The organism is Prolixibacteraceae bacterium (genome assembly GCA_019856515.1).
Lineage (GTDB): Bacteria > Bacteroidota > Bacteroidia > Bacteroidales > Prolixibacteraceae > Halosquirtibacter > Halosquirtibacter xylanolyticus.
The window spans coordinates 4,786,727-5,017,412 of the sequence record CP082230.1 but is presented as its reverse complement, the minus strand read 5'-3'; the positions used below and the strand labels follow the sequence as shown (position 1 = coordinate 5,017,412).

General features: G+C 36.6%; 175 protein-coding genes, 9 tRNA genes and 1 pseudogene (2 of these 185 cut by a window edge). 73 read left to right on the top strand and 112 right to left on the bottom strand.

Features of this window, described 5'->3' with window-relative positions; translation table 11 throughout:
- From K5X82_18450 to K5X82_18385, 14 genes are all read left to right on the top strand, one after another.
- Positions 1 to 283, top strand: partial view of an AAA family ATPase gene (locus tag K5X82_18450; GenBank protein ID QZT37182.1) — the end only. Its footprint begins 1,568 nt before the window's first position; 283 of the gene's 1,851 nt are visible here — the last part of the coding sequence; its start codon lies beyond the left edge, outside the window; it ends in the stop codon at positions 281 to 283.
- Positions 284 to 433: 150 nt separating this feature from the next.
- On the top strand, positions 434 to 784 hold the full coding sequence (gene bamE / locus K5X82_18445; protein QZT37181.1) for an outer membrane protein assembly factor BamE: 351 nt from the start codon (positions 434 to 436) through the stop codon (positions 782 to 784).
- A 646-nt stretch (positions 785 to 1,430) separates the two neighbouring features.
- Positions 1,431 to 2,804, top strand: a complete 1,374-nt coding sequence (locus tag K5X82_18440; GenBank protein ID QZT37180.1) for a DUF1800 domain-containing protein — start codon at positions 1,431 to 1,433, stop codon at positions 2,802 to 2,804.
- 2 nt (positions 2,805 to 2,806) lie between these two features.
- Complete coding sequence (locus tag K5X82_18435; protein ID QZT37179.1) at positions 2,807 to 3,976, top strand: DUF1501 domain-containing protein; 1,170 nt, start codon at positions 2,807 to 2,809, stop codon at positions 3,974 to 3,976.
- Between the two features lie 1,065 nt (positions 3,977 to 5,041).
- Positions 5,042 to 6,781 (top strand): hypothetical protein, encoded by a 1,740-nt coding sequence (locus K5X82_18430; protein ID QZT37178.1) that lies wholly within the window; start codon positions 5,042 to 5,044, stop codon positions 6,779 to 6,781.
- Positions 6,774 to 7,718, top strand: a complete 945-nt coding sequence (locus K5X82_18425; protein QZT37177.1) for a hypothetical protein — start codon at positions 6,774 to 6,776, stop codon at positions 7,716 to 7,718. Before K5X82_18430 ends, K5X82_18425 begins: the two co-directional genes overlap by 8 nt.
- A gap of 61 nt (positions 7,719 to 7,779) precedes the next feature.
- Positions 7,780 to 9,969 (top strand): hypothetical protein, encoded by a 2,190-nt coding sequence (locus K5X82_18420; GenBank protein ID QZT37176.1) that lies wholly within the window; start codon positions 7,780 to 7,782, stop codon positions 9,967 to 9,969.
- A gap of 3 nt (positions 9,970 to 9,972) precedes the next feature.
- Entirely contained in the window at positions 9,973 to 11,763 is a 1,791-nt protein-coding gene (locus K5X82_18415) for a hypothetical protein (protein ID QZT37175.1), read from the top strand.
- A 12-nt stretch (positions 11,764 to 11,775) separates the two neighbouring features.
- Positions 11,776 to 13,827: a hypothetical protein gene (locus tag K5X82_18410; GenBank protein ID QZT37174.1), complete on the top strand. Its 2,052-nt coding sequence runs from the start codon at positions 11,776 to 11,778 to the stop codon at positions 13,825 to 13,827.
- 1 nt (position 13,828) lies between these two features.
- Positions 13,829 to 14,827, top strand: a complete 999-nt coding sequence (locus K5X82_18405; GenBank protein QZT37173.1) for a hypothetical protein — start codon at positions 13,829 to 13,831, stop codon at positions 14,825 to 14,827.
- A gap of 14 nt (positions 14,828 to 14,841) precedes the next feature.
- Entirely contained in the window at positions 14,842 to 16,524 is a 1,683-nt protein-coding gene (locus tag K5X82_18400) for a hypothetical protein (protein QZT37172.1), read from the top strand.
- 17 nt (positions 16,525 to 16,541) lie between these two features.
- Entirely contained in the window at positions 16,542 to 16,877 is a 336-nt protein-coding gene (locus K5X82_18395) for a hypothetical protein (GenBank protein ID QZT37171.1), read from the top strand.
- A 10-nt stretch (positions 16,878 to 16,887) separates the two neighbouring features.
- Positions 16,888 to 17,304 carry a hypothetical protein gene (locus K5X82_18390; protein ID QZT37170.1) on the top strand — a complete coding sequence of 139 codons (417 nt, stop codon included), beginning with the start codon at positions 16,888 to 16,890 and terminating at the stop codon, positions 17,302 to 17,304.
- A gap of 134 nt (positions 17,305 to 17,438) precedes the next feature.
- Complete coding sequence (locus K5X82_18385) at positions 17,439 to 17,726, top strand: hypothetical protein (GenBank protein QZT37169.1); 288 nt, start codon at positions 17,439 to 17,441, stop codon at positions 17,724 to 17,726.
- Positions 17,727 to 18,786: 1,060 nt separating this feature from the next.
- Here K5X82_18385 and K5X82_18380 read toward each other — a convergent pair.
- From K5X82_18380 to K5X82_18345, 8 genes are all read right to left on the bottom strand, one after another.
- Positions 18,787 to 18,874, bottom strand: a tRNA-Ser gene (locus tag K5X82_18380).
- Between the two features lie 28 nt (positions 18,875 to 18,902).
- Positions 18,903 to 18,977 (bottom strand) — tRNA-Pro (locus K5X82_18375).
- Between the two features lie 70 nt (positions 18,978 to 19,047).
- A tRNA-Pro gene (locus tag K5X82_18370) sits at positions 19,048 to 19,122 on the bottom strand.
- A 71-nt stretch (positions 19,123 to 19,193) separates the two neighbouring features.
- Positions 19,194 to 19,268: transfer RNA gene (locus K5X82_18365), tRNA-Pro, on the bottom strand.
- A 70-nt stretch (positions 19,269 to 19,338) separates the two neighbouring features.
- Positions 19,339 to 19,411: transfer RNA gene (locus tag K5X82_18360), tRNA-Pro, on the bottom strand.
- Positions 19,412 to 19,547: 136 nt separating this feature from the next.
- Positions 19,548 to 19,622, bottom strand: a tRNA-Pro gene (locus tag K5X82_18355).
- Positions 19,623 to 19,931: 309 nt separating this feature from the next.
- Positions 19,932 to 20,006: transfer RNA gene (locus K5X82_18350), tRNA-Pro, on the bottom strand.
- Positions 20,007 to 20,053: 47 nt separating this feature from the next.
- Positions 20,054 to 20,141: transfer RNA gene (locus K5X82_18345), tRNA-Ser, on the bottom strand.
- Between the two features lie 1,110 nt (positions 20,142 to 21,251).
- On the opposite strand from K5X82_18345, the gene K5X82_18340 reads away from it, so the two are divergent.
- From K5X82_18340 to K5X82_18330, 3 genes are read left to right on the top strand one after another with little or no spacing between them, the layout of a single operon-like run.
- Complete coding sequence (locus K5X82_18340) at positions 21,252 to 22,196, top strand: SDR family oxidoreductase (protein ID QZT37168.1); 945 nt, start codon at positions 21,252 to 21,254, stop codon at positions 22,194 to 22,196.
- Positions 22,196 to 23,083 (top strand): dTDP-4-dehydrorhamnose reductase, encoded by an 888-nt coding sequence (rfbD, locus tag K5X82_18335; GenBank protein ID QZT37167.1) that lies wholly within the window; start codon positions 22,196 to 22,198, stop codon positions 23,081 to 23,083. The genes K5X82_18340 and rfbD overlap by 1 nt, the downstream gene beginning before the upstream one ends.
- A 7-nt stretch (positions 23,084 to 23,090) precedes the next feature.
- Positions 23,091 to 24,836, top strand: a complete 1,746-nt coding sequence (locus K5X82_18330; GenBank protein QZT37166.1) for a phospho-sugar mutase — start codon at positions 23,091 to 23,093, stop codon at positions 24,834 to 24,836.
- 362 nt (positions 24,837 to 25,198) lie between these two features.
- On the opposite strand, the gene K5X82_18325 is transcribed toward K5X82_18330, so the two are convergent.
- The 3 genes from K5X82_18325 to K5X82_18315 form a co-directional block, all read right to left on the bottom strand.
- Positions 25,199 to 26,122, bottom strand: a complete 924-nt coding sequence (locus tag K5X82_18325) for an aldo/keto reductase (protein ID QZT37165.1) — start codon at positions 26,120 to 26,122, stop codon at positions 25,199 to 25,201.
- A gap of 30 nt (positions 26,123 to 26,152) precedes the next feature.
- Positions 26,153 to 27,364 carry a multidrug effflux MFS transporter gene (locus tag K5X82_18320; protein QZT37164.1) on the bottom strand — a complete coding sequence of 404 codons (1,212 nt, stop codon included), beginning with the start codon at positions 27,362 to 27,364 and terminating at the stop codon, positions 26,153 to 26,155.
- Positions 27,365 to 27,484: 120 nt separating this feature from the next.
- Positions 27,485 to 28,408 (bottom strand): SDR family NAD(P)-dependent oxidoreductase, encoded by a 924-nt coding sequence (locus K5X82_18315; GenBank protein QZT37163.1) that lies wholly within the window; start codon positions 28,406 to 28,408, stop codon positions 27,485 to 27,487.
- A 1,218-nt stretch (positions 28,409 to 29,626) separates the two neighbouring features.
- On the opposite strand from K5X82_18315, the gene K5X82_18310 reads away from it, so the two are divergent.
- Positions 29,627 to 33,106, top strand: coding sequence for a SusC/RagA family TonB-linked outer membrane protein (locus tag K5X82_18310; protein QZT37162.1), 3,480 nt, complete (start codon positions 29,627 to 29,629; stop codon positions 33,104 to 33,106).
- 24 nt (positions 33,107 to 33,130) lie between these two features.
- The gene (locus tag K5X82_18305) at positions 33,131 to 35,047 is read left to right on the top strand and encodes a SusD/RagB family nutrient-binding outer membrane lipoprotein (GenBank protein ID QZT37161.1); all 1,917 of its coding nucleotides are present in this window, start codon (positions 33,131 to 33,133) and stop codon (positions 35,045 to 35,047) included.
- An 87-nt stretch (positions 35,048 to 35,134) separates the two neighbouring features.
- Here the strand turns inward: K5X82_18305 and K5X82_18300 are convergent, their stop codons facing one another.
- The 7 genes from K5X82_18300 to rfbC all read right to left on the bottom strand — a co-directional run bounded on the left by K5X82_18300 (position 35,135) and on the right by rfbC (position 45,349).
- On the bottom strand, positions 35,135 to 36,205 hold the full coding sequence (locus K5X82_18300) for an alanine racemase (GenBank protein ID QZT37160.1): 1,071 nt from the start codon (positions 36,203 to 36,205) through the stop codon (positions 35,135 to 35,137).
- A 98-nt stretch (positions 36,206 to 36,303) separates the two neighbouring features.
- Positions 36,304 to 36,684 carry a GNAT family N-acetyltransferase gene (locus tag K5X82_18295; GenBank protein ID QZT39158.1) on the bottom strand — a complete coding sequence of 127 codons (381 nt, stop codon included), beginning with the start codon at positions 36,682 to 36,684 and terminating at the stop codon, positions 36,304 to 36,306.
- Positions 36,685 to 37,081: 397 nt separating this feature from the next.
- A complete protein-coding gene (locus K5X82_18290; GenBank protein ID QZT37159.1) occupies positions 37,082 to 40,270 on the bottom strand; it encodes an efflux RND transporter permease subunit in 3,189 nt (1,062 codons plus the stop codon).
- An 11-nt stretch (positions 40,271 to 40,281) separates the two neighbouring features.
- Positions 40,282 to 41,355, bottom strand: coding sequence for an efflux RND transporter periplasmic adaptor subunit (locus K5X82_18285; GenBank protein QZT37158.1), 1,074 nt, complete (start codon positions 41,353 to 41,355; stop codon positions 40,282 to 40,284).
- A gap of 3 nt (positions 41,356 to 41,358) precedes the next feature.
- Positions 41,359 to 42,678 carry a TolC family protein gene (locus tag K5X82_18280; protein QZT37157.1) on the bottom strand — a complete coding sequence of 440 codons (1,320 nt, stop codon included), beginning with the start codon at positions 42,676 to 42,678 and terminating at the stop codon, positions 41,359 to 41,361.
- A gap of 350 nt (positions 42,679 to 43,028) precedes the next feature.
- Positions 43,029 to 44,504 (bottom strand): hypothetical protein, encoded by a 1,476-nt coding sequence (locus K5X82_18275; protein QZT37156.1) that lies wholly within the window; start codon positions 44,502 to 44,504, stop codon positions 43,029 to 43,031.
- 293 nt (positions 44,505 to 44,797) lie between these two features.
- Entirely contained in the window at positions 44,798 to 45,349 is a 552-nt protein-coding gene (gene rfbC, locus K5X82_18270) for a dTDP-4-dehydrorhamnose 3,5-epimerase (GenBank protein ID QZT37155.1), read from the bottom strand.
- Between the two features lie 452 nt (positions 45,350 to 45,801).
- Between rfbC and K5X82_18265 the strand changes: the two genes are divergently transcribed.
- The 5 genes from K5X82_18265 to K5X82_18245 all read left to right on the top strand — a co-directional run bounded on the left by K5X82_18265 (position 45,802) and on the right by K5X82_18245 (position 54,655).
- Positions 45,802 to 46,152 carry a hypothetical protein gene (locus K5X82_18265; GenBank protein ID QZT37154.1) on the top strand — a complete coding sequence of 117 codons (351 nt, stop codon included), beginning with the start codon at positions 45,802 to 45,804 and terminating at the stop codon, positions 46,150 to 46,152.
- An 824-nt stretch (positions 46,153 to 46,976) separates the two neighbouring features.
- On the top strand, positions 46,977 to 47,582 hold the full coding sequence (locus tag K5X82_18260) for a DNA-3-methyladenine glycosylase I (protein QZT39157.1): 606 nt from the start codon (positions 46,977 to 46,979) through the stop codon (positions 47,580 to 47,582).
- Positions 47,583 to 47,898: 316 nt separating this feature from the next.
- Positions 47,899 to 49,194, top strand: coding sequence for a 30S ribosomal protein S12 methylthiotransferase RimO (rimO, locus tag K5X82_18255; protein ID QZT37153.1), 1,296 nt, complete (start codon positions 47,899 to 47,901; stop codon positions 49,192 to 49,194).
- Between the two features lie 265 nt (positions 49,195 to 49,459).
- Complete coding sequence (locus K5X82_18250) at positions 49,460 to 53,383, top strand: response regulator (GenBank protein ID QZT37152.1); 3,924 nt, start codon at positions 49,460 to 49,462, stop codon at positions 53,381 to 53,383.
- A gap of 189 nt (positions 53,384 to 53,572) precedes the next feature.
- Positions 53,573 to 54,655, top strand: coding sequence for an N-acetylmuramoyl-L-alanine amidase (locus K5X82_18245; protein ID QZT37151.1), 1,083 nt, complete (start codon positions 53,573 to 53,575; stop codon positions 54,653 to 54,655).
- Between the two features lie 187 nt (positions 54,656 to 54,842).
- On the opposite strand, the gene K5X82_18240 is transcribed toward K5X82_18245, so the two are convergent.
- Positions 54,843 to 56,141 carry a voltage-gated chloride channel family protein gene (locus tag K5X82_18240; protein ID QZT37150.1) on the bottom strand — a complete coding sequence of 433 codons (1,299 nt, stop codon included), beginning with the start codon at positions 56,139 to 56,141 and terminating at the stop codon, positions 54,843 to 54,845.
- A gap of 259 nt (positions 56,142 to 56,400) precedes the next feature.
- On the opposite strand from K5X82_18240, the gene K5X82_18235 reads away from it, so the two are divergent.
- Together K5X82_18235 and K5X82_18230 are read left to right on the top strand one after the other, a co-directional pair.
- The gene (locus K5X82_18235; GenBank protein QZT37149.1) at positions 56,401 to 57,186 is read left to right on the top strand and encodes a sulfite exporter TauE/SafE family protein; all 786 of its coding nucleotides are present in this window, start codon (positions 56,401 to 56,403) and stop codon (positions 57,184 to 57,186) included.
- 89 nt (positions 57,187 to 57,275) lie between these two features.
- Positions 57,276 to 57,959, top strand: a complete 684-nt coding sequence (locus tag K5X82_18230; protein QZT37148.1) for a hypothetical protein — start codon at positions 57,276 to 57,278, stop codon at positions 57,957 to 57,959.
- 897 nt (positions 57,960 to 58,856) lie between these two features.
- Here K5X82_18230 and K5X82_18225 read toward each other — a convergent pair.
- Positions 58,857 to 61,298: an AAA family ATPase gene (locus tag K5X82_18225; GenBank protein QZT37147.1), complete on the bottom strand. Its 2,442-nt coding sequence runs from the start codon at positions 61,296 to 61,298 to the stop codon at positions 58,857 to 58,859.
- 324 nt (positions 61,299 to 61,622) lie between these two features.
- On the opposite strand from K5X82_18225, the gene K5X82_18220 reads away from it, so the two are divergent.
- Positions 61,623 to 62,873, top strand: coding sequence for a hypothetical protein (locus tag K5X82_18220; GenBank protein QZT37146.1), 1,251 nt, complete (start codon positions 61,623 to 61,625; stop codon positions 62,871 to 62,873).
- 82 nt (positions 62,874 to 62,955) lie between these two features.
- Complete coding sequence (locus K5X82_18215) at positions 62,956 to 63,303, top strand: BlaI/MecI/CopY family transcriptional regulator (GenBank protein QZT37145.1); 348 nt, start codon at positions 62,956 to 62,958, stop codon at positions 63,301 to 63,303.
- A 4-nt stretch (positions 63,304 to 63,307) separates the two neighbouring features.
- Here the strand turns inward: K5X82_18215 and K5X82_18210 are convergent, their stop codons facing one another.
- Entirely contained in the window at positions 63,308 to 65,491 is a 2,184-nt protein-coding gene (locus K5X82_18210; GenBank protein ID QZT37144.1) for an AAA family ATPase, read from the bottom strand.
- A gap of 30 nt (positions 65,492 to 65,521) precedes the next feature.
- Entirely contained in the window at positions 65,522 to 68,326 is a 2,805-nt protein-coding gene (gene uvrA / locus K5X82_18205; GenBank protein ID QZT37143.1) for an excinuclease ABC subunit UvrA, read from the bottom strand.
- A gap of 386 nt (positions 68,327 to 68,712) precedes the next feature.
- Here uvrA and K5X82_18200 point away from each other — a divergent pair, with 386 nt between their 5' ends.
- Positions 68,713 to 69,363, top strand: coding sequence for a hypothetical protein (locus tag K5X82_18200; GenBank protein QZT37142.1), 651 nt, complete (start codon positions 68,713 to 68,715; stop codon positions 69,361 to 69,363).
- Between the two features lie 65 nt (positions 69,364 to 69,428).
- Here the strand turns inward: K5X82_18200 and K5X82_18195 are convergent, their stop codons facing one another.
- The 8 genes from K5X82_18195 to K5X82_18160 form a co-directional block, all read right to left on the bottom strand.
- Positions 69,429 to 70,628 carry a multidrug effflux MFS transporter gene (locus tag K5X82_18195; GenBank protein QZT37141.1) on the bottom strand — a complete coding sequence of 400 codons (1,200 nt, stop codon included), beginning with the start codon at positions 70,626 to 70,628 and terminating at the stop codon, positions 69,429 to 69,431.
- A 599-nt stretch (positions 70,629 to 71,227) separates the two neighbouring features.
- Complete coding sequence (locus K5X82_18190) at positions 71,228 to 71,713, bottom strand: DUF4252 domain-containing protein (protein QZT37140.1); 486 nt, start codon at positions 71,711 to 71,713, stop codon at positions 71,228 to 71,230.
- Positions 71,714 to 71,720: 7 nt separating this feature from the next.
- Positions 71,721 to 72,203 carry a DUF4252 domain-containing protein gene (locus K5X82_18185; GenBank protein ID QZT37139.1) on the bottom strand — a complete coding sequence of 161 codons (483 nt, stop codon included), beginning with the start codon at positions 72,201 to 72,203 and terminating at the stop codon, positions 71,721 to 71,723.
- The gene (locus tag K5X82_18180) at positions 72,200 to 72,682 is read right to left on the bottom strand and encodes a hypothetical protein (protein QZT37138.1); all 483 of its coding nucleotides are present in this window, start codon (positions 72,680 to 72,682) and stop codon (positions 72,200 to 72,202) included. Before K5X82_18180 ends, K5X82_18185 begins: the two co-directional genes overlap by 4 nt.
- On the bottom strand, positions 72,669 to 73,172 hold the full coding sequence (locus K5X82_18175; protein QZT37137.1) for a sigma-70 family RNA polymerase sigma factor: 504 nt from the start codon (positions 73,170 to 73,172) through the stop codon (positions 72,669 to 72,671). The genes K5X82_18180 and K5X82_18175 overlap by 14 nt, the downstream gene beginning before the upstream one ends.
- A 270-nt stretch (positions 73,173 to 73,442) precedes the next feature.
- Entirely contained in the window at positions 73,443 to 75,071 is a 1,629-nt protein-coding gene (locus K5X82_18170; protein QZT37136.1) for a RagB/SusD family nutrient uptake outer membrane protein, read from the bottom strand.
- Between the two features lie 34 nt (positions 75,072 to 75,105).
- The gene (locus tag K5X82_18165; protein QZT37135.1) at positions 75,106 to 78,258 is read right to left on the bottom strand and encodes a TonB-dependent receptor; all 3,153 of its coding nucleotides are present in this window, start codon (positions 78,256 to 78,258) and stop codon (positions 75,106 to 75,108) included.
- Between the two features lie 100 nt (positions 78,259 to 78,358).
- A complete protein-coding gene (locus K5X82_18160; protein QZT37134.1) occupies positions 78,359 to 80,572 on the bottom strand; it encodes a DUF4958 family protein in 2,214 nt (737 codons plus the stop codon).
- Between the two features lie 365 nt (positions 80,573 to 80,937).
- Here K5X82_18160 and K5X82_18155 point away from each other — a divergent pair, with 365 nt between their 5' ends.
- Together K5X82_18155 and rocD are read left to right on the top strand one after the other, a co-directional pair.
- Positions 80,938 to 84,204 carry a helix-turn-helix domain-containing protein gene (locus K5X82_18155; protein QZT37133.1) on the top strand — a complete coding sequence of 1,089 codons (3,267 nt, stop codon included), beginning with the start codon at positions 80,938 to 80,940 and terminating at the stop codon, positions 84,202 to 84,204.
- 273 nt (positions 84,205 to 84,477) lie between these two features.
- Positions 84,478 to 85,692 (top strand): ornithine--oxo-acid transaminase, encoded by a 1,215-nt coding sequence (gene rocD, locus K5X82_18150; GenBank protein QZT37132.1) that lies wholly within the window; start codon positions 84,478 to 84,480, stop codon positions 85,690 to 85,692.
- Between the two features lie 58 nt (positions 85,693 to 85,750).
- Here the strand turns inward: rocD and ychF are convergent, their stop codons facing one another.
- The 4 genes from ychF to K5X82_18130 all read right to left on the bottom strand — a co-directional run bounded on the left by ychF (position 85,751) and on the right by K5X82_18130 (position 90,262).
- A complete protein-coding gene (gene ychF / locus K5X82_18145; protein ID QZT37131.1) occupies positions 85,751 to 86,851 on the bottom strand; it encodes a redox-regulated ATPase YchF in 1,101 nt (366 codons plus the stop codon).
- Positions 86,852 to 87,132: 281 nt separating this feature from the next.
- A complete protein-coding gene (locus K5X82_18140) occupies positions 87,133 to 88,332 on the bottom strand; it encodes an anaerobic sulfatase maturase (GenBank protein ID QZT37130.1) in 1,200 nt (399 codons plus the stop codon).
- Between the two features lie 526 nt (positions 88,333 to 88,858).
- Complete coding sequence (locus K5X82_18135) at positions 88,859 to 89,575, bottom strand: tRNA threonylcarbamoyladenosine dehydratase (protein QZT37129.1); 717 nt, start codon at positions 89,573 to 89,575, stop codon at positions 88,859 to 88,861.
- 21 nt (positions 89,576 to 89,596) lie between these two features.
- Entirely contained in the window at positions 89,597 to 90,262 is a 666-nt protein-coding gene (locus K5X82_18130; protein ID QZT37128.1) for a TatD family hydrolase, read from the bottom strand.
- Between the two features lie 201 nt (positions 90,263 to 90,463).
- On the opposite strand from K5X82_18130, the gene K5X82_18125 reads away from it, so the two are divergent.
- From K5X82_18125 to K5X82_18115, 3 genes are all read left to right on the top strand, one after another.
- Positions 90,464 to 91,024, top strand: a complete 561-nt coding sequence (locus K5X82_18125) for a 1-acyl-sn-glycerol-3-phosphate acyltransferase (GenBank protein QZT37127.1) — start codon at positions 90,464 to 90,466, stop codon at positions 91,022 to 91,024.
- A gap of 52 nt (positions 91,025 to 91,076) precedes the next feature.
- On the top strand, positions 91,077 to 92,768 hold the full coding sequence (locus tag K5X82_18120) for a tetratricopeptide repeat protein (protein QZT37126.1): 1,692 nt from the start codon (positions 91,077 to 91,079) through the stop codon (positions 92,766 to 92,768).
- Positions 92,769 to 93,229: 461 nt separating this feature from the next.
- Positions 93,230 to 95,521: a family 20 glycosylhydrolase gene (locus K5X82_18115; GenBank protein QZT37125.1), complete on the top strand. Its 2,292-nt coding sequence runs from the start codon at positions 93,230 to 93,232 to the stop codon at positions 95,519 to 95,521.
- Positions 95,522 to 95,822: 301 nt separating this feature from the next.
- Here the strand turns inward: K5X82_18115 and K5X82_18110 are convergent, their stop codons facing one another.
- From K5X82_18110 to K5X82_18080, 7 genes are all read right to left on the bottom strand, one after another.
- Positions 95,823 to 96,287, bottom strand: coding sequence for a MaoC family dehydratase (locus K5X82_18110; GenBank protein QZT37124.1), 465 nt, complete (start codon positions 96,285 to 96,287; stop codon positions 95,823 to 95,825).
- 333 nt (positions 96,288 to 96,620) lie between these two features.
- Positions 96,621 to 96,794: a (2Fe-2S)-binding protein gene (locus K5X82_18105; GenBank protein QZT37123.1), complete on the bottom strand. Its 174-nt coding sequence runs from the start codon at positions 96,792 to 96,794 to the stop codon at positions 96,621 to 96,623.
- A 299-nt stretch (positions 96,795 to 97,093) separates the two neighbouring features.
- On the bottom strand, positions 97,094 to 98,215 hold the full coding sequence (locus K5X82_18100; protein ID QZT37122.1) for an AhpC/TSA family protein: 1,122 nt from the start codon (positions 98,213 to 98,215) through the stop codon (positions 97,094 to 97,096).
- Between the two features lie 98 nt (positions 98,216 to 98,313).
- Positions 98,314 to 99,480, bottom strand: a complete 1,167-nt coding sequence (locus tag K5X82_18095; GenBank protein QZT37121.1) for an endonuclease/exonuclease/phosphatase family protein — start codon at positions 99,478 to 99,480, stop codon at positions 98,314 to 98,316.
- Between the two features lie 42 nt (positions 99,481 to 99,522).
- Positions 99,523 to 100,233 carry a 16S rRNA (uracil(1498)-N(3))-methyltransferase gene (locus K5X82_18090; GenBank protein ID QZT37120.1) on the bottom strand — a complete coding sequence of 237 codons (711 nt, stop codon included), beginning with the start codon at positions 100,231 to 100,233 and terminating at the stop codon, positions 99,523 to 99,525.
- Between the two features lie 51 nt (positions 100,234 to 100,284).
- Positions 100,285 to 100,794, bottom strand: a complete 510-nt coding sequence (locus K5X82_18085) for a histidine phosphatase family protein (protein ID QZT37119.1) — start codon at positions 100,792 to 100,794, stop codon at positions 100,285 to 100,287.
- Between the two features lie 296 nt (positions 100,795 to 101,090).
- Positions 101,091 to 101,852: a cyclase family protein gene (locus K5X82_18080; protein ID QZT37118.1), complete on the bottom strand. Its 762-nt coding sequence runs from the start codon at positions 101,850 to 101,852 to the stop codon at positions 101,091 to 101,093.
- Between the two features lie 681 nt (positions 101,853 to 102,533).
- Between K5X82_18080 and K5X82_18075 the strand changes: the two genes are divergently transcribed.
- The gene (locus tag K5X82_18075; protein QZT39156.1) at positions 102,534 to 102,815 is read left to right on the top strand and encodes an alkylphosphonate utilization protein; all 282 of its coding nucleotides are present in this window, start codon (positions 102,534 to 102,536) and stop codon (positions 102,813 to 102,815) included.
- Between the two features lie 107 nt (positions 102,816 to 102,922).
- Here K5X82_18075 and K5X82_18070 read toward each other — a convergent pair whose 3' ends face one another.
- From K5X82_18070 to rpmB, 6 genes are all read right to left on the bottom strand, one after another.
- Entirely contained in the window at positions 102,923 to 103,411 is a 489-nt protein-coding gene (locus K5X82_18070) for a DUF4268 domain-containing protein (GenBank protein QZT37117.1), read from the bottom strand.
- A 3-nt stretch (positions 103,412 to 103,414) separates the two neighbouring features.
- Positions 103,415 to 103,954, bottom strand: coding sequence for a HEAT repeat domain-containing protein (locus K5X82_18065; GenBank protein QZT37116.1), 540 nt, complete (start codon positions 103,952 to 103,954; stop codon positions 103,415 to 103,417).
- Positions 103,955 to 104,237: 283 nt separating this feature from the next.
- Positions 104,238 to 105,191, bottom strand: coding sequence for a signal recognition particle-docking protein FtsY (gene ftsY, locus K5X82_18060; protein ID QZT37115.1), 954 nt, complete (start codon positions 105,189 to 105,191; stop codon positions 104,238 to 104,240).
- Between the two features lie 121 nt (positions 105,192 to 105,312).
- Complete coding sequence (locus K5X82_18055) at positions 105,313 to 105,465, bottom strand: DUF4295 domain-containing protein (GenBank protein QZT37114.1); 153 nt, start codon at positions 105,463 to 105,465, stop codon at positions 105,313 to 105,315.
- A gap of 8 nt (positions 105,466 to 105,473) precedes the next feature.
- A complete protein-coding gene (gene rpmG / locus K5X82_18050) occupies positions 105,474 to 105,656 on the bottom strand; it encodes a 50S ribosomal protein L33 (protein ID QZT37113.1) in 183 nt (60 codons plus the stop codon).
- A gap of 14 nt (positions 105,657 to 105,670) precedes the next feature.
- The gene (gene rpmB, locus K5X82_18045; protein ID QZT37112.1) at positions 105,671 to 105,913 is read right to left on the bottom strand and encodes a 50S ribosomal protein L28; all 243 of its coding nucleotides are present in this window, start codon (positions 105,911 to 105,913) and stop codon (positions 105,671 to 105,673) included.
- 660 nt (positions 105,914 to 106,573) lie between these two features.
- Here rpmB and K5X82_18040 point away from each other — a divergent pair.
- The gene (locus K5X82_18040) at positions 106,574 to 106,750 is read left to right on the top strand and encodes a hypothetical protein (GenBank protein QZT37111.1); all 177 of its coding nucleotides are present in this window, start codon (positions 106,574 to 106,576) and stop codon (positions 106,748 to 106,750) included.
- A 37-nt stretch (positions 106,751 to 106,787) separates the two neighbouring features.
- A complete protein-coding gene (locus K5X82_18035; protein QZT39155.1) occupies positions 106,788 to 107,696 on the top strand; it encodes an IS3 family transposase in 909 nt (302 codons plus the stop codon).
- A 313-nt stretch (positions 107,697 to 108,009) separates the two neighbouring features.
- Here K5X82_18035 and K5X82_18030 read toward each other — a convergent pair whose 3' ends face one another.
- The 3 genes from K5X82_18030 to K5X82_18020 all read right to left on the bottom strand — a co-directional run bounded on the left by K5X82_18030 (position 108,010) and on the right by K5X82_18020 (position 109,957).
- Positions 108,010 to 108,693 (bottom strand): hypothetical protein, encoded by a 684-nt coding sequence (locus tag K5X82_18030; protein QZT37110.1) that lies wholly within the window; start codon positions 108,691 to 108,693, stop codon positions 108,010 to 108,012.
- A complete protein-coding gene (locus tag K5X82_18025) occupies positions 108,683 to 109,648 on the bottom strand; it encodes a hypothetical protein (GenBank protein ID QZT37109.1) in 966 nt (321 codons plus the stop codon). Before K5X82_18025 ends, K5X82_18030 begins: the two co-directional genes overlap by 11 nt.
- A gap of 69 nt (positions 109,649 to 109,717) precedes the next feature.
- Positions 109,718 to 109,957 (bottom strand): hypothetical protein, encoded by a 240-nt coding sequence (locus tag K5X82_18020; protein QZT37108.1) that lies wholly within the window; start codon positions 109,955 to 109,957, stop codon positions 109,718 to 109,720.
- A 590-nt stretch (positions 109,958 to 110,547) separates the two neighbouring features.
- Here K5X82_18020 and K5X82_18015 point away from each other — a divergent pair.
- Both K5X82_18015 and K5X82_18010 read left to right on the top strand, forming a co-directional pair.
- Positions 110,548 to 110,721 (top strand): hypothetical protein, encoded by a 174-nt coding sequence (locus tag K5X82_18015; protein QZT37107.1) that lies wholly within the window; start codon positions 110,548 to 110,550, stop codon positions 110,719 to 110,721.
- A gap of 87 nt (positions 110,722 to 110,808) precedes the next feature.
- Entirely contained in the window at positions 110,809 to 110,994 is a 186-nt protein-coding gene (locus K5X82_18010) for a hypothetical protein (protein ID QZT37106.1), read from the top strand.
- A gap of 714 nt (positions 110,995 to 111,708) precedes the next feature.
- Here the strand turns inward: K5X82_18010 and K5X82_18005 are convergent.
- The gene (locus tag K5X82_18005) at positions 111,709 to 112,365 is read right to left on the bottom strand and encodes a DUF6266 family protein (GenBank protein QZT37105.1); all 657 of its coding nucleotides are present in this window, start codon (positions 112,363 to 112,365) and stop codon (positions 111,709 to 111,711) included.
- Between the two features lie 1,163 nt (positions 112,366 to 113,528).
- Between K5X82_18005 and K5X82_18000 the strand changes: the two genes are divergently transcribed.
- The 3 genes from K5X82_18000 to K5X82_17990 all read left to right on the top strand — a co-directional run bounded on the left by K5X82_18000 (position 113,529) and on the right by K5X82_17990 (position 117,953).
- Positions 113,529 to 114,374: a CPBP family intramembrane metalloprotease gene (locus K5X82_18000; GenBank protein QZT37104.1), complete on the top strand. Its 846-nt coding sequence runs from the start codon at positions 113,529 to 113,531 to the stop codon at positions 114,372 to 114,374.
- On the top strand, positions 114,367 to 115,962 hold the full coding sequence (locus K5X82_17995; protein QZT37103.1) for a TIGR00366 family protein: 1,596 nt from the start codon (positions 114,367 to 114,369) through the stop codon (positions 115,960 to 115,962). Before K5X82_18000 ends, K5X82_17995 begins: the two co-directional genes overlap by 8 nt.
- Positions 115,963 to 116,288: 326 nt before the next feature.
- Positions 116,289 to 117,953 carry a hypothetical protein gene (locus tag K5X82_17990; GenBank protein ID QZT37102.1) on the top strand — a complete coding sequence of 555 codons (1,665 nt, stop codon included), beginning with the start codon at positions 116,289 to 116,291 and terminating at the stop codon, positions 117,951 to 117,953.
- 129 nt (positions 117,954 to 118,082) lie between these two features.
- On the opposite strand, the gene speA is transcribed toward K5X82_17990, so the two are convergent.
- Positions 118,083 to 119,981 (bottom strand): biosynthetic arginine decarboxylase, encoded by a 1,899-nt coding sequence (gene speA / locus K5X82_17985; GenBank protein QZT37101.1) that lies wholly within the window; start codon positions 119,979 to 119,981, stop codon positions 118,083 to 118,085.
- A 364-nt stretch (positions 119,982 to 120,345) separates the two neighbouring features.
- On the opposite strand from speA, the gene K5X82_17980 reads away from it, so the two are divergent.
- Positions 120,346 to 120,948, top strand: coding sequence for a hypothetical protein (locus tag K5X82_17980; GenBank protein QZT37100.1), 603 nt, complete (start codon positions 120,346 to 120,348; stop codon positions 120,946 to 120,948).
- A gap of 26 nt (positions 120,949 to 120,974) precedes the next feature.
- Positions 120,975 to 121,637 carry a uracil-DNA glycosylase gene (ung, locus tag K5X82_17975; GenBank protein QZT37099.1) on the top strand — a complete coding sequence of 221 codons (663 nt, stop codon included), beginning with the start codon at positions 120,975 to 120,977 and terminating at the stop codon, positions 121,635 to 121,637.
- 126 nt (positions 121,638 to 121,763) lie between these two features.
- Here ung and K5X82_17970 read toward each other — a convergent pair whose 3' ends face one another.
- Both K5X82_17970 and K5X82_17965 read right to left on the bottom strand, forming a co-directional pair.
- The gene (locus K5X82_17970; protein QZT37098.1) at positions 121,764 to 123,971 is read right to left on the bottom strand and encodes a family 20 glycosylhydrolase; all 2,208 of its coding nucleotides are present in this window, start codon (positions 123,969 to 123,971) and stop codon (positions 121,764 to 121,766) included.
- Between the two features lie 477 nt (positions 123,972 to 124,448).
- Complete coding sequence (locus K5X82_17965; protein ID QZT37097.1) at positions 124,449 to 126,356, bottom strand: DEAD/DEAH box helicase; 1,908 nt, start codon at positions 126,354 to 126,356, stop codon at positions 124,449 to 124,451.
- A gap of 346 nt (positions 126,357 to 126,702) precedes the next feature.
- Here K5X82_17965 and K5X82_17960 point away from each other — a divergent pair, with 346 nt between their 5' ends.
- Positions 126,703 to 127,173 carry a CYTH domain-containing protein gene (locus K5X82_17960; protein ID QZT37096.1) on the top strand — a complete coding sequence of 157 codons (471 nt, stop codon included), beginning with the start codon at positions 126,703 to 126,705 and terminating at the stop codon, positions 127,171 to 127,173.
- 39 nt (positions 127,174 to 127,212) lie between these two features.
- The gene (locus tag K5X82_17955; protein QZT37095.1) at positions 127,213 to 128,835 is read left to right on the top strand and encodes an alkaline phosphatase family protein; all 1,623 of its coding nucleotides are present in this window, start codon (positions 127,213 to 127,215) and stop codon (positions 128,833 to 128,835) included.
- Positions 128,836 to 128,925: 90 nt separating this feature from the next.
- Here K5X82_17955 and elbB read toward each other — a convergent pair whose 3' ends face one another.
- The 5 genes from elbB to K5X82_17930 all read right to left on the bottom strand — a co-directional run bounded on the left by elbB (position 128,926) and on the right by K5X82_17930 (position 133,706).
- Positions 128,926 to 129,627, bottom strand: a complete 702-nt coding sequence (gene elbB / locus K5X82_17950) for an isoprenoid biosynthesis glyoxalase ElbB (protein ID QZT37094.1) — start codon at positions 129,625 to 129,627, stop codon at positions 128,926 to 128,928.
- A gap of 26 nt (positions 129,628 to 129,653) precedes the next feature.
- Entirely contained in the window at positions 129,654 to 129,944 is a 291-nt protein-coding gene (locus K5X82_17945; GenBank protein QZT37093.1) for a hypothetical protein, read from the bottom strand.
- A gap of 11 nt (positions 129,945 to 129,955) precedes the next feature.
- Positions 129,956 to 131,407, bottom strand: a complete 1,452-nt coding sequence (gnd, locus tag K5X82_17940; protein QZT37092.1) for a decarboxylating NADP(+)-dependent phosphogluconate dehydrogenase — start codon at positions 131,405 to 131,407, stop codon at positions 129,956 to 129,958.
- Positions 131,408 to 131,575: 168 nt separating this feature from the next.
- Positions 131,576 to 132,694 (bottom strand): 4-phosphoerythronate dehydrogenase, encoded by a 1,119-nt coding sequence (locus K5X82_17935; GenBank protein ID QZT37091.1) that lies wholly within the window; start codon positions 132,692 to 132,694, stop codon positions 131,576 to 131,578.
- Between the two features lie 4 nt (positions 132,695 to 132,698).
- Positions 132,699 to 133,706 carry a Gfo/Idh/MocA family oxidoreductase gene (locus K5X82_17930; protein QZT37090.1) on the bottom strand — a complete coding sequence of 336 codons (1,008 nt, stop codon included), beginning with the start codon at positions 133,704 to 133,706 and terminating at the stop codon, positions 132,699 to 132,701.
- A gap of 613 nt (positions 133,707 to 134,319) precedes the next feature.
- On the opposite strand from K5X82_17930, the gene K5X82_17925 reads away from it, so the two are divergent.
- The 6 genes from K5X82_17925 (at position 134,320) to K5X82_17900 (ending at position 140,597) form a co-directional block, all read left to right on the top strand.
- Positions 134,320 to 135,348, top strand: a complete 1,029-nt coding sequence (locus K5X82_17925) for a leucine-rich repeat protein (protein QZT37089.1) — start codon at positions 134,320 to 134,322, stop codon at positions 135,346 to 135,348.
- 934 nt (positions 135,349 to 136,282) lie between these two features.
- Positions 136,283 to 136,600 (top strand): transposase, encoded by a 318-nt coding sequence (locus K5X82_17920; protein QZT37088.1) that lies wholly within the window; start codon positions 136,283 to 136,285, stop codon positions 136,598 to 136,600.
- Complete coding sequence (locus K5X82_17915) at positions 136,543 to 137,064, top strand: IS3 family transposase (GenBank protein ID QZT39154.1); 522 nt, start codon at positions 136,543 to 136,545, stop codon at positions 137,062 to 137,064. The genes K5X82_17920 and K5X82_17915 overlap by 58 nt, the downstream gene beginning before the upstream one ends.
- 51 nt (positions 137,065 to 137,115) lie before the next feature.
- Entirely contained in the window at positions 137,116 to 137,457 is a 342-nt protein-coding gene (locus tag K5X82_17910; protein QZT37087.1) for an integrase core domain-containing protein, read from the top strand.
- Between the two features lie 215 nt (positions 137,458 to 137,672).
- A complete protein-coding gene (locus K5X82_17905; protein QZT37086.1) occupies positions 137,673 to 138,386 on the top strand; it encodes a transposase in 714 nt (237 codons plus the stop codon).
- A 327-nt stretch (positions 138,387 to 138,713) separates the two neighbouring features.
- Positions 138,714 to 140,597 carry a hypothetical protein gene (locus K5X82_17900; protein QZT37085.1) on the top strand — a complete coding sequence of 628 codons (1,884 nt, stop codon included), beginning with the start codon at positions 138,714 to 138,716 and terminating at the stop codon, positions 140,595 to 140,597.
- Between the two features lie 223 nt (positions 140,598 to 140,820).
- Here the strand turns inward: K5X82_17900 and K5X82_17895 are convergent, their stop codons facing one another.
- Positions 140,821 to 142,269, bottom strand: coding sequence for a transposase (locus tag K5X82_17895; protein QZT37084.1), 1,449 nt, complete (start codon positions 142,267 to 142,269; stop codon positions 140,821 to 140,823).
- Between the two features lie 855 nt (positions 142,270 to 143,124).
- Between K5X82_17895 and K5X82_17890 the strand changes: the two genes are divergently transcribed.
- From K5X82_17890 to floA, 3 genes are all read left to right on the top strand, one after another.
- Positions 143,125 to 145,035, top strand: a complete 1,911-nt coding sequence (locus tag K5X82_17890; GenBank protein QZT37083.1) for a hypothetical protein — start codon at positions 143,125 to 143,127, stop codon at positions 145,033 to 145,035.
- A gap of 61 nt (positions 145,036 to 145,096) precedes the next feature.
- Complete coding sequence (locus K5X82_17885) at positions 145,097 to 145,582, top strand: hypothetical protein (protein QZT37082.1); 486 nt, start codon at positions 145,097 to 145,099, stop codon at positions 145,580 to 145,582.
- A 13-nt stretch (positions 145,583 to 145,595) separates the two neighbouring features.
- A complete protein-coding gene (gene floA, locus K5X82_17880) occupies positions 145,596 to 146,588 on the top strand; it encodes a flotillin-like protein FloA (GenBank protein QZT37081.1) in 993 nt (330 codons plus the stop codon).
- A gap of 57 nt (positions 146,589 to 146,645) precedes the next feature.
- Here the strand turns inward: floA and K5X82_17875 are convergent, their stop codons facing one another.
- The 6 genes from K5X82_17875 to pheT form a co-directional block, all read right to left on the bottom strand.
- Positions 146,646 to 148,025: an alkyl/aryl-sulfatase gene (locus K5X82_17875; protein ID QZT37080.1), complete on the bottom strand. Its 1,380-nt coding sequence runs from the start codon at positions 148,023 to 148,025 to the stop codon at positions 146,646 to 146,648.
- A 38-nt stretch (positions 148,026 to 148,063) separates the two neighbouring features.
- Positions 148,064 to 148,372: a 4Fe-4S binding protein gene (locus tag K5X82_17870; protein QZT37079.1), complete on the bottom strand. Its 309-nt coding sequence runs from the start codon at positions 148,370 to 148,372 to the stop codon at positions 148,064 to 148,066.
- Positions 148,373 to 148,515: 143 nt separating this feature from the next.
- Complete coding sequence (locus K5X82_17865) at positions 148,516 to 149,364, bottom strand: helix-turn-helix domain-containing protein (protein ID QZT37078.1); 849 nt, start codon at positions 149,362 to 149,364, stop codon at positions 148,516 to 148,518.
- A 102-nt stretch (positions 149,365 to 149,466) separates the two neighbouring features.
- Positions 149,467 to 150,159, bottom strand: coding sequence for a helix-turn-helix domain-containing protein (locus K5X82_17860; protein QZT37077.1), 693 nt, complete (start codon positions 150,157 to 150,159; stop codon positions 149,467 to 149,469).
- Positions 150,160 to 150,171: 12 nt separating this feature from the next.
- Positions 150,172 to 151,071 carry a DMT family transporter gene (locus tag K5X82_17855; protein QZT37076.1) on the bottom strand — a complete coding sequence of 300 codons (900 nt, stop codon included), beginning with the start codon at positions 151,069 to 151,071 and terminating at the stop codon, positions 150,172 to 150,174.
- Between the two features lie 260 nt (positions 151,072 to 151,331).
- Positions 151,332 to 153,791: a phenylalanine--tRNA ligase subunit beta gene (gene pheT, locus K5X82_17850; protein QZT37075.1), complete on the bottom strand. Its 2,460-nt coding sequence runs from the start codon at positions 153,789 to 153,791 to the stop codon at positions 151,332 to 151,334.
- Between the two features lie 429 nt (positions 153,792 to 154,220).
- Between pheT and K5X82_17845 the strand changes: the two genes are divergently transcribed.
- Both K5X82_17845 and K5X82_17840 read left to right on the top strand, forming a co-directional pair.
- Positions 154,221 to 154,700, top strand: coding sequence for a glutathione peroxidase (locus tag K5X82_17845; GenBank protein ID QZT37074.1), 480 nt, complete (start codon positions 154,221 to 154,223; stop codon positions 154,698 to 154,700).
- Between the two features lie 10 nt (positions 154,701 to 154,710).
- Positions 154,711 to 155,151, top strand: a complete 441-nt coding sequence (locus K5X82_17840; GenBank protein ID QZT37073.1) for a MarR family transcriptional regulator — start codon at positions 154,711 to 154,713, stop codon at positions 155,149 to 155,151.
- A 93-nt stretch (positions 155,152 to 155,244) separates the two neighbouring features.
- Here K5X82_17840 and miaA read toward each other — a convergent pair whose 3' ends face one another.
- The 9 genes from miaA to K5X82_17795 all read right to left on the bottom strand — a co-directional run bounded on the left by miaA (position 155,245) and on the right by K5X82_17795 (position 170,344).
- Complete coding sequence (gene miaA, locus K5X82_17835) at positions 155,245 to 156,141, bottom strand: tRNA (adenosine(37)-N6)-dimethylallyltransferase MiaA (GenBank protein ID QZT37072.1); 897 nt, start codon at positions 156,139 to 156,141, stop codon at positions 155,245 to 155,247.
- Between the two features lie 20 nt (positions 156,142 to 156,161).
- Positions 156,162 to 156,683 carry a plasmid pRiA4b ORF-3 family protein gene (locus tag K5X82_17830; GenBank protein QZT37071.1) on the bottom strand — a complete coding sequence of 174 codons (522 nt, stop codon included), beginning with the start codon at positions 156,681 to 156,683 and terminating at the stop codon, positions 156,162 to 156,164.
- Between the two features lie 110 nt (positions 156,684 to 156,793).
- Positions 156,794 to 159,691 carry a LuxR C-terminal-related transcriptional regulator gene (locus K5X82_17825; protein ID QZT37070.1) on the bottom strand — a complete coding sequence of 966 codons (2,898 nt, stop codon included), beginning with the start codon at positions 159,689 to 159,691 and terminating at the stop codon, positions 156,794 to 156,796.
- A gap of 219 nt (positions 159,692 to 159,910) precedes the next feature.
- A complete protein-coding gene (locus K5X82_17820) occupies positions 159,911 to 162,172 on the bottom strand; it encodes an aconitate hydratase (protein ID QZT37069.1) in 2,262 nt (753 codons plus the stop codon).
- 255 nt (positions 162,173 to 162,427) lie between these two features.
- Positions 162,428 to 162,814: a hypothetical protein gene (locus tag K5X82_17815; protein QZT37068.1), complete on the bottom strand. Its 387-nt coding sequence runs from the start codon at positions 162,812 to 162,814 to the stop codon at positions 162,428 to 162,430.
- A 1,126-nt stretch (positions 162,815 to 163,940) separates the two neighbouring features.
- Positions 163,941 to 164,657, bottom strand: a complete 717-nt coding sequence (locus K5X82_17810; GenBank protein ID QZT37067.1) for a M48 family metallopeptidase — start codon at positions 164,655 to 164,657, stop codon at positions 163,941 to 163,943.
- Positions 164,658 to 167,921 (bottom strand): HsdR family type I site-specific deoxyribonuclease, encoded by a 3,264-nt coding sequence (locus K5X82_17805; protein ID QZT37066.1) that lies wholly within the window; start codon positions 167,919 to 167,921, stop codon positions 164,658 to 164,660.
- 29 nt (positions 167,922 to 167,950) lie between these two features.
- Positions 167,951 to 168,715, bottom strand: a complete 765-nt coding sequence (locus K5X82_17800) for a toll/interleukin-1 receptor domain-containing protein (protein ID QZT37065.1) — start codon at positions 168,713 to 168,715, stop codon at positions 167,951 to 167,953.
- Positions 168,716 to 168,850: 135 nt separating this feature from the next.
- Positions 168,851 to 170,344 carry a hypothetical protein gene (locus K5X82_17795; protein ID QZT37064.1) on the bottom strand — a complete coding sequence of 498 codons (1,494 nt, stop codon included), beginning with the start codon at positions 170,342 to 170,344 and terminating at the stop codon, positions 168,851 to 168,853.
- Between the two features lie 641 nt (positions 170,345 to 170,985).
- Here K5X82_17795 and K5X82_17790 point away from each other — a divergent pair.
- Positions 170,986 to 171,183 (top strand): bacteriophage abortive infection AbiH family protein, encoded by a 198-nt coding sequence (locus K5X82_17790; protein QZT37063.1) that lies wholly within the window; start codon positions 170,986 to 170,988, stop codon positions 171,181 to 171,183.
- A 55-nt stretch (positions 171,184 to 171,238) separates the two neighbouring features.
- Here the strand turns inward: K5X82_17790 and K5X82_17785 are convergent, their stop codons facing one another.
- The gene (locus tag K5X82_17785; GenBank protein ID QZT37062.1) at positions 171,239 to 172,666 is read right to left on the bottom strand and encodes an IS66 family transposase; all 1,428 of its coding nucleotides are present in this window, start codon (positions 172,664 to 172,666) and stop codon (positions 171,239 to 171,241) included.
- A 157-nt stretch (positions 172,667 to 172,823) separates the two neighbouring features.
- Between K5X82_17785 and K5X82_17780 the strand changes: the two are divergent.
- Positions 172,824 to 173,639, top strand: a pseudogene (locus K5X82_17780) (bacteriophage abortive infection AbiH family protein).
- A 1,013-nt stretch (positions 173,640 to 174,652) separates the two neighbouring features.
- Here the strand turns inward: K5X82_17780 and K5X82_17775 are convergent.
- Positions 174,653 to 174,991, bottom strand: coding sequence for a hypothetical protein (locus K5X82_17775; protein ID QZT37061.1), 339 nt, complete (start codon positions 174,989 to 174,991; stop codon positions 174,653 to 174,655).
- 1,410 nt (positions 174,992 to 176,401) lie between these two features.
- Here K5X82_17775 and K5X82_17770 point away from each other — a divergent pair.
- Positions 176,402 to 176,971 (top strand): RNA polymerase sigma factor, encoded by a 570-nt coding sequence (locus tag K5X82_17770; GenBank protein ID QZT37060.1) that lies wholly within the window; start codon positions 176,402 to 176,404, stop codon positions 176,969 to 176,971.
- Positions 176,968 to 177,336, top strand: a complete 369-nt coding sequence (locus K5X82_17765; protein ID QZT37059.1) for a hypothetical protein — start codon at positions 176,968 to 176,970, stop codon at positions 177,334 to 177,336. The genes K5X82_17770 and K5X82_17765 overlap by 4 nt, the downstream gene beginning before the upstream one ends.
- Before the next feature lie 60 nt (positions 177,337 to 177,396).
- On the opposite strand, the gene feoB is transcribed toward K5X82_17765, so the two are convergent.
- The gene (gene feoB / locus K5X82_17760; protein QZT37058.1) at positions 177,397 to 179,766 is read right to left on the bottom strand and encodes a ferrous iron transport protein B; all 2,370 of its coding nucleotides are present in this window, start codon (positions 179,764 to 179,766) and stop codon (positions 177,397 to 177,399) included.
- 159 nt (positions 179,767 to 179,925) lie between these two features.
- Here feoB and K5X82_17755 point away from each other — a divergent pair, with 159 nt between their 5' ends.
- On the top strand, positions 179,926 to 180,075 hold the full coding sequence (locus K5X82_17755; protein ID QZT37057.1) for a hypothetical protein: 150 nt from the start codon (positions 179,926 to 179,928) through the stop codon (positions 180,073 to 180,075).
- A gap of 69 nt (positions 180,076 to 180,144) precedes the next feature.
- Here the strand turns inward: K5X82_17755 and K5X82_17750 are convergent, their stop codons facing one another.
- From K5X82_17750 to gap, 3 genes are all read right to left on the bottom strand, one after another.
- Positions 180,145 to 181,659, bottom strand: coding sequence for an alpha-L-fucosidase (locus tag K5X82_17750; protein QZT37056.1), 1,515 nt, complete (start codon positions 181,657 to 181,659; stop codon positions 180,145 to 180,147).
- Positions 181,660 to 182,237: 578 nt separating this feature from the next.
- Positions 182,238 to 183,443, bottom strand: coding sequence for a tryptophan synthase subunit beta (gene trpB / locus K5X82_17745; GenBank protein ID QZT37055.1), 1,206 nt, complete (start codon positions 183,441 to 183,443; stop codon positions 182,238 to 182,240).
- 408 nt (positions 183,444 to 183,851) lie between these two features.
- On the bottom strand, positions 183,852 to 184,865 hold the full coding sequence (gap, locus tag K5X82_17740) for a type I glyceraldehyde-3-phosphate dehydrogenase (GenBank protein QZT37054.1): 1,014 nt from the start codon (positions 184,863 to 184,865) through the stop codon (positions 183,852 to 183,854).
- Positions 184,866 to 185,212: 347 nt separating this feature from the next.
- On the opposite strand from gap, the gene K5X82_17735 reads away from it, so the two are divergent.
- A complete protein-coding gene (locus K5X82_17735; protein QZT37053.1) occupies positions 185,213 to 185,956 on the top strand; it encodes a nitroreductase family protein in 744 nt (247 codons plus the stop codon).
- Between the two features lie 56 nt (positions 185,957 to 186,012).
- A complete protein-coding gene (locus tag K5X82_17730; protein QZT37052.1) occupies positions 186,013 to 186,789 on the top strand; it encodes a lipopolysaccharide kinase InaA family protein in 777 nt (258 codons plus the stop codon).
- 133 nt (positions 186,790 to 186,922) lie between these two features.
- Here K5X82_17730 and K5X82_17725 read toward each other — a convergent pair whose 3' ends face one another.
- The 3 genes from K5X82_17725 to K5X82_17715 form a co-directional block, all read right to left on the bottom strand.
- Positions 186,923 to 187,969 carry a glycosyltransferase family 9 protein gene (locus tag K5X82_17725; GenBank protein QZT37051.1) on the bottom strand — a complete coding sequence of 349 codons (1,047 nt, stop codon included), beginning with the start codon at positions 187,967 to 187,969 and terminating at the stop codon, positions 186,923 to 186,925.
- A gap of 119 nt (positions 187,970 to 188,088) precedes the next feature.
- Positions 188,089 to 188,463: a DUF6165 family protein gene (locus tag K5X82_17720; protein QZT37050.1), complete on the bottom strand. Its 375-nt coding sequence runs from the start codon at positions 188,461 to 188,463 to the stop codon at positions 188,089 to 188,091.
- Positions 188,464 to 188,563: 100 nt separating this feature from the next.
- Positions 188,564 to 189,277: a glycosyltransferase family 2 protein gene (locus tag K5X82_17715; protein ID QZT37049.1), complete on the bottom strand. Its 714-nt coding sequence runs from the start codon at positions 189,275 to 189,277 to the stop codon at positions 188,564 to 188,566.
- A 597-nt stretch (positions 189,278 to 189,874) separates the two neighbouring features.
- Here K5X82_17715 and K5X82_17710 point away from each other — a divergent pair.
- Both K5X82_17710 and K5X82_17705 read left to right on the top strand, forming a co-directional pair.
- Complete coding sequence (locus K5X82_17710; protein ID QZT37048.1) at positions 189,875 to 190,912, top strand: sugar kinase; 1,038 nt, start codon at positions 189,875 to 189,877, stop codon at positions 190,910 to 190,912.
- A gap of 80 nt (positions 190,913 to 190,992) precedes the next feature.
- Entirely contained in the window at positions 190,993 to 191,664 is a 672-nt protein-coding gene (locus K5X82_17705; protein QZT37047.1) for a bifunctional 4-hydroxy-2-oxoglutarate aldolase/2-dehydro-3-deoxy-phosphogluconate aldolase, read from the top strand.
- Positions 191,665 to 191,755: 91 nt separating this feature from the next.
- Here K5X82_17705 and K5X82_17700 read toward each other — a convergent pair whose 3' ends face one another.
- Entirely contained in the window at positions 191,756 to 192,193 is a 438-nt protein-coding gene (locus K5X82_17700) for a hypothetical protein (GenBank protein ID QZT37046.1), read from the bottom strand.
- Positions 192,194 to 192,505: 312 nt separating this feature from the next.
- Between K5X82_17700 and K5X82_17695 the strand changes: the two genes are divergently transcribed.
- The 3 genes from K5X82_17695 (at position 192,506) to cysK (ending at position 195,868) form a co-directional block, all read left to right on the top strand.
- Positions 192,506 to 193,420: an ATP-binding cassette domain-containing protein gene (locus tag K5X82_17695; protein QZT37045.1), complete on the top strand. Its 915-nt coding sequence runs from the start codon at positions 192,506 to 192,508 to the stop codon at positions 193,418 to 193,420.
- A 10-nt stretch (positions 193,421 to 193,430) separates the two neighbouring features.
- A complete protein-coding gene (locus K5X82_17690; GenBank protein QZT37044.1) occupies positions 193,431 to 194,711 on the top strand; it encodes an ABC transporter permease in 1,281 nt (426 codons plus the stop codon).
- Between the two features lie 242 nt (positions 194,712 to 194,953).
- Positions 194,954 to 195,868 carry a cysteine synthase A gene (cysK, locus tag K5X82_17685; GenBank protein ID QZT37043.1) on the top strand — a complete coding sequence of 305 codons (915 nt, stop codon included), beginning with the start codon at positions 194,954 to 194,956 and terminating at the stop codon, positions 195,866 to 195,868.
- A gap of 58 nt (positions 195,869 to 195,926) precedes the next feature.
- On the opposite strand, the gene K5X82_17680 is transcribed toward cysK, so the two are convergent.
- Together K5X82_17680 and K5X82_17675 are read right to left on the bottom strand one after the other, a co-directional pair.
- The gene (locus K5X82_17680; GenBank protein QZT37042.1) at positions 195,927 to 196,562 is read right to left on the bottom strand and encodes a flavodoxin family protein; all 636 of its coding nucleotides are present in this window, start codon (positions 196,560 to 196,562) and stop codon (positions 195,927 to 195,929) included.
- Between the two features lie 106 nt (positions 196,563 to 196,668).
- The gene (locus K5X82_17675; GenBank protein ID QZT37041.1) at positions 196,669 to 198,336 is read right to left on the bottom strand and encodes a formate--tetrahydrofolate ligase; all 1,668 of its coding nucleotides are present in this window, start codon (positions 198,334 to 198,336) and stop codon (positions 196,669 to 196,671) included.
- Between the two features lie 337 nt (positions 198,337 to 198,673).
- Between K5X82_17675 and trxA the strand changes: the two genes are divergently transcribed.
- Complete coding sequence (gene trxA / locus K5X82_17670; protein ID QZT37040.1) at positions 198,674 to 199,066, top strand: thioredoxin; 393 nt, start codon at positions 198,674 to 198,676, stop codon at positions 199,064 to 199,066.
- A 74-nt stretch (positions 199,067 to 199,140) separates the two neighbouring features.
- Here trxA and K5X82_17665 read toward each other — a convergent pair whose 3' ends face one another.
- From K5X82_17665 to K5X82_17550, 24 genes are all read right to left on the bottom strand, one after another.
- Positions 199,141 to 199,458 carry a DUF3467 domain-containing protein gene (locus K5X82_17665; protein QZT37039.1) on the bottom strand — a complete coding sequence of 106 codons (318 nt, stop codon included), beginning with the start codon at positions 199,456 to 199,458 and terminating at the stop codon, positions 199,141 to 199,143.
- 12 nt (positions 199,459 to 199,470) lie between these two features.
- Positions 199,471 to 203,727 carry a DNA-directed RNA polymerase subunit beta' gene (gene rpoC / locus K5X82_17660; GenBank protein QZT37038.1) on the bottom strand — a complete coding sequence of 1,419 codons (4,257 nt, stop codon included), beginning with the start codon at positions 203,725 to 203,727 and terminating at the stop codon, positions 199,471 to 199,473.
- A 76-nt stretch (positions 203,728 to 203,803) separates the two neighbouring features.
- Entirely contained in the window at positions 203,804 to 207,616 is a 3,813-nt protein-coding gene (gene rpoB, locus K5X82_17655; GenBank protein QZT37037.1) for a DNA-directed RNA polymerase subunit beta, read from the bottom strand.
- 101 nt (positions 207,617 to 207,717) lie between these two features.
- Entirely contained in the window at positions 207,718 to 208,092 is a 375-nt protein-coding gene (gene rplL / locus K5X82_17650) for a 50S ribosomal protein L7/L12 (GenBank protein ID QZT37036.1), read from the bottom strand.
- 45 nt (positions 208,093 to 208,137) lie between these two features.
- The gene (gene rplJ, locus K5X82_17645) at positions 208,138 to 208,659 is read right to left on the bottom strand and encodes a 50S ribosomal protein L10 (GenBank protein ID QZT37035.1); all 522 of its coding nucleotides are present in this window, start codon (positions 208,657 to 208,659) and stop codon (positions 208,138 to 208,140) included.
- Positions 208,660 to 208,673: 14 nt separating this feature from the next.
- The gene (rplA, locus tag K5X82_17640; protein QZT37034.1) at positions 208,674 to 209,366 is read right to left on the bottom strand and encodes a 50S ribosomal protein L1; all 693 of its coding nucleotides are present in this window, start codon (positions 209,364 to 209,366) and stop codon (positions 208,674 to 208,676) included.
- Positions 209,367 to 209,388: 22 nt separating this feature from the next.
- Positions 209,389 to 209,826: a 50S ribosomal protein L11 gene (rplK, locus tag K5X82_17635; GenBank protein ID QZT37033.1), complete on the bottom strand. Its 438-nt coding sequence runs from the start codon at positions 209,824 to 209,826 to the stop codon at positions 209,389 to 209,391.
- A gap of 27 nt (positions 209,827 to 209,853) precedes the next feature.
- On the bottom strand, positions 209,854 to 210,402 hold the full coding sequence (gene nusG / locus K5X82_17630; protein QZT37032.1) for a transcription termination/antitermination protein NusG: 549 nt from the start codon (positions 210,400 to 210,402) through the stop codon (positions 209,854 to 209,856).
- Positions 210,403 to 210,420: 18 nt separating this feature from the next.
- Positions 210,421 to 210,612: a preprotein translocase subunit SecE gene (gene secE / locus K5X82_17625; GenBank protein QZT37031.1), complete on the bottom strand. Its 192-nt coding sequence runs from the start codon at positions 210,610 to 210,612 to the stop codon at positions 210,421 to 210,423.
- Positions 210,613 to 210,762: 150 nt separating this feature from the next.
- Positions 210,763 to 211,944: an elongation factor Tu gene (tuf, locus tag K5X82_17620; GenBank protein ID QZT37030.1), complete on the bottom strand. Its 1,182-nt coding sequence runs from the start codon at positions 211,942 to 211,944 to the stop codon at positions 210,763 to 210,765.
- 78 nt (positions 211,945 to 212,022) lie between these two features.
- Positions 212,023 to 212,105, bottom strand: a tRNA-Tyr gene (locus tag K5X82_17615).
- A 101-nt stretch (positions 212,106 to 212,206) separates the two neighbouring features.
- Positions 212,207 to 212,509 (bottom strand): ribosome-associated translation inhibitor RaiA, encoded by a 303-nt coding sequence (gene raiA / locus K5X82_17610; GenBank protein ID QZT37029.1) that lies wholly within the window; start codon positions 212,507 to 212,509, stop codon positions 212,207 to 212,209.
- Positions 212,510 to 212,527: 18 nt separating this feature from the next.
- Complete coding sequence (locus K5X82_17605; GenBank protein ID QZT37028.1) at positions 212,528 to 213,409, bottom strand: tyrosine-type recombinase/integrase; 882 nt, start codon at positions 213,407 to 213,409, stop codon at positions 212,528 to 212,530.
- Between the two features lie 109 nt (positions 213,410 to 213,518).
- On the bottom strand, positions 213,519 to 213,710 hold the full coding sequence (gene rpsU / locus K5X82_17600; protein QZT37027.1) for a 30S ribosomal protein S21: 192 nt from the start codon (positions 213,708 to 213,710) through the stop codon (positions 213,519 to 213,521).
- Between the two features lie 906 nt (positions 213,711 to 214,616).
- The gene (locus tag K5X82_17595) at positions 214,617 to 215,000 is read right to left on the bottom strand and encodes a DsrE family protein (protein QZT39153.1); all 384 of its coding nucleotides are present in this window, start codon (positions 214,998 to 215,000) and stop codon (positions 214,617 to 214,619) included.
- 56 nt (positions 215,001 to 215,056) lie between these two features.
- Positions 215,057 to 215,644 carry an AhpC/TSA family protein gene (locus K5X82_17590; protein ID QZT37026.1) on the bottom strand — a complete coding sequence of 196 codons (588 nt, stop codon included), beginning with the start codon at positions 215,642 to 215,644 and terminating at the stop codon, positions 215,057 to 215,059.
- Between the two features lie 341 nt (positions 215,645 to 215,985).
- The gene (locus K5X82_17585; GenBank protein QZT37025.1) at positions 215,986 to 216,882 is read right to left on the bottom strand and encodes an anti-sigma factor; all 897 of its coding nucleotides are present in this window, start codon (positions 216,880 to 216,882) and stop codon (positions 215,986 to 215,988) included.
- Between the two features lie 40 nt (positions 216,883 to 216,922).
- Positions 216,923 to 217,459, bottom strand: a complete 537-nt coding sequence (locus tag K5X82_17580) for a carboxymuconolactone decarboxylase family protein (protein ID QZT37024.1) — start codon at positions 217,457 to 217,459, stop codon at positions 216,923 to 216,925.
- Between the two features lie 120 nt (positions 217,460 to 217,579).
- Positions 217,580 to 218,416, bottom strand: coding sequence for a helix-turn-helix domain-containing protein (locus K5X82_17575; GenBank protein QZT37023.1), 837 nt, complete (start codon positions 218,414 to 218,416; stop codon positions 217,580 to 217,582).
- Positions 218,417 to 218,478: 62 nt separating this feature from the next.
- Positions 218,479 to 219,252, bottom strand: coding sequence for a helix-hairpin-helix domain-containing protein (locus K5X82_17570; GenBank protein ID QZT37022.1), 774 nt, complete (start codon positions 219,250 to 219,252; stop codon positions 218,479 to 218,481).
- A 184-nt stretch (positions 219,253 to 219,436) separates the two neighbouring features.
- The gene (locus K5X82_17565) at positions 219,437 to 220,792 is read right to left on the bottom strand and encodes a sodium-dependent transporter (GenBank protein QZT37021.1); all 1,356 of its coding nucleotides are present in this window, start codon (positions 220,790 to 220,792) and stop codon (positions 219,437 to 219,439) included.
- A gap of 244 nt (positions 220,793 to 221,036) precedes the next feature.
- The gene (locus tag K5X82_17560; GenBank protein ID QZT37020.1) at positions 221,037 to 222,389 is read right to left on the bottom strand and encodes a sodium-dependent transporter; all 1,353 of its coding nucleotides are present in this window, start codon (positions 222,387 to 222,389) and stop codon (positions 221,037 to 221,039) included.
- 383 nt (positions 222,390 to 222,772) lie between these two features.
- A complete protein-coding gene (fbaA, locus tag K5X82_17555) occupies positions 222,773 to 223,852 on the bottom strand; it encodes a class II fructose-bisphosphate aldolase (GenBank protein QZT37019.1) in 1,080 nt (359 codons plus the stop codon).
- Positions 223,853 to 224,013: 161 nt separating this feature from the next.
- Complete coding sequence (locus tag K5X82_17550; GenBank protein ID QZT37018.1) at positions 224,014 to 226,326, bottom strand: BamA/TamA family outer membrane protein; 2,313 nt, start codon at positions 226,324 to 226,326, stop codon at positions 224,014 to 224,016.
- A 190-nt stretch (positions 226,327 to 226,516) separates the two neighbouring features.
- Here K5X82_17550 and K5X82_17545 point away from each other — a divergent pair, with 190 nt between their 5' ends.
- Positions 226,517 to 227,284, top strand: a complete 768-nt coding sequence (locus K5X82_17545) for an RNA methyltransferase (GenBank protein QZT37017.1) — start codon at positions 226,517 to 226,519, stop codon at positions 227,282 to 227,284.
- A gap of 66 nt (positions 227,285 to 227,350) precedes the next feature.
- Here K5X82_17545 and K5X82_17540 read toward each other — a convergent pair whose 3' ends face one another.
- A complete protein-coding gene (locus K5X82_17540; GenBank protein QZT37016.1) occupies positions 227,351 to 228,481 on the bottom strand; it encodes an outer membrane protein assembly factor in 1,131 nt (376 codons plus the stop codon).
- A 71-nt stretch (positions 228,482 to 228,552) separates the two neighbouring features.
- On the opposite strand from K5X82_17540, the gene K5X82_17535 reads away from it, so the two are divergent.
- Positions 228,553 to 230,226 (top strand): hypothetical protein, encoded by a 1,674-nt coding sequence (locus K5X82_17535; protein ID QZT37015.1) that lies wholly within the window; start codon positions 228,553 to 228,555, stop codon positions 230,224 to 230,226.
- Between the two features lie 19 nt (positions 230,227 to 230,245).
- Positions 230,246 to 230,686, top strand: partial view of a DUF5723 family protein gene (locus K5X82_17530; protein QZT37014.1) — the 5' end (the start) only. The gene runs 942 nt beyond the window's last position; only the first 441 of its 1,383 coding nucleotides appear in the window; its start codon is at positions 230,246 to 230,248; its stop codon lies beyond the right edge, outside the window.

Genomic DNA, 230,686 nt, shown 5'->3' with positions numbered 1-230,686 from the left:
TGAAAGAGTAATGGTTATTCTTGATGATGAAGAAGCTGGTGGTTTTCTTTTTAGTTATGAGAAATTACTCGGAGCAAAAGCACTTACCGATAGAGATATTAAAAATGCAGAAGACGGGAAAGATACTAGCTTAGATAGAACACGAAGACTTTTTTATGTAACATGTAGCAGAGCTGAAAAAAGTTTAGCAATAGTTGCCTATACAAAGAATCCAGATAAAGTAGTAAAATATGCTATCTCTCAAAATTGGTTTGTTGAAGATGAAATTATTAGCATGAATTAAATTGTTTATTATTAATATCAATACTTCGTTAAATATTTAAGCAGCAATAGTGCCATAATACAAGAGTTCCCTCGAAAAAAATGATTGGAATATCGAAAAGAGAGTTATATTTTTAAATAGCTAAATAATAACACAATTCTTACTTAAATTATGAAAATAATAAAATGGTTAATTTTAATTATGTTGGCATCCTATTTCGGATATTACATATATCAGAATAGAGATATCGAGTACAATAAAAAACTGTGGATAAGTGGTGGACTTGAGATTCGGGAAAGAATGATTGATGATATCATAGAACACAAATTAAAGAAAGGGATGACTTCTAGAGAAGTCATGGAACTACTAGGTGAAGGGCACTCTTCGAAGTTAGAAATATGGTATTACATAATGGAAGATTTTGGTTGGGATATTGATCCTGTCGAAACTAAAATCTTATCCATAAGCTTCTCTCCAGACTCGGTTGTCACCAGCTATCAGATCAATCATTGGAAAAAATAAAGGAATTTTTCCGATACTCTGTGGGCAAATAAATAGTCATATTAGCATAAAACCTTTATGACAAAAAGGTTTTATGATTTTTCCTGTTTTTAGCGATTTAGAATAGTAGATATACACTTATTCGGGATAATAAAGAGCATCAAATAGGTCATGTTATAGAAGATAAAAGAGCACTATAAGCTTGTTGATTTTAGAGTAATAGAGAAAATATAAACTATCTTATAATGAGGTAGCATTAGTATGTTTATGCAAATATTAACATGTTAAATTTGGTGTTTACGTGAGTATGTCTTTACCAAATATGGGTCTTCAAAATAAAAAAATCCGTGGTAATCCGTGGCTAAATTTTTCTTCGTGTCTTTGAGCCTTCGCGGTTCACTTTCCTTGTCCTCCAATCAGATCGGGGGAAATACGTCTATCCATTAAATCCGTGGCTATATTATTTTGTAGACGCAAGCATCCCGCATCCACATGCGCTTCGTAGTTGCCTAGTTACTAGTTAAGTTTTACAGCAAACAAAGTAACGTAAGTGTTGTTCTATAAATTGGAATAGATCTTAGATGCCTCCATAAATTTGTTTTAATTGGTATTACTACTATTAAACCTTAGTGGGTAAAATGAGTCTAACCAATGTAAACTATCAACTATGGATGCAAACAACTTATGGTCACTTCGTTTGGGATTTTCTACAGCTGAAGCCGATAAGATCTCAGATTTAGGCTTCTCAAAATACTTAAAGAGATCTCTAAGAGATCATCGAGAGGTACGAGAACCGAAGTTTATAACGCGAAGCCCTAAAACACGCTCTGAACTTAAAATATACAGAAAAAGTAAGACAAAGAATGAATTGAATAAGGAGTTAACAAACATCGGGATGCAGTGGCGTTCGTGGCTTGTGCAGCAGTGTTACGAAAGCAAGAATCCCTTTCAGGAAAAGCTAAATCTATTTTGGCAAAACCATTTTGTTGTTACTTCTCAAAAGGTCAAAATGCCTTATTGGATCTATCAACACTACCAAACCATTAATGATTATTCCTTGGGCAACTACAAAGACCTTGTGACACAAGTGGTGCGTACCAATGCGATGATTAAATACCTCGATAACAACAAGAATGTACGAGGTAAGTTGAATGAGAATCTAGCGCGTGAACTACTTGAGTTATTCACTTTGGGCGAGGGACATTACACCGAGGAGGACATCAAGAATACAGCCAAAGCATTAGCAGGCCTGAATCATGCTAACGGTAGGGCGCAATACAGAAAACGTCAAGAAGACAACTCCCCTAAAACGATCTTTGGAGCCACAGGAAACTTCAAGTTAGATGAGGTCATTGATTTGATCTTTAAACAACCCAATACCCCCTATTTTATCACAGAGAAGATCTTAAAGTGGTTTATTTACGATACACCACCCAAAGAATTGGTTCAAGAATATGGGGATATACTCAAACAAAACAACTTTGAATTACAACCTTTTTTTGAAACCCTATTTACCAAAGAGTATACCAAGCAAACGGCCGGATCGCAGATAAAAAACCCACTGACTTTTACTATTCAACTACTAAAAGACGTGGAGATAAATAAACCCAATTACACTTTTATCGCTTTGTTCTTAAGTACACAAAGTATGGATCTCTATAACCAACTCAATGTTAAAGGATGGGGAGGTGGTAAAGATTGGCTTACATCACAGATATTTTTAAACCGACAACAATTTGTAGATTTTGTTCTGTATGGAAACAAGTCACCATTGGCAAAAAGGCTTGTAAATAGAGTCCAAAAATTAGAAGGAACACGCGTTGTATTTCACCCTCAGTTGGAGTTTAAAAAGTATGCGAAGGCCCAGTCCATTATAGCCGATGTGACCAACAAGATGGTGTTCGAAGTGGATGAAAATATGCAATTAGAGTTAAACAATATTCTACTGTATGACTTCGATGCCCAAGCAAGCAATGCCAACCAGAGCGTTTTGAATGTATATCGATATTTAGCCCGTAGTGCAGAATTTCAAATTATTTAATCATGGATAGAAGATTATTTTTACGACTCTTTGCCTCAGCCACCAGTGGTGCGATGGTAATACCAAATGCGCTTTCCGCATCTACTACCCGTAATAAAGACAGTTTTCATCATGAAAACAAAGTCATCTTCATTCAACTAAATGGAGGAAATGATGGCTTGAACACCTTTATTCCATATGAAGATCCACTATACTACGAGCTACGAAAGACGATTGCTATTCCCAAAGAGAAACTTATCAATCGGAGCAATGGAATCGCATTTCATCCAGCACTCAAAGAGCTGGCAAACATATCGCAAAATGGGGACCTATCCCTAATCCAAAATGTGGGCTACCCTAATCCTAATCGTTCTCATTTTAGAAGTAGAGAGATATGGCAAACGGCATCCGACTCTAACGAATATATCACAGACGGTTGGCTGGGAAGATATTTAGATCACCAATATGGTGACCACAGTTTATCTGGTATCAATATCGATAAAACCGAAAACTTAGCGCTTAAATCAGAGCAGATCAATAACATTACTATTAAAGATCTAACGCGTCTTCATAAGAGCATCCAAGGGACATCTAAACTTGTTTTATCCAACAATCCCCAATTAGATTTTGTGCGTAAGATCTCTTATGCATCCGCTGAGGGGAGTAAGGAGATAAGCCAGGCACTAAAAAAGAGTCAATACTCCACAGGCAGCTACCCTAACTCCGCGTTAGGTAATAACCTAAAATGGATCTCAAAGCTGGTCAAATCCACCTTAAGTACTGACGTATTCTACACCTCTATTGGAGGGTTTGACACCCATCGAAATCAGCTTTTTATGCACCAAAGGAAACTAAAAGAGGTCAATGATGCCGTATATGCTTTGTATGAAGATCTAAAGAGAGATGGTTTTATCGAAAATACCACCATTGTACTGTTCTCTGAATTTGGAAGAAGAGTCAAAGAGAATGGCTCAGGAACCGACCATGGAACCGCAGGACCTATGGTCATTATTGGAGGAAATAACAAAGGACAGATCATTGGAGGCAACCCAAACTTAAGAGACCTAGATCATGGGGATCTGAAATATCAGATCGACTTCCGTTCTGTTTACGCCTCGCTACTTAAAGATAAACTCAATTTCAACCCCACACTCCTAGACATCCAACAAAACCCCTTAAAAGGGCTGTTTTGAGCCTTAAACAACGATTTAAATCCAGCATCAAATAAATGCTCACGCTATCTTTCGATACTGTACTGAAATCGTTGTTTAAATTAGAATTTAAGAGTTTCTTTCATGGCAAAATCACTTAATGAATGAAATAACGTTAAATATCTGAAGTACTATGTTCATTCATTGAGTAATCGCAAATACAAAATGAATCGATCTCAGTTCATCAACATGAAACGACCCTTATTAGAGGTGACCTAAGTAATTCAACACTTCAGATACACCTTATATAATTGCTAAACTATCTAGCCCACAGCGCGAAGCGCTGGGTATAGATAAAAAACAGAGAAGTGCTGTAAGTCCAATATCTAGAAAAAGGAACTACGTAGAGTTGCAAATAAAATTGATCAGTGGTAATCCGTTGAATCCGTGGCTATGAATTTTCTTCGTGCCTTTGCGTCTTGGCGGTTCATTCACCATAGGCTGCAACTAGATTCATAACTAAAGAACATCTTCATTTTCAAATCAATATTGAATTTACAAGGTATACTTAGCAATCGTTTATGACCTTAAACATGTCATAAAGCTTGCAGATTATTATCCGATATACAATTACCCAACAGTCTATAAATAAAGATTATTGTAAAACCGTTAGTAAGAGAGGCTCTTGGTAAAGACGTTTTCTTGTGTCTAATTAAAACCAATCTGTATCTTATGCATTTTAAGAGACTTTCTCAAAGAACAGATACATTTAGTTTTCACAGTAAAAGATAGGGGCTTTAATCATTTTTTTTCATTAAAACTGGATCTTTCCGAAACTTAATGGATAAATAAATTGTTGTCTTAGTATAAAACCTTAATAACATGAAAGTTTTATTTACAAATATACTTAGTTACTGGCAAATTCGATTTTATAACGGTGAATAAACATTACTCAATATGATTATTCACCAAATCACGGAAAGAGCCATGAAACTTAACGAGTATGTCAAAGTAAAAAGAGTTTATGGAAGCTATCCAGACTATACAGCTAAAGAATATGTCTATAGAGATATGTGGCGAAATAAATCTTAAGAAGGTATACAAACAATGAATAGTTCAACATATAATGATCAAGTTTTTAGAGGAATCCCTGATTGGCAAGGAGTCTTTAGTGAGGATGTTTATCAAGTTCTTCCAGCTTGGGAGGATAATAATTTATTCTTTGCTTTACCAAATCAGATGAAGCTAGCCGAATTAGCAAATAATCAACCCGATTTCTTTCTATCTTTTGTTTCTGATCATAACGATCCATCAATCGATAACGCATTATACTCAAACTTAACAATTGGGCTTGTATCTAATTTACAGCTAGATACTGCACGAGAAAATTTACGCAAACAAAATGAAAATTCAATTCTAGTTCCAAATGCATTTTCTTCTGAAGTATATTGGCATTTTGAATGTGATGATCAGCATGAAACATATCCATTTGCTTGGGAGAGTGCAGGAAGTACTCGAATAGTTTCTAGACTTAGTGCAAAAACTGGTAATTTAATATATGCAGCTTTAGTCAATAATTCTGTTTCTATATGCAGAATTGCTATCGAGTGTGGTGTAGTAGCAATGTTACCTAGGGTGAATGAAAAGGTAACACTTGAATCCGCTTCTATAATTACAGAGTTAAAAAAACTGAATACTAAAGGAACTGATGAAATCCCATTTCAAGAGGTGATTAGGTATTTTCAACAGAAAGGAAAAAGCAAAGAGGAGAGCTTTGCATTGGCAGGTAGAATAAATCATTTTTTTGGAAAGCCAGCCCCATGTCTTGATATTACAGGTGGTCCATTTATAACATTAGCAAATGTACCTGACACAGTTACTTGGGATTTGAATGAGTTATTGATTACTTCTACACCAAAATTGCTAAATTTTGATCCGTTTACACCTATTATTGAAAAAGGACAACGTAATGAGGTAGTCGTATTTTCGAAAATCCCAGCTTTACCTTTGGATCTATTAAGTGAAAAAGTTCTAGTGGCAACAGTTTTACCCACCAATATTCAACAATGCATTGAAATTGATGTAAATCTTCGGGTAAGAGCAGAGTTCTCTCAAACAAAACAAGCAGAATTAACAACAATACCTATTTATTCTCCTGACGCTCCTTACCAAGAATCAGAACATATACTAAAATTTTCAAAAGCAACACCACACCCATATGAAGTGAAAGTTACAGCAGTGTATTATGGTAATGTACAGGAGACCAAATGGTTTGAGAAAACAGGTAATTACTTGTTTATTGGTTGGAATAATTTACCAGGAAAACTAATCAATATTACGGCTAAAAAAGATGTCTTTTCTCAAGCAGAAATAGAGGTTTCAATTGTGAAAGGGAAAACAAAAAATCTAGATACTACCATTTCTAAGGATGAACCTTCAGCAGCTTTTCTTTTACCCATAGAATTAGCAAATGGACATGTAGAAATTATCGCAACAGATTCTTTGAATAAAGAAAATTCAATTGTACTTGAACTGCCAACACATTCAATAGACTTAGACCTATACACTTTTCCTCAATATGGTGCTCAAACAGCAGAAGTAGAAGTCGAATTTGAGAATTCATTGACAGAAATAGACATTGAATTTAAGCCAATATTTGGAAATGACTTTACGACCAAACTGCATTTCACAAAAGAAAAACCAACCAACACATATTATTATAATAGTCTCCAATTATTCAAAAATGGATATCAATATCGACTAGTACAAGCAGGGCAGAAACAGCAATGGTCAACCCCTAAGAGACCAGATGTTAAACTTAAAATAAACTTAAATAATCATGAATAATTTACCACAAGGGTTTTATGTAGACCATTTATACTGTTTTCCTATTGGACCTTCTGGATCTCAAGAATTTTACTACTTGCCAACAGCTCCAAGCATTGAAGTCGTAGGAAATGAAGTGAAAGCAAGTTTATTAAACAGTGATGATGCAGCTGTCCTTGCGCTTCAAATTATATGGGAAGCAGATGCAAATACAATTGATAAAGCAAAGTCAGAAATCAGAAATCGTTACCCAGATCTTAGTCTAATCAATCTTAATGTAGCAAATTTAAGAGGGGTGACAGCTACTTTGAATATAAATAAAAACGGAAAAGTTCTTCATTCAATTGGACCTATTAATACTTCTGGTCCGAATGTATTTAGAGTGGCACTTCAAGATACTTTACGAGCATCAGAAAAAGAAGCTGTACTCAATACTTTTGATGCAGGAAAAACAGGAATCATCACTATTACTTACAATAGTGAGTTGCATTTGAACGAGGTTGCTGATGCAGAATTTGTTGGAGATTTGGCAGAAGAGGTAAAAGCACTTGCACCAAGAGAGGTTGTGGAAAAAGGTCATTGGGGTAAAAAAGATAAAGTTGTTTTAACACCAAGTCCATCACTTCAAGAATGTAAAGATGATGTCAATAAATCTATCGCAAACAAAAGTTTGATAATCCAACATAAAAATTCTGCAAATGTTTCGCAACAGGCAAAAGATACTGTTAGTCAAGAATTAATAAATGATATCGCTCAAAGAATCTTCAGTAAAATTAAGCAGATGGGCAAAAACGCTCAGTATATGTCTTCTTTTGCTATCAGCATAAAAAAGACAGAACCAGAATCAATCAAATTCGATTTGAATAATTCTTATGATTTAGAAGAAACAATTACCACAAATGGGGGACAAAAATTAATTAAAAACTCATCAACCAGTATTCCAGAACCGAAGAGGTAGAGTAACCAGTTTACTTCTTTAATTTATATAAATTAAATTTGAACACCTTTAAAAAAATACTATGTTAACCATCTCTCCTGCAGTATATGCAAAGAATATCCCTAGCCTATTTGGTCCTATGGATTACATCTTATTTCCAGATAGCGAAAAAAAAGATTCTTATTATGCAATGGCTGAACGCCCAACATTTCAAGTAGATGAAAACGGAGACCCCCGTTTCAATCTTACTTGGTATTTCGGATCAGGTGAAACTCCTGGAGGTATCTGTAGTATGACTGTTGCTCTTCCAATTCCTAATACAGATAACGAAGATGTAAAGTCAAAAATCTTAGCCGCGCTTACGACAGATCAAAAAACAAAAGATATAGCTCAAAAAACTTTTGATTTATGCATAGCAATGGATGCAAAAGATAAAGATAAGATTCCTAATCTTAAAAAAGAGCTTGGATTTACTGATGCTGTAGCTGAAGAAAAATATAATCTTTATAATAAGGTATCTGATTGGACTCAATTCTTACCAAACAAAGATAGTTTGAATATTCATCCAATGCCTTATAAGTCCGGTAAAGTGACTGTTCAGGCATTTGCGAATGAAGATGCATATCAAAAAGGAACACCAGCTGCTGATTCAGGAGCAATGACAACAACTCCATCTTTAATGAATAGCAATGATGCCGTTGTTACTTTTAATTTACAAGAATTAGGAGCAAATTTATTCTGGCAAGGAATGGGGGGATATCCTCTAAACAATAAAGGAGATGAAGCACCACCTTCATACGATGAAGTTGTTGGAGGGGCTAGTATTATTACTGTTAGTTATAAAGTAGAATTCGATGGATTATTACCTGCTGCAGAAGCAGTAGTTACTTTGAATAAAGAGGTAATGGCGAAATTGGATATCAAAGATGTTGTAAAGAGAGGTTCTTGGGGTAGACGATATACTGAAAGAGAGGTTAGAGGAAAAGAGTATCAAGAAGCAATTAATAACAGTACACAAATCACCATCCCTTCTGTAATTGATCAAGGAGATACAAAACAAGATATTACCAAGCTTCTTACCGATTGGTCAGCGAAACAGTTAGAAGAAATGGTTTCTTCTCAGATGCCAAATGTAAATATGGATGATTTAAAACTTGGAGAGGTAGAAAAAATAAAGACTGTAAGTGAACAACAACGTAAATATAGTTTAACACAAGCAGTTACAATTCCTAAATATCCTCAAGCTCAATTATCTAAAATTAGTTCTTTAATAAAGAATCCTAATCCACAAGAGTTGAAAAAGTTTTTCCAATTAATCAATCTTAATGACAAACCATATTTTGATGTAAACTTAACTATTGGAACTCCTTCGATTTCAAGACTTAAAGAATTACAAATTAATGAATTTGTAATTACAAGTTTAGAGTATTATGATTCAAAGTTACGTGATAAAGAGAATAAAGAAGTCAGTACAATTTCTTTTAATTCAAATGAAGCACAACCTGCTAGTAAAGAATTAACAGGTACTTTTGCAAAAGACGGAAAAACTAAAGGATTGAAGTACAGTTATTTAATCTCCTACAATGATGGGACTCCATCTTACCGTGCTGAAAACATTAAACAATCTGGTGATGAAAACTATCTTGATCTTAGTAGTTTAAATTTAGGTGTATTAAATCTGGCAGTTAAAGGGCAAGATTTACCTTGGGCAGTTTTATCAAATGTAAACATTGAGGTTGATAGTGATGGCTGGACAGGTTCTACAAGATTAGATAAAGAGAAAACAACAGGTAATATCATCAAGCCTATTGGTAAAGACATTGAAACTGCACCTACTTATAAAATTACTTACAATTTAACATCAGGAGCACCTGTTACAAAAACTGGTACAGTTGAAAACTTTGTAAATGGTCAAGGAACAATCATCTTGGAATCTCCTCTTGGCGATGGAGTTTATGATATTTATTTTGAATTAGATAATGGTGTTTCTCAAGCTGATTTAAGAGTTGTTTATACAATGGCAGATGAAGTAGGGTCAGATCATGTATTTAAAGGAATGATCAGATTAGATGAAGCAAATTCAGGGACTACGACTTGGAAAGTTCCAGCAAAAGCAGGTTCACAAAGTTCAAACTTCAAAGTGGTAAAATTAAGAGTCACAACTACAAGTGGTCAAACTTCAAATGTGTCTAATCTTTCTGGAGGTACTGTAGCTCCTTTACAAAATAATACATTGATCACTGTTCTTGAGGATGGGCTATCAAACTTCTAGAAGATGTTAGTCAATAATAAACAAATTATAATACAAGGAATGGAGGATGTTTTGGTATACCAAGACGCCTCTATTCCAACTCGATTTTACTATTGTTCTGCAAAACCACGAATTGCCAAAAATGAATCAGTATATCAACTCCAACTATTGCATTATAGTCGAATTACAAATAAATACGCGGGAATGTTATCGTTTGTAATTGACCTTGAATTAAATGATGATGCTTTAATACAATTGAGAAATAAACTTGGTAAGGATGCTGAACTAGTTCCATTTCCATGGTTGTCAGGAAAAGTAAATGCTATGTTGATTGGAGGAGAACCATTGTCTTTTACTCCTTCATTATTTGGGAGTAATTCCACAGCAATCAGTATGAACCTAACTATGGAACAATACCTGCTCTTGACAAGAACAGATGATGAAAAACAGTTTGCTCCTCTTTCTGTAGTGTATAGCCTAGCATTTGAAGTTCTGAGACAAGCTTATTCATATAGCGTTAAGTTTGATGCCGATAAATTTAGAAAGTGGATTCAAAAGAAGTCAAAGGCTGGATTGGTATTTATAAGTTTTGAAAAAGTAGAAACTTATGAAGAGCTAAAATCATCTGATGTTATTGAAATTGTTTCTGAAAGCACAACTGGAGAAGAGCCTCCAGAAGGTTTTAAAACGGCTTTTTTGGCGAGTATGAAAGCTGTATTAGACCCATTACCACAGTTTAGTCAACCTGGATCTAATAATGATAATGGATGGTCTATTGGTTTTTCTTCAAGTGAAATTATAGATATTCAGAATATTGAGAAGCAGCTTGATTTTAATATGACGATCTCTAAGCCAATGTTACGAAAAGTTTTTTTTCAAAATATTCCACATGGTTTGGTAGAAGCATTAAAAACAGTCAAGGATATTGAGATACCGATAGGTCAAAGCTTTACTCAAAAACTGACCACAAGATGTATGTATGATTTTGATGATGCGTTGATCAATGCAATAGAGATAAGGATATTCAAAACTGGAGATAATGTCAATAATCCGGATTTCAACGTGTTTCATAGCACAAGTGCAAAAGAAAAAGTATTTGACATTGAACATGATCCAAGAGATAAAAAAGCATATCAATATGATTACAATATTTATTTCAAGAATCAGCCTTCAGTGACAAATCATTTGAAAACATCTAGTTTAGAGTTGAAACAAGATATGGCATTTCTTGATATCCTACCAGAACAATTTTACTCGTATCGAGTTTTCTCAATTACTACTGTAGAAGATTTTCCGTGGAAATTAATTAGTAGAGTAAAGGTTGAAATAAATGTAGGGGACGATTTTATAATAAGCCCAAATATTCTTCAATTAACTGATAACTCTCAAACAGGAAAAATCACTGCATTTTCAAAAGAAAAAAAGAGCTTTGAGGATGCGATGTATACAGCAACATTTATTCGCAAGAGTAACAAGTCGATTTCACTTCAAGGATATATTGCTGGTCAAACCATTTTATTAAATCAATTCTCAAAACGAAATATCAGTTTCTATGTGGATAATGATAGTATATGGGATGACTATAATAAGGTGACCATTAGAGTAAGTGAAGGAGAAAACCAAGCGATAAACAAAGGTACAATCACCCTAAATGCTCAAAATACAAAAGTCAATTTTGAATATTGGTATACAGGAAATAATAGAGCAGTAGAGTACCAAGTTAAGTTTAGTGACTCGCAGAAGCAAACATATACATCAAATAATAAGGACAACAAGATTGAAGTCCCATTTACTAAAAAAAACAATCAACTTTAAAATATAATTATCATGATTTTAATAGCCAATAATAAATTAACTGTTGACGGGGTAGATGTTTATCCTGACCACAAAAATCCAAACCAATTTTGGTACATTCCAGGGGAAGTTAAATTAGCAGAGCGTAATGACAAAAAAGAATTATCTTATATCTGGTACATCGATTCTGTGTCTGATAGTAATGGAACAGGTTTCCTTAATTTCGAGGTGAATACTGCCGTTTCTCAGGCTACAATAGATAAAATTACACAACAGGTTGCTAGTAAAAACAATCTTGATAAAAGCAAAGTAGCCCTTTCGACATTACCTTACACAAATGGCAATGTAAACTTCTCTGTATTAGGTCCAATTGCTAAAAAAGCGGATGAGAGTGTAAAAGATGACAACTCTGTATTGCGTGTAAGTGATGAGCAGCTTGTATGGTCTGCAGGTTCTTCTTCATTAGTAGGTGATAACAGTGCAGTGTGCTCTGTTAAATTTACGAAAGAAGGAAAATTAGCGGCAGCAATGAAACAGGCTATTGAGCAAAAATCTAATGCGATTTCAGCAATTTATAGTCTTGAGTTTTTAGCAATGCGTCCTGCCATTACATTTTCTGTAAAAGGAACATTGGAAAAAACGATTAAAGATTTTCAGGCAAATATAGGAACACAAATCCCTCTTGAATCTTTTATCTTAGACCTTGGAATTCAAGGACAATGGCAAAGAATAATGGAAAAAACAGACCTAAAAATTACGGTTGAGAACTATATTGGCGATGAAACTGAAGGTTTAAAGTGGGCAAAACAGATTGTTCTTGATTATGTATTAAAGAACTTCTTTGAGGTTCAAATCAGTAAACAAGATGATAGTTGGAGCCCTTTAACAAATGCACCAGAGGTAAATGAAGCTGTTCAAAAAGCAAAAAATGTTGAAGAGGTTGCAGGTGAAAAAGCGGATGAAGATGGGAAAACAGGAGAAGAAAAGGACAGTGCTGTAAAAGATGTGGTTGATGCTACCATGACGGTTATTCCAAAAGTAAATATCAGAGCTGCTTATTATGATGGTAGACAAGAGAATACAATTGACTTTTTGTATACTGAAATGAAGGCGATTACTTATCCTGCATTACCACAATCTTTAGTTCTTGAAGGAATAGAGAATCCGGATAGTTACATTTCAGAAATCAATAGAACTGATGATCCATTTGGTTTGCCTTATCCTGTATCTATAGTTGTACCAAATGCAGATGAGTGTATAGCAAAAGAGATTGAGGCAGTTAACATTCAAGCAAAATATCCTGCTAAGGGAGACAACCAAGTGACTTATAAGTATTCTTTAATATCAGGAAAAACAGAAGGTCAAAGTCCTTTCCCTTTCCAAAAAGATAAATCAGGTTCTTTAGATGTTGCTTATTCTGTGGATTATGTTTTTAAAGCTAACGGAGCTTATAATGCAGCACAAAGTAAATATACTGTAACAGGTGATAGTGAAAACCAAATGATTACTGCATTGCCTGGTGAATCATTAGATTTCTTATCTCTTGACCTTCGATTAATAACTAATTTTTATTGGGGAGAAGTAGATCAAGTAATTGTTTCATTAACCAGCTCAAAATGGGAAGGTGGGAAGCTAGTTGTGTTTAATAAAGGTGCTGAAAATTCTCAAATATTGAAATTTCGCTATGATGCAAAGTTCAAAAACAATCTAATTCAATACAGTGTGAAATTTATGAGTGGAGGAACTGAAGTAGCGAAGCATGATCCAGAACTAGTCGTAGGAGGTTTAATCAATGTTCGTGATCGTTTTGCAAGTCATACTAAAATTACTTTCATAGGAAACTTTGATTGTGATAGCGCTGAAATTTATAGTTCATATGAGGATGGAGAATATTATTGGGGTAATAATATCACACTAAAGAAAGGTGAAACACAATATATTATTGTTCCGACTTTAAAGAAGGTTACAGCAAGCGCAAAAGACTTGAGAGTTAATTATGATGTGACTTTAAGTTCAGGAGATTCTTATTCTGGAGTAACAGAAGGAAAAAAACCAGTTATATTGAAAAACACAGCATTAGTATAAGATGATTTATCAATTACAAGACCACCAATTACAGCAATTGGGTATAGAAAGATCGTTGGGAATTGTGGAAAAAGATGATGCATTTATTGGTGCAGAACTGAAAAAGATAACAGATAAAGCATTCCAATGTTTTGATACAAATGATTCTTGGACTTACAGTTTTCTAAATAGAACTGGAGCACCATTAGAGTATTCATTTAATACCATGTCTAACGATCTTCGCTATACATTGGAAGTAGGAAAACCGCAATTGAGTCCTACTTCTAAATTATCTCGCATCGAAGATTTATTGGAGCAGTTAGAATTTAGTTGGTCCAAATCTGAGGTGGAGTTATATATGGAAAAACTTCAACAATACCAAAGACTAGAGTGGGGCGCATGGTTTGGAGTTCGACATGGAAAAGGAAAGACCGAATTTAAAAAATATGCTGAAATACCTTCATTAGGAAAAGTTAATGACTTTTTATTGAAGAAATACCTTCCAGAATTTCTAAGATCAGAACAAAGTTTGGCAACACCAGTGATGTTGGGAAATAAATTAAGTTCAGAACGATGCGAAATTTACTTTGATCTTAACCATAGAAGTATAACCGTGAGTGATCTTCGACAACATCTTGCTTATGTTGGTTTAGAACATCGAACAGAGGTATTAATGGAATTGGTAAAATCATTCCTTTTTCGCAAAGAATCAGAAGATACAGAATATTTACCAGAAGCACAATGGGGGTTTAGCTATTCTGTTTTACCAGACTCAAAACATGCTGCATTTTCATTGTATGCAATGACAACTGGATTGTATGGAGGCGACGGTTTTGTAAGACAACAATTCTTAGAAAACTCATTAACACAAGGATGGGATGCTAAACTTTATGCAGAGTTAAGTGCTCCAATAGGAAGATGGGGATTACGATCTGGTTATCACAACATGATCTCTTTTGTAATCTCTGAACATGATAGTGGTTATCATTTATCACTAAGTCCACCACCATCACAACCTTAAAAACACTAAACAAAATGTCTATATCAAATCTAAAAGTCCTGAAAGGACGTGCTATTCGCAGTGAATTAGGAGATGCGCTTATTAACCCAGACCCCAGTTTAACAAACGAGGTAGTATTTCAATCTGCTAATGGCGGCTTAAGTTACTTACCGAGTTTCGAAAATGCTTCAGAAGCAGTGGATAGTACAACCGCTTTTGAACCGAGTTTATCTGAAGACGGAGAACTTACAATGTATGTGAAACCTATTCCTCCAGTTTCGATTAAAAATAAGGTGAGAAATGCTACAATGGCAGACCATTCAAGCTTTAGTTTAGTATTGGATACAAGTGGTAATGGAACAAGAATTCCATTGACAAAAACTGATATCAATGGATATCATAAACTAACCGCAACATTGACAGGTAATAACCTAAAAGATGCTAAAGATTCGCTTCATAACACGAATCCAAATGTGGCAATTGAAATAACTCAAAAACAAGATATTGCAGTGTTTCAAACCAATGATTTTATTACAAAAAATTGGTCTAATAAAGAGATTAAGGATGGTTTATTTGCTTCAATGGGAGGTCTTTCAATGGATTCACCAGATGCATTTTATAATATTGCTTCTTCAGCAGACAGTGATTATCCTAATCAATTTTTGGTAATGGATATTACCTATGTTTCACAAATCTCTGCACCGTCTTTACCAGGGTTTGTACGTTGGCAAGTAAGTCATGACGGGCGAGCTTATAACTATTACCAAGACAATCGAGATTTACGTCGTGTATTTTTTATCCCTGATTACTTTGTATTTGCTAAAGGACCTAAGGGCCAACCAACAGTGGCAATATTACAGTTTTTAGTTCCAGAAGGAGCAAAAAGTGTAGAGCAAGTCAATGTAACTTTCCGTTTTTATGGTTCTCCATATGTGGATATGGTTAGAATTGTAAAAGCTTCTCAATCGTTAAAAGACGAGCTTGGTTTTTTGCCAACTATGGTATCAATAGAAAATGCAAATGGTAGTGAGAAAACATTTACATTGTTTTTACCAAATGAAGAGGATACAAGCAGTAAAAATTTGCCTCAACCAAAAGCAACAATTCATTTTACAGAGGATAATAAGAAAAATGGAGGGTTAAGAGATGAAGTGCATCTAAACTTTAAACAGTTTACAGGAGTTTGGGCAGCGATACATAGTACAGCACCAGAAAATCCATTATTCAGAGGTTGGGTTGATTTGACTTTATCACAAGGAAAGTTCAAAGAGAAAATTAACTTTAATGCAAAGGTTCCTGCTGATCAACAAGCAGCTCTTTTTGATTCAATTCTTGATCAAAACTCGCAGAGAGCTTATGATACTCAATTAAGTGTAAATACAGTCCCTGCTCTTTTTAATCAAAAAACTAAATTTGATAACGGCGGAGAACATCAAGTATATCAAATTGAGTTAAGTTTTTATAAATCAAGCATAACTTCTCAAAACATTGAATTGGATAAAGCAAATCTAAAAGGTACAGTTACCATCGAGCAACCAATCCGTGATATTGTTTTAGGATTACAAACTCCAAACGAATATACATATACATTGAGAGTTATTTGTGATGATGGAACAATGTATACATCTGATCGAAAAATTAAGACAGGAGAAACTATATGGATTACTCCTCAAGTCATACAAGACGCAGAGAAACAAGAACAAACAACATATTCTTAATTTCTAAAATAAACGAAATGGCAGGAAGAAAATACTTCACAAACGCTACTCCCTATACTTTATGGGTAACATTGATAATTCGTGAATGTGCTGATCCAAGACATACTGCAGGAACAAAAGATTTCTCGTTAAATTCTGGACAGTCTCTATGGGTAGAGTATGGAAATAATATCAATATTTTTCTTAATGGAATTCAAATAACAGCAGTTTTGGATGGTAGTATTGTTTCACAACAATACATTGTTATCCAAAGAAGTTCAAAGTTAGATAATATGCTAAATATGAGAAATGGAGTAACATTTACATATAACGCAGGAACAAATTCATTTGGTATAAACACAAAACAAGTATAAATAAAAGATCATGGCAGAAAAGAAAAAAATCATCAACAATACAGAGCAAGAGTTAGAAGTAACTTTAGTAGTAAGAGAAGGCGAAAAACCTGAAAAAACAGCTGGAACAGTAAATGCAACTATTCCTTCTGATTTAAAGGGACATGGTGCAAATCAAAAATGGGTAGAGTATGGAAATGATACAAATATCTACTTGAATGGAATTGATGTAAAATTATCTATAGGAGAAGTAGATTTAACCACCAAAAAAAAGGTTTTGGGATGTGGAAAGCCATTGGATAATGAGTTGAATGCAAATGATACAATTGAAATTTCGTTTGATCACACAACCAATTCAATTGTGGTTTCTACATGCAATTCTGATGAAGAAATACATATTCTAAAAGAAGGGAAAATAGAGGACGAAGATAACGACTCTGAAAAATAATTCTACGAAACAGGATTATTATATACTGAAAGGATTAGCTTATTATCTGATTAAAATGTAGAGTCTAGAAACTACAAAAAAACAGGGCGTCATTCTGAAAAGCCTTACGAGTAAGAACAAAAGAGTAAAATAATATGGCATTAAGTGACAAGAAGTACAATGATGCACGCACTATTTTAATTACAGCAGGAAGTAAATCTGCTGCGAATTCGCATCTAAAACATACAAAAGGAAAAGGTTCTCCAGAAGGACACGGAGTTCAACTTATTGTAGAAGCTATTGAAGAGTTTAGACAAACTGATGCAAAGTCTCTAATGAAAACAAGAGGAATGTCAATGGAACATTTTGTAGCAGTAAGTAATGCTGCTACTGAAATGGGTATGAATATTGAAGATATTTTTGAGACAATGGGGGATAACTAACCTGCTTCAAAGTAATCCAAGCAACTCGATCAAACAGCCAAAGAAGGAGACCTCTCAAAATTATTTTTTTGCGTTTCATCCTAGGTGTAGTGCAAAATAGGAGATCTACATACAGAAGAGGCTACTGATCTAACACAGAGCTTGTTCATAAAATACAGACATAAAAAAAGGTCGCTAATTCATATTATATTTGGGTTACTAAAAACGTATGAACAACGACCTACAAATAAATCTTAATGATACAAGAAATAACTTTGAACAGAAGCATGAGTTAAAGATAACAGGCAATATATTAAAGACTATTAGTAATGAAGACACAAAACACACCAAACCACTGACTTTCAGCTCTTACCAGATTAGGAAGCTTAAAAAAATCAACGAGGAAAGTCAGCGCCTTCAGCGCAAAGTTGATACGATCTTATGAACAAGTAATACATCGAGGAGACTATTTAGATACTTTATTTACACTATACTGGGTTCTAAGTAGCCAAATAACATCTCTCAGTTTAATTATTAAAGGCCTTATTTGATCAAAAAAGACCATGGGACTCCATAATACAACATCTGAATAAAAGAGGTGTTATATAGCCTCAAATGATTGCTACATCATAAAAAAAAGGGAGATAATAATAGCAGGCGTCTTCTTTGCTACATATCAATTTTTTGAGTTGTTAAGTTCAATTTGAGACTTGTTATAAAATCATATCGTTTTGCTGATACAGACAATACGTTAGTGAACAGTTCATACTGAAGTTGGAAATCATATAAAAATAAGAGGAGTTTCAATAGATGTAGTCATAACATTACATATTTATTGGGACCAGCCCTTCAGCCCTTGGTTGGTGGTGGTATTTGTTTTCCCAAGGCTCACTCCTATACAGTGTGACTGCGCATTATAGGCATTTCACCGTTGGGCTAAGTTCGGTTTCCCCTTCAGGGAAGGTTGCAGCATAAAAATGATCCGTGTCATCCATATTCCATTCTTGCGCTTCAACAATGATCTGTTATGAATGATCCGAAAATAAAAAAAGCTATCCTACTAAGTAGAATAGCTTTTTTGCGGAGAGAGGGGGATTCGAACCCCCGGTACCCGAATAGAGTACGTCAGTTTAGCAAACTGGTGGTTTCAGCCACTCACCCATCCCTCCTAATATGTTTTAACTCTAGAGAATTATGTCGGGGTACCAGGATTCGAACCTGGGACCCCCTGCTCCCAAAGCAGGTGCGCTAACCGGACTGCGCTACACCCCGAAAATATATGACCAAAGACCCGGATGTCTTTAATCTTTCTCTTTAATATGTACTAGAACTCATTCTATTGTCGGGGTACCAGGATTCGAACCTGGGACCCCCTGCTCCCAAAGCAGGTGCGCTAACCGGACTGCGCTACACCCCGAAAATATATGACCAAAGACCTGGATGTCTTTAATCTTTCTCTTTTAATATGTACTAGAACTTATTCTATTGTCGGGGTACCAGGATTCGAACCTGGGACCCCCTGCTCCCAAAGCAGGTGCGCTAACCGGACTGCGCTACACCCCGAAAATATATGACCAAAGACCCGGATGTCTTTAATCTTTCTCTTTAATATGTACTAGAACTCATTCTATTGTCGGGGTACCAGGATTCGAACCTGGACCCCCTGCTCCCAAAGCAGGTGCCTAACCGGACTGCGCTACACCCCGAAAATGCTGTCTTTAATCTTTCTCTTTAAAGCAGGTGCGCTAACCGGACTGCGCTACACCCGCTACAAAATATATGACCAAAGACCCGGATGTCTTTAATCTTTCTCTTTAATATGTACTAGAACTCATTCTATTGTCGGGGTACCAGGATTCGAACCTGGGACCCCCTGCTCCCAAAGCAGGTGCGCTAACCGGACTGCGCTACACCCCGAAAATATATGACCAAAGACCCGGATGTCTTTAATCTTTCTCTTTAATATGTACTAGAACTTGTCATTCTATTCCCAAAGCAGGTGCGCTAACCGGACTGCGCTACACCCCGAAAATATATGACCAAAGACCTGAATGTCTTTAATCTTTCTCTTTTAATATGTACTAGAACTTATTCTATTGTCGGGGTACCCCCCTGCTCCCAAAGCAGGTGCGCTAACCGGACTGCGCTACACCCCGAAAATATATGACCAAAGACCCGGATGTCTTTAATCTTTCTCTTTAATATGTACTAGAACTCATTCTATTGTCGGGGTACCAGGATTCGAACCTGGGACCCCCTGCTCCCAAAGCAGGTGCGCTAACCGGACTGCGCTACACCCCGAAAATATACATTCAAGACAATGACTCTAAAAAGAGTCAAATAAAGTGCGGAGAGAGGGGGATTCGAACCCCCGGTACCCGAATAGAGTACGTCAGTTTAGCAAACTGGTGGTTTCAGCCACTCACCCATCCCTCCGTATTGCGGTTGCAAATGTAGGAAACTCCTGCTTTTACGCAAAATTATTACGATGAATTCTTCCCATTATTTGGCAACAAAAGCGCCAAAGAACTATAAATCAACAAAATTGATTTCGACTTTTTTTTAATTATTTTTCACCCCGATTCGATTTAATCGAGGCAAAAGTGTTTTTACGCCGATATTACGACCACAGAATCCTTTTTTACATCTCCCAAATAGAGATCGATGATCAGGTAAATACCCACATTTAGATATGGGATCATTTATCTAGATCAGGTACATTTTTCATTTCGCCTCGAACTGTTCCATGATATTTCCTTTGAGATGGAATTTACGCTCATCTTATTTTGTAGACATAGATAGTTACCCCCAACACTGTATTATGATATATATAGGGTATGGAATCTAAAGATTCATCTTTAAGCTTTTTTATTCCCCCTTTGCATACAAATTCATCCAAAACAGAATAAAGCATCTCATCCAAGCTGATTGAAGCAATATAGAGACAAAGATCATACGACTCAACAACTAACATCAAGTAGATCCTGAGATAAGCTATACCTGTTCTATTCAATATTGTTTAAACTTCGATAAAAATGGTCACTGAATCATATGACCTACTAGGGAATATCAAGTGGACATCACCGTCCTTTCCCCTGCATTTATTCGAGAAAACTCCGAGAACTGTTCGAGAATGGTCCATCGATTTCGGCAAAAGGATGGACCATTCTCGAATTATATTTGGATATTTGCCAAATGAATGCAGATCAAAGGCAGGGGAAAGGCAGGGGAAAGCAGCTTTCAGCCCATTACAACATTACTCCTCCATCTCTCATTTTATCCACGCTAGAAGTTATCATACAAGTTAAAATCAGCTGTAATCACTGTTTGTAATTGAGATCCGTTCTAAGTTGGGATCTCATATTAAAGAATAATTTGTATTTTTACACATGTCGAAAAGACAACACGAAGATTGTCTAAGGGAATTTAAGTTACAAATCATAAGGCATCATAGGTTTCCATTTCGTAGAATGAACTGCTTCCTCCTCACGATAACGAGCAAAGAGAGTAGGAAGAATTAAAACAGTGTAACAGCATTTTTTAAATATGGAACAACAGCGAAAGAAGATTCTTGTCACAGGCGGGGCAGGTTTTATAGGTTCACATCTTTGTGAAAGACTATTAAATGAGGGGAACGAAGTATACTGTTTGGATAATTTCTTTACCGGAAACAAAGACAATATCATCCATCTTCTTGATAATCCATATTTTGAATTGATTCGACATGATGTCACCATGCCTTTCTTTATTGAGGTGGACCAAATATACAATTTAGCATGTCCAGCCTCTCCTATTCATTATCAACAAAACCCGATAAAGACCATTAAGACATCCGTGATGGGGGCTATCAATATGTTGGGGTTGGCCAAAAGGAATCATGCTAGAATATTACAAGCCTCCACTTCAGAAGTGTACGGGGACCCTTTTATTCATCCACAAACGGAGGATTACTGGGGTAATGTTAATCCTATTGGACCACGCTCCTGTTACGATGAAGGCAAAAGGTGTGCGGAGTCTCTCTTTGTTAACTACCACCAACAGAACGGTGTTGATATAAAAATCATTCGTATTTTTAATACATATGGTCCAAAGATGCAGCCTAACGATGGGCGTGTGATCTCAAATTTCATCTGTCAAGCATTGCAAGGGGAAGACATTACTATTTATGGGGATGGTAAACAGACTCGTAGTTTCCAGTATGTCGACGACTTGATCGAAGCAATGGTTCGTATGATGAATAGTGACAACTCAGTTCAAGGCCCGATCAATATCGGGAATCCTGCAGAATTTTCGATGTTAGAACTAGCGGAGAAGGTTATCGCACAAACAGGCACTCAATCTAAGATTACATTTCTTCCGAAACCTGAAGATGATCCCACCCAGCGTCAGCCAGACATTGCTTTGGCAAAAAAACATCTTGGAAATTGGGAACCTACAATTGCACTAGACAAAGGATTGTCGAAAACAATCGCATATTTCAAAAGCAGATAATGACAAAGAAAAACATATTGATTACAGGGGGTGATGGCATGCTTGCGAGCCATCTGAAAGAGGTGTTTACCCTTGAAGGAGATGAAAATATATACTGTTTAAATAGATCTGCCTGTGATATCACTGATATCGACTCTATTGAACGCGCAGTAAAACAGTACCAAATTGACATCTTAATTAATACTGCAGCTTATACGGCTGTTGATTTAGCCGAGACAGAGACAGCTTGTGCAGATAAGGTCAACCATTTGGCATTGAATTATATTGCGAAAGTCGCTTCGAAATATGACGTAGAGGTAATTCATATCTCCACGGACTATGTTTTTAATGGTAAAAACGACACGCCATACAGAGAGGAAGACCCTACCAGTCCGGTCTCTATATATGGAAAAACGAAGTGTGATGGAGAGGTAGCGCTGTTAAAAAATCATACAAAAAGTATCATTATTCGTACATCATGGTTATACGATGAATCTCATGCTAATTTCTTCACCACGATGATTCGAATGGGAAGAGAACGAGATGAAATATCTGTAGTAAACGACCAATTTGGCACTCCGACTTATGCGAGAGATCTAGCACAGGCAATCCACTCTATATCAACAAAAACTAACATTACGGAGGGTCAGAGATATGGGGTTTTTCACTTCAGTAATGAAGGAGAAACAACATGGTATGATTTTGCTCATGAAATTTTTCAAAACATTGGTCTAACTTGCACGATACACCCTGTTTCTACAGAGCAGTTTGTGCGTCCTGCACAACGACCAAATTTTGCAGTATTAGATAAGACAAAAATTAAATTTACTTTTGGGATCACAATTCCAGAATGGAGACGTAGTCTCTTAAATTGTATAGAGCGATTTAATCTAAATATAAGGAACTAACACAAAAATGAGTAATATGGACATTTTATCTATGGTTGAAGCGAAAGCAAACCAATGGCTTGAAGGACCTTACGACCAAGAAACAAAAGATGCTATCATGAAAATGATGGACAATGAGGACAATACAGAATTGATCGAATCTTTCTATAAAGATCTAGAATTCGGTACAGGAGGTCTTCGTGGCATTATGGGGCCTGGTTCAAACAGAATGAACCGTTACACTGTAGGTGCTGCGACCCAAGGATTATCAAATTATCTAAAGAAGACTTATCCAGGCGAAAAAGATATCAAAGTAGCTATCGGATACGACTGTCGTAATAATAGTGAGTATTTCTCCAATACAGCAGCTGGTATTTTCTCAGCCAATGGTATTGAAGTATATATCTTCGAATCTCTACGTCCTACACCTGAGATGTCTTATGCAATTCGTGAGCTAGGTTGTAAGAGTGGTATTATCATTACTGCATCACACAACCCTAAAGAGTATAACGGGTATAAAGCATACTGGAATGATGGTTCACAGATTGTAGCTCCACATGACAAAAACATCATTGATGAAGTAGGTCAAGTAAAAGTGGAAGATATTAAATTTGAGCCAAATAAAGACCTTATCCATGTGATGGGACAAGAGATGGATGAGAAGTTCTTAGAAGCGTCACACCAAATCTCGATGTCACCTCAATCTATTGAGCGTCATAAAGACATGAAAATTGTCTACACTCCTATCCATGGAACAGGATATAAGATGGTTCCAGCTGCATTGAGAAAATTTGGTTTTACCAATATTATCAATGTTCCAGAACAAGATGTAGTAAGTGGTGATTTCCCTACAGTAGTTTCTCCGAATCCTGAAGAGGCTGCCGCGATGAAAATGGCCATTGCAAAAGCAGAAGAGACAGGTGCAGAATTAGTTATGGCGACAGACCCAGATTCAGATCGTATTGGAGTTTGTGTTCGTGACGATTCAGGTAAATTCATTATTGTTAATGGTAACCAAACTTGCATTCTTTTCACTTATTACCTTATCGCTAGAAATAGAGAGTTAGGTAAGATCACAGGAAAAGAGTATGTGGTTAAAACAATCGTTACCAGTGAGCTTATCGCAAAGATTGCTGAAGCCAACAACGTAGAGTATTTCGATAGTTATACTGGGTTTAAATTTATTGCTGATGTTATCCGTGATAACGAAGCAACAAAACGCTATATCGGTGGTGGAGAAGAGAGTTTCGGATTCCTTCCTTCAGACTTTGTTCGTGATAAGGATGCAGTAACAGCATGTGCTTTGATGGCAGAGATTGCTGCTTGGGCAAAAGATAAAGGTAAGTCACTATTCGAACTACTACAAGATATTTATCTAGAGTACGGCTTCTCGAAAGAGTTCATGAAGTATATCGTTCGTCAAGGTAAAACTGGAGCAGAAGAGATTCAAGCGATGATGAAGAACTTCAGAGAGACACCTCCAGCAACACTTGGTGGATCAAAATTAGTTCGTGTTAAAGATTACTCTACGCTAGAAGACAAAGATCTTGTTACTGGTGAGGTGAAAAAGATGAACTACAAGAGTACCTCTAACGTACTACAATTCTTTACTGAGAATGGAACAAAGGTATCTGTACGTCCATCAGGAACAGAGCCTAAAATTAAGTTCTACTTCGAGTGTACAGATAAGATTAATTCTCGTGACGAGTATCATTCAGCAGATGCGAAAGCCATGAAGAAGATTGAAGAGGTGATGAAAGATCTTGGAATTTAATCCAGATCATCCACTATAGATACAATAATAGACACAAAGGCTACCTTATTAAGGTAGCCTTTGTTATTGATCTATTTTACGCTAACTATATATTTAAATTGACGATCTCTTCATATTCTATAATGCTTATAGATCATTAATAAGCCTCCACCTAGCGAGAAGCTATACTTCCATATTTTATCATATAGAAACAGAATATTCTTACCATAGGTTATATATTATTGCATTATTAGATCGGTGTCAGATAAGATAGAGGCGTGAGAAGATGTGATTGTCTCTTAAAAAGAAATCGATCACTATCTTGAGATAGTAACCGATTTCGACATCATTTGATATTACTTATGATTATATAGGGCGCTTTACTACCTTTCAAGAATACCATTTCGTATGACAAGTTTTGGCATACTAGGACCAACCAATTGACTTTTGGCTATTGCATCCTCTAGACGAAGGATATCGTCTTTCTTCAAATCAACTGCGACAGATTTCACTGAGTCGTCGAGTTGTGATATATTACGTGCCCCAACAAGTGGTATAATATCCTCGCCCTTAGACAATATCCAAGCGTGTGCAAGTTGAGATAGCGTTATCTCTTTTTCATTAATGATCTCTTTCATTGTATGCATCAGCGGGTCATTCTCTTGTTTCGAAAGTTTCCCTAATCCCATCAAACCAAAAGCGACAACACCAATTCCCAACTCTCTTGCTGTAGGTAGCACCTCTGCCTCCACAGTGTTGTCAATAATTGAATACACAGACTCAACTAGGCTTATTGGATGAACCTCATGCGCTTTACGTAAAGTGGCAGCATCCACTTCTGATAGACCAATATGTTTCACATAACCAGCATCTACAAGATCGGAAATAGCCCCAATAGTTTCTTCCAAAGGAATTCCTACGTCAATACGTGCAGGTTGATATAGATCGACATAATCGACATTCAGTCGTCGAAGTGAATCCGTAAGATATTTTTTCACATTCTTTGGGCCTACATCAATAGGTCCACCAGTCATCATGTTTGAGAAGGTACCATATTTTAACGAAATAAATGCTTTATCACGATCCACTCCCTTTAGTGATTCCGCAATAAGCTTTTCATTTTCACCATCGGCATAAAAATCACCTGTATTCAACAAGTTTATTCCCAGATCTAAAGCTCGATGGATTGTTTTTATGGACTCATTCTTATCTACAGAAGCACCAGTCATGGTCATTGACAATCTCATACAGCCAAGCCCTAGACGGGAAAGTTCAATTCCATTTTTATTATAACTTTTTGGTATCATATTCTTATCTCCTATTGCTTAATGATTTCTTTATGAATTTGTAACAATTACATTCTTTGATCGGTTCATGACCAACACGACAAATAGCGTAACAGAACCGCAGATGGTAAAGCCGATAAAAATAGGTAGTGCTGTCATGTTGATATACTGTCCTATAATTGTAGTTAATAGAATAGTAATAATAGTAGAAATGAATCCGACTATCGCAGCTCCAATTCCTGCAATATGCCCAATTGGTTGCATTGCTAAAGCATTAATATTTCCAACAATAAAACCCGTTGAAAAGAGAATAAGACTTAGAAAAGCAACCAATACCATAATTGGTGGGTTTCCTACACCACTATAACAGATGACATAAACCAATGAGGTCATAGAAAGCAAGACTAAAGAGAGCATCACAAGCCTTAACATTCCTAATCGAAGAACTAATATCCCATTCAAATAGGTTGCGACACCGATTACGATAGCCAATCCAGAGAATATATATGTGTACTCCTCTACCAGGTTGTATTGCTCTTGAAATATCTGTTGACTCGAACTGATGTAAGATAGAAATGGGGCCGTCACTATTCCTATCACAATAGTATATATCACTGCCTCTCTGTGTTTAAAGAACTCTCTCACACCATCGGTAAAGAGAGAGAGTGTCACTTTCTTCTTATTTTCATCGGTCAATGTCTCTTCTTGTCGTCGCCATAACCAAACCATTACACAGAAACCAAATATGATCTGACTATAGAAAATTGACTGCCATCCAAATGCATCTAACATTAACTTACCAAAAAATGGAGCTACGATAGGAACAAGAATGAAAATAACAGAAACAAATGACATTATTCTCGCCATGTAATTACCTTCATATTTATCTCTGACAATTGACATCGTGACACTTCTGGGAGCAGATAGACCAACCCCCTGAAGTAGACGTCCTGCAACCATCATTTCTAGGTTTACGGCACACACACAAACGACACTTGCGATGGCAAAAATAATGTATCCAATATATACCACCGGTTTACGTCCTAAGCTATCTGATAATGCTCCTGATATCAACTGTCCAACTCCCATACCAAGGAAGATTGTGGTGATTAATAATTGGTTATCCTTGGGGTCTGTAATCCCAATAGAGAGACCTATATTATTTAACGCAGGTAATATCGCATCTAATGACAAGGATGCGATGGCCATCAAAGAGGCCATTAAACTAATAAATTCAAAATCTGATATCTTCTTAACACTCATATAGATGTACTCTTTATTTTAATCTTCCCTTAAATTGAATTGCTGTATGTATATTCTTTCAATAATGGATTACCATCATCTCCCATTAACACAAACCTTTCTGGGACAATTGGTATTATTCTATGCATAAATCGTCTTGTAAATCTGATCTAACATATTCCAAAAATCTCTTGATTTTTTACGATCTAAGGCAATATCATCTTTTGACAGGACTGCCTGCCCTACTGTGTTGTGATAGTAAGCACCGCTCTCAATTTCAGGTTGTGTTGCACATATCAATGACATTTGAGCTCCCTCTTTCGGAGTAAGTGTAATCGATTTTAGGATACTTCTTGCAATAGGTCCTGCACCTCCACCTAATCCAGTCAATACTGCGCCTGGGTGAACAATATTTACTTGATAATTTGGAAACAATCGACTACACTCATATGCCCACCACATCACACCTAGCTTACTTCGTGCATAAGCTGCATTACCACTATTTCCTTTATATGTATAATCAGGAGTACATGCTTCGGCTTGTATATATAAATCTCCAGTCACAGCAATAATCTGTACTTTAGGTGATAACAATGATGCAGTATCACACTGTACAAACAGAGCATGATGACCTAAAACATTCACTGCGAATGTCAATTCATAACCTTGTGGCGATAACCGATGAGGCTCATTTAGAGCTATACCTGCATTGTTTATTAACTTATCTATTTTACGGCCATTCAATATTAGTTTCAGATCTTCGATAGTCTTTTCTACAGAAGAGATGTCCGCTAAATCTAAACTTACAAAATGAGCTCTCCCCTTTGACTCTTGTACAAATGACGCTACAGTTTTTCCACTTCTAGCTAATATGATTACTTCAGCACCTCTTGCGATTAGACCTTTTGTTGTCTCAAGCCCGATACCACGATTTCCACCCGTGATTGCAATAATCATTCCATTCATCGTTGGTTCCATTGGACATACAGGTGTCTTAGACTTCTGTCTCCAAATACAATTGAATAGTCTTCGTGCTTTATTTGTTGTAATTTCTCTACTTTTCATAGATAGATATATTAAATTAACTGCTTCCTTTATCGAATAAATATTCGGTACTAATACAAAAAAAAATGACCACTAATTACCATGCTGTTATTACACCAACAACATCTTTAAATAAACTATCTCCTCACGTTCAATATTGCGAATACTTCGTTAAGAAACATCACTGTTGAGAGAAGTTACACTTCAATTTATTGTCTTATATAAACAAAATATCCTTACAAGAATTCATAACTCATTTCAAAATGCAATGGACATTAAAACCATTTCGGAATTCTAAATCACCGAATCAGATCTAAATACGATTACTGTAAAGATGAAACCGATAGTCATTTTTAAGGATTTAATAGTCAGGTACGAAAGAACTGCATTCTCATACTTTTAACAACATTGTAAAATTGCAGTTTCATTAATACGCAATATAATCTTGTCTTACCATTATCGAATACTTATTCGACAATGTTAGATATTATTTCTGACTCATGCAATTTTGATCACAACAATTTTCATCATGACCATCTACACAGGTCACAATATTTATAAAAATGCCTAGGATTAGATCAATAATATATGGGATCAAGGATCATCAAATTGCTACAATCATCTAAACTAAATATTATTACTTTTCGCTTATCTATTGGGAACGAATTAAACCTAAATTCTATGATGATCTATTTTTTCAACAATAACTTTATACATTATTTGACAATAAATATTCTTTAAAACCTAAAAAATCGGTCACCATCATTAACTTAAGATCAGTTGTATTTATTCGGAAATGTACCAATTCATAAAACCACTTTTTAGTACTTTCAACATGATGTACAAAAACAACACTATTTCTCTTAACATCTGCCACCATTCACCCGTTTTCTTACGATTAAATACATTTACTTCACAAATATTTAATAATCGTAATAAATAATAGCTGTTACACAACATCTTAATATGATTCTCCATGTATTTTTATAAGGGTGTATTACAATCAATTAGATATGTATGTATATAAATATGTAATAGAATTTAATACATTTTTAATATTAACAACAACACTACATTAAAATATAAAGATCTATTAATCTGAAGATTACACTTACACATGTTGAACAAATAGATATTTGCAGCTCTCATAATTTCTTTGATAAATTTAGCATTGAAAAGTTAAAAACGGATAATTAAACCGTTGTATAACGATCCAACTAATAACTAAAAACTAAAAACATGCGAGAGTTGAATATCTTCAGATCGCAAAGAACAATTAAAGTCATAGGAACAATAATGCTTACTGCATCATTACTATCGCCACAAATTGTTTTTGCAGACAATGCCAAAGAATCAAATACTATCGTTCAACAACAAAATGTCAATACTATTAGAGGTACAGTTACCGATAACGTAACAGGTGAACGAATTATTGGTGCTACAGTACATATTGTAGGAACAGAAATCGGAACCATAACAGATTTCGATGGAGTCTTCTCCCTTAAGTTAAGAAGTGATATCAAAGAACTTCGATTTTCTTATTTGGGGTATGAAGATGTAGTCGTAGCTTACACGGGACAAAGTGTTATTGACGTCAAGTTAAAAAGTGACACTAAGAATATTGACGAAGTTGTCGTTACCGCCCTGGGTATTAAAAGAGAGGCGAAAAAACTTGGTTACGCCATGACGGAAGTAAAGGGAGAAGAAGTAGCTCAATCTAACACAGTTAGTCCAGTTGCAGCCCTTCAAGGTAAATCCGCAGGTGTAAGTGTTAGCGGTAGTGATGGTGGAGCATTTGGTGCCACCAAAATCCAGATCCGTGGAGTTTCCACTTTAGGATCGAACAACCAACCGATCTTTGTTGTTGACGGAGTTATCTTAGACAATAACACTTCTGGAGGATCCGAGTGGGCCACAGATAGTAATGACTTTGGTAATGAATTAAAAAACCTCAACTCAGATGACTTCGAATCGGTATCTATTCTAAAAGGTTCTGCAGCCACAGCTCTTTATGGTTCACGAGGAATTAATGGAGCGGTGATTATTACCACAAAATCAGGTGGTAATAGTAGAGGCTTAGGGGTTACCATCTCACAAACTACGGGTATTGATTATGTTTATGATGCACCAACCCTACAAAATGAGTATGGCAACGGAACAATCTCAGGGTATGTAGGATACGGTGATAAAAAAGCAGATGGCTCGTACTATAAATTTGACAACCAACATCAATTCCAAACAAACACTTTAGATGGTAAAACATATCCCTCTTTACCTAATCTATCAGGACTTGGATTTGGACCCAAATATGATGGACAAGATGTTATAGGGTATGATGGAAAGCTTACAAAGTATAAAGCTTATGAAAACAATATTGAAGATGCTTATGAAGTTGGTATGAATTCAAATACCAATGTTACCATTCAAGGTGGTAACGACAAAACACATTTCTACTTATCCAACTCATATAACTACAGAAAAGGAACCTATAAGAATAATAATTTCGACCGTTACTCTTTCTTATTGAAAGGAGATCATCAAATATCAGATAAATTTAAAGCAGAGGCATCAGTAAGCTTCTCCCAGTCCAATGCAGCCAATCCAGCAGGAAACTTATCAGGATATTTCGCAGATGGTACATTTGGACGATCATATGACACCAATTACTATAAAGACAAATATACCTCAACCCACGGTGGAGCCGCTGGATCAGGCCCTTCGGACAAATATGGGCAAGTTCCAGGTACAGGAATATGGTTTGGAATCAACAACAACGATGTAAAGCAGAGAGAATATGTTGTTCGTCCTATGGCACAAATTACCTATAATGCAGCATCATGGATTGATTTCACAGTTCATGCTAATATGAATTTGTATGTTACCAACAAAGAGGAAAAATATCTTGGTTCAGGATATAAGAATGACGGGGGATCATATGTCTTAGGAAGTAGTTATAGACGACAACAAACCATTAAAGCATTGATGAATGTTCGCAAAGACATTAGTGAATCTATTGGTTTCAATATGATGGTTGGAGCAGAACTTTACGAACGGTTAGCATACAACACACAAGTAAAAACAGATGGTGGATTAATTATTCCAGGCCAATTCTATATCAAAAACAGCAAGAAAAATGTTATTGGATCAGGTGGATTAAGTCAAACTGAAAAGATGAATTCAATCTATGCCTTGGCATCTTTTAGTTATAAAGACGATCTATTTTTAGATATTACAGGACGTAATGACTGGTCTTCGACTCTAGTATACACTAATGAAACAGGGAATTACTCCTATTTTTATCCATCAGTAAGTGCATCATGGATTGCATCTAATACTTTTGAGCTTCCCGCAATGATTAGCTTCTTAAAGTTACGAGGATCTTGGGCACAAGTAGGTAGTGGTACAGGTGTGTATAGAATCAATCAAGGATATAAAATAGAGTCACTAGAAACTGCTGGTTCTTTTAATTATAGAATGTTTCAAGAGCCAACGATGATCTCTCCAGATCTGAAACCAGAACGTAAAACCTCTTATGAATTCGGTTTAGACCTACGAATGTTTAATAGTCGTGTTAATATCGATGCTGCGGTGTACCAAGAAACGACAAACGACCAGATCATAAGGATACCAGCTCCTGAAGCTTCGGGGGTTAGTGGGCAAATTGTAAACGCTGGAGAGATAAAGAATTCAGGAATTGAGTTGGCAGTAAACACGACTCCTATCAAAACAAGAAATTTTCAGTGGGATTTGAATTTCAACTATGCTAAAAATAAAAATGAAATCGTATACCTTCATCCTACAGTAGGGGAATATAAGGTATTGGCAGGTAGCCCAGGCTATGGTAACTTCAGAGTAGGTTCTGCTGCTTATATTGGTGGTGAGTATGGTGTTCTACTTTCGGACTCTAATCCTGCAAAGTTTCAAGCGACAGATGCGGATGGGAAAAATATTGCAGACGCAAGAAATGGGAAAAATGTCCTAGTATGGGATGACAATGCTCGTGGTGCCTATGCAAAAAGAAGTGGTAAAATCGAAAAGGTCGGCTCTATCATGCCTGATTTTGAAGGAAGTATTAGCACCTCATTAAGTTATAAATCATTCTCTATTAGTGCGCTATTTGATATGCGTTTTGGAGGGGAGATCATTTCATATAACAACCGCTATGGAACCGCATATGGCCATACTGAAGAGTCACTAAAGTATAGAGACAAAGCACATGGAGGTATGGCTTGGGACACAAAATATGCAGATGATGCAGGAATGAGTTATTCTGACGGTTTGATTCCGGATGGAGTATTCGCTACAGGAACGACAGTAACGACCCCATCAGGAGCAAAACAAGATGTATCAGGCATGACCTATCAGAATGCCTATGAAAAAGGATATGTGGAACCAACACATGCCTCTTATCACCACTACAGAAGTAATTCTTGGGGACAAGGAACCGTACATGATGGTTGGGTATCAGAAGTAAACTATATCTCTCTACGTCAATTAACTATCAACTATGCATTACCAAAACAGATGTTATCGAAAGTAGGTATTAAGAATATAAACCTTTCATTGGTTGGGAGAAACTTAGGTTACATATACAACTCATTACCGAACAATCTGAATCCTGAAGGTTTAAGAGGAAACCGAAGTGATTACTCATACTTCGAAAGAAACTTCACACCATATACTGCAACATATTCATTGGCAGTGAAATTTAACCTGTAAGTCTCTTATCTAAAAATGAAAGATATGAAAAACAATATAATCAGTTCATTACTTGCCATTCTGGTATTAATGAACATCAGCTGTAGCAGAGAAGAGTTTGCAAAAACCAATACAGATCCATCAAATGTATCAAAGCCAGAGATGAGTTTCCTCTTTACAGAGGCACTTTATCGAATGGGGGGACCTGATTCATATACAGAGTGGTTTTATAATAATAGTCAATATTTCTTCCCATGGTGTCAAAGCACCGTTTCTGGAGGAGGTAATGATTTTAATATGAATCGAATGAGCTCTGCAGGAAGTGTTAACTTCTATCGTTATATTTTAGGACCATTGGAAGATATGAGATACAATATCGACACTCAACTAGGTCAAACAGAAGCCAATGGCTATCAATACCTCCGAGCGATCACTTATCCTATTCAAATCTTTGAGGTATTAAAGCAAACTGATACAAAAGGAGCATACTCATACAAAGAAGCAGGAAAAGCAAGATATACTAATCCTCCGCTTCTAACACCTAAATATGATTTACAGGAAGAACTACTAGATCAGATGTTGTCAGAGTTGAATCAGTCCTTAGAGGTGTTAACAAACGATGTCAGAGTTAATAATGAAGTGGTAGACCAAACGAGTATAGGATCTCAAGACTTTGTATATGGAAGCGATTGGAGTAAATGGGCAAAATTCACAAATTCTTTACGTCTAAAAATTGCCGTTCGTTTACTTCATCAAAATAGAGCCAAAGCCATCCAAATTGCAGAGTCTGTAGTAAATCATCCTGCAGGTTTTATGACGACCCTCTCAGATGACTTCAATTACTACCCATCCTCAAAGATGTACCATATGAATAACAATGTTGATTTTGGTAATGGTGGTAAAAACCTAGTCGATTTCTTAGTTGCCAACAAAGATCCAAGAGTTCGTTTCTATTTTCATAAGAATGACTTTAACTCTAAAGTAATACAAGCATTCTTTGATCAAGAAAAAGATCTTCCTCCATACATTTTAGCTAATGTAGATTACGATGAAGATGCCGAAGGGAATAGGACTTTTAGAGGTTGGAAAGGTGCAGGAGAACCTTGGGTAAGATATTATGGTGCTCCAGTAGATCCTGAAGCATCAAATACACCTGCAACAAATGACATCTATTTCAACACTGTGAACTTTGAATTAAAGGCTGCTAATGGTGCCGCAGTTGGATACAATCCACTAGCTCGATATTCATATAAGATTGTAAAGCCAAACAGAGATTACAGATATCCGGATGCTCCTGGAGCACCTGTAAAAGATATGAAAGATGATAAGCCATATGCGTGGACTATCATGTCATCCGCTGAGGTTAACCTTTATTTGGCAGAGTTTAAACTGTTAGGAGCCAATATTTCGGGTACAGCACAAGAATATTTAAGAAAAGCTGTAACCACCTCCATCAAACAAGCAGACTTTATCGCTGGAAATAATGGTATGCCATACTACAGTGAGACTCATGATACCTATGTAAATAGAGCTGGAATAGAGGTTTCAGAAAGTAAAGTGGCCTTAAAAGATGGTGAAATTACGACACTTTTGGCACAACCTGACTATATGCTCACTGGAGATGTGGCTACGGATCTTGAGAAGGTGTATATACAGATGTATATACACTTCTTGTCTGCTCCCAATGAACTGTATGTTACTTGTCGCAGAACGGGAATTCCGAAGATTGGTAGTACAATTCTTACTAGTGAGCCAATGACTGTACCTGCAGGTAAACTACCATTTCCAAGACGCTTTACAGTAAACACACCAACAAAAGACAACCTTAACTATGCCAATCAGCTTAAAGCAATACAAGATCAAAACTTTACGGCAGGAGAAAATGAACCAACCGTATTGAATAGCGAAAGATTATGGTATGATATAGGAGCTCCAGCATTTAATGCAGGGCCGAACTATTAATCAACCTTAATTACTTCTTCTAAATAAAAAATGAGCAGGCTCGATTTGATGCCTGCTCATTTTTTTAAGCACTCTAAATATTCTTACTTAGATGAGTCGTTTTTCAATATAATCCGAATTAAACACTCCAAGTGCTCCCATATATTTCATCCTAAAGGCCACCATATCTCCTACATTGTATTGATCTTCTCTATCACTTAAATCCAAGATAATCATATCTGAACTTGCTCCAATTACTGAAACCTTAGGGTCTTCGGGAATTAAATATTCTGGCGAAATATCTAATAATCCTATATCTATAATAGCCCTATAAGCAGTCTCGCCATAGTCCGCCTCATCAATATCCACAGTATGCCCTGAAGGACTCTCTGCCAATAATCCAATGGGAATTTTAGGTTTATCCGCCATCTCTATAATTTGGGCATAAAGTTTAATAACTCCTTGCTGCATTCCCTCATAAGGGGATTCATCCAATAGATGGTTACCAAAATACAACGTCTCTCCTACCCTAAAATGATTCACACCTTTGGGCACCTGTCCTCTTTCAATCAGAGGAATAGTAATAGACGTACCTCCAGAGACCCATGGTATCTGTCGATGAAAATTGGCTTCAATTAATTGTTCATATAATGACAATTGAATTAATTTATCTTGTGAAGGTAATACGCCACTTAAACAGTTCAGATTGGCTCCAATTCCAGTTACTTCAATTCCTTTCAGCTCGAATACCTCACCATAGAAAGCAATTAAATCTTCGCCCATGATTCCTTCTCGTAGGTCTCCAAGTTCAATCATGATAATTACCTTATGTATCTTATCTTGTTTCAATGCTTCCTCTGAAAGCAAACGGATCGTTTCAAGTTCACTATTAAAGCTAGTATCGGCATATCGAACCACCTCTTCTATCACATCATGCGCTGGTGGTTTGATATATATAGTTTTCATCTCAGGATCAATATCCTTAATAATCTCAAGATTACTTATTCGTGAATCACATATTTGATTTGGTCCTAACGAAATCAAATACTCTAGATATCCTCTATTACCACAAAATAGCTTAGAAACGACAGCCCACTCTTTATCATTATTAGAGAACAGGTTATTTAGAAATAGGAAGTTGTGCTTTAATTTTTTTGTATCTAAGACAATATAGGCCATAGTTTTTTATTTTGATAAAATATTTAAGAGATAAGATTAAATACGGTATTACATTAATACTATTAAACAGAAGTTTCAGTAGTGCTGATATAATGCATTCACTGGCAGCGTTTCAATCTCATCTCAAGATAAGGATTGGTAAACCCAATGGATTCGTATAATTTTATTGCAGGGTTATCTCTTTCCACATGCAATGCAACATCTCCATCGACATGATTTAATGCCTTCTCCATTAATTTACGTCCTAACCCCAACCCTCTGAAATCCTTGTGAATAGCTATATAAACCAAGATATTCTCAGGGATATAACCATGCATACCAGTCTTATTAATTACCGTAGCCCCCACAACTTGATCTTGCTGTTTTTGAACAACCAATACCCCACCGTTACCATTAAAGATGTAATCAATTGCTTTTTCAATGTCATCTATCTTATCTCCATACTGTTCTAAGTGTACTTCTAAAAAGGAGGCAATCATCTTTGTATCGCAAGAATTATCATGATCTATCACGTCATAAGTGATAGTAGTATTATTTTCCATAGGACATTTATTAATTAAAAAACTCAAATTTAATGAGAACATACTACAAAATAGACAGGTTTAAAGGAGTATACACAAGATACAATCACAAGGACATCCATTTTATGTTCTACACAACAAATATAACACAAAAGTAAGAGTAAAAAAGTTTAACACCACAATAAAAGAGCTTAAACACATCAATAACAACACTATTACCACATAAAACAAACTACCACATCCATTTTTTGTTTGCACAGAACATATACCATACAACTCTAGTTTACACCATATTCTAGAACTAAAAAGCCCAAAGTGATAAAACACTTTGGGCTATATTATTAATCATGATCTTCTACTGATACTTTTTACGATATCCCATATAAAATATCAATGGTACAATAATCAAGGTCAATGCTGTTGATGCTATTGATCCACCCATTAACGAGATAGCTAAACCTTGGAATATAGGGTCAAAAAGAATCACGAAAGCTCCAATGACTACTGTTCCTGCAGTTAAAAGAATAGGAGTCGTCCGAACAGCACCAGCCTCTATGATAGCCTGTTTTAGAGGAACCCTTTCCAATAGCCTTAGATTAATAAAATCAACAAGTAAAATTGCATTCCGGACCATAATTCCAGCGAGAGCAATCAATCCGATCATACTTGTTGCTGTAAAGTATGCTCCCATAATCCAGTGTCCAACCAATATTCCACCTAATGAAAGTGGTATCGAGATCATCATAATCATTGGCACCTTGTAATCTTGAAACCACCCGATGATCAACATATAAATGACTACAAGAACGACGGCAAAGGCCACGCCTAAATCTCGAAAAACATCGTAAGTAATCTGCCACTCACCATCCCATTTCACTACATACTTATCATCGTTAAATGGTTGTCCATTATACATTTCAATCAGACGGTCTTGACCTTTTACCGGAATCTGCTCTATCTGTTCTTTTACATCTAATATCGGGTAGACTGGACTCTCCAATGAACCTGCAACCTCCGCTGTAACATAGGTTACTGGGTGCTGGTTCTTACGGTATATCGACTTTGGCTCTTTCACTCTATTCACCTTCGCAACATCGCCAAGATAGACCATCGATCCGTTTCTTGACAATAGCTTTATAGCTTGTATGCTTTCAATGGATGCATATGCTTTGTCCTCGAACTGTAAGTTTACAGGCACCTCATTATTCTCATTAGATTGAATAATATTCATAATCCGACTCCCATGAAGAGAGGTCTGTAGTACCTGTTCAATCTGTTGAGTTGAAACACCTCGAACAAGTGCTTTTTGTTTATCAATAATCAGTTTATATCCATACGTATCTGCTTCAATATATGTATCAACATCTACGACATTTGGATTGTCATTAAAGATATCTTCCACATGTAGAGCAATACGTCTTTGCTCTACAGCATCAGGCCCATACACCTCAACAACTAGAGTACTCAACACAGGTGGACCTGGAGGCATCTCCACAACCTTTATCTTTGCACCATAATTAGAAGCAATCTGCTCCAATCCTGGCCTTACCATCTTTGCAAGATCATGACTCTGCAAATCACGATCAGACTTATCGGTTAAATTGACTTGGATATCAGCCATATTGCTTGCCTGTCTTAGGTCGTAATGACGAACCAGTCCATTAAAAGTTATGGGAGAGGCTGTTCCAACATAACTAGTATACATTTTTACTTCAGGTTGATCTTTAATGTAATTCGCCAATGCCTGTGTCACCTCATATGTCTTTTCTAATGTGGTCCCCTCAGGCATATCAATGACCACTTGGTATTCATTTTTATTATCGAAAGGAAGCATCTTAACAGCAACCCACTTGACATAAAACAATAATATAGATCCAATTAATAACATCACGACAGCACCAATAAATCCCCATCGTCTCTTTTTGCTATCCAACAAAGGCATCATCACTTTACGGTAGAGCTTATAGATCCATGTAGATTCCACACCAGATAGTTCATCAGCACCATGCTTCTCAGTCCCCTCCTCTTTTTTCAATAAACGATAAGCGATATAAGGTGTAATGGTCAATGCAACTAATAGCGAAAAGATCATAGCAAAGGCTGCACCAATTGGCATGGGACTCATATATGGCCCCATCATACCTGAAACAGCCACCATAGGCAACACAGCTGCAATAACAGTAAAAGTCGCTAAAATCGTTGGATTACCGACCTCACTAATACTTGCAAGTGCGGCATCCATAAAGGATTTCTGTCGCATTTTAAAATGCCGATGCATATTCTCTGCAATAATAATGGAGTCATCCACTACAATTCCAGTCACAAACACTAGGGCGAATAAAGTAATACGATTTAATGTATATCCTAAAAGGTAATACACAAACAATGTAAGCGCAAAAGTTACAGGAACAGAAAGAAATACAACCAGTCCTCCTCTCCAACCCATACTAAGAGCTACAATAAATGTGACTGCAATAATAGAACCCAACAGATGCCACATCAACTCATTCACTTTATGAGAAGCACTTTTTCCATAGTTACGCGTCACTTCAATATGCACATCACGTGGAATAAGCTTACCCTCCAAATGAGATACTTTCTCAAGAACGAGATCAGCGAGCTGCATTGCATCGGCTCCATTTCGTTTGGCAACAGATATTGTAGATGCAGCATATGTATTAGGTGAATCGGCATGAGTAGCGCCATAACCAAACGTCACATATTGCGTTGGCTTGCCAGGACCATCTTCAACTGTGGCCACTTGATTTAGATATACAGGCGTATTCTGTTTCACCGACACTATAATATTCTCTAAGTCTGATTGACTTCTAAGAAATGTTCCACTCTGCACACTATACGTATGATTATGCTGATAAAAAGCACCCACCGTTTTTTGAGAGTTCTCTTGCATCAGTCGTTGTGCCACTACAGAAGCATCTAAGCCATAACCACTAAGCTTATTGGGATCAAATGTCACCGCAAACTCTCGTGATCTTCCACCTATTACTTTTACTTGAGCAATATCAGTAATCGTACTAATCTCATTAGCAACCTCAGTAGATATTCTTTTTAATTGATAGTCGTTATAGGTCTCACTCCATAGAGTTAACGACATCACAGGGACATCATCAATCGATCTTGTTTTTATCAAGGGCATAGATACTCCTTGTGGAATTTGATCCATATGTTTGACAATCTCATTATAAAGTTTTACGATACTTCTCTCGACATCATCTCCTACATAAAACTGAACAACTAACTGTGCCTGATCTTTCATACTTGTAGAGTAAACATACTCTACCCCTTTGATATTTGAGATCACCTTCTCCAACGGCTTAGAGACCCTTGACTCCACCTCTTTGGGAGAAGCTCCAGGGTAACTTATAAAGATATCTGCAATCGGAACGGATATTTGTGGCTCTTCTTCTCTAGGAGTTAAAGACGCACCATAAAAACCAAGACCTAGAAACAGTAACATCAACAATGGCGTTAGCTTTGAGTTGATAAACTGCTTTGCTATTTTTCCAGCAATTCCTTCTTTCATCTTTTAATCTTTTAGTTTAATCGATTTGTAGATATCTTATCTCCATCCCTGAGAGACACTGAAGGATTATTCACGATCACAGCTCCTTCGTCAAGGCCTGAAATAACACACCATTTTTCCTCATATGTTTCTCCTAATCTAATCCATTGAAGAAGCGCTCTTCCATTTTCTGCTACTTTATACACACCAGTTAATGCACCATAGCGAACAAGAGCTGTTTTAGGTATCACTATCTGTTGAGATTTCATATTAGGTAATCTCACGGTGGCATAAATACCATCACCCAGCTCTGACACCTTCTCTTCTATTTTTGCCACCACCCTAATTTGTCCATTGTGATATGTTCCAGTAGCAGCAATATGCGTTACTGTAGCAGTTAACTTTGTGGATGAATCTCTAACACTCACCTCACAAACCTCTCCTTCATGAAGCTCCATCGATTGGTCTTCAGGTAGAAAGAAGACAACATTATATACATTGGTATTGGCTATAGATAAGATGGGATGACCAGGAGTTGCATAACTACCTTGCTTCACAAATTTATTGGTTATTACCCCATTAAAAGGAGCCACTATTCGACTCGCCATTAGTAGACTCTTCACCTTTTCAACTTGTGCTTTGGCTTGGGTTAGTTGCTCTTTAGTAACTTGAAGCTCCATCGACACTTTATCAAACTCACCTTGCGTTATACTCTCTTCTGCAAGCAGACGTGTCATACGACCATAGTTCTTCTCCTCCAAGTGCAACTTAGAAACGACCTGCTCTAATGCTGCATTCGCAGTTGACAATGAAGCACGTAGCTCTTTGTTTTCAATCTTAACCAACAATGCTCCTCTTTTTACTTTATCACCTGGCTTAACCTTTAACATCTCAATCGTCCCCATCAGTTTGGTACTAAGGTCTGCTGATTCATCAGCAGAGATTGTCCCTGAGATGGTTTGAGGTCGTAATACCTCATATTGTTTCACTGCTATCGTTTCAACTTTTTGTGCAGTATCTATACTCTTTTGCTTACTACTTTCTGAACCACAAGAAAATAGTACGACCAAAGAGGTTATGACCATTAATATATTTGTCCACTTCATGATTTATTTGGTTTTAAGTATTAGTTCCAACTGAAAATTAGCTAAAGCATATTGGTATCTTGCCTGTAGGTATCTCCACTGCATTTGCTCCATTTCTGTTTGGTAGGTCAAAAGATCATTTGTCTTCTCTAACCCCTCAGAATAGCGATTATATTTAATCGAGTATGTCTCTTGTGATTGAAGAAAAGCTTCATACATTATTTTGACCTGCTGTTCGAACACCTTGATTTGATCCAAAGTATTATGCAACTCCATGTTGGCCTTCTCCTCCATCTGTACCAATTGGGTTTGGGCTCTCTTATATTGGGCTTTACTCTTTTTATTTTGGTTCCACTTGATTCCTCCTTCAAAGAGATTCCATCTCAAAGAGACCCCTACCAAATAGCTACTACTAGCTCCACTAAACATCTCAGGCGAGTTTAAATAATAACTCCCCATTGCATTCAATGATGGAATCCATGATGCCTTATTCTGATTTACTCGATAATGAAGCGCATCCACATAGTGTCTCTGAGCCATAAGATCAGGACGTGTAGAGGAGATCATGAGATTTGGTTGTACTTTTTCCTCTTGAATCTGGCCAATCTTATCAGAGGGAATAATTTGTGTTCCTTCGTCTAATCTCAATAAAAACACAAGATAACGATTGGCTTTACGCAAGTTGCTCTCTGCTCCAATCAATTGATTCTTTGCTTTGAGCTCATGAACTTTCGTTAATGACAAATCGGCTTGAGTAACCAACCCTTCCCTCTTCATGGAAGAGATCACTCTTAGTGAAGAAGCCGTCGTCTCTACAGACTTACGAGCAACATCAACTCTCTCTGAAGCCAACTGTAAAGCATAGTATGCTTTCTTCACCTCAAAAGATATATGATCATAAGTTCTCTGCAATGATGCAGATTTTGCATTCATTGCAGACCTGGCAGCCTTTCGCTCATATATCTTATCTAAATTAAATAGAGGCATCTGCACAGAGAACTCGGTATTCCAGTTATCCGTAGCATTTGGATTATTTAAAGTACTTGGTGCAAAGTCTGCTTCTGTAATAGAAGTCTGCTGTAAATTTATACCAAAAACTTGCATGGGGTTATTGGTATAAATATAATTTTCGGCAATGGAGACCTGTGGCATAAAGATCGCATTGGTTGTCTTGTAGTCAGCAATCGCCGCATTCAAATCTTCAAAAGCAATGCTAATCGTACTATTCTTCTCATAAGAGATCGACAGTGCTTCCTCCAAGGATAGTGTTCTATTTTGTTGAGCTATCACACCCAACATGGGAAAACAATATAGCATTACCCATAAGTACACTCTTTTTTTCATATGTCAGTTATTAAATTATGTATCTACAATACTTCAATCCAATAATTGTTATCAAATATTTGGGAGCAAACATCAAATAACTAAAGAAGACCATGCATTTTAAAAACCTAACCAATAGAACCACTCTATTGTTTAATCATGTCATACCAATTCTATATTGTATCGGCACTACTTCTCTTGGATACAATACAAACGTAACATCTATGAAAATAAAGAAATGTAACCTTAGTCACACGCAAAACATATCAAACTAATAACCAAATACATACACTATAACTCAAAACAAAAAAAACCAGCTCCCCGAAGAGAACTGGTCTAACTAAAAATATGTAACAGTCTATCTAAAAATTCTATCTCCAAAGAGGCCCAACCTCTGACTCTGTCAATGGTGCACCTTTAATACCCTCAGATGCCAACTTACCTAAATCTAAATCAACACCTTCGATTTGCATCTCCTCCGACTTCACTAAGGATAATTCATCAGGACGTTGTGTTACTCCATCTTTATCGTCCTTCAACTTCATTTTATACTCTGTCATACCTTCAACTTTAGATTCAAAGCCTGTATCAGTTCCGAAAAAATAGTTTCCTTCAAAGGTTCCTAACTCATCCGCTGTTTGACTTGTAAACATAAAATCTTTTTTAAAGTATCTCTTTTGATAAAAAACATTGCCCTTAATTCTTAAATCATGAGGTAATTCAAAACGATACTTTTTCTTTGCACACCACTGTTCACGACGATCTCTTAATGGTTCAAAGTGTACGGCATAACCATTGTTATTAACAAAAAGATTATTGTATATCGACATATCAAATCCCAAAGCATGCTCTACATTCTCCGCTCCTGGGTTAATATATAATGCTGCATTACCTCTATTTTTAATCGTAGATCCTAGTTCAAAATAGTTTCCAGCAATAAGGTGTTTGCTTCCCCAAACAAAAACACCACCACAACCAAGCTTCTCATTTTTAGCCAAAAAGAAGTTATTCAATAAGACTTGACGATCCCCATGACGAAAGTTCATGGTTCCTCTACACTCTATAAAAGTATTGGCATAAAATACATTCTCCTGACATTTACTTGTAATAATCTCTGGTTCTGAGTTCTGACGAACAAATAAGTTTGAATCTACAAGACAACGACCATAATCATTACGATAATATCCAATACGAATACCTCCCCCTGCATTACCCTTCTTCTTGAAAGGGTTGTTTAGCAAACAGTGGTCAATTCTATGATACATAGCAGGAGCTGGAGTATTTGATCTTTTATGTATTCTATTATTCAAGTTGATCACTTGATCCACTGTTGATTTATTCAAAAATGAGCAATGATCAATACGACAATGCTGTGGTACCTCTCCTTTTTCATTTAAGGAAGTAGTCACATATGCAGATTTTACATTATCAAAATTATCCACGATACAGTTGGTAATCCTATTATAACTTCCATAGATAGCAATTAATCCAGGTCCATGAGATTTCCACTCTGAAGAGATACGTGCTCCATTATTGAGTATAAATCCATCAAAAACAATATGAGAACCTCTTATCTCTACTTTTGCATCTCCAGAGATCTTCACTTCACCCCCATTTTCAGCTCTCACTACGATCGGATTTTTTGCAGTTCCATTAACATTAAGAATCCACTTAAGATCTTTATAAATACCATCCTTAACAATTAAAACATCCCCAGGAGACAACTGACTCGACTGCTTTATAATCTCACTATTTGAATCTACCTCAATGGTTCTTCCTTGAGCCATTCCAATAAAAGGCAACACGAAAACTAAGATGATCACCATCCCCACATAAAATCTTCTCATACTCTTTGGCGTTATATCATTTTTAATCTTTATCATCTCTGATCTTCCCACACAACAGTGTTCTATGGGTTAGTTGTTCATGTCACAAACATAGAGGTTTCTATAGTGAATACAATATCAACACCTTACCACCAGTAGCCCAAATGATTGTTTTGGGAACCTTTTATTCATTCCCAAAAAAAAGGGATCTAATTATTCACTGTAATGTACAATCAAGACATAAAAATAGCCTCTATCTAAAAGGCTTTAGATAGAGGCTATCAAGAATAAAATCTATTTCGTAAAAGGCAATACTATTCAAAAGGGCTCATCCAATCATTTACTAAAGGCAATACTCCATCCTTTTCTGAAATGATAAATTCATCTTTCGAAAGCTTCCAATCAATGTTTAGCATTGGGTCATTCCATCGAATACCTCCTTCTGATGAAGGACTATAAGGTGCATCCACTTTATAAGAGAATAGCGCGGTATCGCTTAGCGTGATAAAACCATGAGCGAACCCCTTAGGAACAAAAAGTTGATGTTTATTATCTTCAGACAAAATTGCACTAAAACTTTTCATATATGTTGGCGACCCCTTTCGTATGTCTACACACACGTCCAGAACTGTACCTTGAATACAACGAACAAGCTTAGCTTGTGCAAAAGGAGGAGCTTGATAATGCAGACCGCGCAAAGCCCCCTTTTTGGAGAATGATTCATTCTCTTGAATAATATGAAAATCGCCACTATAAGATTCTAATGCACTATGCTTATAAGACTCCATAAAATAACCACGATCATCTTTATATACATTGGGTTCGATAATCACCAAATCCTTTAATGGTGTTTCTAATATCTTCATTGATCTATTGTTTTAAAAGTGTGATTACAACATCATCTATATCTTAGATAAAGAAAGATCTAATTAAACATCTAGCTTGTTTACCCAAGACAAAATATATGCTTGGTCACTTATGACCATGATACTCTTACAAATTAGAGTCAAAATAGAAAGAAAGATACTCATCTGCAAAGCATCGACTTAAAACAATCAATATATACTTATGATAACCGTATACTGAAAGAGAGTATCATCCAAGTAGATCTATTTCCACTGAGATCAAAGATAAACAATTCACTTAGAGATGAGATAAAAATAGACAATATCAGATCCCCATCCACACAAAAGCCTAATATATTCATTTACACATCATAATACAATATAGCTTAATTAACCTTTAATGTGAAAACAAAAGGAATACCTTGGTGTAATATAGTGCAAGAACGAAATTATTGATTAAAACATTTTTTAGTATGAAACAATTACTTCTATTGCTAGTGTTGGCATTTACAACAACTGCTCTATCTGCAAACAACACAACCACAACATCTCAAGACCAAACAACAGAGATCTCTATTGACAAAGATTGTTGTAAAGCTGCAGCGGATAAAGGAGAGACATGTACAAAGTGTCACCCAGAAGCCAAGAAGAAATCATGTTGTAAAGACAAAAGCAAAAAAGAGTGCGCAAAGAAGAAAGATTGCTGTAAAGACGCTTCAAAAAAAGGAGAGCAATGTCAAAAATGCGACAAGACAAAAAAAGATTGTTGTAAAACAGCAAGTAAAGAAGGAAAACACTGTAGCAAGTGTAAAACAAAAAAATAATAAACCCAATTACATCATGTAATGAGCTATAAACGTTTGTGAATAGATTTTGTTTAAACAAGACTGAAAATCAAAGCATAGTTTCCCCTACGCTTAGTTTTTTAACGAAATACAAACAAAATAGAACGTAATAAAATAGTTCTTTTTAATGATATTATTGGTTTAAATTATTGCTTGACTTTCATTAATTCAAAATCCATCTACTTACGTTTTATCCCAAAAACCAACGTATCGTAGATGGATTTTTTCACACAACACGCATATCCAATTAGCATTACTTCTTCATAAAATAAGAAAAAACGTTACTACTCAGGTTCTTCAGATAGGTTTCAATAGATAAAAACTTCAAATACGTTGATTTGGCGTACAGTGTTGATAAAATAACGATGTATTTGTTGATTACTTTTAGTTGTTGTCTTTTCTATTCTGACCATATGAGTAGATTTTTATAGGCATCAAAAAAGTCGATCTTTTAGAACAGGAGAACAAATCATTAAAGGAGCAAATTGCTCAATTACTTAAAGAACTTGATGATCTCAAGTTACAGGTTAAAGTCCTGTCCGAAGAAAACGCTTCACTACACAATAAGGTCAAGAATCTTGAAGATCAATTGGCTCGTAGTAAAAAAACAGTAGCAATAGCAGTTTCCCTCCATCTAGAGATTTATCGACAGAAAAGAAGAATCAATCTCTTTGCAAGAAATCCAATAAAAAATCGGGAGGTTAACTCAGGGACACAAGTAACGTTCATTAATTGATTTTGGATGAAAAGGCGTATCTTTAATCAAAGAAATGGTTTTAACTATGATTAAAGACAGACAGAGTATAACATCCGATGAGATTAAACGATGCTCATGGTGTGGGAGTGATCCCCTATATATCGCCTATCACGATACGGAATGGGGAGTACCAAAGATTGATGATATCGACTTTTTCGAGAAGATCAGTTTGGAAGGAGCTCAAGCAGGATTAAGTTGGATCACTATTCTAAAGAAGAGAGAAGGTTATAGAGAGGTATTCTTAGATTTTGATCCCCAAGCCATCGTTGAATCAGGTTTAGATCACTTTTTACAACATATGGACAACCCAAGAATTATTCGTAACCGGAGAAAGATCGAAAGTGTCTACACCAATGCCTTGGCTTTTATTGAAATACAGAAAGAGTTTGGCTCTTTTGCGAAGTATTGGTGGCAATGGAGCGACTTCAAGATCATTGAACTCACCCCTGAGACTCTTGAAGATATACCGACACAGACAGAACTATCACTAAAGATTTCGAAAGATCTTAAGAGAAGAGGTTTTAAATTTGTTGGACCTACGATTATCTATTCGATGATGCAGGCAACAGGAATGGTCAACGACCATATCAGCACCTGTATGTTTCGTAATCATGGGATTACAATAGACCCTACTCTATTTGAAGAGTTATAGAATGAAACAAAGAACAACACCAAATGCATGTTGGAATAGGATCTAAGAGTTAGGTTCCAATAACATGGTCATCTTTTGTTGCTTGTGAGACATTTTCTGGTAAACAACGTGGATATTGTTCCCTATACATTTGGTGTGGTAAATACACTGTGACAAAGCTCTTAAATCTCTTTTTCATCTCCTTTCAGCAACATTCTCTTCTTTTACAAAGAAGTCATCTCTCATTTTAGAATTTATTCTTTCATAAGATTTGTTTAATCGGACAAAGAAATCTTTCTTTGCAGATCTTATAAAAAAGGAAATCTAGATTTTGATAATGAATAAGAAGGTTAACATTGTTACATTAGGTTGTTCAAAAAATCTAATTGATTCAGAGTTGTTTATGGGACAGCTTGAAGCGAATGGTTATGAGGTAGTGACGGATTCGAATGAAACAGATGCGGAGATTGTAGCTATCAACACTTGTGGTTTCATCTTAGATGCCAAAGAGGAGTCCATCAACACGGTTTTAGACTTTGTAGAAGCGAAGAAACGTGGAGAGATATCTAAAATCTTTGTCTTTGGTTGTCTTACGGAGAGATACAAAGATGAATTGATGGCAGAAATCCCTGAAGTAGATGGGTTCTATGGTAAGTTCCAAGTAAAGAAGATGGTCGAAGATTTAGAAGGCGAATACAAGATGAGCTTGAAGAATCAACGCTACGTTACCACCCCTTCTCACTATGCATTCCTAAAGATCTCAGAAGGATGCAATAGGACATGTTCTTATTGTGCCATTCCTTATATAACAGGAAAACATAAATCAAGACCAATAGAGGATATCGTAATTGAAGCTACACTTCTTGCAAAAAAAGGAGTTAAAGAGTTACTCGTAATAGCACAAGATCTATCTTTTTACGGTTTAGATCTATACAAAGAGCAACGCTTAGCGGAACTTGTACGTCAGCTTTCAAAGATTGAAGGCATCGAATGGATAAAACTTCATTATGCATATCCATCGAACTTCCCTTATGATCTGCTACCTGTAATGCAACAAGAACCTAAGGTATCACTGTACCTTGACATCGCATTGCAACACATTTCAGACCATATGCTGAAATTGATGCGTCGTAATATCAACAAACAAGAGACATTAGACTTACTCGCTCGTATTCGCAAAGAGGTTCCTGGCATTCACCTTCGTACCACACTACTTGTCGGTCACCCTGGTGAAACAGAAGAGGACTTTGAAGAGCTATGTGAATTCGTTGAGACAGCACGTTTCGAAAGACTTGGTGTTTTCGCTTATTCTCATGAAGACAACACATATGCTGGAGATAACTACGAAGACATTATTCCTAGTGATGTAAAGCAAGAACGTGTTGACAGAATTATGGAGCTACAACAAAACATCTCACTACTACATAACGAAACAAAAGTTGGGATGACAATGAAAGTTGTAGTAGACCGTATTGAAGGAGATCTATTTATAGGAAGAACAGAATTTGACTCTCCTGATGTCGATGGTGAAGTGTTTATCTCAAGCGAGGAAGAGCTTGCAATTGGACAATTTGTAGAGGTGAAAATTACGGAAGCATCAGACTATGATCTATATGCTGAGGTGATCAAATAACACCAATAGAATATTTCAAATCAAAGCATCTATACAAAGCGTATAGATGCTTTTTTTATCCCATATATCAACAGAATTGCGAATATAAAAAGCAGGGGACACTTTCCTTATATCGATCAATAATTCCCTATATAAATAGTGCTATCGGTCATAATAATTTTGAATCGCACTTAAAGAGCACTATATTTAACCATAGGTTAAACCATATAAACAGCATAATAAAATGAGGAGCCCCCAGCAACGACTTAAAATATTTGTGATTCTTTTGATTCAACTATTTTTGTATCAAATGCATGGGTATGCGTCTCCTCAATTTCAGTCCATAGATATCGATATCATTCGTTCCTACGGAACAATCCCACGTGGAATTATTCAAGGGCCGAAGGGATACACTTGGATATTTAGTGCCAACAAACTATTAAGATATGATGGAACGAAGATTGTTGACTTCACACCACAATTATCTCAATTCACTCAAGAATCAAATATCGTTAGCATTCAAAAGAAAAACGAAGGAGATTTGATTCTTGTAACCAACAAAGGATCATTCTACAAACTGTACGATAATATTATTGAACCTATATTTCCTAAGGTAGAAGTGGAGCTCAAAGAGTCTAGGGTGACCATTTTCCGTATCATATCTAACAAGATGTGGTTTGGCCTATCTAATGGACAGGTCATATCATTTCATATGGAAACGCACCATATAGGGTATCACTCTGTTCAAAAGAAATTAGGTTATCTAATAGACCTCCACATGACCGACAAAGGGACTGCTTGGGGAGTGACCAATAAAAGAAAATTGGTATGTATGTCTATCAATAAAGACCAATTCGAACAGAGTAAACTTCTCATAAAGCATCATCCTGGTTGGATAAAAATAACTACTGGAAGTTTAGACGATGACCTATGGATTGGTACAGAAACAGAAGGACTATTTCACTATAATAATGGTCGGTTAACTCGGTATAATAAAACACGAAGGAATAGACAATATCGTATTGACAGTAATATTATCTTTTCCCTACTGAAAGACGATCGAGGACACATATGGATTGGTACAGATGGAGCTGGTCTCATTGAGCTCTCATCTAAAGGGAGCATACTATCTCGTTCTATGCATCAAGCATACAACGAACGATCCTTAGGGAGTAATGCTATTGTGGCTCTCTCTCAAGTCACTCCATCAGTAATGTGGGTCATAACCAATTTTGGGAAAGTACGCACCTACACTCCCCCTCTTCAAGGAATGAAATATCTTTATGGAAGAAGACAGTCTACCCCTACCCGTGTACTGAGCATCTTCATTGACAAGAAACAAAGAGTTTGGTTTGGTAGCGATGGCTATGGTCTCTATTGCAACGACAAAGGCAAGGTGAGGCAGATAAACACACGCACCAATAAGATTAATGGAAATTATGTGCAAAGTATTCATGAAGATAACGATGGAAACATATGGTATGGCACCTACCAAAGTGGTATTGGCTATCTCGATAAAGAAGGAAAGAACCATAATATAGCACTTGTCAATAATAGTGGCATCACCATCAAAGACATACGTTGTATCTTTAAAGATCACCTAGGAAACATTTGGATAGGAAGTAACTTAGGAATACACTGTATTGATCCTGAAAAGAATATCATTGCTTCTTACAGTTTAAAAGAGATTCAACATGATTACAATCCGGTCTTTTTTATCGAAGAGACGCGTGAAGCTCATCTAATCATTGGCTCTTATAAACATTTAATTGTTTTAGAAAATCCGAGAGATCCAGAAAAGCTAATTGTTCATCATCTTAAAGGTCCAAAAAAAGAGGCCATTAATCTAGTCGATGGGATTAAATTAAAAAACTTCTCATTCTATTTTGCTACCGCAAATCAAGGAGTCATTCATTGGAGAGGCAACTTAAGAAACGCTATCAAGAGCACAGAAGCATGTCCAGAGAAAGATATTCTATCCCTTGAAGCAGAAGGTCAATCGGCCCTCTGGTTCTCGACAAAACAAGGAGTTGTAAGACATGACCTAAAAGAGAAAACAAACATTCGTTGGGATGAGCAACATGCTGAAGTACTCTCGCATTACACCAGCCACTGTAGCAATACGGCCAACGGAATAATATATCTTGGAGGACAAGAAGGGGTCACTGCAATCGATCCTCAAAAATTGAATCCCAAAAACGATCCAAATCAATCATTTCCAATCCTAGTAAATCAGGTGATGATCGGCAACAAAGAAGCGAATCAACAGATCCCTACGCAGGTAACCAAAGGTTACAACTCCGTCGAATCACTATTGATCCCTCATGATATGAATGCTTTGCGTATTGCTTTCTCTAGCAATAATACGCTTAGATACTTCGACGAGAATTATCGTTACAAATTAATTCCTTTCGACAAAGAGTGGATTAATAACCCATCTCACAACGAGATTAATTACACCAATATACCTGCTGGAAAATATCGACTGATTATTGAGAAACACCAGGAAGGACAAAGCATCGAGAAAAAGACTATCCTAATCACCATCTTACGCCCCGTTTGGTTCCGATGGTGGGCCATCCTCATATATGTTGTCACCATTGGAGCCATCATCTTCGGTTTCATTCATTTCATAACCAAATGGAGACTACTAAATGAGAAGCTTGAACTGGCCTCATGGAAACATAATGAGAAAGAGAAGTTTTTCTCGATGAAAATGGACTTCTTTTCTAAAATGTCTCATGAAATACAAACACCTCTCACTCTCATCATGCTTCCCATTGATGAGATGATAACCCAGCTCGACAACCATCCTCTGATTCAAAAACAGTTAAAAGGTATTAAGAACAATGCAGGACGTCTATCGACTATTGCCAAGAATATGCTTTCAACCAAAGAGAGACAGTCTGAATTCGAATCATTAAATAAAGAACATCATAATCTCGAAAAACACTTACAAGACACATTAGAAGCTTTCACCGACCAAGCTAAACATAAGCATATTCAGCTAAATATGGATTTCCTTGCTCAGGACAACATCTTTGAATACGACAAAGAGAAGATGGAACACGTATGGTATAACATCCTCTCCAATGCCTTTAAATTTACCCCTGAGTATGGAAATATTCATATCGAAGTTACCTATAACGCTAAAAAGCAGATGGTTCAAATAACCATTAAAGATAGTGGCTGTGGTGTTCCTAGCGAAGAACAAGAGCGTATCTTCGACATGTTCTATCAAAGCCAACAGGGAATAAAAAAAGGTGGTACCGGTATTGGCTTAGCACTATGCAAAGACTTGATGCATCTTCATCAAGGTTCCATTCAACTTTCTCCTTCTCATGCTGGGGCGACTTTTATCCTTCGTTTTCCTCAGAACAAGATGCGTAGCAGCCTAAATCAATTTAAACATACTCCCTTGCCTAATATGGGGCTTACAATCGATGAAAAAAGACACAATAATGACCACCATAAAAAATCAATTCTTATTGTCGAAGACCATCCTGAGATGCGTCAATACCTCTCCAACTACTTATCCGACAGCTACCATATTGAGACAGCAACCAATGGACAAGAAGCATTAAGTAAAATACAAACACAACTATTCCACATGATCGTGAGCGACCTTCAGATGGAAGGTATGACAGGGACAGAACTTTTCACAATATTAAAACAAAACCCCAAAACACAAGATATTCCCTTCATTCTAATCACAGCCAACCATAGCAAGAAAGAGAGGCTCGATGCCCTTAAACTTGGGGTGGATGACTATATACAAAAACCCTTTGAAGCGGAAGAGCTTAAACTACGCATCAAGAACTATATCTTCAAGAAAAAAAACACTGTCTCCTCATCTCATGAATTTATATTTAAACACCATGTCAATAGTTTTACTCATAAGTTAGAACTGATCATCAATAAAGAGATGTCTAAAGGACAAATATCCATGGAGGAGATAGCCCAAAAACTTAACATGAGCTACTCATCACTATACAAAAAGACTAATGCAGAGACAGGGATAAGTCCAAACGAACTATTAACACGAAAGAGAATGGTAAAAGCACAACACCTACTCGTTTACACTGACAAGAGTATCTCCCAGATCACTTTTGAATGTGGATACTCTGATCCTAAATACTTTTCTAAAGCATTTAGAAAGCAACATCAAGTAAGCCCAAAAATGTACAGAGAAAACAATCTTAAAAACTAAAACAGAAACAATAATTTCCAATATAAAAATTATATATTCGGTGCTCTGTTTACTATTCATAAAAAACGATTATAATCTCATGTACACAAATACGAAATGGGCTAATGCTTTTGTCACTCTTTTGTTGAACAATATCTCCTTCTCACGGTTATAAGAACAGAGACGTAAATCATAATTTTCAACGAGCGTATGGCATTAAAAACCATTCATAACGTAATGAACAACATCAATCGACACACAAAACTCCTTCTTTTTATACTCTTTTCATTTGTAGGAACGATCGTTTTCGGACAATCAAACTACAAATATATTATTGCGAAAGAAGGAGATGGAATATACCGGATCCTTGAACGAAATCACCTAGATCCGATCAAGTATAAAAAGAAGTTTATTGCTCTCAATGAGAAAAAGATGGGCAAAAACGAGCAAGTATATGCTGGAGTTAAATATAAATTACCACTCGTCGAAACAACAAAGTCGTCAAAACCAACTCTTGTAAAAAGTACAGCGAAAAGTAGACCTCCTCTGGCTATCAAGAAATACAAAATCTTTGGAAGCAAATATGACACCGTTCATATTCGAAACAATCAACTAAAAGGTTGTGTATTTTACCTTGTAAGCGGACATGGTGGACCAGACCCAGGAGCCATTGAGACGATAGAGAACAAAATGATTACAGAAGATGAATATGCTTATGACGTCACGTTAAGACTCGGAAGAGAACTTATTCGTAACGGTGCCAGAGTATATATTATCACTCGTGACCCCAAAGATGGCATTCGGGATGACAAATTCCTAAAGAACAACAGCAATGAACTGTGTTATCCCAACAAAAAGATCCCTCTAAATCAAAGAAAACGACTACGTCAACGTGCCAATGCCGTAAATACGCTATACAAAAAAAACAAAAACTATAAATACCAGAGACTCTTAGTACTACATGTGGATGCACATCTTATAACAACTCGTATTGACCTATTTTTCTACTACTTCAAACGAAGTAGAACAGGTAAAAACATGGCTTATAATATGCGAGAAATAATCCGACAGAAATACGACCAATATCAACCACACAGAGGGTACAATGGTAAAGTAGTCTCAAGAGATCTTCATATGCTATCAATGACCGATCCACCAACAGTCTTTATAGAACTTGGAAATATCAAAAACAGCAGAGATCAAAAACGCCTCCTTCAACCAGGCAACCGTCAACTGCTTGCAGAATGGATGGTAGAAGGTGTCATTTATGACTATAAAAAACAGAAGAAATAATACACAATACTAATATAGCAATAAGTTACACCTAATTTATTGGAACTTAAAAGACGGAAGCAGAACCGAAAAATATAGAGACAAAGGTTAGTACAAAACAACACTCCGTCTGATACATTCACATCCAACACCATGTCACAAAAAAGGAATATGCCTAACATATCCCTTTTTCGATAATGAGAAAACTCTAATTTTTCTTCTCTGCATCAATCTGAGAAAGAGTCTTTCCTTTCTCGTCTTCATAACTCCAATGTTTTGGGCTACCTACGATCTGCGCACTATAGATACTTGAATGTCCAGAGAACAGGTAAGCAATTACACAAGCAATAGCGATGTATACTGCAGCTTCTGCACCAAACAACTCGATACCCATCATCGTACATGCAATAGGAGTATTTGTTGCACCAGAGAAGACTGCCACAAAGCATACTCCAGCCAATAAAGAGATCGGCAATGGTATCCAAAAAGATAATGCACTACCTAAAGTTGCACCCACAAAGAAAAGTGGAGTAACCTCACCACCCTTAAATCCGGCACCTAAGGTAAAAGTTGTAAATAGTATTTTCACCAAGAAATCATACCAATTCATCTGCTGTGAAAAAGAGTCCACAATGGTTGGAACTCCCAAACCAATATATTTTGTATCGAAGTTCATACCCCAAATCACAAGTGCAAGAACAACACCCCCAACAACAGGACGTAATGGAGGGTAATTGATTTTCTTAAAAAGGTCTCCCCAAAAATGAACTCCTTTGGAGAATAACATTCCGGCCAAACCACAAAAAACACCAGCCAATACAACCCACAAGAAGTTCTGTACTTCGAAACTTGGCACACTAAAAATCTCATAATGCGTATGATGCACATTAAACAAGCGACAACCATAATCAGCAAATACTGCAGCCAATACCGAAGGAACGATAGTATCATAGCGCATACGCCCAATCGTAAAAACCTCCAATGCAAAGATCGCTCCTGCCAAAGGTGTTCCAAAAACAGAAGCAAAACCAGCAGCCACACCACAAGAGAGTAGAATACGTCGATCCCGCTTATCTAGCTTCAACCATTTGGTAAACTGATCGGCTATTGCACCACCCATCTGTACAGCGGTACCCTCTCGTCCAGCCGACCCACCAAAAAGGTGAGTGATAACCGTCCCGATCAACACCAATGGTGCCATTCGCAACTGTATTATTTTCTTCGGACTATGGAACTCTTCTAATAACAGATTGTTTCCTTTCACAACTCCTTCGCCCCAATAGTAGTACATCAAGCCAATGGCCAAACCTCCAATAGGCAACCCAAAGACAATCATCATATGAGCATTTCTAAAATCAGTAGCCCAATGTAGCGACTTTAAGAAGAAAGCCGAAGCTGCTCCTGCTAATAGCCCTACGAGAAGAGATAACAGCAGCCATTTGATAAGATATCCAAGTATTGCAACTTGTTGCACTTGTGACATCTTCCCTTTAATATGCTCAAACATAGCTTATTATTACAATTAATACATTTCAAAGCACCTATATAGAGGCAACTTCTTGTTCACGAGAGACAAAAGTAATGTCAAAAAGATAAACACTTCATATAAATGGTGTTAAAATCATCATAGATTTATAAAACAGCATCCATGTCATCTTTAAGACCATTTATAATCATGAAATGCGTTATAAGGCTAACGAACACACTTTGATTCCACAATAAAGTTTTATATTTGTCTCTTCAAACGTAACAGACGAAATTAATTTATGGTTCAACTTTTACTCATTCTGATTGGAACTATTGCTGGAATAGTAACAGGTATCACAGGCGCCTCAAGTGTGATGGTAGTCGTTCCTCTTCTAAGTATCTTATTAAATTTCTCCATTCACCAAGCTATCGGTACAAGCTTAGTAGTAGATGTTGTTGCACCTCTTTTTATCTCACTTACGTACTTTAAGAAAGGTCATATTAAGATCAAAGAGTGTATTTCAGTTCTTTTAGGAACTGTACTTCTTGCTCCTATTGGATCATACTTCTCTGACATGGTCCCCGAAAGAGGATTAGGCTCATCATTCGGAGGTTTTATGATAGTGTTGGCCATCATGATATTCCGAACTGGAGCAAAACAAAAATTTAACAAGCAGGACTCTTCATCTCTACCCTCATATTTAAGACACCCAATCACCAGAATAGCACTATGTTTCATCTTGGCTGGAGCCAGTGGATTTATGACAGGTTTTATGGGAGCAGGAGGGGGAACGAACCTACTTCTTATCCTCATCTTATTTTGTGGCTATTCTCTTCACGACGCACTCGGAACGTCCATATTAATGATGGCATTAACTGCCAGTGCAGGAGTAGCAGGCCATCTATACTATGGAAATGTAAATTTCAGTGATGGTATTCTTGTTGCAGTAGTAGCTACAATAGCAGGAACGATTAGTGCCAAGAAGATGAGTAATTTAAATGAAAAAGCACTCTCCTATTTTATGGGAGGAACTTATGCAACTCTTGGTATTCTTATGGTTCTACTAAATATGTTTTACAACTAATCGTTTTTTATTATATTTGTGCCTTACCCTCTTCCTTTACCACGAGAAGTTAACATCACAACATTAGACAACTAATAAAAGATATTGGAATGCGATTATTTAGATCAGGCCTGTTGCTAGTAGCCATTTTTGCTTGTACAACTCTATTTGCACAAGAGAACACAACTGCTACAACTGCAAATACAGCCAAAACGACAACAGCTCAAACATCAACAACTCAGACGAAGAAAGCGGTACGTAAACCTCGTCCTAAGTTCACATTGATGGACAAAACGATTGATCAGCAATTTGATTTGATCTATAATAGATCAACCAAATATCAAGAGTATAAGGTAGTTAAAATTACTTGGTACCAAGATCTACATAAAAACATTAAAGATTCGTTGAGTGCTAAAACTTCTTTATGGAAAGAGGCAAATACTGAAACCATCAAGTTGAAAGCTAAAGTTGAAACACTAAATAACGAACTAACACAAACAAAACAGAACCTTGAAGAGGTGACAAATCAAAAAGACAGTTTAGGTCTTTTTGGAATGCTGGTAGAGAAGTCTACTTACCAAACGATCCTTTGGAGTATCATTGTTGTATTAATCATCTTAACAGTAGTTAGCTTCCTATTATTCAAACGTGCTCATGTCGTAACGAATAAGACCCAAGAGAAGTTAAATGATATTCAAGAAGAGTTTGAAACACATAGAAAGCGTGCATTAGAAAGAGAGCAAGTATTGGCTCGAAAACTACATACAGAACAAAGAAAAAATCAGTCGTTCTAACATAATAACTTCTTTCAGTTATTTATCTATTCGCAACAACACAACACTAGATCGATCGATTCTGAATAAGGCAACACATTTTTATTGGGTTGCCTTATTTTTTTGAGCCTCCTAACCATATTTCTCAACAACCATCCTCTAATCGTAAAACAAACCCTAGAATAGGATAAGAATGATTATACCTCAAAAAGCTACAGACGAAATTTAAAGCACTCCTTTAATAACATCCAAGAGTTCTATACTTGCAAAACAGTTTCCAGACAAAGCCTCACAACCACTATCAACAAAGCGGAGCACAACAAATTAACCCTACTTCCACCCCCACAACTCAAAGCCACAAAGTCAAAATAGACTCACCAACAACCAAACCAATACCATACAGCGACCAAGCCATTACTATACACTGACGAAACAAACACTATACAGTAACACAAAAGGGACTTAACACGAAGCAACAACGGTTCGAATACGGTGATCCTTCGAAGTTCGTTCATAGTTCGTTCGAAGTTCATTCGAAGATTCCGCCTTTTTAATGAGGGAGCTTCGAATGAACTTTGAAGCATTTTTGAATGATCACCGTATTCGAACCGTTATAAGACCGAGTTTAAACCGTTATAAGGCAGGGGAAAACAGCTGTTTATCTATAGCATAATAGGTGCAAAGAGGGGGTGTTGCTATATTGGGGACGGTGTAAAATTATCTCTGTATAAATTTTGAGATATTTTTATTCTTAAATACAAATATCTCAGACTGAGTTTAACATACCCGTCCTGTTTAATGTAATCATCTCCCTATGGTATATTGAGTTGGAATGATATCATACAGAAAATATAGAGCAGAAGGTTGATGGAATCGACTAAACAAGGCCTATTTTATCTCATCAACGATCTGATGACACTAGGATTGTATCAGTTCCGAGAGATAAGTTAATCGTTCGATCTGTTTGGTGTTGCTAGCAGCACGACGCAAAGCTCCTCTATTTCCAACAAACACAACTAACTTCTTTCCTCTAGTCATTCCAGTATAAACAAGGTTACGGGTCAGCATAGTAAAGTGCTGGTAAGCCAATGGAATGATCACCGCATCGAATTCACTCCCTTGAGATTTATGGATAGTTATGGCATAAGCTAGGTCGAGATCCACGAAATCATCGGCACTATAGACGACTTCTCTCTCTCCACTCTTGTCCTTGTAGACCACACCTATCTTTTTCTTACGAGGCTCAATGGTGCTGATATGACCAATATCACCATTAAAGACTTCAAGGTTATAGTTATTTCGTTTTTGGATCACACGATCTCCTTCACGCAATGTGTATTTACCCACTTTTACCTCTTTGTCTCTCTCCCCTTTAGATGGGTTGACTTGGTATTGAATGCAGTTGTTTAGATTTTCAGTCCCTAGAATACCTTTGGTCATTGGTGTAAGCAACTGTATTTCGAGACCTTTGCCATAATACTGTTCGATAGTGGTACAGTAGAGACGAAGAATCATCTCTAATGCATTTAACCCATAATGGATAGATGAATAGGGTGATATTCTATTGAGTATATGACGTAACCCTTGGTTCTCTGATTCACTCAATGCCACTTGCGTTAAGTTGGTTCGTTTGAATTTCTCTGGCACTTCAAAACCATCCCAAGTGTATCCATCATAATCCATTGGATTGGAACTCTGTTGGTCATCTACGACTTGTGACGCAAAATACTTTTTCACCCTTCGGATAAAATCTGACTGTTCTTGTGTAGCCACTTCACTATCGATAAACATACAGTCCTCTTTCTGCTTCCATAAGACGGGCTCTTTAAACGGAGTACGTATCTCAGGCAACACCCCTTCATTCAACTGGTGTGCATAACGAATGATAGCACTCGAAGCCGCTTGTCTAAACACAGAGGAGAGTCGAAATACAGGAACCTTATTGCTTTCAATCATATCGTGAAGCACATTTCCAGCACCTACCGATGGCAACTGGTCAACATCCCCAATGAACAACACTTGTGTCTGATCACCAATGGCACTCAAAAGATGAAACGAAAGCTGGATATCCAACATAGAGGTCTCATCGATAATCAGGAAATCCACATCTAGTGGCTCGTTCTCATTAAATTTGAAAGAGTTGGTGATCGCATTAAAAGAGAGCAAACGGTGAATGGTTTTGGCCTCAACACCAATAACATCTCCCATACGTTGAGCGGCCCGACCTGTTGGGGCAGCAAGCATCACTTTGAGTTTTCGCTCTTGTAGTAGCTTAACCAATAGCTTTAAGGTGGTCGTTTTACCACAACCGGGACCACCGGTAAGGATAGAGATCGGACATTTCAGTATGCTAGCAATAGCATCCCGTTGTTCTTCAGAGAGCGGAAAAGGCTCGCTCTTCTCTAACTTTTCAAATTGAATTTTATTTTTAGACAAAGATGGCGCATAGTCTTCAAGGATTAATGATCGAATCTTATCTCCAACGATATCTTCAGCCTCATATAAAGCATTGTCATAATAGGCCTTCTCTTGGTCTATAAGACGTGATTTAATGCTAGCATCTTTCTCTAGAGAGAGCAACACTTCACTCAGCAGGTCCGTTGAGACACGGTCGTCTAAACGCTTTAATTTCTCTTCGATATGATGATGTAATAGATAACAGTTCCCCTCCTCTTTGGAGCGGGAAAGGACATAGCGCACCATAGCTTTTATTCGTTGTGGACTTTGTGGTTCGATCCCTGTAGCCAGGGCAATCGCATCCGCTCGAACAAAACCGATGCCATGCAACTCTTCAATAAGTCGATATGGATTCTCTTCGATTACCTTAGGCGCAGACGCACCATATCGATCCATTAATTTGGTGGCATAACTAATGGGGATGTCATTTGTTTGAAGATATTGTACCATAGTACGAGTAGCACTATGGTTTTCCCATGTCTTCTTTATTTTAGATAATTTACTTTTTGAGATACCAGGCACATCAAGCAGCTTTTCGATGTCGTTTTCAAAAACATCGAGAGTATGATCGCCAAAGTGACGAACAATCTTACGAGCCATAGCAGGCCCCACTCCAGAGATAAGACCTGATCCCAAATATTTTTGAAGCGCATCTAATGATTCAGGCTCCTTCTCTACAGCTCTTTTCACCTCGAACTGTCTTCCATAAGATTTATGCTGAATCCATTTTCCGAAGAACTCTAGGGTCTTTCCCACGAATAGATCCTCTCCATACATCACCACCGATATGGTTCGGTGTGATCCTGAAGGTTTCACTTTTAAAACAGTCCAACCGTTCTCTTCGTTTCGATAAGTAATTCGTTCCACAACGCCTTCTAGCTGCTCTTCAACCATAGTATTCAAATAGGATTTAATAAGAGTAAATTTACAGTTAATATCTTCAAAGTCAAAATAGGACTTTAAACAAATAAAGGATTAAAACAAATAAAAATAACCTATTATAAAACATACACATATAAAACACTGGCTACCAGCCACAAGGAGACATACAGTTAACATTAAGGACATTTATCATTGCATCATTGAAAACAAACTAAATTATTATAATATTTTTGGGATAGGCTAACTGAATTGGTATTCAAAAGCTCCAATCTGAAAATATAACGCAAAAAGTAAATATAAAACAGAATCATGACATCGAGTTCAAAAACCCAAAAACCGAATTACATGGGGCCATTCCTAATAATGGTTTCATTGTTCTTTATCGTAGGTTTCCTAACTGTGGTAAACCAACAATTCCAAGCCCCTCTTAAAGGTGCATTTCTTTCAAATGTTGGCGCATTAAAAAATACACTAACAACATTCATTACTTTCGCATTCTTCATGGGATATCCAGCAATGGGTAATATCTCATCTAGATGGGTAGACAAAAATGGTTACAAATCGACACTTATTCGCGGTTTGATCATGCTAGTAATGGCATTAGGTATTTTCGAAGTTTCTGCATTCTCTAATGACATTTTAGGAACCATGTCGATTGGCGAAGGTGAAACACTTCCATATGCATTTATCATTTTCTTTATTGGATCATTCTTTTTAGGATGTGCATTGGCTGTACTACAGGTAGTGATTAACCCATATTTGGTAAACTGTGATGTAGAAGGAACATCTTCTGTAACTCGTATAAACATTGGTGGTGCATCAAACTCTATCGGTACAACATTGGCACCTTTCTTTGTGTCTGGTATTGTATTTGCTGGAACTGCAAACCCATCGGTAGATCAATTGTATGTACCATTTGCTGTCTTGATGGCAACCGTTGCATTAGTTGCATTGACTGTAAGTAAACTACACCTTCCAAACATTAGTTCAGAAGGAGCAGATGAAGAGACAGTAGATGATGGAAAGAGCGTATGGTCATTCAAACACCTTAAGTATGGTGTAATTGGTATTTTCGTATATGTAGGTGCTGAGGTTTGTATCGGAGCAAACATTACACTTTTCGCAGAGAGCAGTGGTTTCACAGGCGATGTTGCATTCTTAGGAAAAGTAATGAAAGAAGGTGCATTGATGGCTTCTCTTTACTGGTTCGGAATGCTAGTAGGACGTCTATGTGGATCATTCCTAGCTAAAGTTTCTGGACAACTACAACTTAAAGTTGCTTCTCTGGTTGCCACTACACTTATTGTCCTAAGTATGGTGTTGAAGAACCCATGGTTATTGGTAGGAGTAGGCCTAGTACACTCAATCATGTGGGGAGCAATCTTTGCATTAGCAGTAAACAAATTAGGTAAATATACATCTAAAGGATCAGGTGCATTAATGATCGGTGTAGCCGGTGGTGCTGTACTTCCTTGGATGCAAGGTATCTTCGCTGACATCTTAGGTGGATGGGATATGACATGGGTTATTGTAATCTTATGTGAACTTTATATCCTATGGTATGCAATGGTAGGTTACAAGCCAAGCAATGCATAATCATTGAGATCATTCGGTGAATAATAAAGAGAGAAATCCACTGATGGGTTTCTCTCTTTTTTTTATTTAAACACTCATTATCATGAAAGAGTTAACAAGAGCAGAAGAGCAGGTCATGCTTTTTCTATGGGATATGGAAAAGGCCTTTGTAAAACAGTTGGTAGAGATGTACGAAATGCCTCAACCAGCTTACAACACCGTCTCTACGATTGTAAGGATCTTAGAACGTAAGGGTTTTGTGAGCTACAGGGCTTTTGGACGATCCCATCAATACTTTCCAATAGTAACTAGAGAGGAGTATATGCAATTCATTGGTCTACGCATTGTCAGAGACTACTTTAATGGCTCTTTTGTGGAGTTTAATCAATTCTTTATGGAGAAAGGTGATATTAATCCAAATGAATTTGATCGTATCACAGACATCAAATAAACGGCTAAAGCTTCTTGAATCGCTCGAAGGTCTCTTTGGTTAGTTTTAATCCAAAATCTTCATTGATCTGTTTCAGAGTGTGGTCTTCTTTCTTTTGGCTCTCTGTCCATTCGCGAATCATTTTTAGAAGATCACTACCATACTTATCGAGTGTTGCTTTACCAAGACCTGGAAGAGTTTTTAGTTGACTCATGGTTACAGGAGCATGGTCGGCAAGGAGTTTCATCATATTAAAATGAAGTACTGCACCTTCGGAACAGTCTTGAAGTTGTGCCGTCTCTTCACGCCATAGTTTAAGCACACTGAACAGTTTGGGGTTTGAAGATACGACGCCTTGAAGCTGAAAACGTACAGGTTTAACAATCAAGCGGCCTTCTGTTTTTGCAATCAACTCTTTTAGCTCGGCTACGGGCGTCGCATTTCCCAATGCTTGAAAGCATTTGTTCTTCGCTTCAATGACACGATAAAATGTTTCATTCAGTTCGCCCCACTCTACCCGTAACTCAGTATTGTCAGACTCGAATATAGCATTGGTTAGTTTTGTTACAAACTTCTCAATAAGATTTGTTTGGTAGTAACGAGCCCCCTCTTGTAACCTCTTTGCGAGATCTTCTTTTCTATTCTCAAAGATCATCACACTTAACTGATTGATAAAACGATTGGTTACCTCCTCTAATGGCTGTAAAACATCCATAAAGATGCTCTCCATAGTATCATAAAGTGATCCCTCCCATCGAGAGTGTGATTGAAGTTGATGCGATACAGACGAGACCAACTGTTTTAGTATTTCAGTACCAAATATATCTCTTAATAGAGAAACTTGATACTCCTTATGGGCTGTATCAAGAAGATCATCATCAGGTTCTACGTCAGAAGATATTTTATGAAATAGTCTTACTGTTTCATCACAAATCACAGCATGCTCATTAAAAGGTTGAGTAAGCACGAGTCCCTCCAATGATCGACATCGACTTAAGGCGACATAGGTCTGTCCATGATCGAAAGCACGGTTGGTGTCAATAATGGCACGAGAGAAGGTCAAGCCTTGACTCTTATGAATGGTGATAGCCCATGCTAGTTTGAGTGGAAACTGGGTAAAGACACCAACGATCTTAGTCTCTAAGGCTCCCGTCTCTTTATTTAACACATACTTCACTTCCTCCCATTGTTCTTTAGGAACAATAATAGTCTCCTCAAGATCTTCACATTTGACATGTACTTTTTTGCTATTCAGAAAGGTTACCTCTCCGATCTTTCCATTATAGAATCGTTTTTCGGGAGTACTATCGTTACGAATAAACATAACCTGTGATCCGATCTTAAGCTCTAACGACGACTCCGTAGGATAGTTCTGTTTTGGATATTCTCCTTCAATATCGGCTTTATAGACAAAGAGTTTACCTTTCAGCTCGTCTAGTTTTTTATCATTAATGGCTTTAACAGATGCGTTATGGGTGGACAATCGAATATAGCCTTGTTCTTTATCGGGATTAAATCCAGGAATATAGCGTTGATTCAATAACACCTTAGAGTTCCCTGTCAAGAAGCCATCCCTCACCTCATTCAATATCTGTATAAATACAGGATCGTCTTGACGATAGATCTTCTTAAGCTCTATACGAATATAACGACAGGTTCGAAAAGCATGACTATTAAAAAAGAAAAGAGAAGGATAGAAGTTCTTAAGGATACTCCAATCCTCATTAGTAATCACAGGAGGCAGCTGCTGTATATCACCAATAAGAAGTAGTTGTACACCACCAAATGGCTTGACACTTTTTCTATATTTACGTAGAATCTCATCTATGGCATCCAGTAGATCAGCACGTACCATACTTATCTCATCAATTACCAATAGTTCCATTGATTGAAAGAGCTTGATCTTATTCTTTCTAATCTTTTGATCTGTTAAGCTACTTTTTAAAGCACCAGCCTTCTTGGTCAATAGAGGACCAAAAGGAATCTGAAACAGAGAGTGGATCGTTTGACCACCAGCATTGATAGCAGCAATACCAGTAGGCGCAACAATAATTGTCTTCTTCTTAGTGATCTTTGGAACAGACCGTAGAAAGGTAGTCTTACCTGTCCCCGCTTTGCCTGTAAGAAATATATGCCATGAGGACTTTGAGACAAAGTCCTTAGCATATTCCAGCTCTTTATTAATGGTCACTTTAGTATCTGAATGCATATATTACGTCCTCGAAGAGATCAATGATTATTATAGCTTCTCTTTTAAATATGGAGCAGTGACGCTCTCTTTACATTCCACCAACTCCTCTGGTGTTCCTTCAAAAACAATATCACCACCTCTTTTTCCACCACCAGGACCTAGATCTATAATCCAGTCGGCTGTTTTTATCACATCGAGGTTATGCTCGATAATGATAACCGTATGGCCTCTTTCAATCAGCGACTGAAGAGATTTCATCAATAGTGCGATGTCATCAAAATGAAGTCCTGTGGTTGGTTCATCAAAGATAAATACCGTTGGTACAGCTTTCTCTTTACAAAGAAATGAAGCAAGTTTCACACGCTGGCTCTCTCCTCCTGAAAGTGTACTACTAGATTGACCTAGTTTAACGTAGCCTAATCCGACATCCTGAAGTGTTTTAAGTTTCTTCACAATTGCTTTCTCATAACGACTATCCACTTCTGAGAAGAAGTCTACTGCTTGATTGACCGTTAAAGAAAGAATGTCATATATGTTTTTCTTTCGATATTTCACCTCTAATACTTCTGGCTTAAATCTCTTACCATCACAAAGATCACACTTAAGCCTTACATCTGCCATGAATTGCATCTCGACAGTTGTAACCCCCTCTCCATTACACTGCTCACAACGCCCTCCTTCACTATTAAACGAGAAGTAGTTTGCTTTCATACCCATTACTTTTGCTTGCTTTTGCGAGGCATATAGGGCACGTATATCATCGTATATCTTAAGATAAGTTACGGCATTAGAGCGACTAGATTTACCAATAGGATTTTGGTCAACAAATTCAACGGCCTGAACAGCAGACAGGTCACCATCAACCACATCATGAGCTCCGGTTGGGTTACCATATCCCCCAAGGTATTTGGCTAAGAATGGCCAAAGGGTATTTTTCACCAATGTACTCTTGCCTGATCCACTCACGCCTGTAACTACAGTTAACATATTCAATGGAAACTTAGCAGTCACATGGTTCAGGTTGTTTTCATTGGCACCATGTACGGTAATAAAATTTCTTACTGAACGACGAGAAGAAGGGACATCCAACTTCATGGTTCCTGACAGATATTTCGATGTTAAGGTTTCAGCACTTTCCAGAAGCTGCTCCATATTTCCTTGAAATACCACCTCTCCACCATGCATTCCTGCACGAGGACCGATGTCGATAATCTGATCTGCTGCACGCATAATATCTTCATCATGCTCCACCACGAGTACCGTATTTCCTAGATCACGCAACTCAGTCAACACAGCAATTAGTTTCTCTGTGTCTTTAGAGTGAAGGCCAATTGATGGCTCATCGAGTATGTATAGTGATCCAACCAAACTACTCCCGAGTGATGTCACCAAATTAAGTCGCTGGCTTTCACCGCCAGAGAGCGTAGAGGAAAGTCTATTTAATGTCAAGTAGCCTAAACCAACTTTATCAATTAGTTCAAGTCTTTTGGATATCTCATGAATAACTCTTTTAGCCACCTTCACTTCATACTCATCGAAGACGATATCTTTAAACATCGGGATTAGTTCATATACAGGTTTATCCAAAAACTCTTGGATAGAACGGCCTCCAACTTTTACATAACGACTCTCTTTCTTTAGACGGAATCCTAAACATGAAGGACAAGTTGTTTTGCCTCTATAACGAGATAACATAACCCTATATTGCACCTTATAAACCTGCTCTTCCACCATACGAAAGAAAGCATCTATACCTTCGAAATGATCATTGCCACTCCATAATAATCTTTTTTCATCTTCGGTTAGATCAATGTATGGACGATGTACAGGAAAATCAAACTTATGGGCATTTAGAAGAAGTTGATTTTTCCACTCAGACATCTTCTCTCCTCTCCAACAAGCAACCGCATCTTCAAAGATGGAGAGAGATTTGTTTGGAATTACAAGGTCAGGATCAATGCCAAGCACTTTGCCATACCCCTCACATACTTCACAAGCACCTGTAGGACTATTAAAAGTAAACATCTCAGGCGAAGGAACATCAAACTTTATTCCATCTTTCTCAAACCGATTAGAGAATGAAAAGAGTGCTTCATCTGTTCTTGACTTCATTACAATAATTTCGCAATCTCCGTCGCCTTCAAAGAATGTTGTCTGCACAGAATCCGCATAACGATATCGACTTTCTTCATCATGAGATACCGCCAAACGATCGACAACAATATCAAAAGAATCAGCATCTATATCACCTCGTTCATCCAAAGAAGAGAGTGAGATTAACTCATCATTAATCTTGATTCTTGAGAATCCTTGTTGTCGTAGGCTATCCAACTCTTCTAGAAGTGTTCGACCTTCCCTAACTCTTTTTGCCGCCATCAACATCATCTTTGTTCCTTCAGGATAAGAGACAATGAAATTGACCACATCCTCAACACTTGAACATTTGACCTCTTTGCCTGAGATAGGCGAGAAGGTTTTGCCTAAACGTGCAAAAAGAATACGTAAGAAATCATACACTTCTGTTGAAGTACCTACAGTAGATCTATTATTCTGAATATTTACTTTCTGCTCTATAGCTATCGCTGGTGGTATACCATAGATATAATCCACCTCTGGCTTATCAATACGACCAAGGAATTGACGAGCATAAGAAGATAGACTCTCGACATAACGACGTTGCCCTTCAGCATATAATGTATCGAATGCAAGAGATGATTTTCCCGAACCAGAAACTCCTGTCACCACGACAAATTGATTCCTTGGGATATTCACAGACAGGTTCTTTAGGTTATGAACTCGTGCACCTTTAATCTCTATTATATCATTCTTGAGTGGTCTCTTCTTCTTGTTCATGGAGATGGAACGTTTTGTTATTTATATTCAGCATCGTACTTATACTCCGAAATTAACGGTAAAGCATAAGAAGAACAAAAATACAGAGCTTTATTTACTGGTCAAAATAAATAGCAGAGATAGTAACAATTACTTGCACACTCGAAATAAACAATAAATATATTTTTACAAACAACCCCCCTATAAACAAAACACCAAACAAAATAAAACATACAATAAAACCAATCACCCCCTTAAATTACAACACAAATCATTAAATAAACATTAATTCACAACAACACCCCCTATACGCCACATAGTCAATTAAATTATAAGTATACTTTTGAGTTAACCTATCAAGAGAAAGTATTTTTTATTCATTCATATATTAACCTAAAGTATCTACTATGAAAAAATTAACAAGCAGTTTTGTACTATGTCTTATTTTAATAGGATATACAGCTAGAGCTCAAGACAATGGTCTAAGTGTGTCAGGCACCTTTATGAATCGTTATATTTGGAGAGGAAATGATTATGGAAACAGCCCTGTCGTTCAACCAGCCATAACATTTAAATATGGATGGTTTCAATTGGGGGCATGGGGTAGTTATGCTCTCACCAACCAAGTATCTGCCACAGAAGCAGATCTATGGACTAGCATTAACATTACAACAAACACAACATTGATACTCACCGATTACTACTTCCCAACAGAACCGGGAACAGAAGGGAGTTATTTCTCAAAATCATCGCACACATTTGAAATCGGATTAATACAAAGCATCAAAAACTTCACTCTTTCGGCATATTATGAAACCAACGGAAATCGTACATTTTATGGAGAAGCAAAATATACATGGAAAAACACAGACTTTTTTGTCGGCACTTCAGGAGCAAAATTTGATAAGTTGGGAGAACTAGTGGTCACAAATATTGGAATTGTCCATACCAAAAAGGTAAAGATCTCAGATCACTTTGATATGCCTATAATGGGTGCGATTATTCTTAACCCACATACTGAACAAATATACCTAACTTTTGGATTCTCTATTAAGTAGATAATTTAAAGTACTGTAAGATCTTATCTTTGATAACATCTTACAGTACCTCTTTAACTCTTCAATTATGAACCACCCACCCAATAGCGCTTCCCCCATACCAGAATTATCGCGATGGTTCCAGAAGCTGCAAATCCAACAAACAGAGGATAAGTTGTATCCACCACATAATAACCTATAAATGATGCGATAGGAACCGCAATCACTGTAGATAATGACCCATTAATCGCTGCACCCATTCCAGCAATCTTACCCAGGGGCTCCATCGCAAGGGAACTGAGGTTTCCAAAAAGAAATCCCATCGTCGAGAATTGTAGTACTAGAAAAAATAGAAGTACTTTGATCGGAGGGTTACCCTCACCATAAAAAATGAATATATATAATAAGGATATCAATGTAAAGAACAAAGAAGAGATACTAATAAGTTTGCCTGCACCGATCTTCTCGACAACAAAACCATTCATTAGAGTGGAGACCCCCATCGCCATTGCAACCAGTGCAAACAATTTTGGAAACATCTCTTCAAGACCATATTGAACTCCTAAGATATTTTGAGCCGTAGATAAGAACACAAGAAAAGCTCCGGTCAACATACCTAAAGCAACAGTATATAGAACAGACTCTTTCTGTCCAAAGAAATAACGAATGCTTCGAACTAACGCTGTAAATTTAAAAGGAGTTCTTTCATCTAAAGGTAACGTCTCATATTGTCTTGCAGCAATCCATAGGCATACAATAACAGCAAAAACGATCTGACTTGTAAATATCGATTGCCATCCGAACCACTTCAAGAAAAACATCCCATATGATGGTGCAACAGTGGGGATAATAATGAAAACAACGGAGATGAAGGACATAATCTTGGCCATCCGATCTCCACTATAACTATCTCGGACAATAGCTATACTCACTGCTTTAGGAGCAGAGACTCCAAATCCTTGTATAAATCGGCTAATAATCATCACTTCATAATTTGGAGAAAAGATAGAAGCAATACTAGCTAATGAAAACAATGCAAAGCCCATATATATCACAGGTTTCCGTCCCATTGCATCAGAGAGAGCCCCAGTAAAAAGTTGTCCCACACCGAGTCCTAAAAACATCATTGTGACCAATTGTTGTCCTTGTGTTTGACTTGTCGCACCAATAGATTCCCCTATTACATTTACTGCTGGGAGTAGTGCATCCATTGATAATGAAGACAGTGCCATTAAAGATGCCATCATTGCAATAAACTCAATCTGTTTTATTTTGCTATTATTCATTATACTCTTTCTTTATTGATTCTTTCCACTACAAAAGTATCTGAATTAGATACCCGAAAATGGTAAGAATAAAGGTTTAAATGGTAATTATCGACAGATAATTAACCATAAGAAAGAGTGTTAGGTTGCATTAAGATATTGTTAATCGCATGGGTGAATGTAAGACATACTAAAATTAGTACAAGTATGATTTTTGTATACCACAATTTACTAAATCACAAGTCAAATGAGTAGTCATCATTTCTCCCTCACATTAAGTCTTTGTTTCATCAATATTGAGGTTTTAATCATGAGTTAGTTACCTAAGACTTTCGATTCAATAACAACCGAAGTAATTCCAAAGAAAGGATGTACTATTGAATTGGTATCAAATCATGCCACACTATCATTCATAATTCTCACCTACCCTATCCTAATAACTTGAAGCGACCCTCTCCCTACGAAATTACACTGATAGCAAACATACATGGTATACTGTTTAAAAAGACTTGATCATCATATTGATCAAGCCTCTTTAATAGTACACCCCAAAAGCATTGACTCTTATGAGATACATTTATTATTTATATCGATCTAATAATAACCAGAGACAACTTCTTTTATTCAACTGTCATCTTCATATTCTTCGACATCGCTTTTATCTGTTCCATTGTATAGTTTCCTTCTAAACCTACGGTTACCAAGGAGTCATCGTCAGAAACAATTAATACAATTTCTTGGATATCTTTACGACTCTTCATTCGAGCCCAACAAGATATTGTTGTTTTATCATCACTATGGATGGTCATCATCTTTTTATATTTAAGATCTTTTCTCAATCCATTCCACACGTTTAATACTTTATCCTTATCATCGGATGAGATCATCACCGAAACATTTTTTGTTTGTTCCGCCATACTAGAAAAATCAATATCCGATACAAATTTGGAGCAGTCAAACCAACTACCCGAAAATGAGAATCTTTGTATCCCTTCTATTCCACTACATTTATCATGAAATATAGAGATTCCTGATTTTGCAAATGCTGACATTGGCAGCACCAACATCATTAAAAGAAAAAGACTAACTATCGATTTATTTTTCATCGTATCTTTATTTAAAATTATTTATTCCTTTGACTGAAATCTGTCTAGTAACAGTTTTTAATTGATCCAGGGTCATATCACACTGTAACTCTAATACTAAAAAATCCTTTTTATCATCAATGATCATTATAAAATCAGTAACCCTTTTGTTTTTCATTAGACCATAGAAGATGATATGAGACTCATCCTGATCATACATCTGCATCATCAATTGGTATTTATCTTTTAACAACAAAGGCTTTATGGTCCCGAGAATAGAGTTTTCATCTGTCGTGATTAACAACATTGAATCGATATTATCAAAAAGATCATCAGCCCCTTCAGTCTCCAATTCTGCATTACGAATCATATCAAACATAAAAGGAGTAAACTCTATTGTAGTATAACCTTTTTTGCCTGACAGACTAGATAAATAGCTCCTCACATTGCCTTGACCATATGAGCTCAACGACATCAATACAGTCATTATTAAAATGATCTTCTTTATCATGGCTTTACTTTATTTATTACATCATTACATTTCTTCATTTCCTCTATCTTTTCCACCTCTTTATGCATCTTCAAGAATGAAGGGGATATCTTATTTAAAGTACTATTAAATTGCTCCGCTGCTACTAATCTATTTGTGATAGGTTTTCCATTATAATAACCATAAATAGGCTGCTTCTTTGGTATTGTCTCGAACAATTCATTGACTCCAACAATAGATATTACAGCCACAATTGAAGCCGCAGCAACCCATCTATACCATCTCGGTGTAATCACTTTCTTATTGGTATCCATGGTCTCTTTGGGTATCAAACGATCATGTAAACCATCAACACCTAGAATCATCACCTTATCAGGTAGTAGGTCTGAAGGAATCTCATCTGTTTGTTTAAAGAAACAGACTAACTCATTGAGTTCAGAAGGACTATTGGTGCCCTCGTAATATTTATCTAGCAACTCATATATCTTAGGCGGTACCATATGCACATATAATTTTTAATCGTTCCCTTATTTGTTTTCTCGCTCTAGACAAGTTTACCCTTATTGTTTTAGGATCCATATTTAGGATGTCAGATATCTCATCTGAATTCATCTGTTCTACATCATTTAAATAAATTACCATCCTTTGTTTCTCGGGTAGCTCCTCCATCAATGTTACAGCGACTTGTGACATCTCTTTGCTTTCAATCAGATGCATTAGATCTCTGTCTTCACAGTCCATATTGTTCTCTAATAAAGTAAACTTATTGCGTTTAACTTTGATTAGATCCAAACACCTGTTTCGAACCATACGGAACAGAAAAGCTTCTATGTTGTCCACGTTATCCAATGCACTATTGCTAGATAAGAGCTTAAGCTGAACATCTTGTACCACATCCTCTGCATAAGCATAGTCGGTCATAAATGTTCGAGCAAACTGTATCAAGCGCAATCGCAAAGTATCCGTTATTATATTCGATTTTGGTCCCATACATTATCATGACGATATTCACATTAAAGTGTAACAATCAAAGTAGGATTTTTCTCTTTTTATTTTTCAAACTTATAGCAACCACAGAAATTAAAACACATAGCAGACTAATAAACAGTAAATTGAACATCAAAACACATACTATAATACGACTATACTTATGAGCTAATTCTTTACAACGTAACAAATAAAAGCAAAAAAGGGCAACCATAATTGGTTGCCCCGAATCTATTAAAAACAAAATTTACTTTTGCTCCACCTAATTTATTCTTAGTATTTTGGATTTTGATGCTCCTTCAACTTATTATTCTCTGCAATTTCTCTTTGAGGAATTGGCAATAATTCGTGTTTGTTAGCTTCAAAATGGTTTCCTGCTAAATAACCTATCTGATTACCAGTAGAGTTTGCACTAGGGTACTCTGCGTTCATTTTAGCTTGTGTTTCTTTAATTTTTGTATCCAATAAGTTCCATCGAATCAAATCATACTTTCTCCACCCTTCAAAACACAACTCTAATTTACGCTCTTTCTGAATCGCTAATAAGAAATCATTATGGTCAAGCGTATTCTCTACATCAATAACCCCAGCTCTCTTACGAACTTTATTTATCGCATCGAACCCATCTTGCAATGTAATACCGGCTGGAAGATCATCTCTCACCTCATTTACAGCTTCTGCAAACATAAGTAGTACATCTGCATATCTTAATGTACACCAGTTTACGTTGGTATTATTCGGATTTTGAGCAGGTTCCGCAATCCAATCTCTTCTCCACTTTCCAGGATAAAAAGGCTTCCCTTCGCCAATTGATTTATGAGAACCATCTGCATCAATTGTGAAGTCTGCAACAGATACATCACGCCTTTGGTCTAACCCTTCAAATTCGTCTTTGAAAGTAGGAACAACTTGAACATACGCATTAGCTCTACCATACTTACCTGCTTTAACAAGCGGACTATTCCATGTTCCAATAATCCCAGCATCTTGTGTTCCATGCGAAGCATTGAAAAATGCTATTTCAAAAAGATTCTCTTTGGCATCCTGTTTGAATATTGCGAGATTCTTAAATAATTGCTCATAATCATCTAAAAGATCATGAGTCCCTCTATCCATTAACTCTTTTGCTTCGACTGCAGCTTCCTTATAATACGTTAAATAATCTGGACTACGTTTCATGTTACCATCGGCAGCCAAATAATACCCAGCACGGTAAAGAAGTGCACGAACAATATAACCACTGATCGCTCCTTGGCTTACTCTATCATTTTGATATCCGGTATCTTCACCTAAAAGACTCTTAGCCTCTCTTAGATCTTTGATAATCTGTGCGTATACCAAGTCTCTATCCGAACGTTCAATACTGTAATCATCCGATGTTACAGTAGCCGTAGTTTTTAGAGGGACATCGCCCCAAAGACGCACCAAATCAAAATATAGGAATGCTCGCATAAACTTTGCTTCTGCTTCCAGTTGAAACAACCTCTTTTTTGAAGCGTCCGTTCCATTTTTATAAAGGTCCATTGAATGGATTCCTTCAATAGCAACGTTTGCATTCTCTACTCCTTTATACAAATATCCCCATGTTCTTTCGACCAATGAAGTCGTTGGAGTTACTGTATAATGAGCAATCAATCTGTTATCGTTGTTAAAAGTAGCTCCTTTCATAAAGGAGATATCGTTATCCATAGGATAATTTAAAGAGAGTAAATGTGAGTAAGTATACTTGGTACTCAACACATCATAAATTCCTTTAACAGACATTTCTGCTTGATCAGCATCTTTAAAGAACTTATCCTTAATATAATATGATTGAGGTTCAATATCTAACATACTCTCACAAGAGGATAACATTCCTACCCCAAATAGCGAAAGTGCAACTAATATATTCTTTGCCTTCATAATTCAATATCTTTTTAAGATTTACACCTTACTATTACAATGAAAGATTTACACCCATAATAAACGTTCTACTTCTTGGGTAAGCACCCCAATCTACTCCTGGAGTAAGTCCTGTGCTATTACGTGTACTTACTTCTGGGTCGAAACCTGAGTAGTTAGTAAAAGTATACAGGTTATTTACAGATCCATAAATACGTAGACGATTTAAACCAACTCGTTTCATCATCTTTTTAGGAAAGGTGTAACCAAACGTGATATTATTAATTCGTAAAAACGAAGCATCTTCAACAGCAAAAGTACTGAAGTGAGGAACCATATTACCATCCCATGCAGGCATCGTTGCATCTTTATTCATCTCTTTAAGTGCCGCTGTATTTGTAATCTTTTGTCCACCACCATCAAAATCAGTCCAACGACCATTTAACTCTGCAAGAGCATTATTATTTCTTTGGTAACCTTGGTTATAATAAATTCGATTGGCATTGTAAACATCGTTACCAAGCGAGAAGTTAACGAAGATACTTAGATCAAAATTCTTATAGCTAAAAGTATTGGTCATTCCTCCATAAAAATCTGGATTCGCATTTCCTATTACTTCACGATCATCTGTATCTATTACTCCATCATTATTTAGATCTTTATACTTCACCACTCCTGGTGCTGCAGCTACATTACGTTCACTAGCAATACCATCTGCCAAAACATAGTTCCCTGGAGTTGAATCTTTCGTAAAGTCATCTACTCTGTAGAACCCGTCATAAACATAACCATACATCTGTCCTAATGGATCTCCGACACGAATCATATAGTCATTCTCGTTCATCTTAGAACTCCATGCAGCACTCGCTTCAAAATATGTTTGTCCATTTGCCAATTTCTTCACCTTATTTTTATTGGTTGAGATATTGAAATTGGTAGTCCATGTAAAGTTCTTAGTCTCAACATTCACCGTATTAATCGTAAAGTCAAGTCCCTGGTTCTCTGTCTCTCCGACATTTACCATTTGTGTACTATATCCTGTTGTCAAAGGAACACGACGATTTAACAAAAGGTCTTTTGTTGTTCCCTTATAGTAATCAATGGTTAAACTTACTCTTTGATCAAAAAATCCGACATCAATTCCACCATTCATTGAGTGTGTGGTCTCCCATTTCAAATTAGGATTTGGGATGTTTGCAGGTACGATAACTACTTCTCTATTATTACCAAAACCGTAACTATCATTCACCATTTTAGACTTTGATAGATCAATACCAATTCTATCGTTACCGGATGTACCGTAACTCAATCTCACCTTCAAGTTAGACAAATGTGGAACATTTTGCATAAAGGCCTCTTCACTCAACCTCCAAGCGGCAGATCCAGAAGGGAAATATCCCCATATATTTTCTGACCCAAACTTAGACGATCCATCAGCACGGAATGTAAATGAAAACAGATACTTTTCATCTATATTATAGTTTAATCGAGAAAAATATGACTGTAATGCTGTTTCAGAGATACCTGAACGTAAAGGCTGTGCTTCGCCTAAGCCCATATTTGCTAAGCCCATATCATCATTAGGGAAGTTAGCAGCCTCAGCCTTCAAATAACGAGAGTATGTTTGTACAACTTCACTACCAACCAAAAGGTTAAATTTGTGAAATTCACCAATCGTTTTGATATAGTTTAATGTACCAGCAGCAGACCAGCTATTAGGCACCTCGTACTGTGTAGAACCAAATGCAGAGCTTCTTCTCTTAGCAGTTACTGAACGTTCTCCATCAAATGAATCATTTATTCTTGTACTACGATTCATACCTCCAGTTACAGTAGCTGTTAAATCTTTTGTAATCTTAGCTCTCAAATTACCATTAATAGATAAGTTTTCGCGCGTTTTCTCACGAGTCTCAGCATAAGCAGATGTAACTGGATTTTGCATTACATTTCCATTTTCGTCTTCGAAAATAGGATCTTCATCTTGTGAAATCAAATCACTATCCTTACCATCTTTACCTATAGTTGGACGATAACGAGCAATGTGTGTCATTTTATTAAAATATGACGTTTGATCAGATGTTCCCATTCCATAAGTCTTTTGGTTAACATAGCTTGTAGTAACAGTAGCATCCAAAAAGTCATTAATCTTTTGATCTAATTTCAAACGAAATGAATTTCTTTTAAACCCACTGTTCACCATGATTCCTTGGTTGTCATCATAGCTATAAGAAACGTTATAACGCGTTTGCGAGTTACCTCCATTAATACTTACCTTATGCTTTTGTGTAATTGCATTACCACCAAACATCTCCTCTTGCCAATCAACACCATCACGACCTTGATACAATCCTTTTAGCTCATCATACTCACCATAAACATTCGTGAAATTTTCAAGTTTTTCGTCATATTGGTTCTCATACTGAAGTAAGACAAACTCATAAGGATTCATTAAATCCATTTTTTTAGAGATCTGCTTTACTCCATAAAAACCATCGTAACTGATACGAGTCTTTCCTTTTGTACCTGACTTTGTCGTCACTAAGATCACCCCATTTGCTCCACGAGATCCATAAATAGCTGCGGAAGATGCATCTTTAAGAACATCGATAGTTTCAATGTCAGAAGGGTCAATAAAGTTAATTCCATCTTCAGAAGGAAAACCATCCACAATATACAGTGGTTCATTACTTTGTGTTATTGATCCACCTCCACGAACTTTAATACTCACTTTCGCATCAGGAGAACCTTCACTCATTGTAATTTGTACTCCAGAAACTTTACCTGAAAGTGCTGCCGCAACGTTTGTTGTAGGTAGATTCGCAAGGTCTTTGGATCCCACAGAACTAATAGAACCTGTTAAAGACTTCTTCTTTTGGGTACCATAACCAATCGCAACAACCTCATCTAAGTCCGTTGTCATGGTATTAAGGACAATATCTACTCGAGTAGCATCACCTATTTTTTTCTCTTGCTTTTCAAAACCGATGAATGAAAAGATAAGTGTTTTCTCTTTTGGTTCTTTTACTTTTAAAGTATAATCTCCATTAAAAGACGTAATGGTTCCAATGCTAGTTCCTTTTATATGAACCGTAACCCCAGGAAGTGGCTCACCCTTGTTATCCTTTACAATCCCCTGAATCACTGTAGTCTGTGCATACAAACTAAAGGAGAAGGCCATCATGATGATGAGTGATAATATATTTTTCATACTACGAATGGTATAATTACATGAAATATTTTAAGATTCGATCCAAAATGTTTGGATTGAAACCTCTCTTCGAATTCGAAGAGAGATTTGTTTATTTCTTTTACTTTATTACGATATCTATAGTGTGATGCATCTCTGCTTTTACCCCATCACCACATAATCTTGTCACCATCGAGTAGTGACCTGGAATTAGTTTACCTGACTTAACTTTTATTTTGCCATCCCAGATACCTTTACCTACTTTTCCTGCAGCATCTGGTGGTACTCCAACCCAATCTCTAAACTTATTAGTATTAAAGTTGTTTCCACTCTTCACTAGATCTAATGCTGTAGATATTTCTTTTACCTCTGGAGTAAAATTAGCAGCACCACCCTTAATGAGAACATCTTTATAATCTACACCATTTATTGTTCCAGTATAGTAAACACCTCTCACTTCATGAAGAATTTTATCCGGAACCGATGGACCTTCAACAATGTCAGGAATATTCCCCTCTAAGGCATCTGACGTAGTTCCTTCTAATACATTTGGTGTATATTTAACCTCCCACATGGTAACTTTATATGAGGTTGTTAGTTTAAATCCTCTTTTATCTGCAGTTACCGTTAAATCATAGACACCACCTGGAATATAAACACCTTCTTTAACACCTACCTCACCATTTGTAGGATTAACGATAAACTTATCCTGTTGGTCAATCGAAAAAGCAACTCCAATTCCATCTGTAATTGTAGGCATATCACTTGTAAATCCTTTGTTTCCAGTAACAATTTCATTTACTGCATAACTAAAGTCACTAGGCTGAGACTCCACATGAAGTGTAAACGATGCTTCTAGTTCTCCTTTACTATTACCTCCTATAATGATAATTTCATGATCTTGTACAGCAATACTATTATTCTGGCCCAAGGTAATAACTCCATTATCTTTATTTAATGTTATCCCAGCAGGAAGTGGATTCTTAGACTTAAATGTCACTCCTACACCATCAACATTAGGAACAATTACCGTCTCTACACCTTGAACAACAGTAGTCTCTAAATAGGTAAGCACAGTAGGTGCAATAACTCCTGAAGAGATATGTACAGTATATGCTTTATCAAAAGTTACCTTGCCACCCGGATACGTAACTTCAACATTTAATTCATAGTCTCCCTCTGCAACCCCGTTTGCATCTGCTAGCGATATCACTCCTTTATCACTTATTGCAAACTGCTTATCTGTTAAAGCATAGGTTACATTCTCATTATTAGTCATCGTCGGTTCAACAGAAGTAAATCCACTACCTTGAACAATACGAACTTCATTTATCGCATACTGAAGTGCTTTCGGGATAGGGTGTACAATATTCACTTTGATTGCAGCATCGGCTGTTCCCTTTGAATTTGAAGCTGTAATTTCAACATTATACTCACCAACCGAAAGCGTATGACCTAAAGGTAGAGAAACAACACCTGTTTTGTCGTTCAAAACAAAACCAGCTGGAGGTGTTTGTTTAAATTCAAATGTCAAGTCATTACCAGTGATTATAGGGTCAATTAACATTGCTAATCCTTTTTCGACATTCGTTTCTGGATAAGAAAATGCTGATGGTGCAATAATTTCTTTTTCAATAACGAATTGGATTGCATTAGGAAAAGATAACTCTCCTCCATCATAAATCAACCTAACGTCCAATTCATAATCTCCAGCTTTCAATGCATTCGCAGCTTCTAAAGAGACTTCACCGCTGGTTTCATCAATCACAAAACCGTGTGCATCCCCCTCAATCTTAAATTTGACATTTGTAAGATTACCCTTTATCTCAGGTACTCCTGAAAGGAAGTCCTTTCCAATAAACGCGGTACGATTGTTATAGATTGCACCAGTCTCAACAACTTCTATTTTAAAAGCGTCTTTTATTATACTTGAATTTCTTGAACTATTTACCTGTATCTCTAAAACATAAGTCCCAGGATCGATGTGATTTCCTTTCGCTACAGTTATTACCCCACTATCTTTGTTCAAATTAAATAAATTAATTGACTTGTTTTGGTCTCCAAGCATTGCTTTTTTCAAGACATAACTTGTAATAAAACAATTCGTTTTTGGCTCATTTGAAGTGTAGGCCTCTGTCTGAAATTTAGTACCATCACTAGTAATTGTCATGATAGATGCATTAACATTTGCATCACTAGTAGATAGATCATAACTTATTTGAGGTGTCACTCCTGCGTCTCTCAATTCATGCTTCTCCTCACAACTAAAGAGGCCTATAGTTGCAATTAGCATTATTAAGAAGAGTGGCCTTCTAATAAAAATGTTAGTTTTCATATAAAATGTTTGTTAGTTATCTTGAATGTATCAACAGATAGAGAGTTTAAACGAATCCCCCTTTCATCATCACCAACAAATGTATATCATCCTATCATCAATGAAATTCAGATATCCATAAAGAATAACGATATATGTTGAAATATTTGATAGATATGTTGAATCAAAATAAAAATGGACCACACAGCAGCCAACATAACAACCTATAGAACAGCAATTTAAACAAACATTATTAATTTACAACATTCTGAATGATTCTAGACAAAACATTGTATATATTTACACTTCAATAACACCATAAACTAAGATCATTTTTGAATCTATTCTTTAACCGTAGATGGTATCTACACTCATGTGAACGACGTATGAAACATCTATTTATTCAAGTATTTTCGCTAATCTTACTGCTAAAATTAGATTGCCATGCTTTCACTTATGATTACAACTTTAGACATTTTGATAAAGAAAATGGTCTCACCAACAATACTATCTCAACCATTTTTAAAGACCAAAATCAAAATATATGGGTTGGAACACACAATGGTCTAAATAGAATTATTGGAAATACTATTATTCCATATCTACATATTTCTAAAGACTCAACCTCTATTGGATCAAACTTCATTCATAATATTTTTGAAGATAATAGCAATAAGCTGTGGATCATGACAGATAATGGTGTATCTCAATACACCCCCTTATCAGATAATTTTATCCAATATGAACTAAAAACCAATAGTCTAAAGAAATATGTCTCAGCAATGACACAGGACACAGAGCTCAGTTTATGGTGTTTTAGATATAATGGTGATGTATACAGAAAAAAACAAACAAAAAGTACATTCAGAAAGATCCATATTAAAAATAAAAGCATTCAATATAATCATATTAAAGGAGTACTCTCTTTTAAAGATCGTGCAGTTGTATATACTGAATTCGGCATCTTTATTTTAGATCTAATACAACGTAAAATCATTAATGCCAAACCAATACTTGAAGGGCTCCACATTAACAAAATAATTCTCTCTCCCAATCAAAAACATTTTTGGATCGCAACCGAAAAGTTAGGAGTAATTCAGACGGACTTAAACTTTAATATTCTTTATAAAGTAGACCAACTTCCAAGTAATAAAACAAGAGATCTAGCTTTCTATGATAAAAACAAACTTTGGATAGGCACATTTAAGGGTTTATCCATCTATAACACCCTCTCCAAAGAGATACAAGTTATTTCAGAAAATAAGGTTGACCCATTCTCTCTTAGCCATAACTCGATTCACTCCATCTTTATTGATCACTCCAACAAAGGAGCTTGGCTAGGAACATATTTCGGTGGTGTCAATTATCATCAACCATCAGACCTTCCCTTCCATACATTGAATAATTGGATATCATACAGAGATATTAAAATCCCTGGTAAATTAGTCAACTGCCTACAATTAGATTCGAATAAGAATCTTTGGATCGGAACCTCAGATGAAGGTATTTGCGAATGGGACATTCAAAATAAAATTCTTAGGCAAAGAAATTCCAAAGGACAACAAAGGGTTGATAATAATATTCAGTCCATAAAATCAATCAATGACTCTCTTTCAATTATAGGCACCCATGCAAATGGTTTAACTATATTAAATCAAAACACATCCAGATGGCTAAAAATCAGCACTAAAACAAAGCATCGACTTATTGACAATCATATCTATGACATACTTATAGACCACAACAAACATATTTGGGTGGGGACATGGAAAGGACTTGTTGAATTTGATTTGGCAAAAGAAACTGTAACACCACACACACAAGACAAAAAAGGAAATAGACTTACCTCAGAACAAATATCTGTTCTTTTTCAAGATAGACACGAACGAATATGGATAGGCACCTATAATGGTCTTAATCTTTTTCACTCTTCACGAGATCTTTTCTTTAAATTTACGACAATAAAAAAACAAGGAAAGCTTTCAGACAATCGAGTCTCAACAATACAAGAAGACCATGATGGAAGAATATGGGTAGGAACACATTCTGGTATCAACTGCTATGATCCAATAACAAAATCATTTTACACTCCCAAACCATTGCGGATTTACAACGGTAGCACGATAAATACAATCCTATCTGATAAAAAAAATAATATATGGTTCTCCACCACTGAAGGAGTTGTTTCTTACAATACACAAACAGAAGAAGTAAATCTTTACACCAAAAAAGATGGTATTCTTAACACCCAGTTCATCAACAATAGTGGTGTTATACTTAAAGATAGTACGATTGGATTTGGAGGAATAAATGGGATAACGATGTTTAAACCTATAAAAGCAGAAAAAGATCCTAATAATAAACTAAACGTTTACAAACTCATTGGATATAATAAAGAACATACCGATTCGACAGTATTTCACAACTTACACTCAAATGAAAAGATTACTTTCCTATCAAATCATTATCACATTAAAGCATATTTCAGCACAACTCAAAATTACAATGCGCATAGAGTAAAGTATCAATATAAACTTTTGAACCAGAATAAAAATTGGAGTCCTAAGTCTGGAAAGCATGAAGTTTCATTTTTTGAACTAAAGGATGGCCATTATACTCTTGACATAAAAGCCCAGAACAATAGTTCTTTACCTCTTATTAAAACAAGAATACATATCGAGATTAAAGATGAATCCAATAGGTTATGGTGGGGAGTAGCTATGCCTATTTTGTTCATTATATTCTTGTTTTTTGGAAAAAAAATAAAAATACACATATCATTAAGAAAGAGAAACAACCAAGATACACCAACAGTATTCATTCGTCAAAAAGAGGAAAATAGACCTCAAGACCAGGATATCAAGATTGAAAAATATCTTGAAGACCATGGGCATTATGACCTTCTATTTGTTTCTCAAGAGATTAAGCTACGAGAAAACTACGGTCAATTACTAAAAGATCATTTTAATATCCATTTTACGTCATCTGATGTCGAGTCAATGAATAAATTAACATCAAAAGAGATCGATATCATTTTAATACTATGTAATAGTCCACAGAAGACAAAAGCTATTGAGCTGTGTAAAAAGATAAAACAAAATATCAAATTTTTAGCCATTCCATTAATCATCATATGTAACGACTTAGACGAGAATAGTGAAATAGAATTCATACGCAAAGGAGTCGATCATATTATCTCTCCCCCTTTCTCATCACAAAAGCTCTATGAATATCTTATTGGAAGTTTGCGAACAAATATAAAAATGAAACAAATCTTTCAAACAAGAGAGAGTACTGACGAAAACATAAAACCCATAACTAAAGAGCAGCAATTCCTTCAAAATATCAATAAGGTCCTACAACGCAATTATCACAGAAAAGATTTTTCGGTAGATACATTTGCTGACCTCGCAGGTATGAGTCGATCAAATCTACATATAAAACTAAAGAGTGTCACAGGGGAATCTACAAGTAGTTTTGTAATGAAATTCAGAATACAGAAAGGGTTAGAACTCTTAAAAACGGAACAATATACTATTACTGAGATTAGTGATAAAATAGGGTTTAATAACCCCAACTACTTCTCTTCTAATTTTAGAAAACACTTTGGGCTAACCCCTACAGATTACCTTAATCGTGGAAATAAAATTTAATCAATTCAGATCAAGTATCATCAAACTTCATACTGTCAATTTAATGGAATACTATTTCATTAAACCATGATTTGACCCTTTTGTCAGTAATCACGATACAATAATTTGAGAGAATCTTATTACAGTGTATTAAATATTGAACTGTAAGTATAAACGCAGATGATAGATAATTATTAAAGTGAATGCTAAACAACATTATAGATTTTAAAGGATGAATGCATTAAAAAATGTAAATTTATAGACAAGCTATTCAAATTTTTTAATCTATATTCAATGAAAAAGAGTTCGAACTACTACATGGACCTTGAACACCATTATGGTGCCCATAACTATCATCCTATACCAGCTATTTTAAGTAAAGGAGAGGGCATCTATGTATGGGATGTTGAAGGAAACAAATACATGGATTTTCTTGCAGCATATTCTGCTGTCAACCAAGGACACTGTCACCCAAGGCTAGTAAAAGTAATGCAAGAACAGTGTCAAAAACTAACTCTTACATCTAGAGCCTATTATAATGATCAATTAGGAGAGTGGGAGAAATATACTGCAAATCTTTTTGGGTACGATAAAATGCTCCCTATGAATAGTGGAGCTGAAGCTGACGAAACGGCATTAAAACTATTACGAAAATGGGCATATGAAGTTAAAGGTATTCCTGAAAATGAAGCGAAGATAGTAGTCTGTGATGGAAACTTCCATGGAAGAACAATCACAATTGTTTCGATGTCATCCGATCCTTCTGCATATGGTGGCTACGGGCCCTATACTCCTGGTTTTATTCGAATTCCATATAATGACCTTGATGCATTAGAAGAGGTATTAAAAGATCCACTTGTTGCGGGTTTACTTATCGAACCTATTCAAGCGGAAGCAGGAGTATATGTTCCCAATGATGGTTTTATTCACAATGCTTCATTACTTTGTAAAAGACACAACTGCTTACTTGTAGCCGATGAAGTGCAAACAGGACTAGGCCGTACAGGTAGAATGCTTGCTTGCGATCACGAAGGTGTACGACCAGATATCCTTGTCTTAGGAAAAGCAATCTCTGGAGGAATGCTTCCTGTATCTTGTGTACTAGCAGATGATGAGATTATGCTTACAATACGACCTGGCGAGCATGGATCAACATATGGAGGCAACCCATTAGCTGCTGTAGTTGCAGTCGAAGCACTTAAAATCATTGAAGATGAAGATCTTATCACCAATAGTGAACTATTAGGTAAAATCTTCAGAGAAGAGATGAAACACATACCATCGAGATATATCAAAGAGGTTCGTGGAAAAGGACTTCTTAATGCAATAGAAATTGATGCAGCCTCCCCTAAAAGTGCTTGGGACCTCTGTTTAGAGTTGAAAGATAGAGGTATATTAGCAAAACCTACCCATGATTATAATATTCGTTTTACACCGCCACTTGTTATTAATGAGGCACAATTACGTGAAGCTATTGAGATCATTAAGGATGTACTGGTAAACATTTAATAAAAAAAGTCGTATTCATGATATTGAATACGACTTTTTTATATCTATTAAAGTGAGATTATACATTGAAACGGAAATGCATAATATCTCCATCTTGTACAATATACTCCTTACCTTCAATCGACATTTTACCTTTGTCTTTACATGCAGCTTCGGACTTTAGCTCAACATAATCAACATATTTGATTACCTCTGCACGAATAAATCCTTTCTCAAAGTCAGAGTGGATAACCCCTGCAGCTTGTGGTGCTGTAGCTCCTTTAGGGTAAGTCCATGCACGAACTTCTTTTACTCCAGCTGTAAAATAGGTCTCAAGACATAACAATTTATAAGCAGAACGAATCAAGTTAGCAACACCAGGCTCTTCGATACCAAGATCATCCAAGAACATTTCACGCTCTTCATAAGTCTCTAATTCAGCAATATCAGCCTCAATTGCAGCGGCAAGAATCAACACTTCAGCATTTTCTTCTTTAACAGCATTTTTGAACGCATCAATATGTGGATTTCCATTACGTAGAGAAGCCTCATCAACATTACAAACATATAAAATAGGCTTCGTCGTCAAAAGATAAAGATCTTTTGTCACTTCTTCTTCCTGTTCTGATAATTCAACTACACGAGCTGATTTACCTTGAAGAAGCGTATCTCTATATCTTTCTAAAATACCTACCAAACGAATTGCAGCTGCATCTTTCCCTGTTTTAGCCATCTTCTGTGCTTTCAACAGACGAGTCTCCACAGTCTCAAGATCCTTCAACTGAAGTTCTGTGTCAATTACCTCTTTATCACGTACTGGGTCAATAGATCCATCTACGTGCGTAATATTATCATCTTCAAAACAACGAACCACATGGATAATTGCATCTGTTTCTCTAATATTTGAAAGGAACTTATTTCCTAGACCTTCGCCTTTACTTGCACCCTTCACCAAACCAGCAATATCAACAATCTCAACTGTTGCAGGCTGAACTCTTTCAGGTTTTACAAGCTCTTCTAGTTTTATCAATCGATCGTCTGGAACTGTAATCACACCAACATTTGGTTCTATCGTACAGAATGGAAAATTTGCAGACTGTGCTTTCGCATTAGAAAGGCAATTAAAAAGAGTGGACTTTCCTACATTTGGAAGACCCACGATACCACATTGTAGTGCCATTTATAATTATAGTTTAATGTTTTCTTACACAAAATTTTACGCAAAGGTAAGTTTTTTCATTAAAAAATAGAGTTTGTACGTAAAAAGAAACGTAGCACATGCCGTATTACAGAAACACAAATGGTTCTATCCAATAGCTAACCAGAAAAATACAAAGATTCCATGTTCATCTCGAAACAAAGAATGGGGATTTACTCTAGCCTCAAATACACTAGAGCAAATCCCCATTAAGACTATGTTTACAAAAACAGTCTATCCGTTTATAAACACCATCACAAAACTTATTTCACAAAATCTTCAAAAGCATTATAAGTACCACCACTTTGTTGAGACTTCTGAAACTGAGCCTGCTGCTCTTTCCACTGAGCAGCCAAAGATTTCATCACAGGATCAACATGCTTAAAGATCATCTTGTATGCAGTACAAAAACGTGGCTGTTTGTTATCCGCTGGATCTTTAATACGATCTTTGGTACATCCGCCATAACATTTCGTGTACCACTCACACATTTTACATTTTCTAGGAACATTTGCTTTTGCTGCACCAAAGGATTGCTGTCTCTTTGAATTCAACATATTAATCACACGATCATGCTTAATATTACCTAACTTAAATTTCGGTTCCACAAAGAAATCACAAGAATAGACATTTCCATTATGCTCAACAACAACATATGCACCACACTCTTTCATCAACCCACACTCAGGTGGCTCCATACCTACATAGGCATGAAATATTGATTCAAAGAAACGAATTGATGTAGTAGGTTGACCATCTTTAAAGTCATTAATCCACAGGTCAAAAAGCTTAATCATAAAATGTCCATAGTCAACAGGATCTAAAGAGAAAGGTGCAGCTAAAGTAGGATCATTTTTATCGGTCTCAACGACTGGGATAAACTGCATAAAAGTTAATCCCATATTCTTATAATAGTTGTACAACTCTTCAGCATACTGTGATGAATAATCGGTAATACAACACATCGCATTAACCGACACACCTGCCTCAAGAAGCATTTTAGCATTTCGCTCAACTCTTTCCCATGTTCCCTTACCAGCACGATCAAATCGATACTTATCATGGATATGCTGTGGACCATCCAAAGATAATCCAACAAGCCAATCATATTTCTTTAGAAACCTAGCCCAGTCCTCATTTAACAAAAGACCATTAGTTTGTAATCCATTTCCAACAGATTGTCCATGACCATATTTCATCTCAAAATCAATTGCTTTTTGGAAAAAGTCAACCCCCATTTGTGTAGGTTCACCTCCTTGCCATCCAAAAGAGACAGCCTCACCAGACTGTTGCATTACTTGACGAACCATCTCCTCAAGTGTTTCATCAGACATTCGATGTATTTTCTGTTCTTTAAAGAGTTCTGCTTTCTCTAAATAGAAACAATATGTGCAGTTAAGATTACAGTCTGGTCCAGTAGGTTTCACCAAGACTGAATTTAAAGGTCTGTATTTTTTAGCCATTATATTTGTATGTCAGTTTCAAGAATTCGTAATCTCTATATAATACAAAAATAATTTTTTTCACTAGACAAGTTTACTGTTACAGGTATTACTTTCCTACTCACATTAAAATTAGGACATATCTATCTTAAAATAAGACGTACAGTTCATTTTGTATCATATTGTACTTCATCGATTTAAGGACTAGAAAAAAGATGATACGATATGGGACAATCATGCCCTAAGATTTCGGATCAAATAATACAGACGTGTTAAACATGTAATATCAGAAATAGATATCTCACAGAAATATATTTAGTTTCTGTGAGATAAAGATTCAGGAAAGAGAATCTATAAGTAACAATGATATGAGGTTAAAATGAAGCAAATATAAAATCAACGATAAAGTATATGTTTTTTAACAATATTCATTTCATATTGAACACTTTTTTCATATCTTGCAAACGTTTTATAGGTTAATCTACGATGGTTTTGTTTTTCCATCATTTTTAAGTAAAAGGGACCTCACATGTGAGAGTCCCTTTATTTATACCTTGTTTAGTAGTTTGCGTAATACAATAGAGGCCACCGCACACCCAAAGGCAGGAGGCATATATGATATTGTACCAACAACAGAAGCTTTATTCTGACCCTTTTCTTCAATCACTTTTGAAATCTCGACCTCTTCAGGTGAAAACACAACTGGGATTCCTTGACGAATATTGAATTTCCCTAGACGTTTTCTCACTTGTCTTGCTAATTTGCAGTTATAACTTTCACTAATATCAACGATTTCTATTTGTGTAGGATCAAACTTCCCTCCAGCTCCCATAGAACTGACAATCGGAATACCACGCTCTACACAATGTCGTAATAAATTAACCTTAGGTGAAAGCGTATCAATACAGTCAACCACACAATCATAATTACCAGACTCAAGAAGTTCTACTGTTTGATCATCCCTAATAAAACGATTTACAACAGTTATCACTATTTCAGGATTAATATCGATAAACCGATCCCTTAAAACTTCAGCTTTAGGCTTTCCATTAGTAGATAATAATGCAGGCAATTGCCTGTTACGATTGCTCTCATCCACAGTATCTCCATCCACTAATGTCATTCGTCCTACCCCAGCTCTACAAATAGATTCAGCGGCATATGCACCAACACCACCAAGACCAATCACAATAACATGCGCATCTCTAAGATCTTGCATTGCTTTATCTCCAACAAGAATCTCAGTTCTTCTAAACCAATTCATTTTACTCTAAAAGTTTATTATCTAATATTTGACATCTTTAAATACCTTACAAAAGTTGCCAAATATACACTTTTTTATCATCTCCAAAGGATAACCACTATTCACACAGAAATGTGCATAGACTTCTTCAATCGTATCCCCCTTATCATCGGTCTCCAAAAAGAGCTTATCCAATGGTATCAGGTGAATCAAGTTCATCTTTTTCAAACGATTAACCTCTCTTATTCCTAACGAAAAATAGACAGGAGCATCTATAAATCGTAACATAAATTCTTCACTTCCTTGAAAAGCATGAAATATCCAAACCCCCTGATTTTCTTTCCAATAACTCAATATATCATGATAACTCTTTACGACATGAAGTATTACTGGCTTATGACATTTATTTGCCAACCGTAGTTGTACGCCAAAGACTTTTCGCTGAAGATCATGATCCAAGTTACGATGGTAATCAAGACCTATTTCACCAATAGCAACACAACGCTCATCCTGTAAATAAGCCATTATCTTTTGCTCCACTGCTTCAATAGAGAGTGATTCTACATCCCATGGATGAACCCCGATAGAATAATATCCTCTTGTAATACATCGACTATCACCAATGGAATGACTATATATCGAAATAATATTCGTCTGATCACTACTAAGATTCGAATGTGTATGTATGTTTATATATTTACTTGACATAAAATTAAGAAAAAGAGAAAAAAAAGGTTATTAAAATGCATTCGTAAAAAAATTATGTTTTATTTTGCAATAGTGTAAAGAATCACTTTAGCGATTCACAGATAAAATTATTACTTTCATTGTTAAATAGTGAAATAATAAGATTATTTCTCGTCATTGATTACAGAAAAATTAGACGAGCTATACACGAAAGAAAATTAAATGATGAAACGTTCTTTTTGTAAATTATTGATTCGTATTTCGGGTTGGAAAGTTGTAGGATCAAAAGTGGAAGACAATAAATGTATTATTATAGGTGCTCCTCATACAAGTTTATGGGACTTTGTTATTGGTTGGGTTGGATATAATACATTAGGAAAGAATCCAAACGTAATGATTCGATCTGAGTTTTTTGTTTTTCCTTTAGGACCTATTATTAGGTGGATGGGAGCACTCCCATTGGATAGAAAAAAGGGGTCAAATTCCCTTAAACAGATCGTAAAAACATTTAACGAACGGGATTCTCTTCAGCTAGCGCTTACACCAGAAGGAACTCGAAAGGCAACAACTCAATGGAAAGGTGGATTTCACGCCATAGCTAGATTAGCAAAAGTACCTGTATATATAGGTTATTTTGATTTTCAAAAGAAGGAGTTGCGTTTTGATATTCCATTTGAAATCACAAAAGATGTGAACAATGATTTAGAACGAATTAAAAAGTGGTATCACGATCAAGGAGTGGTAGGTTATCATCCAGATCAGTTTATTACAGGTTACGAATAATTTAATTTCGAACTTAGTAAACAAACTATTAGAAACAAAAGTTGTAAGATATATGAGATCGAAACTTTACCTTATACTATCTATTATTTTTTATGCCTCCTTTGGTTTTGCTCAAAGCCATGAGACTATCTCGTACAACAATTATGATGACGAGTCATTGTTCATGCTTAGTAGAGATGCGCTTGAAGCAAACAATTATGGTGAAGCATATGAATATTGTCTTGAATATTTAGGACAACGCCGAAAGGTTTCAAACGAAGAGTATATTAAAGGATGCATTCGCTTAGGTAAACTTTTTGAAAGTGAATACAATGATATATTAGCAATTACTTTTATCGAAAAAGGTGTAAAAGCGATTCCTAAAGATCAGCCACAAAGACAAGCTGTTCTTCTGCGGAAACTTGGTGATCTATACCTTAAGATTCATGATCTAGATAAAGCGTACGAATGTAGTTTCGAGAGCTTAGGATTATTCGAAGATGTAGGAGATCAAAACTCTTCTGCAGATTTGTTGAATAGACTCGGTAATATCTATCGCGAGAATCATAAAATACACAAAGCATTATCTTATTTCAGAAAAGCGGAAACGATCTATCAAGCAATTGGTGATTCTGTTGGGCTAGGTAATAACTATGCAGATATTGGACAACTATACACGGAAGAGAGAATGTTCTCTTTTGCCAATAGTTTTCTAAAGAAGAGTTTATTACTTATCAAAAATGAATCTAAGAATAGGATTTGGATTGGACGTATTAATTACTACTATGGATTAGTTTACTTTTGGAAAAAAGATTATGATTTAGCTATAGGTCGTTTTCAAGAAGCTGTAAGATACTTATCATCTCATGAAAACAGTAAAGAGCTAATTTCCGCGCATGCCACCATGGGCCGTATTTTTACGGATAAAGGAAAACTTAAAGAAGCATCCAATGCTTTTCATGTTGCATACATTCTTCAAGACAAACAGATGAATGAGCAACAGATAAGCGAACAGTTGAAATTGAAAGTTCAATTAGAGATCTCTAAAAAAGATGAACAGCTGAAGAAAATGATGATTGAAACAGAGAAAGAGAGCCAACAAAAACGTTTCTTTAATGTTTTAACCATTTCGATTCTCATCATTCTTATTCTTCTATTACTATTGGCACTAACTCTTACTCACTATAGAGTAAGGACATCAAAACAGACAAGTGAAATCTTAAGACATGAAAATGAACTTAAGATGAATGAGAATAGACGATTAATTGCAGAGAATGAATCAGCTCAAGCGACAGCTAAATTGAATAATTTAGAGAAGATAAAGCTTCAAAATGATCTAAAACATAAACAGCAACAATTATCAACACACTCTATCCACCTTTTGAATAAGAACAATGCATTGATCAATGTTCAAGATAAGCTGAAAGAGTATATTAGAGCCAAGAATAGAAACATTGATGACCTTCATAAGATTGTTCGTGAGATCAATGAATTTATTAATCTTGACAAAGATTGGGATAACTTCAAGCTACACTTCGAAAGTGTACATGAAGGCTTCTTTAGACGATTAAAAGAACTATATCCAGGACTTACGCAAGATGAATTGAAGTTGTGTGCATATTTAAGAATAAACCTATCTTCAAAAGAGATAAGTAAGATTCTTAATATCAACCCTACTTCGGTGAATAAACGAAGAAATAGATTACGTAAAAAACTAGATATTACTCCTGAAATCAACCTTGTTGACTTCATCATGAGAATATAATATCTCAACGATATAGACAAAATGCACAAATAGGCTCTCTTATATTTATAAGGGAGCCTATTTTGCTTTACCCAAGAACAGTATAGCTCGACATCTTTAACACGAAGGGTGAATACCAAATTACGTCATAAACCAACAAACGTTACACTTAAACAAAATTACTTATCACGATAGAGACTTCAACATAAACAAGATCAATAACACTACCGAGATAGCAATAAATCTGTACAAAAACACCTTCCGGCATTCAAGTAAAAAATCTTCCGACATTCTAATAAGAAAGTGGCTATCCAATGCTACGATACCATATAACAACTGTCTATGTTTTAACCTGTATGGTTCATGTCTAAAAATAGTTTTTTTACATAAAGTGGTCCAATAAGAGGTAATTATAGTCACTGAAGCAACAATTTATATAACTATCATTGTGTACTTACTAAATTCTGAACACAATACTAATTATGAAGTGGACAATATTTAAATTTGCGGCTCTTCTATCTCTTACAGTTTTATTGAGTTGTTGTAACACTGGCAACGTCAATAAAGAGGAATACAACATTTTTCCCAAAGTAAAGAATATCGCGGAAGACAGTGGATACTACATCACAAGTAGAAACGTAACAATATCAAGCAACACTGCTTTACTCAAAGGTGTGGAGAGAACTGCTTCCAACATTTTAGAACGAGATTTCAATATAAAATCCCAAACAGAGAGATCAAATAAAGCGACTAATATCAGATTTATTCTAACAAATAAAAAAGACAATAGAGGTGAAGGGTATCAACTTTCTATTACCGAAAAAGGTATAGTTATTCAATCATCTAAACCCACAGGAATACTATATGGAATTCAGACACTAGCTCAGCTTATCCATATAAACGATGATAACAGTACAGTTCAATTCAAGAAAGTTAATATTGTAGATTATCCTAGATACAAACATCGTGGCTTATTCTTAGATGTTTGCAATCACTACTTTGATATCGAACAACTCAAAGAAGTAATCCGTATTATGTCACGCTTAAAAATGAATAAGCTAACCTTAGGTATCTTCAATGCCTCTGCATGGAGAATGGAGATTAAGTCTCACCCTCTGTTAGTAGAAAAAATAGCATGGAGAAAAATTCGCATATACGAAAAAGGAAAACTTCCTTCTAAATATATCCGAGAAGATAGGATGTACGGTGGGTATTACACACAAGAGGAGCTGTATCAATTAATTAGGTATGCTAATAAATTAAACGTCGAAATCATACCTCATGTAGAAATTAATGACAAACAAGGTCCAATCAAAGAAATATATCCATATTTAGTTTGCAATAAGATCACGACAAATACTCATAACAAACGCCATCACCAAACTTGCTTAACAAGCCCTCATGTACTTGAATTCTGGTCTATAATTTTTGATGAAATAACGAATGTTTTTGAAAGTGAATATATCCATATAGGAGGAGGAACAAAAACAGTAAATCATTCTGACTTATGCGACCACTGCCTACAACATATGGTGGATAATGATATAAACTCTACTGACGAACTAAAAAATTATTTCTTTTCCAATATTGAAACTTTATTAAACTCTAAAAACAGAAAACTTTTAGGATGGAACAATGTATACTCATATGCTAAGAACAACAACTCAACATCTATGGTTTGGCAGAACTCTGAGATGATAACTAAAAACATTCAGAAAGATCTACATACTATAATTGGTATTGAAAGATATCATTCACTAAAAATTCCACAGAATCACATACACACTCCTATGGAAAGGGGGTTGTTAACATTGAGAGATATCTACGAATACAAGCCTAACAAATACCACACCAACCTTAAAGAGGAACACATTGATGGTATTACAGCTCTATTATGGACATTCGAAATTAAATCTTTCGATGAACTAACCTATCAACTTTTCCCAAGGCTTTTTGCAATTGCTGAGAATGCATGGTGTGGTTTAGAAAATAAGGAGTGGAATAACTTCAATTATCGACAAAAAAAGATGGGAGAATATCTCACAAAAGATCATATTAGACAAGGTGAGTTAGCCGAAAGAATAGATTTTAATTCAACCAAATCAATTCACGGGAAACATCTGCTTATTCTGTCTAATGATGCGAATAAACCGATGAGATACACATTAGATGGTTCAATGCCAAATCACAATTCTCTCAAATATATTAAGCCAATTCCAATCAATAAAATAACACATATAAAAGCTAAAATTGAGGATGATAAGAAGAAGCCCTCTTCTTTTGTTTATGAAAAAACCATCAATAGCCATAAAGCCATTATGGCTAAGGTCGAGTTTAAATATCCATATTCCGTTGATAAAGGAAAAGGGAAAGAAAATTGTCTAGTAGATGGTATTCTTAATGAGTTTATTGCAATAGAGAAAGAAAATATCGACTTCACTATTGACTTGCAAGAAGATAAAACTATAAACGCAATCTCAACCAATTGGCTTATTCGACCTATGAGATCTATCTTCGAACCAATATCAGTATCCTACCATATATCCTTAGACGGACAAGAATTCAAAAACATATTCGAAGAGATGTACCCTGCAGAGAATAGAGAAAACGATATGCGAGTAGTGACATGTTACCCTCGTGGAATCAAAGCTAGATATATCCGTGTCATAGGAGAAAATAGACGAAAAAATCCTACAGGACACATTACCCCTATATGGTTCAAAAACCCAGATAAAAATGCATCACTCTATTTAGATGAGGTCATTGTAGAGTAAAAATAAAAATCTATTTAAACGAGCAATACAACGCGAAAGATTAACAATAGAATCCGAAAGCGATATCACTTCTTTTAGAAGAATACTCTATCCAAGCATCAACATATCAAATAACAGAGATATGATATCAATATAGAAGTTGCAATACCCTTCAATAATATATTAAAAAATAAGGTTGTAATGGGAACGAATCATTCCTATTACAACCTTATATATCTTACTTGAATTGATATTTCGAAGAATCTGTTGATTATCGGATAAATCCCCAACACCTCTTCTTAATACAATAAAAATTTTGTTCTTAATTAAAGTGATACAAGAAAATCAGGCGTCCAGTCAACGCAGGTTTTCTTTCATCTTTAATTTCTAATGTCACATCAATCTCTGCCTTCACAACACCTCTAAGATTTACAATCGAATGAAGTTTTGCTGCCAATCTCACTTCGTTATCTACTGCAACAGGTTGACTAAATTTCAACTTATCAATACCGTAATTCACCATCAACTTTACGTTATCAAAGTCAGCAATCTGTTCCCACAAAAAAGGAAGAATTGACACATTTAGGTATCCATGTGCAATTGTTTTTTTGAAAGGACTTTCTTTCGCAGCTCTTTCAGGATCTGTGTGAATCCACTGATGATCTAAAGTTGCATCAGCAAAAAGATTGATCTGTTCTTGCGAGATTTTCAGGTAGTCAGATACTCCTAATTCCTTACCCTCAAATGCCTTAAATTCCTCAAAGTTTGATATAACAATCTTTCCCATATCTAAATAATCAAATAGTAATTTCTTTGATACAAAGATACGGCATTTTACTAATGATACAGAATCTTGACGATTATTTATCCTTACGAAGAAAAGATCTGTGATAAATTTGACGAATATTTATTAGACTATATGAATCTATTGTTTTAATAATACAACTCAACCACTCTTTCGCACAAAAATGATTTGAGGTATCAATAAAAAATAGAGCAAGTCATAAAAAACACTACGATCCTTACATCTAGAGATACATGCGGAAGCAAATATCTATAATGATAAAAAAAAGAAGGCTGTCACAAAAGACTGCCTTCTACATCTAAATTATCTTGATTTCTAATTTTCAGACAACAACTCTTTTGTTACATCTTCAAACTCTTGACTACATCTTCCACAGCCATGGCTTGCACCAGTCTCTTCTGCAACTTCGTCAACAGTAGTCAATCCACTTGCTATAGCATCTTGGATATCTTCTTTAGATATACCAAAACATGAACATATAATTTCCATAATTAATCTCTTTTTCAACTACAATAACTTAATACACTACAAATATATGGATTATAGTTTAAATAAAAGACTAAAGGGTATTTTATTTCACCAATTACCTAAAATAAAACAAGCTCGATTGTTCCATCATGAACAACCGAGCTTGCATATTATAAGATATATACCAATTACAATTTTGAAATTATACAGCCTTACCAATATTCCCTTGTTTAGACAAAGCAAGCGACAATATATTATTCCCTACGATGTTATTTTTGAACAACATGTAAAACGTCGAGATATCGATCTTTCAATAAAGGTTACAGCAACTCCTCAAGCTTCTGATGAAGTGATTCTTCACGAAGATTACGAGCAACAATACGACCTTCTCTATCCACTAATATATTAGAAGGTATCGATTTGATTCCGTATAATTCAGCTGCAGCATTACGCCATCCTTTAAAATCAGAAACATTTGGCCAAACAATACCATCCTTCTCAATGGCTCTTTGTAAAGAAGACTTGTTCATATCTAAAGAGACACCAAAAACACCAAAACCTTTTTCGTGATACTTCTGATAAGCTTTTACTATATTCGGATTCTCAATTCGACACGGACTACACCAAGAAGCCCAAAAATCGATTAGTGTATACTTATTCATACGATAGACATCGGATAACCTAGTCGACTTTTCATCAACTCCTGGCATCGTAAAATCTGGTGCAATAGCACCAATCTGTGTACTCTTTAAAATCTTAATCCTATTTTCGATACACTGACCTTCATACGACTGCCTCACTCTTGGAGTCATTAGTGCATATAAGCTATCAAGTTCAGTCAAATCCAAATAGTAAGATAGATTACTCAAAATATAAGGTGAAACATAAGAATCAGGGTGCTCTTTAATATAGTCTAACTGATACTGCTTTTGTTCTTTTCTTAAATGGACAATATCATCTCCCATCCTTACAATAGCATCTTTATTGGTCTCTGGATCACGAAGTAGATCATTGTACTTAGAACTAAACTTCTTTATCTCTAAAGTATAGGCATCATTTCTCTCCTTATAAAGTCCAAATGCATCTTGAGTCTTAGATCCTTCAATCACAACATCTTCAAGATTATCAATAACTCCCTCAACACTAATATTTGTATTTTCCACAAACACAATAATCGCACCTCGAAGGTTGTCACCTTGTCCTAAATAACAAAGAGTAGGCTTCTTTACAACTCCCTCAAACACAAATTCGTTATCAAAAACTTCTGTCGAATCTACTTTAATAGGTCCATCAACCCCCATCACCTGAAGATAAATATAACCATCCTTTAGTCCTTTCACACGACCTTTAAGTTCATAACCATCCTCTTTCTGACATGATACGAAACATAACATTAGTAATGACAGGGACCACATACATAGTTTTTGGACTTTTTTTCTCATATTCTACTTTCCTATATTTGAAGTAATAAAGATCATAATTCGATTAAAATACAACTAATTATTATATTAATCACAAAGATTGTAAAAATATTTTATTATTAGTGATCATCAGAAAATTGGATATCTGCCCAAACCATTCTATGATCTGAAGAGTTCTTATTAAATGTCAATGTTCCATCTTTATGCTTCTTTTCATTCCAATAGACTCTTGATTCCAATACATTTAAATCCGAAGAGGGCAAAACATAATCGATTCGAAGACCGAAGACATTGGTATCCATGGCATCATCCCCTTTATGATTATACTTCATTTTTTTATTAAACTCAACGGCTCCTAGACTTTTTGGGACCTTATCACCAAATGTCACTGAACTATTCAAGCGTTGGCTTTTCAACAATGGAACTATTGCTGAACGATAACTATCACCATCATATGGATCTGCATTCATATCCCCCATTATCACAAAAGATGCATTAGCACCTAAGGCACCTCTGCTCCCCTTGTCATCAACCATATAATCAGCTCCCTCGACATAATCTTTAATCATTCTAATTTCATCGAAATTGCGACGACCATTACGATCCTCCTTACCATCAAAAACAGGTGGCGTAGGGTGAGCAATAATAGCATGAACTATATGCCCATCAATATCAATAGGCACATCCACATGATTCTTAGACGAAATTCGCAAATCCTTCTTCTCTTCATCATTAAACCAAGAGATACCATCAGGACTAACAGGCCAATTTGGATCTGGCATCTGTTCCCATTTCATATTCTGAAATGTTCGAACATCATCTTTCATTATTGGATATTTCGACAAAATAACAAAAGCGTACTGACCTTCAAACGCACCAAATCCATAACCATCTGATGGCAATGACAATTTTCCATCATTATTAATATCCGATTTCGAAAGAACTCCTGTATTAGAAGTAAAAAGCATATGGTAAGGATATTCAATTGGATGATCACCACTTTGAAGATACTTGGTCATAAAAACCTCCAAAGCTTCTCCCGAAGCATCAAAATCAAACTCCTGAAGACATAAAACATCAGGACGAGTAATTTGGATTATCGAAGCCACATTTTTTGCCTGTTGACAACCCAAACTCAAATCTTTCAGTAACATTCCTTTTTCAAGACGATTCAATGCGGCATTAAAAGTTGCGAACCTCACAGGTTCTTTCTTTACTTCAGTACAAGCAGATACAACTGCCAATAGTAGAAATAGATATAGTGACAAAAGAATTCTTCTGTTCATGGTCTATAAGTTAAAAGTTAGATATCTTTTTAGAAATATAAGCTATTTAAGCTCATGGATCACAGCAAAACTACTCACAGACATTAACGCTGCAGTCTCTGTACGCAAACGTTGTTCTCCCAGAGTTATTTCTACAAATCCATGCTCTTTAGCTAAAGTAACCTCTTCAGGAGTAAAATCCCCTTCTGGTCCAATTAAGATCTTTACACGATCCGATGATACGGTTTTAAAAAAAGAGACACGAGGGGCATCGTCAGCACAATGTGCTATAAATTTCTCACCATCAAACAACTCTTCCACCACATCTTTAAATGAAGTCAACTCATCTAATTGTGGAAGATAAGCTTTAATAGACTGCTTCATTGCTGAGATAGCCACTTTTAAAAGCCGAGGATGTTTAATCACCTTCCGTTCCGATCTTTTACACAACATCGGAGTAATTCGATCCACTCCAACCTCTGTTGCTTTCTCAATAAACCACTCGATTCGATCAATATTCTTAGTAGGAGCTACAGCCACCTGGATAAAATAGCCTCTCTTTTGAAAATCTCGTTGACGATCCACAATATCAAGAGTGCAAGCTTTAGGATGAGCATTTGAGATCTCGGCATTAGCAAAAATCCCACGACCATCTACCAGTTGGATAGTATCTCCCTCCTTAAGTCTCAACACTTTCACACAATGTTTAGATTCTACTTCATCTAAAACGTAACGATTATCTTCCGATAAATCTGGAGTATAAAATAAATGCATAAAACAACTACTACTATTTGAAAAGAACAAAAATAGCATGAAAAACAGAAACTATCTTATTTCAGATGGAAATAACGAAAAATATAATTCTGCAGATCTTGCTTCAAGATCACTCCACGACGACATATCAAAAGCCAAACAGACACAAGAAGAAGTTGACATCCAACAATCCAGCTCTATAGCCATTTGATTGACAATATCAGAAAGTGTTGGATTATGTCCCACTACAATCAAATTATCATATTCATTAGGGACCTTTTCTGCCACATATTCTACAAACTCACTTGTTGTATAATCTCCATAAAGATTTTTCCATATATTACAAACACGCTTGGGCAATGCAAGTTTACTTTCATAGATTGCAGCACTTTGACATGTACGCTTTGCATCACTCACGACAAGAAAAGTATTCTGTCCATCAAGCTCTAATCGCTTTGATATTTCATCAACCACCATTTCAGTATCATACTTTCCTTGATCTGTCAACGTTCTATCCAGATCATCAACCTCCCAAGATGCAGACTCTGCTTTACCATGTCGTACAAATAAAATCTTCTTCATTTCTCAAATCTTTTAGTGCTATCACAAAACTAAAAATTGTAATGTATTATTTATCATTCATTGCAATAATTATAATAGCCACAATCGAGAAAAAATGGAATTATATCACAATCAACAGGTAAATATCAATTTCATTTTGAAATAGACGATAACATTCTGCAAATTTAGTTTGTTTAGATAAGACAAAATAAATGATTACATCGCAACCCTAAGATGATATTTTTCACGATATACAAAACAATATAAAAATGTGAGGTAAAGATCATTAAAAAACACCTCAGGTACAAGACACTTAATTATTCAATGATTGCAACAACGCGAGCTGGACCAGCAGAAGCTCCCACTATCTTTAATGGAAAAGCAGCAACTTTAAACCCAGATAAAGGCAAACTTCCTAAATTCACCATCTGTTCCATATGACAGTACTCCTTTCTTTGTCCAACCAAATGGGCATTCCAAAACAAATCAGGATCATTTGTCTCCTTTGCTCTCTCGATCAAATGTGGCAATGGCAAATCCCACCCCCATGCATCAATCCCCATCACTTTTATCCCTAAATCAATTAACCATTCTGTCACCGCAGCACTAACCCCAACTCCGTGTTTATGGTAATCAGACTGTCCAATATATTTATCTCGCCCTGTTCTAAACAACACAATCATCCCTTCTTTAACAACAAGATCGTGGTCATCTATAAAACACTTCACTTCTTCAAGCATTATCTCTTCATCATCTAACTTATGACTCATATCAATAACTAGCCCCTCACCAAAACACCACTCTAGTGGAATTTGATCAATTGTCTTTGCAGGAGCGTCACCAACAGTAGGCGAATAGTGCCAAGGTGCATCCATATGCGTAGTTGCATGCACTCCCATCTTCTGAATACAATCATCAGCCCATCCTTCAAAATTCTTTGGAAACAGTCGAAATGGCAAGCCCAATACACGAATTAACCACTTGGATGCACGATGAGATTTATGCTTAATCTTAACTCGCATAAACCATGGATCTTTTTTATTGTAAGCAATAGGCTTAGATAAATCTACAATTTTCATAATGACAATGTGAATAAATACTGTTTATTTTCACCAATAATATACTCTAAAAGCACCTTACAATACATTCGAGACATTTTGTTCCCACTTTTAAAAATACAATTGGTATTACCCATTGGTAGAAATATGAGACTATTCATTACAAAAAACCCTTCTCTTTTTACTTAAATAAAAGCAAATGAGAAGGGCAATACCTAAATAAATGACCTTATGACCGACACCCAAGGTCTGTAAGGAAAACAGTTTATCTTTTATTTTGTTTAAATCTACTGCCAAAAAGTGTAGATAACACCATTTGAAATGAAGCCAATCCCATTATCTTTGCAAACAATTTAACGCTTATTGATTTTAATTACTATACCGAATAGAAAGGATAAAATGGACGTAAACAACGCACTTATCGAGAGAAGTAACAACCAATGTGAACTATGTACATCAACCGAAAATTTAACGGTTTATACAGTACCTCCTGTCGAAGAGAACAATGCAGACAAAGCCGTATTTGTTTGCCAACACTGCAAAGAACAGATTGAAGGAAATAAAGACATGGAGCCAAACCACTGGAGATGTCTAAACGACAGCATGTGGAGTCAAGTTCCTGCAGTGCAAGTAATGGCATGGAGACTTCTAAATAGACTTAAAGAGCACGTTTGGCCACAAGATCTACTTGATATGCTTTATATGGATGACCAAACTCTTGAATGGGCTAGAGCAACCAACGAAGATCAAACAAACGAAACTTCGGATGAGGTTAAACACCTAGATTCCAATGGAGCACTTCTTAGCGATGGAGATACAGTAACCCTAGTAAAAGACCTAAATGTTAAAGGTGCGGGATTTACTGCAAAAAGAGGAACAGCAGTAAGAAACATATCTCTTGTCCACGATAATGCAGAACATATTGAAGGAAAAGTAAATGGACAACACATTGTGATCCTTACCAAATTCGTAAAGAAACAGTAACAAAAAAATTCCACACAGCAAATACATCTACATATTGCTGTGTGGAATATCCAAAGACATAAATGATCCTTTTTCCATCTTCAACAGGTCATTTATTCCAATCGGTATTATATAAGACCTTGATCATATAAGTGTCGTATTTTATCTTCCAACACATCCTTTACATCACAGAAATTCTCCTGCAACAGACACATATTGGTATACATAAATGCCATCATTCGTTCCCAATGTTTCGGCTTGTGAATATCCACATCACATAGAGATATCCATACCCTAGAAACCACATGACCATTCTCTTTCTCATATATTAGATCCCAATCCAATGGCTCCTCAAAACCATCTTCGATAAGCAATCGATACTGTGATAACAGTTCAAAGACAAGCAATCGCTTATCTTCATTACGTGAAGTAACCTCCAAAATAACACTTGAACACTTCCTACCTACCTCGAATCGTAAATCTAAATCTTTAATACCTGTTTGGTCTAACATCCATTTCACACGAACACCATGCTGACGATTTTGCGCTGCACAATACACATCAAATGAATCCCAGAACTCTTGAACTAAAGCCCTCTTCTCGTCTCTACTATACATACTTTACGACTCGTAAGATTCCGCAGGTTTAATATTTGGTATAATCTGAATCAGATCAAGCAACAATCCCTCTTTCTCAGGTGAAACATCCACCAATTGAGACTCGATCAGGGAAACCAAACGTTGCTTCTCCGCATCATCCACAACTCCCTCCATATTCTCAATCACAGTAAAAGCTTCAAAAGCAACAAGAAAATCTCTCTTCAACACCAAATCAACAAACAATGAAATATGAGAACAGAAATCCATGCCATTTTCCCAACAGATAGATACCAAATTACGCTGCAGCTCTGCATTAGGTGCATGCTTGATTCCATCAATAATATAGGGTATAGCATCTGTTCTCTTCACATCAGCCAAAAGTCCCAAGATAGACTTAACTACAAATGGATCTTGCGTATCATTCAACACCTGAATCACCTCCGGAAGAGACGAACTATCACCATGCTCTCTTAACATAGCTATCGTCTCAGAGATTCTCTCTTGGTGACCTGATTGAAGCAATGCAACCACCTCACTTTTATTTATTCCTTTTTCTTTCATAATACCTTTATTACAGACATCTGCCTACAATTGTTCGAAGCCCAAACAAATAAATCATTTTTTAACAATCAAAAAAAGAATGCTATAATACCAATACTATATCGAAATGACCTCTATTACTGCGCACCATCTTATTTATACTGCAAAAAAAACATCACCATAACTAACGATATGACTCCATCTTTTACTTCATCTAAACAAAATATATACGCAACAATTTAATCACCTTTTCAAAATAGTATGGATATATAGCATTCTTAAATATCTTAAATACAAACATGCTTTATCCAAACAACGAATCCACGAATTCATTACGATAAAACACTTGTAGATCTTCCATTTTCTCTCCGATACCAATATATCTCACTGGGATCTTGAATTGATCAGAAATACCAATCACGACACCCCCTTTAGCTGTTCCATCCAACTTAGTTACAGCCATACTTGTAACTTCAGTAGCTGCGGTAAATTGCTTGGCCTGCTCAAAAGCATTCTGACCTGTAGATCCATCTAAAACCAACATCACTTCATGAGGAGCATTTGGCACGACCTTATCCATCACTCGCTTGATTTTAGACAACTCGTTCATTAAGTTCACCTTATTGTGAAGACGCCCTGCCGTATCAATAATCACGACATCAGCTCCTGTATTGACAGCCGATTCAAGCGTATCATAAGCAACCGAAGCAGGATCCGACCCCATCTGTTGCTTAACAATCGGAACACCCGATCTTTCAGACCATATCTGCAACTGATCAATAGCAGCAGCCCTAAAAGTATCCGCAGCACCTAGTACAACTTTCTTTCCAGCCTTCTTGTACTGATAAGCCATTTTACCAATAGTCGTTGTCTTTCCAACACCATTAACCCCCACAACCATAATCACATATGGCTTATGTGGCAATTCAGATTCGAAACCTAAAGCAGCATCATCCGAATTATTTTCCTCTAAAAGAGAGGAGATTTCATCTCGAAGAATCCCATGCAATTCACTTGTCCCAAGATACTTATCCTCAGCAACACGTTTCTCTATACGCTCAATGATCTTTAATGTGGTCTCAACCCCCACATCTGAAGTAATCAAAACTTCTTCCAAATTATCGAGTACTTCATCATCTACGGTAGTCTTTCCGACAATGGCACGAGATAGTTTTTTGAAGACGCCTTCCTTGGTCTTTGCAAGTCCTTGATCAAGACTCTCTTTCTTCTTTTTTGAGAAAAAATCGAATATTCCCATTAGATTAATTATTTAGATGCTTATAATACAAATATATTCAATACTTGACATATAAAAAAAGCTCTTATCAATAAATATTGATAAAAGCTTTCTTATCTCTTTCTAACGTTAAAGTTAAAAATTATTTCTTAAAATAATCTTTTACTTCTTCATTAGGAACGATACTCTCAGAGAAAGTGTATGCACCTGATTTCTCTGATTTCACCATCTTGATTACTTTAGCGTAACCTTTACCAGCACCTTTTTGAAGTGATGCAACTGCTTTTTTAGCCATACCTCAAATTATTTAATTTCTCTGTGAAGAGTTACTCGTTTCAAAATCGGGTTGTATTTCTTCAACTCCATACGGTCTGGAGTATTCTTACGGTTCTTTGTTGTGATATAACGAGAAGTACCTGGCATACCACTCTCTTTGTGCTCAGTACACTCCAAAATCACTTGAACCCTATTACCTTTCTTAGCCATCGTCTAAGTTAAAATTAAAAGTTAGTAATATAGCCTTTTTGTTGTGCATCTTTCAATGCAGCAGCTAGCCCTTTCTTGTTAATAATACGCAAACCTGCCGCTGATACTTTAAGAGAGACCCAACGATCCTCCTCTGGAAGAAATAACTTCTTCGTGAATAGATTCACAAAAAACTTTCTTTTTGTCTTCCTATTCGAGTGAGAAACATTGTTTCCCACCATTACCTTTTTACCGGTTATCTGACAAACCTTTGACATTGTCAATAATTTTTTATTCCGTACTAGTTTTAAAATAGTGATAAGTCACAAATCATAAAAACTCAAACCCTTATGTTTGATGTGGTTCGTCCTCCGACATCCAACAGCCTAAGTATCACAACAGATGACTACAAGCACTTTATCTTTTTAAACAACTGCGTGCAAATATAAAGCAAATATTTGATTTCCTGATATAACAAATAAAAAAAAAGCTCTTTTTTTTCACTCACTCATATCAATTCCACATAAAAAGCAAAAAGATGAAGCCATAGATTGAATAAATCTACACGAATCTTTGTCCTAAACAGAACAATATTCCCTCTAATAAAAGTAGAATATAGATCAACACAGATTACAGTTTAGACAACAACACACACCTACAACATCTAAAAACACAAAGCTCCAGCTCAGCATCTTTAACCAAACTCTTACGAAAACAACTTCTCTAACAGCCTATGTAAAGGTTGAAGATAAAACATTACACATATCTTAACGCTACTCTCGCTGAAACTACTGGAGAAGATTCTATTATTGTCGTAATTATTATAGTGTCATCAGAAATGTGGATGTGCTACATTTGATCGGACATTTAATTAAGCTCCTTATCTTTAGATTATGAGAAAGCAAACAAGAAAACGTTACGACAAAGAATTTTAAATTATGGTTATCAATTTGTGTTTTAGTGGCAAAACAGCACAATTAGTAGTCGCTGATATGGATCTTGAAGTAACAATGGTTCGCCTATGGGTTCGCGAGCACAAGAAGTATGAAAGCAATAGTTTTCAAGGAAATGGCAATCCTGTTCGGACTGTAGAAAAGAAGAAATCGCAAAACTAAAAGCAGAGCTACGCCAGACACAAATAGAACGCGATATATTAAAAAAGGTAGTGAGCATATTCTCCAAGAACGACAATACAAATTTAAGTTTATAAAAAAGTATAGGACTGAATCTACTGTCGAGAATATGTATGGTATTTTAAAAGTAAGCCGAAGTGGTTTTTATAGCTGGTTATCAAGGGGTGATAGCCCAAGAACTGTTGCTTTAAAAGAGGATACGATACGTAAAATATATACTGAATCAAAGGCTCGCTATGGTAGTCGCAAGATTACGGCGGAATTAAAAGCCCTAGGTGTCGTTACCTCTAGAAATAGAGTAGCGCGAATAATGAAGAAGGAGTCTATCAAAAGCATTGTAAATAAGAAATATAAAGTCCAAACGACAGATTCGAATCATTCCAATTCGATATCCGAGAACCATTTGAATAGAGCTTTTAACCCAATTAGACCATCGGAAGTTTGGGTTTCCGATATTACTTATATACCAACTGATCAAGGATGGCTTTACTTGACTACTGTTATTGATCTTTTTGATCGTAAAGTAATAGATTGGTCTCTGTCTAGTAATATGGCTACAGAATGCACCATTATTAAAGCTTGGCAAATGGCTAACACAAATCGTGAAAGTAGGCCAGGTATGATATTTCACTCTGATAGAGGCGTACAATATACAGCGAAGGAGTTTAGAGAAAAGTTAGTTAAGAATGGAATAATTCAAAGTATGAGCCGTAAAGGTAATTGCTGGGATAATGCGGTAGCCGAAAGTTTCTTTAAAATAATCAAATCTGAAATGATAGATCATAAATACTATTACTCACATTTTCAGGCAAAAGTGGACATTGTGGAATTTATCGAAGTGTGGTATAATAGACAGAGAAGACATGCAACACTGGGGTATCTGACGCCTATTGAATTCGGAAAAATAAACTATTTAAACGTAGCTTAATTTAATGTCCTATATTTTGTTGCATATCCAGTATGGTATAATAAGAAAAGATTACACTCAGCTCTAGGCTACAGAACGCCTACTGTGTTTAAGGAAGAATATATTAAAAATGTGGCTTAATATTTTATCCAGAAAAAAGCTGCATATCCAATACCTATAACCAGCGCTTCGCACTAGGCTATTAATTGTAGTACTTTCAGTGCATGTTGAGATATGAGTTCAAAACAAATGAGTTAGTTCTTCAGACCAAGTAAACTGGAGGAATGTTGATAAATACTAACTAAAAGTTTGCTACACTAGATTATTTTCAATATTATTTACTTATCAAACTAAATACAATCGCGATAATAGACAAAATCCAAGATCCATTTCTCAAAACTGAACTCAACTCAATAGTACAATTAACATAATGACTATAAATACAGAATCCTATTACAGAAAGAATCAAAATCAATAGAGTCCCTATTGCTCTTTTAAAATTCTCTTGTGCAAGAACCATGTCATTCACTTTATCATTTATTACGATCTTATTCTTCTCTGCCATTTCAAAATATAGTAAGATATACTTTTTTATATACCCCTCTCCAATATTAGTCTTTATATCATTCCAATCAACTACATAATATCGAGCTCTTCCTAATGTTTTTATTGAAAAGCTCAACGTACGTATTAAGTAAATAAAAAAAATCAACAACAGAGCAAATGATAATATCTTAAACGAATCAAACGCCACTTCTTTTGATAACTGCGTCATCGTTGTTAATATTACAGTTGTAACAATACCCATAATTCCAATAAACAACGATGCTTTCTGTTCGACCGTTTTTAGACGATCATCTTCTCTTTGATATCGCTTTTGTGCTAGATCTAACAAAAAGTTCAATTCCTCACTATCTTCTGTATTAATATCTTCTAAGATATAATCGGTCTCAATACGTCCTCTATGAGGAGGGTCTAACAAGGGCCAAAAAAACTCTCTAATATCTTTAAGTGCCATAAACTAATCCATTTACGATTTCTCTTTTTATATTATAACCTACAACCATCTCTACCCATGCCCATTGACCATTAGGATTGATCTCTAGAAAAACATAGGAATCATCCTCAGTTAATATAAAGTCTATTGCTCCGAAACCTAAATTTAACTTCGCAAGTAATGAAATACACATTGTTTCAATATTATCAGGCAAACTATGTCTCGAGTATATTAGTTTATCTTGATCCTTTCTCCAATCAATTTCTGAATCTAAGTTTCTTTGTGAGTCAATAAACACACTATAAAATTTATTGCCAACTACCGTAACCCTGATATCTCCTTTTTTCCGTATATGCTTTTGTAAAAAATTCACATAGCTCTCCATCTGGTCCTTGTTTCCAAGATCTTCTATTTTATTTGTAAAAACTTGCCCCAACTTATTACTACACCCAACCCGACCTGAATGAATCGGTTTGATAATGCAATCATAATCATTCCGATTAAAAAACATTGACAAGCTCTTATATCTATTCGATACAATACTATCAGGAATTGTAAAACCAATACGCTTTGCTATATCTAGTTGATAGATCTTATTTTCAGCTTCTCTTATAGCAAATAGAGAACTAATCCAATTTGCTCCACGCAATAATTTATAAATGCCTTCTAGAGTGTATTTGTTTTCATTATTAACAAAAAACAATTCATCATCACTGAGTTCTTCATTTGAATAACAAGGAAGTACAGCTCTTCTGAAATAGACAGATGAAAAGCTTCTTAAGTCAAAATAACATTCTAAATTATCATCGTAAAGGTATTGTTGTGAATTTGATAAATCCAGATCTAAATGAACTGATTTTGTTAATTCCTCAGTATTAAACCTGTAATAGGATATTTCTCTACATTTCAGCTCTTCCTCAACATAGTTAGTTGTTACATCCTCTTTATTCGTAATAAGTAAGACTTTAGTTTCCACTATACATTATGTAATAAGATATTTTGTATACGATTATAACATGTTATACTATAGGTAACCCCAAGTCACCTAATAAGGTAAATAATCATTCTCATTATAAGTTTTGGTTTCTGTCCCATTTAAACAAATATCATTCTCATTATAAACCTTCGTTTCACTCCCAAATAAAGCCATATCATCATTCTCATTATAAACTTCTGTTAGAACTCCTAATCCCATCATCTTACTTGTAGAACTATTATTATCTACATCTTTCATCTGATGTGTAGGAATAACAGCCTCTTTAAATTTTAAAATATACGGTTTCATAATATTAGTTGTATAAAAATTATTCTGTGGATTTACGTTTAAATGACTAAGTTATAATATTTCTTAATTCGATCATTATTAATAATCATCTTCTATTGATTTGACAACCTCCCTAAAAAAGACATGAAATCATTGTAAATATCTGATTTTCATAGAGAATAACATACTTAAGAAGAAGGAAAGCTAGATTAAAAATGTTATATTAAGTGTGCAAACCAAAACATTTAAAACCTAGCTCATGTACAAGATACTCACAAAACAAATACAGAACAAGTTAAGTCTATATTTTTGTAAACTGAATAATCATTTAACCCGACCAAGGAGACTCAATAGATAAACAACAGACAACTAAAAGGCTTCAAAACCATTATAATAAGAAAGTTTTTTTCATGAAACTTCTTAAAGGTCACATGAATTGCTTAGCAGATACCATTCATAATGGGGACTATATTCTTTTTGATGGATCTGATATTCAAAAAAATATGCAAAAAACATGGAAGGCTTAGACTTTGTTAATGATGGTGATAAAAACACCATTGGATTAGGCTATTGGCTTATGAACGTTGTGCATATACAATAAGGCAAAGAAGATGACGCCTTTGTATAACAAATTGTACGGCTTCGATCATGGAGCAAAGAGTGAAAATAAAAAAGCAATAGAGGCCGTACAGGAAGTCGAGAATGCCATATCAAAGAAAATGACTTATGTGTTTGATCGAGGTTTTGATCGACAAATTTATAAGTATCATATTATTAGCCAGTAATCTAATTTCATAATAAGATTAAAAAAGAATACTAAGTTAGAGTACAAAGGCAAAGAAGTTACAATTGGTACAAAAATACCTTTCTTCATGGAATTAACTGCGAATAAAACAGGTAAGAACAAAAGTATACAGATAAGTTTTCAGTGTGGTGCCGTAAAAGTTAAATATCGCATAAAGCAGAAGGAGTATAAACTATGGCTTGTTACGACTAAACGAAAATCAGGATGGAAATGTTGGTTGTTGACCAATTCACCCAAGGACTCAATAACGTAAATCATAAAAGAAGCATTTGAAGCATATGGCTTTCGTTGGAAAATAGAAGAATACCATAGACATATCAAGTCAAGCTATGATCTAGAGTATATACAAATAAAGAAATTTGATGGGTTGCAAAGCATGTTGGAAATCTTAACAATTGCAATGGGAATCCTGTATAACACGTTAGAGTCAATGCATATTCGGTTGTTGTTAGACAGTAAGATTCAGATACTTGATAAAAACAAAGTATCTGAACTTCGGAATTTCATCTATTATAAGATAAGTGTGATAATTAAAATTTTATTGTCAAAGACTTACCCCAGGCATGCGATACATAGTAAACAACCTCCGTTAGATCTAGCACAAATGAAACTTCAATTAGATTTCTGATAAAAAAGGGAGGTAGTCAAATATAAAAGCGTAATCATAAGCCAAATCAACCTCAATAACAGAGATCAGGCCTTTGGACATAAGGGCATGATGTTAACCCAAGGCTCCATTCTATATTCAGAGCTAAAGCACTTCATATACATTCCACCATTGGGCTATGTTCGGTCACCCCATTCGGGGCTGTTGAAGTACACAATAGACGCAAACATCGCGCCTCTACGTAGTCATAAAAAGATCCGTGAAAATCCGTTAAATCCGTGGCTAAAATTCTTTGTTTCCTACTTTTACACATCAATTAAAATCTGTGGCCAATACCTTAAAGATATTGGCCACGAAAGTTTAATCGCTGTAATCGAATGTCACGGGGAGATGATCCTCATTGGACAAGCTGAAATAACAACTCTTGTAGTGGATGATTTTATTTGTATCGAAGATCATAATCCAAAAGTTTTGGACCGGACCATGGTCTTTCTTATACTTTAACGGCACTTGAAAGCGATCGCCTAGACAGCAAGGGAAAGGTCCATATCTGAGGGTACGAATTTGCTCTCGGCCTGGTTCATGAATTAGCAAGACAGAAACATCGTCTCTGTTTAGTGCCGAATTTATTTGAACAGTAATATCGATTACGCCCTCTTTGATCTCGGCAGTAATAGATTTCACATGACTCTTCTTAGCACTACTTAGCTGAACTTGTGAGTAGTCGAAGGTTAGGTCGGGGTAGACTCCTTTGAAGGCGTTACGAAGGATCGAGGAGCGCGCCAAGACATGCCCATTAGAGAAAGGACTATCGGAAGGATAGCTGTGGTTCACCAACTCACGTACGCCACGCAAGAATTTCATGGTCTGCTTCATTTTCATGACTTGCGACAACTGTTTGACAGATAGTTTTTTTCTTCGGTCGGGTCGAGTTCTGAGCATTTCATTGCCTTTGACATTGTACTTCACTAAAGGACCTAAGACGCCTGTCAACTCTCCACTTTTAATTATTGCCATAACTGACACGTTTTATATTCCAATAGCTAAGGTCCTCTTTGTTAGAGAGAGACCAAGAGAAAAGCTATTCAGAATTAGGTTTTACATAATACCAAAACTTTATTTAACGGCGGATGTTATGACACTTCACTCTTCCCTACACCACACTTTTCCGACAATTACTAGATAAAACTGTATTATCGTTGTCGTTTGGGCGGTTCAAAAAGAGCTCTTGTCGCAACTTTTTACGCCTCTTTTTAAATCAAGATTGGCAGATAATTTTTGTTGAATTCATCGGGTATTTTTCTTTTTCAAAAAGGGTTTAACATCCCACAATCGTATTAAAAAAACACCTTCAATTGTTATTATGTAAACTTAAAACATTACTTCATACTACTTTGTAGTATAAAGTAGACACAATAGCGTCTATTTCAACCTAATAACCCCTTAATTTACTCATTTTTATTTGAATTACCACCACATTTTACTATATTTAATTTCATAGAATTGAACGCTACTCGGATATAAATAGATGTAGATGATTCCATTCAGAGCAGATACCTTAATGGCTCTATTATGACAAGATATTCGACTCTTATTCTCTCTCCAATTTCGAGACCTGTGTCGATAATTCATGATAGCCACAATAGGGTTTCTAGCTACCTTCTCCCACCCTCCTTCGTACCTCCTCCCACCTTTGCCCATGATTTAGCCATGGTTTAACCATGATTCATCCATCAAAACCCCCGAAATCGATGGACAAACCATGGACGAACCATGGCTAAACCATGGACAAAGGTAGGAGGAACCCCCTATCAACCCCCTATCAGGTAACTAGGAGGTAGGTATGTAGGATATAAAAGGGGGAGTCACTTAGCTTTTACACACCTATAACATACTACGAATCAAAGTAGTAATACAAATAACATTTGTTATCTTGTGATATCAACCTTGAATAGTTATCTTCGTTGGGTTCGCGGTGTCTTTGATGGGCACGAATACCGATTAAATTGTGGAATGAGCAAAATTCTTGCGTTCTATATTGTTTATACTTTGCTTATTAATACTATCATATGGGGAGCTAAGGTTCCTTTTTTTAACGAAGTATTTAAAAACAGTATTCGTAAAGCTTATAGTTCATTTAATCATTTAATGGGGATAATTTGAAAATAGAGAGGTATACTATGCAACAAAAGCAATTCTATCCAAATATATGGGCAGCCCTATTCATTATTGCGCTGTACACTTTTATACAGGCGATCGTTGAACTGCCTATTGCACTATATGATTACCATCATGGCACTTCTTATCTGAGCAGTCCGCTGGTATCCTATCCCGTGTTTATTGGTTCGACACTCTTCATTCTGTTTTATGGCTATAAGAGTTCGGGATTTTCATTAAAGGAGGTATTTCCATTTAAGTGGTTTGCGGTGTGGTTGCTTCTTCCATTCATATTGATGGATGTTTCGATTCAGTATTACATGGCCGACATCAATACGTGGTTTACACAACTGATACCCGTACCCGATTGGTTCAATCAGTTGTTTGCAAGGATCTTTGAGAGAGCTCCTTCACAGTGGGTTGGTATTGCAAAGGTGGTTTTGATTGGGCCAATAATTGAGGAGTTGATATTTAGAGGGATCATCATGAATGGTTTTCTTCGCAACTACTCTAAAACCAAGGCTATTCTGATCTCGGCACTACTCTTTGGTTTTTTCCATATGAATCCGTGGCAGTTTATTCCTGCGACGATACTTGGGGTTTTGGTAGGAATATTGAGAGCACAGACGGGTTCGATATGGGCAGCGATTGCAGGACACAGTATTCACAATGGGTTGGTATACCTGTCGATTGTGTTCTGGAAACCTCTTTCACAGGAGCCTTTATTGCAGCATACGACACAAAATAACGTCATCCACGGCTTTGTCATATTATTAATGATTACAATAATTATTTTTGCAACGAGAAAGAACAATAAATATCGATGGTTTAGAAAACCGATTATAACTAAAACAGATCAACATGCTTAAGAAAATTCCTCACACCTATGTGATTATTTTTGGAATCATCCTTCTTTCAGCAGTCATGACATGGATTGTTCCTGGCGGAGAGTTTGCCAGAGAGGTAGTCGATGTAAACGGTGTAGAAAGAGAAGTTGTTGTCAACAACTCATTTGAATATCAAGAGAGCGTTCCACAGTCGTGGCAAGTGTTCTCTTCTTTTTTTACTGGATTTACGAATGCGGCAGATATCATCGCCTTTATCCTTATTATTGGGGGTGCTTTTTGGATCATCAACGACAGTAAGTCTATCGATGTAGGGATTACTTCGTTTTTGGATTCGCTGAAGCGATTCGAACATATTAAATGGATACAGAAGATTGGGGTTGACAACATCATCTTTGTGATGATTATGCTGATGTTCAGTGTTTTTGGGGCGGTCTTTGGGATGAGTGAAGAGACCATCGCCTTTATCATTATCTTTGTACCTCTTTCGATCAAGATGGGGTATGACTCCCTTCTAGGTGTGGCCCTATGTTTTGTGGCGGCGGGTCTTGGTTTTGCAGGGGCTATCCTAAACCCTTTCACTATCGGTATTGCCCAAGGTCTTTCGAACCTACCACTGTTTAGCGGCATTGAGTATCGTCTGTTCTGTTGGGTGGTGATCAACGTGGTTGGTTTCACTTTTATACTACGTTATGCCCATAAGATACGCAAGAACCCTAAGAGTTCGTTGGTGTATGAGGAGGATAAGTACTGGAGAGATAAGAAAGATGCGACATCGGGAGAGATAGAACATTACATACCACGCAGCGCTTATGTTGTCTACGTATTATTGTCGGTTTTTATGATCAATATTGCATTCCAATATCCATCTACAGATCTTAAGATTGGACAGTCGGTTGTTCAGGCCTGTGCATTTCCTTTTCTTGCAGTACTGTTCGTTGTATTGGGAGCTATTTCTCTACGCAAGACAGTGCATTACTTTATTTTAAACCTACTACTATTTACGATTCTACTGCTTATTGTTGGAGTGATGGGGTACGGATGGTATGTTGGAGAGATCGCATCTCTATTTCTTGCGATGGGTATTTTTGGTGGTATTGCTGCAGGGAATAACGGAAACAAGATCACCAAGTTATTTATAGAGGGGTCGGCAGATATTCTTTCCGCAGCACTTGTTGTAGGATTGGCTGGTGGAATCATTGTGATCTTAAGGGATGGTAAGATTATCGACACGATTCTCTACAGCATCTCGACAGCGACGAATGATATGGGGAAAGTATCCTCGGTGAGTATGATGTATTTCTTTCAATCGTGCTTAAATATCATCATCCCATCAGGATCAGGTAAAGCGGCATTAACGATGCCTATGATGGCACAATTTTCGGACCTTATTGGTATCTCAAGACAGGCTACTGTGATGGCCTTTCAATTTGGAGATGGCTTCACCAACATGATCACTCCGACTTCGGGTATTCTTGTAGGAGTTCTTGGGGTGGCTAAGATTCCTTATCCTAAATGGGTAAAATGGATTACACCACTGATGGTCATTCTTATTGTATTAGGGCTGTTACTGCTTATTCCTACAGTAACCATGGAGTTAAATGGATTCTAGTGGAATGACCTTTATGTTGTAGTTATTATTGCCGTGTAATCAAAAATGATCCATTTACATCACTAAAAGAGATCTCTACAACTGATATTAATAGGTTGAGTTATTCAATATAATCCATCTATTTTTTGCTGCAACGATGCGCTGAAGGCGCTAGTTCCATTGTATTAAAAAAAGAGAGGATGTTGCAATAGCAGCATCCTCTCTTTTTTTAATACAATGGATGTTCTCTTTCTAGTAAGTGTATTTTCTCATGTATTTATGCGTTTTAAATTGCTAACTTTAGACTACAACCTAAAGATTACACAAACGTATAAATTCTTAATCACATGGATAAAGTTTTTTTTCCTACAAAGATGCCGTCTGCCATACAGGGGTTTACAGAAATAAGAGTACTCGAGAATTTCCCATACAAGAAGATGGAAGATTTAATGCAATACTGTCATAAATTAGGTAATGACAAAGATGAACAGAAACAACTGAGTGATGTACACATCTATCAACATTATCTAAAAGAGCATTATGTTATCGTTCAGTCTTTTGGAAAGGTTACCTATATCTTATTCTTGGAACAAGGTAAAAGTGGTTTTCTAGGCACACAAGATTATATTTTAAGCGAAGGCACATTGGCATTGAGCCATTCGAGTCGCAAAGCCATTGCCACCAATCAAGAGAAAACGGTTATACGTAACTTCTTTGAAGCATTAGATATAAATTGTTCGGATGCAGTATTAGGCATTGCGATGACAGATCTTAAGGTCAAGAAGAGGACTATAGAGCCGACTGCTGTCTTTCATGATCTGTTCTTAGAGATGTATAAAAGTAATGAGAGCCTACATGCTGCATTAGATCACTTCAAGATCAGTCTGTATATGAATCCCATCAATACACAGGACTCTTTTCTTAAGACACATTGTCTTGATAGTTATACTAGCACCACAGGAGATGAGGACCTTAACGATGTACCTCTAATAAATAAGATGCGACAGAAGATTTCAGAAACGGTAGGAGGCATAACAATAGTTATTAGCATAAGCCTACAGATGTTGATGGAAGCGCTTAATTCATCACCATTAGTTTTGTCTACAACAGAAAAAGAGTTAATCAACGCTTATCATGAGATTACAAGATTAGAGCCTATCTACCCGAGCTTTCTTAAGGTGCTATCTATATACAGTGATTTTCTTTCAAAATTCAATGACGAAGAGGACAAAGACAATAAAGAGGGGTATAAAATTGAGGATATATCTGAACCCTTACAGATACTGTATGAAAAGATAGTGATTAACAACATGATTCTACTTCAATTCTATCAAGAGATATATGATCTTCTCTTTTCGAATAGTTTTTTCACAGTGTATCATTATGAGATGAAATTCAAATATAATGATCAAAAACACTATTTTTCGTTGAGTACCATCTCCCTAGCGATCAAATCGGATCTTCCTGTAGACGAAAGGATTCAAGATGGATTTATATTACAACGGTACAATGGAAAAGAGTGGGAGAATATGCTATGTGTCATTCACAACCAGGTTGTTTTTGTCAATGAATCACATGGACTAACAAGAATGGATCTAAAGCGGATACTTGGTCAGTTATGTACTGGACTTAGAAACGATGATATATTACGAGTGGGTCATGGATTAGATCAAATAGAACCTAATGGTGTGCTACTGCAAGATTATGGTATTGATTCAAATATATTTGAAATTTATCCTGAAGATAATAAAGGGATGGGAAATACGATCATCTCCTACCACCATCATGGAGAAGAGCTTATTGATATTCTTGAGAAGAATAAAGGTCATCGTACTTATCTGATGACCTTAACGCAATCAGAGGATAATTTAGTTCTAAAAGAGTATAGCCCATTTGCACAAGAAAAAGAACAATCAATACTGGATCAGTTTCATGGATTTAAAACACTCATAGAACTTAAGAATCGAGTAAAAAATTATAGTCAACTCTTACCTGAGATCATGTTAACCTAACAAGGATTACATAGAATTAGAAGTGATATTGATAGGCATAGTAGTAGCGAAATAATCGTTTTCGCTACTACTGCTATCTATTCTTTTCCACTACATTAAATCATGTTGTGAGGTTAAAGACTCAAAACACTACTCTTTCTCTAGATAGGTGTAGCCATATAATCCAGAGCGATAGTTTGCTAGAAATTCGCGCCCCTCTTTGGCTGTAATCTTCCCCTCTTTTACGGAGGCAGTAACCCAAGTCTCTACGGCTCTCACAAGCTTCTTGGGATTATACTGTACATAGTCTAACACTTCGGCAACGGTTTCGCCATCGATGATCTGATCAATAGAGTACCCTTCGTCACCCAGAGAGACATGTACCGCGTTGGTATCGCCAAAGAGATTGTGTAGATCCCCTAATATCTCTTGATAGGCCCCAACAAGGAAGACCCCAATATAGTAGTTCTCGCCCTCTTTCAGACGATGTACAGGCAATGTTTGTGAAGAGTTCGTGGTCACAATAAAGTTGTCGATCTTCCCATCAGAATCACATGTGATATCCTGTATGGTTGCATAGTTTGACGGCTCCTCCAAATGGTTCTGAATAGGAACTATTGGAAACAGTTGGTCGATAGCCCAAGAGTCGGGAAGCGATTGAAACAGCGAGAAGTTACAGAAATACTTATCGGCTAATAGCTGTGGTAGTCGCTCTAGTTCATGAGGTATATGTTTGAGACGTTTCGACATCTTCTCGACCTCTCTCGCAATTGTCCAGAATAGTCGCTCCATCATCGCACGCCCTTTTATATCGAGCAGTCCAATACTAAACAGGTTGAGCGACTCCTCTCTTAGCTGAAGGGCATCGTGCCAATCCTCCAAAAGATGGGGTTGAGATAACCCTTTCAAAATACTATATAGATCCTTCACATTGTCGTGCATTTGATCATCGATATGCATCTCATGATCCCAACGAGGCTGTGAGGTGGATTCCATCACTTCGAACACCAAAACAGAGTGGTGGGCTGTTAAGGAACGCCCGGATTCGGTGATGATGTTTGGATGAGGCAGTCCGTTTTTGTTACTCGCATCGACCATGGCATAGACGGCATCGTTCACATACTCCTGAATGCTGTAGTTCACACTACTATCAGAATTTGATGAACGTGTTCCATCGTAGTCGACCCCTAGTCCACCACCAATATCCACAAACTCGACAGGGATTCCCATCTTTTGCAGCTGAACATAGAATTGGGCAGCCTCTTTTAATGCGATCTTAATTCGTCGTATTTTATTGACTTGGCTACCGATATGGAAATGGACCAACTTTAGACAGTCATGAAGTCCATTGTTTTCAAGAAAAGTCACGGCATCTAACAGTTCGCTTGCATTCAGTCCGAACTTACTAGAGTCGCCTCCTGAGCCTTCCCATTTACCACTTCCAGCACTAGAAAGTTTGATACGAATTCCAATATTTGGGCGCACCTTTAATCTTTCGGAGATCTCTGCTATCAGACAAAGTTCGTTGAGTTTCTCGACCACAAGAAATATACGTCGTCCCATCTTCTGCGCCAACAGCGCTAACTCTATATAGTCTTCATCTTTGTAGCCATTACATACGATAAGAGAGTTGGGATCGGTGTTGTTTGCGATCACAGCATGAAGCTCAGGTTTTGATCCCGCTTCCAGTCCGATATTAAATTTCTTCCCATGGGAAACCAACTCTTCGACCACAGGCTGCATCTGATTCACCTTAATAGGGAAGATGGTATAAGCTTTTGCCTTATAATCATTGTCCAGTGATGCTCTTTTAAAGCATTTATACATCTCTTCAATACGACTATCCAGAATGTCTGGGAATCGCAATAAAACAGGAGTAGCAACATCACGGAGCTGTAGTTCGTCTAATAGACCTTTTAAATCGATCGCCCTCCCATCTCTTGATGGCGTCACCTGTACATTACCTTTTTCATTAATTGAAAAATAGTTGATTCCCCACCCTTGCATGTTGTACAATTCCAGAGAATCTTCAATACTCCACTTTCTCATTATCAAAAAACTTAACCGAGTGCTATAAGTAGTCCTTTTGCACCTATAAACAATAAACTTGAGCAAAGCTTATATGTGAAGTCTCGCTCTAACAAAGCCTTCTTTTGAAGAACACGCAAACATACACAAAAAGCCTTTATGTTATGGCTCACGGCAATGTTAAAAATATACTTTTAGATGAAATATCTTCAATTCGACAACTACAATATGACTTTGGTAAATATTTCAAAGAAAAGAGGTGTGAAATATTTAGATCCATTAATGAGATGAAGTATCGCCTCTATAGTCAGCGTATTTGATTGATAAAAATCGTATTTTTGCCTCTTCGAGAAGAGCAAATAATAAAAGCATATAGCCACATATTATGGATGGGAATCGTTATCAAGAGATTCGACAAGAGATGCAACAGGTATTTCAAAAAGCATTTGATTGGAATCGTCTAAGTTCGGAACAAATCATTGGTGCCGCAACTAGATTGGGGGTATGGCACAAAAATCAATTGTGTTACAAGGAGGATGAAGACAAGATGATCTTCTTCGAGTATTGTTTCTATGAATCCCTCACGGCCAAAGGCTCACAAATAGGCCAATATAGAGAAGAGAGCGGATTGACTTTGGCAAGTTTGATGGAGCAAAGTATTCACTCTTTATACGAAGTTGTTGGTTGTAGCAGGGAGACCAATGAGGTTCATTTGAAGGATTTGATTCACGCTGATAGAGAAGAGCTCTCTTTGGTTGACATCAACTTATCACATTCGAATGCCATTGGTCTTATCATCTATACTAGACTCATTCCTTTTGACAACAACTATATATCGACTGGAGTAACCATGACTTTTTCAAAAGAAAATAGCCATAGTGCTTTAGTTCAGAAGAGTAAGATAGAGCTTAAAAAGAGAAGAAAACTCTCGTCACAAGAGCAGTATCAATGGGCTTATCTCTCTTATATAAAATATTCAAGATCATAATTCTTTGGAGATCAACAGACAATACTATGGATGTAAAAATAGAAACTAGCTGGAAAGAGGCACTTAAGAGTGAGTTTGCCCAACCGTATTTCAAGACGTTAACTGATTTTGTAAAAGAGGCGTATCGCACTAAGACAATCTATCCTCCAGCAAAGCATGTCTTTGAGGCCTTTCATCTGACACCACTTACACAGGTTAAGGTGGTTATTCTTGGACAAGACCCTTATCATGGTGCCAATCAAGCCCACGGTCTCTGTTTTTCAGTCAATGAGGGGATAGCATTGCCTCCATCTTTACGAAATATATTTAAGGTAAGAGAGTTGGATGTTAATGTTCCATATACGACCAATGGTAACCTCACTGCGTGGGCAGAACAAGGGGTCTTTCTTCTTAATGCCACACTCACTGTTGAAGCCAGTAAGGCAGGATCACATCAGAAAAAAGGGTGGGAGACATTTACAGATACTGTAATAAAGACGATTTCAGAGAAGCAAGAGAATGTGGTGTTTATTTTATGGGGAGCCTATGCACAGAAGAAGCAAGTGTTGATTGACCAAAACAAACACCTTATTCTTCAATCAGTCCATCCAAGCCCACTGTCGGCACATAGGGGATTTTTTGAGACCAAACCATTCTCAGACACCAACAGTTATCTTAAGAGCAAAGGGATTACTCCAATTCAGTGGTAACACCCACTGCATAGTTATGGTATATTGGACTGGCATGACAGAGACAATCCAGTCGGAAGATGCAAATTCAAATCATAAAAAAGGAGTTGATAACACAACTCCTTTTTTTATTTGTCCAAAGTAAACTTATTCAATCACAAGTTCATCAACATATAATGATGCAAATTTACCCATATCTTTATGCCATTTAGGAATGATACGGATGTTCTTTGCAAGCACACGAACATATCTTGCCTCTTTTCCATTCGGAAAACAAGATACATTCTCAATTCTTCTCTTCATATTGTCTGGCTGTTGCTCATACACCTCTTTATAAATCATAGAGAAATTTTTTCCATCTCTTGAGATATAATAGGTTACAGAAGAGGGCATAAAAGCACCTTTCTTTAAGTCGACCATCCAGTTTGTTCCGATGCGTGTAACAGGATACTCTTGCCCTAGGTCGACAGTTAAATCAACATCATTAAGGTCCATTCGCTGGAAATATTGAGTAAATCCATCACTGATACGCATCCCTCCGCCACTCGTTTTTAATTTTGAGAACGGATACTTAACTGATACATATTTATGAATCCCCATATGCTTCACAAAATGTCTTTTGGTCACCTTTGATATCGAACCATCAGAATGGAAGCAACATGCATTTACATAGTACTTATCCGACATCACCATCGGTCCATCATAAACCTTCGAAGATTTAGAAGGTAGAGTACCATCAAGAGTATAGTAGATTGGTGCGCCGATCTCATTGTAAAGAGTCAATACCACCTGACCTTCTTCATTAAAGTTATTATATGCATGTACGATATATGAAGGTTCTCCATAAGAGATGTTATATAGCTTGAAAACGTCCTCTATTCTATTTACACCTCTCAAAAAGCTTTTCCAATCATCATTACGAATTCCTCCCCAACTTCTATCAGCAACGGCAAGGATTCTTGGAAACATCTTGTAGGTCATCACATCCAACGATGGTGATTTTGCTGCATCAATCATAGCACATACCCCAGAGACGTTTTTACGATCGATATTCTCACCTTCTACCGCAGGATTAAACTCATAGACTTTCTTCAATGTCGTCAAGTTCTTTGTTGTCTTAGAGACCTTATTCATTGACTGAGGGCGATCGAAATCATAGATAGTGTTGGGAGCCTCAATGACTCTTAATCCTCTATTTAAATTCACATAAGAGATCGCGGTGGAACTCATCACGATAGTCAAAGCTCCCTTTCTATTGGTATACTTCCATCCATTATCCACAAAGACTAACTCCACTCCTTTTTCAAAGAACTGTTTGTCAACACTTTTAATGAGTTTAGACTGCATTCTGCCATAACGATCAGTAAATCGATCTAATTTTGAACCAGCACTCAGATCTTGACTGTATTGTTTATCTACCGATAAATCTGTCACATTACCGATACAAACATACTTTGCTTTGAACATAGTGGCAATTTCCCCTATTACAGAGGTAACAAATGTAGACACTGTAGGATTTAGAAAATCCATATAGCAATTCTTCTCGAAATTTGTATGGTTTACCACCTCTCCATAACTAGAAGCATCACAAAACTTAGGGTAATGATTCTTGACTGCACAGTTATTATCGAACAGTGCCACTTCTGGAATGATAGTTACATTCTTTCGATGGGCATAGCTTAATATATTTGACACATCATTACGGTTATACAATGATTTTGTGTCCCCACTTAATTTTGGATATGACGAGAGATTGACTCTCATGTAATCTCCTTTGCCAATCACTAACACCAAGCGATTTAGTTTCATGAATGTCATGTAATCGATAATACGCTTCACTTCGTCGACGGGCATTAAACGCTGTGAGACATCTAGGCGTAGCATACGATCTCGGTAAATAGGCTTATCAGTGATATCAACGCAAGGAATATCGAACTGGCCATCCTTTCCTTTTTTGGTTAACTGAATAAGGCTTTCAATGGCATATATTACCCCTCCTTTACTACTTGCTTTAACGATAATATTCTCTTTCGTTACGGTTAAAGCATAACCATCTTCTCCTAAACCCAACCTCTTATCGTAATAGATCTTCAGGTCTGACTCATCTAACGACTTTCCCTTCTTCACCTCTACAGCGCAAAAGTTTTTAAAGAAATGAATCAAGTCCTTCTCTTGCAATAGCACTAATGCACTATTACTTTTAATCGTAAGGCCCTGTTTTAACTTAAAGCTCCCTGAAGCTGTTTCATATCTTACTGGATTAGGAATAATTGTTGTTACATTACTTTTGTTACCAGTTTTGCCACACCCCACTAAAAGCAACAAGAGTACAATATAATGCAAAAGATACTTCATAGACTGTTATTATTTTGTTTTGTGATTTTAAACCCTAAATACCATTATCCCCTTTACTGTTGTACATATTATTCTTTAAATATGCCAACTTTATTTATGGATACATAATTTTTATTCTTTAATAACATCTAAATTACACATTTTAATACTTTTAGCAAGATTAGGCGATGAATAAATGCAACATAATTCGATCGCAATATAGGGGAGGTAAAAGCGAATATTTTGGATGATTTTAGACATCACTGAAAACCAATACAGTTAAGATATAAAGCCTTGAAATAGTGTTTGACCATATGGGTAGACACATAAATAAAATAGACAACGACATTTATAAAAAAGGTAAGATAAAGGGACTACATCCATTGTATGTATTACCATATAATTTGGTTCAATGAAGCAATGAGAGGAGAGGATATAAAAAAAGCTACAACACATAATGTGTTGTAGCTTTTAATATTGTAAATGGAGTTTTTAAGATTAGTTACTTCTCTTAAAACTTCTTCTTTTATTTCCAAAACGGCGATTTCCACCACCATTATCGTGGAAATTATCATCTCCTCCATTAAATTTTCCACTTCCACTACGACGATCTCCATCACCACCGCGACGATCAGAACTTCCACCACTACGACGGTCACTTCCACCACCACGACGGTCGCTTCCACCACTACGACGGTCACTTCCACCGCCACTACGACGACGATCTCCACCGCCACTACGACGACGATCTCCACCGCCACTGCGACGATCACTTCCACCGCCACCTTCGGCTTTCTCGACTCTTAAACTCTTTCCTTCAAAGTCAAAGTTAGATGAAGAGTTCACTACTTGATCAGAAGAACTAGTTTCTACCTCGAAGAAAGAGTATGCCGATTTGATATCAATAGCACCGATAAGGTGACCACGCATATTTGTTGACTCACAAATGATACGAACCAATGCACCTTTGTTCAAGCCATCAAGATGACCTGCATTGATAAAGAATCGAGACATTCCGCTCCTAGTAGGCTGACTAGTACGACTACTACGATCTTCTCTTGATCTCTTAGACAGTTGTTTGAAATCACAAGAGATATCACGAGCATTACGATAGTAATCTAAGAATTGATTAAACTCTTTAGAAACAATCTTTTTGATTAACTCTTCTCTTGAAAGCTCATCTAATTTATCCGAAACCTTTTCAATATATTGATCAATCTCTTGATCATGAACCGTAACATCTTTTAGGTCATCAACTAAAGAATAAAGTTTAGTTTGGCAAATATCTTCAATAGAAGGTATCTCTTTTGCTTCAAACTTAGCTTTTACAGTTCGTTGAATATCTTGAATACGACGTTGTTCTTTGCTTGTAATAAAGGCAATAGAAGTACCTTTTTTACCCGCACGTCCAGTACGACCACTTCGGTGTGTATACACTTCTGGATCATCTGGTAATTTGTAATGAATTACATGGGTAAGATCTGAAACGTCAATTCCACGAGCAGCTACATCAGTAGCAACCAACATTTGAATGCGTTTCTTTCTAAATGAGTTCATCACAGCATCACGTTGTGCTTGAGATAAATCACCATGTAATGAATCGGCACTATAACCATCTCTCATTAATTTATCAGCAATCTCTTGTGTCTCCATTCTAGTGCGACAGAACACAACACCATAGATATTTGGCTGAAAATCAATAACTCGTTTTAGTGCTTCATAACGATCTCTTTCACGAACAGCATAGTATTCGTGAGAAATATTATTTGAAGTTTCATTCACTCCTCCAACCGATAACTCTTTCGGGTTGGACATGTAAGCTTTTGAAATCCTTTTAACCTCTGCTGGCATGGTTGCAGAAAACAACCAAGTAGATCTGTGGTCTGGGGTTGCTTCTAAGATGGCATCTAATTCAGCCTTGAAGCCCATATTTAGCATCTCATCAGCCTCATCAAGCACTGCAACCTTAACCTGCTCTAGACGAGCCTTTCCTCTCGAAATAAGGTCAACAAAACGCCCTGGAGTAGCCACAATAATATGTGCTCCTCTTCTAAGCTCTTTGATTTGCAATGCGATATTAGCCCCACCATATACAGACACGATACGCACCCAAGGCATCATCTTTGCAAAATTATTCAAATCTTTTTCGATTTGAAGGCACAATTCACGTGTTGGACAGACTATGACACCCTGAGTGTCACTAATAGTAGAATCAATACTATTCAATAATGGCAGACCAAATGCTGCTGTTTTCCCAGTTCCCGTTTGAGCCAATCCGACAAAATCCGACTGCTCCTCTAGCAATAAAGGGATCGCTTCAGACTGAATTGGTGTAGGGTTCTCAAAACCTAACTCTTTGACCCCTAACACTAACTCTTCGCGTAATCCTAATGTATCAAAACTCATATGTTTCTCTAAAAAATAAGACTGCAAAAATAGACTATTTTATTTAGGATCACAACTTATTTACCACATATTGATCATAGAACTCAAAATAGAACTACAAAACTCATTCTCAATAAATTAGAACACACAATAACCGACATCATAATAAGAATTGCAAATAGATCCTTCTATTTTAAGTAATTCAAAATAGAAGATTCTCAATCAAAGCTCTAATTATTTCATCGTTATTGACAATCATTGCTCTAAATATATACATCTTTTTGTCAAAGATTAATAGATCGCTATTTGACTACCATCATCTATATAATTACCTTTGCTTTCAACGCAACAGAAACTACACATCTTTATGGCAAAAGAAATTGAAAGAAAGTTTATTATCTCAAAAGATATTCCGCTAGAGGGTCTTCCCTTCTCCAGCATAGAACAGGGCTATCTATCAACAGATCCCAACAAAACAGTTCGGGTTCGGATAAAAGACACGACTGCTTTTCTCACCATCAAAGGTAGGACTGAAGGTATTACTAGAGATGAATTTGAATACACCATACCCATCGATGATGCAAAGCAACTATTAAAGATGACCTCCAATAAGATCAATAAAAAGAGGTACTACTATCACAATCCACCTCATCTATGGGAGATTGACATTTTTGAAGATGAGAACAGAGGACTATATTTAGCGGAAGTGGAGTTAAATGAATCCACCGAAGAGGTAATACTTCCCCAATGGATCATTAAAGAGGTTTCAGGAGAGGATAAATATTACAATTCACAACTCTGCATATCCCCTTTTACAAGCTGGTCGAATGAACCCTAATCCAATATTATTAAACACACCATACAAGTTTTTACACAAATGAAGCACTCCATCAAACTACTACTACCTCTATTACTGCTGGTAGTTAATATTCCATCTTTTGCACAGAACAACTCTTCGAAAGTTGTGGTAAATATATTCATTGAAAATATGAGAAATGATTATATTATACGCTATTGGCCACACTTAAGAGAAGATGGTTTCAAACGATTCTATCGTCAAGGTTATATTTGCTCTAATGTACAGATGAGTCAATCAGTAATGGACCGCTCAAGTTCTATTACCACGTTAACTACAGGTTCATGGCCACAAGTTCATGGAATTGTTAGTAACCATTGGTACCATTGGCTAAATAACGAGAAGGTAGAAGCCGTTGATGACCCCTACTATATTACAGTTGGAAGCGATTCTGATGAAGGTAAAGCATCTGCACACCATCTTCTTGTCCCTACAATGGGAGATCAGATAAAACAAATTTCACTAAAGAGATCAAAAACCTATACAATCTCTCTAAATCGCAACACAGCAATTCTAGCGAGTGGCCACATATCAGATGGTGCATATTGGTTAGATAATACGAGTGGGAACTTCATCTCCTCTTCTTACTATCTAGAGACTTTTCCTGAATGGGCCTTTCTGTTCAATAAAAAACGCCTTATAGATGATTACATCACAAGAAAATGGGAACCTCTTCTTCCTGAATCAGAGTATTCGGAGAGTTTGGCAGATGATTATATCTTAGAAAAAGGATATGCACAGCGATACAATTCATTTCCTCATGACTTGGAAGACCTACATAAAAAAAGTGGCAGTTACAAAATTTTGAAGTCAACACCTTACGGCAATCAGCTAGTATCAGACTTTGCCAAAAACCTCATTGAGTCAGAAGAACTAGGCAAGGACCAATCTGTTTACCAGCTAAATATAGTCTTCTCTACCATGGATAGTGAAGGTATTAATTTTGGTCCAACTTCAATGGAGATGGAAGATACTTTTCTGAGGCTTGACACCAATATAGCATCCATGCTAAGCTTCCTAGATCAAAAATATGGCAAAGGAAATTACCTTGTATCTATTGCTAATTTTAACCCGACGCAATATGGGGTAGAATATCTTAACGAAGAGCTGAAGATGCCTGTAAAATACTTTGACCCCACAGCAGCTACGGCACTTCTAAAGTCTTACCTTAATATTCGATTTGAAAAAGGGAATTGGATTCTTCTATCTGAGAACCAACAGATCTTTTTTGATCGAGACCTTATCCGCAAGAGAAAGCTAAGCCTAACCGAATTTCAGAACGAGACAGCCACCTTCTTAAAAGACTTTGAAGCCATTTCGCAGGCATGGAGTGCATCAACACTTCTTCAAACAGACTTCACCTCACAAAACAACCTCCCTTTTAGCCATGGATTCAATGCCAAAAGATCGGGAGATGTCGTATTCAAATTGCGACCAAACTGGGCTGTTAAAGACCGTTATAGTACTCCATCCTATTATGGAGATAAACAGTTAATGTTTATGTTCTTAGGAAATGGAATTCGTCACTATAATGATCCGAAACTATATAATGCAACTGACCTGACTCCTTCAATTAGCTATTTAATATCAATACCAAGTCCTAGCGGATCGAGTGGTCAAGCAATTACAAATATCAAAAAATAGAAACGCACACCCAACTTAAAACAAAAGATCGGTAATGCTCCCCTACAAGGTGGCTGCATTACCGATCTTTTATCTAGATAAGAGTTGTGGTTATTTCTTCTCTTCCCACAACTGAATAATCTCATCCACAATATTCAGTGCCCCCTGAAAAACTTCAGCAATAGATACATCAAGCATATAGCACGGAGTTGTAGCTAGCTTATATTTCTCATCCACAATCACCTCACAACTTTTGGTTTTGTGATGAACACCCTCCATCGCTTCAATGACATCAATTGTATCTTGGTCCTGACCAATAGTGAGATCCGCATGGGGTAAGACTTTTGCAATCATAGCAGGGGATATACAAAGAGCACCAATTGGCTTCTCCTCTTTAACCATCCAAAGAATCACCTTACGAATATCTTCATTCACTTCACATTCGGCCCCTTTAAATGCCAAATCACACAAGTTTTTTGCAACACCAAAACCACCAGGAAAGATTACTGCATCGTATATCTCAGCACTAAAATCCCCTATCTCTTTAATATCTCCTCTTGCAATTCGAGCTGATTCAACCAACACATTTCTCTGTTCTTCCATCTCTTCACCAGTTAGATGGTTAACCACATGATGCTGCATTATATTCGGTGCAAAACACTGATAGGAGATACCTCTCATCGAGAGTGCAATAAGTGTAGAAGTAGCTTCATGGATTTCAGTACCATCATAAACACCACATCCAGAAAGGATCACTGCAACTTTTTTCATAACAAGTAAATATTTATAGTGTACAATCTTATTCTTAAACATCAAATTGCATGTTCAAAAACGCAACGCTATCGACCTTTGGTAAACTTAACATGAATCACGGCTCCTATAAACATAAAATATAATGCTCCTGCAAAAATGAGCATTACATTGGAAATAGAGTAACACCAAGATGCTTCATTATAGTGCACCAAACAGTAGAAACCAAAAATGAACCATGCAACAGATTGTGCATAGTTCAATATCCAATTATAGAAACGTGAGACAATACCTTTTTTAGGCACTGGGGCTGGACGAAAAAACACAAAAAGTGAAGAGACAAACCAACATCCCAATACCAAGTACAACCATTCGTTCATTATGAATCTAATTAGACGTTATATGTTGTTGAAGCAGTATCCCCACCACGTCCAGTCCAATTCGTATGATGAAACTCACCACGCTTACCATCTTTTCTTTCGTAGGTATGTGCTCCGAAATAGTCACGTTGTGCTTGCAACATATTTGCAGGAGAATCTGCAGTTCTAAAACCATCAAAATAAGACAATGCCGATGAGAGTGCAGGAACAGCAATACCGTTAGCTACAGCTGTAGCCACCACATTACGCCATCCTTTAGCGGCTGCCTCTAACTTATCTCTAAAGAAATCATCTAACATCAGGTGTTCTAGAGTTGGATTTTTATCATAAGCCTCCTTTATCTTTCCTAAGAAAGTGGAACGGATAATACAACCACCTCTCCACATCAAGGCAATATCACCATAATTAAGATCCCAGTTATTTTCTTTGGCAGACTCACGCATTAAATCATAACCTTGAGCATAAGAGATAATCTTTGAGCCAAGTAAAGCAGCTTCTAAATCATCTACAAACTGTTGTTTATCACCTTTAAAATCAACTTTTGGAGCATCATAGATCTTACTTGCAGACACTCTAAGATCTTTCTGAGCAGACAAACAACGAGCAAATACAGACTCACCAATCAATGTCAATGGGATACCAGCATCAAGCGCAGAAACAGCAGTCCATTTACCTGTTCCTTTTTGACCAGCAGCATCTAATATTTTTTCGACCAAAGGATCGTTATTTTCATCTCTAAATGCTAATATTTCGGCCGTAATTTCAATCAAATAACTATCTAGATCTCCTTTATTCCAATGAGCAAATGTTTCACTCATCTCATCATGAGATAGGTGTAATACACGCTTCATCATATCATAGGCTTCACTAATGATCTGCATATCTCCATATTCGATACCATTATGGACCATTTTCACAAAATGTCCAGCACCATCATCACCAACCCAATCACAACAAGGAGTACCATCATCAACTTTGGCTGCAATAGATTGAAAAATATCCTTGATATATGGCCAAGCCTCTTTAGATCCTCCAGGCATCAAAGATGGTCCCAATAGAGCTCCCTCTTCTCCTCCAGAAACACCACTTCCTACATAAAGCAACCCATGGGATGTAACATATTTCGTTCTTCTAATTGTATCCGGATAATGAGAATTTCCTCCATCAATAATGATATCACCAGGCTCTAGCAAAGGAATCAGCTGATCGATCAACGCATCAACAGCCTGACCTGCTTTTACCAACATCATCACCTTCCTCGGACGCTCTAAAGATGAAACCAACTCTTCTAATGAATGTGTTCCGATGAAGTTCTTTCCCTCTCCACGACCCTTCACAAAAGAATCTACTTTAGATACCGTACGATTATATACCGCAACAGTATACCCTTTACTCTCCATATTTAGCACGAGGTTCTCGCCCATCACTGCCAATCCAATTAATCCTATATCTGCTTTTTTCATGATATACTTTTCTCTATATGCTACAATACTAAATAAAGACATCTCCTTTAAAGCGTGAGTCTTTATTGGGCTACTTTGATGCTAACAAATATAACTAGAAATAGAAAGAAGACAAATAGATCCTATTATATCTTTTATCTATCACATGATAAGTTTCAACTATAATCTCTACAATTCAGCCACTTGAAAGTTCATTTCTTTGAGAATTTTAACTACTGAAAGGTCTTCACTTATGACACGATAAGCTGGAAATTCTCTTCTTAAAGGATATGATCCTCTTTGCTGCTCGAATGTTTCAGGAGAATTTTTCAATAACTCGATCTCATCTACCATTCGATACGTATGTGAAATTGCTAACCATAATGCCTTTCTGCTATCCAATCCTCTCAAATCAATATCCACCTGCTGTGGCACCTCTATCGTTTCTGGCCACCAATCCTTGATAGGCAAGTTAAAATAACTTGATATGGTCGCTACACTCATCGCCGTTCCCATAGCCTTACCATCTCTAGAGTATCCTGCAATATGTGGTGTGGTAACCCATACCTCTTTCAATAATACACGATCAATATCAGGTTCATGTTCCCAACAATCAACAACAAGCCATGAAAGTTGCTCTCGATCAAAAACTTGTTTCAAAACTTCCGTGTCGAACACCTCTCCTCGACAAGTGTTACACAAAATAGGTTTCTTTTCACACTCCAAAAGAAACTTTGTGTCCACCATATGAAAGGTTGCATCATCTCCATCCATTGATAGAGGAACATGGAATGTTATAATATCTGACTCGCTCTTTATTTTATCTAGAGAGACAAAATCCATATCCACACCTTCTCGCTCTAATGGAGGGTCGTTCAGCAATACTTTCATGCCTAAAAGAGATGCATACTTTGAAACTTTACGTCCCACGTTACCTACGCCTACAACTCCTAATGTTAACCCCTTTACATCTATCCCTTTTTCAAGATATAACAATGCGAACATCGCAGCCATATATTGTGCAACAGACCATGAATTACATCCTGGTGCATTTTGCCAAACGATTCCATGATCATCACAATAAGATCGATCGATATGGTCAAAACCAATGGTCGCGGTAGCAATAATTTTCACATTTGAACCGTCCAAGAGCTCTCTATTACACTTCGTTCTCGTGCGAATAATTAATGCATCTGCATCTTTTACCATCGCAGTATCAATCATTGCTCCAGGAGCATATACCACTTCAGCATAGGGTTCAAAAACACCTTGGATATAAGGTATTTTATCATCGACAACAATTTTCATAAGACTACTTATTTTGATCCATATAAAATTTCTTGACCATAGACCACATTGCCCAATTGGTATTCATTGCAGACATCCCAGTACTTGGACAATCTCCTTCTCCACGCAGTGATTTAACAATAGAGTCAATCAAGTTCAACTGAACATGCTCAGGACGTGGATACTCTAAGATTTGATCTGACTCTCCTCTCCTCTTCACAACTATAGGTGTAAATTGGAAAGTAGACATCTCTATGGTTCCATTTTCACAAGTTATAACTATTTTATCAGAAAAATCTTCATAATTGGCATCAAACATCCATCGACCTACACCTTTAACTCCATTTTCAAACTCAAAAGCACCATGTACACGCTCCTCAGCACGATGAAGTTGTCGAACATTAATCGCCTCTCCTCCTGCTTTTAATATCGGACCAAACAGTGACACTAAGTAATCTAATGTATGGGACGCTAGATCATAAAATAGTCCAGCACCAGCAACCTCAGGGATCACTCTCCACGGAAGCTCACCTTCATATTTCTCTGGTTCATGATGTTGATACAACTCCACTTCAACTTCTATTGGCTTGCCTAATGTACCCTCATCAAGAAGTGACTTCACCTTTAAGAAACTTGGCAAAGCTCTACGATAGTAGGCAACATACAACGGAATACCGGTTTCCATCGAAACCCTATTCATCTCTAGACACTCTTCTATAGTAGTAGCCATAGGCTTCTCTACATAAACAGGCTTACCAGCCTTCATGGCAGCGATAGCATAAGCAGCATGTAAATTCGGGGGAGTGGCAATATAGACAGCATCGACTTCAGGACAAGCAATTAATGCATTAGCATCAGTAAATGTCAATGGCACATCATGACGCATTGCATAATCTTCTAGTTTCGACTTATCCCTTCTCATCACTGCAACTAACTTCGAGTTTGGGACCTTATTAAACGCAGGGCCACTTTTCTTCTCTGTGACATTCCCACAACCAATGATTCCCCATCTTATAGTGATATCCTTACACATAGTTTTCTTACTTATAATAAATGTTATAAATGTGAATTATGTAGATCAAATTTACAATAAAATAGAGTGGCGAAGACGAGATAGCTCAAAAATTTACTACAAAATGGTCATTATTGATATTAAAGACAAAGATGTATTATGTTAATATATCTAAAATACTTAATGACTGATAATTATTCAATAGACCAAGTTAAGTTAAAGATATCAAGATACACTATTTACAATTAATTTCGTATGTTAATTTACATTAAAACAAGAGAAAAATAGAGACCACATATTAACATAATACATTTATTAACACCTATTTTAACCACTATTATAAATTATCAAAAACATCAATAATTACTAAGAGCCTATTCTCTTTTGTATCCCACATCATTTTATTTCACTCAAACAACTATAAATAAGCACAATCACAAACACAATATGATTTGGTTCGCAAAACACAAGCCCATAGTAGTTAAATAATTATAACACATCAACAAAGTATTATTTAACAATATATATTCGCCATTGAAACTATTAGTTCTGTAATTCAATAAACGTGTTATAAAGCTTATATGGTTTCCTTTTATCCCCTCAAAAACAACCATTTTTTAATAAACATTTATTTATGAGAAGAATTTTATTTTTATGCCTAATGGGATTGGTATGTCAAGCTGCCATGGCCCACAAAGATTGGAATACACAAAATGTTACTATTGAAGGGGTAGAATATGCTACGATTACAGCCTATAAAGGATCTGACACAGACATTCAAGTCCCTAAATATATTGATGGGGTGAAAGTTTATAGTATAACCAAATTAATTGATGATACCAAGGGTAGTACTATTACGACTGACCAAGTAACATCGTTGGACTTCAGTAAAGCCAACTACATAAAAGAAATTGGTGCTAATTCATGCTCGAACTTAACTGGGTTAACAACCAATATTAAATTACCGAAGAATTTAGTGAACATTGGAGAACGTGCTTTTGAATCGACTAATTTTAATGGACCTGTTGATTTGAGTAATAAAGTAAAGCGTTTAGGAGATGGTGCTTTTGGACACACTACAGGTATCACACGTTTCGTTATACCAGCAGATATTGATTTTATAGGAGACAACTTATTAGGACAATCAAACATACCTAAGATTGAATCTAAAATCATCGATCCTTCTAGACTTGAGAACCCATTTCCAGATTTCACCGCGAATGTTGGGGATCCGAACTATAACGGTTATTCATGGAACCCTTTTTTGGATGTTTATAATAATCCATTAGGAATTCCTGAGAAAGACAAAAGCTATCCTGAGCTAATTGTACCTGAAGGAACATTAGTAGCATATCAAAACCATAGTCAATGGGGAAGTGCTTATTATGGGAAAAGCTTTAAATCAATCACCGAGGTAGTCTCTACTTCTAGCTTTGATAAAAAATCAGATTGCAACATCTATGTTTCAAACAAGCAATTAAATATCAAGAGTGATAAACAACTTAAGAAAGTTTCAGTGTTTAACATACTAGGAACAACACTTAAAGAAGTAAATTCAAACTCAACTAACGAAGTTATTTCAATTAATTATGATGGAATAATTTTAGTAAAAGTAATTTTCACCAATGGTGATCAAAAAACTTTTAAAGTACTAAGTAAATAGTCTTAGAGTTCATTTATAATAAGAGAGAGACAAGAGATCGACTTTTCATATCCGAAAATATCCTATCACATATTGTAACTCTTGTATTATAAGTTCCATAACATATTCCTTTGTGGAGGCAACAGTGAAAGCTGCTTGCCTCTGCTTATTTTCCTTACTCAGAAAGAGCATTTCCCATCTCCGTCATCATTAACGTAAAATAGATTCACAACGAGACAACTGTAGAAAGTTTACCTTTCCCATAATGCTGAAGAATAAATAAATTGTCTCAATCATTAAATTACGTCTTGCCAAACTAATATCTAACATATTGAAGAGTGTTCGAGAAACACACTCCTTAAATAGGGATTGCTCAGAAAGTTTCAAGAAAATAAAATTGGTCCAGCACCTCTATTTTCACTCCACTGATTACAATCTGCATTTTCAAAAAAGAAAGTGTCTTAGAATCGCTAAAACACACTTTAATTTCAGATAAGTACTTCCAATGACGTAATTTATGATATCTTACGATACGTGACACCATATATATCACTCATTTTTAATCACTTAAACATAAGTATCAAGCAAATATAATAACATAAACTAAATAGAATGATGTACTTAGGCACAAAAGAAAACTTCTGTATAAGTTTTCTTTGAAGTTTCATTAAATTCTACAAAAGACACATTGAAGCAATCCAACTTTCACTTTTACCTTGTCTTCGTGCTTTTAGATTCATTGAAGATAAAAAATGATTACTAAAAGCTAATACAAAACACATATTTATTTGACAATAAATAAACTAGACCTTCTTAGTAACTCCTATATATCGTTTCTTACATCTGTAATCAACTTAAATATTGCATTTCACACACAAATTAAGATACTTAAAATCAATACTATGGATGTGCTACATTTGATCGGACATTTAATTAAGCTCCTTATCTTTAGATTATGAGAAAGCAAACAAGAAAACGTTACGATAAAGAATTTAAAATTATGGTTGTCAATTTGTGTTTTAGTGGCAAAACAGCACAATCAGTAGCCGCTGATATGGATCTTGAAGTAACAATGGTTCGCCGATGGGTTCGCGAGCACAAGAAGTATGAAAGCAATAGTTTTCAAGGAAATGGCAATCCTGTTCGGACTGTAGAACAAGAAGAAATCGCAAAACTAAAAGTAGAGCTACGCCAGACACAAATAGAACGTGATATATTAAAAAAGGCAGTGAGCATATTCTCCAAGAGCGACAATACAAATTTAAGTTTATAAAAAAGTATAGGACTGAATTTACTGTCGAGGATATGTGTGGTATTTTAAAAGTAAGCCGAAGTGGTTTTTATAGCTGGTTATCAAGGGATGATAGCCCAAGAACTGTTGTTTTAAAAGAGGATACGATTCGTATACGTAAAATATATACTGAATCAAAGGCTCGCTATGGTAGTCACAAGATTGCGGCGGAATTAAAAGCCCTAGGTGTTGTTACCTCTAGAAATAGAGTAGCGCGAATAATGAAGAAGGAGTCTATCAAAAGCATTGTAAATAAGAAATATAAAGTCCAAACGACAGATTCAAATCATTCCAATTCGATATCCGAGAACCATTTAAATAGAGCTTTTAACCCAATTAGACCATCGGAAGTTTGGGTTTCCGATATTACCTATATACCAACTGATCAAGGATGGCTTTATTTGACTACTGTTATTGATCTTTTTGATCGTAAAGTAATAGGTTGATCTCTGTCCAGTAATATGACTACTGAATGCACCATTATTAAAGCTTGGCAAATGGCTAACACAAATCATGAAAGTAGGCCAGGTATGATATTTCACTCTGATAGAGGCGTACAATATACAGCGAAGGAGTTTAGAGAAAAGTTAGTTAAGAATGGAATAATTCAAAGCATGAGCCGTAAAGGTAATTGCTGGGATAATGCGGTAGCCGAAAGTTTCTTTAAAATAATCAAATCTGAAATGATAGATCATAAATACTATTACTCACATTTTCAGGCAAAAGTGGACATTGTGGAATTTATCGAAGTGTGGTATAATAGACAGAGAAGACATGCAACACTGGTGTATCTGACGCCTATTGAATTCGGAAAAATAAACTATTTAAACTTAGCTTAATTTAATGTCCTATATTTTGTTGCATATCCAGTGATAAAAACACCATTGGATTAGACTATTGGCTTATGAATATTGTGCATATAAATAGGGCAAAGAAAATGACGCCTTTGTACAACAAATTGTACAGCTTCGATCATGGAGCAAAGAGTGAAAATAAAGAAGCAATAGAGGCCGTATAGGAAGTTTAGAATGCCATATCAAAGAAAATAACTTATGTGTTTGATCGAGGTTATGATCGACAAATTTTTAAGGATCATATTGTTAGCCAGCAATCTAATTTCATAATAAGATTAAAAAAGAATACTAAGTTAGAGTACAAAGGCAAAGAAGTTACAGTTTCTACAATTGGTACAAAGATTCCATTCTTCATGGAATTAACTGCGAATAAAACAGGTAAGAACAAAAGTAAACAGATATGTTTTCAGTGTGGTGCCTTAAAAGTTAAATATCGCATAAAGCAGAAGGAGTATGAACTACGGCTTGTTACGACTAAACGAAAATCAGGAGGGAAATGTTGGTTGTTGACCAATTCACCCAAGGGCTCAATAACGGAAATCATAAAAGAAGCATTTGAAACATATGGCTTTCGTTGGAAAATAGAAGAATACCATAGACATATCAAGTCAAGCTATGATATAGAGTATATACAAATAAATAAATTTGATGGGTTGCAAAGCATGTTGGCAATCTTAACAAATGCAACGGGAATCCTGTATAACACGTTAGAGACAATGTATCTTCGGTTGTTGTTAGATAGTAAGATTCAGATACTTGATAAAAACAAAGTATCTAAACTTCGGAATTTCATCTATTATAAGATAAGTGTAATAATTAAACCTTTATTGTCAAACACTTACCCTAGACATGCTATACATAGTAAACAACCTCCGTTAGATCTAGCACAAATGAAACTTCAATTAGATTTCTGATAAAAAACGGGAGGTAGTCAATTATTACTAGAAACACTTTTATCAAAGTTTGAAATAAATACAAGCTAAAATAAAATACATAAAGTGATTAAAGAAACCCAAGACGATTGGACAAATGCGACCTAAGAGTTACCAAACTATTGAATTTTAATCACACAATAAAACGGCATGTGCTAAGAATTTTTATACTTTTGTTGCACACTAAAACTTAACGGAGTAAATTTCATGAATATCAAAACAGCTTACTTACTTGCCATAAGTCTCTTTTTTATAAACTCAGCATGCAACAGTTTCTCAACTAAAATTCATGTTCATATTCCAACAGATATGGAATTAGAACAAAAGCGAGCGTTATTAAGTATCAGAGAGCAGAACAAACACAATCAAACCATGGAAGATTGTCGTCTGTTGTCGTTAAGGAAGTTGCGTAAGAACATTGGTCAAAATAGCAAAAAAATAGAAGGAATTGCGGGTTCACATCTAGAGGATTTTAAGAACACTCATAGGGAAATGCTAAAAAAATATGCTCCACAAGATGAGGTAGAATTATCACGACGAGTTGACTTTAATTTTACTAAGAATGATTCGTCATACATGACCTTCGTAAAACAAGGACATGTATTTGGTCAACATTTCAGGAAGGACACCAACAATATTTATATTATTCGTGAACCCGATCTGAGTACATTCACTACTTTCTCAATGTCCGATGGAAAAAGCTTATCATCAGGAAAATCATGTGATTTCTATACCTACCCTACTTACAAACTTAGTAAGGTGTTCTTTTCCAACGGTAAGATTGAAAAAAATGTTAGTTCTGACTGGTGTGGGTTCTTTAGCCAATCGTGTAAAATAGGTAGAAAAGCACCTATTGATAGCTTACTCGTAAACTTCTCATTAAATAGCATCTTTGAATGCGATACTTTGGTATTAACCGTCGATGATGTTGGAAAAACCTATAACGACATCACGCTTCATGAGCTGAAAAATAATTCTATTTCATTAGAAAGCAATAACGATAAAATAATTAAAATAGTATGTCGAAACGACAGAGGAATGTACTTAGAAGATGAGTATAGATTTACTGATTCAACCCCTTGTCGCAGCGAGAAAGCTTACGATAAATTTATTGAAGAGAATAGACTGCTTAAGAAAAAACTTGATGCTATTGATAATAAAGAGGATGCACTGCGATTACTTGAAGATAGCTTTCTAGACAGTGAACTTGATCCTAGTGCCAACCTCTGTGAAAACTATCTATTTTACAAAGGCAATATAAAGGAAGTTGTGATTTACCGAATTCTAAAACGCGATAACATTGTCTTTGATGCCATGTTTAGGGCTGCTAACCCTAACCAACAATTGTTTACAAATGGTTTTAATGATAAAACTGAAATACTCAATCGTAAAGGGGAAGTGGTTCATAAATTACCGATAGGTCAATTGAATTTTGCCACCTCACGTAGTTACAATAGTATTGACCGTGGATTTGAAAACGTTCACTACCTTAAGAATTCTGAGGAGAATTACCATTTCGACATTGAGAAGAAGAGCATCACAAAAATGAATACATATAGTTTAAAAGGAGCTTTATCTTCTAACCTTGTAAAAGTATGGGATAATAAAAATTATAATCTCTGTATTCTTGACAAGAATATGATTGCCATCAATGACTCTACATACGATAAGATCGAACTAAATGGAGAACTGATTATTGCTAAAAAACTTCAATGTCGTTTGTATAATACTTCAATATTTAAATGTCATATTTATGATGGTAATGGTCAAAAAGTCCTCCCCTATTACGTAACTTCTGTTGCACCTCATTATAAAGGAATTTATCGCGTAACAGTGAACAACAAGATTGGCTATATGGCTTCTACTGGAGAATGGCTAATTAAACCTAAATATGACATGCTAGATATTGGTTTTGATCGACGAGATGAAGACATGAAATACTTTTTGCAGATGGTCAGCCTTAATGGTAAAATGGGACTGATCGATTTAGATAATCATTTAAAACAACTTATACCCTGCAAATACGAAGAACTAATCGTTATTCCTGAAACAAACGGTCAATTCTACATTGCTTCATCCAGCTATAACTATTGTGGAGTAATTGATATTAATGGAAAAATAATAAGCCCATTTAAAACAATTAGCTACAATAATCTTTACAACGAATTCATAAAAACTATTCAAAAGCCTTAAACAACGGTACACAGATGGTTATCCAGAGATAGTTTAACTGATCGTTCTTCGGCTCCTAAGAACTATTTTAGGATTGGATGATATATGGATAATATGGATTCGACAGTAAGCAGGAGTTCTGTTTATCTCACTCTTACATCGGAAGGTATTAATAAACAGAGTACATCACAGAAAGCTAAGAAATTTAGTCCATAGAATAACTAAACTGATGTTTCCCATGTCTTTATTCAGGTTCATAAACCATTGATTCAATGAGCCTAAAGAATTTATTATTTTCGGGTTTATTTTTAAGTACACTGATTATCAATTCATTAAAATCACTATCGATGATTTCTGCGAGAGTTCTCATCAATTCGAGGATAAAACCCCAAATTCGTTGTACTATTACAAGTTCCATTCCTTGATCTTTTACATGAGCAAAGATTCCACCTAGCGTCTCATATGCCTCGAACCTTTTTGCTAAACTAAAAACGTTAAACTCAATAATAGCTACAGATAGATCTGCTATTTGAGCATCAAAATCACTCGATTGAGATTTTCCTAAACCAAAATAGTTCTTTGATTCCTTAAAAAAGACCTCAATACTCCATCTAATACTATATATCTGATAAGCTTTCTCTATGCTCAGCTTTGTATTTGAAGATACCAATAAATGCCATTTCCCTCGCTTACTGTTCTTGCAAAAGAATAGTTTTACATCTGTACCTTTATATTTCACTGTGACTTCTGCACAATATAGACTAAGTGACTTTACCCATTTTACTCTCTTTCGCTGTTTAAGTAAGAGAGCAAGTTCTTTGGTGCTATATTCTTTGTCTTTGAAAGAATATTTAGCACTAGACATCTTAGCCATTGCAACAAGATGCATACCATTAGAGATCACAGTTTTTAATATTGAATCACAGAAGAACCAACTGTCCATAAGTATGTAGTCTACTGTAATTCCTTGTTTAATAGCATTTACCATCATCTCTTTTGCCATCGTTATTTTATCAATAACGAGTTCTTTCTCTCGGTTAAACCCATTACTCTTTGTTGATCGTTTCTTTGAGAACTGTTTTTTACGTTGTTTGGCAGTGAGTCCAAATGGAGTCTTTTTATTCTTCCCTCTTTCTTTATGTAGAGAGAAGTCCAATGTAAAATAGCTTTTGCCATCCCATAAACCTAGAAATAATCCTTTAAAACCAAATATATAACGATGGGTTACATGCGACCATATTTTACTAACATGTTCAGTTTTGTAGGTAGACTTCTCAAAATCAGTATCGTCAATAATTAAGCATCTTTCTGCTTGATTACAGTCATCAGAGTGAGAGTTTTTGGCTATTTGACCAAAGAGTTTATTATTACATGATGAAACTATAGTACGCCAATCTATCTGGCTGTTATTTTTAAATCGATAGAATGTATTCTTTTGTGCTTCTAACATCTCTGATAGATAATGCTTACTGTAGCTATAAATATTAGGGATAGAGAAAATTGGGAAAAGTAGTAAGCCTAATAGTATGTCACCTTTGAAGTAAGTAGACTGAGGCAACTCTTTATTTCCTAATTTCAGTTGTCTTAAGTTGAGTAACTTGTAAAGGCTAATAATTCGATTAATTCCTTTATCACTTGAACTGAAAAAACTCTGTGTCTCTGAAAAAACTTTTGTACTTTTATTCTGAAGCATGATTTATTTGGTTATTGGAACAACATTAATTTACTGATAATTAATGAATTATCAAAATAAACATGCTTCTTTTTATGCTGTAAATCAAGATGTTAGCCTACATGGGAAACATCAGTAACTAAACCATTCACACCGTAAAGCAATGGGATAGTTGAAAGGGTCAATGAAACTATTAAATCAGCTACGATATTCAGAGAAACGTATGATAATCTAAAAGAGACGCTAGATGAACTTAACAATGATATGTTTTATGCTATCTCCACATGACTTGCATGGAGTAATGTGCATATTGTTAAGACAATAGTGTTTCATTTAAGTAATCTTAAAAACAAACTAAATAGGCTGATGTACTTAGGTATAGAAAGTAATACTTTTTCAAGGTGTTGTATTCCACTTCCTTTTTTAATATGAGAATATGAGGATACTAAGATCTTGAGAAAGAGATATAGTAATGTTGTTTTCTTTTTATGAACAGGCCCTGTTTTCAGAGAATAGACATCTCAATAATCTCGAATAGTACTTTCTAATTGAGTGAAACTAAAATGGAAAGATCTCGGCATTATTCTGATAGAGTTCTTTTAAAATAGTTTTTATACAAAACCATATAGAACATAATTAAAGTTGCACAATACGATCGACTCTAATAACATGAAACTCAACACATGATAGCAATTGTGATATTATTTTATTTGCAATGAATTGTTAAATGTAGTTCGTATATCTTTTGTGTATCTAGTCGAATACAGTTATATTAGCATAAAAATACTTAGTACAAATATGTAAACAATTGGACTGTAGTGGTTTTTGTGGACCAAAACGAACTACTACCCTCCTAATAATTAATATACTGAATCTATGATTAAGCTTAAATTCAATCAGGTGTTCTTATTGGCTTTTTTGCTACAAATGTGTTTTATCACTACTGGTTTTGCACAACAACAGGGAGCAAAAGAGGAGGCGATAGCCTATTTCAAAAAGGAGAACTATCAGAGCGCATATCCTCTATTTGTTCAGTTACACGAATTGTACTCATCAGATCCATTGATGAATTATTATTATGGTGTTTCTAAAGTGAAAGTTGGTCGTTTTGATCAAGACATTATCACTTCATTAAGAAGTGCTTTAGTGAGTAATCAAACTCCAACCAATGCACTCTTCTATTTGGGACAATCTTACCATGCCTTTGAACAATATGAGAAAGCCATAGATGCATATGCTCGGTTTGAAGAGAAATCAAAGAAGAAAGAGCAGAAACAGCTCGAAGTAAAGAAATTCAAAGAGCTAGCATATGAGAAGAAGAATCCTTTCTCGTTGGCAGTTGGCAGAAGTCGAGTAGAGAGAATCAAGGAAGAGAAAGAACAGAAACAACTGGCCGAAGTAAAGAAAGAGATTAAAGAAGAGAGTGGTGTAACCAATATTCAAGATGAAAAGAGCTCTTCTAAATCCATTCAATTGGACAATTATGACATCCATTTTAATATCAACTCAACCTTAACCTACCATAGAGTTGGTGATTTTAAAGAAGCATCGGCACGTCAACTTTATCTAAAAGGATTAGAGCTCAAGATGAAGAGAGTTGGTTTATCCGAAACAATTGATAGCCTGCGCAAGGAATTTAATAGTATTGAAAGAGATCAAAATAGCTATTCAAAATCAGAAGCGGAATCCAAAAGACAGTCATTGACAGATGAGATTATTAAACTAGAGCATAAACTTTATCCTCTATTAAAACAAGAACAACAACGTTTTGCACAATCAAAAGTGGTTGAACAGACATATTGGAAGGACTATTCATTGAACAAACAAAAAGCGTATGCCAATGAACTTCTGAAAAAATATGATCCTGAAGCAGTTCTATTTGAAACAAAAGTAGAAGAAGCCGAAACAACACCTAAAGAGCCGGTAAAAAGTTTGACATCACCACCTGTACAAAAACAAGAAGCTCCCAAAGAGATGGTTGATTCTACAAAGATAAACACGAAATCAACAAAAAAGGACAATATCCCTACTACGAAGAGTAGTAATGTAAAAGAGGATATTGTTACAGCTCAAGTAGCAGAAACAACAGGTGGCTCTAAAAAAGCAAATGAAGCTAAACCAAAAGTAGAAACAAATCAAACAGAGGCACCTCAAAAGAGCAAAAAGATAGATTCTCCTTCTACTAAGAAAGAGATTAAAAGAGAAACAACTTCTTCGACAACCAAATCTGCACAAAAAAATGTAGTGACAAATACAGTAAAGCCGACACAAAGCGTCGTAAAAAAAGAAGTTACTACTGCTGCTGTCGTTACTACTACTTCTGTTGCAACTTCATCAACTAAGAATGAACCTAAAAAGCAAGTAGAGAATGTAGATGTTCCTTCTGTAAGTTTTGATGAAGACATGACTTTTGAAGTTGCAAACAACACCCCTACTACCACTCCAGTTGAGACCCAAAACACAAACAAGATTGTAGAGAAACCTTCGGTAAAAAAAGATAAAACGGAAAGTCCTAAAGCTTATTATGCAATTCAAATTGTAGCATCTAAAGGGGACGTAAGTGATGATGTGAAGAACAAAGTTTCAACTGCAGTATCAGCACCATTACACTACTATTCCAAAGGTACAACTCGTTATTATATCGTTGGGTATTTCAACAACTTAAAAGAAGCAGCAACCACTAAATCGTCATTAAGATCTGGTGGGTTTTCTGATGCATTTACAGTAGCGTTGAATGAAAAAGGGGAGAGAATATCATTTGCTGATGCAAAAAAGTTGCTACAGTAATAAATAATCACTATCTTTTTGTTAAATTTAACAAGATCAAAATATTTAAAACCTCAGGATCATGCTTTCGATATTAATACTTTTCATTCTGCTATTGGTTGTAACTGCTCTTATTATTGTTGAAGTGGGAATCCTACCAGGATTATCTATCTCAGGAATTTTTGCGTTACTCGTTGCAGCTTTCGCTTTATATTATAGTTATATAAGCTATGGAATATGGGGGACAACAATCACTTTGATAGCATATGCTGCTATCATACCATTTCTTGTCAAATATATCATGGAAAAGAATAAACACCTTTTTCCAAAGTTAAATACAACCATCGATGGTGTAGTGAATCCGCTTAAAGATATCACAGTCAATATTGGGGATCATGGAGTTTCAGAAACCCGTATGGCACCTGTTGGTTTCTCTATCTTAAATAACCAACGAATTCAAACTTACTCTATTGAAAGAGTAATTGATAGAGATATAGACATTGAAGTGGTGAAAATTGAGAATAACAAAGTATATGTAAAACCAGTCGAATCAGATAATAATAATTAATACCTAATAAGTAATGAGTAGTATTATTCCATTGGCAGTATTATTGCCAATTATTCTCGTTCTGATCCTTATTTTCTTCTACCTAGTACCGGTAGGACTTTGGATCACAGCTTTAGCTTCAGGAGTTCATGTATCTCTTGTTCAATTGTTCGCAATGCGATTCCGTAAAGTACCTCCAGGGGTGATTGTTAGAGCAATGGTTGAAGCACACAAAGCAGGCTTAGCAGAAATTAAAAGAGATGACCTTGAAGCACACTACCTTGCAGGTGGACGCGTTGCATTAGTTGTTCATGCTTTAGTATCAGCATCAAAAGCAGGTATTGCGCTATCTTTCAAAGATGCAACGGCAATTGACTTAGCAGGTCGTGATGTATTCGAAGCAGTACAGATGTCTGTAAACCCTAAGGTAATCAACACTCCTCCTGTAACAGCTGTTGCAAAGGATGGTATCCAGTTGATATGTAAAGCCCGAGTTACAGTTCGCGCAAGCATCGACCAATTGGTTGGTGGTGCTGGTGAAGATACTGTACTTGCTCGTGTTGGGGAAGGTATCGTATCTTCTATTGGTTCTTCAGCTTCACACAAAGAAGTATTAGAAAACCCTGATTCAATTTCACGTGTTGTATTAGAAAAAGGATTAGATGCTGGTACCGCATTTGAGATCTTATCTATTGATATTGCAGACATCGATATAGGTAAAAACATTGGTGCTTACCTACAGATGGATCAAGCTGAAGCAGATAAGAATATTGCACAAGCAAAAGCAGAAGAGCGTAGAGCAATGGCTGTAGCACTTGAGCAAGAGATGATCGCAAAAGCACAAGAAGCAAAAGCAAAAGTAATTCAAGCGGAAGCGGAAGTACCATTAGCAATTGCTGAAGCATTTAGAACAGGTAATTTAGGTGTAATGGATTATATGAAGTATCAGAACATCCAAGCAGACACTAAAATGAGAGGATCTATCTCTGGAGATGATCTTGAACATGGAACTACTGAAGAAAAGTAAGCCCATTCCATAATAAATAAAAAAGGATGCCGACTTGGCATCCTTTTTTATTATCTATCAATTCTCAAGCTCATATGCACAAGATAGGTAATAGTTTCTTGCAGGTGCATTCAACTGCTGAGAAGCAAGACTCTTAAGTATCAATATCCTAAGGTCAATCACTTTGGCTTTTTCATATCCCACACAAACAAGATAATCTGTCAGTTGTAGTGCCCATTGAAAGCTGCTCTCTTTGATCGCATCTTTAACATACTGAAGCATCTTACGTTCTCCTCCCACCATTTCAATCATATGCTTTGCCTCACTCATTTCGGACAGTGGTAACAGATTAGAAGGTGAACCATCAAACCAGCCAACATAATGTAGATATATAGAGCGCACTCCCCACGGAATCATCCCATAAAACTCTTGTAAATTTGGCTGTTCTGCTAATGTTTTAGGCAGTTTTACATGATCTACAGTCTGTTGTAAAGAATAACCGTCATTCATACACTTAATGGTTTGATCATATACACTCAGAATTGCTGTTCCATAATTATCTAAACACTGGTGTATGCGATGTTTTCCACTTAAAGGACGTGTATGTCCAGGAACAAGATGTTCTACTGGAAATCCACTCATTTTCATGATAGACTCACCCCACTCCTTCACATCTCTATATCGAGAACCTCTAATAGCATATAAATTAGGAAAAGCTTTATAATAGTTATCACCACTAAATAATGTTTTAAGTTGTGGAGTCCACACAAATAGTTGATCATTAGTTTCTCCATCCGCTGCATATAGCTCTAGTTGAACTCCAGCAACTTTAATAAAAAGAGAGTCATTGAAAGTTCTATTGGGAGGCAAGTAACCTTGTCCAACACGATCTTTAGATGTATAACCTGGAGCCACTCCCCTATTGATAATATCTTTTTTAGGGAGATTACGCCCAAATTGTCTCGCATTCCTTCTCTTCAAAACCTCACCTACCGGTGAAAGATCTTGTAGCTCCTCTTTAAAACCCTCTCTAGCAATAATAATAACATCCTTTTCATTAGTAATAAAAGCAGAAGCACCACCCGTATGATCACCATGACCATGCGTATAAACTATCGCTTTTACAGGTTTCGGTGTAATCTCTCTAAACTTAACTGCCACTTTCTCTGCTGCACCCAAAGCACGTAAAGCATCAATAATAATCACACCATCTTCCCCTACAATCATTGAAGTATTTGAGCCATCAAAACCCACTGCAGTATATACATTATGACCTAATGCAATGATTTCAGGAGTAAATTCCGAAGAGTGAGCCTTTAATTTAGTAAGGTTTGGATGCTCTTTTTTCTTCTCCGAGTTAACCGTTTTACAAGAGAAGTTAGTCGTCAACAACAACATTAGAGCTAATGACATAGCAGTTCTAAACCTTCTATATCCTTCATTATTCATTTTCTTCATAGTCCTATACAGTTTATCTATTTCCAACACCTATAACCTTAATCCTGTACAACTTTATGAATCGCAAATTCATGACATGTTTTCATACATGCACCACACACCGTACAAAGATGGTCATCGACAAAAGCTTTATTCGCTCCTTTGATTCGGACTTTTAAACGTCCCTTAAATGACAATTGTTCAATTTGCTCTCTTGATAATTCAATAATCGTCATTGCATCAAATGGGCATTTTTGAACACAAACACCACAACCATCACATGAATTCTGATCAATGGTTAATATCCCATTCTTAATACGAAGTTCTTTATCTAGTTCTTTTGCGAAAAGTTTATTTTTTAGTCCCATCTCAATTAATATTAGTACAAACGTAAACCTCACAATGATTTCATGACATATAGAGCATGAATCCATACAATTACAAAGGCAAAGTTAGCACCCTGTAATCAACGGAGAAAGGTAAATAAACGGTATTGGATGGTAAATAAAGGTCATTGGTATCTTAATCGATACACTGAAGGCAACTGACCAGTCTTTCCCTTGAAGTATTTAGTAAAATTGGTTGGATCGTCAAAACCAATTCGATATGCAATTTCCTTCATTGAAAGTGTAGAATAAGATAAAAGTCTTTTAATCTCAAGAAGTATACGCTCATCAATATACTTCTTTGCTGTAGTATTATGATATTGTTTTAATTGACGATTTAACTGCTTTGGAGAGATCGATAACTTCTCACAAATATCAACAATCTTAAGTTTATAACTAATATTCTGCTCAATCTCACATCTAAAGTTCAAATATAAATTCAATGTCTGATTAGGCTCAATCTCGGAATAGGACCTTTTCTTTCTTTCTATCTGAATTAAAAAACTAAGGAGTAAATTTCTTAAATAAGCTTCTTGTTCAAATTGTCCTCCGGCAAACTGTTCTCTAAGCATCTCTCCAACTAACACCTCTATTGACTCATTGCATTCACACAATATTGGCGTGATATTATGAATAAATATCGTAAAATTAAATAGATAGTTATAGTCTAACGACTCTTTGATAAGAAAATCAGAAGTGAAGACAATCGCATATCCTCGCATTTCAGAATTGGGCTCAAAACGTTGTACCTGTCCCATAGCAACAGGAATAATAGTACTCTTATGAAATTCAATTACCTTAAAATCCACTTCGTGAAACCCACTTCCATCTGTTATAACTAATATTTGATGAAATCTTAAACGATGTGCTACCAAAGACTTCTCTTTCATAGAAAGAATCTTTTGGATATCTACCACCTCGAACTGTATTGCGGCTTCTTTAAAATGATATATTGAGATAGGAGACGAATTCATATGTCTATTACAAAAAAAGATCTTAATGGTTATGAGTTTCTAAGATACAAAAAAGGAGATGCCATAGCCTCTCCTTTTTCTATATATTTTGATATTTTTATGCTACGAATCAAGGTCAAAATCAATAATACCCTTCGCAACCCAGATCTCTTTAATATCATTAATATGAATCTCGTATGGATCATATTGGTCATTGTCAGAAGTCATTCTTAAACGATGTGTTGATTCACTTTTTTCTATACGTTTAAATACAATTCCATCTTCTTTAGTAAGAACAATATAACAAGAACCAAACTTCACATCCCTCCAATTTTGCAAATAACTGGTGATCACATAAGAGTTATTCTTAATTGGCAACATTGAATCTCCTGTAATCTGAAACACGCGATATGTCTGTTCTTTCTGTAATTCAGGAAATGGCAGATCGAAATTGACTAAACTCGAAACGAATTGAGGTTCTGCATACCCTTCAGTATAACCTGCAGCAGCTTTTGCAGGAACAATCGAAGCTTTCTCTTTATTATCACTCTCCACAACAATGGGAAGAACACGTATATTCTTACCTTCTCTAGAGATCTCTCTATGCTCTGTTGTTAAATCAACATGAAGCAAGGTATCGATATCCACTCCGAAAGTGGTAGATAGTTTCTGAATATTACGTAATGAAGGAGTACTCCTCTCTTTTTCATAACAACCAATGGAAGACGCAGAGATATTAATCCTTTCGCCCAATTTCTTCTGTGACAAAAGAAATTCCGTCCTTAAATACTTTAAATTCGATGCTAGATATTTCATAATTAGTCTCTTCTATTTTTTCCCTCCAATAATCATTATTGCACCACTTAACACCCCTACTGCACCAACAATGGATAAAATAGTCAGTTGTTCTGGGGCCACCCAATGCAAACCAACCTCACTCATAATCCCTAATAAGATAAACGTAAGTACAGGATTAAGCGTAATGATAATACTCACATTCTTTGCTTTAGTATATTTCAATGCTTCTGCTAATGCACCATATGCCAAAAGTGTATTCAATCCTAAAAACACAACAATTGCCCATTGTTTCAGACTTAACACTCCTAATTGTGACAGGTCTGCTTGACTCAAAAACAACAATGAAGCGACACCATAAATGAATAAATTTAATTGAGTGGTGCTGAATCGTTGCACCAACTTCTTTTGTAAGATGGCATATATAGCCCACATTGTTCCACCAAACAAAGTCCATACATTACCTTCAATATACTCGTTGGAAGAATCAATTAGATTTATCAGCTTTTCTCTAAAAAAGAGTGTAAAGCCACACAATGCAATGACAAAGCCAAGGGCTTGCCATCGACTCAGTTTCTCTTTAAAAATAAAAATACCAGAAAGAGCAAGTAGAATGGGACCCCATTGAATTAATATCTGTGCATTCCCTGGAGAGGTCAAATGGATCCCCTGCATATATCCATAATAGTTAAGGGACAGGCAAACTGTTGCGACCATCAACATCAATGGAGGTTTTCTAAATATCTGCAGAGTGGTATATCGACCCCGACTCAACACAATGGTTAAGAGAATTAAGAAAGCAATAGAAAAACGAGCAAACACAATAGTGTGGGAATCCAGAAATTGGGATGCCATCTTTAATATGATCGCAAGAAAACCCCATAAAAGTGCGGTGAAGCAAGCAAAGAGTATTCCTTTTTTGTTATCACTCATGATATTCGGTCGTTTAATTATACAGTTATTATTCCTATACCAATTCTATTTTTAATGGAGTGGTAAATCACTTCAAAGATATCTTGTTTTGTTAAGGCTATGATAATACCATAACCCCTTCATCTGTTATTTTCAAACAAAATAGAAAGGAAATACACCTCACTTTTAATGATAGTATTCGTATCAAACCTAAAAGAAAGGTCAACCACATACGGTTGACCTTTACTTAAATATTATATTATATGCAGGCTCACATTCGCTTATCGCAAAGAAGCTCCCACCTGATGTTCAAATGACTTAATCATTTTGTTCATGATTTTATCAATCTGCTTATCTTTAAGCGTTCCTTTATCATCACGTAAGATGAAACTCAATGCATATGATTTCTTTCCTTCAGGAAGGTGCTCTCCTTCATAAACATCAAAGATATCGACTTTACGAAGAAGATTCTTCTCTCCCTTAAGTGCAATCGCTTTCAATTGATCAAATGTTACACTCTTATCCACCAATAAAGCAAGATCTCTACGTACCTCAGGATATTTTGGAAGCGGTGTATACTGAACTTTTTGTTTCTTCAACGTCGTAAGTACCGTTGTCCAATGAATATCAGCATAGAATACAGTTGTCTTAATCCCGTTCTTCTTTAGTAAAGACGGCGCAACATATCCTAGAGTAGCCAACACTTTTGGTCCTTGACAAATCTGAATCGCATCACTATAGATATCTTCAGTACAACTCTTAATTTGGATCTTATCTTCCGTAATACCAAGTTTCTCAAGGATATTGATAACATATGATTTCAAAGTATAGAAAGAAGAAGTTGTTGCTTCGCCTTGCCATCCCTCATTATCTCTATTCCCTGACAACCATAAACCTAGATGCTCTTCCTCATGGTATCTATTAACATGATTATCCGTTTCAATAGACTCATCATAGGTATAAACATTACCAAACTCATATAGAGATAGATCTCCATTTCTAAAGTTAGTATTACGCTCAACAGCCTCTAATCCACCAAACAGAAGATTCTCTCTCATCACATTAAGGTCTTGTGATAGAGGGTTGAATAATTTAACCAGATTAGCCTCAGGATAAGAGTTCAATCCATCATAGTTTGAAGCTTTTCCTAATGAGTTACTCCAGATCTCATTAAACCCACATGCTGAGAGTGAGTCAGAAACCATATTCTGTAACTTATGCTTATTTGGTTTATGTGAATATTGTATTGTAGACTTTACTGCAGTACCTGGTTGTACATTATTGTAGCCATAGATACGTAGAATGTCTTCGACCACATCAGCTTCCCTTTGAACATCCACTCTATAAGCAGGAACTTTTAGGTTCCATGTGTCATCGTCTGACTTACTTATCTCGATCTCTAGAGCAACCAAAATCTTTTCGATAGTAGCATCATCAATATCTTTACCAATCAATCGACGAGCATTAGATGGTTTGAATACCACTTCAAAAGGAGCCGTTGGAGCATCATCTGCAGCAACACGTTGGATGTCTCCAGAAATTTGTCCACCTGCAATCTCTTTAATTAACAATGCAGCACGCTTTAAAGCATACTCATTTCCATTAGGATCGACACCTCTCTCAAAACGGAAAGACGAATCTGTACTTAATCCATGACGACGTGCAGTCTTACGTACGTAAACTGGATTGAAATATGCACTCTCCAAGAATATATCAGTAGTTGTATCCTTTACTCCTGAATCTAAACCTCCGAACACTCCTGCAATACACATTCCTTCCGATTCATTACAAATCATCAGATCTTTCGCATCTAGCTCTCTTTCAACTTCGTCTAATGTTGTAAACTTTGTTCCTTGTGCTAAGGTTTCCACAACAATCTTATTGCCTTTGATTTTAGCCATATCAAAAGCATGTAATGGTTGACCTGTTTCAAATAGAACGTAGTTTGTAATATCTACGATATTATTGATTGGAGTTAAACCGATCACAATTAAGCGCTTCTGTAACCACTCTGGAGAGCTTTCTACTTTAACGCCACGAATACTTACTCCTGTATATATAGGGCATGCTGCTGAGTTACGTACATCTATCGTAACAGGCACTTGGTCATTATCAACTTTAAAGTCATCTACAGATGGCTTACTATAGGTAATGTTATCGTTTTGCTGTTTCAAGAATGCAGCCAAATCTCTTGCCACACCAATATGCGATGATCCATCCACACGGTTAGGTGTTAAATCGATCTCAATGATATAGTCATTCTCAACGTTGAAATATTCAGATGCAGCTTTTCCTACAGGAGCATCTGATGGCAATACCATAATACCATCATGACTTTCCCCCAAACCGATCTCATCTTCAGCACAGATCATACCCATCGAAACTTCACCACGAATCTTCGACTTCTTGATCTTAAACTCATTATCTCCATCGTATAGAATAGTACCTACTACTGCTACTACAACTTTTTGGCCTGCTGCCACATTTGGCGCACCACAAACAATTGGTAACAACTCTGCTTCCCCTACATCCACAGTAGTTTTTGATAAGTGGTCCGAATCAGGATGGGCTTCACAACTCTTCACTTCACCAATTACTAACCCTTTTAAACCACCTTTAATGGTTTCCACTTCCTCAATACTACCAACTTCTAATCCAGTCTGTGTAAGAATGGAAGAGAGCTCTGCAGGAGATAGATCTGTGTCTATATAATCCTTTAACCAACTATACGAAATATTCATCTTATATAAGGTATTTTTAACTTGCTTTTGATCACTTTTTTATGTCTAAAACATAAGAAGAACAAATGTAACCAAAACAGTGCTATTGGACAAATCGTCTTTTCGTTATTTCATATTGAACTAATCTTTTCAAAGAAAACGACTCCTATTAATACAATTATTAAGAAATTCAGACGACTCCAATAAAAGTAACTTTGGCAGCACATTCGTGAAGAGTATTACTTTTAACACAATCCGCGCTTCTTTTACACCAACAAATACCCACAAGCAAAAAACACCATCCAATTCTCTATATACCACCCGATTACACACAAACAATAGAGATACAACTCTAATAATTCATAGTAAATATTCAATGAAAAACTTGCACAATTCAATCGTAAGCGATATAATTGCATAAGATTTAAACAAAACAAACAATATACGATTATGAAATTCTACGATTTTACAGCCCGCACACTACAAGGAAAAGAGTTAAACATGTCTGAATTCGATGGCAAAGTAGTTGTTGTCGTAAACACAGCAAGCAAATGTGGATTAACCCCTCAATACGAAGGATTAGAGGCGCTATACCAAAAGTACAAAGATCAAGGGTTAGTTATCTTAGGTTTTCCTTGTAACCAATTCGGAAACCAAGAGCCTGGTGGCGAAAAAGAGATAAGTGAAGGGTGCCTAATTAACTACGGTGTATCTTTCCCTATGTTTAGCAAAGTAGATGTTAATGGGGATCAATCACATCCTATCTTTAAATATCTAAAAGGAGAACTTGGAGGATGGTTTGGTTCGAAGATAAAATGGAATTTTACTAAGTTTGTAATCGATAGAGAGGGTAAACCAATCAAACGATTCGCTCCTGTTGCAAAACCAGAGAAAATGGAGACTCTCATTAAAAAGTTACTAGAGAAATAACAAGAAATATATGGAACAACTAAAGATATCCAATCAATTCTGCTTTCCATTCTATGTGGCAAGCAGAATGATAACAAAGCTCTATCAACCTCTATTGGAGCAATATGGGTTGACCTACCCTCAATACTTGGTATTAATGGTTCTATGGGAGGAATCTCCTTTACCAGTTAAGTCTATAGGAGAAAAGTTATACCTAAATAGTAATACCTTAACGCCACTCCTAAAACGTATGGAGGCCATGGAGCTAATAATACGCACCCGTGACACAAAAGACGAACGCAAGGTATTTATCGAATTAACCACTAAGGCGAGAGAGTTAAAGAGTGATATCGCATGTGTTCCAACCACTTTATTTGAAAAATTGGATATGCCGATGGACAAGATGCAAAGCATCAAAAAAGATTTAGAAGATGTCATTGGACTACTCAACAAATCTCTATCTGAAGATTAAATTACAAGAAAAGATATCTAGGCCTTAATGACTTCACTCAAACAAACAACTGAAGTAATTAGGGCCTAAACATTTGCACAACATATCAACGAATTAAAGTTGTGATTTGATAAAGTCAACAATTTGTTCTTGCTCATCAGGATGAAACCATTCATAAGCCTTATCTCTTCTAAACCATGTCAACTGTTTTCGGGCATACTTTCTACTATTTGCTTGAACTCTCTCAATAGCATAATCGAGGTCTTTTTCTCCACCAAAGTAGTTAAAGAACTCTCTATACCCAACGGTGTTTAATGCAGGTAAATCCTTATAGTCGTATAACGATCGTGCCTCCGCTTCTAATCCTTGATCTATCATCATCAATACCCTTCGGTTAATTCGATCATACACCTCTTCACGTTCGCGATTGACACAGATTTTTATAATATTAAAAGGACGGTTCTTAACTGTATTTGTTCGTAATTCAGAGTAAGGTCCACCTGTCATTCTAATAATCTCAACAGCATGGATCACTCTCTTATGGTTATTTAAGTCCACCTGAGTGTAATAGACAGGATCATGCTCCTTAAGCTCTTGCATGATATTATCAATTCCCTCTTCCTCATACTGTTTTAGTAAACCATTACGAACCACTGGAGTCACAGTGGGTAGATCATCAATACCTTTACACACTGCATCGATGTACATCATTGAGCCGCCAGTCATCACAACCAATTGCTTTGATTCAAATAGGTCGTCCAACTTTGCTAATACATCCACCTCAAATTGTGCGGCATTATAGTAATCATGAACAGAATGAGTCTGAATAAAGTGATGAGGTACTCTTGACAACTCCTCTTGCGTTGGTACCGCCGTACCTATTGTCATCTCCTTAAAGAGCTGCCTAGAATCACACGAAATAATCTCCGTCTGAAATGTTTCCGCAATTCGAATACTTAAATCTGTCTTTCCAACTCCCGTAGGTCCGGTTATTACGACTAATGTTTTCATCTCTATGATTTTCGTAGAAATTAAATATCTAGATCATCAATGGAGTCAAACTCACTTCCCATCTCATCATCCCATGAGCTATCATCAAAGTAAGGGTCATCTAATTCGTCCACAAAACCACTATCCACTCCAATCTCTTGACGAACAACAGGTGCCTTTACATCTCCTTCAATATGACACAATACTGGCATATCTAGATTTCTGTCATTCCAAAACTCTGTTACCTCGATATATAAACTACGATTTTCGATAATATCGTATGCATAAATCAGTTTTTGCTTTTTCTCAACAATCAATTCAGAAAGGGTTATCTTCTCCATCGAAACAAATTCATCGCCCTCGATACCCATATCTACTGCTGTATACTCTTTCTCCTTATTCCAATCTTCATCACATGTAAAGAATGAACAAAATGACTCATCAATATCACATGCAGATTGAATTGCTTTATGAAATGTGAAAAGTGTAGAAGTTCCATCCACTTGTATTTCACAAATAAAATCAGGGTGATCAGGTGAAAGTATACGAAAAAAATAGATCATGTAACTGTATTCTTCAATTTATTATTTAAACAACTTGCTATGGTCGGCAAAGATGACAAAAATAGTCTAGATATATAACACAACTTATCTGTTTTATTTTTGTTTCATTTTTATTGAATTTGCATCGTATTAAACAACTCAATCAAGTGATCTTTTAGATTCACAGCATGATCTAGAGACATCTTTTTACGGATGTTGTACCTGTATATTTCAATAGAACGAACAGATACTTGAAATAGTTCAGCAATCTTCTGATTCGAAAAATCCATCTTTATTAAGATGGCAGTCCTCAACTCTTTATCAGTCAAACTTGGACATCTAAACAACAACTCTTTTATAAAATCCTTATGTTGCTGATCAATAAACTTACGTAGCTCTTCTGTATCACTATACTTATCAATAAGTTCATCGAGATAAGCTACATGTGCATCATAATATTTATCAGGCAGCCTATATTTTAGGTCCTGTTTCAACGATGCAAAGCGTAATTTTATATCATTTAGTATTCTAGAGGTCTGATCTTTATCCATCGCAAAAAGAATAAGCTGTCGACTCTTCGCATCCAACTCACTTCTTAGATTCTGATTCCGAAACTCTACAACCTTCTTCTCTACTTCAAGCTTTTTACGATGCTCTCTCTGCTTAATCTGTTGATTTTTTAACGTCAAGATACGAATCTTACGCCTATTATATTTCCCAATATAATGGACCACAATAAGAAAGATGGTTATAAAAAATAAGATCGATCCAATCACAAACGAGTTAATATACTCATACCATTTCTGATTGACCTTAAAAGGAAGAGTTAGGTTCCCCTCCTCAACTCCCAACTCATTCCAACTACGTATCTGCAACGCATAACTCCCAGGCTTTAACTCACAAAATGTTAAAGGTCTGGTATGATCAAACTCAGTCCAGATACTATCTCTCTTATTTATTCGGTACTTAGTAACAAGTCTCTTCTTTGGAAGTTGTTCCGATCCAATACTAAACGAAAGCTTCTTTACAGGGGAAGTCAATACGATATTAGACGGGATATCATTCGCATTATATAGATCAAGTTTATGGTCCGAACTATAAACTTCTAGCTCTCCAATCCATAGTTTCAAGGCATTATTATGAAGGGTTTCATCATGATTCACAATGGTAAAGCCATTTTGAATACAGACAATAGACTGACTACTATTTAACGGAAAAATATACTCAAATTCATCCACTAAACTATGCTGATGATCATCAAAGGCATAGTGTGATAATTGATTCACTTGCTCATCATTCTTCTTAAAAAGAGCAATGTCATTCCCATGCAAAAACCAATAGGTAAAAGGAGAAACTCGAAAAGTCTTACTTGAGTTGAAATACTGACCTAATGGTTTTTTAGCAAAGGTAGCTTCACGAATAGTATCTTTAAGTGTATCATATCGAAAAATACCTTTCTCTGTAAAAAACGCTAGATCCCCATCAAGCACCTCTGTCCGTTCTGCATATATACCATTATTTCTCAAAAACAACTGCTCTTTAATAGGGCCTTTTCTAGGATACTCTATTGGAATTCGATAGATATCATGTTCTCCTGATTTTATGGTCCACAAATACTCATCATATACTGCCAAAGATTGACCTGGATTATTAATCTGACTATATTTTATGGGCTTATTTTGATCAAAAGGTTCTTTATACAAAACAATCGCATCACTAGCATTTTGTATCCAAAAACGCCCCGTAACACCATTAAACCGAATAGGCTGAAAACTCTGCCCATTCTTATACCCAGAGATTTTCACAACCTCAAAACACTTATTTATTAAATATGTCCCTTTACTATGCCCACATACGATTCCCTCATCCGTTCTTGTCAACGACCAAACACGACCAAAAGGAATCGGAAGCACCTTATATCTCTTGATCATCTTTGATTTTGAGAGATCATTCTGATGAATTGAGAACAGACCTCTCTCCGTACCAATCAACAGACAATCATTCATCTTAGCGATAGTATATATCTCATTTCCAATACTACTATGAAGATAATAGGTTTGCTTCGAATAGTTAGGCTCAATAAATGACACACCTAACATCGTGGAAACTAGAATTCGCCCATGTTGATCAACAACAAAATCAGTAATCCTATTACTATTCAAGTAATTCATCTTATTGATCTCAATATGACGATCCGTAAAAAGGTCATATATATATAGTCCTCGATTTTGAGTACTAAAAATCAACTGGTTATTATAACGCTGTATCTTATTTATCTTACAATTACCAAGCTTGTGAGCAAGCATAGTGTTCCACAACTCCAATGACGTTTTGTTACAATGGAGGTACAACCTATTTTTTAGAGTTAGATAAAGAAAATTATCCTTATTGAGTTTTATTATCTTCTTTACTTCTACACCATCTACATGACCCAAAAGTTTGTCAACCTCTTCTTTGGTCTCCTGAAAATACGACAATTGACCGTTATCCAAATCAGTGATGGTTCCATGATCTTCGTATAGAAGTGACAAATCCATATTTATCTGTGTATCTTCAACAACCGAATTTGTTATTGAATATACCTTACCTGCTCTATTAAAATATATTGCTCCAGATTTAGATTCACATATATTACAAATCTCAACTTCTCTATGATCTATAAATGGAGTAGTCAACTGTCTATAACTATATTGGCCTCTAGGATTTATATACCAAACTCCCATTTCTGAGGCACTACTCGAATAAACAGTTCCTTTCTTAGATATATATATTTGAGTTAAAGCAAACTTCCGTGGATGAGGATATAAATTCCATTTCAAGCCATCATATACCACCAACCCCATATCATTGGCAAGAAATATGCGCCCTTTATCATCAGAGGCTATGCCATAATTCTTATTACAAGCACCATATTCATACTTACTAACATTCACCACATCATATAGAGGGATAGACATACTCTTAGCTGCAGATAATGCAACTACAGATTGAAAAAGAAGATATAAAAGAATAAGATTTATGGCCCTCAACCGCATAGTTATTTTTTGATAATTTACTTTTATAGACAGTATTACACTATATTATGTTTACAAATATATCTAGTTCACCCAAAAAACAACTATTCGGAGCATATTTTTATATAAAAATATGCCAATCATGCCCACCAGTTGGTATTGGTACCGATAATATACAAACAAAAAAAGGGAACAACAACGGCTCCCTTTTTTCTAAAAATTAAACACTAAGTACTATTTATTTATTCGCTTAATATAATTCAGACATGAGCCAGCTTTAAACCACTCAATTTGCAATTCATTATATGTATGATTCACTTCAAAAAGATCTTCGGAACCATCGTCATGAACAATTTTCACCAATATACTTTTACCGGGAGTAAACTCCGCTAAGCCAAGAAAAGAGAAACGATCATTTTCTTTCACCTTGTCATAATCCTTAGGGTCCTTAAAAGTAACAGCAAGAATACCTTGTTTCTTAAGATTCGTTTCATGAATTCGAGCAAAAGATCGAACCAATACAGCACCAACATTTAAGTGGCGAGGCTCCATTGCAGCATGCTCTCTTGAAGATCCTTCCCCATAATTCTCATCTCCAACAATCACAGATTGAATATGGTTCGCCTTATAGACTCTTGCCACATCTGGAACAGCACCATACTCCCCAGTCAACTGATTCTTTACACTGTTTGTCTTCTCATTAAAGAAGTTTACGCCACCGATCAATAAATTATTAGAAATATTATCCAAATGACCTCTATACTTCAACCATGGACCAGCCATACTGATATGATCTGTAGTACATTTTCCTTTTGCTTTAATCAGCAGCGGAAGATCTACCAAATCTTTACCATCCCAAACATTAAAAGGAGTAAGTTCTTGCAGTCGATCTGAATCTGGATCTATCACAACCGCCACATCTTTACGATCATCAGGTGCAATAAACCCAAGATCGTCTACATCAAACCCTTTCATAGGCAATCGATCACCCGAAGGTTCTACAAGTCGAACCTCTACCCCATCTTTATTAATAAGGGTATCAGTCATCGGATTAAAATCTAAACGACCTGCTATAGAGAATGCTGTAACAATTTCAGGCGAAGCCACAAAACCATGTGTCTTTGGATTACCATCATTTCGTTTCGCAAAATTACGATTGAATGAAGTCATAATACTATTTTCATCCAAATCCGCCGCATTATGTCTTGCCCACTGTCCAATACATGGACCACAAGCATTCGAAAGAACCTGTCCTCCTATCTTCTCAAACACGCCCAGATAACCATCTCTATCTACGGTATATCTAACCTGTTCAGACCCTGGAGTTACAGTAAACTCTGATTTAAAATCAATATTATTCGCTATAGCCTGTTTAGCTATAGATGCAGCACGAGCGATATCCTCATAACTAGAGTTAGTACACGATCCAATCAAACCCACATCCATATTCAATGGCCAACCATTTTTCACTGCCGTCGCAGCAAACTCACTCAATGGCGTAGCCAAATCAGGAGTAAAAGGACCATTGATATATGGCTCTAATGTATCTAAATTAATCTCAATCACTTCATCAAAATACTTATTAGGCTCGGCATAAACCTCTTGATCAGCGGTCAATAAATTCTTATATAAGTTAGCCAACTCCGCAACATCCTTACGCCCTGTTGCCACCAAGTAGTCATACATCTGCTCATCATAACCAAACAGAGAGGTTGTCGCTCCAATTTCAGCACCCATATTACATATCGTACCTTTACCTGTACATGATAGCGATTGTGCCCCTTCCCCAAAATACTCTACAATAGAACCAGTTCCTCCTTTTACCGTTAGGATACCTGCCACTTTAAGAATAACATCTTTAGCCGAACACCAGCCATTTAATTGACCTGTAAGCTTAATACCAATGATCTTTGGAAACTTTAACTCCCACGACAACCCTGTCATTACATCCACAGCATCAGCACCACCAACACCAATAGCCACCATTCCTAAACCTCCAGCATTAGGAGTATGCGAATCGGTTCCAATCATCATTCCGCCTGGGAAAGCATAATTCTCCAAAATAACTTGGTGAATAATTCCTGCACCTGGTTTCCAAAAGCCAAGACCGTATTTCTGTGACGCACTCGAAAGAAAATCATAAACCTCTTTATTTGTCACTTCCGCCACCTCTAAATCTCTCTTTGCTCCATCTTTTGCTTGGATAAGGTGATCACAATGTACCGTAGAAGGAACTGCAACCTTAGGTCGACCAGCTTGCATAAACTGTAAGATTGCCATCTGTGCTGTGGCATCTTGCATTGCTACACGATCAGGTGCAAAATTCACATAATCCACACCCCGCTGAAAATCTCTTACATCACTCCCACTATATAGATGACTAAGAAGAACCTTCTCTGTATAGGTCAAAGGCCTACCTAAAGTCTCTCTTGCAGTAATAATCTTAGAAGCCATCTGTTGATAGACGCCTTTTATCAAGTCAAAATCGAATGCCATAGTCTTAATTCTTTTATTTATCTAATTTCAGCAACAAGGATCAATAAGGTTTTTGTATTGATTTGTTCTTTTTTAGTACCGATTTCTTAACAAATAAAAGCCATAAATGTTTTTATTAAGACTATTGTAAATCGTATTCATATCGATTTTTACCGTATTTAAAATCACAACAAATAAGTCCCAACAAAAAAAGCGTTGCACAACCCAAAGTTTGTACAACGCTATTGACAGTAAAGCACCAAGATAACAGAGCCACTAATCCTTATTACGCCTCAAATAAACAATCAAGAAATAGACTAAAAAACCTAGCCCAACCGAAATCGACAAAATTCCTACAGCACCAAAGGCTTGATGTGATGTAAATCGGTCTCCATCATACATATTACGATTCAAATAATCAATTAAAAACAGTCCCATCCCAGTGAAAATAGATACCACTGCCCACTTCAAACTAGCCCACTTATCCGTAAAATTCTCCGTCACTTGATCTAACGATTTTACCACATCCGACACATCTCCTGCATTTAGCTGCTTCTCTGCAAGCAACTTGTAAAGACGACCTCTATTCTTCGATTTAAGAATGATATCAATGATCTTGTACGTCATCAAGAAAAAACCTAAAGGAATTAAAATATCTTCCATAATTATCTATAATTAAATGTTATATTCTTTGTTTCTGTCCATAGGACGGAAACATCCCCTCCAAGGTTTCAAAAAAAGTAAACTTATTTCAAAAACATCAAGCTCCCCCTTGAAAACACAACCCCCAAACTCGGCAACCATACATCAACCTAACGCGCAAGGTGTGCCAATGAATTGGCACGAGAGGGAAACCACAACCGCTGGGAACGCCGAGCTCCGCTCGGCATAGTGCAACAAGAGAGCGACAACCGTAGTATTCATCTGCATAGCGTAGGTTGCATCACGGGCAAATTGCTCGATGGTAGGGTTGACACACGATGCCGAGCAGCAGCACCCCGTTCCCAGCAGCTGTCCCATCCCTGCGCTTCGATCCCCGTCCGTGTCTTAGTGGTTCTTGTCAATCCGCCTTACCCATTGAATCCGTGACTATAATTACCTTGTATCAACCATACATCAACCCTAAGCGCAAGGCGTGCCAATGCCTTGGCACGAGAGAGAAACCTCAACCGCTCGGCATCGTACCACAAGAGAGCGACAACTGTAGTATTCATCTGCGTAGCGTAGGTTACCACGGGCAAATTGCTCGATGGTAGGGTTGACACACGATACCGAGCAGCAGCACCCCGTTCCCAGCAGCTGTCCCATCCCTGCGCTTCGATCCCCGTCCGTGTCTTAGTGGTTCTTGTCGATCCGCCTTATCCATTGAATCCGTGACTATAATTACCTTGTATCAACCATACATCAACCCTAGGCACAAGGCGTGCCAATGAATTGGCACAAACCACCACATAACAATGTCATCCATTCCACAACAAATAATGCTTAGTTTGTGCCAATGCCTTGGCACGAGAGGGAAACCTCAACCGCTGGGAACGCCGAGCTCCGCTCGGCATCGTACCACAAGAGAGCGACAACCGTAGTATTCATCTGCGTAGCGTAAATTGCATCACGGGCAAATTGCTCGATGGTAGGGTTGACACACGATACCGAGCGGCAGCACCCCATTCCCAGCAGCTGTCCCATCCCTGCGCTTCGACCCCGTCCGTGTCTTAGCGGTTCTTATCAATCCGCCTTATCCATTGAATCCGTGGCTAATTGATACGTCATCCCTCTCCCCTGGTCCAAACTAAAACTCCATTCGATCCAATTCATTTTTACTTACCCTCCAATCAGGCAAAAGACGATCCAACAAAGCGTAGAATTGAGGGCCATGGTGATGATACTTCACATGACACAGTTCATGTACAATCACATAGCGTATACAATGTAATGGAGCCTGAACCAAAGAGGGATTCAATAGAATCTTACCTTCCACACTACAACTACCCCAACGTCTTTCCATCTTACGAAACTCCATGGTCACCTCTTTATTCGTAGCCAGAGTTCGACAACATCGTTTCCATTGCTCCTCAAACATCGGTCTGATATCCTTTTTTGCCCTATTCAGATACCATCGATCCACCAACTGTGCCGCACGAGCTTTAGTGGCCTCTTTTCCTAAATAAAGAGTGAGATATCCTCCCTCTAGCTTCACCATCTCAAAGTTTATAGGCTTCACCTTCAGGCGAAGACTCTTGCCATACAACATAAAACACTCTCCACTAACATAGCGTTTCACCGATGGAGGCATAGGCTGATCCACCAACTCATTAAGTTGCTTTCGCAGCCAATCTCTTTTCTTCTCCAACAACCTCTCTACTTGCTCAATAGAAGCCTTTTCAGGAACTTTCAGTCGCACAACACCCGAAACTTCCACTTCCAATCCTGCATGCTTTCTATTGCCCCGTATTACCTCCACAGAGACTTCTCTTCCTCCACATTGCCACGCTATCTTTTCACTCATTTATTGATGATTTGCTTTCACATTTCGTAGAACCTCTCGAATATAATCATCGATCCTATTCCAATCAACACGCTTCCCTTCATAAGGTTCAAGCAGATCAAACACAACATCTTCCAACTGCTGTTTAAAAGCATTTTCAATATCGATATTACCCACCCAATCCACTCGCACTTGATCGTCAAAATAGATCTTCTCAAACACCACCTCTTCTGTCTTTAGTGCCAATGCAGCATGAAATCCGTCTCTATCTTGAATATCGTTCCAATTCTCCTCACTCAATCGGAAGAAAGGGAAGACACTCGGATGTTCTCTTACACTACTTGGAACTCCATTGTCGGCCCTCTCCATCCCCGCTTCTTTCTCTCTCACCTCTGACTCCAACTGCTCTACTTGGTCTAGGTAATCCAACTCTCCAATTCGATCGGCTCTATACAGAGCCACCAACTCTTTCAGCTGTTCACCAATATTTTTATAATAGGCTGCATCTTCATCCATACGAATGGAGATATTCTTCTTTATCTTACTCGCAATAACGTCTGCTTTTCCTGCTTTTCCATAACGTGCTTCATAAGCCTTCATATAAGCCTCATCATCATGCAAATTCACTCTCTTAGTCAACTGAATGGTAGTCCCTTCTGGTAACACATATTGATTCATCAACTGCTCCAATTGATATTCATATGAACTATAGTCGTGCTCATCCCCATAACGAAAACGTACATCGTTACGTAACACCACAAAGAACTTCAGATCTTTTTTATACCTCTCGATCTCTTCAGCAGGAGTGTTATTCACAAAATATACCGAAGCCATACAGACCTTCAACAACTTAGAAAAAGCAAGCAAAGCATCATAAAACTTCTCTCTTAATGTCTCCTCTGCCAACAGCTCAGAGTAGCTATTATAATCCCGATCCTTTGCCCCTCTTTGAGCAAACAATCGAAGCAACTCATCATGACGCTCTGGCAAATCGCGCACCAAATCATTCACAGGAGTAAGAGTGCCTTCCATACGTTCCAAGTCCTCCTTTTCCAGATCTCCTAAATCCGTATACATCTCTTTGGCCTCCTGCCAATTCTTCAGGTTACCCCAATAATCCACGATAAAGCCATAATCTTTCCCAGGAAACAGTCTATTCACTCGTGCTGCTGCTTGCAATAACGTATGTTCCTTCAAACTACGACACAAATACAACGCGGTATCACATGGTGCATCAAAACCCGTCAACAACTTCGCAACCACAATCAGTATCTCTGGCTTGTTCCCATTCTTAAAGTTATCCGTAATCCTTTCGGTGTAGTTCTTCATATTTCCAAACTCATCCTTCACCCACTTAAAAAATGCCTTCTCCTCTGCCTTTAGATCACCCTCACTTAAAACACTCTGCGCCCCTTCTCTATTGTCTGTTTCGGACACCACCACGGCACACGTCACTTTTCTATACTCCTCAATATATCTCTTATACTTCAGAGCAGTAGCAATTGTAGGCGCCACCAACTGTGCCTTGGCCTTCCCTTGCGGATTCGAAGTCTGGATATTCTTCACATAGTGATCACTAATATCCATGGCAATCTCTCGAAGCATCGAATCGGTCGCTTTCAAACGATTCAACGTCATCACTTTATTACGCAACACCACCTGCACCTCTTCATCAAGATCTCCAATCACACGCTCCACTTGTGCCTCAAATGCTTTGTCGTTTGCCATCACAGGCACCATACGCCCTTCATACACCAAAGGGACCACCGCACCATCCTCCACAGCGGCCTCCATTGTATAAGGCTTGCCGATATAACTACCAAACTTATTCTTTGTCTTCTCCTCCTTCATCAAGGGAGTTCCCGTAAATGCCAAGAAACAGGCATTGGGAAAAAGACGTTGCATCTCCACAAAGCGACCGCCATATTGACTTCGATGGGCCTCATCGATCATCACAATGACATCCTCCGAAGGATCTGGTTTCGTATTACGAACTGCATTCTCAAACTTATCGACAATCGTAGTGATCACCACCTTCTTCTTCTCTTTAACCAACGTAGCAAGATGAATACCACTGGTTGCACGAATGGTATCTATCCCACAATGCTTAAAAGTGTCAGTGATCTGTTTATCCAAATCCACTCTGTCCGTCACCAAGATAATCTTAGCACGAGGAATAAGATCACTGCTTCTCGCAATCAACTGTGCCAACATCACCATCGTAAGCGATTTACCACTCCCTTGTGTATGCCAAACAACCCCGCCTTGACGCTGTCCATTTCGGTCCAATTGCTCTATTCGTAACATCGCCTCTCCAATGACAGCATACTGCTGATAACGGGCGACCTTCTTCACTCCCTTATCAAACAGAGTATAATTACGTATGAAATCTAACAAGACCTTAGGTTGCATCAAACGGTAGAGCAAACGCTCTTGACCACTTGCCGTACCACTATCTTCTTTTAGATATTCACGTTGGGCATATATGGCTCGCTCCTCCTGCAACTCCAAGGGTTGTGACAACAGCGCATCCAACTTTTGGTAATAGGCCTGTTTCTCCTCAACACTCAAAAACACCTCTTTCCAAACACTCCAAAACTCCTCTGGCGTCCCCGAAGTGCCATACTTCCCTTCTGTTCCCGACAACGAAAAGAGCAGTTGAGAATAGTAGTATAAGCTACGTATCCCATCGCGCTGTTGGTTTCGTATATGCTGTTCAATCCCCAAAGTAATAGGCGACTTAGCCCCTGTGCCACCCGGACGCTTACACTCTATCACCACCAGTGGAATACCATTTACAAACACCACAATATCGGGGCGATAAGTCTCATCCATTCCATCTCTCATCACCGAATACTCCTCGGTCACATGAAACACGTTGTTCTCCCAACAGTCCCAATCGATATATTTTAGCGGACGGTCTTTACTATCCCCTTCTATCGTTTGAGAAATATCAACCCCCATCGTAAGCATATCATACACAAACGCATTGGCTTTCATATATCCTTCGGTCGTACTAAAATTCTTCAAAAGACGTACCGCCTCTCGTAATTTACCCTCTTCAAAATCATATCGATCCCCTCGCTGCACAATATGATTATTGGCCGAAAGCCACTCTAGCAAAACCCCTTCCAGCAGCACACCGCTGGTTTTATGGCCTCGCATCTCCATCACCTCCACAGGAGACAGATAGCGATAGCCCATCTTCACCAACTGCTTTAAGGCTGGCAACTGCGATCGCACCAACTCTTTCGTATCAGGAGTACTTTTGGTTGTATAGTTCATAGTTTGGATTGGATTGGTTGATTTTATGATTACTTGCTTTCGAGAGGAAGTCTTGACCACTCCCTATTGCTTTCTTGATGAAGTATTCCCGTAACAATGATCTTATCGCCTTTGGGATTCTTCACCCTAAACCTCACAGGATAGTCAGGATCAACCTCTTCATTGATTTCTACAAACATGCCATTTATATTTTCCGTGTTATCCCCTAGATCTTCCATAAAATGTCGCAACAACAACATCGATTCAACAACCGGAGTGACCTTCATCTCATTCCGCCCTAAAGTGGTCAGAAACAAAAAACGACAAGGTTCTTCCAAGCGACACATAGCTTTAAGGGTAATAATCACCTCACTATCCGACACATACTCCTTAGTATAAACCAAATTAGAGCTCCCTTCCCCACTATGATCTCTAACAACTTGTATCATCTGTAGCATTACCATCTCCTTATCACTACAATTCAGATCGATATAAGAATCGCTAGGAAAAGACATGGGCACCTCTTCCTTACTAGATATCACAGGAATCGTAAGACATTGCTCCTGACTTGATATCACTAACGCGTTTTGCCACTTCGCCAACTCCATTGGGTTTTTCATACTATTAGGAGTTAAAAAGATAAACACACAGCAATCTTTGTCGATGCCTTTCTTCATCTTTTTAATCAAATCATACCCTGGTCGCCTCGACCAACAGTCACAGGTCACATTGTCCTGTCCATAAATCCTTATCAAACGTTCTGCAATAGGCACAACAACACCTTTATCCTTTGAATGGTAACTTAAAAAGATCATAAGCTTTATATATTAATTTTAATATCGATTAATCCGAAATCACACAAACATCTGTTGTAATAACCCTTTTTTGAATCTACTACTCTCTTCAATCTGTTTAACGAATGGGGCCACCTGCTGAACTGTCTTCATTGTCTACGACTCCTTTTCGCCCCCCTCATCTTCGTCCTCTTTCTCATCATTAACAAGAGACATTCCCTTTTCGATCTTTTCACTCTCCTCTGACAATAAATCTTTAGAGTGTTTATGAATCATTTCACTTACTTTGCTTAACCCTGGAAACTTATTTAACCTATCTACTGCATTGGCTAATTTTACACTCTTGTCCAGTGCATCCATTACAGGGTGATCTGCTTTATTATAATCTGAGATTAATTTACCAGGGTTCTCAGAGCTTACATCAAGAAGGTTATATAATAATTTATTACGCAACTCTTTACTTATTACATCATCATCGAGTTTCGAAATTTGAGTAGATAAACCTTCAAATGTTTTACTTAATGACTCTTTATGAGAATACTCCTCAATAAGTCTTTTTGCCAAACTCTGTTTTCTATTTGCAGAATAAGTGATCCACATCACGGGTATATAAAGAGGGAGAATAGCTAAAGTTAATCGCGGCAACCTTTGAATCACATCTACCAATGGAACACCATTTTTAAATGAATCATAACTCACAAAAAATGGAATGCATGAAACAAGAATCATAAGAAAAATTCCACCAATAAACTGCCAACGCAATTTATTCTCATTTTTTTCCTCCGACTTCTTTTTCTCAGAATACGCATGACTTAAACCTACAGTAAGAGCTTCCGGAAGTAGTTTTTTAATTTGATCTTTCGCATCCGTTGCCTCCTTATTCCATCCTTCTAACGAACGTTTAAACTCGGTATCATTGTTATCATTAAACTGTTTAATTGATTCACTTGATTCTTTAATTGTATTCTTTATATCTTTTTGCAACGAATCCTTTGTATTCTTCAATTCATCATATGCTGTCTTTAACTCATCAACAGTTCCTTCATGAGTCTTCACTTCACCACTCTCATCCTCTTCTTCAAAACCAAACAACTCAAATTTCACTTTATCAATTTCATTTTTGACCTTTGAAATAGACTTCTGTAGAGTAAGTGACTTGTTATGAGCTTGATCTAATTCATCTTCTTTCTTTTTAAGAGACTCCAACTCCTCAGATAAATCAGGATGATCCGATAAGTAATTCTCAACAAATTCAATTGTTTCTTTAACTTCTACAATACGTTGATTAAACTCATCAAATATCGATTGATTACAATCCTTTAACTCTTTAATCGAGCCTAATGTTTCCTCTGATGTATCTAATAGATCTTTGATATTTTCTTTATACTCTTCTATTTCAACCTTTTGAAGATCTACATCTTCAAACAACGCCTCAATCTCCTTAACTTTAGCCTTTGCATTATTTAGAGATCGTGTTGTATTGCTAACATCCCTCCTTGCGTCTTTAATGTAATCATCTGAAGTCTTTACTAACTCTTCATTTATCTTTACGATTTCCAACCTGAGTTGATCTCGTTCATTCTTAATCTCTTCGATCTCTTTCCAAAGTAAAACTCTTTCGTTGTTAAGGTAGTCAATTTGTTCCTCCATAGTCTAATTAGATTAGTTTGATCAATTACATGGTTAGATTTAATTAATACGGTCAATTTCAAATGAAATCAACCTTTAGTTTATGTTTTCTTTATACAAAATGATTATACAAAGATTTGCTTCAATAACCCTTTTTTTAATCTTTCACTCTCTTCAATCGGTCCATCTAATGCAACCAACTGCTGGTCGATCTTCGATAGAAATGAGGCTATCGTCTCTTGTTCTTGAAGAAGTAGATATGGTTGTTTTATTTTAGAGAATATTTACGACGGACAAGTTTCCATTCCTAATTCTCTCTCCTCCTACTTGATATAATCATACGTATTAAGATAATATATCTAAATCATCCTTTTCTACAACCTTATAAGAAGATACATTATCACAGAAATCATATCTTTCAGAATACTTGATCTTCGAAATCGTTGCTTTAGAAGCACTATAAGCCAACAAGAGGTCATAAATAAAATGATCTCTGTCTATATCTTTTATCTAAACTTATACATTCACCTCAACCGATATTATCGTTATTGCCAGCCCCTCACCTTCAAATAATATAATCGTAAGGATAAAAATAATTAAAATATAATAGAGTCATTCAAAATCGTTATCTTTATCGACATAGACCAAAAGTTATTACGCTTATGAATATTCTATACATCCTCGGTAACGGCTTTGACCTTCAGCTAGGTCTTAAAACCTCTTATAACGATTTCTATAACTACTACACAAAGCTTAAAGACAATCCCTCTGAAGAAATAACAAAATTGAGATCTAGTATTTCTAATTTTATATCCAATGAAGATAGTAGTAAATTCGTAACTACTCAGGTAGTATTATAGTTTAGCCTCTATTAGATTTTAAATAGAGCTTCAAGAAGATAACTTTCAAAATTATCTATTCCCAGCTTAAGTTAACATTATTGCATGATAGCCAATATGCGATCATGTTCAGAACACTCTTTCCTTGTTTCTTTAATGTGTCGGTTATAGATCGCAACATGGCATACCTCTGCGCCCCTTCTTCTGTGCGATATCCCTTAGACACATTCTGTTTTACCTTGATGTTACGCATTGCTCTTTCCGAAGCATTATTATCAAACGGTACTTCATAATGATTTAAGAAAGTAAACACACTATCGATTTTCTTTATTAATCGTTGTCGTAATGTTCTGATTTCATCGAGCTGATCGTCATTTATGTCGATATTCAGAAGTTCTAATAATTTGGTCTTAAATGATGCTTCCTTATCTAGTGGGAAATCTTTTTCTTCAGCTTCCCGTTTTAATTTCATGGCTTCTGAAAAGAGATCTAATATATCTTGTGCCCATCTATTATTGGTCTGTTGCTTTATGTAGATTAATTCGCGTTGTAAATGAGCTAGACATAGTTGATAATGTTTGGCAGGGGTCTTTAGTTGAGAAGCATAGCAGTCACTTACTAAAGTAGCATTAGTAAATCCATCTTTGAAATTTTCTTCCACAACTTTATACCCTCTAGATCTATGTGCTGTGATAAAAGTTAGTTCATAATTTTGCCAAACCCACATCCATCCTTTACTGCCATCTATTTTACAACCTGTTTCATCAGATCCAACTATATTGGCATCTTCAATAGATTGACGTAGAGATTCATATAGGGGAGTGAATACCTTTTCTGCATGTTTTAAAATATTGTCAATAGTTCCATCTCCTATTTTATAGGAAGTCAGCTCTTCTACTAGCGAACTAATCCGATTTAAAGGGATATAGTGCTCTATATGCAGACTAAGAATTAGCGAACGTATGTTGGGACCATATTGAACTGGTGCATTAACATTGGATGGCATAGCTCCTTTATGGATTTGTCCACAACTGCATCTATTCTCATAAAGACGATGCTCAATACATATAGGTTCAATAACAGGGGGGATATCAAAAACTTGACGCTTGCATAGCAACCTAGCATCCTCAGGATTCAGTCTATTTCCACAACTACACTTAGCTAAAGGATGATGAGATTCGATATCGGTCGGTGTGGCATCTTGAAATAAAGTCATGCCTTTATGACCAAGTTGACCTCCTGATTTTTTATTAGATTTCTTGCGAAGAGATTGGTTCTTCTTTACTGTTGATAAATCTCTAGATGGAGGAAAACTGCTATTACCACTATTTTTCTTGCTACGTGATAGTTGATCTTCAAGAGTCTTAATCTTAGCATGAAGCATCGCATTTTCTTCTGACAAAGCTCTTACCTCCGACATAACAATGTCTAATTTTGCCAGTAAAGATTGTACTTGCTCTTTTAATGCCTTGTTTTCTTTTTCTAAACGATCAACTTTATTCATGCCTGCAAAGATCTATTCTTATGGTCAAAATAGAAAAGATAACAACTAAAAGTAATCAACAAATACATTGTTATTTATCAACATTGTACACCAAATCAACGTATTTGAAGTTTTTGTCGGTTAAAACCTATCTGAAGAACCTGAGTAGTTACGTAAATTCAATTGGTCTGATTTAGAATTAGCCCTAGGAGGATATTCCAATAAAGTTGATAAAATAGAATATCTGACTATAATCGATGATATTCACCTTCATCTCATGAAATATTTAGAGATTGTAGATGAAGAATTTAACTCACAAACAAGACCTAATGCCAAAATTATCAACAACTTCATTAGTCCTGAAGAGTGGTTTTCTGAAAGAACGATTCTAAGAGATAAAATAAGTATATACAAAGACGATAAAAGCAAGAAACAGAATATAGATATAATTACTTTCAATTACACCAATAATATTGATAAATTGATTCCAATAGGTTCATCTAACCATAGTAATTCCTTTGGGCGATACCACTTCAGAACAGTCAACCATATACATGGTAAAATAAAACGCAATGCTATATTAGGGGTAAATGATCCAAGTCAAATATTAAACACCAAATTTCAAAAAGATCCAGATATCTTAAGTGCAATTGTGAAAGAGTCACAGAATGTTGAGTCAGATACTGGATCAGACAACATTATTTTGGGAAAGATATCCGATTCCGAAATAATTTGCATTTTTGGCATTTCACTCGGAGCAACCGATAAAAGGTGGTGGGAGTATATCGGTGAACATCTAAATAAAAATAAAAAGTGTATTATCATATTATACTCGTACAAAACAAACGAACAAATGAATATCATTAATAGTCAAACAAGACATTATAGGAGTGAATATAAGAATGATAAAGCGAAACTTATGGATGCAATCAAAAATAATGAGGTGGAAGACAGAATATTTGTTTGTTTTAACCAACGCCTCTTTAAATTGTAATAATTTATTTACATGATAAGCTGATTAATAAAAACCACGTTAAAATTCATCAGCGAATACGTATCATATTCGCTGATAAATTTTAATTAACTCGTGTGACAAGCTTTACAACAGTAATAACAACCATCGGCTGTTGTATAGCCTTTTACTTTCGCTACACTAATTGCACTTGTACATGTATAATGTTCTCCCAAGCTCAAACAATTATCGACATTTGGAAGACGTGAACAATCACTCTTATGTAAGAGTGATCTCCATTGAACTGTGCATTCTTATTCACATAATACTTATCCATAAAATTAATGATTTGATGTAAAGTTTCACAACGTTGTATGTGTGATTTTATGAACAAAAATAAACGTTCGAAATCATCGTTTTATCCATTGAATTCGTGACTATATCGCCTCGTTTCAGCAATCGTAATCGCAACCGCTGGGAACGCTGAGCTCCGCTCGGCATCGTACCACAAGAGAGCGACAACCGTAGTATTCATCTGCGTAGCGTAAGTTGCATCACGGGCAAGTTGCTCGATGGTAGGGTTGACACACGATGCCGAGCGGCAACACCCCATTCCCAGCAGCTGTCCCATCCCTGCGCTTTGACCCCGTCAGTGTCTTAGTGGTTCTTGTCAATCCGCCTTATCCATTGAATCCGTGACTATAATTACCTTGCATCAACCATACATCAACCCTAGCCGCAAGGCGTGCCAATTCATTGGCACGTGAGGGAAACACAAACCATAACACCACTCTTCAACTTTCCCTGAAAGGGAAACCGAACCTAGCCCAACGGTGGAATCCACATAATGCGCAGTAGCGCATTATATCGGATGGAGCCTTGGGTAAACAATACCCCTCCAACATCAAAGGCTGAAAGCCTGACCCAAAACATTATACCATATTCAATAACAATTCTACCTCGATAACAGGGCCAAGCCTTCAGCCCTTGGTTGGTGGAGCAATATACTACCCAAGGCTCCATTTTATATTCAGAGCTAAAGCACTTCATATACATTACACCATTGGGCTAAGTTCGGCTTCCCTTTCAGGGAATATTGAAGCATTAAAATTCATTGTATCAAAAAATCCGAAATAGCCCGTTACATCAGTATCATAGGTGTTCCATTCGCACACAACAACCCTAAGCCGTAATAATCTCAAACACTGAGTTCCAACTCGGTAACCATACATCAACCCTAGGCGCAAGGCGTGCCAATGAATTGGCACAAACCACCACATAACAATGTCATCCATTCCACAACAAATAATGCTTAGTTTGTGCCAATTCATTGGCACGTGAGGGAAACACAAACCATAACACCACTCTTCAACTTTCCCTGAAAGGGATTCCATCGTTGGGTAAACAATACTCCTCCAACATCAAAGGCTGAAAGCCTGACCCAAAACATTATACCATATCCAATAACAATTCTACCTCGATAACAGGGCCAGGCCTTCAGCCCTTGGTTGGTGGAGCAACATACTACCCAAGGATCCATTTTATATTCAGAGCTAAAGCACTTCATATACCATTACACCATTGGGCTAAGTTCGGCTTCCCTTTCAGGGAATATTGAAGCATTAAAATTCATTGCATCAAAAAATCCGAAATAGCCCGTTACATCAGTATCATAGGTGTTCCATTCGTACACAACAACCCTAAGCCGTAATAATCTCAAACACAGGAAACACTGAACTCCAACTCGGCAACCATACATCAACCCTAGGCGCAAGGCGTGCCAATGAATTGGCACAAACCACCACACAACAATGTCATCCATTCCACAACAAATAATGCTTAGTTTGTGCCAATACCTTGGCACGAGAGGGAAACCTCAACCATAACACCACTCTTCAACTTTCCCTGAAAGGGAAACCGAACCTAGCCCAACGGTGGAATCCACATAATGCGCAGTAGCGCATTATATCGGATGGAGCCTTGGGTAAACAATACCCATCCAACATCAAAGGCTGAAAGCCTGGCCCAAAACATTATACCATATTCAATAACAATTCTACCTCGATAACAGGGCCAGGCCTTCAGCCCATGGTTGGTGGAGCAACATACTACCCAAGGCTCCATTTTATATTCAGAGCTAAAGCACTTCATATACATTACACCATTGGGCTAAGTTCGGTTTCCCTTTCAGGGAATATTGAAACATTAAAATTCATTGCATCAAAAAGATCCATGAAAATCAAGCTGGTCCATTGATCCGTGGTAGTGTAAATTAAACTCTGTCTGGGTTATTTTTCGTAGTGATTTTAAATATACTGTTTTTAAATCACTGTAATTATACTTTCCTCATGCATTCATGCGACCTTCCCCTGACTTAACCCGTCTTAAATCCATCCCTAATAAGCCCTTAATCCGTCCTTTGTCCATGGTTCAGCCATGGTTCCTCCATGGTTTGTCCATCGATTTCGGGGTTTTTGATGACTGAACCATGGATCAATGATGGAGGAATCATGGACAAAGGACGGGTTAGGGACGGTTTAAAGACGGATTAGGGATGGATTAAGTTGGGGGAAAGGCAGGGGAAGGTAGCTTGTAATCCTATAGAAAGGCATGGTGTTGGAGAAAGGGAAATATGGCGTTGGGGATGGTAGGAGGTGGTGTTGGGTTGTAGGTTATGTTTGGGGGGCTGTTTGGAGGAGGAGAAAGGTGTGGATTGGAGTGGGGAAAGGTTTTTTTTGATTATTATTAAAAAAAGTTTAGCTGTTTTGAAACCTTAAGGATATCTTTTTCGTCTTCTAAATGTTATGGATGATAAAACGCTTGTAATACAGATAAAGAGAGGAAATGGGCATGCCTTCGAGTTTTTGGTCAACAAGTACCAGAAGCTGGTTTTTCATATGATATGGAAGATGGGGGTACACGCTTCGGATGTAGAGGATGTGGCTCAAGATATCTTTATCAAAATCTACCAGCAAATCGGCACATTCAGGGAAGCGTCGAAGTTGTCTACGTGGATTGCTTCTGTGGCATGGAGGTATTCGGTGGATTTTATGCGTAAGAGGCATGTGTATTTTGTAGAATATGATGAGGTTTCAAATGAAAATGAATCTCATTTTGCGGAGGATAATTTTTTTAGTAGACTTGAGACGGAGGAGAAGAGAGAGGTTATTTCGAATGCTATTGCACTAATACCCCCTAAATATCAAGGGTTGATGAATTTATTCTATACCGAAGAGTTTACCTATGAGGAGATTGTGGATATTACGGGCATTCCGTTAGGGTCGGTAAAGTCGAATCTGAATAGGGCTAGAGCGAAGGTGAAAGAGATTGTAGAGAAGAGGTATAAAAAGGGGTTGAAAATAGAGAGGGTATGAAAGAGATAAAAGATCAAAATAGAGAGATCGATCAGTTGATATCGATGACATTTAATGAGAGTAAGAATAAGATGGTTTTGCCATCTAACTTTGCGAGCCGTGTGACCCAAAAAGCGGTTTCGAAGGAGAGTTGGAAACTTTTCTTTAAACATTGGGGAGGTCAGTGTTTATTTATCGGTATGTTGTTGCTTATTGGTGTGGCTGCATTTCTGTTTGGTTCTCCTGATGAGATCTCTACGACACAGGAGATTTTGGTCTCCAAAGGTGTAGTTATCGGTTCTGTTATTTTCCTGATAGTATATGTTAGTTTCCTCAACGAAGTGGTGATGAAGTATATGACACAAAAATACGACATAAAAGAGTGATCTATCGTCTCTCTCTTTCATATCGTATTTTCGCTTTTTGTTCTATTTTATGGCATCGACCTAGATGAATAGCTTTCCTATCTGAAAGACCATTAAGGATAGAAGATAGGCCAGTCCAGAAGTGTAGACTAATGTAAATATGGCCCAACCCCAACTACTGGTTTCGGCTTTGATGGAGGATAGCACTCCTAGACAAGGAAAGTAGATTAGAATAAAGATAAGGAATGAGATCCCACTAAGTATTGCCATTTGATGGTTGTCATTGTTCTGTTCTAAAGAGGCCGAGACAACATGTGTAAGACTCATCTCACCATCGGCGACGGTGTCGATTTGGTATAGTATACCTAAGGTACTTACGACGATCTCTTTGGCTGAAACGCCAGCCAATAGGGCGACACTCATTTTCCAATCAAATCCAAGCGGTTTCATCACTGGAACCATCCACTGACCGATTTGTCCTAAGGCAGAGCTCTCTAGTTGTGTTTTTTGTTTGAGAACTTCATATTCATGGCGACTTTTCATATAAGACCCTTCGAGGTAGAGCCATTCGCTGTGACTATAATTATCTTTCTCTTTTATATTAATTTGGTGGCTTTGATCCAGCTGTGCCATTTGGAAATCTAACCATTCGCTCTCTTTGGTGTCCGCAGAAATATAGCTTAAGGTCCAGATAAGGATCACACCAAGCAGAATAGTGGTTCCGATCTTCTGTAGATAGTTTCGTGTTTTATCCCACAGTTGGAAGGCCATATTACGTGAACTTGGCATTCTATAGGGAGGCAGTTCATAGATAAAAGGGGTGGTGGTGGATGGTAGTATACTTTTTTGAAGAATCTTAGATACTATTAGACCAATGATGATCCCTAGAAGGTAGAGACCAATGATAATGATTGTTCTGTAATTTGAGAATAGAGATGCGGTGAATAGGATGTAGACAGGTATTCTTGCGCTACATGACATTAACGGTACAACCAACATGGTTCGGATGCGTTCGTTGGTCTGTTTGATGGTTCGTGTGGCCATGATTGCTGGAACATTACATCCAAATCCCATAAGTAGTGGCACAAATGCATTTCCTTGTAACCCCCACCTTTTCATCACCCTATCAACAATGAATATGGCACGTGCCATATACCCAGAGTCTTCGAACAGGGTGGTAAAGAAAAATAGTATCAATATGCTTGGAAGGAAGACCAGTACGGCTCCGATACCTTGGACAATTCCTCCTAATAGGAAATCTTTGAGTACCCCGTCGAACATAACTGTGTCGATCCAGTGGCTTCCCATGGCTATCAGGCTCTCTAGCGCATCTGCAGGATAGGCACCTAAAGAGAAAGTCACATAGAACATGCAGGTCATCAACAAGAGAAGTAGAGGTAGCCCGATGTATTTATTTGTAACGACTTCGTCTATTTTTTGAGAGACGGTTTTGTAGTCAATTGCATTAAGGTGTTTGTAACCACAAATAAGAAGAAGTTGTGAGATGAATTCTTTTCTCTGCTCTTTGATCTTTTCTATAGTTCCGATGGATTCGATACGACTTAACGACTCGAAGAAGGTCTTCTCTTTAGAGGCTTTTGCGCCGGTCGAAGCTAGCTGTTTCTCTATATCCTCGGTATAGTTTGGACGAACAAAGGAATAGCTATTCTCTTCAAAGCGAGATACAATGCTTTCGAGGAGTAAGGCGCGGTTGTTCTTGGCTTTACCATTGGTGGTAACCACCTTCATTTGAATGGTCTCGGACAGCGTCATGTAGTTCATTTGCCCCTCTAAACGATCGAACTCATCCTTCATATTGAGCACGAGAATCGTTGGAATCTCAAGCTCCATAAGTTCCATTGTCAAGACAAGATCTTTCTCTAAATTTGTGTGGTTCACGATATTTAGGATCATATCGGGTCTCTCATCCAGTAGTAGATCTCGAGTGGCAATCTCCTCAGGAGAGTATGGACTCATTGAGTACAGACCAGGCAGGTCAATAAAAGTAATGTCATAGCCACCGAATGATATCTTGGCACGTTTGACTTCCACGGTTACCCCGTTATAGTTGGCAATCTTTACATTAGATTTGGTCAGTCGATTGAAGATAGTACTCTTTCCACTATTAGGGTGTCCCACCAGTGCAACCTTAATCTCTTTACTATTATTTTGGTTCTCTTTTTGTTTCAGTTTTGTATTAAGCTTCTTTTTTTTATCTTTCTCTACGTAGGAATCTGTTACTTGAATGTATGCTAGATCATTTTTACGAATAAAAAGGTGGTTCCCCCCTACTTTGAATTCTACAGGATCTTGTAGTGGTGCTGATTTGATCCTTATTAACTCTGTTCCTTTTGAAATACCATGCTCATAGAGTCGTTGTTTGATGTCTTGGTCTCCCCCAATAGACTCTACATATACTTTCTGATTATGGCTTACCTCTGATAAGTGCATATTTGGCTTGTTGATGTTCTATCTAGATTAAATATAAACAAATATAGGTTTTTTGTGTTAATTTAGACTAGAGATTAATAACAATATGTGAAGTATGATTAAATAATTTTACATTGTTAATTCACTCGATTGAAATAGACGAGACAAAATCCCTATATTATGGAAAAGAGTAGAAAAAGTGAGGATGAGATGGCACGGATAAGAAAAGGGAAAGAGAAGATTAAATGTACCATTGGCCGTATTATCAAAAGTAAGAGAGCGCAGTGTGCTACAGATAATACAAAAGGTAAGCCTAAAGAGGAGAAGTAGTCTCCATAGGATGTCACATGGTACATCATATGGAGACATTTATCAATTATTTTCAGATTAAGTCGTTGCTTAATTTAATTCGAATTTAAAGACTGTCGCAATATCATTCATTTTACTATCTGGAACGGTAAGAATGAAATTACGTAATGCCATATGCCATTTCACAGGAGTGTTGTCTCCAAGTACTGTAATTTTTTTGATACCATTTTCTGGGAAGTAGTCATGTTTGGCTAATCCTCGTATTTCAATTTCGCTATTCACGTCAGGTTTACCCAACATAAATAGATAGAGTGTTTTTCGGTCTTTCGAAATTAAAAAACGACCATCATCTTTCGTGTATTTCACTGTTGATGATTGTCCTCCAAAGTGTCCATCTTCAGCTTTTGCTGTTCCAAACCCTGAATAGTCAAAAGGTCTTGTTTCATACACCGCTTCTGCATTGGCATGCATCCACTCTCCCATTGTGGTCAATACCTCACGTTGTTCTTGAGGAATAACGCCATCTGCGGTAGGAGAGATATTCAGAAGAACAATTCCGTTTTTACTCCAAACATCAATCATATTTCGAACAATCAAAGTGGCAGACTTATATTTTTGACCTTTGACATAACACCAAGAGTTCTTGCTTAAAGTAAAGTCACTAAGCCATACAGACTCTGAGAGATCTTTCTTTCCTCCTTGTTCTATATCTAGAACCCCGATTCCATGAGGCAGATCATTCTGCTTACTAATAATCAAGGCATCTGGATTCTTCTCTTTTGACTTGTTGAAGAAGTAGGCTACCGCTTTTCTTCTATAGGCATCTGGGATTAAGTTTAACCACGAATCAAACCATATGATATCAGGACTATATTGATCCGTCACCTCTTTAATTTGCTGGAACCAATATTCATCGAACTGCTCCTCTGGAAGGTTACCATAAAATTTAGCAGTGTCTGGGTCGGTTGATGAAGTAGCATAGTCAGGATGGTATGCAAAATGGCTATTGTAGTTAAACCATTTTGTCGAATCGCCTTCATGTCTTTGTCTATTTCTAGCATGATGGAAGGTCGTTATTAATTTCATATCATTTTTACGCAGGGCTTTTGCCATGTCGCCAACAATATCTTTGTGTGGACCTTTATCTTTACTGTTCCATGGATTCACTTTACTATCCCACATCGCAAACCCATCATGATGAATTGCGACAAGACCAGCAAATTTTGCACCTGCTGTTTTAAAAAGCCCAGCCCACTCATTGGCGTCAAACTGTGATGCTTTAAACATAGGAATAAAGTCATGGTAGTTAAATTTATCAGGAGCACCATAGTGTTTGGTATGATACTTTATTACGCCATTGTTATTTCTTTGGTATAAAAAGAATGGATACCACTCACTACCATGTTCAGGAACAGAGTATACCCCCCAGTGGAAATATATACCCAATTTAGAATCCTTGAACCATTCAAGATTGTTTTTATGTTTTGCGAGATCGCTCCACTCCTCTTTAAATGGTATTGATCTCTCTTTCGTCTCCTTTTGGACACAAGAGTAACCACATACGGTTATTAGTAATATTAGAAATGTGTTAAAAGTTAGTTTCATAATAATTGTTTTATAGAATTAATCTTTGGTTTAATCACTCAGTGCAATTTAGGTATTTTATGCTTCTCTATGGTTCAAGCCACGCATGCTTTAAAGATGATTATTGGGGAATATCATCTAGTGGATTTCAACTAAACCTCTAGCCTTTGGTCGAGATGAATATAGATACAAGAGATGGCGTCTCTTATTTTTATATAGAAATTATATCCAAAATATTATTCCTCAGAGAGAGTTCTTGAGGTAAGATGTTCTAAGGGAACTAAATCTAGACGTCTTGGATGAAATCTTAGGTAGGGAATCTTTATAAAAAACAGAAGGGGGAAGATCGGGTCTTTAATGTTATGTCCCCTTATGTTATGGAGCGTTTGGTAATAGGGCCAAACATGTTGCTCTTGAATTGTTTTTATCTCCTTAGACTATTCTTCCGTTTAGAATTAGAAGTATCGTGTCTTCAATGTATGGTTGGAATTCCAATCCGAGAAGTTGGATACTTCACATTGTACGAACAGGGTCTAAAGATTGGTATCAGCTCCATAAGATGCATAAATTTAAACGCATCTTATGGAGTATTATTGAAGTTATTTTGGCATTTCAAAGTTTTCAATGATATAATCAAGATCCTTATCACCTCTTCCACTTAGGTTTACAAGGATTGATTCTCGAGGGTTCTGTTGTGCTAGTTTAATAGCATAAGCAACAGCATGTGCACTCTCTAGGGCAGGGATAATCCCTTCGTTACGACTTAGGTCATAGAATGCATCAATACACTCTTTGTCACTAGCGGTCACATAAGAGACACGATTCATATCTTTAAGCATACTATGCTCTGGTCCTACTCCAGGGTAATCTAATCCACTGGCAATAGAGTGTACTGGTGCAGGCTCTCCATTTTCGTCTTGTAATGTATAACATTTGAACCCGTGGATCATACCAGGAGTACCAAGGCTCATTGTAGCAGCGTGATCACCTAACACATCAAGAGATTTTCCACCTGGCTCTACACCAAATATTTTACACTCTTGATCTTCTAAGAATGCAGAGAACATACCCATTGCGTTACTACCACCACCAACACAAGCGACTACATTGTCTGGAAGTTCACCTGTCATTTCATGAAACTGATCTTTCGCTTCGATACCAATGATTCGTTGGAAATCTCTCACCATCATTGGAAAAGGGTGTGGTCCTACTACTGAACCAATACAATAGATAGAGTTTATTGGATCTTTAAGGTATGCTTCGAAAGCTGAATCAACGGCCTCTTTTAATGTTTTAAGACCATGGGTAACAGGAATCACAGTTGCACCAAGAACTTTCATTCTCATTACGTTTGGATACTCTTTCTTAATATCTACCTCTCCCATATGGATCTCACACTCTAATCCAAAATATGCGGCAGCAGTAGCTAATGCTACCCCATGTTGTCCAGCACCTGTTTCAGCAATTAACTTCTTCTTACCCATGTATTTTGCAAGAAGTGCTTCTCCCATACAGTGGTTAAGTTTGTGAGCACCGGTGTGGTTTAGATCTTCCCTTTTAAGGTAGATACGTCCACCATATTTTTCCGAAAGTCTATTACAGAAATAGACTGGAGTTGGTCGTCCTTGGTAATGCTTTCTGATGTTACGAAGTTCTGCAATGAATTTGTGAGACTTACTGATAGAGTAGTATGCCTCAGTAATCTTATTCATCTCTTCTTGTAGCTCATCTGGGATATAACTTCCACCATACTCTTTAAAAAAACCATCTTGGTTTGGATAGTTCTTGAAATAATTGCCTTGCATATTCTTGTTCTTATTTATGTAGTTCTATAGCAGTTTGATTGTATCAAAATGTGATTTCAATCATAATGATAGTCATTTTATGATAAAAATCATAATGTGACTATTGATATTATAATTTTTAAAGAGTGAATCACATAAAATAATGAGTGAAACGGTTTGGATGGTGTACAGAGGGTATATGGTAGGTGAATGTTTATCGAGGGTTGGAACATTCCGTTAAGAAGATTGATCGTTATGAAGGGAGAGGGAATGAACAGTTCAACAGGTGTCGATATCTGATCTTTGGGTAGGGAATTGCAGCAAATATTATCCATTTGGGACTATGAGATGACACCGCATAAAAAAAGAGAGCCTCCGAAGAAACTCTCTTTTTATTTTGTAAATATCTTGATCTTAAGATCTACTTTCTTAAGCGTTATCTACAGTTGACATGTGCTCGATAAGCTCAACAACTTTGTTTGAGTAACCGATCTCGTTGTCATACCATGAAACAACTTTAACGAAGTTTTCGTTAAGTCCGATACCAGCACCTGCATCAAATACAGAAGTACACTTCTCACCAACGAAATCGTTAGAAACAACTGCATCTTCAGTGTATCCAAGAACACCAGCCATAGCACCTTCAGAAGCTGCTTTCATCGCTTTACAGATAGCTTCGTAGCTAGCTGCTTTCTCTAGGCGTACAGTAAGGTCTACAACAGAAACGTCTGGAGTAGGAACACGGAATGCCATACCTGTAAGTTTACCGTTAAGCTCAGGAATTACTTTACCTACAGCTTTAGCAGCACCAGTAGAAGAAGGGATGATGTTTTGACCAGCTCCACGTCCACCTCTCCAGTCTTTCGCAGAAGGACCGTCAACAGTTTTTTGTGTAGCAGTAGTAGCATGTACCGTAGTCATAAGACCTTCAACAATACCGAAGTTATCGTTAAGAACCTTAGCGATAGGTGCAAGACAGTTAGTAGTACAAGATGCGTTAGATACGAAATTCATATCTTTAGAGTAGTTTGCGTGGTTAACACCAACAACGAACATAGGAGTAGCATCTTTAGAAGGAGCAGACATAACTACTTTCTTAGCACCAGCAGCAATGTGTCCTTGTGCAGACTCTTCAGTTAAGAAAAGACCAGTTGATTCAACAACGTACTCAGCTTCTACAGCAGCCCAGTTGATATCTGCTGGGTTACGCTCAGCAGTAACGCGAACTGTTTTACCGTTTACTACAAGTTGTCCATCAACAACCTCTACAGTACCGTTGAAACGACCGTGAGTTGAGTCATATTTCAACATGTAAGCCATGTAATCAACATCGATAAGATCGTTGATTGCAACAACTTCTACATTTGCACGCTCTGCAGCAGCACGGAAAACAAAACGGCCAATACGACCGAACCCGTTAATACCAATTTTGATAGTAGACATAATGATTCTCTTTAAAAATTATATAAGAATTTAGAACCTCTTTTGAAAATGTACACAAATAAACAAAGTATATTTTAAAACATCAAATTTTTTTTGGAAAGCTTTCAAAGAATCTTTTTATTATGGATTTTTCTAGGAAAATTCTCTCCTTTTTTGTAAAACGGCATACAATATTACTCCTTATAATGTATCATGAAATGGAGAGATAATATTATCCTTGGTTCATATGTAATAAATGGAATGTTTTTGATGATGAAACGTCGTTTGTGGATTCATCTGAATACGACAAAAAAACGTTATCTTTGAGGCATTATTAAATCTAATAATAATACAAAACTAATATGAGTATGATTCATCAACTTAATCAACATAGATCCATACGTAAATACACCAATCAACCTATAGGTAAAGATCTTTTGGAATCCATTCTTGAAGCAGGTATTCGTGCCTCTAACACTGGTAACATGCAGATGTACGCTGTGATTGTCACAGAAGATGAGAAGCAGAAAGAGGCCTTATCACCAGCACATTTTAACCAACCTATGGTTAAGAATGCACCTGTTGTTTTGACTCTTTGTGCAGACTTTAGACGTGTTCACCAGTGGTGTAAGATAAATAATGCAGATGCAAGTTATGATGATCTTTTGTGGTTAATAAATGGAACTATTGACTCCATGTTAGTTGCTCAAAACATATCGGTTGCTGCTGAATCGAAGGGCTTAGGACTGTGTTATTTGGGTACTACAATATATAATGCACCTCAAATCATCGAAACATTGCAGTTGCCTAAAGGAGTAATTCCAATTACAACTATCACTCTTGGATGGCCAGATGCAAATCCTCCGCTAACCAACAGATTGCCGATGAATGCAGTGGTGCACTACGAAAAGTATCAAGATTTTAGTGATGCTGATATTCAAAGTCTCTATAAAGAGAAAGAAGAACTTGAAGAAAGTATTAAGTTTGTAAAAGAGAATAACAAAGACAATCTCGCACAAGTGTATACTGACGTAAGATATAAGAGGGCAGATAACGCACATTTCACGAAAGTTTTGAAAGAGACTCTTATTGCACAAGGGTTTAAGCTATAGCGGTTCGATTGTTGTAATAGATACAAATTAGAAGGCTTCTCAGTAAAGAAGAGATAATGAAAAAACAAAAGGTGGAAATATCCTCCAAGTATCAAGAATATAAAGGATGGTTAGAGAACCTAGACACTATATTTGAGAAGGAGGGCGAAATAATTTACAAAGGCCGTAATACGGTGAGTAAATTTAATGTTGGAGGTAAATGCTTTAATGTAAAGTCATTCAAAACCCCCAATTTTATCAATAAGTTTGTGTATGGTAATTTTAGAGAGTCGAAAGCAAAACGATCTTATGATTATGCACACAAGCTTCGTGATTTAGGAATCGATTCTCCTGAACCAGTAGGCTATGTAGAGGTATATAAGAATGGTTTATTCTTTAAGAGCTATTATGTTTCTGTTCAAAAGACTTATGATTTCACCATACGTGAAGTGCTTGAATATCATGTTTCGAATAGAGAAGAGATATTAAACCAATTTATTGATTACACATTTGAGAAGCTTCATAAGAATGGTGTGTTTCACCTTGATTATTCACCAGGTAATATACTAATTAATGTGTCGGAAAAGGGAGAGTATTTATTCTCTATAATCGATCTTAATCGTATGAAGTTTATCTCGATAGACTATCAGAAAGGATTGTATAATCTTCGTCAATTTGATGCGGATAAGGACTCTTTGATCATGATGGGTATGGCTTATGCTCGCAAGTGGAAAAAAGATCCTGAAGAGGGAGCTCGATTATTGGTTGAGTATGACCACAAGTATAAGCACAAGAGGGTGGTTAAATATAGGTATAAGAACTTTTTCAAGAGTCTTCGTTTCTGGAAAAAGTAGACCTTATACGGCAAATAAATATAGTTGACATAAGCGACTCATTGGTGTCTGTAGCCCATCAATTATATGATATTAAAAATGCGATTAATTCTGATTAATCGCATTTTTGATATCATCATCCGTAACAAACGAACTACAATAATACTCCCTGCTCTTCGAGAACATTCAACACCAAAGAGGGTGTTACATATTTCATACACAGTATCTCTTCTTGACTACAAGGCTTGCCCCCATAAACAGAACAAGGTCTACACGCTAATTTTCCTTCAGGAATATGGATGCTATACTCTTTGGGTTGTCCAAAAGCAGAGAAGCCAAAGACGGGATCTGTCCCACCCCATATAGAAACAGTCTTGGTTCCAGTCAATGCACCTAGATGCATGTTCGATGAATCCATTGCGATCATTAAATCTAGACACGATATAAAGGCGATTTCATCTTGGAATGGGATCTTTCCAGCCATTGAGAATCGTCCTCTCTTTTTATCTTCTAATCGAGATAATTTCTCGACCTCTTCGCTACCTCCTCCAAAAAGAAAAAACGTTACGTTATATTTCTCTTGGATTAAATCCATTAGTTTATGACAGTTATCTAGCCCCCACATTTTTGGGGCATGCATCGCAAATGGAGCAATACCAATGCTTTTTGATCCTTTTAAGCAGAGTTCGGCCAATTGTCTACGAGCCTTCTCTTTGACATTGGAACTTGGGATTATTGAAGCGATTTTTAAAGGTGCAGTTTCAATTTTAGCTTTTCTAAATACGTCGAGATAACGCTCCGTTACATGCTTCAGTGGTGTATCAGATTTTCTTAGAAGGATATCCTTTTTCTCTTTACGTCCCTTATCAATTACATATACTGGCTTGCCAGCGAAACGAAATAGTGATCTCCAAACACGTGTTCGTAACACATCATGAAGATCAAGAATTACATCCCATTTTTTTTGCACCTGTAATTCAAAGTAGAATTTGATCAAGCCTAAAAAACCTTTGTGCTTCCCTTTTAAATCAGGAAATACAAGTTCGAGGTTTTCAATGCCTTCAAAAAAAGGAGCAAAGAATGGACGTGTTACTAAGGTGAATTTACTCTCAGGATTGGCTTCTGCAGCTGCTCTAATAACAGGAACAGTTAAGGCCACATCCCCCATTGCTGACATACGGAATAGTAGTATATTTTTCAATTGAAATAAGCTTAAGAGAATAAAACGAGTTAAACAAATAAGAGAACATCAACTCCACAAGCTAATAACTTTAGGGAAGATGTTCTCTATAATAAGTTCTTTATGATATAACTACCCTATTATTGGTAATCCTCATATGATTTCTCTTCAACAAGCTCAGAGCCAGTCTTATCATTGATTGCTCTCTTTACTTCACAACGCTTGTCATTGGTAAAGTATACTGATCGAGCAGTTTGAATAAAATCATCTCCAAATTTCTTTTCTCTCTCAAGATCTCTAATGTGATCTTCAATATCCCAAAGTTGACAATTAATATCATACAACTCTTTATATAGAGGATCCGCTTTGTCAATAATCTTCTTCACAGCTTCGTCAAGAACTTTGTGTTCGTTACGAAGATTCGCCAATTTAGCTTCGTCGCTAATTCTCTCTAATTTAATCTCGATGATTGTTAGCTTATCAACAATCTCCCCGTTAGATACTTCAATTTTCATAAGAGCTCTTGTTTAAATGAATAACGTATACGTTTCAACATCCAATATTATTATTCAAAGGTACATTTTTTAACCTAATATGTCCTAAGGAATAAAGGAACTATTTCGCCCAAATATTGTATTTCATGATACACCAAATGGCACGACATCCATCTTTCCATCCAATCTTTTTACCTTCATCATAAGTTCTTCCATAGTATGATATACCTACTTCGTATATTCGTATCTTAGGCAATCGGCTAATCTTAGCAGTGACTTCGGGCTCAAAACCAAAGCGCTTCTCTTGGAGCGATAAAGACTTTACTTTCTCTGATTTGAATAATTTGTAACAGGTTTCCATATCCGTCAAATTAAGATTGGTAAACATATTACTCAAATTAGTCAAGAACTTATTACCCCTTGAGTGCCAATAGAACAATATGCGATGAGGGTTCGATCCCATGAACCTAGACCCATAGACAACATCAGCATGTCCTTCAATACATGGTTTTAAAAGCAAGTTATATTCGCGTGGGTCATACTCTAGATCCGCATCCTGTATTATTAGATAATCACCATTGGCTTCTTTAATTCCTCTGTGAATCGCAGCTCCTTTTCCCATATTATTCGGCTGATGAAAAAGCTGGATATTGTCTAATGTATTACTCTTCATAAATGCCTCTATCTCGGAGACAGTATTATCCGATGAGCAGTCATTAACAATAATTATCTCTTTCTCAATTTCATTTATTAGAGTAACACGCTGAATAGCATTGAGAATTGAACATATCGTTGCTTCTTCATTATATGCAGGAATGATTATCGAGAGCTTCATTGATTAAATATTTTAGGAGACGTGTAAAATCTATTTATATCTGATGTAATAAGGTAGAATATAGCTGTTCTATTTATCACATTAGCCACTTGACTTCTGTAATTATAGCACTTTTTTAAATAAATTCATAATTAACATACCTGGAACAAACGATATAATATGTATTACAGAGGACTAATAGTAAAAGATGAAGGAGAAACATCATTTTATACATAAAATGATGTTTAATCCAGATTAACCCCTTACAAAGTACACAAAATATGGTTCATATACTTCGCACTTAAAATTAAACAGTTATACGCTCTCTTTTTAGTCATCAATCGCACAACCAATATATCAATCTATTAATTTAACGAAACATGTCGTAAAACACAAACTACTACAAACCAACATAACAACCTACCTATCAATAGCTTAAATCAGACACACAAATATTCATTCCATAATAGTGTATGAAATTTGTCTTATTTTATTTTGCAGTTTCAAGATTATGCCTACTTTTACAATCGATTGCACAAGCATAGATATTGAATAATAAAACAAGCATAAACCATCACTACTGATAAGCAGAAGAGTGATTTAAGTTATTTAAAGACGATGACAAAAAAAGTAGTTACCTTCGGAGAGATCATGTTGCGTCTTGCAACACCAGGTTATTTACGTTTCTCACAATCTAAAGAGTTCACAGCAACTTATGGAGGAGGAGAAGCAAACGTAGCAGTTTCATTAGCAAATTATGGAATTCCTGTAGATTTCGTAACTCGCCTACCAAAGAACGATATTGGTGACTGTGCCATGAAAGATCTTCGTAAATACGGAGTTAATATTGATAATATTATTTGGGGAGGAGAGAGATTAGGTATCTATTTCCTAGAGACAGGAGCAGTAACAAGAGCATCTAATGTAGTTTATGACCGTGCTCACTCGGCTATCTCTTCTATCGAATTAGGAATGATCGATTGGGATGCAGTATTTGCAGATGCACAGTGGTTCCACTGGACAGGTATTACTCCTGCCCTATCACAAAATGCTTGTGATGTATTGGCTGTAGCTATTAAGAAAGCAAATGAAAAAGGTATCACAGTATCTACTGACCTTAACTACAGAAAGAAGCTTTGGAACTATGGTAAAACAGCAAATGAAGTGATGCCAGAATTAGTTGCAGGTTGTGATGTTGTTCTTGGAAACGAAGAAGATGCAGCAATGGTACTTGACATTCACCCAGAAGGTGTTGATGTAACAGGTGGACATGTAGAAGGTGCAGCTTATGAATCAGTTTCACGCCAAATCATGGATCGCTTTCCTCGTGTTAAAAAAGTAATTACAACTCTTCGTGGATCTATTTCTGCTAACCATAACTCATGGTCAGGAGTACTTTATGATGGAGAGAAATTATATGAATCACCACAATATCAAATCACGCACATCGTAGACCGTGTAGGTGGTGGAGATTCGTTCATGGGAGGTTTAATCTATGGATTAATCACTTACCCAAAAGATGATCAAAAAGCTCTTAACTTTGCTGTTGCAGCATCTTGTTTGAAGCACACTATTTATGGTGACTACAACCTTGCTACTGTATCAGAAGTTGAGAAATTAATGTCTGGAGATGCTTCTGGACGTGTATCACGATAAGTATTTAAGAAATCTGAATTATTAGAAGTACTGTGGTTTTTTAATATTACCACAGTGCTTTTATTTTAAATTTACAAGAAATGGCACGTTTTAGTAAGTTAGAAGTTATTGCACAAATGAAAGAGACAGGTATGATTCCTGTATTTTTTCACAAAGATATAGAAGTTTGTAAAAACATCGTTAAAGCATGTTATGATGGTGGTGTTCGTGTATTCGAATTCACTAACCGTGGTGATTTTGCACATGAAGTTTTTGCTGAACTAGTAAAATGGGCAGCAGTTGAAACTCCAGAGATGATTCTAGGTATTGGTTCAATTGTTGAAGCAGCAACAGCAGCACTTTACATTCAACTAGGAACAAACTTTGTTGTTGCTCCACTTCTTCACGAAGAGACAGCTAAGGTTTGTAACCGTCGTGGTATCCTTTGGTCACCTGGTTGTGGATCAGTTACTGAAGTTGGGCGTGCATTAGAACTTGGATCTGAGGTAGCAAAAGTATTCCCTGGATCACAAGTTGGTGGACCTGCTTTTGTTAAATCGGTAAAAGCACCAATGCCATGGGCACTAATGATGCCTACAGGTGGAGTAACACCTACAAAAGAAAATCTTGAAGGATGGTTTAATGCAGGTGTAACTTGTGTTGGAATGGGATCTCAGTTGATCACAAGCGAAATCATCAAAGAAGGTAAATATGCTGAATTAACAGCACAAGTAAAAGAAGCAATGTCAGTTATACGTGAACTGTGCTCATAATATCTTTTCTTTGTTGATAAAGAATTAAGACCTCTTTAATTAAGCAAATACTAAAGGCTGTATCTCATATGATACAGCCTTTTATGTTTTGTTATTTAAAATATAGTCCCAGCCCAACACCAAAACTACTTGTAGAAGTATACTGACAAGATAGAAGAATCTTTGACACTCTAATTCCCATAAAGCCACCATATTGGAATGTTTGATCATTATAAAGACTACGACCAACACCAACCATAGGCCCCAAAGAGAGAAAATTAGTCAAGCGATAGCCGAAGACATTATACAAACACCCTTTTGATTCAGCATCCCCCATAAGCGCATCGGCTTTATCAGAAGTGTTCTCCCCATAAATCCCCCATAATATATTCGATTGGAAATATCCAATAGCTCTAATAGAACGATTATACGTATTGGGACTGTGAATGTATTCGATAGAGAAATCAATCTTCTTCCTCTTCTGAGGTAGTCTTTTTGCACCTACCTCAAGATAGAATAGAATTAAAATAATCACAGCAATAAATCTCATAATCGCTCCTCCCCTTTCCTTTGTAATATATTACTATTAACATGAACTATAACATTAAGGTTCAAGACCATATATACATTAACATTCTTCTAAATTTTTTAATATCTAAAGATTAAAAGTCAAGAGGGGGAACAAAATAAATACATGCTATACAACCATATATATTTATATTATGTGAAACTATATAATTAATCAAACAAGTGCCTAATTAGCAAACATAAAAAGTCTTAATATTTATTCAACATACTATCATTAAGCCAATTGCACATCTCTTGATTTTTTTTAACTTTGATATAAACAAAAAATCAGCTTATGAATATCTTAGAAGTCAAAGATGTCACAAAAAGATATGCCGATCATCTTGCTTTAGATAATGTTAGTCTAGAGATAAACGAGGGGGATATATATGGCCTTTTGGGACCGAATGGTGCAGGAAAGACAACCCTTATACGAATGATCAATCATATTACAGTTCCAGATAAGGGGCAAATACTATTCAGAGGAAAAAGACTTACTAGAGATATGGTTAAGCACATTGGCTATCTTCCTGAGGAGAGAGGTCTATATCCTAAAATGAAGGTTGGAGAACAAGCGCTATATTTCGCCCAACTAAAAGGTTTAGAACGTAAGGAAGCCCTAAAACGACTCAAAGTGTGGTTTGAAAGGTTTGACATCACAACATGGTGGAATAAGAGGGTCAATGAGTTATCAAAAGGAATGCAACAAAAGGTTCAGTTTATATGTACTGTTATTCATGAGCCTGATCTTTTGATTCTTGATGAACCTTTTAGTGGTTTTGACCCAATCAATCAACAGATGCTTCAAGATGAGATAACTCGATTTAAAGAGATGGGTAAAACAATTATATTTTCCACCCACCAGATGCATGCCGCAGAGAATATTTGTGATAAAATGGCTCTAATAAATCAATCAAAGAAGATTTTAGATGGAAACATCAACGAGATAAAGGAACAGTTTAGAACAAACAGATACAAGCTTCAATATAGAGCAAGTGAAAAGATTGAAATATCAAATATACAAGGGGTAGAAGTGGTAGATTATACTCTTAAGGAGAACACATATTTTCTAACTTTAAAGTCTAATTCAAAAGAAGAATTACAAGTCGTTATGAATAAGATATTTTCGAATGGCTTACTAATTAAATTTGAAGAGGTTATCCCTTCCGTACATGAGATTTTCATTAAATGTGTTACAGAGAACCACTAAAAGCTAACTTATGAACCCTATTTCACTTGTAATAAAAAGAGAATATTTAACTCGAGTAAAGAAAAAATCTTTTATCCTTTTCACTATATTAACTCCTATTCTGATTATTGCATTGACTACGATCCCTGCATACCTGATGATCCATTCTGAGACACCAGAGACTAAAATTGGGGTACTTAATCACAATAGAGAGTTACAGCACCTCTTTAAATCATCTAAAACGATCAAGTACGTAAATATCACAGCTGAATTAAAAGATGCCTACCTTGAGACTCCAGAGCTTAAAAAAGAGTATGATGCAATTCTGGAAGTCCCAAAAGATATAATAAGCTCGTCACAAGCAAATCTAACTTCATACAAGTTATTATCATTTGCTATTAGTGAGAATATAAAATCAAAACTAACGGCTGGAGTATCACAAATTAAAATTAAACAGCTTGTAGATAAATACAATATCCCTGGATTAGAAAGAGAGTTTAAAGAGACGAAAACACGAGTTAGACTTAATGAGCAAATTGTTTCGGACAACGGGGAGAAAAAAGATAGTTTCTCAGGGATAGCATCTGGTTTAGGATATATACTAGGCTTCATGATCTATATGTTTATATTTGTTTATGGCAGTATGATCATGCAAGGGGTGATGGAAGAGAAGAAAAACAGAGTGGTAGAAGTAATCATTACTTCGGTAAAACCATTCCACCTTTTAATGGGTAAGATCATTGGAATCATTGCTGTTGGACTAACCCAATTAATGATATGGTTAATCCTATTTGGAGTTACACAACTTGCACTCAAATCATCTCTTTCAATAGAAGCACTTCAAGGAGACAATGACATCATTACCAAAATAATAAATGGATTTGATGTTCTAAATATATGGTATATTGGCTCATTATTTGTGTTCTATTTCCTAGGAGGAGTCTTAACCTACGGATCATTAATGGCCGCTATTGGAGCAGCAGTGGATAACCCTGAAGATAGTCAACAATTTATGATGCCATTAACAATACCTCTCATCATTAGTATTATTCTTCTAACACTTGTTATGCAAAGTCCAGACAATTCTGTGGCGGTATGGGGAAGTATAATACCACTAAGTTCGCCTATCATCATGACAGCACGAATAGCATTTGGTGTCCCCGTTTGGCAATTAATCACATCGATGTCTCTATTAATTATATTTTTTATTTTCTGTGTATGGATTGCTGCAAAAATATATAGTACTGGTATTCTTATGTATGGTAAGAAAATAAACTTTAAAGAGATCTGGAAATGGATTAGATATTCATAAATATTTCAAGACTATTTTGTCTTTTATATTTTTTTACTACATTGCGACATATTAAGAATAATTATATGCTCTATTTATACTCAAATATCAATTGTTGTTGCTACTGTCTACTCTCAAGAAGGCAAGTATAGCTACATGTGTATAATCGACATGAAAAGGCCTTCTTGCAAAAAGAAGGCCTTTTTTTTGGAACATTTTGTAAGATATCAAGTTAATATAAAAACCACTAATAATCATTGGAGATGAAATTCAATAATATTCTAGAAACAATTGGGAATACCCCTCATGTAAAGATTAATAAACTATACGGTGAAGATTATAACGTATATGTAAAAGTTGAAAAGACCAATCCTGGAGGTAGCATTAAAGATCGTATTGCTCTATCAATGATAGAACAAGCTGAAGAGGATGGCATTATAACTCCAGGCAAGAGTAAACTTATTGAACCAACATCAGGTAACACTGGGATTGGACTTGCATTGGTCGCTGCAGTTAAGGGGTACGAATTAACTTTAGTAATGCCTGAATCAATGAGTATTGAGAGAAGGCGTATATTAACAGCGTATGGAGCAAAGCTAGACCTAACACCTAAAGAAAAAGGGATGAAAGGGGCTATCGACAGAGCAAAAGAGTTACAAGAACAGAATCAAGACAGTTGGATTCCATCACAATTTGATAATCCTGCAAATATTGATGTGCATGTTCGTAACACCGCTCAAGAAATTATCAAAGATTTTCCTGAAGGGATAGACTATTTGATCACTGGAGTTGGAACAGGAGGTCATATTTCTGGGGTTTCGAGAGTATTAAAAGAACACTTTCCATCTCTTCAAACTTTTGCTGTTGAGCCTACGGATTCACCAGTAATAAGTGGAGGAAATCCAGGACCACATGCAATCCAAGGTATCGGAGCAGGTTTTATTCCAAACAACCTAAAATTAGAGTACATTGATGGAACAATCCAAGTATCCAAAGAAGCGGCTTTCGCTTTTGCACAGAAAGCTGCAAAAGTCGAAGGGTTATTTGGAGGAATATCATCTGGGGCATCCCTAGCTGCGATTGCACAAAAATTACATGAAATCAAGAAAGGTGCTACAATACTCACCTTCAACTATGATACAGGAGAGAGATACCTTTCAGTAGAGAACTTATTTTAATCATACAAAAGAGGCAGTTGTATGACTGCCTCTTTTGAATTATATTTTACATTAAAGATCAAAAAAGAGTTGGTTGATCTAAATCTAAACCGATATCTTTCTTCACCTTCTTCTTCGATGGAACAACTTTATCTAAAAGCCAAGACATATTCTCTCCTAAAGTTGTTATTGTTGCCATACCTTCAGTATCGTTTAATACATCACCTGGTTGCTTTCCTTGTACAATATTCCAATAACTACTTCCAGGAACAATCATTTGATTGATCAAGAAGAAATTATTCATCGCATCAAAAGAACTCATCTCACCAGCTCTTCGAACAGCAACTACTGATGCTCCAACTTTACGAGCCAAAACATGACCTGCACTACGTGTTACATATCCAGAAACATCAATCAGAGCTTTCATTTCAGTTGTAACATTTGCAAAATAGACAGGAGAGCCAAAGATTATCCCATCAGCATCCACCATTTTGGAGATACATTCATTTAAGAAGTCATTATTAGAGTAACACCGTAGGTCCTTTTTTTCTCTACAAACACCACATGCTCTACATCCTCTTATCTCCTCTCTCTTCAAACGAACCATTTCAACTTCATGACCATTACTTTTTAATACATTAAGTAGATGATCAATAATAGTATCTGTATTACCATTCTTTCGCGGACTTCCGCTAAATGCAACAATTTTAGCCATGATCTTATTTTTTAGGTCTTTGGTGAAGATAAAAAATCATCATGTATTATCTTTTTATACCATCGAATAAAAACACCTCTAACATTCTAAATAAAATGATTTTATATTAGAATAACCCTGAAATGTTACCATCATCCGAAATATTAATTCTTTCTGCCGCTGGAGTAGCTGGCAAACCAGGCATACGCATTATACTCCCTGTAATAGGGACAATAAAACCGGCACCAGAAGAGATTTCAATACTTCGAACAGTCACAACAAAATCCTTTGGTCTTCCTAATAATTTAGGATTATCAGATAAACTCTTTTGTGTCTTGGCAATACAGATTGGAAGATTGTTTAGTCCTAACTTCTCAATTTTCTGCAAGTCCTTCTTTGCTTGTGCTGTATAATCAACAGCAATCGCACCATATATTGTTGAAGCGACAGTCTTAATCTTCTTTTCTACCGGCCAACTCCAATCATAAAGAGGTAGAACCTTTTCACTATTCTCATCGCATGTTTCAATCACTAGATCAGCCAAATCAAGACCTCCATTTCCTCCTTGTGCCCAAATATCAACAACTGTAGCTTTTACCCCTAGCTTTTTACATGCTTCGATAATTAGCTCCAACTCTTCATCTGTATCAGTTGGAAATTTATTCACCGCAACAATTGGATTCTTACAAAAGTGGAACATATTCTCAATATGTTTCTCCAAATTCGGTAAACCAGCTTTTAATGCCCTAGTATCTTCATCAGTCAAAAGCTTGACCTCTTTTCCTCCATGATATTTTAATGCTCTTACGGTAGCAACTAAAACGATTGAATCGGGAGAAAGACCTCCGTATTGACATTTTATATCGATAAACTTCTCGGCTCCTAGATCAAATCCAAACCCTGCCTCAGTAACAACGTAATCAGAAAGAGAAAGCCCCATCTTTGTTGCCAAAATAGAATTAGTCCCTTGTGCTATATTTGCAAACGGACCACCATGAATCAAAGCAGGCGTTCCTTCAATGGTCTGTACTAAATTTGGTTTAATTGCATCCTTCAATAAAGCTGCCATAGCACCTTCCGCATTAAGGTCTCTAGCATAAATAGGATCTCCTGTGAAAGTAAAACCAACAAATATATTACCTAGACGAGTTTTTAAATCAGAGAAGCTTGTTGCCAAACACAGAATAGCCATAACTTCAGAAGCTGCTGTTATATCAAATCCAGTTTCTCGAGGTATACCAGAAGTCGTTCCTCCTAATCCAACAACGATATTCCTCAAAGATCTATCATTCATATCCATGACACGCTTCCACTCTACAGTTCTTGGATCAATACCTAAAGATTTTGTTTTGCTTTGGATATTATTATCAATCAGAGCTGCCAATAGATTGTTTGCTTTCTCAATTGCAGAAAAATCACCCGTAAAGTGAAGATTAATATCTTCCATTGGCAAAACTTGTGACCATCCACCACCAGTTGCACCTCCTTTAATTCCGAATACCGGACCCAAAGAAGGTTCTCTAAGCACAACAGTTGTCTTTTTCTTCCTCTGGTTCATCGCCTGCGTAAGTCCAATCGAAACAGTTGTTTTACCTTCACCTGCAGGTGTTGGAGAGATTGCAGATACCAATATCAACTTACTCTTCTTTACTTTCTCTTCATCAATAAGCTCTAATGGAAGTTTTGCTTTGTACTTTCCATAAAGTTCCATCTTTTCAATGTCCACCCCCAAGTCACGACCAATTTCATTAATCGGTTTCATCTCTATACCTTGTGCAATATCTATATCAGTCATATTCTCTATTTAAACGATAAGTGCCTAGTTACTGTATGCCAATAAAAATAACAACATTATTAATAATAGATGTGGCATTATTCTGTTTATTATTTATTTTTTGAATATGTTTTTAGACACGAAATGATCACAAACTCATAGTAAGCATTATTACAGCATATTAACTAGACTTAAGTAAAAATCCTAAACAATAGACCTTCAAATATGTTTTAACTGAAAGTTAAGGGCTAAAGGATCAAATATCCCCTTATCATAACTTGACAAATAAAAGTCATTTCATAGGTAACAAAACTCTCTTTTTTTATATATTACCATCATCAAATAATTATTCGACAAAATGAAAAAACTACTATTTATTGCTTTTATAGCATTAAGTTCATTAACAGCAAGTATTGCAGGAGAAAGCAACGTTGAAATAGAGTTCAATGAAAAAACGCAATCTTTTGATGAGCTTTTAAAAACAAAACTACCAGTTGTAGTTGACTTTTATGCTACATGGTGTGGTCCATGTAAAAGACAAGCCCCTATTCTTGAAAAATTTGCAGAAGATAACAAAGGTAAAGTTATTATTGTCAAAGTTGATGTTGACAAGAATAAAGCAACAGCCAAAAGATATGCAGTTAGATCTATTCCTACTCTATATATCTTTAAAAATGGAAAGATTGCATGGAAAGGTACTGGTGTACATACAGAGGCACAAATAAGTACTGAGATTAAAAAACTGAAGTAACAATAAAAGGCTAATCATCTATCAGTCTTATAAACAAAAAAGAGGAAACGAAATCGTTTCCTCTTTTTATATATTTATGCTTCACCTGCAGGTCCGCTAAAATTCATTGGTGGAGGCATAGAAGGCTCTCCGTCATGTAATTTAATAGATCCGTGCATTGACTCATATCTTCTTACATTCTCTTCTAAAGTCAACAAAAGTCGTTTCGCATGTTCAGGACACATCACCACTCGTGATTTTACCTTTGCTTTATCCACACCAGGCATCATACGAATGAAATCCATTACAAATTCTGAGCTAGAGTGAGAAATCACAGCTAGATTCGAATATGTACCTTCAGCTACCTCTTCAGGTAACTCGATACTTATAGATTGATTTTCTTCTCTATTCATACGAAAATTTTATTAGTCTTTAGAATCAACCAAACGATCATAGTCTTCTTTTGATCCAACAACTAGGTTTCTGTACAGTTTACGTCCAGTACCTGCAGGAATCAAATGTCCACAAATCACATTCTCTTTCATACCTTCTAGGTTATCCACTTTACCGTTGATAGCAGCCTCATTCAAGACTTTAGTCGTCTCCTGGAAAGAAGCAGCAGACATCCAACTCTTCGTTTGAAGCGCTGCACGAGTGATACCTTGAAGAATCTGACCAGAAGTCGCTGGTACTGCATCTCTTGACTCAATAACCTTCAAATCTTTACGGCGTAATTGAGAGTTTTCATCACGCAATTGACGTGCTGTAACAATCATACCTTGTTTGAAGTTTTCTGAATCTCCAGAATCAATAATAACCTTCTTATCGTAGATCCAATCATTCTCTTTCATGAACTCATGCTTATCAACTAAGTGACGCTCTAGGAATTTAGTATCTCCCGGATCATCAATCTCAACCTTACGCATCATCTGACGAACGATAACCTCAAAGTGCTTATCATTAATCTTCACACCCTGCATACGGTATACATCTTGAACTTCATTCACGATATATTCCTGAACCTTAGTAGGTCCTTCAATACGCAAGATATCAGAAGGAGTAATAGCTCCATCAGAAAGTGGTGTACCTGCTCTTACATAATCATTTTCTTGAACAAGAATCTGACGAGAAAGAGGTACAAGATATTTCTTAATATCACCCAAACGAGTCATTACGATAATCTCTCGGTTACCACGCTTGATTTTTCCGAAACTAACCTCACCATCAACCTCTGAAACAACAGCTGGATTAGATGGGTTACGAGCCTCAAACAACTCAGTAACACGAGGAAGACCCCCGGTAATATCACCTGCTTTACCTGAAGCACGAGGAATCTTAACAAGAACAACACCTTTAGTAACTACCTGTCCTTCGTCCACATTAACGTGACCGCCAACTGGCAAGTTATAAGACTTGATCAACTCTCCCTCCTCGTCTACAATACGTAAACTTGGATTCTTAGTTCTATCACGGTTCTCGATAATAACCTTCTCAGCAAAACCTGTTTGCTCATCCGATTCTTCACGATAAGTGATACCATCCTGTAAATCTGAGAACTCAATACGTCCTTCAAACTCAGTGATGATTACACCGTTATATGGATCCCATTCACAAATAAGGTCATTCTTAGAAATTTCCTGACCCTCTTTCATGAATAATTTCGAACCATAAGGAAGAGCATGTGTAGAAAGTGTAATTTTAGTATTCTTATCTACAACACGTAACTCAGCCAAACGGCTAACAACGATATCTACACTTTTACCATCTTCATCAACAAAAGGAACAGAACGTAGTTCGTCAATCTCAGCAATACCCTCGTATTTAGCTACAACAGTAGACTGAGAAGAAACGTTACCTGCAATACCCCCTACGTGGAAAGTACGAAGTGTAAGCTGTGTTCCCGGCTCACCAATTGACTGTGCTGCAACAACACCAATAGATTCACCTTCTTGTGCCATTCTAGCAGAAGCTAGATTTGTACCATAACATTTAGCACAAACACCTTGCTTAGACTCACAAGTAAGAACAGAACGAATTTCAACTTTCTCAATTGGAGAGTTTTCAATCGCATAACCAATCTCATCAGTAATCTGTCCACCAGCACGAACAATAAGTTCACCTGTTAATGGATGGAAAATATCATGAACAGTACAACGACCAACAATTCTTTCATAAAGAGAGGCAACAACCTCTTCATTATTCTTAATTGCCGAAGCTGTTAATCCACGAAGTGTTCCACAATCTTGTTGAGATACGATAACATCATGCGCAACATCTACTAGTCGACGAGTCAAATAACCCGCATCGGCTGTTTTCAATGCCGTATCCGCAAGACCTTTACGTGCACCGTGAGTAGAGATAAAGTACTCTAAGACAGAAAGACCCTCTTTAAAGTTTGCAAGAATCGGGTTCTCAATAATCTGAGCACCTGTTGATCCAGACTTTTGTGGTTTTGCCATCAGTCCACGCATACCACAAAGCTGACGAATCTGCTCTTTAGAACCACGGGCTCCTGAGTCAAGCATCATATATACAGAGTTGAAACCTTGGTTATCAGAACTCAAAGTATTCATCACTGTATTTGTCAACTTCGCATTAACATGGGTCCATGTATCAATTACCTGATTATAACGTTCGTTATTGGTAATGAATCCCATGTTATAGTTATTCATAATCTCTTCAACCTCTTGGTAACCTTCTGTAACCATCTCTGCTTTCGCATCAGGAATAACCACATCGGCTAGGTTAAACGATAGACCACCAAGGTAAGCCATACGATAACCAAGGTTCTTAATATCATCTAAGAACTTAGCTGTTGTAGCATTATCAGTTACTTTCAAGATATGTGCAATAATATCTCTAAGAGCTTTCTTAGTCAACAACTTGTCAAGGTAACCTGCCTCGTTTGGTACAAATTGGTTGAATAAGATACGACCTACTGTAGTTTCAATAAGACGTATTTCTTGCTCTCCATCTTCATTTAAGTCTGTTGTCTTCACCTTAACAATAGCGTGAAGATCTGCTTTACCTTCATTGAAGGCAATCTCAACTTCCTCTGGAGAATAGAAACAAAGTCCCTCTCCCTTAACTCCTTTTCTTGGCTTAGTCATATAATATAGACCAAGAACCATATCCTGTGAAGGTACTGTAATAGGAGCACCATTCGCTGGGTTAAGAAGGTTATGAGCAGAAAGCATCAACAACTGAGCCTCCAAAATCGCAGCATTACCAAGTGGTAAGTGAACTGCCATCTGGTCACCATCGAAATCGGCATTGAAACCAGTACACACAAGAGGGTGTAACTGAATCGCTTTACCTTCAACTAGGCGAGGCTGGAATGATTGAATAGACAAACGGTGAAGCGTCGGTGCACGGTTAAGTAGCACTGGATGACCTTTCATCACATTCTCTAAGATATCCCAAACAACAGGATCTTTTCTATCTACAATCTTCTTCGCGGACTTAACTGTTTTTACAATACCACGCTCAATCAACTTACGAATGATGAATGGTTTGTAAAGCTCAGCTGCCATATCTTTAGGGATACCACACTCTTGAATCTTAAGAGTAGGTCCTACAACGATAACAGAACGAGCAGAATAGTCAACACGTTTACCAAGAAGGTTTTGACGGAAACGACCTTGCTTACCTTTTAATGAATCAGATAATGATTTAAGAGCACGATTGTTCTCTGTCTTAACAGCATTCGATTTACGCGAATTGTCAAACAATGAATCAACAGACTCTTGCAACATTCTCTTCTCATTACGAAGAATAACCTCAGGAGCTTTAATCTCAATCAATCGCTTCAAACGATTATTACGAATAATCACACGACGATAAAGGTCATTCAAATCGGAAGTTGCGAAACGTCCACCATCGAGTGGCACAAGAGGACGTAGATCTGGTGGAATAACTGGAACCACCTTCACAATCATCCACTCTGGACGGTTTCTCTTCTTCGACGCACGGAAAGCCTCTACAACCTGAAGACGCTTTAGAGCATCATTCTTTCTCTGTTGTGAAGTTTCTGTACTAGCCTTATGACGTAATTCATAAGAAATTGTATCAAGCTCAAGACGCTCTAGCAATGAATACAAAGCTTCGGCACCCATTTTAGCAATAAACTTCTCTGAATCATCATCATCAAGCATTTGGTTTTCACGAGGAAGTGTATCAAGAATATCTAAATACTCTTCTTCAGTAAGAAAATCCAAATATTTAACTCCATCATCACGTTTAACACCTGGATTAATAACCACGTATCTTTCGTAATAGATGATTGTATCTAATTTCTTCGTTGGTAACCCTAGAAGATAACCAATTTTATTTGGTAGAGATTTAAAGTACCATATATGGGCAACAGGAACAACCAAAGAGATATGTCCCATACGCTCACGACGTACTTTTTTTTCTGTTACTTCAACACCACAACGGTCACAAACAATACCACGATAACGGATACGCTTATATTTACCGCAATGACACTCATAATCCTTTACAGGACCAAAAATGCGTTCACAGAAAAGGCCATCTCTTTCTGGCTTATATGTACGGTAATTAATTGTTTCAGGCTTAAGCACCTCACCATGTGATCTTTCTAGAATCTCTTCCGGAGAAGAAAGACTGATAGACAACTTCGAAAAGTTACTTTTAACCTTATTATCTCTTCTGAATGCCATAAAACAAATATTATAAACTTATAGTTCAGCGTATGAAAAGGAAGAAGCTACAAAGAACTCCTTCCAGTTCAATATCTTATTCAAGATCAACACTCAATCCTAGTCCACGTAGTTCGTGAAGAAGAACGTTTAACGACTCAGGAATTCCTGGTGTTGGCATTGGATCTCCTTTAACAATAGCCTCGTATGCTTTCGCTCTACCAATCACATCATCCGACTTAACAGTCAAGATTTCTTGAAGGATATTAGCTGCACCGTAAGCCTCAAGAGCCCAAACCTCCATCTCTCCGAAACGCTGTCCACCAAATTGTGCTTTACCACCTAATGGCTGCTGCGTAATCAACGAGTAAGGTCCAATAGAACGAGCGTGCATCTTGTCTTCTACCATGTGACCTAATTTCAACATATAGATCACACCAACAGTAGCAGGCTGGTCAAAACGCTCTCCAGTCTCTCCGTTAATAAGACGTGTACGACCAAAACGAGGAACACTTGCTTTGTCACACAATTCAGAGATCTCATCTAGAGTAGCTCCGTCGAAAATAGGTGTAGAAAATTTACATCCTAACTCCATACCAGCCCATCCAAGTACAGTCTCATAAATCTGTCCTAAGTTCATCCTTGAAGGTACACCAAGTGGGTTCAATACAATATCCACTGGAGTTCCATCTTCTAGGAAAGGCATATCTTCTTGACGTACGATACGAGATACAATACCCTTATTACCGTGACGTCCTGCCATCTTATCACCAATTTGAAGCTTTCTCTTCTTCGCGATATAAACTTTTGCAAGTTGAATAATACCAGCTGGCAATTCATCTCCAATAGTTACATTATAACGCTTACGTTTAACAACTGCCTCAAACTCCTTGTACTTCATGATATAGTTACGAACCAAAGAAACAATCATATGATTCTTATCTTCATCCGTAGTCCAATCATTACCATTCACTGTCATGTAGTCGATAGAAGAAAGAAGTTTTTGAGTGAATTTCGTTCCTTTAGAAATAATATCCACACCAAAATAATCTTCTACACCTTGTGAAGTTTTACCATTAACTAAGTTAAATAGTTTATCCACCAAGATATCCTTCAAACGATTAGCTTGAACTTCAAACTCTTGATCGATTTGCTCCAACAACGGTTTCGTTGTAGTTCTAGCTTTCTTATCCTTTTGAACTCTAGAAAACAATCTCTTATCAATAACTACACCTTTCAATGAAGGAGAAGCTTTCAATGAAGCATCCTTCACATCACCAGCTTTATCTCCGAAGATTGCGCGAAGCAATTTCTCCTCTGGAGATGGATCCGATTCTCCCTTAGGAGTAATCTTACCAATCAAGATATCACCAGGTTTAACTACAGCACCGATACGAATTAAACCATTCTCATCAAGATTACGTGTCGCTTCCTCACTTACGTTAGGAATATCTGAAGTAAACTCCTCTAAACCACGCTTTGTATCACGCACTTCAAGAGAGTACTCATCGATATGAATGGATGTAAATACATCATCACGAACGATTCTTTCTGAAATTACAATCGCATCCTCGTAGTTATAACCCTGCCATGGCATGAAGGCCACTTTTAGGTTACGCCCTAAAGCTAATTCTCCTTGCTGCGTAGCATAACCATCAGTAAGGATTTGTCCCTTCTTAACACGTTGGTTAGGAGAAACAATTGGCTTCAAGTCAATACATGTACCTTGGTTGGTCTTCTTATATTTAGGTACGTTGTAGCTTTCCGTATCAGCATTAAAGCTTACATAACGCTCATTTTCTGTAGCGTCATAACGAACAACAATTTTACTACCATCCACATAATCAATAACACCATCTTTCTCAGCAGTGATCTGAACACGAGAATCTTCAGCTACACGAGCCTCAAGACCTGTACCCACAATTGGAGATTGTGGACACAACAATGGAACAGCCTGACGCATCATGTTAGATCCCATCAATGCACGGTTCGCATCATCATGCTCCAAGAAAGTAATCAAAGATGCAGCAATAGATGCAATCTGGTTAGGACCTACGTCCATCAAATCAACATCAGCAACCTCTGCCATAGGATAATCTGCATCCAAACGAGCCTTCACTCTTGGATTAACAAACGAACCATCTTCAGCATAAGTAGCATTTGCCTGAGCAATAATCTTACCTTCTTCTTCTTCTGCTGTTAGATACACAACATCTTGATTATCCAAATCAACTTTACCCTCAGCAACTGGACGGTAAGGTGTCGAGATAAATCCAAGATCTGTAATCTTTGCAAACACACAAAGAGAAGAAATCAAACCAATGTTTGGTCCCTCTGGTGTTTCAATTGGACACAAACGACCATAGTGAGTGTAGTGAACATCACGCACCTCGAAACCAGCACGATCACGTGAAAGTCCTCCAGGTCCCAATGCAGACATACGACGCTTGTGAGTCATCTCTGCTAGTGGGTTCGTTTGATCCATGAACTGTGATAACGCATTGGTTCCGAAGAAAGAGTTGATCACCGATGACAATGTCTTCGAATTAATCAAATCTGTTGGAGTAAACACCTCGTTGTCACGTACATTCATTCGCTCACGAATTGTACGGGCCATACGTGCTAAACCAACGCCAAACTGGTTATACATTTGCTCTCCTACAGTACGTACACGTCTATTAGAAAGGTGATCGATATCATCGATATCCGTCTTCGAGTTAATCAATTTGATAAGATACTTAATGATCTCAATCATATCTTGATTAGTCAAAACACGCGTATCAGAATCAATATCCAAATTTAATTTTTTATTGATTCTATAACGACCAACTTCTCCTAAGTCATAACGTACTTCTGAGAAAAATAGTTTGTCAATTACGTCACGAGCTGTTGCCTCATCAGGCGGCTCTGAGTTACGTAACTGTCTATAGATATATAATACTGCTTCTTTCTCCGAGTTACATGGATCTTTCTGCAGTGTATTATAGATGATTGCAAAATCAGCTAGGTTCTGCTCTTCTTTGTGAAGAAGAATAGTTTTCGCACCAGAATCTAGAATTTCATCCAAATGTTCAGGCTCGATAACTGTTTCACGGTCGATAATGACTTCATTACGCTCGATAGAAACTACTTCACCTGTATCCTCATCTACAAAATCCTCTACCCATGTCTTCAAGACACGTGCAGCTAATTTTCTACCTACAATCTTTTTGATTCCGGACTTAGATACGCGAATCTCATCAGCCAATCCAAATATCTCTAAGATATCCTTATCGCTTTCATAGCCGATTGCACGTAACAATGTCGTTACTGGTAATTTCTTTTTACGATCGATGTAAGCAAACATAACACCATTGATGTCTGTTGCAAACTCAATCCATGATCCCTTAAATGGGATAATTCGAGCAGAATAAAGTTTCGTGCCATTTGCATGCACACTCTGACCAAAGAACACTCCTGGAGAACGGTGTAACTGAGACACCACTACGCGCTCCGCACCATTGATCACAAAAGATCCACTTGGGGTCATATATGGAATTGTACCCAAGTATACCTCCTGAACCACAGTATCGAAGTCCTCGTGCTCTTCGTCAGTACAATACAACTTTAATTTTGCCTTGATTGGCACACTATAAGTCAAGCCTCTATCTATACACTCCTCGAGAGTATAGCGAGGTGGATCGACTGAATAATCAATAAACTCAAGGACAAAGTTATTTCGAGTATCCGTGATTGGGAAGTTATCACCGAACACCTGATTAAGGCCCTCTATTTTTCTTTCCTCAGGCGATGCCCCCAACTGGAAGAACTCTTTGAAAGATTTGATCTGTACTTCCAGAAAATCAGGATATTCAAAACGATTTTCTGCAGAAGCAAAACTGATCCTATTATTTACAGTTTGTGAAGACATGAATCAACCGAATTAATTGAACCTAAAACATAAACGCAAAAAGGCTTAGAACCCCACAACGGGATTCTAAACCATAAACCTTCTTTTGAAAGGTCAACTTCTTATTTAAGCTCAACCTCAGCACCAGCTTCTGTTAGCTGTTGTTTAAGTGCTTCAGCTTCCTCTTTAGAAACTTTCTCTTTGATTGCTTTAGGAGCTCCGTCAACTAGTTCTTTAGCTTCCTTAAGACCAACACCTGCTAGGTCTTTAACCAACTTAACTACTGCTAATTTAGATGATCCAGCAGCTTTCAAGATAACGTCGAATTCTGTTTGCTCTTCAGCAGCAGCTTCAGCTCCAGCAGCAGGTCCAGCAACAGCTACTGCAGCAGCAGCAGGCTCGATACCGTACTCATCCTTAAGGATAGTAGCCAATTCGTTTACGTCTTTTACTGTTAGGTTAACTAATTCTTCTGCAAGTTTATTAAGATCTGCCATTTTCCTCGAATTTAAAAATGATATAGTGAATAATTTATTATAATACTAAGCGTTTTTTTCCTCAAGTGCCTTAAGCACTCCAGTAATAGTTTGTCCAGATGACTGAAGAGCTGAAATAACATTCTTCGCTGGAGACTGTAGCAATGCAATAACATCTGCTATCAACTCCTCTTTCGACTTGATGTTTACTAGTTCTTCTAGTGTCTCTGCACCAACATATACAGACTCCTCTACAAATGCTCCCTTCAATACTGGTTTGCCATTCTCTTTGCTAAATTCTTGAATCAATTTAGCTGGAATGTTTCCAGTGTTAGAAAGCAGTACAGAAGTACTACCTTTCAATACGTCAAATAAGCCCGAAGCATCTTTATCCGATTCTTCAATAGCTTTGCGCAACAGTGTATTCTTTGCCACAACCAACTTTACTTCTCTTTGGAAGCAAAGACGTCTTAAAGCACTTGTTTGCTCTGCATTTAGTGCTTCAACATCCGCCAAGTAAAAGTGACTATATGAATTCAACTGCTCTTTAAGTGACTCTACTAATTGTTGCTTTTCTGAGCGTCTCATACTTTCTTTTTTACTTAGTCAATAGACTTAGGTTCAACTTGAATACCTGGGCTCATTGTACTTGATAAGTAGATACTTTTCACGTATGTACCTTTTGCAGCCGAAGGCTTAAGCTTATTGATCATATCAACAAACTCTTTTGCATTCTCAACAATTTGTTTAGGATCAAAAGATACCTTACCAATTGATGTATGCACGATACCATACTTATCCACTTTGAAGTCGATTTTACCCATTTTAACTTCCTTCACAGCCTTACCTACCTCCATGGTAACTGTACCACTTTTTGGGTTAGGCATTAGACCACGAGGACCTAAAACACGACCTAGAGCTCCTACTTTACCCATAACTGGTGGCATAGTGATGATTACGTCTACATCTGTCCATCCGTTCTTAATCTTATCGATATAAGCGTCTAGACCAACGTAATCAGCTCCTGCGTCTTTCGCTTCTTGCTCCTTATCTGGAGTTACAAGAGCTAAAACACGCACTGCTTTTCCAGTTCCGTGAGGCAAAGTTACGACTCCTCGTACCATTTGATTCGCTTTTCTCGGATCCACTCCAAGGCGAACATCCAAATCCACAGAAGCATCAAACTTTGTAGTAGTGATTTCTTTCACCAACGAAGCAGCGTCTTCTAGTGAATAGATCTTCCCCTGCTCCAATTTAGCAGCAGCAGCTTTCCTATTCTTTGAGATTTTTGCCATTTTTTTAAATAAATTTCATTAATTAAAAGGGTGCATCACCTGTTACAGTAATTCCCATACTACGTGCTGTACCTGCCACCATTGACATTGCAGACTCTACCTCGAAACAGTTAAGATCAGGCATTTTTGCTTCTGCGATACCTCTAACTTGCTCCCAAGTAATAGATGCTACTTTATTAACGTGAGGCTCTGGTGAACCTTTCTTAAGTTTAGCAGCTTCCAACAATTGAACAGCAACGGGTGGTGTTTTAATGATAAAGTCAAATGACTTATCAGCATAAACCGTAATAATTACAGGAAGTACTTTACCAGCTTGATCTTGAGTTCTTGCATTGAACTGCTTACAAAACTGCATGATGTTCACACCTTTAGCACCTAATGCAGGTCCTACCGGAGGCGAAGGATTCGCAGCACCACCTTTAATCTGTAACTTAATTAACCCAGCAACTTCTTTTGCCATAATGTAATAAGTTGAAATAAATTATAACTACTCCTTTTCGACTTGCATATAGCCAAGCTCCAAAGGAGTCTTTCTACCGAAAATCTTAACCATCACTTTCAGCTTCTTTTTCTCCTCGTTAACTTCCTCAACGAGGCCATTAAAGCCGTCAAATGGTCCATCGATAACTTTCACAGTCTCTCCCATAACAAAATCAACACCAGAAGCCTCTAGTGTCTCCTCTGCATCATCCATGGTACCCAAAATACGATTCACCTCGCTTTGACGCATAGGTATAGGCTCGTTCGTCTTAGTATCAGCTAAAAAGCCAATAACATTAGAAACGCTCTTCAAAATATGAGGAACCTCTCCTACTAACGCAGCCTCAATAAGAATATAACCAGGAAGCGAGATTCTCTCTTTTGTTATCTTCTTACCATTACGTATTTGATACACCTTTTCAGTCGGGATCAAAACTTGAGAAACATAATCCTGGAGACCTAAATTTGCGATCTCAGCCTCGATATACTCTTTGACTTTCTTTTCTTTACCTCCGACAGCCCGAAGAACATACCATTTTTTTGTATCCACACTCATTTTCGACCTCCAGCAATTTTAGAAAAATAAACCGTAAAGCATCCCTGTTAATTTCTCAAAAGAGAAATCAACCACAAACACCAACAGTGCAATTATAAAAGAAGCAACCATAACAACTAATGCGCTATTAATTAACTCCTTCCGACTTGGCCAACTAACTTTGTAGACCAACTCGTTATAAGAATCTTTAATATAAGCTAATACTTTCATATATCGACTGTTTAATTTAGACGAGTTCTTTTGTCGGATATAAGATAATCGAAATCTTAATTCATCTCCAGCTTAGACATATCCGTAAATTTGCGGTTCCCACGAATAGGAACCGCAAAAGTATATTTAATTCATTGAAATAACAACAAATTATTCAACAATCTCAGTTACCTGACCTGCACCAACTGTACGTCCACCTTCACGGATAGCGAAACGAAGACCTTGGTTCAATGCAACTGGGTAGATAAGCTCAACATTAATTGTAACGTTATCACCAGGCATAACCATCTCAGTTCCTTCAGGAAGAGTAATCTCACCTGTTACGTCAAGAGTACGTAGGTAGAACTGAGGACGGTATTTATTATGGAATGGAGTGTGACGTCCACCTTCTTCTTTCTTAAGTACATAAACCTCAGCCTTAAACTTAGTGTGAGGAGTAATTGTACCTGGCTTAGCAAGAATTTGACCACGCTTGATCTCTTTCTTATCAACACCACGCATCAATAGACCAACGTTATCACCAGCTTGTCCATCATCAAGAATCTTACGGAACATCTCAACTCCAGTACAAACAGTTTTCTTACCTTCAGCTCCAAGACCAATAATTTCCATCTCATCACCAGTGTGAATAACACCAGTTTCGATACGTCCTGTTGCTACAGTACCACGACCAGTAATAGAGAATACATCCTCAACTGGCATCAAGAATGGCTTATCCATATCACGTGGAGGAAGTGGAATCCATGAATCAACTGCATCCATCAATTCCATGATTTTGTCTACCCACTCTTGCTCGCCGTTCAATCCACCAAGAGCTGAACCCATAACAACTGGAGATCCTTCGAAATCGTAGAATTCAAGAAGTTCAGTAACTTCCATCTCTACAAGCTCTAAAAGCTCCTCATCATCTACCATATCAACCTTGTTCAAGAAAACAACGATTTTAGGTACGTTTACCTGCTTAGCTAGTAGGATATGCTCACGTGTCTGAGGCATAGGACCATCAGTTGCAGCACATACAAGAATAGCACCATCCATTTGAGCAGCACCAGTAACCATGTTCTTAACGTAGTCAGCGTGACCTGGACAGTCTACGTGAGCATAGTGACGATTTGCTGTTTCATACTCAACGTGAGCAGTATTAATAGTAATACCACGTTCTTTTTCTTCAGGTGCGTTATCGATTTGATCGAAATCACGAGCTTCTGAAAAACCTTTGTCTGCCAATACTTTTGTAATAGCAGCTGTCAAAGTAGTTTTACCGTGGTCTACGTGACCAATAGTACCAATGTTAACATGGTCTTTGGATCTATCAAAATGTTCTTTAGCCATAACTCCAATAAAAAATTAGATTCTAAAAAAAATCAGTTAAAAAATTACTTTTCATATTTCTACATTGAGAAACATACGTGGGGAGAGCAGGATTCGAACCTACGAAGTCGTAAGACAGCAGAGTTACAGTCTGCCCCAGTTGGCCGCTTTGGTATCTCCCCATTTCTATAACATAAAAACACACCACTTCTCACGATGGATGAAATGGTGTGCAAATGTAAAAACATTTTCAAGTAAAATACAAATTTACTTGAACTTTTTTCTATTTAAATCGAGACTTTTCTTTTACACGCTCTAACTGATGCTTAACAGCAGACACAGCTAAATCTACAGCCTCTTCAAATGACACAGCATTTTTCTTTGCAAATAAATAATCATGATCAGGGATAGATAGCTTAAGTTCAGCTACTTTATTCTCTTTATCCTGACCTGGAACAACACGGAAAATCACTTCAGCCCCAATAATTGAATCTAAATACTGATCTAATTTTGCAACTTTTTTTTCCGTAAAGTCTAACAACTTCTGATCAGCCTTGAATTGTACAGATTGAAATGTAACATTCATATAACACTCCTCCATCTTTTAACCCCTAGTATGGGCTTGTTTGTAAACTTTCCTTAATTTCTCAAACGTCGTATGCGTATACACCTCCGTGCTCGCTAAACTTGCATGCCCTAATAACTCCTGTATAGCCCTTAAGTCTGCCCCAGAATTCATCATATGCGTAGCATAAGAATGGCGCAACACGTGTGGACTCTTCTTCGACACTGTCGAGACTTTAGCAAGATAACGTTTTACTACCCTATAAACAAATTTATGGTACACTTGTTCACCCTTGTCTGTTAAAAAAAGAACGCCTTCCAGATCCCCAAAAACGCTCTTTCTAGCCTCTAAATAACTAGACACCACATGACATAACTCATCATTAAATGGAATAATGCGTTCCTTATTACCTTTACCAAGAACTTTCATTTTTTTCTGACTTAAGTCGATATTTTGGATCTGCAACCCCACCAATTCAGACAAACGCATGCCTGTTCCATAAAAAACATGCAGAATAGCACGATCTCTCAAACCCGAAAAATCACTAGAAAACCAATCATGATCTAATAAATTATCCATCTCCCTTATTCGAACGAAGAAAGGCAACTTCTTTCTTATCTTGGGCAGCACAACTAAAGATGTCGGATCCTTCTCCACATATTCATTTACCAAGAAAAAACGATACATCGACTTTAATGCAGATATCTTACGATGCACAGTACGAGGAGCCATACCCTTTCCCATTAAGTAAACCACCCACTCTCTTACAAGAAATGAATCCACCTCCCTCCAATCAAAAGAGTCAACCATATCTTCGGCGAAACTACAAAACTGGTTCAAATCAATGCGATAAGCAACTACGGTATAAGAAGACAGTCGCTTCTCATACTGCAAAAAGTTTATAAAATCATCCAACCCCATACACAAATATTTTACAGCAAGATACAAAGAAGCTACAAACAAAAAAAAAGAGGTTGCTTCAATAATTGAAACAACCTCTTTTATATGATATAAAACAATCTATAGAAGATTAATCTTCCTCACGGTGCAATTGCTCGATATAGATAGCTTTCTTAACTTCTTCTCTTCTTCTAATAGATGGCTTTACGAAATGCTTACGGCCTCTTAATTCTTTTACAGTACCTGTTTTTTCGAATTTACGCTTAAAACGCTTAAGAGCTCTCTCGATATTTTCGCCTTCTTTAATTGGTATTACGATCATTTTTTAAAATATTATAATTACTAAACTTAAAAATAAAAATCAATTTTTGATTTGTAAACATCCTATCGTAAACCCTTTTTCATTTTCAATGTATACACCTCCAGCATATGACTTTAATTAACAAATTACAATTATATGGTGGGAATACATGAAAGGATGATCTCATCGTTTCGGGCGCAAATTTACATTTTTTCATCACACAGACAAAGCAAGAATGAAAAAAAACACTCTTTTTTTAATAAAAATGGCAATATAAGCTCCTTATAAGCTTTTTACAGAACCCATATAGCGATTAAATCATCCACAAGCCCTCAAAATGAAAAACAAAAACATCAACCCATAAACACCTCTTACATGAGAACATAATGAAAGAACCAATCATGATAGAAATACAAATAGAAGCAGACAGGGGATATAAAGCGCCTTTCCCCTGCCTTTCCCCTGCAATTATTCGAGAGATGTCCGAGAATGCTTCGAGAATGATCCATCGATTCAGGTAAAATGATGGACCATTATCGGATAATCGTTGAACATTTTCCAAGCCAATGCAGGGGAAGCTCAGGGGAAAGGCAGGGGAAAGGAGCTTTGATGTCTCTAAGAGAACCATCAAAGGTGGATACGACACCTTAAACAAATCAGATAGGGTCGAGAAAAATGAGAGATCAGAACTACTCTAACACATTGAAGATTCCATCACAGTTATTGGAGTACGTCTTATTCGGGTAGCGTTTCGAATGAGACAAATTAGAGTTTGCTCCAAAGAGGATCGATCTAAACATCAAACGTTTTAACACGATTCAGCACCGTAGGTAGACCTACAGTGCTGAATTAATCCCTACAAGAGTTAAAGGAACATTATGCCGTTATTATCTAAAGATGGTTTTAAACAACAAACACCTACAACCATTAGAATGTCAACACCTTAGTCTGGTCATCCTTTAGATAATCTGTTAGAGGTATCGCCATTGGAGCAACTTCAAAGTTTAGTTGTTTCAAATCATCCACCACATCATAGGCTGTAGCACATGCAATACATGCTCTGATCTTCACACCATCCTTTTTCATCTGCATCAACTTCTTCTGTATCTTCTTATTCTCTGCAACCAACTTAGCAGAAGGCCCCCATATGATCAATGTGACCTCTTTGAAAAGGTGATTTCGTGCAGCAGCATGTGTATACATTAGTGCAACTCTATCGGCAACATATGGATCATCGCTAGTCCATAAAACAGCAAGTTTATCATCATCTTTTTTTACTTGTGCATTGCTCTCGAATGGAGTAAGTACCATCAGCGATGCCAATGTCAAACACAAAACAATAAAGTTCTTCATAAGTAACGTTTAGTTTAAATATTTTTCAACACGGCCAACAACAACTTGGATGACAAACGAGTTTTATAATCAGGGTCGATATATTCAAATAGAATAGTGCCATTTTCATCTACGACAAAAACAGATGGTACTGGAAGTAGTGAATCCTCATTTTCTCCACCACTCTTACTCTTTAACATCAAGTTATATTTAAATGGAGCCTTAAAACCGATCCCCATCGCTTTAATCAACTCTCCATTCGCATCTGAGAAAAGTTGATACTTTATCTCATCCTTCTCTTCAGTTTTCTGTAGGTTCTTTGGAGAATCAGGACTTATTGCAACTATTTGATAGCCTAACTCTAGAATTTCGCTCTCAGCCTTTTGCAGTTCTGAAAGATGTAGGTTACAATAAGGACACCATCCGCCTCGGTAAAAGACCAGGACACTCTTCTTACTGTTTAGAACATCCTTCATAGGGATGTCGGTGCCATCCACTTTTTTTACACTCACTTTTGGTATGTTTTCACCAATAAGTAGTGGAGAGATATCTTTAGGATCTTTGGGTAATTGCGCACTAGTTAACTGAGCCATAAACAAAAATAATACAATTAAGTACTTCATAATAATTCAAGAATTAATTAAACGTTTCTAAAGGTAGAACCAATATCACACTTCTATGAGGAGTAGATTTCCATTCTATATTGTTTAAACTGCGTGTAATCACATCAGTGCAGGCAAAGCTATGATTCCATCACGGGTATAATATATTTGGCATTATTGACTCCTCACATCAACATAAGATTGGTATCATAGGACAGGTCAAATTAATTCGTTTTAAAATCAATAACGAGAACTAAGCAAGTCACATTATTGCAAATAAAACATGTGAGCAGTGTTATAGAAACAACTAAATATGCCCACATGTTCATGTCCAAAAACTAGAAATAATTCAGTAAAAAGATTTACATTGAAACCTTTACACTACCAGTAGGATTTGTTGCCGCAGCATTGTTATCCAATGGGTAGTTAACGTGATCCATCGCATCAGCGGGGATACTTCCAAAAAGAGGTTTTAACAAGAATGGTGCAGCACTATTATCGGGCACAGGCTCAATAGAGATAACTGCCTTACCACCTGAAATATCCGTTGGGAACATCAATCCATCAGGAGCACTGTGTAAGAAATCTTCTCCAGGGAATGGTGGCCCTGCCATTTCACCACTAAATGGATCATTTTGATCTACTGTCGATACAGAAGAGAATTTACCAGTAGAGACTGGTTGTCCATTTATTACTGCCCAACCTTCATAGATCCAACCATCAGGTAGTGTAGGCAGGGTTAACCCAACCATGGGTGCACCACTCGCTAGATCAAGGAACCAAATACCACTTTTTTCATTAGTATCGGCTCCATTTGTTGGGGTAGCCAAAATATACTTACCCATTGCAGAGGTAAGGTCGACTCCCAAAGCAGTAGCATGATCTACACTCAACATCGCTTCACCGTTTACTATACTTCCTCCTAAAATATGTACTTTACTAGGGGCAGGATCTGCATCTTGCATCGGCTCAATAGTCACAACGAAAGCAGATGCTTTGTTTAGACTAGCTCTATCCAAAGTAAAACTATTGGTAGACATACGCCCATCACCATCTACATTAAATGTTCCCACTGAGACAGGTGCTCCATCGACAATAGCCCAACCCTCATATGTAAAATCAGCTCCTAGATCAGCCAAACCATCAATTTTGACATTAAAATCTCCATTCATTGGAGTGACATTATCATCTTCGTTATCACATGAAACAGCTACAAATGCTAAAACAACTGCTAACGTTAAATATCTTAGAATTCTCATACAATAATCTCCTATTTATTTTATGTTTCTTTTTAAGTATCTATAATTCTGGTGCAAGAGGAAAATCAATATCAACCTGCGTCGTGTTGTGGATGAAGTTTGTAAAGCTGCTTACATTAACCAAAGCCACGAGGTCAATCAATGCTCTATTATCAAATCCAGCGGCAAAGAAGCGATTAAAAACATCCTGACTAAGTCTTCCTCTATTATTTGCAATATCCTGTGCAGCATCCACAATAACTCCTAAATGAGGATCAATCACCTCTCCTTTTCTTATTGCGAGTAGCTCATCGTCGGTAAAACCATTCATCTTAGAGATTGCAGTATGCGCAGAAATGCAGTACTCACACCCATTCACTTGTGCAACAGCTAATTTAACGGATTCAATCTCCTTCTTATTAAAACTAGAAGCTCCGACAACACTGGAATATTTTAAATAGCCCTCAAGTACATCAGGAGAATATCCGATTGTAGCATACAAGTTAGGTAACATTCCTATCTGATTTTCGAGAGAATTAAAGATCTCTTTAGCACGATCATCAACTTGATCTTTCGTTGGTACGATTACTCTTCCCATAGTATTGTTTTTTTATCATTTAACTAACAATACAAAGATGGGGAGTCGTGAAGGATATCTCATTAACGATATTTCCCACACACATATCAATTGTTCCTCTTTGTCAAAAATATGATAGAATTAAAATAGAGATCGGTATTTCAATGGACTATCGCCCGTGACTTTCTTAAAAAGACGACTAAAATGAGAAGGTTCATCAAAGCCTAATTCAAAAGAGATCTCTTTAATTGTCTTATCCGTGTAGTATATCATTCTTTTGGCCTCTAACACAATTCTCTCTTGAATAATCTGAAGCGGAGTGTGGCCATTCAGTTTATTGAAAGTATTCGCTAGGGTTTTAGGAGATTTAAAAAGAAGTTCTGCATAGTCAAAGACTTTATGTTTGCTCTTATAGTATTTCTCTACTAATGCTTGATAACTTCTCAACAAGTCAGTCTCCTCAAGCGGTGGCACAGATGAGTAGAACAACTGTTCTCGAGCCATTCGTACACATACAATAATCATACGTTTCAATAATAGACGCAACATATCACCTTGATTGGCATCGGGAGATTGAAATTCTGCTAGAAATGACTCAATTAATATTCGAAATGGTTGTATCTGTGAACTACATATATCTAAAATAGGTAGAGATGGAAGGGCTCCAAAAAGCAACCCATTACACGACAGATCAGCATCATGCAACTCCAAACAATAGAACATTTGATTAAAATCAATGATAAAATGATTCTCATCTTTACAGTCAACAGACTTTAAGTAACCACCCGGAGTAAGGCAACAGATCTTATTGGTTTCGATCACGTAAGATTCAAAATCGATCTGAATTTCCATCGGCTGACCAAAATTCACCACAATAGTATACATCGATAGTGGCTTTTCTATAACTTCTTTTTGCCACTCTTTTGCACTCAGAATAGAAAAATGCGCACGCATTGCATCTTGATAGTTGTATTCCATAAATTAATAATTTATTCTATTTACACCCACAAAGATTTCAGAAAACAAAGGCAAGTACACTGTTAGAAACTCACATAATGAACAAGATACGACTTATGCACCTCAGAAATAGTTAAAGTTGAGATAAACTCAGCATAAGAACCAAAGCCCATATTCTTCTCTCGATAATTCATTACAGAAACAACATCAGTACTATTTAGATAAGGTAATTTACGAAGAGACTCGTATGAAGCGACATTAACATCAATAGGAATGATATCATTTGAATCTAAGAAGAACAGTTTGCGACAGTAAGAGAGTGTTTTATCACTAACACAACATAAATCTTTCAACTGCTCCCATGAAACAAAACCACCATATCTACTTCGATATCGATAAATCCGAATCATCTCGTCTGCATTCGATTTTGTAAGTAATTTGCTATAATCAGCATATACTATCCTATTAAAATCAACCCTTTTAATAGGATTATCCTCTGTAAGTACAACTAAACCCCGAAAATGTTCTGCCCAAATAGAACCTTTATTGCAGAAGGAGATGAATTGATTCACATCACGAAATCGCCCTTTCGCTCTTCGATACTTCTCAATTCTACTTATCAGCGAGCTATCAAAGCCCAATAGCTCAAGAGAATCTTCAGTAATATTGTTAGGATCAAACTGAAAGCAAGATACAGATGACCACCTTAATGAATCAATAATGGTATTGGGGATATCTAACTTTTTAACTAATGCTATCTCTTTATGACCAACATAAACATATCGGCAACAAACAATAACACCCCCCAAGAGGATGATACTAAAATAGGATATAAGACTTCTCTTTTGTGCACTCATCTCTATATGATAAAATATAGAGTAATAACATATAGCAGTTTTAACTTGTTCAGATAAAAAGAGTAAGAGAAAAAGTGGTTCATAAAATCAAACAATACTATAGGAAGGGAAATACCTAAGAATAGAGTATAAAAAAAGGCTGTCTTAAAGAAGACAGCCTATATATTTTGATAACATAAAAGATCTAAAACTTAAGAAGACCAATTGCATTTAAAAACACCAATGCAATAGCAAAAGGTGCAATGAATTTAATGATAAACATGAACAATTTAAACAAAGATGTTTCAGGCTTACCTTCTCCAAGAACTTCCTGTGCAACAGATTTTCTTGACCATATCCATCCTGCGAAGAAAACGATTAACATCCCTCCTACAGGCAATAGAATATTTGACGATAAATAGTCAAATAAATTAAATAGAGTAAACTTACCTATAGTTACAGATTTCAATGGACCAAAAGAGAGCGCACACATCACTCCTAAAATTCCAACAGAGGTAAAACCAATTATGGTAGCCTTAACTCTTGACATATTCAACTCTTCTGCAAAATAAGCAACGATAACTTCTAACAAAGAGATAGACGATGTTAAAGCTGCAATGACTAAAAGAAAGAAGAACAAAATAGAGAAGAAGTATCCCCCGGTCATTTGTTGAAATACATTCGGAAGTGTGATAAAAACCAACCCTGGACCTGAATCAGGTTCAATGCCGAAAGCAAAAACAGCAGGGAAGATTGCGACACCAGCAAGTACTGCTATCGCCGTATCAGCCAATGAAACAGATGCTGCTGACGAAAACAATTTCTCTTTTTTATCAATATATGAACCATAAGTAATAATAGTTCCCATACCTAAACTTAAGGAGAAGAATGCTTGACCTAATGCTTCTAATACAACTTTAGATGTCAATTTCGAAAAATCAGGATAGAATAAAAATTTCAATCCTTCAGAGGCACCATCTAGAGTGATCGCACGTATATCTAGTACTATGATGATCAAAAAAAGTAAGGGCATCAAGATTTTTGTATATTTCTCGATACCTTTTTCAACTCCAGCAACTACCACCAACCCTGTTAAAAACAAGAATACCAAAGTCCATACTACCGGCATAAAACTACCAGAAGTGAAGGCTCCGAACATTTGATCTAAAGCTTGTGGGTCTTTGCCATAAAAGTTATTTGCGATAGCGTCGTATAAATACTGTAAGGTCCAACCTGCTACGGCACTATAAAATGAAAGAATCATATAAGCTCCGACGACCCCCATGATTCCAATTAGATACCATTTAGATTTGGGTGCTAATTTACGAAATGAACCGTAAGTATTACGTTGTCCTGCACGACCTATAGACATCTCTGTCAACATCAAAGGAACACCCAAGAACAATATAAACACCATGTATAATAAGAAAAAAGCACCCCCTCCATTTTCTCCTAACACATATGGGAATCTCCAAATATTCCCCAATCCGATAGCTGAACCAGCTGCAGCTGCAACTACTCCAAACCTACTAGAGAAACCATCTCTATTCTCTTGTTGCATATTATGATATTATATTGAATTCGACTCGACATACCTTCAGTGAGGTATCGCAATTTCTTATATGACTTTTATCAGGTATGCAAAAGTGCATTTTTTTGATCCACCACACAAGATTTTTATCTTACAATAGATAAAAACGAGGTAGTTCATTTCAAAAATGAATAGATAACAGTCAAATTTCTTTACAAAAAAGAGGCTGCTATAACAATTCAAACAGCCTCTCTTTACACCATATATTAAAGTACTAAAGGTCTAATATACCTACAGCATTCATAAAAACTAAAGCAATTGCAAAAGGTGCAATAAACTTAATAATAAACATGAATACCTTAAACAATGATGTTTCAGGTTTGTCTTTACCCAAGATTTCATTGGATACTGATTTACGTGCCCACTTCCATCCAGTAAAAATAACAATTAAGAAACCTGCTACAGGTAGTAAGATATTGGAAGATATATAATCAAACATATCAAAGATTGTTTTGTCAAATATCGTCGCCTCTTTTAAAGGCCCTGACGATAATGAGCACATCACACCAAATACACCAATACTTATGAAAGATATAACAGTAGCCTTTGCTCTTGATATCTTCAACTCTTCTGTAAAATATGAGACCACCACTTCTAAGAGTGAAATGGAAGATGTTAATGCTGCAATAACTAGTAAGAAGAAGAACAGCACCGAGAAGAAGTATCCTCCAGGCATCTGTTGAAATACATTAGGCAATGTAATAAATACTAGACCTGGACCTGAATCAGGCTTAATTCCGAAAGCAAATACTGCTGGAAAAATAGCTACACCAGCTAATACTGCAATGGCAGTATCTGCTAGAGAAACAGAAGTCGCTGACGAGAATAAATTCTCTTTCTTACCAATATATGATCCGTAGGTAATCATTGTTCCCATTCCTAAACTTAATGAGAAGAATGCTTGGCCTAACGCTTCTAAAACAGCTTTTGAATCTAACTTCGAGAAATCTGGATGGAAAAGAAACTTCAACCCTTCTTCCGCACCATCCAACGTCACAGCACGAATATCAAGAATAATGATTATCACAAAAAGTAAAGGCATTAAAACCTTGGCATACTTTTCAATTCCTTTTTCCACTCCTGCAACAACAACACAACCGGTCATTACAAGAAAGACTAATGTCCATATCGAAGGCGCATAGGTACTTGATCTAAACGACTCAAACATGCCATTCAACTCGACAGAGCTTTTACCAGAGAAACCATCCGTTACTGCATCAAACAGATATTGCAGTGTCCATCCAGCTACAGCACTATAAAAAGATAAAATAAGGAATGCTGCTGCAACACCCATTACTCCGACTAAATACCATTTGGTCTTAGGTGCTAAAAAACGAAATGTTCCATAAGGATTTCGTTGTCCTGCTCGACCAATAGACATCTCTGTCAGCATTAGCGGCACACCAAGAACCAAAATAAAAGCCATATAAACTAAGAAAAAGGCGCCCCCTCCATTTTCTCCTAAAACATAAGGAAATCTCCAAATATTCCCTAAACCTATTGCCGATCCAGCCGCAGCAGCGATTACACCGAAACGACTTGAAAAACCATCTCTACCTTGTTGCATTTACTCTATAGATAATACAATTATACATTTTCACATCATATTGATTACAAAATCATAGTTTTTGATGTGACAAAATTCCAACTTAAAACTCAGGGTGCAAAAATGCACTTTTTACATCTATGTACAAATATTTTTACAATTAATTTCATCAATAAAACAGCAAATAGGTAAAAAACCGTAAGCTCAGCACATCCTATTGCTTTTTATTTATGTGATTTCACAATATTATTTTGATTATTTAGAACTAATCCTTGATATAGAAGTGAAATATTCGAAATCCCAATGAAGTGCTTTTGCAGAAAATTTAAGTTAAAGACATGAAAAAAGGGCAAACTCTAAAGAGCTGCCCTTATATAATTTAATAACCTAACGTTTGTTAGTTATTAGTTTTTATCCAAACCGTTTAGGTCAGAGTATGCTACTTGAAGACGAGCAATCAAAGACTCTTGTCCTTTACGTAACCATACACGTGGATCATAATATTTCTTGTTTGGCTTATCGTCACCTTCTGGGTTTCCGATCTGTCCTTGAAGATAGTCATGGTTTGCTGCTTCAAACACACGAATTCCATCCCAAGTAGCCCACTGAGTATCAGTATCAATGTTCATCTTGATCACACCGTATCCAATTGCTTCACGAATCTCCTCAAGAGTTGATCCTGATCCACCGTGGAATACGAAGTTTACTGGCTTCTCTGAAGTACCAAGTTTTTCTTGGATATATTTTTGAGAATCACCTAAGATAGAAGGCTTCAACACAACGTTACCTGGCTTGTATACACCGTGTACGTTACCGAAAGAAGCTGCAATAGTGAAGTTTGGAGAAACTTCCATCAACTGCTCGTATGCATAACATACCTCTTCTGGCTGTGTATAAAGTAATGAGTTGTCAATATCTGAATTATCAACACCATCTTCTTCACCACCTGTAATTCCTAACTCAATCTCTAAAGTCATACCCATTTTAGACATACGAGTAAGATATTCTTTACAGATCGCAACGTTCTCTTCAAGAGGCTCCTCTGAAAGATCTAACATGTGTGAACTATATAGAGGTGCACCAGTTGCAGCAAAATGCTTTTCACTAGCATCTAAAAGTCCGTCAATCCAAGGAAGAAGTTTTTTTGCAGCATGGTCAGTATGAAGAACAACGCGAACACCATATGCTTCAGCAACAGTATGTACGTGATGTGCAGCAGCAATTCCACCTAGGATTTGAGCCTGTTGACCTTCTAACTTTAACCCTTTTCCTGCAAAGAAAGCAGCTCCACCATTAGAAAGCTGTACAATCACTGGAGAATTTGCAACTTTTGCAGACTCGATAACAGCGTTAACAGAGTCAGTTCCTACTACGTTTACTGCAGGAAGTGCAAAGTTGTTTGCTTTACAAATATCAAAAAGTTTAGTTAGATCGTCACCAGTAACTACACCTGGCTTAATCTCTTGAAATAAATTAGCACTCATAGCTTCGTAAAATTATTGTATAAAAAAATCTGAATTTCTTTAATATTATTATCTCCATATAATCCAAACCATCAATACCTTATAATGATTTAAATCAGTCGACAGGCAAATGTACAAATAAAAAACGAATTCACATGTTATAGAGCAGAAAAATCACTTGACTAGAATGGATATCCGATAGCTATCGAGAAGACAAAATCTGTACTTTTAAATTTTCTATTGGTAGGAATCCATCTTTGCCCTTCTGGCTCTGACGGATCACGTAATTTAATACCTAAATCACCACGAATAATGGCATAGTCAAAATTAAGTCTTGCTCCGACTCCTGTACTCACTGCAAACTCCTTATAAAAACGTTTAAAGTCAAACTCTGCCCCTACACGGTTGTCATCTATAGACCAAATATTACCCGCATCAAAGAACAAAGCCCCTTCTAATACTCCAATCATATTGAAACGATATTCAACATTAGCCTCTATTTTAATGTCTCCGACCTGATTTGGATAGTCTGTTGGGTTCGCTTTATATGAGCCAGGCCCTAATGTTCGTGCACCCCATCCTCTTATATCATTTGCACCTCCAGCATAATATTTACGCTCAAAAGGAACCTGTACCGAGTTGCCATATGGAACAGCAATTCCCAAATAACTTCTAAAGACCAAAGTATTGTATTTATCAATCACTTGACCTCTTCTCAAATCCACATTAAACTTAAAATATTGCGCATATGGGGTATCAAAAAAAGTATATTGTGGAACAGGATTACTCTCAAAATCAGTCTTCTCTTTATTAAGGGAAGTATTAATTAATTGCAAAAGATTCCCCGACGTCTCCACCTTAGTAAACAAGTACCAATAGTCGGAACGTTTTCTCATATTTTGCGTATTGTATGTGTAACTATACGAGAATGCAAAGATAGAGTGATCGGTATAGGAGCTTCGGATTGTTAGATTTTCGATAGACTCAACAAAATCAGGGTCCAAAGCAAACATACGAACTAAATATAGATCCAAAGGGTTAACTTCGTGCGAAGAGAACTGACTCGATTTCCACCTATAACCAAAACCAGAACGAACAATAGTTCTAGTATAATCAGGTCGTTGTTGGTAGTTGTAGGACATCACAAATTGGGTTTGTGGCGTAGAGTAGTTAAACCAGTTATCTGAATTAAAAGGAAACCAGAATTTCGGTATGGTAAATTTACCATCAACTCCCCCTTCCAATGTATTAAACAACTTAATCGTATCTTGGGTACCATAACGCTGTCTCTCAATAGCACCACTAAACTTCACGTCAATCCGCTCTCCACCAGTAAATAAGTTCTTATGCTGATAAGCCAGGTTTGAACCCACACCTAAATTCCCAGAGGTATTGGTTCCCTCCAGTTCAAATGAGTATGACTGTTCTGTATTAGGTGTTAGCTGCATCACACAATCTAAAAGAGGATAACCATCTTCTGACTCTTTTTTTGTATCGATAAACTGAATATTCATCGCACGATAGAGCTTTAACTGGGTTAATTGACTATAAGTACGATCGACATTGAATGATGAATAGAACTCTGAATCATCAATGTGGTTGGCTCTAATAATGAGTTTTGGATTTACTCGCAAAGTACGATCGTACAAAAACACATAATTATCAATCTTTACTGTATCAAAGACCAAAGGCTCTGACGATAATATAAGTCGTTTAGGGTCGAACTGAGCAAAAATCTTATATTGTCTAATCTTATATTTTCTATTTGGCTCCAACACAATCGTATCGTTCACCAATACTCGTTTGGGTTGAACAACCATGGTCAAACCAACACTCGTTTTTCGACCTAATGTATCTGCCGTATAATAGATTTCATCTTCATCGAACTTATAGAACCCCTGTTTTTGAGCCTCTTTCTTGATATCTTTGCGGAAGACATCTAACTTATTTACATCAAATTTATCCCCTTTTTTTACCAATTTATTTGGATCTATTTTATCCAACACCTCAACAACAGTAGTATCTTTAACCTCAACATCAAAACTTGAAATTAAATATGGAGCCCCCAATTTCACAAAATAGGTGACATCCACCATATTCTTCTTCTTTGTAACAGAATCACGAATAGAAGCATGATAATAACCTAAATTGCGGAGATGTTTTAGCATCTCTTCTCTACTACGCTCTGTTTTAGCTCTACTATACACAACTGGAGCCTCTCCAATTCGTGTCCAGAAACTCTCTTTTTTCTTCTTTGGTGATAAATTGTACAGTCCTAAATGAAAACGCAAGAAACCTAGAATACGAACATTGGGTTCCTGTCGTAAATATGGACGAAGTTCTTTCTTTCCTACCCCTTTAGTGTCCAACTTTATATCCACCTTATTTAGAAGATATTGATCCGCAGGAACATATTTAGTTGGATTACATGCTACTATGAAGGCAAATCCTAACAGTAGTAAATATTTATATATGCGTTTTAAATCTAGCACCATATTTCTCAAAAAGTAATTCATCGACACTTAAGTCAATAAATATATTAACTTAAATATCATTTTAACCAGTTTTTACAAAAATAGTCTATAAAATTGAGTTTTAAATAAAAATCAACCAAATGAAATATAATTGTTTGATTTTTTGTAACGAAAAAAATGAAGATGTAGCTTTGTATAAATTTATCTGCATATGGAAGAGCTGTCAAAAAACAGAATTAAATACATTAAAAGTCTTTCTCAAAAGAAGTATCGAAAGCAAGAAAAACATTATATCGCGGAAGGAGCAAAAATAATTGAAGATCTAATTTTAGCGAATCATCCCATAAAAATAATATACGCTGCACCAGAAGCATATGATAAGCTATTAAATCTATCACAGCGTAAGAATATTACACTTGTAGAGACATCAATAAAATCTATTGAAAAAGCATCTCATTTGACTACCCCTTCTAATGCCATAGCACTCATGGCCATTGAACCAGATGTGTTTTCCATAGATATGCTGCATAACAAAATCACCATTGCATTAGATAATATCCAAGATCCTGGGAATTTAGGAACGATTATCCGCATCGCTGATTGGTTTGGAATTGATAACATCATATGTTCAAAAGATACCGTCGACGTCTATAACAATAAGGTGATACAGTCTACAATGGGAGCTATCGCTCGTGTTAAAGTATACTATGATGATCTACACCACATCATCGACCAAGCGACCCAGAACAATATCAATATATTTGGAACCTTCCTAGATGGAAAAAACATCTACTCAGAAGAACTTCCTAAGCAAGGTATTGTCGTAATGGGAAATGAGGGGAAAGGTATTTCTGAGTCTATTGAATCTCTTGTCACAAATAAAATAACCATCCCTTCTTTTAGACAAGAGAAAGGCTCTGAATCATTGAATGTGGCAATGGCCACATCAATCATATGCTCCGAATTTATGAGACGATAAATTCACATATAAAGGTGTGATCTTCTAAATTAAAGCAATTATTCCATTTGGAACAATTGCTTTAATTTAATTCCTTAACCACGCACTTCCGAAAACTATTGAAAAGGCGAAAGAGTCACTACTCCAGGCAAAATCAATACCCATATTCATTCCAAATTTTCTTGCTATTCTATATCTAAAACCAAAACCACCACTTACAACAATATCATCTTCAAAAAACGATGAAGAGGTACCCCAAGCATCTCCAACACCAGCAAATGCAACACCCGACCACCTCTTATAGATAGGAAATTGATATTCCGTTTCCACTTCAAACACTTGCTCGTCTTGATATCTCATTAACCCAACACCTCTCAGAGTAACAAAAGGCTCCATATAGAATGGAACACCTGAAAATGCCACATCATATTCTCCTCTCAGTCCGATAATATTCTTTCTATTGATCGGAATATATCCAAACATGTAACTATAAAGTCTTGAATAGTTATTGTCTGCTCCCAACCATGTTCCACTGTACTGATAATTAATCTCTCCTTTTATTCCTTTTGTAGGAGAAAAAAAGTTATTCCTTGTATCATAAGAAAACACAACACCTAACTCACTAACGGTGGACTTATAATCCTCCTTTATAAGATCAAAAGAGGGGCTAAACTTGGAATCATTATTCACAAAGACATACCGAGCACCAACAAAGAATGGAGAATCTGATATCCTATATGATAAATCAGAAAGAACAGCCCATGCTTGCATATTAAGCATCACCTTATATTGTTGTAAAAGATCCGTAAAGCCTCTTCCATAAAATCGAAGATTAACATCAGTATATCCAGCAAAACCAGTAAATCGTAAACGATCCTTTTTCCACGACTGCATATGATAGACCCCAGCCAACCATGTTCCATTCTCTGTACCTCCACCCATAACACCCGTTATGGTAGGAAAACCTTTACTCTCAGCAAATGAACTATGTATAAATAAAACAGAACCATATCCACCATAACCCACTGCAGGGTTAGTTATAATACCAGGAATAACGATAAATCCTTTTTTCGTTGCCAAAAAATCACTCACATCAAAGGCTCCGTCCAATGAATCCTTAAAACTAACTCTATGGCTCGCCTTCACTGTATCTTTTGGACACATTCCAGACAAAGAGAAAGAAGAGACCACCAGTAGTATCAATACGATATATTTCATGCTAATATGGTATAAATAAGAAAAATACGATTGTATGTTAAACATATCACTCATTAATATTGTTTAAATAGATGAAACGTAATAACCAACATATCAAATACTGTATTATGATCTCAAAAACAACCCGTGTCATTCCCCTAATGACATCTCTTTTCATCGCTATATTTTTCAGCTGTTCAAGTGACAATTATAAATTTGATGACATTGACATCAAAGACATAAATACAAATGTGGCAGCTCCGGTAGCCTATGGCAAGTTTACTTTGTGGGATTTTATTGAAGGTAATGATTCAGAAAACATCATTAAAAAAGATGACGGGACATTATGGTTTACCTATTCTGAAAATGATGTTATTGAATATAACTTACAGGAGCTTTACGGCTTCCCTCAACAAATGTCTATCGGAGATTTTAATATCAATATTCCTGCTATTCCAAACCCTACAGGCTTACCAATACCGATACCCCCTTTAGCATTAAATAAAAAGGTAGCGATCATTACATCTACGGTGGAAAATAGCACACTAAAACTTTTTGAGGCCAATATAAAGAGTGGTTCATTAAATGTAGCTATAACCAATCCGATGTTAGATCTTGATGCAAACCTTAAAGTTCGGTTTAAAGATGCAAGTAAATCAACGGGAGGTGTTATCACTCCTTTAGAATTTGACATCATTGCAATCCCAGGGACTAACAGTTATCAACTTCCGATCAACAATGCTACATTAAACTTTGAAAATGAATTAAACAAAGACCAATTAACCATAGAGCTTCTATTATCGTTTGACGGAAATATTAATAGCTCACTAGATGCAACCTCATTTGCCACATCAATTTCGATTACAGATCTCGACTTTGGATACATCAAAACCGATTTAGGTAGTCATGATATCGATTTTGACAAACAAGTGTTCGATATTGACATAGACGCATTAGATGAAATCGGATCAGGAATTCTATTTACAAACCCAACAATAACTCTTACCACAAAAACGAATATCGTGGCAGACTGTTATATCTCGCCATTAATAGAGGGAGTAGATAATGATATGACAAAAATAGATCTCAATGCCCCCTCATATATGATCCCAACACCTGATAGATCTTCGATAGATCCAACAAATTTTAAAGTAGGAAATTATATCGTCAATAAGGACAATTCGAATATAGTGAATTTCATGGGGCTTCCTCCAAGCAGACAGATCACATTTGAAGGACATGTCTCAATTAATAAAGATCTTAATGGTACTGTTATCTCAGTAACTAAAGAGAATCCTAATATTATCTTTCCTAACAGTGCTTTCTCTGCTAATTTTAAGATGGAAACGCCATTCCAATTCAAGGCACAAAATCTATCATACAGTGATACCATTGATCTATCGGATGAAATTGAATATATCAATAACGCCTCACTAATTTTAAAATATGAACACGAAATTCCGTTTGAAATCGCTGCAATACTTCAGCCTTATAGTAGTCAATCAAAACAGAATATTGGGGCTCCAATCTCATTTCCACCAATAATAAGTGCAAAAGTAGATGAATCAGGACACCCTATTGAGATAGTAAAAGGAGACTCAACTCTTAAGCTAACTGAGACTGATATTGAAAATATAAATCTTACTGATCAAATAATCATTAAACTAATGATTGACACAAAAGATGACGACAAAGCTTTTTTGAATGGTAATCAAACTATCAATATTGAATTGGCAGTAGACGCCAACGCTACTATCGAAAACTAACCAACGAAACACATCTATTATGAGATTTAATATTTTCAGAACGGCAGCTGTCTTATTACTGTTGTTCACACTCAAAACATTCGGTCAGAATACAACACTATATGATCTATATGGGCCAAACTCAATGGAGATCAACCCAGCTCACAAACTAAGAGACAGATCGACATATTTCACGTTACCAGTACTAAATTACACCGACTTTCAATTTACAACGGGACGATTAAACTACAACGACATCACTTCAACTGAAGATGGAAAAACTGTAGTTGATACTGAAAAAATACACCGTAAATTAGACCGTAAAAATACCATTGGCTTATTTACGGAGATTGGACTGCTTGGTGTCGGAATTAAAAACAATAAAGACTACTATAGTATCCAAATTAAAGAGAAAGCTTTGGGACATATTCGCTTTGGCAATGGGGTAACCGACCTTATTCTAAATGGGACATCTACAGTC

Bases quoted from the DNA above. Each gene is read 5' to 3' on its own strand.
- K5X82_17935 (QZT37091.1), bottom strand. From the start codon at position 132,694: ATGAAAATTGTTGTCGATGATAAAATACCTTATATCCAAGGTGTTTTT.
- K5X82_17585 (QZT37025.1), bottom strand. From the start codon at position 216,882: ATGAGAATTCTAAGATATTTAACGTTAGCAGTTGTTTTAGCATTTGTA.
- K5X82_18220 (QZT37146.1), top strand. From the start codon at position 61,623: ATGGGGCCATTCCTAATAATGGTTTCATTGTTCTTTATCGTAGGTTTC.
- K5X82_17970 (QZT37098.1), bottom strand. From the start codon at position 123,971: ATGAAGTATCTTTTGCATTATATTGTACTCTTGTTGCTTTTAGTGGGG.
- K5X82_18390 (QZT37170.1), top strand. From the start codon at position 16,888: ATGGCAGAAAAGAAAAAAATCATCAACAATACAGAGCAAGAGTTAGAA.
- K5X82_18190 (QZT37140.1), bottom strand. From the start codon at position 71,713: ATGAAAAATAAATCGATAGTTAGTCTTTTTCTTTTAATGATGTTGGTG.
- K5X82_18425 (QZT37177.1), top strand. From the start codon at position 6,774: ATGAATAATTTACCACAAGGGTTTTATGTAGACCATTTATACTGTTTT.
- rpmG (QZT37113.1), bottom strand. From the start codon at position 105,656: ATGGCTAAGAAAGGTAATAGGGTTCAAGTGATTTTGGAGTGTACTGAG.
- K5X82_18400 (QZT37172.1), top strand. From the start codon at position 14,842: ATGTCTATATCAAATCTAAAAGTCCTGAAAGGACGTGCTATTCGCAGT.
- K5X82_17930 (QZT37090.1), bottom strand. From the start codon at position 133,706: ATGTGTAAGGATATCACTATAAGATGGGGAATCATTGGTTGTGGGAAT.
- K5X82_18120 (QZT37126.1), top strand. From the start codon at position 91,077: ATGAGATCGAAACTTTACCTTATACTATCTATTATTTTTTATGCCTCC.
- K5X82_18215 (QZT37145.1), top strand. From the start codon at position 62,956: ATGAAAGAGTTAACAAGAGCAGAAGAGCAGGTCATGCTTTTTCTATGG.
- K5X82_17800 (QZT37065.1), bottom strand. From the start codon at position 168,715: ATGATCTTTTTAAGTTACCATTCAAAGGATAAAGGTGTTGTTGTGCCT.
- K5X82_18305 (QZT37161.1), top strand. From the start codon at position 33,131: ATGAAAAACAATATAATCAGTTCATTACTTGCCATTCTGGTATTAATG.
- K5X82_17795 (QZT37064.1), bottom strand. From the start codon at position 170,344: ATGGAGGAACAAATTGACTACCTTAACAACGAAAGAGTTTTACTTTGG.
- K5X82_18175 (QZT37137.1), bottom strand. From the start codon at position 73,172: ATGGGACCAAAATCGAATATAATAACGGATACTTTGCGATTGCGCTTG.
- rfbD (QZT37167.1), top strand. From the start codon at position 22,196: ATGACAAAGAAAAACATATTGATTACAGGGGGTGATGGCATGCTTGCG.
- K5X82_18195 (QZT37141.1), bottom strand. From the start codon at position 70,628: ATGAATAATAGCAAAATAAAACAGATTGAGTTTATTGCAATGATGGCA.
- K5X82_17580 (QZT37024.1), bottom strand. From the start codon at position 217,459: ATGGGAAGAGTAATCGTACCAACGAAAGATCAAGTTGATGATCGTGCT.
- rocD (QZT37132.1), top strand. From the start codon at position 84,478: ATGAAAAAGAGTTCGAACTACTACATGGACCTTGAACACCATTATGGT.
- K5X82_17755 (QZT37057.1), top strand. From the start codon at position 179,926: ATGGAAAAGAGTAGAAAAAGTGAGGATGAGATGGCACGGATAAGAAAA.
- secE (QZT37031.1), bottom strand. From the start codon at position 210,612: ATGAAAGTATTAGCTTATATTAAAGATTCTTATAACGAGTTGGTCTAC.
- bamE (QZT37181.1), top strand. From the start codon at position 434: ATGAAAATAATAAAATGGTTAATTTTAATTATGTTGGCATCCTATTTC.
- K5X82_18095 (QZT37121.1), bottom strand. From the start codon at position 99,480: ATGAACAGAAGAATTCTTTTGTCACTATATCTATTTCTACTATTGGCA.
- K5X82_18115 (QZT37125.1), top strand. From the start codon at position 93,230: ATGAAGTGGACAATATTTAAATTTGCGGCTCTTCTATCTCTTACAGTT.
- raiA (QZT37029.1), bottom strand. From the start codon at position 212,509: ATGAATGTTACATTTCAATCTGTACAATTCAAGGCTGATCAGAAGTTG.
- K5X82_17675 (QZT37041.1), bottom strand. From the start codon at position 198,336: ATGACTGATATAGATATTGCACAAGGTATAGAGATGAAACCGATTAAT.
- K5X82_18080 (QZT37118.1), bottom strand. From the start codon at position 101,852: ATGAAAATTGTAGATTTATCTAAGCCTATTGCTTACAATAAAAAAGAT.
- K5X82_18160 (QZT37134.1), bottom strand. From the start codon at position 80,572: ATGAAAACTAACATTTTTATTAGAAGGCCACTCTTCTTAATAATGCTA.
- K5X82_17605 (QZT37028.1), bottom strand. From the start codon at position 213,409: ATGGGGTTGGATGATTTTATAAACTTTTTGCAGTATGAGAAGCGACTG.
- K5X82_18110 (QZT37124.1), bottom strand. From the start codon at position 96,287: ATGGGAAAGATTGTTATATCAAACTTTGAGGAATTTAAGGCATTTGAG.
- K5X82_17750 (QZT37056.1), bottom strand. From the start codon at position 181,659: ATGAAACTAACTTTTAACACATTTCTAATATTACTAATAACCGTATGT.
- K5X82_18320 (QZT37164.1), bottom strand. From the start codon at position 27,364: ATGAGTGTTAAGAAGATATCAGATTTTGAATTTATTAGTTTAATGGCC.
- nusG (QZT37032.1), bottom strand. From the start codon at position 210,402: ATGAGTGTGGATACAAAAAAATGGTATGTTCTTCGGGCTGTCGGAGGT.
- K5X82_17960 (QZT37096.1), top strand. From the start codon at position 126,703: ATGGCAAAAGAAATTGAAAGAAAGTTTATTATCTCAAAAGATATTCCG.
- K5X82_17980 (QZT37100.1), top strand. From the start codon at position 120,346: ATGGATGGGAATCGTTATCAAGAGATTCGACAAGAGATGCAACAGGTA.
- cysK (QZT37043.1), top strand. From the start codon at position 194,954: ATGAAATTCAATAATATTCTAGAAACAATTGGGAATACCCCTCATGTA.
- fbaA (QZT37019.1), bottom strand. From the start codon at position 223,852: ATGAGTGCTAATTTATTTCAAGAGATTAAGCCAGGTGTAGTTACTGGT.
- K5X82_18100 (QZT37122.1), bottom strand. From the start codon at position 98,215: ATGAGAAAAAAAGTCCAAAAACTATGTATGTGGTCCCTGTCATTACTA.
- K5X82_17790 (QZT37063.1), top strand. From the start codon at position 170,986: ATGAATATTCTATACATCCTCGGTAACGGCTTTGACCTTCAGCTAGGT.
- K5X82_17550 (QZT37018.1), bottom strand. From the start codon at position 226,326: ATGGTGCTAGATTTAAAACGCATATATAAATATTTACTACTGTTAGGA.
- K5X82_17715 (QZT37049.1), bottom strand. From the start codon at position 189,277: ATGAAGCTCTCGATAATCATTCCTGCATATAATGAAGAAGCAACGATA.
- K5X82_17995 (QZT37103.1), top strand. From the start codon at position 114,367: ATGCTTAAGAAAATTCCTCACACCTATGTGATTATTTTTGGAATCATC.
- K5X82_17920 (QZT37088.1), top strand. From the start codon at position 136,283: ATGAGAAAGCAAACAAGAAAACGTTACGATAAAGAATTTAAAATTATG.
- K5X82_18230 (QZT37148.1), top strand. From the start codon at position 57,276: ATGCGATTATTTAGATCAGGCCTGTTGCTAGTAGCCATTTTTGCTTGT.
- K5X82_18010 (QZT37106.1), top strand. From the start codon at position 110,809: ATGGAATTAACTGCGAATAAAACAGGTAAGAACAAAAGTATACAGATA.
- K5X82_17770 (QZT37060.1), top strand. From the start codon at position 176,402: ATGGATGATAAAACGCTTGTAATACAGATAAAGAGAGGAAATGGGCAT.
- gap (QZT37054.1), bottom strand. From the start codon at position 184,865: ATGTCTACTATCAAAATTGGTATTAACGGGTTCGGTCGTATTGGCCGT.
- K5X82_17730 (QZT37052.1), top strand. From the start codon at position 186,013: ATGAAAAAACAAAAGGTGGAAATATCCTCCAAGTATCAAGAATATAAA.
- K5X82_17890 (QZT37083.1), top strand. From the start codon at position 143,125: ATGATTAAGCTTAAATTCAATCAGGTGTTCTTATTGGCTTTTTTGCTA.
- K5X82_18130 (QZT37128.1), bottom strand. From the start codon at position 90,262: ATGTCAAGTAAATATATAAACATACATACACATTCGAATCTTAGTAGT.
- pheT (QZT37075.1), bottom strand. From the start codon at position 153,791: ATGAATATTTCGTATAGTTGGTTAAAGGATTATATAGACACAGATCTA.
- rpmB (QZT37112.1), bottom strand. From the start codon at position 105,913: ATGTCAAAGGTTTGTCAGATAACCGGTAAAAAGGTAATGGTGGGAAAC.
- K5X82_17820 (QZT37069.1), bottom strand. From the start codon at position 162,172: ATGGCATTCGATTTTGACTTGATAAAAGGCGTCTATCAACAGATGGCT.
- K5X82_17895 (QZT37084.1), bottom strand. From the start codon at position 142,269: ATGCTTCAGAATAAAAGTACAAAAGTTTTTTCAGAGACACAGAGTTTT.
- K5X82_17695 (QZT37045.1), top strand. From the start codon at position 192,506: ATGAATATCTTAGAAGTCAAAGATGTCACAAAAAGATATGCCGATCAT.
- K5X82_18235 (QZT37149.1), top strand. From the start codon at position 56,401: ATGGTTCAACTTTTACTCATTCTGATTGGAACTATTGCTGGAATAGTA.
- K5X82_17865 (QZT37078.1), bottom strand. From the start codon at position 149,364: ATGAATTCGTCTCCTATCTCAATATATCATTTTAAAGAAGCCGCAATA.
- K5X82_17870 (QZT37079.1), bottom strand. From the start codon at position 148,372: ATGGGACTAAAAAATAAACTTTTCGCAAAAGAACTAGATAAAGAACTT.
- K5X82_18325 (QZT37165.1), bottom strand. From the start codon at position 26,122: ATGATACCAAAAAGTTATAATAAAAATGGAATTGAACTTTCCCGTCTA.
- K5X82_17720 (QZT37050.1), bottom strand. From the start codon at position 188,463: ATGAAAATTGAAGTATCTAACGGGGAGATTGTTGATAAGCTAACAATC.
- K5X82_18285 (QZT37158.1), bottom strand. From the start codon at position 41,355: ATGAAGTGGACAAATATATTAATGGTCATAACCTCTTTGGTCGTACTA.
- K5X82_17990 (QZT37102.1), top strand. From the start codon at position 116,289: ATGGATAAAGTTTTTTTTCCTACAAAGATGCCGTCTGCCATACAGGGG.
- uvrA (QZT37143.1), bottom strand. From the start codon at position 68,326: ATGAACAAGAAGAAGAGACCACTCAAGAATGATATAATAGAGATTAAA.
- ychF (QZT37131.1), bottom strand. From the start codon at position 86,851: ATGGCACTACAATGTGGTATCGTGGGTCTTCCAAATGTAGGAAAGTCC.
- K5X82_18170 (QZT37136.1), bottom strand. From the start codon at position 75,071: ATGAAGGCAAAGAATATATTAGTTGCACTTTCGCTATTTGGGGTAGGA.
- K5X82_17775 (QZT37061.1), bottom strand. From the start codon at position 174,991: ATGGAATCCCTTTCAGGGAAAGTTGAAGAGTGGTGTTATGGTTTGTGT.
- K5X82_18275 (QZT37156.1), bottom strand. From the start codon at position 44,504: ATGAGAAGATTTTATGTGGGGATGGTGATCATCTTAGTTTTCGTGTTG.
- rpoC (QZT37038.1), bottom strand. From the start codon at position 203,727: ATGGCATTCAGAAGAGATAATAAGGTTAAAAGTAACTTTTCGAAGTTG.
- K5X82_18435 (QZT37179.1), top strand. From the start codon at position 2,807: ATGGATAGAAGATTATTTTTACGACTCTTTGCCTCAGCCACCAGTGGT.
- K5X82_17570 (QZT37022.1), bottom strand. From the start codon at position 219,252: ATGAGTGCACAAAAGAGAAGTCTTATATCCTATTTTAGTATCATCCTC.
- K5X82_18300 (QZT37160.1), bottom strand. From the start codon at position 36,205: ATGGCCTATATTGTCTTAGATACAAAAAAATTAAAGCACAACTTCCTA.
- K5X82_17700 (QZT37046.1), bottom strand. From the start codon at position 192,193: ATGAGATTTATTGCTGTGATTATTTTAATTCTATTCTATCTTGAGGTA.
- K5X82_18245 (QZT37151.1), top strand. From the start codon at position 53,573: ATGGCATTAAAAACCATTCATAACGTAATGAACAACATCAATCGACAC.
- K5X82_18440 (QZT37180.1), top strand. From the start codon at position 1,431: ATGGATGCAAACAACTTATGGTCACTTCGTTTGGGATTTTCTACAGCT.
- rplA (QZT37034.1), bottom strand. From the start codon at position 209,366: ATGGCAAAAATCTCAAAGAATAGGAAAGCTGCTGCTGCTAAATTGGAG.
- K5X82_17560 (QZT37020.1), bottom strand. From the start codon at position 222,389: ATGCAACAAGGTAGAGATGGTTTTTCAAGTCGTTTCGGTGTAATCGCT.
- K5X82_17710 (QZT37048.1), top strand. From the start codon at position 189,875: ATGACAAAAAAAGTAGTTACCTTCGGAGAGATCATGTTGCGTCTTGCA.
- K5X82_18420 (QZT37176.1), top strand. From the start codon at position 7,780: ATGTTAACCATCTCTCCTGCAGTATATGCAAAGAATATCCCTAGCCTA.
- K5X82_18085 (QZT37119.1), bottom strand. From the start codon at position 100,794: ATGAAGAAGATTTTATTTGTACGACATGGTAAAGCAGAGTCTGCATCT.
- rpoB (QZT37037.1), bottom strand. From the start codon at position 207,616: ATGTCTTCACAAACTGTAAATAATAGGATCAGTTTTGCTTCTGCAGAA.
- K5X82_18395 (QZT37171.1), top strand. From the start codon at position 16,542: ATGGCAGGAAGAAAATACTTCACAAACGCTACTCCCTATACTTTATGG.
- K5X82_17900 (QZT37085.1), top strand. From the start codon at position 138,714: ATGGAATTAGAACAAAAGCGAGCGTTATTAAGTATCAGAGAGCAGAAC.
- feoB (QZT37058.1), bottom strand. From the start codon at position 179,766: ATGCACTTATCAGAGGTAAGCCATAATCAGAAAGTATATGTAGAGTCT.
- K5X82_17885 (QZT37082.1), top strand. From the start codon at position 145,097: ATGCTTTCGATATTAATACTTTTCATTCTGCTATTGGTTGTAACTGCT.
- K5X82_18295 (QZT39158.1), bottom strand. From the start codon at position 36,684: ATGATTGCCTCCTTTTTAGAAGTACACTTAGAACAGTATGGAGATAAG.
- K5X82_18135 (QZT37129.1), bottom strand. From the start codon at position 89,575: ATGAATTGGTTTAGAAGAACTGAGATTCTTGTTGGAGATAAAGCAATG.
- K5X82_18265 (QZT37154.1), top strand. From the start codon at position 45,802: ATGAAACAATTACTTCTATTGCTAGTGTTGGCATTTACAACAACTGCT.
- K5X82_18105 (QZT37123.1), bottom strand. From the start codon at position 96,794: ATGGAAATTATATGTTCATGTTTTGGTATATCTAAAGAAGATATCCAA.
- K5X82_18330 (QZT37166.1), top strand. From the start codon at position 23,091: ATGAGTAATATGGACATTTTATCTATGGTTGAAGCGAAAGCAAACCAA.
- K5X82_17945 (QZT37093.1), bottom strand. From the start codon at position 129,944: ATGAACGAATGGTTGTACTTGGTATTGGGATGTTGGTTTGTCTCTTCA.
- K5X82_17875 (QZT37080.1), bottom strand. From the start codon at position 148,025: ATGAAGAAAATGAATAATGAAGGATATAGAAGGTTTAGAACTGCTATG.
- K5X82_17840 (QZT37073.1), top strand. From the start codon at position 154,711: ATGGAACAACTAAAGATATCCAATCAATTCTGCTTTCCATTCTATGTG.
- K5X82_17735 (QZT37053.1), top strand. From the start codon at position 185,213: ATGATTCATCAACTTAATCAACATAGATCCATACGTAAATACACCAAT.
- elbB (QZT37094.1), bottom strand. From the start codon at position 129,627: ATGTTTAAGAATAAGATTGTACACTATAAATATTTACTTGTTATGAAA.
- K5X82_18410 (QZT37174.1), top strand. From the start codon at position 11,776: ATGATTTTAATAGCCAATAATAAATTAACTGTTGACGGGGTAGATGTT.
- K5X82_18020 (QZT37108.1), bottom strand. From the start codon at position 109,957: ATGAAACCGTATATTTTAAAATTTAAAGAGGCTGTTATTCCTACACAT.
- K5X82_18075 (QZT39156.1), top strand. From the start codon at position 102,534: ATGGATGACCAAACTCTTGAATGGGCTAGAGCAACCAACGAAGATCAA.
- K5X82_17765 (QZT37059.1), top strand. From the start codon at position 176,968: ATGAAAGAGATAAAAGATCAAAATAGAGAGATCGATCAGTTGATATCG.
- K5X82_18405 (QZT37173.1), top strand. From the start codon at position 13,829: ATGATTTATCAATTACAAGACCACCAATTACAGCAATTGGGTATAGAA.
- K5X82_18280 (QZT37157.1), bottom strand. From the start codon at position 42,678: ATGAAAAAAAGAGTGTACTTATGGGTAATGCTATATTGTTTTCCCATG.
- K5X82_18200 (QZT37142.1), top strand. From the start codon at position 68,713: ATGAAAAAATTAACAAGCAGTTTTGTACTATGTCTTATTTTAATAGGA.
- K5X82_18340 (QZT37168.1), top strand. From the start codon at position 21,252: ATGGAACAACAGCGAAAGAAGATTCTTGTCACAGGCGGGGCAGGTTTT.
- K5X82_17830 (QZT37071.1), bottom strand. From the start codon at position 156,683: ATGATCTATTTTTTTCGTATACTTTCACCTGATCACCCTGATTTTATT.
- K5X82_17680 (QZT37042.1), bottom strand. From the start codon at position 196,562: ATGGCTAAAATTGTTGCATTTAGCGGAAGTCCGCGAAAGAATGGTAAT.
- K5X82_18430 (QZT37178.1), top strand. From the start codon at position 5,042: ATGAATAGTTCAACATATAATGATCAAGTTTTTAGAGGAATCCCTGAT.
- K5X82_17565 (QZT37021.1), bottom strand. From the start codon at position 220,792: ATGCAACAAGAGAATAGAGATGGTTTCTCTAGTAGGTTTGGAGTAGTT.
- K5X82_18165 (QZT37135.1), bottom strand. From the start codon at position 78,258: ATGAAAAATATATTATCACTCATCATCATGATGGCCTTCTCCTTTAGT.
- K5X82_18040 (QZT37111.1), top strand. From the start codon at position 106,574: ATGGTTATCAATTTGTGTTTTAGTGGCAAAACAGCACAATTAGTAGTC.
- K5X82_18000 (QZT37104.1), top strand. From the start codon at position 113,529: ATGCAACAAAAGCAATTCTATCCAAATATATGGGCAGCCCTATTCATT.
- K5X82_18180 (QZT37138.1), bottom strand. From the start codon at position 72,682: ATGGTACCGCCTAAGATATATGAGTTGCTAGATAAATATTACGAGGGC.
- rplK (QZT37033.1), bottom strand. From the start codon at position 209,826: ATGGCAAAAGAAGTTGCTGGGTTAATTAAGTTACAGATTAAAGGTGGT.
- K5X82_17815 (QZT37068.1), bottom strand. From the start codon at position 162,814: ATGGAAGATATTTTAATTCCTTTAGGTTTTTTCTTGATGACGTACAAG.
- ftsY (QZT37115.1), bottom strand. From the start codon at position 105,191: ATGGGAATATTCGATTTTTTCTCAAAAAAGAAGAAAGAGAGTCTTGAT.
- rplJ (QZT37035.1), bottom strand. From the start codon at position 208,659: ATGAGACGCTCAGAAAAGCAACAATTAGTAGAGTCACTTAAAGAGCAG.
- K5X82_18065 (QZT37116.1), bottom strand. From the start codon at position 103,954: ATGAAAGAAAAAGGAATAAATAAAAGTGAGGTGGTTGCATTGCTTCAA.
- K5X82_18315 (QZT37163.1), bottom strand. From the start codon at position 28,408: ATGAAAAGTAGAGAAATTACAACAAATAAAGCACGAAGACTATTCAAT.
- K5X82_17705 (QZT37047.1), top strand. From the start codon at position 190,993: ATGGCACGTTTTAGTAAGTTAGAAGTTATTGCACAAATGAAAGAGACA.
- floA (QZT37081.1), top strand. From the start codon at position 145,596: ATGAGTAGTATTATTCCATTGGCAGTATTATTGCCAATTATTCTCGTT.
- K5X82_17955 (QZT37095.1), top strand. From the start codon at position 127,213: ATGAAGCACTCCATCAAACTACTACTACCTCTATTACTGCTGGTAGTT.
- miaA (QZT37072.1), bottom strand. From the start codon at position 156,141: ATGAAAACATTAGTCGTAATAACCGGACCTACGGGAGTTGGAAAGACA.
- K5X82_17590 (QZT37026.1), bottom strand. From the start codon at position 215,644: ATGAAGTACTTAATTGTATTATTTTTGTTTATGGCTCAGTTAACTAGT.
- K5X82_17860 (QZT37077.1), bottom strand. From the start codon at position 150,159: ATGAAATATCTAGCATCGAATTTAAAGTATTTAAGGACGGAATTTCTT.
- trxA (QZT37040.1), top strand. From the start codon at position 198,674: ATGAAAAAACTACTATTTATTGCTTTTATAGCATTAAGTTCATTAACA.
- K5X82_17545 (QZT37017.1), top strand. From the start codon at position 226,517: ATGGAAGAGCTGTCAAAAAACAGAATTAAATACATTAAAAGTCTTTCT.
- gnd (QZT37092.1), bottom strand. From the start codon at position 131,407: ATGAAAAAAGCAGATATAGGATTAATTGGATTGGCAGTGATGGGCGAG.
- K5X82_18090 (QZT37120.1), bottom strand. From the start codon at position 100,233: ATGCATTTATTTTATACTCCAGATTTATCGGAAGATAATCGTTACGTT.
- ung (QZT37099.1), top strand. From the start codon at position 120,975: ATGGATGTAAAAATAGAAACTAGCTGGAAAGAGGCACTTAAGAGTGAG.
- K5X82_17540 (QZT37016.1), bottom strand. From the start codon at position 228,481: ATGAAATATATCGTATTGATACTACTGGTGGTCTCTTCTTTCTCTTTG.
- K5X82_17595 (QZT39153.1), bottom strand. From the start codon at position 215,000: ATGGTACTTACTCCATTCGAGAGCAATGCACAAGTAAAAAAAGATGAT.
- rfbC (QZT37155.1), bottom strand. From the start codon at position 45,349: ATGAAGATATTAGAAACACCATTAAAGGATTTGGTGATTATCGAACCC.
- trpB (QZT37055.1), bottom strand. From the start codon at position 183,443: ATGCAAGGCAATTATTTCAAGAACTATCCAAACCAAGATGGTTTTTTT.
- K5X82_18210 (QZT37144.1), bottom strand. From the start codon at position 65,491: ATGCATTCAGATACTAAAGTGACCATTAATAAAGAGCTGGAATATGCT.
- K5X82_17810 (QZT37067.1), bottom strand. From the start codon at position 164,657: ATGAGTGAAAAGATAGCGTGGCAATGTGGAGGAAGAGAAGTCTCTGTG.
- K5X82_17785 (QZT37062.1), bottom strand. From the start codon at position 172,666: ATGAATAAAGTTGATCGTTTAGAAAAAGAAAACAAGGCATTAAAAGAG.
- K5X82_18055 (QZT37114.1), bottom strand. From the start codon at position 105,465: ATGGCTAAAAAAGCAGTTGCATCACTTCAAAAAGGTGCTGGTAAAGGT.
- K5X82_18155 (QZT37133.1), top strand. From the start codon at position 80,938: ATGAAACATCTATTTATTCAAGTATTTTCGCTAATCTTACTGCTAAAA.
- K5X82_17805 (QZT37066.1), bottom strand. From the start codon at position 167,921: ATGAACTATACAACCAAAAGTACTCCTGATACGAAAGAGTTGGTGCGA.
- K5X82_17690 (QZT37044.1), top strand. From the start codon at position 193,431: ATGAACCCTATTTCACTTGTAATAAAAAGAGAATATTTAACTCGAGTA.
- rpsU (QZT37027.1), bottom strand. From the start codon at position 213,710: ATGATCGTAATACCAATTAAAGAAGGCGAAAATATCGAGAGAGCTCTT.
- K5X82_17535 (QZT37015.1), top strand. From the start codon at position 228,553: ATGAAACGTAATAACCAACATATCAAATACTGTATTATGATCTCAAAA.
- K5X82_17965 (QZT37097.1), bottom strand. From the start codon at position 126,356: ATGAGTTTTGATACATTAGGATTACGCGAAGAGTTAGTGTTAGGGGTC.
- K5X82_17925 (QZT37089.1), top strand. From the start codon at position 134,320: ATGAGAAGAATTTTATTTTTATGCCTAATGGGATTGGTATGTCAAGCT.
- K5X82_17665 (QZT37039.1), bottom strand. From the start codon at position 199,458: ATGAATAGAGAAGAAAATCAATCTATAAGTATCGAGTTACCTGAAGAG.
- speA (QZT37101.1), bottom strand. From the start codon at position 119,981: ATGAGAAAGTGGAGTATTGAAGATTCTCTGGAATTGTACAACATGCAA.
- rimO (QZT37153.1), top strand. From the start codon at position 47,899: ATGAATAAGAAGGTTAACATTGTTACATTAGGTTGTTCAAAAAATCTA.
- K5X82_17845 (QZT37074.1), top strand. From the start codon at position 154,221: ATGAAATTCTACGATTTTACAGCCCGCACACTACAAGGAAAAGAGTTA.
- K5X82_18310 (QZT37162.1), top strand. From the start codon at position 29,627: ATGCGAGAGTTGAATATCTTCAGATCGCAAAGAACAATTAAAGTCATA.
- K5X82_18185 (QZT37139.1), bottom strand. From the start codon at position 72,203: ATGATAAAGAAGATCATTTTAATAATGACTGTATTGATGTCGTTGAGC.
- K5X82_18385 (QZT37169.1), top strand. From the start codon at position 17,439: ATGGCATTAAGTGACAAGAAGTACAATGATGCACGCACTATTTTAATT.
- K5X82_18240 (QZT37150.1), bottom strand. From the start codon at position 56,141: ATGTTTGAGCATATTAAAGGGAAGATGTCACAAGTGCAACAAGTTGCA.
- tuf (QZT37030.1), bottom strand. From the start codon at position 211,944: ATGGCTAAAGAACATTTTGATAGATCCAAAGACCATGTTAACATTGGT.
- K5X82_17855 (QZT37076.1), bottom strand. From the start codon at position 151,071: ATGAGTGATAACAAAAAAGGAATACTCTTTGCTTGCTTCACCGCACTT.
- rplL (QZT37036.1), bottom strand. From the start codon at position 208,092: ATGGCAGATCTTAATAAACTTGCAGAAGAATTAGTTAACCTAACAGTA.
- K5X82_18005 (QZT37105.1), bottom strand. From the start codon at position 112,365: ATGGCAATAATTAAAAGTGGAGAGTTGACAGGCGTCTTAGGTCCTTTA.
- K5X82_17575 (QZT37023.1), bottom strand. From the start codon at position 218,416: ATGGAATACAACTATCAAGATGCAATGCGTGCGCATTTTTCTATTCTG.
- K5X82_18125 (QZT37127.1), top strand. From the start codon at position 90,464: ATGATGAAACGTTCTTTTTGTAAATTATTGATTCGTATTTCGGGTTGG.
- K5X82_18415 (QZT37175.1), top strand. From the start codon at position 9,973: ATGTTAGTCAATAATAAACAAATTATAATACAAGGAATGGAGGATGTT.
- K5X82_18030 (QZT37110.1), bottom strand. From the start codon at position 108,693: ATGGCACTTAAAGATATTAGAGAGTTTTTTTGGCCCTTGTTAGACCCT.
- K5X82_18070 (QZT37117.1), bottom strand. From the start codon at position 103,411: ATGTATAGTAGAGACGAGAAGAGGGCTTTAGTTCAAGAGTTCTGGGAT.
- K5X82_17910 (QZT37087.1), top strand. From the start codon at position 137,116: ATGGCTAACACAAATCATGAAAGTAGGCCAGGTATGATATTTCACTCT.
- K5X82_18015 (QZT37107.1), top strand. From the start codon at position 110,548: ATGACGCCTTTGTATAACAAATTGTACGGCTTCGATCATGGAGCAAAG.
- K5X82_18140 (QZT37130.1), bottom strand. From the start codon at position 88,332: ATGGCTAAAAAATACAGACCTTTAAATTCAGTCTTGGTGAAACCTACT.
- K5X82_18290 (QZT37159.1), bottom strand. From the start codon at position 40,270: ATGAAAGAAGGAATTGCTGGAAAAATAGCAAAGCAGTTTATCAACTCA.